Annotated in this window: 197 protein-coding genes, 4 tRNA genes, 1 other RNA gene, 2 pseudogenes and 1 riboswitch (1 of these 205 running past the window's edge); of the genes and pseudogenes, 105 read left to right on the forward strand and 99 right to left on the reverse strand. The window is 65.6% G+C overall.

Annotation, left to right across the window (positions count from 1 at the left end; all coding sequences use genetic code 11):
• Nucleotides 1–708, reverse strand: the 5' portion of a protein-coding gene (locus E2K76_RS07910; protein ID WP_136683762.1) for an AI-2E family transporter. Its footprint begins 372 nt before the window's first position; only the first 708 of its 1,080 coding nucleotides appear in the window; it begins with the start codon at nucleotides 706–708; the stop codon falls past the left edge of the window.
• 133 nt (nucleotides 709–841) lie between these two features.
• On the opposite strand from E2K76_RS07910, the gene proS reads away from it, so the two are divergent.
• From proS to E2K76_RS07925, 3 genes are read left to right on the forward strand one after another with little or no spacing between them, the layout of a single operon-like run.
• Nucleotides 842–2,179, forward strand: a complete 1,338-nt coding sequence (proS, locus tag E2K76_RS07915; RefSeq protein ID WP_136683763.1) for a proline--tRNA ligase — start codon at nucleotides 842–844, stop codon at nucleotides 2,177–2,179.
• Entirely contained in the window at nucleotides 2,179–3,447 is a 1,269-nt protein-coding gene (locus E2K76_RS07920) for a lipoprotein-releasing ABC transporter permease subunit (protein ID WP_136683764.1), read from the forward strand. Before proS ends, E2K76_RS07920 begins: the two co-directional genes overlap by 1 nt.
• Nucleotides 3,440–4,114: an ABC transporter ATP-binding protein gene (locus E2K76_RS07925; RefSeq protein ID WP_136683765.1), complete on the forward strand. Its 675-nt coding sequence runs from the start codon at nucleotides 3,440–3,442 to the stop codon at nucleotides 4,112–4,114. Before E2K76_RS07920 ends, E2K76_RS07925 begins: the two co-directional genes overlap by 8 nt.
• Here E2K76_RS07925 and E2K76_RS07930 read toward each other — a convergent pair.
• Genes E2K76_RS07930 through E2K76_RS07945 form a run of 4 tightly spaced genes read right to left on the reverse strand, consistent with a single transcriptional unit; the run spans nucleotide 4,067 to nucleotide 8,215 of the window.
• A complete protein-coding gene (locus E2K76_RS07930; RefSeq protein ID WP_136683766.1) occupies nucleotides 4,067–4,780 on the reverse strand; it encodes a DUF1194 domain-containing protein in 714 nt (237 codons plus the stop codon). The genes E2K76_RS07925 and E2K76_RS07930 overlap by 48 nt on opposite strands.
• Nucleotides 4,781–4,819: 39 nt before the next feature.
• A complete protein-coding gene (locus E2K76_RS07935; RefSeq protein WP_136683767.1) occupies nucleotides 4,820–5,521 on the reverse strand; it encodes a gamma-glutamylcyclotransferase in 702 nt (233 codons plus the stop codon).
• Between the two features lie 24 nt (nucleotides 5,522–5,545).
• Nucleotides 5,546–7,495 carry a DNA topoisomerase IV subunit B gene (gene parE, locus E2K76_RS07940; RefSeq protein ID WP_136683768.1) on the reverse strand — a complete coding sequence of 650 codons (1,950 nt, stop codon included), beginning with the start codon at nucleotides 7,493–7,495 and terminating at the stop codon, nucleotides 5,546–5,548.
• A gap of 60 nt (nucleotides 7,496–7,555) precedes the next feature.
• Nucleotides 7,556–8,215, reverse strand: a complete 660-nt coding sequence (locus tag E2K76_RS07945; RefSeq protein WP_136683769.1) for a glutathione S-transferase family protein — start codon at nucleotides 8,213–8,215, stop codon at nucleotides 7,556–7,558.
• A gap of 175 nt (nucleotides 8,216–8,390) precedes the next feature.
• Here E2K76_RS07945 and E2K76_RS07950 point away from each other — a divergent pair, with 175 nt between their 5' ends.
• The 7 genes from E2K76_RS07950 (at nucleotide 8,391) to E2K76_RS07980 (ending at nucleotide 17,603) form a co-directional block, all read left to right on the forward strand.
• Nucleotides 8,391–10,073, forward strand: coding sequence for a LuxR C-terminal-related transcriptional regulator (locus E2K76_RS07950; protein ID WP_136683770.1), 1,683 nt, complete (start codon nucleotides 8,391–8,393; stop codon nucleotides 10,071–10,073).
• 208 nt (nucleotides 10,074–10,281) lie between these two features.
• Nucleotides 10,282–11,628, forward strand: a complete 1,347-nt coding sequence (locus E2K76_RS07955; protein WP_181952893.1) for an MATE family efflux transporter — start codon at nucleotides 10,282–10,284, stop codon at nucleotides 11,626–11,628.
• Nucleotides 11,629–11,684: 56 nt separating this feature from the next.
• Nucleotides 11,685–12,473 (forward strand): ribose-5-phosphate isomerase RpiA, encoded by a 789-nt coding sequence (gene rpiA, locus E2K76_RS07960; protein WP_136683772.1) that lies wholly within the window; start codon nucleotides 11,685–11,687, stop codon nucleotides 12,471–12,473.
• Between the two features lie 2 nt (nucleotides 12,474–12,475).
• Nucleotides 12,476–13,834, forward strand: coding sequence for a glutathione-disulfide reductase (gor, locus tag E2K76_RS07965; RefSeq protein WP_136683773.1), 1,359 nt, complete (start codon nucleotides 12,476–12,478; stop codon nucleotides 13,832–13,834).
• Between the two features lie 53 nt (nucleotides 13,835–13,887).
• Complete coding sequence (gene hflK, locus E2K76_RS07970) at nucleotides 13,888–15,057, forward strand: FtsH protease activity modulator HflK (protein ID WP_136683774.1); 1,170 nt, start codon at nucleotides 13,888–13,890, stop codon at nucleotides 15,055–15,057.
• Nucleotides 15,057–15,971, forward strand: coding sequence for a protease modulator HflC (gene hflC, locus E2K76_RS07975; RefSeq protein WP_136683775.1), 915 nt, complete (start codon nucleotides 15,057–15,059; stop codon nucleotides 15,969–15,971). The genes hflK and hflC overlap by 1 nt, the downstream gene beginning before the upstream one ends.
• Before the next feature lie 255 nt (nucleotides 15,972–16,226).
• The gene (locus E2K76_RS07980) at nucleotides 16,227–17,603 is read left to right on the forward strand and encodes a DegQ family serine endoprotease (RefSeq protein WP_169053246.1); all 1,377 of its coding nucleotides are present in this window, start codon (nucleotides 16,227–16,229) and stop codon (nucleotides 17,601–17,603) included.
• 27 nt (nucleotides 17,604–17,630) lie between these two features.
• On the opposite strand, the gene E2K76_RS07985 is transcribed toward E2K76_RS07980, so the two are convergent.
• Nucleotides 17,631–17,981, reverse strand: a complete 351-nt coding sequence (locus E2K76_RS07985) for a peptidoglycan-binding domain-containing protein (RefSeq protein WP_136683777.1) — start codon at nucleotides 17,979–17,981, stop codon at nucleotides 17,631–17,633.
• A gap of 105 nt (nucleotides 17,982–18,086) precedes the next feature.
• Between E2K76_RS07985 and E2K76_RS07990 the strand changes: the two genes are divergently transcribed.
• Both E2K76_RS07990 and E2K76_RS07995 read left to right on the forward strand, forming a co-directional pair.
• Nucleotides 18,087–18,410 carry a 2Fe-2S iron-sulfur cluster-binding protein gene (locus E2K76_RS07990; protein ID WP_136683778.1) on the forward strand — a complete coding sequence of 108 codons (324 nt, stop codon included), beginning with the start codon at nucleotides 18,087–18,089 and terminating at the stop codon, nucleotides 18,408–18,410.
• Nucleotides 18,410–19,822 carry an MFS transporter gene (locus E2K76_RS07995; RefSeq protein WP_220432182.1) on the forward strand — a complete coding sequence of 471 codons (1,413 nt, stop codon included), beginning with the start codon at nucleotides 18,410–18,412 and terminating at the stop codon, nucleotides 19,820–19,822. Before E2K76_RS07990 ends, E2K76_RS07995 begins: the two co-directional genes overlap by 1 nt.
• Here E2K76_RS07995 and phaZ read toward each other — a convergent pair.
• Nucleotides 19,785–21,056, reverse strand: a complete 1,272-nt coding sequence (gene phaZ, locus E2K76_RS08000; protein ID WP_136683779.1) for a polyhydroxyalkanoate depolymerase — start codon at nucleotides 21,054–21,056, stop codon at nucleotides 19,785–19,787. The two genes, E2K76_RS07995 and phaZ, sit on opposite strands and share 38 nt — an antisense overlap.
• A gap of 74 nt (nucleotides 21,057–21,130) precedes the next feature.
• Between phaZ and phaC the strand changes: the two genes are divergently transcribed.
• From phaC to phaR, 3 genes are all read left to right on the forward strand, one after another.
• Nucleotides 21,131–22,912, forward strand: a complete 1,782-nt coding sequence (gene phaC, locus E2K76_RS08005) for a class I poly(R)-hydroxyalkanoic acid synthase (protein ID WP_136683780.1) — start codon at nucleotides 21,131–21,133, stop codon at nucleotides 22,910–22,912.
• 121 nt (nucleotides 22,913–23,033) lie between these two features.
• Nucleotides 23,034–23,489 (forward strand): phasin family protein, encoded by a 456-nt coding sequence (locus E2K76_RS08010; RefSeq protein ID WP_136683781.1) that lies wholly within the window; start codon nucleotides 23,034–23,036, stop codon nucleotides 23,487–23,489.
• Nucleotides 23,490–23,629: 140 nt separating this feature from the next.
• Complete coding sequence (phaR, locus tag E2K76_RS08015) at nucleotides 23,630–24,157, forward strand: polyhydroxyalkanoate synthesis repressor PhaR (protein ID WP_136683782.1); 528 nt, start codon at nucleotides 23,630–23,632, stop codon at nucleotides 24,155–24,157.
• On the opposite strand, the gene E2K76_RS20295 is transcribed toward phaR, so the two are convergent.
• Complete coding sequence (locus tag E2K76_RS20295) at nucleotides 24,158–24,298, reverse strand: hypothetical protein (protein WP_169053240.1); 141 nt, start codon at nucleotides 24,296–24,298, stop codon at nucleotides 24,158–24,160.
• A gap of 74 nt (nucleotides 24,299–24,372) precedes the next feature.
• On the opposite strand from E2K76_RS20295, the gene E2K76_RS08020 reads away from it, so the two are divergent.
• Nucleotides 24,373–25,461: a PA0069 family radical SAM protein gene (locus E2K76_RS08020; RefSeq protein WP_136683783.1), complete on the forward strand. Its 1,089-nt coding sequence runs from the start codon at nucleotides 24,373–24,375 to the stop codon at nucleotides 25,459–25,461.
• On the opposite strand, the gene E2K76_RS08025 is transcribed toward E2K76_RS08020, so the two are convergent.
• Complete coding sequence (locus E2K76_RS08025; protein WP_136683784.1) at nucleotides 25,443–25,772, reverse strand: DUF1476 domain-containing protein; 330 nt, start codon at nucleotides 25,770–25,772, stop codon at nucleotides 25,443–25,445. The two genes, E2K76_RS08020 and E2K76_RS08025, sit on opposite strands and share 19 nt — an antisense overlap.
• 158 nt (nucleotides 25,773–25,930) lie before the next feature.
• On the opposite strand from E2K76_RS08025, the gene E2K76_RS08030 reads away from it, so the two are divergent.
• From E2K76_RS08030 to E2K76_RS08040, 3 genes are all read left to right on the forward strand, one after another.
• Complete coding sequence (locus tag E2K76_RS08030; protein ID WP_136683785.1) at nucleotides 25,931–26,674, forward strand: phosphoribosylaminoimidazolesuccinocarboxamide synthase; 744 nt, start codon at nucleotides 25,931–25,933, stop codon at nucleotides 26,672–26,674.
• Nucleotides 26,675–26,684: 10 nt separating this feature from the next.
• Nucleotides 26,685–26,924: a phosphoribosylformylglycinamidine synthase subunit PurS gene (purS, locus tag E2K76_RS08035; RefSeq protein ID WP_136683786.1), complete on the forward strand. Its 240-nt coding sequence runs from the start codon at nucleotides 26,685–26,687 to the stop codon at nucleotides 26,922–26,924.
• Between the two features lie 102 nt (nucleotides 26,925–27,026).
• Nucleotides 27,027–27,347: a hypothetical protein gene (locus E2K76_RS08040; RefSeq protein ID WP_136683787.1), complete on the forward strand. Its 321-nt coding sequence runs from the start codon at nucleotides 27,027–27,029 to the stop codon at nucleotides 27,345–27,347.
• Here E2K76_RS08040 and E2K76_RS08045 read toward each other — a convergent pair.
• Complete coding sequence (locus E2K76_RS08045) at nucleotides 27,344–28,312, reverse strand: LacI family DNA-binding transcriptional regulator (RefSeq protein ID WP_136683788.1); 969 nt, start codon at nucleotides 28,310–28,312, stop codon at nucleotides 27,344–27,346. The two genes, E2K76_RS08040 and E2K76_RS08045, sit on opposite strands and share 4 nt — an antisense overlap.
• 130 nt (nucleotides 28,313–28,442) lie before the next feature.
• Between E2K76_RS08045 and E2K76_RS08050 the strand changes: the two genes are divergently transcribed.
• Genes E2K76_RS08050 through E2K76_RS08070 form a run of 5 tightly spaced genes read left to right on the forward strand, consistent with a single transcriptional unit; the run spans nucleotide 28,443 to nucleotide 34,003 of the window.
• Complete coding sequence (locus E2K76_RS08050; protein WP_136683789.1) at nucleotides 28,443–29,507, forward strand: sugar phosphate isomerase/epimerase family protein; 1,065 nt, start codon at nucleotides 28,443–28,445, stop codon at nucleotides 29,505–29,507.
• Entirely contained in the window at nucleotides 29,504–30,616 is a 1,113-nt protein-coding gene (locus tag E2K76_RS08055) for a Gfo/Idh/MocA family protein (protein ID WP_220432183.1), read from the forward strand. The genes E2K76_RS08050 and E2K76_RS08055 overlap by 4 nt, the downstream gene beginning before the upstream one ends.
• A complete protein-coding gene (locus E2K76_RS08060; RefSeq protein WP_394343933.1) occupies nucleotides 30,613–32,091 on the forward strand; it encodes a sugar ABC transporter ATP-binding protein in 1,479 nt (492 codons plus the stop codon). Before E2K76_RS08055 ends, E2K76_RS08060 begins: the two co-directional genes overlap by 4 nt.
• A complete protein-coding gene (locus E2K76_RS08065) occupies nucleotides 32,088–33,053 on the forward strand; it encodes an ABC transporter permease (RefSeq protein WP_136683791.1) in 966 nt (321 codons plus the stop codon). Before E2K76_RS08060 ends, E2K76_RS08065 begins: the two co-directional genes overlap by 4 nt.
• 20 nt (nucleotides 33,054–33,073) lie before the next feature.
• On the forward strand, nucleotides 33,074–34,003 hold the full coding sequence (locus E2K76_RS08070) for an ABC transporter substrate-binding protein (protein WP_136683792.1): 930 nt from the start codon (nucleotides 33,074–33,076) through the stop codon (nucleotides 34,001–34,003).
• Between the two features lie 28 nt (nucleotides 34,004–34,031).
• On the opposite strand, the gene E2K76_RS08075 is transcribed toward E2K76_RS08070, so the two are convergent.
• Entirely contained in the window at nucleotides 34,032–34,796 is a 765-nt protein-coding gene (locus E2K76_RS08075) for an alpha/beta fold hydrolase (protein WP_136683793.1), read from the reverse strand.
• 73 nt (nucleotides 34,797–34,869) lie between these two features.
• Nucleotides 34,870–36,165: a serine hydroxymethyltransferase gene (gene glyA, locus E2K76_RS08080; RefSeq protein ID WP_136683794.1), complete on the reverse strand. Its 1,296-nt coding sequence runs from the start codon at nucleotides 36,163–36,165 to the stop codon at nucleotides 34,870–34,872.
• A 142-nt stretch (nucleotides 36,166–36,307) separates the two neighbouring features.
• On the opposite strand from glyA, the gene E2K76_RS08085 reads away from it, so the two are divergent.
• Nucleotides 36,308–37,069 (forward strand): NAD kinase, encoded by a 762-nt coding sequence (locus tag E2K76_RS08085; RefSeq protein ID WP_136683795.1) that lies wholly within the window; start codon nucleotides 36,308–36,310, stop codon nucleotides 37,067–37,069.
• Here the strand turns inward: E2K76_RS08085 and E2K76_RS08090 are convergent.
• From E2K76_RS08090 to E2K76_RS08100, 3 genes are all read right to left on the reverse strand, one after another.
• The gene (locus tag E2K76_RS08090; protein WP_169053241.1) at nucleotides 37,066–38,445 is read right to left on the reverse strand and encodes a sigma-54-dependent transcriptional regulator; all 1,380 of its coding nucleotides are present in this window, start codon (nucleotides 38,443–38,445) and stop codon (nucleotides 37,066–37,068) included. The genes E2K76_RS08085 and E2K76_RS08090 overlap by 4 nt on opposite strands.
• Complete coding sequence (locus E2K76_RS08095) at nucleotides 38,442–38,795, reverse strand: hypothetical protein (protein ID WP_136683797.1); 354 nt, start codon at nucleotides 38,793–38,795, stop codon at nucleotides 38,442–38,444. Before E2K76_RS08095 ends, E2K76_RS08090 begins: the two co-directional genes overlap by 4 nt.
• A gap of 75 nt (nucleotides 38,796–38,870) precedes the next feature.
• Entirely contained in the window at nucleotides 38,871–41,138 is a 2,268-nt protein-coding gene (locus E2K76_RS08100) for an NADP-dependent malic enzyme (protein ID WP_136683798.1), read from the reverse strand.
• Between the two features lie 108 nt (nucleotides 41,139–41,246).
• Between E2K76_RS08100 and E2K76_RS08105 the strand changes: the two genes are divergently transcribed.
• The 5 genes from E2K76_RS08105 to upp are packed head-to-tail and all read left to right on the forward strand — an operon-like array spanning nucleotide 41,247 to nucleotide 45,513.
• On the forward strand, nucleotides 41,247–41,651 hold the full coding sequence (locus tag E2K76_RS08105) for a cytidine deaminase (protein WP_136683799.1): 405 nt from the start codon (nucleotides 41,247–41,249) through the stop codon (nucleotides 41,649–41,651).
• On the forward strand, nucleotides 41,652–42,941 hold the full coding sequence (locus E2K76_RS08110) for a thymidine phosphorylase (RefSeq protein ID WP_136683800.1): 1,290 nt from the start codon (nucleotides 41,652–41,654) through the stop codon (nucleotides 42,939–42,941).
• Entirely contained in the window at nucleotides 42,938–44,107 is a 1,170-nt protein-coding gene (locus E2K76_RS08115; protein ID WP_136683801.1) for a phosphopentomutase, read from the forward strand. Before E2K76_RS08110 ends, E2K76_RS08115 begins: the two co-directional genes overlap by 4 nt.
• Complete coding sequence (locus E2K76_RS08120) at nucleotides 44,097–44,888, forward strand: hypothetical protein (protein ID WP_136683802.1); 792 nt, start codon at nucleotides 44,097–44,099, stop codon at nucleotides 44,886–44,888. Before E2K76_RS08115 ends, E2K76_RS08120 begins: the two co-directional genes overlap by 11 nt.
• Nucleotides 44,881–45,513 carry a uracil phosphoribosyltransferase gene (gene upp, locus E2K76_RS08125; RefSeq protein ID WP_136683803.1) on the forward strand — a complete coding sequence of 211 codons (633 nt, stop codon included), beginning with the start codon at nucleotides 44,881–44,883 and terminating at the stop codon, nucleotides 45,511–45,513. Before E2K76_RS08120 ends, upp begins: the two co-directional genes overlap by 8 nt.
• Before the next feature lie 111 nt (nucleotides 45,514–45,624).
• On the opposite strand, the gene E2K76_RS08130 is transcribed toward upp, so the two are convergent.
• The 3 genes from E2K76_RS08130 to E2K76_RS08140 form a co-directional block, all read right to left on the reverse strand.
• Nucleotides 45,625–46,641 carry a hypothetical protein gene (locus E2K76_RS08130; protein ID WP_136683804.1) on the reverse strand — a complete coding sequence of 339 codons (1,017 nt, stop codon included), beginning with the start codon at nucleotides 46,639–46,641 and terminating at the stop codon, nucleotides 45,625–45,627.
• Between the two features lie 30 nt (nucleotides 46,642–46,671).
• Entirely contained in the window at nucleotides 46,672–47,268 is a 597-nt protein-coding gene (locus E2K76_RS08135; RefSeq protein ID WP_136683805.1) for a thymidine kinase, read from the reverse strand.
• Between the two features lie 117 nt (nucleotides 47,269–47,385).
• Nucleotides 47,386–48,702, reverse strand: coding sequence for a DEAD/DEAH box helicase (locus E2K76_RS08140; RefSeq protein ID WP_136683806.1), 1,317 nt, complete (start codon nucleotides 48,700–48,702; stop codon nucleotides 47,386–47,388).
• A gap of 244 nt (nucleotides 48,703–48,946) precedes the next feature.
• Between E2K76_RS08140 and purQ the strand changes: the two genes are divergently transcribed.
• From purQ to E2K76_RS08160, 4 genes are all read left to right on the forward strand, one after another.
• On the forward strand, nucleotides 48,947–49,612 hold the full coding sequence (gene purQ, locus E2K76_RS08145) for a phosphoribosylformylglycinamidine synthase subunit PurQ (protein WP_136683807.1): 666 nt from the start codon (nucleotides 48,947–48,949) through the stop codon (nucleotides 49,610–49,612).
• 46 nt (nucleotides 49,613–49,658) lie between these two features.
• A complete protein-coding gene (locus tag E2K76_RS08150) occupies nucleotides 49,659–51,419 on the forward strand; it encodes a sensor histidine kinase (protein WP_136683952.1) in 1,761 nt (586 codons plus the stop codon).
• A gap of 7 nt (nucleotides 51,420–51,426) precedes the next feature.
• Nucleotides 51,427–52,755: a sigma-54-dependent transcriptional regulator gene (locus tag E2K76_RS08155; protein ID WP_136683808.1), complete on the forward strand. Its 1,329-nt coding sequence runs from the start codon at nucleotides 51,427–51,429 to the stop codon at nucleotides 52,753–52,755.
• Nucleotides 52,756–53,241: 486 nt separating this feature from the next.
• Entirely contained in the window at nucleotides 53,242–55,656 is a 2,415-nt protein-coding gene (locus tag E2K76_RS08160; RefSeq protein WP_136683809.1) for an Rne/Rng family ribonuclease, read from the forward strand.
• 30 nt (nucleotides 55,657–55,686) lie between these two features.
• Here the strand turns inward: E2K76_RS08160 and E2K76_RS08165 are convergent, their stop codons facing one another.
• Nucleotides 55,687–55,905 carry a sulfurtransferase TusA family protein gene (locus tag E2K76_RS08165; RefSeq protein WP_136683810.1) on the reverse strand — a complete coding sequence of 73 codons (219 nt, stop codon included), beginning with the start codon at nucleotides 55,903–55,905 and terminating at the stop codon, nucleotides 55,687–55,689.
• A 99-nt stretch (nucleotides 55,906–56,004) separates the two neighbouring features.
• On the opposite strand from E2K76_RS08165, the gene E2K76_RS08170 reads away from it, so the two are divergent.
• Genes E2K76_RS08170 through E2K76_RS08180 form a run of 3 tightly spaced genes read left to right on the forward strand, consistent with a single transcriptional unit; the run spans nucleotide 56,005 to nucleotide 59,191 of the window.
• Nucleotides 56,005–56,751, forward strand: coding sequence for a cytochrome c biogenesis CcdA family protein (locus E2K76_RS08170; RefSeq protein WP_136683811.1), 747 nt, complete (start codon nucleotides 56,005–56,007; stop codon nucleotides 56,749–56,751).
• Nucleotides 56,751–57,872: a hypothetical protein gene (locus tag E2K76_RS08175; protein ID WP_136683812.1), complete on the forward strand. Its 1,122-nt coding sequence runs from the start codon at nucleotides 56,751–56,753 to the stop codon at nucleotides 57,870–57,872. The genes E2K76_RS08170 and E2K76_RS08175 overlap by 1 nt, the downstream gene beginning before the upstream one ends.
• Nucleotides 57,869–59,191 carry a cytochrome P450 gene (locus E2K76_RS08180; RefSeq protein ID WP_136683813.1) on the forward strand — a complete coding sequence of 441 codons (1,323 nt, stop codon included), beginning with the start codon at nucleotides 57,869–57,871 and terminating at the stop codon, nucleotides 59,189–59,191. Before E2K76_RS08175 ends, E2K76_RS08180 begins: the two co-directional genes overlap by 4 nt.
• Here the strand turns inward: E2K76_RS08180 and E2K76_RS08185 are convergent.
• From E2K76_RS08185 to ssrA, 9 genes are all read right to left on the reverse strand, one after another.
• On the reverse strand, nucleotides 59,179–59,385 hold the full coding sequence (locus E2K76_RS08185; protein WP_136683814.1) for a ribbon-helix-helix domain-containing protein: 207 nt from the start codon (nucleotides 59,383–59,385) through the stop codon (nucleotides 59,179–59,181). The genes E2K76_RS08180 and E2K76_RS08185 overlap by 13 nt on opposite strands.
• Complete coding sequence (locus E2K76_RS08190; protein ID WP_136683815.1) at nucleotides 59,372–59,542, reverse strand: DUF4169 family protein; 171 nt, start codon at nucleotides 59,540–59,542, stop codon at nucleotides 59,372–59,374. Before E2K76_RS08190 ends, E2K76_RS08185 begins: the two co-directional genes overlap by 14 nt.
• Nucleotides 59,539–60,930: a class II fumarate hydratase gene (gene fumC / locus E2K76_RS08195; protein ID WP_136683816.1), complete on the reverse strand. Its 1,392-nt coding sequence runs from the start codon at nucleotides 60,928–60,930 to the stop codon at nucleotides 59,539–59,541. Before fumC ends, E2K76_RS08190 begins: the two co-directional genes overlap by 4 nt.
• A gap of 54 nt (nucleotides 60,931–60,984) precedes the next feature.
• Complete coding sequence (locus E2K76_RS08200) at nucleotides 60,985–61,536, reverse strand: class I SAM-dependent methyltransferase (protein WP_136683817.1); 552 nt, start codon at nucleotides 61,534–61,536, stop codon at nucleotides 60,985–60,987.
• 58 nt (nucleotides 61,537–61,594) lie between these two features.
• Nucleotides 61,595–62,047 carry an SspB family protein gene (locus E2K76_RS08205; RefSeq protein ID WP_136683818.1) on the reverse strand — a complete coding sequence of 151 codons (453 nt, stop codon included), beginning with the start codon at nucleotides 62,045–62,047 and terminating at the stop codon, nucleotides 61,595–61,597.
• Between the two features lie 146 nt (nucleotides 62,048–62,193).
• On the reverse strand, nucleotides 62,194–62,472 hold the full coding sequence (gene minE, locus E2K76_RS08210; protein WP_181952891.1) for a cell division topological specificity factor MinE: 279 nt from the start codon (nucleotides 62,470–62,472) through the stop codon (nucleotides 62,194–62,196).
• The gene (minD, locus tag E2K76_RS08215) at nucleotides 62,469–63,317 is read right to left on the reverse strand and encodes a septum site-determining protein MinD (RefSeq protein WP_136683819.1); all 849 of its coding nucleotides are present in this window, start codon (nucleotides 63,315–63,317) and stop codon (nucleotides 62,469–62,471) included. The genes minE and minD overlap by 4 nt, the downstream gene beginning before the upstream one ends.
• The gene (minC, locus tag E2K76_RS08220) at nucleotides 63,314–64,051 is read right to left on the reverse strand and encodes a septum site-determining protein MinC (RefSeq protein WP_246032921.1); all 738 of its coding nucleotides are present in this window, start codon (nucleotides 64,049–64,051) and stop codon (nucleotides 63,314–63,316) included. Before minC ends, minD begins: the two co-directional genes overlap by 4 nt.
• A gap of 166 nt (nucleotides 64,052–64,217) precedes the next feature.
• Nucleotides 64,218–64,571: a transfer-messenger RNA gene (ssrA, locus tag E2K76_RS08225) on the reverse strand.
• A gap of 45 nt (nucleotides 64,572–64,616) precedes the next feature.
• Here ssrA and E2K76_RS08230 point away from each other — a divergent pair.
• Nucleotides 64,617–64,946, forward strand: a complete 330-nt coding sequence (locus E2K76_RS08230) for a DUF3140 domain-containing protein (protein WP_136683821.1) — start codon at nucleotides 64,617–64,619, stop codon at nucleotides 64,944–64,946.
• 12 nt (nucleotides 64,947–64,958) lie between these two features.
• Here the strand turns inward: E2K76_RS08230 and E2K76_RS08235 are convergent, their stop codons facing one another.
• Nucleotides 64,959–66,005, reverse strand: a complete 1,047-nt coding sequence (locus E2K76_RS08235; protein ID WP_136683822.1) for an extracellular solute-binding protein — start codon at nucleotides 66,003–66,005, stop codon at nucleotides 64,959–64,961.
• A gap of 167 nt (nucleotides 66,006–66,172) precedes the next feature.
• Here E2K76_RS08235 and E2K76_RS08240 point away from each other — a divergent pair, with 167 nt between their 5' ends.
• Genes E2K76_RS08240 through E2K76_RS08250 form a run of 3 tightly spaced genes read left to right on the forward strand, consistent with a single transcriptional unit; the run spans nucleotide 66,173 to nucleotide 69,633 of the window.
• Entirely contained in the window at nucleotides 66,173–67,522 is a 1,350-nt protein-coding gene (locus tag E2K76_RS08240) for a cryptochrome/photolyase family protein (protein ID WP_136683823.1), read from the forward strand.
• Between the two features lie 49 nt (nucleotides 67,523–67,571).
• Nucleotides 67,572–68,780: an SAM-dependent methyltransferase gene (locus tag E2K76_RS08245; protein WP_136683824.1), complete on the forward strand. Its 1,209-nt coding sequence runs from the start codon at nucleotides 67,572–67,574 to the stop codon at nucleotides 68,778–68,780.
• 49 nt (nucleotides 68,781–68,829) lie between these two features.
• Complete coding sequence (locus E2K76_RS08250) at nucleotides 68,830–69,633, forward strand: NUDIX domain-containing protein (RefSeq protein WP_281280713.1); 804 nt, start codon at nucleotides 68,830–68,832, stop codon at nucleotides 69,631–69,633.
• Here the strand turns inward: E2K76_RS08250 and E2K76_RS08255 are convergent.
• Both E2K76_RS08255 and thrS read right to left on the reverse strand, forming a co-directional pair.
• The gene (locus tag E2K76_RS08255) at nucleotides 69,617–70,111 is read right to left on the reverse strand and encodes a cytochrome b (protein WP_136683826.1); all 495 of its coding nucleotides are present in this window, start codon (nucleotides 70,109–70,111) and stop codon (nucleotides 69,617–69,619) included. The two genes, E2K76_RS08250 and E2K76_RS08255, sit on opposite strands and share 17 nt — an antisense overlap.
• Before the next feature lie 41 nt (nucleotides 70,112–70,152).
• Entirely contained in the window at nucleotides 70,153–72,093 is a 1,941-nt protein-coding gene (gene thrS, locus E2K76_RS08260; RefSeq protein ID WP_136683827.1) for a threonine--tRNA ligase, read from the reverse strand.
• Between the two features lie 146 nt (nucleotides 72,094–72,239).
• On the opposite strand from thrS, the gene E2K76_RS08265 reads away from it, so the two are divergent.
• From E2K76_RS08265 to E2K76_RS08275, 3 genes are all read left to right on the forward strand, one after another.
• Nucleotides 72,240–72,974 (forward strand): alpha/beta fold hydrolase, encoded by a 735-nt coding sequence (locus tag E2K76_RS08265; RefSeq protein ID WP_136683828.1) that lies wholly within the window; start codon nucleotides 72,240–72,242, stop codon nucleotides 72,972–72,974.
• Entirely contained in the window at nucleotides 72,967–73,935 is a 969-nt protein-coding gene (locus E2K76_RS08270) for an alpha/beta hydrolase (protein ID WP_136683829.1), read from the forward strand. Before E2K76_RS08265 ends, E2K76_RS08270 begins: the two co-directional genes overlap by 8 nt.
• Before the next feature lie 61 nt (nucleotides 73,936–73,996).
• Nucleotides 73,997–75,028: a sugar phosphate isomerase/epimerase family protein gene (locus tag E2K76_RS08275; protein WP_136683830.1), complete on the forward strand. Its 1,032-nt coding sequence runs from the start codon at nucleotides 73,997–73,999 to the stop codon at nucleotides 75,026–75,028.
• Nucleotides 75,029–75,064: 36 nt separating this feature from the next.
• Here E2K76_RS08275 and E2K76_RS08280 read toward each other — a convergent pair whose 3' ends face one another.
• The 3 genes from E2K76_RS08280 to fni form a co-directional block, all read right to left on the reverse strand.
• A complete protein-coding gene (locus E2K76_RS08280; RefSeq protein WP_136683831.1) occupies nucleotides 75,065–75,550 on the reverse strand; it encodes a GlcG/HbpS family heme-binding protein in 486 nt (161 codons plus the stop codon).
• 61 nt (nucleotides 75,551–75,611) lie between these two features.
• The gene (gene rimO, locus E2K76_RS08285; RefSeq protein WP_181952892.1) at nucleotides 75,612–77,003 is read right to left on the reverse strand and encodes a 30S ribosomal protein S12 methylthiotransferase RimO; all 1,392 of its coding nucleotides are present in this window, start codon (nucleotides 77,001–77,003) and stop codon (nucleotides 75,612–75,614) included.
• Between the two features lie 30 nt (nucleotides 77,004–77,033).
• Entirely contained in the window at nucleotides 77,034–78,041 is a 1,008-nt protein-coding gene (gene fni / locus E2K76_RS08290; RefSeq protein WP_136683832.1) for a type 2 isopentenyl-diphosphate Delta-isomerase, read from the reverse strand.
• 126 nt (nucleotides 78,042–78,167) lie between these two features.
• On the opposite strand from fni, the gene E2K76_RS08295 reads away from it, so the two are divergent.
• Nucleotides 78,168–79,058, forward strand: coding sequence for a polyprenyl synthetase family protein (locus E2K76_RS08295; protein ID WP_220432184.1), 891 nt, complete (start codon nucleotides 78,168–78,170; stop codon nucleotides 79,056–79,058).
• Nucleotides 79,055–79,552, forward strand: coding sequence for a sterol desaturase family protein (locus E2K76_RS08300; protein WP_136683834.1), 498 nt, complete (start codon nucleotides 79,055–79,057; stop codon nucleotides 79,550–79,552). The genes E2K76_RS08295 and E2K76_RS08300 overlap by 4 nt, the downstream gene beginning before the upstream one ends.
• On the opposite strand, the gene E2K76_RS08305 is transcribed toward E2K76_RS08300, so the two are convergent.
• The 4 genes from E2K76_RS08305 to E2K76_RS08320 are packed head-to-tail and all read right to left on the reverse strand — an operon-like array spanning nucleotide 79,537 to nucleotide 84,411.
• Nucleotides 79,537–80,421, reverse strand: a complete 885-nt coding sequence (locus E2K76_RS08305; RefSeq protein WP_136683835.1) for a phytoene/squalene synthase family protein — start codon at nucleotides 80,419–80,421, stop codon at nucleotides 79,537–79,539. The two genes, E2K76_RS08300 and E2K76_RS08305, sit on opposite strands and share 16 nt — an antisense overlap.
• A complete protein-coding gene (locus tag E2K76_RS08310) occupies nucleotides 80,414–81,874 on the reverse strand; it encodes a phytoene desaturase (protein ID WP_136683836.1) in 1,461 nt (486 codons plus the stop codon). The genes E2K76_RS08305 and E2K76_RS08310 overlap by 8 nt, the downstream gene beginning before the upstream one ends.
• Entirely contained in the window at nucleotides 81,867–82,958 is a 1,092-nt protein-coding gene (crtY, locus tag E2K76_RS08315) for a lycopene beta-cyclase CrtY (protein WP_136683837.1), read from the reverse strand. The genes E2K76_RS08310 and crtY overlap by 8 nt, the downstream gene beginning before the upstream one ends.
• Nucleotides 82,959–82,983: 25 nt before the next feature.
• Nucleotides 82,984–84,411: a helix-turn-helix domain-containing protein gene (locus E2K76_RS08320; RefSeq protein ID WP_136683838.1), complete on the reverse strand. Its 1,428-nt coding sequence runs from the start codon at nucleotides 84,409–84,411 to the stop codon at nucleotides 82,984–82,986.
• Between the two features lie 126 nt (nucleotides 84,412–84,537).
• Between E2K76_RS08320 and E2K76_RS08325 the strand changes: the two genes are divergently transcribed.
• Together E2K76_RS08325 and E2K76_RS08330 are read left to right on the forward strand one after the other, a co-directional pair.
• Nucleotides 84,538–86,010, forward strand: coding sequence for a malate synthase A (locus E2K76_RS08325; protein ID WP_136683839.1), 1,473 nt, complete (start codon nucleotides 84,538–84,540; stop codon nucleotides 86,008–86,010).
• A 9-nt stretch (nucleotides 86,011–86,019) separates the two neighbouring features.
• Entirely contained in the window at nucleotides 86,020–87,597 is a 1,578-nt protein-coding gene (locus E2K76_RS08330; protein ID WP_136683840.1) for an isocitrate lyase, read from the forward strand.
• 39 nt (nucleotides 87,598–87,636) lie between these two features.
• On the opposite strand, the gene E2K76_RS08335 is transcribed toward E2K76_RS08330, so the two are convergent.
• The 17 genes from E2K76_RS08335 to purD form a co-directional block, all read right to left on the reverse strand.
• Nucleotides 87,637–87,711: transfer RNA gene (locus tag E2K76_RS08335), tRNA-Glu, on the reverse strand.
• A 15-nt stretch (nucleotides 87,712–87,726) separates the two neighbouring features.
• Nucleotides 87,727–87,801, reverse strand: a tRNA-Glu gene (locus E2K76_RS08340).
• Between the two features lie 15 nt (nucleotides 87,802–87,816).
• Nucleotides 87,817–87,891, reverse strand: a tRNA-Glu gene (locus E2K76_RS08345).
• 55 nt (nucleotides 87,892–87,946) lie between these two features.
• The gene (recJ, locus tag E2K76_RS08350) at nucleotides 87,947–89,695 is read right to left on the reverse strand and encodes a single-stranded-DNA-specific exonuclease RecJ (protein WP_136683841.1); all 1,749 of its coding nucleotides are present in this window, start codon (nucleotides 89,693–89,695) and stop codon (nucleotides 87,947–87,949) included.
• A 30-nt stretch (nucleotides 89,696–89,725) separates the two neighbouring features.
• Nucleotides 89,726–90,691, reverse strand: coding sequence for a class II fructose-bisphosphatase (gene glpX / locus E2K76_RS08355; protein WP_136683842.1), 966 nt, complete (start codon nucleotides 90,689–90,691; stop codon nucleotides 89,726–89,728).
• A 79-nt stretch (nucleotides 90,692–90,770) separates the two neighbouring features.
• Nucleotides 90,771–92,057, reverse strand: a complete 1,287-nt coding sequence (locus E2K76_RS08360; RefSeq protein ID WP_136683843.1) for a homoserine dehydrogenase — start codon at nucleotides 92,055–92,057, stop codon at nucleotides 90,771–90,773.
• Nucleotides 92,058–92,118: 61 nt separating this feature from the next.
• Complete coding sequence (locus tag E2K76_RS08365) at nucleotides 92,119–92,328, reverse strand: hypothetical protein (protein WP_136683844.1); 210 nt, start codon at nucleotides 92,326–92,328, stop codon at nucleotides 92,119–92,121.
• Nucleotides 92,325–92,966: an SDR family NAD(P)-dependent oxidoreductase gene (locus E2K76_RS08370; protein WP_136683845.1), complete on the reverse strand. Its 642-nt coding sequence runs from the start codon at nucleotides 92,964–92,966 to the stop codon at nucleotides 92,325–92,327. Before E2K76_RS08370 ends, E2K76_RS08365 begins: the two co-directional genes overlap by 4 nt.
• Nucleotides 92,963–94,426: an amidophosphoribosyltransferase gene (gene purF / locus E2K76_RS08375; RefSeq protein WP_136683846.1), complete on the reverse strand. Its 1,464-nt coding sequence runs from the start codon at nucleotides 94,424–94,426 to the stop codon at nucleotides 92,963–92,965. Before purF ends, E2K76_RS08370 begins: the two co-directional genes overlap by 4 nt.
• Before the next feature lie 86 nt (nucleotides 94,427–94,512).
• A complete protein-coding gene (locus tag E2K76_RS08380; protein ID WP_136683847.1) occupies nucleotides 94,513–95,100 on the reverse strand; it encodes a CvpA family protein in 588 nt (195 codons plus the stop codon).
• 9 nt (nucleotides 95,101–95,109) lie between these two features.
• On the reverse strand, nucleotides 95,110–96,465 hold the full coding sequence (gene radA, locus E2K76_RS08385; protein WP_136683848.1) for a DNA repair protein RadA: 1,356 nt from the start codon (nucleotides 96,463–96,465) through the stop codon (nucleotides 95,110–95,112).
• Entirely contained in the window at nucleotides 96,465–97,211 is a 747-nt protein-coding gene (locus tag E2K76_RS08390; RefSeq protein WP_136683849.1) for an ABC transporter ATP-binding protein, read from the reverse strand. The genes radA and E2K76_RS08390 overlap by 1 nt, the downstream gene beginning before the upstream one ends.
• Nucleotides 97,208–97,990 (reverse strand): MlaE family ABC transporter permease, encoded by a 783-nt coding sequence (locus tag E2K76_RS08395; protein ID WP_136683850.1) that lies wholly within the window; start codon nucleotides 97,988–97,990, stop codon nucleotides 97,208–97,210. Before E2K76_RS08395 ends, E2K76_RS08390 begins: the two co-directional genes overlap by 4 nt.
• Complete coding sequence (gene alr / locus E2K76_RS08400; protein ID WP_136683851.1) at nucleotides 97,987–99,036, reverse strand: alanine racemase; 1,050 nt, start codon at nucleotides 99,034–99,036, stop codon at nucleotides 97,987–97,989. The genes E2K76_RS08395 and alr overlap by 4 nt, the downstream gene beginning before the upstream one ends.
• Nucleotides 99,037–99,082: 46 nt before the next feature.
• Complete coding sequence (gene ptsP, locus E2K76_RS08405; RefSeq protein WP_136683852.1) at nucleotides 99,083–101,323, reverse strand: phosphoenolpyruvate--protein phosphotransferase; 2,241 nt, start codon at nucleotides 101,321–101,323, stop codon at nucleotides 99,083–99,085.
• 136 nt (nucleotides 101,324–101,459) lie between these two features.
• Entirely contained in the window at nucleotides 101,460–102,719 is a 1,260-nt protein-coding gene (locus E2K76_RS08410; RefSeq protein WP_136683853.1) for an aspartate kinase, read from the reverse strand.
• Nucleotides 102,720–102,982: 263 nt separating this feature from the next.
• Complete coding sequence (gene purD / locus E2K76_RS08415) at nucleotides 102,983–104,245, reverse strand: phosphoribosylamine--glycine ligase (protein ID WP_136683854.1); 1,263 nt, start codon at nucleotides 104,243–104,245, stop codon at nucleotides 102,983–102,985.
• A 70-nt stretch (nucleotides 104,246–104,315) separates the two neighbouring features.
• Here purD and xseA point away from each other — a divergent pair, with 70 nt between their 5' ends.
• Entirely contained in the window at nucleotides 104,316–105,842 is a 1,527-nt protein-coding gene (gene xseA / locus E2K76_RS08420) for an exodeoxyribonuclease VII large subunit (protein ID WP_136683955.1), read from the forward strand.
• Here the strand turns inward: xseA and E2K76_RS08425 are convergent.
• On the reverse strand, nucleotides 105,839–106,228 hold the full coding sequence (locus E2K76_RS08425; RefSeq protein WP_136683855.1) for a hypothetical protein: 390 nt from the start codon (nucleotides 106,226–106,228) through the stop codon (nucleotides 105,839–105,841). The genes xseA and E2K76_RS08425 overlap by 4 nt on opposite strands.
• Before the next feature lie 99 nt (nucleotides 106,229–106,327).
• Here E2K76_RS08425 and ftsY point away from each other — a divergent pair, with 99 nt between their 5' ends.
• Genes ftsY through E2K76_RS08440 form a run of 3 tightly spaced genes read left to right on the forward strand, consistent with a single transcriptional unit; the run spans nucleotide 106,328 to nucleotide 108,777 of the window.
• Entirely contained in the window at nucleotides 106,328–107,299 is a 972-nt protein-coding gene (gene ftsY / locus E2K76_RS08430) for a signal recognition particle-docking protein FtsY (protein WP_136683856.1), read from the forward strand.
• The gene (locus E2K76_RS08435) at nucleotides 107,296–108,183 is read left to right on the forward strand and encodes a DMT family transporter (protein WP_136683857.1); all 888 of its coding nucleotides are present in this window, start codon (nucleotides 107,296–107,298) and stop codon (nucleotides 108,181–108,183) included. Before ftsY ends, E2K76_RS08435 begins: the two co-directional genes overlap by 4 nt.
• 3 nt (nucleotides 108,184–108,186) lie before the next feature.
• Nucleotides 108,187–108,777, forward strand: a complete 591-nt coding sequence (locus tag E2K76_RS08440) for an inner membrane-spanning protein YciB (protein WP_136683858.1) — start codon at nucleotides 108,187–108,189, stop codon at nucleotides 108,775–108,777.
• On the opposite strand, the gene E2K76_RS08445 is transcribed toward E2K76_RS08440, so the two are convergent.
• Nucleotides 108,774–109,469 (reverse strand): glutathione S-transferase N-terminal domain-containing protein, encoded by a 696-nt coding sequence (locus tag E2K76_RS08445; RefSeq protein WP_136683859.1) that lies wholly within the window; start codon nucleotides 109,467–109,469, stop codon nucleotides 108,774–108,776. The two genes, E2K76_RS08440 and E2K76_RS08445, sit on opposite strands and share 4 nt — an antisense overlap.
• Before the next feature lie 15 nt (nucleotides 109,470–109,484).
• Nucleotides 109,485–110,312 carry an alpha/beta hydrolase gene (locus tag E2K76_RS08450; RefSeq protein ID WP_136683860.1) on the reverse strand — a complete coding sequence of 276 codons (828 nt, stop codon included), beginning with the start codon at nucleotides 110,310–110,312 and terminating at the stop codon, nucleotides 109,485–109,487.
• 107 nt (nucleotides 110,313–110,419) lie between these two features.
• Nucleotides 110,420–110,497: riboswitch (SAM riboswitch) on the forward strand.
• A 46-nt stretch (nucleotides 110,498–110,543) separates the two neighbouring features.
• Here E2K76_RS08450 and metZ point away from each other — a divergent pair.
• The 3 genes from metZ (at nucleotide 110,544) to E2K76_RS08465 (ending at nucleotide 114,371) form a co-directional block, all read left to right on the forward strand.
• Nucleotides 110,544–111,725, forward strand: a complete 1,182-nt coding sequence (gene metZ, locus E2K76_RS08455; protein ID WP_136683861.1) for an O-succinylhomoserine sulfhydrylase — start codon at nucleotides 110,544–110,546, stop codon at nucleotides 111,723–111,725.
• A 66-nt stretch (nucleotides 111,726–111,791) separates the two neighbouring features.
• Nucleotides 111,792–112,832, forward strand: coding sequence for a GTP cyclohydrolase FolE2 (gene folE2, locus E2K76_RS08460; RefSeq protein ID WP_136683862.1), 1,041 nt, complete (start codon nucleotides 111,792–111,794; stop codon nucleotides 112,830–112,832).
• Between the two features lie 90 nt (nucleotides 112,833–112,922).
• Nucleotides 112,923–114,371 carry a TrkH family potassium uptake protein gene (locus E2K76_RS08465; RefSeq protein WP_136683863.1) on the forward strand — a complete coding sequence of 483 codons (1,449 nt, stop codon included), beginning with the start codon at nucleotides 112,923–112,925 and terminating at the stop codon, nucleotides 114,369–114,371.
• On the opposite strand, the gene E2K76_RS08470 is transcribed toward E2K76_RS08465, so the two are convergent.
• Entirely contained in the window at nucleotides 114,368–115,585 is a 1,218-nt protein-coding gene (locus tag E2K76_RS08470) for a serine protease (protein WP_136683864.1), read from the reverse strand. The two genes, E2K76_RS08465 and E2K76_RS08470, sit on opposite strands and share 4 nt — an antisense overlap.
• Before the next feature lie 114 nt (nucleotides 115,586–115,699).
• On the opposite strand from E2K76_RS08470, the gene E2K76_RS08475 reads away from it, so the two are divergent.
• From E2K76_RS08475 to E2K76_RS08520, 10 genes are all read left to right on the forward strand, one after another.
• Nucleotides 115,700–116,611, forward strand: a complete 912-nt coding sequence (locus tag E2K76_RS08475; RefSeq protein ID WP_136683865.1) for a glycine--tRNA ligase subunit alpha — start codon at nucleotides 115,700–115,702, stop codon at nucleotides 116,609–116,611.
• The gene (locus tag E2K76_RS08480) at nucleotides 116,611–117,054 is read left to right on the forward strand and encodes a DUF6446 family protein (protein ID WP_136683866.1); all 444 of its coding nucleotides are present in this window, start codon (nucleotides 116,611–116,613) and stop codon (nucleotides 117,052–117,054) included. Before E2K76_RS08475 ends, E2K76_RS08480 begins: the two co-directional genes overlap by 1 nt.
• A 57-nt stretch (nucleotides 117,055–117,111) precedes the next feature.
• Nucleotides 117,112–117,789 (forward strand): class I SAM-dependent methyltransferase, encoded by a 678-nt coding sequence (locus tag E2K76_RS08485; protein ID WP_136683867.1) that lies wholly within the window; start codon nucleotides 117,112–117,114, stop codon nucleotides 117,787–117,789.
• A gap of 36 nt (nucleotides 117,790–117,825) precedes the next feature.
• A complete protein-coding gene (glyS, locus tag E2K76_RS08490; RefSeq protein ID WP_136683868.1) occupies nucleotides 117,826–119,922 on the forward strand; it encodes a glycine--tRNA ligase subunit beta in 2,097 nt (698 codons plus the stop codon).
• Between the two features lie 33 nt (nucleotides 119,923–119,955).
• Entirely contained in the window at nucleotides 119,956–122,475 is a 2,520-nt protein-coding gene (locus E2K76_RS08495) for a putative PEP-binding protein (RefSeq protein ID WP_136683869.1), read from the forward strand.
• 186 nt (nucleotides 122,476–122,661) lie between these two features.
• A complete protein-coding gene (locus E2K76_RS08500) occupies nucleotides 122,662–123,318 on the forward strand; it encodes a cell wall hydrolase (protein ID WP_136683870.1) in 657 nt (218 codons plus the stop codon).
• 56 nt (nucleotides 123,319–123,374) lie between these two features.
• Nucleotides 123,375–124,133: a dihydroneopterin aldolase gene (locus tag E2K76_RS08505; protein ID WP_136683871.1), complete on the forward strand. Its 759-nt coding sequence runs from the start codon at nucleotides 123,375–123,377 to the stop codon at nucleotides 124,131–124,133.
• Between the two features lie 37 nt (nucleotides 124,134–124,170).
• Nucleotides 124,171–125,175 (forward strand): dihydropteroate synthase, encoded by a 1,005-nt coding sequence (gene folP / locus E2K76_RS08510; protein WP_136683872.1) that lies wholly within the window; start codon nucleotides 124,171–124,173, stop codon nucleotides 125,173–125,175.
• 1 nt (nucleotide 125,176) lies between these two features.
• Nucleotides 125,177–126,520 (forward strand): phosphoglucosamine mutase, encoded by a 1,344-nt coding sequence (gene glmM / locus E2K76_RS08515; RefSeq protein ID WP_136683873.1) that lies wholly within the window; start codon nucleotides 125,177–125,179, stop codon nucleotides 126,518–126,520.
• 202 nt (nucleotides 126,521–126,722) lie between these two features.
• Nucleotides 126,723–127,253 (forward strand): peroxidase, encoded by a 531-nt coding sequence (locus E2K76_RS08520; RefSeq protein ID WP_136683874.1) that lies wholly within the window; start codon nucleotides 126,723–126,725, stop codon nucleotides 127,251–127,253.
• Here the strand turns inward: E2K76_RS08520 and ilvC are convergent.
• On the reverse strand, nucleotides 127,250–128,272 hold the full coding sequence (ilvC, locus tag E2K76_RS08525; RefSeq protein WP_136683875.1) for a ketol-acid reductoisomerase: 1,023 nt from the start codon (nucleotides 128,270–128,272) through the stop codon (nucleotides 127,250–127,252). The genes E2K76_RS08520 and ilvC overlap by 4 nt on opposite strands.
• A 130-nt stretch (nucleotides 128,273–128,402) precedes the next feature.
• Here ilvC and E2K76_RS08530 point away from each other — a divergent pair, with 130 nt between their 5' ends.
• The gene (locus E2K76_RS08530) at nucleotides 128,403–128,858 is read left to right on the forward strand and encodes an Lrp/AsnC family transcriptional regulator (protein WP_136683876.1); all 456 of its coding nucleotides are present in this window, start codon (nucleotides 128,403–128,405) and stop codon (nucleotides 128,856–128,858) included.
• Entirely contained in the window at nucleotides 128,855–129,310 is a 456-nt protein-coding gene (locus E2K76_RS08535; RefSeq protein ID WP_136683877.1) for an Lrp/AsnC family transcriptional regulator, read from the forward strand. The genes E2K76_RS08530 and E2K76_RS08535 overlap by 4 nt, the downstream gene beginning before the upstream one ends.
• On the opposite strand, the gene E2K76_RS08540 is transcribed toward E2K76_RS08535, so the two are convergent.
• Together E2K76_RS08540 and E2K76_RS08545 are read right to left on the reverse strand one after the other, a co-directional pair.
• Entirely contained in the window at nucleotides 129,303–130,463 is a 1,161-nt protein-coding gene (locus tag E2K76_RS08540) for a UbiH/UbiF family hydroxylase (protein ID WP_136683878.1), read from the reverse strand. The two genes, E2K76_RS08535 and E2K76_RS08540, sit on opposite strands and share 8 nt — an antisense overlap.
• Nucleotides 130,460–131,107 carry a pyrimidine 5'-nucleotidase gene (locus E2K76_RS08545; protein ID WP_136683879.1) on the reverse strand — a complete coding sequence of 216 codons (648 nt, stop codon included), beginning with the start codon at nucleotides 131,105–131,107 and terminating at the stop codon, nucleotides 130,460–130,462. The genes E2K76_RS08540 and E2K76_RS08545 overlap by 4 nt, the downstream gene beginning before the upstream one ends.
• A 91-nt stretch (nucleotides 131,108–131,198) precedes the next feature.
• On the opposite strand from E2K76_RS08545, the gene E2K76_RS08550 reads away from it, so the two are divergent.
• The gene (locus E2K76_RS08550; RefSeq protein WP_136683880.1) at nucleotides 131,199–131,834 is read left to right on the forward strand and encodes a GntR family transcriptional regulator; all 636 of its coding nucleotides are present in this window, start codon (nucleotides 131,199–131,201) and stop codon (nucleotides 131,832–131,834) included.
• Here the strand turns inward: E2K76_RS08550 and E2K76_RS08555 are convergent.
• Nucleotides 131,831–133,534: a glycosyltransferase gene (locus tag E2K76_RS08555; RefSeq protein ID WP_136683881.1), complete on the reverse strand. Its 1,704-nt coding sequence runs from the start codon at nucleotides 133,532–133,534 to the stop codon at nucleotides 131,831–131,833. The two genes, E2K76_RS08550 and E2K76_RS08555, sit on opposite strands and share 4 nt — an antisense overlap.
• 215 nt (nucleotides 133,535–133,749) lie before the next feature.
• Nucleotides 133,750–134,901 (reverse strand): glutamine-hydrolyzing carbamoyl-phosphate synthase small subunit, encoded by a 1,152-nt coding sequence (carA, locus tag E2K76_RS08560; protein ID WP_136683882.1) that lies wholly within the window; start codon nucleotides 134,899–134,901, stop codon nucleotides 133,750–133,752.
• Between the two features lie 164 nt (nucleotides 134,902–135,065).
• Between carA and E2K76_RS08565 the strand changes: the two genes are divergently transcribed.
• Both E2K76_RS08565 and E2K76_RS08570 read left to right on the forward strand, forming a co-directional pair.
• Complete coding sequence (locus E2K76_RS08565) at nucleotides 135,066–135,521, forward strand: GatB/YqeY domain-containing protein (RefSeq protein ID WP_136683883.1); 456 nt, start codon at nucleotides 135,066–135,068, stop codon at nucleotides 135,519–135,521.
• Between the two features lie 66 nt (nucleotides 135,522–135,587).
• Entirely contained in the window at nucleotides 135,588–135,782 is a 195-nt protein-coding gene (locus E2K76_RS08570) for a DUF3008 family protein (protein ID WP_136683884.1), read from the forward strand.
• Nucleotides 135,783–135,815: 33 nt separating this feature from the next.
• Here E2K76_RS08570 and ctaD read toward each other — a convergent pair whose 3' ends face one another.
• Both ctaD and lipB read right to left on the reverse strand, forming a co-directional pair.
• The gene (ctaD, locus tag E2K76_RS08575; protein ID WP_136683885.1) at nucleotides 135,816–137,483 is read right to left on the reverse strand and encodes a cytochrome c oxidase subunit I; all 1,668 of its coding nucleotides are present in this window, start codon (nucleotides 137,481–137,483) and stop codon (nucleotides 135,816–135,818) included.
• A gap of 115 nt (nucleotides 137,484–137,598) precedes the next feature.
• Nucleotides 137,599–138,243 carry a lipoyl(octanoyl) transferase LipB gene (gene lipB, locus E2K76_RS08580; protein WP_136683886.1) on the reverse strand — a complete coding sequence of 215 codons (645 nt, stop codon included), beginning with the start codon at nucleotides 138,241–138,243 and terminating at the stop codon, nucleotides 137,599–137,601.
• 132 nt (nucleotides 138,244–138,375) lie between these two features.
• Here lipB and E2K76_RS08585 point away from each other — a divergent pair.
• The 9 genes from E2K76_RS08585 to E2K76_RS08630 all read left to right on the forward strand — a co-directional run bounded on the left by E2K76_RS08585 (nucleotide 138,376) and on the right by E2K76_RS08630 (nucleotide 145,853).
• Nucleotides 138,376–138,462: transfer RNA gene (locus E2K76_RS08585), tRNA-Leu, on the forward strand.
• A gap of 83 nt (nucleotides 138,463–138,545) precedes the next feature.
• The gene (locus E2K76_RS08590) at nucleotides 138,546–139,787 is read left to right on the forward strand and encodes a glycosyltransferase (protein ID WP_136683887.1); all 1,242 of its coding nucleotides are present in this window, start codon (nucleotides 138,546–138,548) and stop codon (nucleotides 139,785–139,787) included.
• Between the two features lie 174 nt (nucleotides 139,788–139,961).
• On the forward strand, nucleotides 139,962–140,291 hold the full coding sequence (locus E2K76_RS08595; protein WP_136683888.1) for a hypothetical protein: 330 nt from the start codon (nucleotides 139,962–139,964) through the stop codon (nucleotides 140,289–140,291).
• 78 nt (nucleotides 140,292–140,369) lie between these two features.
• The gene (locus E2K76_RS08600; RefSeq protein WP_136683889.1) at nucleotides 140,370–140,966 is read left to right on the forward strand and encodes an N-acetylmuramidase family protein; all 597 of its coding nucleotides are present in this window, start codon (nucleotides 140,370–140,372) and stop codon (nucleotides 140,964–140,966) included.
• Nucleotides 140,963–141,247 carry a hypothetical protein gene (locus tag E2K76_RS08605; protein WP_136683890.1) on the forward strand — a complete coding sequence of 95 codons (285 nt, stop codon included), beginning with the start codon at nucleotides 140,963–140,965 and terminating at the stop codon, nucleotides 141,245–141,247. Before E2K76_RS08600 ends, E2K76_RS08605 begins: the two co-directional genes overlap by 4 nt.
• A gap of 287 nt (nucleotides 141,248–141,534) precedes the next feature.
• Complete coding sequence (locus tag E2K76_RS08615; protein ID WP_136683892.1) at nucleotides 141,535–142,650, forward strand: ABC transporter ATP-binding protein; 1,116 nt, start codon at nucleotides 141,535–141,537, stop codon at nucleotides 142,648–142,650.
• A gap of 15 nt (nucleotides 142,651–142,665) precedes the next feature.
• Nucleotides 142,666–143,730 carry an ABC transporter substrate-binding protein gene (locus tag E2K76_RS08620; protein ID WP_136683893.1) on the forward strand — a complete coding sequence of 355 codons (1,065 nt, stop codon included), beginning with the start codon at nucleotides 142,666–142,668 and terminating at the stop codon, nucleotides 143,728–143,730.
• Nucleotides 143,730–144,938, forward strand: coding sequence for an ABC transporter permease (locus E2K76_RS08625; RefSeq protein WP_136683894.1), 1,209 nt, complete (start codon nucleotides 143,730–143,732; stop codon nucleotides 144,936–144,938). The genes E2K76_RS08620 and E2K76_RS08625 overlap by 1 nt, the downstream gene beginning before the upstream one ends.
• A 3-nt stretch (nucleotides 144,939–144,941) precedes the next feature.
• A complete protein-coding gene (locus tag E2K76_RS08630) occupies nucleotides 144,942–145,853 on the forward strand; it encodes an ABC transporter permease (protein ID WP_136683895.1) in 912 nt (303 codons plus the stop codon).
• On the opposite strand, the gene E2K76_RS08635 is transcribed toward E2K76_RS08630, so the two are convergent.
• From E2K76_RS08635 to E2K76_RS08690, 12 genes are all read right to left on the reverse strand, one after another.
• Entirely contained in the window at nucleotides 145,850–146,785 is a 936-nt protein-coding gene (locus tag E2K76_RS08635; RefSeq protein WP_136683896.1) for an AEC family transporter, read from the reverse strand. The two genes, E2K76_RS08630 and E2K76_RS08635, sit on opposite strands and share 4 nt — an antisense overlap.
• Nucleotides 146,782–147,570 carry an MBL fold metallo-hydrolase gene (locus E2K76_RS08640; RefSeq protein ID WP_136683897.1) on the reverse strand — a complete coding sequence of 263 codons (789 nt, stop codon included), beginning with the start codon at nucleotides 147,568–147,570 and terminating at the stop codon, nucleotides 146,782–146,784. The genes E2K76_RS08635 and E2K76_RS08640 overlap by 4 nt, the downstream gene beginning before the upstream one ends.
• Nucleotides 147,567–148,352 (reverse strand): TatD family hydrolase, encoded by a 786-nt coding sequence (locus E2K76_RS08645; protein ID WP_136683898.1) that lies wholly within the window; start codon nucleotides 148,350–148,352, stop codon nucleotides 147,567–147,569. The genes E2K76_RS08640 and E2K76_RS08645 overlap by 4 nt, the downstream gene beginning before the upstream one ends.
• 3 nt (nucleotides 148,353–148,355) lie before the next feature.
• The gene (locus E2K76_RS08650; protein ID WP_136683899.1) at nucleotides 148,356–149,444 is read right to left on the reverse strand and encodes a DNA polymerase III subunit delta'; all 1,089 of its coding nucleotides are present in this window, start codon (nucleotides 149,442–149,444) and stop codon (nucleotides 148,356–148,358) included.
• A 77-nt stretch (nucleotides 149,445–149,521) separates the two neighbouring features.
• Entirely contained in the window at nucleotides 149,522–151,501 is a 1,980-nt protein-coding gene (locus E2K76_RS08655; RefSeq protein WP_136683900.1) for a PhoX family protein, read from the reverse strand.
• 56 nt (nucleotides 151,502–151,557) lie between these two features.
• On the reverse strand, nucleotides 151,558–152,349 hold the full coding sequence (locus E2K76_RS08660) for a sugar phosphate isomerase/epimerase family protein (protein ID WP_169053242.1): 792 nt from the start codon (nucleotides 152,347–152,349) through the stop codon (nucleotides 151,558–151,560).
• A complete protein-coding gene (locus E2K76_RS08665) occupies nucleotides 152,346–153,560 on the reverse strand; it encodes a DUF6005 family protein (RefSeq protein ID WP_136683902.1) in 1,215 nt (404 codons plus the stop codon). The genes E2K76_RS08660 and E2K76_RS08665 overlap by 4 nt, the downstream gene beginning before the upstream one ends.
• Nucleotides 153,557–156,169: an IucA/IucC family protein gene (locus tag E2K76_RS08670; protein ID WP_169053243.1), complete on the reverse strand. Its 2,613-nt coding sequence runs from the start codon at nucleotides 156,167–156,169 to the stop codon at nucleotides 153,557–153,559. The genes E2K76_RS08665 and E2K76_RS08670 overlap by 4 nt, the downstream gene beginning before the upstream one ends.
• Nucleotides 156,159–157,844 (reverse strand): IucA/IucC family protein, encoded by a 1,686-nt coding sequence (locus E2K76_RS08675; RefSeq protein WP_136683904.1) that lies wholly within the window; start codon nucleotides 157,842–157,844, stop codon nucleotides 156,159–156,161. The genes E2K76_RS08670 and E2K76_RS08675 overlap by 11 nt, the downstream gene beginning before the upstream one ends.
• 163 nt (nucleotides 157,845–158,007) lie before the next feature.
• Nucleotides 158,008–158,517 (reverse strand): hypothetical protein, encoded by a 510-nt coding sequence (locus E2K76_RS08680; RefSeq protein ID WP_136683905.1) that lies wholly within the window; start codon nucleotides 158,515–158,517, stop codon nucleotides 158,008–158,010.
• Nucleotides 158,518–158,559: 42 nt separating this feature from the next.
• Nucleotides 158,560–159,420: a hypothetical protein gene (locus E2K76_RS08685; RefSeq protein WP_136683906.1), complete on the reverse strand. Its 861-nt coding sequence runs from the start codon at nucleotides 159,418–159,420 to the stop codon at nucleotides 158,560–158,562.
• 75 nt (nucleotides 159,421–159,495) lie between these two features.
• Entirely contained in the window at nucleotides 159,496–159,999 is a 504-nt protein-coding gene (locus tag E2K76_RS08690; RefSeq protein ID WP_136683907.1) for an arsenate reductase ArsC, read from the reverse strand.
• Between the two features lie 68 nt (nucleotides 160,000–160,067).
• Between E2K76_RS08690 and E2K76_RS08695 the strand changes: the two genes are divergently transcribed.
• Nucleotides 160,068–160,457, forward strand: coding sequence for a barstar family protein (locus tag E2K76_RS08695; protein ID WP_136683908.1), 390 nt, complete (start codon nucleotides 160,068–160,070; stop codon nucleotides 160,455–160,457).
• Here the strand turns inward: E2K76_RS08695 and E2K76_RS08700 are convergent.
• Entirely contained in the window at nucleotides 160,452–162,281 is a 1,830-nt protein-coding gene (locus E2K76_RS08700; protein ID WP_136683909.1) for a calcium-binding protein, read from the reverse strand. The two genes, E2K76_RS08695 and E2K76_RS08700, sit on opposite strands and share 6 nt — an antisense overlap.
• A gap of 168 nt (nucleotides 162,282–162,449) precedes the next feature.
• On the opposite strand from E2K76_RS08700, the gene E2K76_RS08705 reads away from it, so the two are divergent.
• Genes E2K76_RS08705 through E2K76_RS08715 form a run of 3 tightly spaced genes read left to right on the forward strand, consistent with a single transcriptional unit; the run spans nucleotide 162,450 to nucleotide 165,350 of the window.
• Nucleotides 162,450–163,568, forward strand: coding sequence for an ABC transporter substrate-binding protein (locus tag E2K76_RS08705; protein ID WP_136683910.1), 1,119 nt, complete (start codon nucleotides 162,450–162,452; stop codon nucleotides 163,566–163,568).
• Nucleotides 163,561–164,616, forward strand: a complete 1,056-nt coding sequence (locus E2K76_RS08710) for a FecCD family ABC transporter permease (RefSeq protein WP_136683911.1) — start codon at nucleotides 163,561–163,563, stop codon at nucleotides 164,614–164,616. Before E2K76_RS08705 ends, E2K76_RS08710 begins: the two co-directional genes overlap by 8 nt.
• A complete protein-coding gene (locus E2K76_RS08715) occupies nucleotides 164,610–165,350 on the forward strand; it encodes an ABC transporter ATP-binding protein (RefSeq protein WP_136683912.1) in 741 nt (246 codons plus the stop codon). Before E2K76_RS08710 ends, E2K76_RS08715 begins: the two co-directional genes overlap by 7 nt.
• 28 nt (nucleotides 165,351–165,378) lie before the next feature.
• On the opposite strand, the gene E2K76_RS08720 is transcribed toward E2K76_RS08715, so the two are convergent.
• Genes E2K76_RS08720 through E2K76_RS08760 form a run of 9 tightly spaced genes read right to left on the reverse strand, consistent with a single transcriptional unit; the run spans nucleotide 165,379 to nucleotide 175,627 of the window.
• Entirely contained in the window at nucleotides 165,379–166,470 is a 1,092-nt protein-coding gene (locus tag E2K76_RS08720) for a substrate-binding domain-containing protein (RefSeq protein ID WP_136683913.1), read from the reverse strand.
• A 30-nt stretch (nucleotides 166,471–166,500) separates the two neighbouring features.
• Entirely contained in the window at nucleotides 166,501–167,439 is a 939-nt protein-coding gene (locus E2K76_RS08725) for an ABC transporter permease (RefSeq protein WP_136683914.1), read from the reverse strand.
• A 1-nt stretch (nucleotide 167,440) separates the two neighbouring features.
• The gene (locus tag E2K76_RS08730; protein WP_136683915.1) at nucleotides 167,441–168,430 is read right to left on the reverse strand and encodes an ABC transporter permease; all 990 of its coding nucleotides are present in this window, start codon (nucleotides 168,428–168,430) and stop codon (nucleotides 167,441–167,443) included.
• Nucleotides 168,427–169,953 carry a sugar ABC transporter ATP-binding protein gene (locus tag E2K76_RS08735; protein WP_136683916.1) on the reverse strand — a complete coding sequence of 509 codons (1,527 nt, stop codon included), beginning with the start codon at nucleotides 169,951–169,953 and terminating at the stop codon, nucleotides 168,427–168,429. The genes E2K76_RS08730 and E2K76_RS08735 overlap by 4 nt, the downstream gene beginning before the upstream one ends.
• Before the next feature lie 40 nt (nucleotides 169,954–169,993).
• Nucleotides 169,994–171,091: a glycerol dehydrogenase gene (locus E2K76_RS08740; protein ID WP_136683917.1), complete on the reverse strand. Its 1,098-nt coding sequence runs from the start codon at nucleotides 171,089–171,091 to the stop codon at nucleotides 169,994–169,996.
• Nucleotides 171,092–171,100: 9 nt separating this feature from the next.
• Entirely contained in the window at nucleotides 171,101–171,880 is a 780-nt protein-coding gene (locus tag E2K76_RS08745; RefSeq protein WP_136683918.1) for an SDR family NAD(P)-dependent oxidoreductase, read from the reverse strand.
• A 12-nt stretch (nucleotides 171,881–171,892) separates the two neighbouring features.
• Nucleotides 171,893–173,425 carry a GMC family oxidoreductase gene (locus E2K76_RS08750; protein ID WP_136683919.1) on the reverse strand — a complete coding sequence of 511 codons (1,533 nt, stop codon included), beginning with the start codon at nucleotides 173,423–173,425 and terminating at the stop codon, nucleotides 171,893–171,895.
• Between the two features lie 37 nt (nucleotides 173,426–173,462).
• On the reverse strand, nucleotides 173,463–174,986 hold the full coding sequence (locus E2K76_RS08755; RefSeq protein WP_169053244.1) for a UxaA family hydrolase: 1,524 nt from the start codon (nucleotides 174,984–174,986) through the stop codon (nucleotides 173,463–173,465).
• The gene (locus E2K76_RS08760; protein ID WP_136683920.1) at nucleotides 174,986–175,627 is read right to left on the reverse strand and encodes a GntR family transcriptional regulator; all 642 of its coding nucleotides are present in this window, start codon (nucleotides 175,625–175,627) and stop codon (nucleotides 174,986–174,988) included. The genes E2K76_RS08755 and E2K76_RS08760 overlap by 1 nt, the downstream gene beginning before the upstream one ends.
• A gap of 178 nt (nucleotides 175,628–175,805) precedes the next feature.
• Here E2K76_RS08760 and E2K76_RS08765 point away from each other — a divergent pair, with 178 nt between their 5' ends.
• The 11 genes from E2K76_RS08765 to E2K76_RS08820 all read left to right on the forward strand — a co-directional run bounded on the left by E2K76_RS08765 (nucleotide 175,806) and on the right by E2K76_RS08820 (nucleotide 187,086).
• Nucleotides 175,806–176,915: an iron-containing alcohol dehydrogenase gene (locus E2K76_RS08765; protein ID WP_136683921.1), complete on the forward strand. Its 1,110-nt coding sequence runs from the start codon at nucleotides 175,806–175,808 to the stop codon at nucleotides 176,913–176,915.
• A gap of 19 nt (nucleotides 176,916–176,934) precedes the next feature.
• Entirely contained in the window at nucleotides 176,935–177,966 is a 1,032-nt protein-coding gene (locus E2K76_RS08770) for a sugar ABC transporter substrate-binding protein (RefSeq protein ID WP_136683922.1), read from the forward strand.
• A gap of 10 nt (nucleotides 177,967–177,976) precedes the next feature.
• Nucleotides 177,977–179,482 (forward strand): sugar ABC transporter ATP-binding protein, encoded by a 1,506-nt coding sequence (locus tag E2K76_RS08775; RefSeq protein ID WP_136683923.1) that lies wholly within the window; start codon nucleotides 177,977–177,979, stop codon nucleotides 179,480–179,482.
• Nucleotides 179,479–180,438 (forward strand): ABC transporter permease, encoded by a 960-nt coding sequence (locus tag E2K76_RS08780; RefSeq protein WP_136683924.1) that lies wholly within the window; start codon nucleotides 179,479–179,481, stop codon nucleotides 180,436–180,438. Before E2K76_RS08775 ends, E2K76_RS08780 begins: the two co-directional genes overlap by 4 nt.
• Entirely contained in the window at nucleotides 180,435–181,409 is a 975-nt protein-coding gene (locus tag E2K76_RS08785) for an ABC transporter permease (protein WP_136683925.1), read from the forward strand. The genes E2K76_RS08780 and E2K76_RS08785 overlap by 4 nt, the downstream gene beginning before the upstream one ends.
• Before the next feature lie 8 nt (nucleotides 181,410–181,417).
• On the forward strand, nucleotides 181,418–182,422 hold the full coding sequence (locus tag E2K76_RS08790) for an aldo/keto reductase (RefSeq protein WP_136683926.1): 1,005 nt from the start codon (nucleotides 181,418–181,420) through the stop codon (nucleotides 182,420–182,422).
• 2 nt (nucleotides 182,423–182,424) lie between these two features.
• Complete coding sequence (locus tag E2K76_RS08795; RefSeq protein WP_136683927.1) at nucleotides 182,425–182,841, forward strand: RbsD/FucU family protein; 417 nt, start codon at nucleotides 182,425–182,427, stop codon at nucleotides 182,839–182,841.
• Nucleotides 182,834–183,661 carry an amidohydrolase family protein gene (locus E2K76_RS08800; protein WP_136683928.1) on the forward strand — a complete coding sequence of 276 codons (828 nt, stop codon included), beginning with the start codon at nucleotides 182,834–182,836 and terminating at the stop codon, nucleotides 183,659–183,661. The genes E2K76_RS08795 and E2K76_RS08800 overlap by 8 nt, the downstream gene beginning before the upstream one ends.
• A 115-nt stretch (nucleotides 183,662–183,776) precedes the next feature.
• The gene (locus E2K76_RS08805) at nucleotides 183,777–185,297 is read left to right on the forward strand and encodes a lyase family protein (protein WP_136683929.1); all 1,521 of its coding nucleotides are present in this window, start codon (nucleotides 183,777–183,779) and stop codon (nucleotides 185,295–185,297) included.
• Between the two features lie 235 nt (nucleotides 185,298–185,532).
• Nucleotides 185,533–186,222 (forward strand): fumarylacetoacetate hydrolase family protein, encoded by a 690-nt coding sequence (locus E2K76_RS08815; protein WP_220432190.1) that lies wholly within the window; start codon nucleotides 185,533–185,535, stop codon nucleotides 186,220–186,222.
• 48 nt (nucleotides 186,223–186,270) lie between these two features.
• The gene (locus tag E2K76_RS08820; RefSeq protein WP_136683931.1) at nucleotides 186,271–187,086 is read left to right on the forward strand and encodes a sulfite exporter TauE/SafE family protein; all 816 of its coding nucleotides are present in this window, start codon (nucleotides 186,271–186,273) and stop codon (nucleotides 187,084–187,086) included.
• A 69-nt stretch (nucleotides 187,087–187,155) separates the two neighbouring features.
• Here the strand turns inward: E2K76_RS08820 and E2K76_RS08825 are convergent, their stop codons facing one another.
• The 7 genes from E2K76_RS08825 to E2K76_RS08855 all read right to left on the reverse strand — a co-directional run bounded on the left by E2K76_RS08825 (nucleotide 187,156) and on the right by E2K76_RS08855 (nucleotide 193,965).
• Nucleotides 187,156–187,884 (reverse strand): SDR family oxidoreductase, encoded by a 729-nt coding sequence (locus E2K76_RS08825; RefSeq protein WP_136683932.1) that lies wholly within the window; start codon nucleotides 187,882–187,884, stop codon nucleotides 187,156–187,158.
• Nucleotides 187,885–187,895: 11 nt separating this feature from the next.
• Nucleotides 187,896–189,140 (reverse strand): sugar ABC transporter permease, encoded by a 1,245-nt coding sequence (locus E2K76_RS08830; RefSeq protein ID WP_136683933.1) that lies wholly within the window; start codon nucleotides 189,138–189,140, stop codon nucleotides 187,896–187,898.
• Complete coding sequence (locus E2K76_RS08835; protein WP_136683934.1) at nucleotides 189,137–189,913, reverse strand: ATP-binding cassette domain-containing protein; 777 nt, start codon at nucleotides 189,911–189,913, stop codon at nucleotides 189,137–189,139. Before E2K76_RS08835 ends, E2K76_RS08830 begins: the two co-directional genes overlap by 4 nt.
• Before the next feature lie 53 nt (nucleotides 189,914–189,966).
• Complete coding sequence (locus tag E2K76_RS08840) at nucleotides 189,967–190,998, reverse strand: ABC transporter substrate-binding protein (protein ID WP_136683935.1); 1,032 nt, start codon at nucleotides 190,996–190,998, stop codon at nucleotides 189,967–189,969.
• Between the two features lie 64 nt (nucleotides 190,999–191,062).
• Nucleotides 191,063–191,965 carry an AraC family transcriptional regulator gene (locus E2K76_RS08845; RefSeq protein ID WP_136683936.1) on the reverse strand — a complete coding sequence of 301 codons (903 nt, stop codon included), beginning with the start codon at nucleotides 191,963–191,965 and terminating at the stop codon, nucleotides 191,063–191,065.
• Between the two features lie 480 nt (nucleotides 191,966–192,445).
• Nucleotides 192,446–193,393 carry an ABC transporter ATP-binding protein gene (locus tag E2K76_RS08850; protein ID WP_136683937.1) on the reverse strand — a complete coding sequence of 316 codons (948 nt, stop codon included), beginning with the start codon at nucleotides 193,391–193,393 and terminating at the stop codon, nucleotides 192,446–192,448.
• Complete coding sequence (locus E2K76_RS08855; RefSeq protein WP_281280719.1) at nucleotides 193,393–193,965, reverse strand: ABC transporter ATP-binding protein; 573 nt, start codon at nucleotides 193,963–193,965, stop codon at nucleotides 193,393–193,395. The genes E2K76_RS08850 and E2K76_RS08855 overlap by 1 nt, the downstream gene beginning before the upstream one ends.
• Before the next feature lie 47 nt (nucleotides 193,966–194,012).
• On the opposite strand from E2K76_RS08855, the gene E2K76_RS20985 reads away from it, so the two are divergent.
• Complete coding sequence (locus tag E2K76_RS20985) at nucleotides 194,013–194,135, forward strand: hypothetical protein (protein WP_281280720.1); 123 nt, start codon at nucleotides 194,013–194,015, stop codon at nucleotides 194,133–194,135.
• On the opposite strand, the gene E2K76_RS08865 is transcribed toward E2K76_RS20985, so the two are convergent.
• Nucleotides 194,126–194,728, reverse strand: a complete 603-nt coding sequence (locus tag E2K76_RS08865; RefSeq protein ID WP_136683938.1) for a TetR/AcrR family transcriptional regulator — start codon at nucleotides 194,726–194,728, stop codon at nucleotides 194,126–194,128. The two genes, E2K76_RS20985 and E2K76_RS08865, sit on opposite strands and share 10 nt — an antisense overlap.
• Before the next feature lie 164 nt (nucleotides 194,729–194,892).
• Here E2K76_RS08865 and E2K76_RS08870 point away from each other — a divergent pair, with 164 nt between their 5' ends.
• Nucleotides 194,893–195,294 (forward strand): RidA family protein, encoded by a 402-nt coding sequence (locus tag E2K76_RS08870; protein ID WP_136683939.1) that lies wholly within the window; start codon nucleotides 194,893–194,895, stop codon nucleotides 195,292–195,294.
• 43 nt (nucleotides 195,295–195,337) lie between these two features.
• Here the strand turns inward: E2K76_RS08870 and E2K76_RS21105 are convergent.
• Nucleotides 195,338–196,482: pseudogene (locus E2K76_RS21105) on the reverse strand (aldo/keto reductase).
• A 42-nt stretch (nucleotides 196,483–196,524) separates the two neighbouring features.
• Between E2K76_RS21105 and E2K76_RS08880 the strand changes: the two are divergent.
• The gene (locus E2K76_RS08880) at nucleotides 196,525–196,821 is read left to right on the forward strand and encodes a LysR family transcriptional regulator (protein WP_136683940.1); all 297 of its coding nucleotides are present in this window, start codon (nucleotides 196,525–196,527) and stop codon (nucleotides 196,819–196,821) included.
• Here E2K76_RS08880 and E2K76_RS20775 read toward each other — a convergent pair.
• Nucleotides 196,808–197,123 (reverse strand): annotated as a pseudogene (locus E2K76_RS20775) (integrase); the annotation flags it as partial. The gene E2K76_RS08880 and the pseudogene E2K76_RS20775 overlap by 14 nt on opposite strands.
• 149 nt (nucleotides 197,124–197,272) lie before the next feature.
• Nucleotides 197,273–197,980, reverse strand: coding sequence for a FadR/GntR family transcriptional regulator (locus E2K76_RS08890; protein WP_136683941.1), 708 nt, complete (start codon nucleotides 197,978–197,980; stop codon nucleotides 197,273–197,275).
• 310 nt (nucleotides 197,981–198,290) lie between these two features.
• On the opposite strand from E2K76_RS08890, the gene E2K76_RS08895 reads away from it, so the two are divergent.
• From E2K76_RS08895 to E2K76_RS08930, 8 genes are all read left to right on the forward strand, one after another.
• Entirely contained in the window at nucleotides 198,291–198,758 is a 468-nt protein-coding gene (locus E2K76_RS08895) for a RidA family protein (protein WP_136683942.1), read from the forward strand.
• Nucleotides 198,755–199,504, forward strand: a complete 750-nt coding sequence (locus tag E2K76_RS08900) for an amino acid ABC transporter ATP-binding protein (RefSeq protein ID WP_136683943.1) — start codon at nucleotides 198,755–198,757, stop codon at nucleotides 199,502–199,504. Before E2K76_RS08895 ends, E2K76_RS08900 begins: the two co-directional genes overlap by 4 nt.
• Before the next feature lie 11 nt (nucleotides 199,505–199,515).
• The gene (locus E2K76_RS08905) at nucleotides 199,516–200,181 is read left to right on the forward strand and encodes an amino acid ABC transporter permease (RefSeq protein ID WP_136683944.1); all 666 of its coding nucleotides are present in this window, start codon (nucleotides 199,516–199,518) and stop codon (nucleotides 200,179–200,181) included.
• A 7-nt stretch (nucleotides 200,182–200,188) separates the two neighbouring features.
• Nucleotides 200,189–200,839, forward strand: a complete 651-nt coding sequence (locus tag E2K76_RS08910) for an amino acid ABC transporter permease (protein WP_136683945.1) — start codon at nucleotides 200,189–200,191, stop codon at nucleotides 200,837–200,839.
• Between the two features lie 46 nt (nucleotides 200,840–200,885).
• Nucleotides 200,886–201,707 (forward strand): transporter substrate-binding domain-containing protein, encoded by an 822-nt coding sequence (locus E2K76_RS08915; protein ID WP_136683946.1) that lies wholly within the window; start codon nucleotides 200,886–200,888, stop codon nucleotides 201,705–201,707.
• A 115-nt stretch (nucleotides 201,708–201,822) separates the two neighbouring features.
• Nucleotides 201,823–203,907 (forward strand): hydantoinase/oxoprolinase family protein, encoded by a 2,085-nt coding sequence (locus E2K76_RS08920; RefSeq protein WP_136683947.1) that lies wholly within the window; start codon nucleotides 201,823–201,825, stop codon nucleotides 203,905–203,907.
• Between the two features lie 14 nt (nucleotides 203,908–203,921).
• Nucleotides 203,922–205,547 carry a hydantoinase B/oxoprolinase family protein gene (locus E2K76_RS08925; RefSeq protein WP_136683948.1) on the forward strand — a complete coding sequence of 542 codons (1,626 nt, stop codon included), beginning with the start codon at nucleotides 203,922–203,924 and terminating at the stop codon, nucleotides 205,545–205,547.
• 51 nt (nucleotides 205,548–205,598) lie between these two features.
• Nucleotides 205,599–206,828, forward strand: a complete 1,230-nt coding sequence (locus E2K76_RS08930; RefSeq protein ID WP_136683949.1) for a pyridoxal phosphate-dependent aminotransferase — start codon at nucleotides 205,599–205,601, stop codon at nucleotides 206,826–206,828.
• Nucleotides 206,829–206,901 lie beyond the last annotated feature (73 nt).

Consider the following 206,901-nt stretch of genomic DNA (forward strand, 5'->3'; position numbering starts at 1 on the left):
CGCGATCGCGCCGACGATGGCGCCGAAGTTCAGCCCCGCCGCCATCAGCGCAAAGGCGTAATAGGTGCCGAGGATGATGCAGACCGTCATCTGCCCGCGCACGAAACCGGCAAGAACGTGGTCGATCTCGCGGAACAGCTCCCGGATCGTCGGCGCGTGGTCCAGCGGCAGAAGCGTGTCGATCTTGGCCACCATCTTGTCCCAGTCCAGCAGCAGATAGAAGGCGACGACCGGGGCCACGATCATGAACACGACCGCGTTGATGACCGAGAAGAACGAGGTGATCAGCGTATTCGCCATCTGCCCGCCGCGTTGCTGGATCGTCTGGCCCAGCGAATCGAGCGTCTGTCGGATGGTCGAGGTTTCGTCGCTCAGCTGCGGGAACTTGTTCATCACGAAGGTCTGAAGCTGGCTGAAGATCGCGGGGGCCGAGTTGATCAGCTGAGTCAGCTGATTCACCAGCGTCGGGATGACGGCCAGCACCAGCAGCACGAAGATCAGCACGGTGGCGACCGCGATCACCGCCGTCGCCAGCGCCCGGCTCAGCCCCAGCCGTTCCAGCCGGTCCGCGATGGGGTCGAGGAAATAGGCGATCGCGCCGCCCACCAGAAACGGCAGGATCACGTTCCCCAGCAGCCAGAGCGTGACGAGGAAGACGAGCGCGGCGATGCCCCACCATTTCGCCTGGCTGAAGCGTGAAATTCCCATCGTCGGCCCCTTCATGGTCTTGGGCAACACATCGCCCATGCCGCCACCCCATGCAAGCGAAAGCGCGCGGCGCTTGCCTGTTAGGGGCGATCCGCCTAAACCCCGTGCTGACCCTGTTCTTATGAGGCACCTTATGCGCCTGAGCCGCTACTTCCTGCCCGTCCTGAAGGAAAACCCGTCCGAGGCGCAGATCGTCTCGCACCGTTACATGCTGCGTGCGGGCATGATCAAGCAGCAGTCGGCGGGGATTTATTCCTGGCTGCCGATGGGCTTCAAGGTTCTGAAGCGGATCGAACAGATCGTCCATGAGGAACAGATCCGCGTCGGCCACCTGCCGCTTCTGATGCCCACGCTGCAAACGGCGGACCTGTGGCGCGAATCCGGCCGTTACGACGATTACGGGCAGGAAATGCTGCGCATCAAGGACCGTCAGGGCCGCGAGATGCTGTATGGCCCGACCAACGAGGAGATGATCACCGACATCTTCCGCGCCCATGTGAACAGCTACAAGGACCTGCCGCTGACGCTGTATCAGATCCAGTGGAAGTTCCGCGACGAGGTGCGTCCGCGCTTCGGCGTCATGCGGGGACGCGAGTTCCTGATGAAGGACGGGTATTCCTTCGACATCGACCGGGATTCGGCGCTGCACGCCTATAACCGTCACATGGTCAGCTATCTGCGGTCCTATGAACGCATGGGACTGACGGCAATTCCGATGCGCGCGGCCTCCGGCCCCATCGGCGGCGACAACACGCATGAATTCCTGGTTCTGGCCTCGACGGGCGAGAGCGAGGTCTTCTATGACAGCGCCGTGACCGACCTGAAACTGGGCGCGCGCGAGGTCGATTTCGACGATCGCGCCGCCGTGGCCGGCATCTGCGAGGAGTTCACCTCGGTCTATGCCCGCACGGATGAAACCCATGACGAGGCGCTGTTCAACGCCGTTCCCGAAGAACGCCGCAAGGTGGGCCGCGGGATCGAGGTCGGTCAGATCTTCTATTTCGGCACCAAATATTCGGAATCCATGGGCGCGAATGTCGTGACCGCCGATGGCAGCCGCGTGCCGGTCGAAATGGGCTCGCACGGGATCGGCGTGTCCCGCCTTCTGGGCGCGATCATCGAAGCCAGCCATGACGACAAGGGCATCATCTGGCCCGAGGGCGTCACCCCGTTCCATGTCGGCATCGTCAATCTGAAACAGGGCGACGCCGCCACCGACAGCGCCTGCAACGCGCTGTATGCAGCATTGGTCGGCAAGGGGCTGGAGCCGCTTTATGACGACCGCGACGAACGGGCAGGGGCGAAATTCGCGACGATGGACCTGATCGGCCTGCCGTGGCGCGTGACCATCGGCCCGCGCGGGCTGGCGAACGGCAAGGTCGAACTGACCTCGCGCCGCACCGGGGAATCCGAGGAAGTCTCGCTTGAGGCCGCCGTGGACCGCCTGACGCAGATCTACGCAGGCGTCTGATGTTTGCCCCGTTCGAATGGATGATCGCCTGGCGCTATCTTCGCGCCAAGCGGGCCGAGGGCGGGGTTTCCGTCATGACATGGATCAGCCTGATCGGCATCACGCTTGCCGTCTTCGCGCTGATCGCGACGCTTTCGGTCCGCGCGGGGTTTCGCGCGGAACTGGTGGACACGATCCTTGGGGCCAACGCGCATGTGACCGTCTATTCCGCCGGGCAGGTGGATCAGAACGGCGTGCTGACGCGCGGCTTTCCCGATTATGACGAGGTGGCCGGGCGGCTGGCCGGGGTGCAGGGCGTCACGCGCGCGGCCCCGCTGGTCAAGGGGCAGGTCATGGTCACCAACCGCGAACAGTCCGGCCTTGGCGATGTGTTCGGCATCCGCGAGGCCGATCTGCGGTCGATCCCCCGCATCGGCGACGGAGCGGACGCGCAGGGCGATCTGTCCCGCTTCGGCGAAGGCATCGCCATCGGCAGCCAGCTTGCCCGCGATCTGGGCATCCAGCTTGGCGACCGCATCCGCCTGACATCGGCCAACGGCGTGCGGACGGCGTTTGGCGTGACCCCCCGCGCGAATGCGTATGAGGTCGTCTATATCTTCACCGCCGGTCGCTACGACATCGACAAGGTCCGCGTCTATATGCCCTTCGACGAGGCGCAGAGCTATTTCAACCGCGAGGGTTTCGCGGACGAGATCGAGGTGATGGTGGACCGCCCCGAAGCCGTGGACAGCTACATCCCTGCGCTGGCCGAAGCGGGCGGACCTGCGGCGATGTTCTGGACGTGGCGCGACAGTTCCGGCGGCTACCTGCGCGCCTTGGATGTCGAGGATAACGTGATGTTCGTCATCATGTCGGTTCTGGTGCTGATCGCGGCGATGAACATCGTGTCGGGCCTCATCATGCTGGTCAAGAACAAGGGCCGCGACATCGGCATCCTGCGCACGATGGGCCTGACCGAAGGGTCGATCCTGCGCGTGTTCTTCATCTGCGGCGCGGCGACGGGGATCATCGGCACAGTCTGCGGCGTGATCCTTGGCTGCCTGTTCGCGATCTATATCGACCCGATCTTCAGCCTCGTGAACTATGTCTCGGGCGGCGGGGTCTGGGACCCGGAGATCCGCGGCATCTATGCGTTGCCGGCAAAGTTGCAGGTGCAGGACGTGATCTCGGCCATCGCGCTGTCGCTGGGGCTGTCCTTCATCGTCACGATCTTTCCCGCGCGCCGCGCTGCCCGCATGAACCCGGTGGAGGCCCTGCGTTATGAGTGACATGCTGGTTCTGGACGGTGTCACCAAAGGCTACAACCGCGGCAAACCGGGCGAGGTGAACGTGCTGAACGGCGCGTCGCTGCGGGTCGCGGCGGGCGAGGTCGTGGCGCTGGTCGCCCCGTCAGGCGCAGGGAAATCGACGCTGCTGCATATCGCGGGCCTGCTGGATACGCCGGATGATGGCGTGGTCGAGATCGGCGGCACGCGGATGAACGGTCTGGGCGACAAGGCCCGGACCGAGACGCGGCGGCGTGAGGTCGGCTTCATCTATCAGTTCCACCACCTGCTGCCGGAGTTCACGGCTGCCGAGAATATCGTGCTGCCGCAGCTTGCGAACGGGACCTCGCGCCGGGATGCGGATGCGCGGGCGCTGGACCTGCTGGGCCATGTCGGCGTTGCGCAGCGGGCGGGGCATCGCCCGGCTGCCATGTCGGGCGGCGAACAACAACGGGTCGCCTTCTGCCGCGCGTTGGCGAACAAGCCGCGCCTGCTGCTGGCGGACGAGCCGACGGGGAACCTCGACCCCGCCACCTCGGACCGGGTGTTCGACGCGCTGATGACATTGGTGCGTGAAACCGGGCTGTCGGCGCTGATCGCGACGCACAATCTGGAACTGGCCTCACGGATGGACCGGGTGGTTCGGCTGGATGCTGGCCGTCTGGGTTGACGGGGTCAGCCCCGCAATCTCCAGCACCAGCTTGCGGCGGACGGCATCGGCGAAATTCTCGCCATCCTCCGCCGCGATGACGAAGGCGCCGGGGCCGCCGATGATCCGGTCGGTGTAAAGCTGCACCAGATCGCCGCCGGTGGACGAGAAGCACCGCTCGCACAGGATCGGCAGCCCGTTGATGGTGATACCTGCCGCCAGCACCCGCGCGCGCGAGGTCTCGACGGACGGGCCGGTGAAGCTGGAGGCGCTGTCGCCGGAAAAGTCGATCACCTGACGCATGGACTTGATGTCGTTCGTCTCGATCAACCGCAATCCTTCCAGCAGCGCCGCGCCGATGGCATTGCGCCCGAAGGCAAGGCGCGGCTGGTCGAGGATGCCGCCCGCGAACATCGCCGCCGATGCCTGCCCGTCGATGATCGTCCAGTCCACCACGGTCGCCTGATTGGCCGCCCATTCGACATAGGTGACGGCGATGCGCCCGGTCATCGTGGTCGATATCGCCTCCAGCACCTCCGGATGGACGATGGCGGCGGCATAGCTTTCGCGCTGGAAGTCGATTTCGGGCTGGCTGATGGACCCCGAGCTGTCGGCCAGCAGCACAAGCTCCAGATCCACCTCCTCGGCCCATATGGGCGAGGCGAGGCAGAGGAGGAGTGGCGCCATCCATATCCGCATACCCTTATGGTAGCACGGATTGCGCTGTTACAAGGCTGATACATTCGTATTGTTGGGCCAGCCCGAAATTTCAGCCGCGACCAGTTCCTGAAGCCGCCAGAGGTTGCGGTCGCGCAGCCCGTGTTCCTCCAGCTTCATCACCGTGTTGTGCAGGTATTCGGCGCCCGATCCGCCATGGCCGCAGGCATGGGCCAGCCGCCACGCGACCTGATCTTCGGGCAGGCTGACGACCATCGGCCCTTTCGGCCCCGCCCAGAAGGTCAGGGCGCGTTCGGTGCCACGTTCGGTGCGCAGATTGATCCAGCGCAGGTTCCCGGCCATTTCCTTGGCGACCAGCTCGCGTTTCAAAAGCGCATGCAGCGCCTCGTCCTCGTGGCCGGCCGCGATCTCCATCACCAGCCCGGTGGTCGATCCGCCGCGCTCCAGCGCCATCATCAGGCCGGGGATTTCTTCGGACCCGCGCCACTGGCGAATTTCAAGGCAGAAGCTGCGATGCCAGCCATGGGCGACGCCCTGCCGCACCGGCCCGACCGCAAAGCCGGGGTTCCAGATCAGCGAGCCATAGGCGAAGACGGGGATCGGGCCGTCCGCCTCGGCCCGGATCGCGGCGGCCATCGCGGCGTAATCACCGTCCGTCAGCGGCGTCCATGACGGATCGGGGCCGGGATCTGGGACATGGCGAAGCGAACGACGAACATGTTCGGCGGTAAGGGAAAGCGAGCGGGGCATGACCCTTACATGGCACTTCGGACGTCAGACGTCCAGTTCCTCCACGAATTTTGCGTTTTCCTGAATGTATTGGAAGCGCAATTCGGGCTTCTTGCCCATCAGCCGTTCGACCAGATCGCCGGTCTGGCCGGGTTCGTCCTCGTCGATGGACACGCGGATCAGCTTGCGGGTTTCGGGGTTCATCGTCGTGTCCTTCAGGTCCTTGGCGTCCATCTCGCCCAGACCCTTGAAGCGTTGCACGTCGATCTTGCCCTTGCCGCCCAGACCCTTCTTCAGCCACTTTTCCTTTTCCGCATCGTCCGCGACATAGCGGCGGCGCGCGCCTTGCGTCAGACGATACAGCGGCGGGCAGGCGAGGTAGAGGTGCCCCTTGTCGATCAGCGGGCGCATCTGGGTGAAGAAGAACGTCATCAGAAGCGATGCGATATGCGCGCCGTCCACGTCTGCGTCGGTCATGATGATGATCTTGTCATAGCGCAGATCATCCACGTTGAACCGCGTGCCCATGGAAACGCCAAGCGCCTCGCAGATGTCGCGGATTTCCGTGTTGTCGTTCAGCTTGCCGGATGCAGCGCCCAAGACGTTCAGGATCTTGCCCTTCAGCGGCAGAAGGGCCTGCGTCTCGCGGTTGCGCGCGCCTTTGGCCGAACCGCCGGCCGAATCGCCCTCGACGATGAACAGTTCGGTATTTTCGCGGTTCTTGGCGGTGCAATCGGTCAGCTTGCCCGGAAGACGCAGTTTCTTGGTGGCCGATTTGCGCTGCGTTTCCTTTTCGGCGCGGCGGCGCAGGCGTTCCTCGGCCCGCAGCACCAGAAAGTCGAGGATCGCGCCCGCCGATTTCGTGTCCGCCGCCAGCCAGTTGTCGAAATGGTCGCGGACCGAGGATTCGACGTATTTCGCCGCTTCTTCGGTGGACAGGCGGTCCTTGGTCTGGCCGACGAAGGACGGCTCGCGGATGAAGATGGAGATGAGGGCGCAGCCGCCGGTCAGCATGTCCTCGCGCGTGATCTCGGACGCCTTGCGGTTCTTGACCAGCTCCCCATACGCCTTGATGCCCTTCAGCATCGCGGACCAGAAGCCGGATTCATGCGTGCCGCCCTCGGGGGTGGGGACGGTGTTGCAGTATGAATGGATGAACCCGTCGCGGGTGGGCGTCCAGTTGATCGCCCATTCGACCGAACCGGGGACGTTGAACTTTTCGAAGCTGACCTTCCCGGCAAAGGGCTTGTCGGCATAGGTCGTCGTGCCCTCCATCACCTCGCCCAAGTAATCGGCAAGGCCGTTCGGATACTGGAACGTCGCCTCCAGCGGGGTTTCCCCATCGGCGACGGCGGTTTTCCAGCGGATTTCCACCCCCGAGAACAGATAGGCCTTGGACCGCACCATCTTGAACAGGCGCGCGGGCTTCAGTTGCAGATGGCCGAAGATTTCCGCATCCGGGTGGAAGGTGATCGTGGTGCCGCGCCGGTTCGGGGCGGGGCCGACCTTGGCGACCGGGCCTTGCGGCACGCCGCGGGCAAATTCCTGCACGAACAATTCGCGGTTGCGCGCCACCTCGACCCGCATGTGATCCGACAGCGCGTTCACCACCGAAGACCCTACGCCGTTCAGACCTCCCGAGGTCGAATAGGCCTTGTTGGAGAACTTGCCCCCCGCGTGCAGCGTGCAGAGGATCACCTCCAGCGCCGACTTGCCGGGGAACTTGGGGTGCGGATCGACCGGGATGCCGCGTCCGTTGTCGCGCACGGTCACGGAATGGTCGGCGTGAAGCTCCACCTCGATGCGGTTCGCATGGCCAGCCACCGCCTCGTCCATCGAGTTGTCGAGGATTTCGGCAACCAGATGGTGCAGGGCGCGTTCGTCCGTGCCGCCGATATACATGCCCGGGCGTTTGCGGACCGGCTCCAGCCCCTCCAGCACCTCGATGCTGGATGCGTCATAGGTTTCCAGGGGCTGGGAGAGGAGGTCGTTCATGGCCGCTCGATTCGTTTTGGAAGCCCCACATAAAACATTTCATGCGGGGCGGGGGCAAGGTCAGGCGGGCTCGGCCTCCCGCGCGGCCATCATCGACAGGAAGGCGGGGCGGGACTGGCAGCGGCCCAGCCATGCGCCCAGCGCCGGGAATTCCGCGATCAGGGCCGTCGCGCCCTGCGAATACCGGACGCATTCGGCCACGTTGATGTCGGCCACGGTGAAACGGTCGCCCACCAGCCAGTCGTTGCCCCCGAAGTGACGCTCCAGCCGGGCGAAGGGGCGGCGCAGCTTTTCGGACGCGATGGCGATGGCGGCCTGACCCTCGGGCTGCACGCCGCCGCCATTGGCAAGGATCCTCTGGATCTCCAGCGCGCAGGCCTCGATGCTGGTGGCGGCCAGCAGCGTCCATTGCGAGATCAGCGCCTCCTCGGCCGCGTCCTGCGGGCCAAGAGCGCCGCCGTGGACGCGGGCGATATGCTGCGTGATGGCCAGCGATTCCGTCAGGATCAGGCCCTCGTCCTCCATGCAGGGTACCTGTCCCAGCGGGTTCACGGCCAGATATTCCGGGGACGCGGTGTTGAACGGCGCATCTTCGGCCCGCGGGTTCGGCAGGCGATAGGCCTGGATCACCGGGACATGGTTGAAGGGCAGCGCGATTTCGGCCAGCAGCCACAGCGGGCGCGTCGCACGCGATCTGTAGACGCCGTAGATGGTCAGCATCGGTCTTCTCCTTTTGCCTGCGCGCGCATCAGACCACGCCGCGCCGCGCTGCGGAAGGGGTTCGGAACAAATCCGCGCCGGGTCGTTTATCTGGGGAATGAAATGCATTTACCGCTTGCCGGTGACGCCGCGCTGCGGCAGGGAAAGATTGGCCGAAACCGCGTAGACGGGGCATATGACACCACCCGAAGATCATGAACACCGGGCAGAAATCGTCGACCGCCTGTATGACGTGGCGCTCGACCCGATGCGGTTCGAGGATCTGATCGACGCCTGGGAAGGGCGCGGAAGTGCTGCGGACGACCCCGCGATCGACGCGCATATGTCCCGCGCCCGCGTTTTTCTTGATCGTTACGATGCGGCGCGCGACGGGGGCGGGGCGCGCGCGGCGCTGGACGCGGTGCATCGCTCTGCCGCGTTTCTGTCCGACGGGGTTTCCGGGGTCGTCGCCTGCAACCGCGCGATGGAACAGGCCTTCGATATCCGCGAAGGCGCGCCTCTGTCGGATCTGCCCTTCGATCCGCATGACGTGGAATCGCTGTCCGAGGCGATCCTGCGCGTGACGGGCGGCAAGGCCGAAAAGGTCGCGACCCTGCGGCTTCGGTCGTCGCAGACGGGCAGCCCGGTGATCGTGCGCATCACCCCCGTCATCGCCGAGGCTCCGCGCCCGGTCGCGCTGGTGCAATCGACCGAACTCGTCTGGCCCGAAGGGTTCGAGACGCCGGTGCAGGAGGCGTTCGGCCTGACCTTGGCTGAGGTGGAGATCGTGCGCGGCCTGAGCATGGGCCAGCCCGTCCGCGACATCGCCGAGGCGCGGGGCCGGTCGGTCGATACCGTCCGCACGCAGCTTCGCTCGATCCTTGCCAAGACGGAAACGCATTCACAGTTCGAACTGGTGCGTGTCGTCCTTGGGCTGATGGACCTGTCGCACCCGCCCCGGTCCGAACGGCAGGCCGAAGGGCTGGTCGGGTTGCCCTTTCAGACGCTGCGGATGCCCGACGGGCGACGGTTGGATTGGATCGAATTCGGCGATCCGGGCGGCCTGCCGCTTTTGTTCATGCATCTGGATTACGGCCTGATCCGCTGGCCCGCATCGGCGGAACGCCGTGCGGCGCAGCGCGGCATCCGGGTGATCGTGCCGGTGCGTGCGGGCTATGGCGCAAGCGATCTGCATTCCAAGGGAACGGACCATCTGGCCGGTGTCACGCTGGATTACGCCGCGGTTCTGGATCACCTGAACATTCGCCGCGTGGCGGTGATCGCGCTGGGCGCCGATCTGCGGTTCGCGATGAACCTGTCGATCCTGCGGCCCGGCATGGTGACCGGCATCCTTGGATGTGCGGCCCAACTGCCGCTGCGCAGCCGCGCGCAATACGAACGCATGGACAAATGGCAGCGGTTCATCCTCGCCAATGCCCGTTATGCGCCGCGCATCCTGCCATTCATGGTGCAGGCGGCGTTTGCGGTCGCGCACAAGATGGGCAAGGACGCTTTCTTTCGCCACATCAACGGCGGCTCGCCCGCCGATGTCGCGCTGATGGACCGCCCCGAGGTTCGCGATGCGCTGCTGCTGGGGTCCGAGGTCTGCCTCACCAAGGGCCGGTCGGCGCATGAGGCGTTCACCCGCGAATGTATCGGATCGGAAAAGGACTGGTCCGCCGTCGTGCGCGCCTGCCGCGTGCCGACGGTGCTGCTTCAGGCCGATCAGGACCCGCAAACCCCGGTGCTGACGGTGCGGGAACTTCTGGAGGATTTTACGGATGTTTCGGCCGAGTTTCTGCCGGGGACGGGACAGCTTCTGTTCTTTCAGGAATGGGAAACCGCCCTTCGCCGGGTGGAGCCGATGCTGCCACGATAGACAAATTTCAGGTTTGTGCGCGCGATACCCCAATTGAGGTATGCGCGTGCTGCGACTGCACACTAAGACGGCGGGCATTGTTCGATTGTATTAGTGATCTTATTCGTGAGTATCTCGAACGGGGCGAGGGGGAAGACCCCTCGCCCCGTTCTTTTTTTGCCCGCGCAAGCCTCGTGTTGCCCAAAACATCGGCAGGCTGTAACTCGGCATCATGAGACAGAGCTATCCCTCCCACGCCCGCGCGACGCTTGTGCTGGGCCTGCCGCTGATCGGCAGCCATCTGGCGCAGATGTCGCTGCACGTGGTCGATTCGCTGATGCTGGGCCGTTACGGCGTGCCGCATCTGGCGGCTGTGGTGCTGGGCACGTCGATGTTCTTCGTGACGTTCATCCTTGGCTCTGGATTCGCGCAGGCGGTGATGCCGATGGTCGCCTCGGCACTGGGCCGCGGGGACGAGGCGCAGGTGCGGCGCGATGCGCGCATGGGGCTATGGCTGTCGGTCGGGTTCGGGCTGATCACCTATCCGCTGTTCTGGTTCTCCGGCTCGGTGCTGCTGGCCGCCGGACAGAATGCCGAGGTGGCCGGGCTGGCGCAGGACTTCCTGCGGATCGCCGGGCTGGGGATGATCCCGGCGCTGCTGGTGATGGTGTTCAAAAGCTATCTCGCCGCGCTGGAGCGCACGCAGGTGGTGCTGTGGACGACCGTTTCGGCGGTGGGGCTGAACGTCGCCATCGGCTGGCCGCTGATCTTCGGACATTGGGGGCTGCCGGAACTGGGCGTGCGCGGGGCGGCCATCGCCTCGGTCACGGTGCAGACGGTGAACATGACCGTGCTGGCGATCTATGCCGGGCGGGTGAAGGAACTGCGGCGGTTCCATCTGTATCAACGGCTGTGGAAACCCGACTGGCAGGCGCTGGCGCAGGTGGCACGGCTGGGCTTTCCCATCGGCGTGACCGGGCTGGCCGAGGGGTCGCTGTTTCAGGTGACCGCGTTGATGATGGGCTGGATCGGCACGAACGAGCTTGCGGCCCACGGTATCGCGCTGGAGGTGGCGGCGCTGTCGTTCATGATCCATGTGGGATTGGCCAATGCCGCCACGGTGCGGGTCGCGCGGTTCGCGGGCATGGGCGATTATGCCGCCATGCGCGATGCGGCCAAGACCGCCATCGGCCTGTCGGTCATCGTCGCGATCTGCATCGTGACGCTGTTCCTGTCGATCCCCGAGCATATCATCGGGCTGTTCCTGTCCGACGGCAAACCCAACACCGCGGCGATCATCGCCTATGGCACCACGCTTCTGGCACTGGCGGCGCTGTTCCAGTTCGCGGATGCGATGCAGGCCATCGCGCTGGGCCTGTTGCGCGGGCTGAAGGACACGCGGGTTCCGATGGTGCTGGCCGCGATCAGCTATTGGCTCGTGGGCGTCCCCGTCGGCTATTCGCTGGCCTTCGTGTTCGGGCTTGGCGGCGTGGGCCTGTGGCTTGGGCTGGTCAGCGGCCTTGCCGTCGCCGCCAGCCTTCTGATGTTCCGCTTCTGGAGCCGTGCGCCCGGTTGATTGTGCCTCGGCGGGGCATTGCCTATAAGCGAGACAGCCCACCCAAGGAGATGCCAATGCCAGCCGAGCTTTCCGCCATCGACACGGCCAAATTCGTCGCCGCCAAACGCGCGGTCGCCTATATCGAGGACGGGATGAAGGTCGGCCTCGGGACCGGGTCCACCGCCGCGTGGATGGTCCGCTGCCTGGCCGAGCGTGTGCGCGAGGAAGGGCTGCGCGTCACCGGCGTTCCGACCTCGACCCGGACGCTGGAACTGGCGAAGCAGCTTGGCATTCCCGTGACCACGCTGGACGATGCGGGCTGGCTGGACCTGACCATCGATGGCGCGGACGAATTCGACCCGCAGCTTTCGCTGATCAAGGGCGGCGGGGCGGCGCTTTTGCAGGAGAAGATCGTGGCGACGGCGTCCGACCGGATGATCGTCATCAGCGATGCGGCCAAACGCGTCGCGGCCCTTGGCGCCTTCCCCCTGCCGGTAGAGGTGATCCCCTTCGGCTGGACCAGCACCAAACAGCATGTCGAGGAATTGCTGGCCGGGTCCGACGTGCTGGGCCGCGAGGTGACCTTGCGCATGTCGGGCGATCAGCCCCTGCGCACGGACGAGAACAACTTCATCCTCGATCTGCATCTGAAGCGGATCGGCGATGCGCGGCATCTGTCGCTGCTGCTGAACCAGATCGCGGGCGTGGTCGAGAACGGGCTGTTCAACGACATCTGCGACGTGGTGATCGTCGGCCATTCCGATGGCCGGGTCGAGGTGCAGGACCTTGCCGCCGGAACAACCACCGAAGGGCGCATCGACGTCGCTCCCTCTGCCAATATCTTTGCCGACCTTGGAGAATGACGATGGCCTTCGACTATGACCTGTTCGTGATCGGTGGCGGTTCGGGCGGTGTGCGCGCGGCCCGCGTCGCCTCGGGCGATCACGGTGCACGCGTCGCGCTGGCCGAGGAATACCGCATGGGCGGCACCTGCGTCATTCGCGGCTGCGTGCCCAAGAAGCTGATGGTCTTTGCATCCGAATACCGCCACATCAACAAGGACGCCCGCGCCTATGGCTGGGATCTGGAGGTGAAGGGCTTCGACTGGACCGTCTTCCACGCCCAGCTGGAAAACGAGCTGAACCGGCTGGAAGGCGCGTATCGCAACACGCTGAAGAATGCCGGGGTCGAGACGTTCGACCAGCGCGCCACGGTCAAGGACGCGCATACCGTGCGGCTGGCCGATGGGCGCGAGGTCACGGCCAAGCACATCCTGATCGCGACCGGCGGCACCCCCTTCGTGCCGGAGTTCGAGGGCAGCGATCTGGCCATCACCTCGAACGAGATCTTCCATATGAAGGCGCTGCCGAAGCGGGCGCTGATCGTGGGCGGCGGCTATATCGCGTCGGAATTCGCCTGTATCCTGAACGGGATGGGGGTCGAGACGTCGCAATATTATCGCGGCGCGCAGATCCTGCGCGGCTTCGACGAGGAAGCGCGCGGACATATCGCCACGCAGATGATCGCCAGCGGCGTGAACCTGCAATGCGGCACCGACGTGCTGCGGCTGGAGAAGACGGATACAGGCATCCGCGCCGTCGCCACCAACGGGACCGAGGACGAGTTTGACATCGTCATGTATGCCACGGGCCGCAAGCCGAACGTCGCGGGCCTCGGGCTTGAAGACGTGGGCGTGCGCCTTGGCAAGAAGGGCGAGATCGAGGTCGACGACTGGCAGCAGACTTCGGTTCCGTCGATCTTCGCCGTGGGCGATGTGACGGACCGGATCAACCTGACCCCCATCGCCATCCGCGAAGGCCACGCCTTTGCCGATACCGTCTTTGGCGGGCAGAAGCGCAAGGCCGACTGGGATCTGGTGCCAAGCGCCGTCTTCACCCAGCCCGAATTCGGCACCGTCGGCAAGACCGAGGAGGAAGCCGAGGCCGAGGGCCCGATCGAGGTCTATTCCGCCACCTTCCGCCCGATGCAGACGCTGTTCGCCGGACGGCAGGACCGCGTGCTGATGAAGCTGGTCGTCTGCGCCCAGACGCGCCGGGTGCTGGGCTGTCATATCGTCGCACCCCATGCGGGCGAAATGATCCAGCTTGCGGGCATCGCGGTGAAAATGGGCGCAACTAAAGAGGATTTCGACCGCACAGTGGCGGTTCACCCCTCGATGGCCGAAGAACTGGTGACGCTTCGCAAGCCGGTCAGGAAATCTTGATTTCCGCAGGTTAATAGCCAATTTGGCGGGAACTTAACGAAGGGACGGACTTTATGGCGAACGGAGGGCCTTGGGGCGGCGGCTCGGGCGGGAACGATCCCGGGCGGGGGAACGACGGCAACCGCGGCGGCAATGGCGGCGGGCGCCGACCCGAGGGCCGGGGCGAGATCGACGAGATGGTCCGCAAGGGGCAGGAGCAGCTTCGCGTGCTGATGGGCGGCAAGGGCCGCGTCGGCGGCGGCGGGCCGCGTCCGCCCAGCGGCGGCAACCCGATGGGGCCGATCTTCACCAAGCAGGGCCTTGGCCTTGGCGTTCTGGTGGCGGCGGGTCTCTGGGCCTTCGCTTCCTTCTATACCGTCCGTCCCGAACAGCGTTCGGTCGAACTGTTCCTTGGCGAGTTTTCGTCGGTCGGTCAGCCGGGTCTGAACTTCGCGCCCTGGCCGATCGTCACCCATGAACTGGTGCAGGTCACGGGCGAACGCACGACCGACATCGGCACCGGGCGTCTGGGCGAGAATGACACCGGCCTGATGCTGACGCGCGACCAGAACATCGTCGATATCGAATTCCAGATCGTCTGGAACGTGTCTGACCCCGCGCATTTCCTGTTCAACCTTGAAAACCCCGGCGACACGGTGCGCGCGGTGGCCGAAAGCGCCATGCGCGACATCATCGCCCGGTCGGACCTTGCGCCGATCCTCAACCGCGACCGGGGCGTGATCGCTGCCGATCTGCAAGGGGCGGTGCAAGGCACGCTCGACAGCTACAATGCCGGGATCAACGTGATCCGCGTCAACTTCGACCGCGCCGATCCGCCGTCTTCGGTCATCGACAGCTTCCGCGAGGTGCAGGCCGCGCAGCAGGAACGCTCGCGTCTGGAGAACGAGGCTGACGCCTATGCCAACCGCGTGACCGCGGGCGCACGGGGTGAGGCGGCGCAGCTTCTGGAGCAGGCCGAAGCCTATCGCGCGCAAGCCGTCAACGTGGCCGAGGGTGAGGCGAGCCGCTTCGTCTCGGTCTATGAGGAATATGTCAACGCGCCGGACGTGACCCGCCGCCGGATGTATCTGGAAACGATGGAGCAGGTGCTGGGCGGGATGAACAAGGTCATCCTGGACGGCGTCGCACAGGGTGAGGGCGGTCAGGGCGTGGTGCCCTTCCTGCCGCTGAACGAAATGATCGGCCGCGGTGCTGCCGGACAGGCAGCCGGGGGGGCGAACTGATGGCACGCTTGAATTTCATCCTGCCGGTCGTCGCGGTTGCCGTCATCGGTGCGCTGTCCTCGATCTATATCGTGGACGAACGCGAAAAGGCGCTGGTCTTGCAATTCGGTCAGGTCAAGGCCGTGCGCGAGGAGCCGGGCATAGGTTTCAAGGTGCCGCTGATCCAAGAGGTCGTCACCTATGACGGGCGCATCCTGTCGCTGATGACCCAGCCGCTGGAAGTCACGCCGCTGGACGACCGCCGCCTGATCGTGGACGCCTTTGCGCGCTGGCGGATCACGGACGTGGTTGAATTCCGCGAATCCGTCGGATCGGAAGGCGAGGCCGCCGCACAGGCCCGGCTGGAGCGGATTTTGTCCGCCGCCATCCGCGAAGTGCTTGGCTCGGTCCCGTCGAACCGTGTGCTGTCCGAAGACCGCATCCCGCTGATGGTCCAGATCCGCGAGATTGCGCGCCGTCAGGCCCAGTCGCTGGGCATCGACGTGATCGACGTGCGCCTGACCCGCACCGACCTGCCGGAGCAGAACCTGACCGCCACCTATGCGCGGATGCAGGCCGAACGCCAGCGCGAGGCCGCGGACGAGATCGCACGCGGGAACGAGGCTGCCCAGCGCATCCGCGCCAGCGCCGACCGGACCGTGGTGGAACTGACATCCGAAGCCCGTTCGCAGGCCGAGGTTGTGCGAGGCGAGGCCGATGCGCAGCGCAACCGCATCTATGCCGATGCCTTCGGGCGCGATCCGGAATTCTTCGCCTTCACCCGCTCGCTCACCTCCTATCAGCGGGCGCTGCAGGGCGACAACAGCTCCATCGTGATGGAGCCGACCAGCGAATTCTTCGAGTACCTGCGCAGCGACCGCGGAGGGGCGCCGGCCCCTGCGCCGTCCGCCGGGCCGGTCACCGAAGGTCAGTGAAAAAAAGGCCGCCCGCGTGGCGGCCTTTTACGTTACAATCCGTCACACCCATTTGACGCCGCGCGACGGGGGTTTGCATTGCGAAAACCGCCCCCTAATTGTCATTTGATGTGCATGAGACCCGGCACCGCGCCGGGCCGCGTTACGCAATTCGAAAAGGAGTTCGGGGTGCCGTCAAACGCCAAAACCAAGAACCGCAGCATCCTGCGTTCGGCAACTGCACTGGGCCTTGCCGCCGCAGTGGCACTGGGGCCGATGACCGCGCTGCCCGCACTGGCGCAGGGCGCGCCGGAAAGCTTCGCCGACCTGGCGCAGTCGATCAGCCCGTCGGTCGTGAACATCACCACGACCACCACCGTCGCAGCCTCTACCGAGGGCGGGCCGATGGTGCCGCCCGGATCGCCGTTCGAGGATTTCTTCCGCGACTTCATGGAACGGCAGAACCCCGGCCAGCAGGAGCCGCGCCGGTCCGAGGCGCTGGGCTCGGGCTTCGTGATTTCCGAGGATGGCTATATCGTCACCAACAACCACGTCATCGAAGGCGCGGACGACATCCAGATCGAGTTCTTCTCGGGCAAGACGCTTCAGGCCGAACTGGTCGGAACCGACCCCAAGACCGACATCGCGCTGCTTAAGGTTCAAAGCGACGAGCCGCTTCCGCACGTGCCTTTCGGCGACAGCGACCTGATGCGCGTGGGCGACTGGGTTCTGGCCATGGGCAACCCGCTGGGGCAGGGCTTCTCGGTGTCGTCGGGGATCGTGTCGGCGCGGAACCGTGCGCTGTCGGGCACCTATGACGACTACATCCAGACCGACGCGGCGATCAACCGCGGCAACTCGGGCGGGCCGCTGTTCAACATGGACGGGCAGGTGATCGGCGTGAACACCGCGATCCTGTCGCCGAACGGCGGGTCGATCGGGATCGGCTTCTCCATGGCGTCGAACGTGGTCACCAAGGTCGTCGATCAGCTGCGAGAGTTCGGGGAAACCCGTCGTGGCTGGCTGGGCGTTCGCATTCAAGACGTGACGCCGGACGTGGCCGAGGCGATGGGCCTTGAAGCTGCCGCGGGCGCGCTGATCACCGACGTGCCGGACGGTCCCGCCAAGGACGGCGGGATGCAGGCGGGCGACATCGTGCAAAGCTTTGCCGGGCAGGAGGTCAAGGACACGCGCGATCTGGTCCGCCGCGTGGCCGATGCCCCGATCGGCGAAGGCGTTCAGGTCGTCGTTCTGCGCGAGGGCCGCACCCAGACGCTGGAGATCACGCTTGGCCGCCGTGAGGAGGCCGAGGGCGAGACGACACCTGCCGCTGCCCAGCGCCAGCCCGAGCAGACCAACGGAGAGCTGCTGGGCATGACCCTGACCCCGGTGACGCCGCAGATCATCGGCGAGCTGGGCCTGCCCGACGGCGCCGCAGGGCTGGTCGTGACGCATGTTGATCAGGTGTCCGAAGCCTTTGCCAAGGGCCTGCGCGACGGCGATCTGATCACCGAGGCGGGGCAGCAGCCGGTTGCGCGTCTTGCCGATCTGCAATCGCGGATCACCGAAGCGAAGGAGGCGGGGCGTAAATCGCTTCTGCTGCTGATCCGCCGCGGTGGCGATCCGCGCTTCGTGGCTCTGGCAATCGAATAAGGGGAAAGGCGGCGAAAGCCGCCTTTTTCACATCGGCACCGGCAGGATGCCAAGACTGCGCGCGGCGCCGATGGACAGCGTCTCTGACTCCAGCCCGTATTGCGACTGGTATCCGAGGATCGCCTTTCGCGTCGCCGTCCCCGCGATCCCGTCTGCCGTGCCGTCCAGCAGGCCCCGCGCGGCCAATGCACGTTGCAGACTGCGCGTCTCGTCCCGGCTCAGATCGCAGGGCGTCTCGAACCATCCGGGGGCCTGTTCCTGCCAGCAGCCCTCGGCACCTTTTTCGGCGACAGGGGCAAGGTTCGGCACCACGGGCCCGGCGACCTCGGGCGGACGGGCGCAGGCGGCCAGCGCCAGAACAAGGATCATGCGTTTCATCGTGCCCTCCGTTTCGTCGCGACCATGGCGCAAAGGCGGGCGTCTGGCAAATGCCGCGTTTTCGGCCTATGTCGGGCGCAGGGAAGCACGCAAGCGGGAACGGCCATGGCGAAGATCACCTATATCGAACATAACGGCACCGAGCATGTCATCGACGTCAAGCCCGGCCTGACCGTGATGGAAGGCGCGCGCGACAATGGCGTGCCGGGGATCGAGGCCGATTGCGGCGGTGCCTGCGCCTGTTCGACCTGCCACGTCTATATCGCGCCCGAATGGGTGGAAAAGCTGCCCGCCAAGGACGCGATGGAGGAGGACATGCTGGACTTTGCCTATCAGCCCGATCCGGCGACCTCGCGCCTGACCTGCCAGATCAAGGTGACGGACGCGCTTGACGGGCTGGTGGTCCGGATGCCGGAACGCCAGATCTGATGTCCGCCCCCGATCCCCGCCGCTGGTGGGCGATGGCCTGCCTTCTGCTGGCCAACTTCATGAACCTGATCGACGTGACCATCGTGAACGTGGCGCTGCCGTCGATGGAACGGGGATTGGGCGCGACATCGTCCGAGATCGAATGGGTCTCGGCCATCTATGTGCTGTGTTTCGCGCTGGGCCTGCTGCCATTCGGGCGGCTGGGCGATATCGTGGGGCGCAAGCGGATGTTTCTGGCGGGCTGCGGGCTGTTCACGCTCGGGTCCGCATTGTGCGGGCTGGCGCCGGATATCGGCACGCTGATCGCGGCGCGGGCGTTTCAGGGCATGGGCGCGGCGGTGATGACGCCGCAGGTGCTGGCCATCGCGCAGGTGATCTTTCCGCCCGACGAACGGGGCAGCGCGTTTTCGCTGTTCGGCGTGACGGCCAGCCTTGCGTCGGTGTCCGGCCCGCTGATCGGCGGGGCATTGATCTTCGCCGATGTCTGGGGGCTGGGCTGGCGGCCGATCTTCCTTGTCAACGTGCCGATCGGGATTCTGGCGGTGATCGCGGGGATACGGCTGATCCCGCCGACGCCGCCGAACCCGGCGCTGCGGATGGATTTCGTCGGCGTTCTCGTCTTCGGGGCGGCAATCATCCTGATGGTCTTCCCGTTGATCGAAGGGCGGGTCTATGGCTGGCCGTGGTGGATCTTTGCGCTGATGGCGGGATCGGTGCTGGCCGGGGCGCTGTTCGTCTGGTGGCAGCATCGGCGCGCGGCGGGGGGGCACACGCAGCTTCTGCCGGTGACGCTGATCGGCAACCGGACCTATGCGCTGGGCGTCTTCGTCACGATGATGCTGTTTTCGGGGATACCGGGGCTGTTCCTGATCCTCGCGATCTTCTTCCAGTCGGGCTTCGGGCTGACGCCGCTGGAATCGGGGCTGGCGACGATGCCGTTCCCTTGCGGCGTGCTGCTTGCCTCCTTCGTCTCGGGCCGGCTCGGATCGCGGTATCTGCGGCCAAGGTTGGCGACGGGGGCAGGGCTGTTGGCGCTGGGCATGGCCTTCCTGCACTTCACCATTGCCCGCACGGTGGCGCCGCTTGACCATTGGGACTTCGTGCCGCCGCTGCTGGTCTGCGGCACGGGGATGGGGCTGACGGTGGCCAGCCTGTTCCAGACCATCCTTGCCGGGGTGCCGCCGCAAGATGCGGGGTCGGGGTCGGGCGCGCTTCAGGCGTTCCAGCAGGTCGGCGCGGCGCTTGGCATCGCGCTGGTGGGGCAGATCTTCTTTTCGACGCTGGACGGGCAGGGCAGCCACGTTCAGGCGGCGACCAACGCGACCTGGTATCAGATCGCGATGTTCAGCGTGATGGTCTGCCTCGTGCCGTTCCTTAGGAAACGTCAGCCGCAGGAACCAGCGCGACCTTAGGTTTCGGCGCGTTGGCGTCGATGAACTTCAGCACCAGCGGGCGGATGTTGGTCCGCCAGCTTTTGCCCGCGAAGATGCCGTAATGGCCCGCGCCGGGTTCCAGATGCTGCGCCTTCTTGGAATCCGGCAGCCCGGTCAGCAGACGGTGCGCCGCCACGCATTGACCGGGGGAGGAGATGTCGTCCTTCTCTCCCTCGACCGTGATGACGGCGACATCGGTGATCGCGCCAATATCGACGCGGCGGCCTTCGACGAAGAAATCGTTGTTCGCGATCTCGCCGTTCTTGAAGATGCGTTCGACGGTCGAAAGATAGAACTCCGCCGTCATGTCCATCACGGCAAGGTATTCGTCATAGAAGCGGTTATGCGCGTCGTGGTCCGACGCGGTGCCGTTCGCCACGGCAAGGATCTGGTCGGTGAAGGCCTTGGAATGGCGTTCGGCGTTCATCGACATGAAGCTGGAAAGCTGAAGCAGCCCCGGATAGACCGCCCGCCCCGCGCCCTTGTATTTGAAGCCGACCTGCTGGATCGCCATCTGCTCCAACTGGCCCATGTTGATCCGGTGGCCGAAATCGGTGACGTCGGACGGGGTTGCGTCCGGGTCGATCGGCCCGCCGATCAGCGTTAGCGTGCGCGGCTGGGCCTTGGGGTCCTCGGCCGCGAGATAGGCGGTGGCGGCAAGGGTCAGCGGTGCCGGCTGGCAGACCGCGACCACGTTGATGTCTGGGCCGAGCGCCTTCATGAACTCGACCAGATACAGCGTGTAATCTTCCACGTCGAACTTGCCTGCCGACACGGGAATGTCGCGGGCGTTGATCCAATCGGTCACATAAACTTCGCAATCGGGCAGCAAACTCGCCACGGTTGAGCGGCAGAGCGTGGCATAGTGCCCCGACATGGGCGCGACCAAAAGCACGCGGCGCGGCATCGGGTCACGCCGGCGCACCGAGAAATGGATCAGGTTGCCAAAGGGTTTTTCCACCACAGTGCGGATATCGACCAGATGATCCGTCCCGTCCGACCCGACGATGGACCGGATGCCCCAACCGGGCTTGGCCACCATTCGCGCAAAGCTTCGTTCGGTCACCTTGCCCCAGGCCTGGGCCAGCGTCAGGAACGGGTTCATCGACAGCGCGAACGCGGGATAGGACCCCATGGCGGATGCCGTGGCCCCAAGCCATTCGTTCGTGTTGCGGACGCTTTCCATGAGATCGTAGGGTGCCATATTGTTCATGACGTCTCCTTGCCCGCGCGGGGGCGTCGTGGCGGCAATGCTGCACGGCAGAAAGATAGAGGGGAACGGGTCGCATGACAACAACCGAAGACCGCGCCGCGCAAAGCCGTGAACGACTGGCCGCCAACATGGCCCGGATCGAGGAGTTGACGCAGCGTCTGACCGCAGCCGTTTCGCAGCGCAAACCCTCGGACAAGGGGCTGCACGGACCGGGCGAGGATGTGTTCGTCAAGGCCGCGATGGCATGGATGCAGGATGCCGTCCAGAACCCTGCCAAGATCATGGAACAGCAGATCGCCTTCTGGGGGCGCAGCCTGACGCATTATGTCGAGGCGCAGCAGGCACTGGCGCGCGGCGAATTGCGCGCCCCTGCCGATCCGGGACCCAAGGACAAGCGGTTCGCCAATCCGCTTTGGGACACGCATCCCTATTTCAACTTCATCAAGCAGCAATACCTGATGAACGCCGAAGCAATCCAGCGCGGGGTCGCGCAGTTGGAGCATCTGGCCCCGGCGGACAAGAAGCGGATCGAATATTTCTCGAAGCAGATCGTGGATATGATGGCGCCGACGAACTTCTTCGGCACCAATCCCGATGCGCTGGAACGGGCGTTGGCGACGGATGGCGAAAGCGTGGTGAAGGGGCTGGAGAACCTCGTCCGCGATGTCGAAGCGAATGGCGGCGAGCTTCTGGTGACGCTGGCCGACCCGACCGCCTTTGCGGTGGGCGAGAATATCGCGACCGCCGAGGGTCGGGTCGTCTTCCGCAACCGGATGATGGAGTTGATCCAATACGCGCCGACCACCGAAAAGGTGCGCAAGCTGCCGATCGTGCTGTTCCCGCCATGGATCAACAAGTTCTACATCCTGGATCTGAAGCCGCAAAACAGCCTGATCCGCTGGATCGTCGGTCAGGGATACACCCTGTTCGTGGTCAGCTGGGTGAACCCCGACGCCAGCTATGCCGATACTGGATTGGACGATTACATCCGCGACGGATACCTCGCCGCCATCGACGAGGCGCGGCGCATCTGCGGCACGAAGCAAGTCAACGCCATCGGCTATTGCATCGCGGGGACGACGCTGGCGTTGACGCTGGCGCATCTGCAGAAGCAAAAGCAGAACCCGGTGCGGTCGGCGACCTTCTTCACCACCCTCACGGATTTTTCCGACACGGGCGAATTTACCGTCTTTCTGAACGATGATTTCGTGGATGGGATCGAACGGCAGGTGGCACAGGCCGGGTATCTGGCCAAGACCTTCATGTCGCGGACCTTCAGTTTCCTGCGCTCGAACGATCTTGTCTATGCGCCCGCGATCCGCAGCTACATGATGGGCGAGGCGCCTCCGGCCTTCGATCTGCTGTATTGGAACGGGGACGGGACGAACCTTCCGGCGAAGATGGCGGTCGAATACCTGCGCGGGCTTTGCCAGAAGGACGGGTTCGTGCGCGGCGTGTTCCCCGTGCTGGGCGAGCCCGTATCCATCACCGATGTGAAGGTGCCGCTCTGCGCCATCGCCTGCGAGGGCGATCACATCGCGGACTGGAAATCGTCGTTCAACGGGGTGGCGCAGTTCGGATCGAAGGACAAGACCTTCATCCTGTCGCAGTCGGGGCATATCGCCGGGATCGTCAATCCACCGTCCAAGGGCAAATACGGCCATTACGTGAACGACGCCCCGATGACGACGCCCGAGGTGTTCCGCGAGGGGGCGGAGTTCCATCCGGGGTCGTGGTGGGCGCGGTGGGAGGCATGGCTACGTCCGCAGGCCGGCCCGCTGGTCGCCGCTCGCGCGCTGGATGATTCGATGGGCGATCCGGCCCCCGGGCGATATGTGCTTTCCGTAAGTGCATGATTGAAAAACGATCTGCATAATTTTGCCGCGTCGCAGAGAAAAACTTGATTTTCTGCGGTGCAGCATTTATCTTTCTGTCATGATCAATCGCGGGTCGATCTGCCCGGACAGGAGCAAGATTATGAACACGAACACCGACTACACCAAAGCTTTCCAGGACATGCTGGCGAACTTCCCCGTCGATACGCAGGCGTTCCAGAACGCATTCAAGACGCAGGCCGTCCTGACCGAGAAGATGTCGCGCGTCGCGCTGGAAGCGGCCGAGAAATCGACCGAGATTTCGGCCAAGTGGGCCAAGGACACCTTCGCTCGCATCGGTGAAGTGTCGCGCGCCAAGACCGAGCCGACCGAATACACCAAAGCCGCTTCGGACTTCGCGACCTCGGCTGCCGAGATCGCTGCCGAGAACATGGCCGCCTTTGCCGAAGTGGCGAAGAAGGTCCAGATGGAAACGGTCGAACTGATGCTGGCCGCCGGCAAGGACATCTCGGAAGACGTGACCTCGGCTGCGAAGAAGGCGACAAGCGACGTGACCTATGCCACGCGCAAGGCTGCGACGAACGCCTCGCCGGTCTAAGACGCCTCCACTACGGTTTCCCCGGACAGGGGGCGGGTCATCGGCCCGCCCCTTCGTCTTTTCTGCGTCTGCGAAAGCAGCCTTTCTTTTTGCATATCCGTAGCATAAACTTTTCACATGGGATTCATGGGAGGAGACCGATGGCCGACACGCAAAAGCCGCTGCTGATCAAGCGATATGCCAGCCGCCGTCTCTACAATACCGAAACCAGCGACTATGTGACGCTTGAGGACATCGCCCGCTTCATCCGCGAGGGGCGCGAGGTCCAGATCATCGACCTGAAATCGGGCGACGACCTGACCCGGCAATATCTGCTGCAGATCGTGGCCGAACATGAATCGCGGGGCGAAAACGTGCTGCCGCTGGCGGTGCTGACCGATCTTGTCCGCAGCTATACCAGCGGCGTGAATTCGGTGGTGCCGCAGTTTCTGGCAATGTCCTTCGACATGCTTCAGCAGAACCAGGCCAAGATGATGGAGAATTTCTCCACCCTGCCGATCGCGCAGGTTCCGGGCTTCGATGCGATGCGGAAGCAGCAGGAGGCCTTCATGAAGACGATGATGTCGGGCTGGGGGGCGGCGCCGCAACCCGAAGCCGCGCAGCCGGATGATCTGGCCGACATCAAGCGGCAGTTGGCCGAACTGCAGTCGAAACTGTCGAAGCTGTGATCAGCGCCGCCGCAGCATGACTGCGGCGGAGGCCATCAGCGCTGCAGGTGCAAGAAGGCCGAGCGCGCCGAAGCTTGCTGCGGCTGCGATGGTGATCCCGGCGGCAAGGATCACAGTGGCGACAAGAAGGGCGATCTGCATGGTTGCAAGATCGTGTTCGTGCAGCTGGAAAGCAAGGTCTGGCTTTCGTTCCTGATATGTTCTAATCCTGGGGGATGGGACCGAACGACGACACCATCCTTCCGGGGCAGCGGATCAAGGCGCGTGGCGCTTTGGCCAATGCGACCGGGCGGTATGAGGCGGCCAGCGTCACCGCGTTCGACGACGGTTGGGACATACCCGAGGAGGAGCGGCTGCTGCGGACCGAAGTGCGGATCGAACGGCCGCGTTCCGCGCTTAGCTTCAACAAATCCCCCGATCTGCCGTTTGACCGTTCGGTGAACCCCTATCGCGGTTGCGAGCATGGCTGCATCTATTGCTTTGCGCGGCCCACCCATGCCTATCTGAACCTGTCACCGGGTCTGGATTTCGAAACCAAGCTGATCGCTCGCCCCGGCATCGGCGCGGTGCTGGACCGGGAATTGCGGGCGAAATCCTATGTGCCGCAGCCCATCGCGTTGGGCACCAATACCGACCCCTATCAGCCGATCGAGCGTGAATACCGCGTCATGCGCGAGGTGCTGGAGGTTCTGGCTGCGCATGATCACCCCGTGGCCATCGTGACCAAAGGGGCGATGGTCGAACGCGATCTGGATATCCTTGCGCCGATGGCCGCGAAGGGGCTCGCGAAGGTTGGAATTTCGGTCACCACGCTGGACGCCGATCTGGCGCGGAGCATGGAGCCGCGCGTGCCGACGCCCGCCCGCCGCATCGCCGCGATACGCGCGCTGTCGAATGCCGGGGTGCCGGTGCGGCTGATGGTGTCTCCCGTGATCCCCGGCCTGACCGATCCCGAGATCGACGCGATCCTGGAGGCGGGGCGCGATGCCGGGGCGACGGCGGCAAGCTGGATCATGCTGCGCCTGCCGATGGAGGTTTCGCCCCTGGTCCGCCAATGGCTGGAGGCGCGGGTGCCGGGCCGGGCCGCCAAGGTCATGGCCCGCATCCGCGAGGTGCATGGCGGCAAGGATTACGATGCCGAGTGGGGCAAGCGAATGCGCGGCGAGGGGCAGTGGAGCGCGCTGATCGGCACCCGGTTCGAGCTTGCGGTCAAACGGCTGGGCCTGACAGTGCCGCAGCCGCCGCTGCGGACGGATCTGTTCCGTCCGCCACCGCGCAAGGGCGATCAGCTTTCGCTGTTCTGAACCTCGGTGAACAGTTGCGATTTGGCGACGGGCAGAAGTCCCGCCATCTTGGCGCGGATCTGGTCGGCATCGGCGCGCCCGTTCAGATCGCGCAGCACCTTGCGCACCACATCCTCGTGGCCCGCCTCTTCCAGATCGGACTGCACGACGCTGCGGGCGTAATCCTCGGCCTCGGCGCCTTCCAGCCCCTTCAACTCGGCCGCCCAGTATCCAAGCAGCTTGTTGCGCCGCATCTCGGCGCGGAACTGCATCTGGGCGTCATGGGCGAACTTGTTCTCGAACGCCTTTTCGCGATCTTCGAAAGCGGTCATCGATGGCCTCTTTGGTTGGTCACACGTCATCATATGCCCCGGCAGCCCGCGCGAACAAGGGGCTGGCCTTGCGGCCATTCGGCACTTGGACTATAGCGCGTGGGGAAGGACGGGTGGCCACTGCGCCGCCCCGTCCGCTATTGGGTCCCGGAGAGTTCATGGCTAGGCGCAAGAAGGTTTACGAGGGCAAGGCCAAGATCCTTTACGAAGGCCCCGAACCCGGAACCCTGATCCAGTATTTCAAGGACGACGCCGAACCTGCGCCGGAGGGCCGCGCGGAAGGGCGGGGCGTGCTGAACAACCGCCTGTCGGAATTCTTCATGTCCGGGCTCAATTCGGTCGGGGTTCCCACGCATTTCATCCGCCGCATCAACATGCGCGAACAGCTTGTGCGGATGGCCGAGATCGTTCCTCTGGAAGTGGTGGTGCGCAACTTCGCCGCAGGCGAGCTTTCTGCGCGGCTTGGCATTCCCGAAGGCACGGCGCTGCCGCGCCCGATCGTCGAATACTACTACAAGGACGACAAGCTGGGATCGCCGCTGGTCGCCGAGGAGCATATCATCGCCTTCAACTGGGCGAACCAGCAGGATCTGGACGACATCGTGGCGCTGGCGCTGCGGGTCAACGATTTCCTGTCGGGCGTGATGATGGGCGTCGGCATCCGTCTGGCCGATTTCCGCATCGAGGTGGGCCGCATCTGGGAAGGCGATTTCATGCGCCTGATCGTCGCGGACGAGATCAGCCCCGACAGCTGCCGCCTGTGGGACACCCGCGCGCTGGACGCCGAAGGCGGCGTGCGCGATCCCGGCCCGCTGGCCGATGTCTATACCGAACTGGCGCGGCGCCTTGGCGTGCTGCCGTCCAACGTCACCCACACCACCAAACCCACGCTCATCAACTGAGAGGCCGCCGATGAAAGCCCGTGTTCATGTCATGCTGAAGGACGGCGTTCTTGACCCGCAGGGCGAGGCGGTCCGCCACGCGCTGGGCACGCTGGGCTTTGCCGGCGTCGATGCCGTCCGTCAGGGCAAGGTGATCGAGCTGGACCTGACCGCGACCGACAAGGCCGCGGCCGAGGCCGAAGTGCGCCAGATGTGCGAGAAGCTGCTGGCCAATACCGTGATCGAGAAATACTCGGTCGAGATCGTCTGATCGCATCCGGGCAGGCGGCAAACCGCCTGTCCGGGCAAGACCCGGTCCCGCCGGTCCGGGCCTTTGTGGTAGCCATTGGGCAAGAACAAGGGAAAACAGGCCATGCAAGACCAGAACCAGCCCGGTTTCGAACCGGCCCCCGACCTTTCGCGCGAAGGGTTCGAGAAGGTTCAGGCGAACCCCCTGCCGCCCGAAGTGGCCAGCCAGATCGAAGGGCAGCTTCGGGGCATCGATTCCGTGAACGTCCGTGTGCTGGGTGACGATCCGTCTGCCGGGCACGACATTGCGGCGCATCTGGCGGCCAAGGGGTTTGCCGTGGACGTCACCTTGGCCGAACGGATGATCCCGCATCCGCTGTCGCGCCATGTGTTCCGGTTTCAGGGGCGGACCGCGATCCTGACCGTGGCGCCCGACCTGCCCTAACGCGGGATCGCGGTCGAGGCGCGCAGGATCAATTCCACCGGCAGGATCGTGTCGCTTTCGTCGTCGTTGCCGTTCAGGATGGCCAGCAGCCGTTCCGCCGACACGCAGCCCATCGCGCCGCGCGGCTGACGGATCGTCGTCAGGCCCGGCGTTAGGTGTTCGACCATTTCGATATCGTCGAAGCCGATGACCGACACGTCGCGCGGAACGCCGATCCCGTGGCGCTGCAATTCGCCGATGAAGCCGCAGGCCATCTCGTCCGAGGCGAGGAACATGCCCGTGGGGCGGTCCGTCATCTCCAGCCACGCCTGTGCCGCGCGACGACCGGAGGCGAGCGAGAAGTCCCCCTCGATCAAGACGGGGGCGGGCAGGCCGCGCGCGGAGGCGGCGCGCTCGGTCCCCGCAAGGCGCTGTTCCGTTAGCACGTTGCCGCGCGGTCCGGTGACATGGCCGATCTTGCGATGGCCCAGATCGGCGAAATGCGTCACCGCCATCGCCGCTGCCGCCTCGTTGTCGATCAGAACGCCGGGCGCGGACAGGCCGGGGATCTGTTCCGACACCACCACCGTCGGCCGTTCGATCAGCACCGACGGCGGAACCGAGCCGTCCAGAACGATCAGCCCATCCGCATGCGACGGATCGGCATAGCGCAGCGGGTTCGTCGTGCGCGTATCGGCCACCAGCAGGTTGTAGCCCGCGGGCGAAAGCACGGTCGCGATCCCTGAAAGGATCTGCGAGAAGTAGGGGTTGGCGAGGTTCGGCACCAGCGCCACGATGCTGCCCGTGCGCTGATGGCGCAGGTTCCGCGCCGCGTGGTTCAGCCGGTATCCGGTCTCGGCGATCGCGCGTTCGATCGTCGCGCGCGTCTCGGCGCTGACGCGTTCGGGGCGCGAAAGCGCGCGTGAAACCGTTGCGGTTGAAACCCCCGCAAGGCGTGCAACGTCGGTGATCCGTGGCCTGTTCATCCTGTGATCATTACTCCGCCAATCCCCTCCGGTCGAGCGTCCGAATCATATTGCAAACGATTACAGCCTCGAATTAAGGTTGATGCAACCGATTGCAGACCTAGCTCTGCCGTCGATAAGGGAGAAGACGATGAGGACGATGAAAGGGCCGGGGATCTTCCTCGCGCAATTCGCGGGCGACACCGCGCCGTTCAACACTTGGGACGGTATCACGAAATGGGCCGCGGATACAGGATATCTTGGCGTTCAGGTTCCGTCGGGGGCGTCGCAGCTCATCGACCTCGACAAGGCGGCGGCATCGAAGGATTACGCGCAGGAATGGGCCGGCAAGGCGCGCGAGAACGGCGTCGAGGTGACGGAGCTTTCGACCCATATCCAGGGCCAGCTGGTTGCCGTCCATCCCACTTATGACGAGGCGTTCGACGCCTTCGCGCCCCAACATCTTCGCGGCAAGCCGAAGGCGCGGCAGGAATGGGCCGTCGATCAGGTCAAGAAGACGCTGACCCTGTCGAAGCATCTTGGGATCGACGCGATGGCGACCTTTTCGGGCGCGCTGGCATGGCCGTTCGTCTATCCTTGGCCGCAGCGCCCCGCCGGGTTGATCGAGACCGCCTTCGACGAGCTTGCGGCCCGTTGGCTGCCGATCCTGAACCATGCCGAGGATTGCGGCGTGGACATCTGTTACGAGATTCACCCCGGCGAAGACCTGCATGACGGCGCCAGCTACGAGATGTTCCTGGACCGGGTGAAGGGCCATTCGCGGGCCTGCATGCTGTATGACCCGTCGCATTACGTGCTTCAGGCGCTGGATTATCTGGACAACATCGACATTTACGCCGACCGTATCCGCATGTTCCATGTCAAGGATGCCGAATTCAATCCGACCGGACGTCAGGGCGTCTATGGCGGATTCCAGACCTGGGTGGACCGCGCGGGCCGCTTCCGCAGCCTTGGCGACGGGCAGGTGGATTTCGGCGCGGTCTTTTCGAAACTCACGGCGAACGGTTTCAAGGGCTGGGCTGTGGTCGAATGGGAATGCTGCCTGAAGCATCCCGAGGATGGCGCGCGCGAAGGGGCGCAGTTCGTCCGCGATCACATCATCCGTGTGACCGACCGCGCTTTCGACGATTTTGCCGCCTCGGGCACCGACATGGCCGCGAATCGCCGTATGCTTGGACTGGAGGAGCAGACATGAGACCGATCCGGCTTGGAATGGTTGGCGGCGGGGCAGGGGCCTTCATCGGCGGCGTGCACCGTATTGCCGCGCGGATGGACGGGCAGTTCCAGCTTGTCGCCGGGGCGCTCAGCTCCAATCCCGAAACCGCGCGGACCTCGGCGGATGCGCTTGGCATTCGCGGCTATGACAGCTTTGCCGATATGGCAAAGGCCGAGGCGCGAAAGAAGGACGGGATCGAGGCTGTCGCCATCGTGACCCCGAACCACATGCATGTCGGCCCGGCCCGGGAATTTCTGAAACGCGGCATCCACGTGATCTGCGACAAGCCGCTGGCGGCGACCGGGGCGGATGCCAAGGCGCTGGCCCGCGCCGCCGAAAGCTCGGACGCGCTGTTCATCCTGACGCATAACTACACCGGATACCCGATGATCCGTCAGGCGCGGGCGATGGTCGCGGCGGGCGATCTGGGCAAGGTTCGTCTGGTGCAGGTCGAATATGTGCAGGACTGGCTGACCGAGGCGGTGGACACCAAGGGCGCGAACTGGCGCACCGACCCCAAACAGGCCGGCGCGGGGGCGATCGGCGATGTCGGCACCCATGCGTGGAACCTTGCCGCCTTCGTTTCGGGGCAGGAGCCGTCCGAGCTTGCCGCCGATCTGACCAGCTTCGTGCCGGGCCGTGCGGTGGACGACAACGCGCATATCATGACCCGTTACGAGGGTGGTGCGAAGGGGATGCTCTGGATCAGCCAGGTCGCCCCCGGCAACGAGAACAACATCCGCCTTCGCATCTATGGCGACAAGGGCGGCATCGAATGGTCGCAGGACGATTGCAACGTGCTGTGGTTCACGCCCTTTGGCGAGCCGAAGCGGATGCTGACCCGCAATGGTGCAGGCAACCACCCGGACGCGGCCCGTGTGTCCCGCGTTCCCGGCGGCCACCCGGAGGGGTATCTGGAGGCTTTCGCCAACATCTATGCCGAAGCCGCCCGCGCCATCCGCGCGCATCAGGCGGGCGAGCAGACCGAGGCGATCTATCCCACCCTGCGCGACGGGCTGGCTGGAATGGCGTTCATCGACGCCTGCCTGCGATCGTCGAAACGCAACGCGGCATGGGTGAAGCTATGATCCGTCTGGCCCTGAAAGGCGTGCGCCGCAGCTTCGGCCCGGTCGAGGTGCTGCACGGCGTCGATCTGGAACTGCACGAGGGCGAGGTTCACGCCCTGATCGGTGAAAACGGCGCGGGCAAGTCCACGACCATGAAGATCCTGTCGGGCTATCTGAACCCGACCGTGGGCGAGGTGCTGGTGGATGGCAAGCCCGTGACCTTCGGCGCATCCTCCGAGGCCGAGGATGCCGGGATCATCATGATCCATCAGGAATTCAACCTCGCATCGCAACTGACGGTCGAGCAGAACATCTTTCTGGGCCGCGAGAAGCGCAAGGGCATGTTCCTTGACCACAAGACGATGCGCGAGGAGACCTTGGCGCTGCTGAAACGCCTGCATTGCAAGGCGCGGCCCGATGCCAAGGTGCGCGACATTTCCGTGCCCGACCGCCAGATGGTCGAAATCGCCAAGGCCCTGTCGCGCAACGCCCGTGTGCTGATCATGGACGAGCCGACGGCCGTTCTGACCGACCGCGAGACGGAAGTGCTGTTCGAACAGGTCGAACGGTTGAAGGCCGAAGGGGTCGCAATCCTCTATACCTCGCACAAGCTGGGCGAAGTGCGGCGACTGGCCGACCGGATCACCGTGCTGCGCGACGGAACGCAGGTGCATTCGGCGACGCGCGGCATGACCGAAGATCAGATGGCGACCGCGATGGTCGGGCGCGACGTTTCCGATCTTTACCCACCGAAACTGCCCTGCGGCGATCAGGTGGTGCTGGAAGCCGACGTGACCGTTCCGGGCCATGTGAAGGCCGCGAAACTGACCCTGCGCAAGGGCGAGGTTCTGGGACTGGCCGGGCTGGTCGGCGCGGGCCGGACAGAGCTGATGGAGGGCATCGCGGGCCTGCGCGACCGCACCGGCACCGTCCGCGTGAACGGGACCGAGATTCGTGCGAACGATCCCAAGGCGGCGATGGCCGCGGGCCTCGCCTATCTGACCGAAGACCGCAAGGAATGCGGCCTTCTGCTGAATTTCCCACTGCGCGAGAACCTGACGCTTCTGGCGCTGGAGAAGTTTTCCAAGGGCCTCATCGACCGCAAGGCCGAGGATGCGGCGCTGACGCAGGCGATCAAGGAATTCGACATCCGGGTGCCGCACCGCAAGGTCCGCGCGGGCAACCTGTCGGGCGGCAACCAGCAGAAGCTGCTGCTGGCCAAGACGATGCTGGCGAACCCCAAGATCGTGGTGATCGACGAGCCGACGCGCGGCATCGACATCGGCACCAAGCAACAAATCTATCAATTCATCCAGAAACTCGCCGCCGAGGGGCTGAGCGTGGTCGTGATCTCGTCCGAACTGCCCGAGGTGATCGGGCTGTGCGACCGCGTGATCGTGATGCATGCGGGCCATGTCGCGGGCGAGGTTTCGGGAACTGACGTGAACGAACAGACCATCGTGCGCCTCGCCATGGGTCTGGAGGAGGCAGCATGAAGAACATCAACCTGCACGCCATCGGCCCCGTTGCCGCACTGGTCGTGCTGATCCTTGTCGGCGTCGGGCTGAACGAGAATTTCCTGAGCTATGCCAACATCACAAACGTGCTGGCGCGGTCGGCCTTCATCGGCATCATCGCGGTCGGCATGACCTTCGTGATCACGGCGGGCGGGCTGGACCTGTCGGTCGGGTCGATGGCGGCCTTCGTCGCCGGGGTCATGATCATCGCGATGAACTATCTGGTGCCGACGATGGGCGCGGGCTTCAGCACGGTTCTGGTCGGGATGCTGGTCGCGCTGGCGACGGGCCTGTTCGGCGGTGCGGTCAACGGCCTTCTGATCACCCGCGCGCGGATCGAGGCGTTCATCGTGACGCTGGGCACCATGGGCATCTATCGCAGCCTGATCACCTGGCTGGCGGATGGCGGCACGCTGTCGCTGGATTCGGGCGTGCGCGAAGCCTACCGCCCGGTCTATTACGACGGCATCCTTGGCATCACCTGGCCGATCATCGTCTTCGCCGTCGTGGCGATTCTGGGCGAGATCGCAATGCGCCACACGGCATTCGGCCGCCACTGCGCCGCCATCGGTTCGAACGAACAGGTCGCGCGCTATTCCGCGGTGGACGTGATCCGGGTGAAGACGCTGACCTATGTGCTTTTGGGCATCCTCGTGGGCGTCGCGACGATCATGTATGTGCCGCGTCTGGGTTCGGCATCGGCATCGACCGGCGTGCTGTGGGAGCTTGAAGCCATCGCCTCGGTCATCATCGGCGGCACCATGTTGAAGGGCGGTTTCGGCCGGGTCTGGGGCACGGTGGTCGGTGTGCTGATCCTTGGCCTGATCGGCAACCTTCTGAACCTGACCGACCTTGTCAGCCCGTATCTGAACGGCGCGATCCAAGGCATCATCATCATTCTTGCGGTCGTGCTGCAGCGCGAAGGCAAGGCGGAACGCTAATTTCTTCTGGGAGGATAATCATGAAGAAGCTTCTGACGGCGACGGCTCTCATCACGCTCTCCACCCCGCTCATGGCGGAAACCATCGGGGTTTCGATCCCGGCGGCGACCCATGGCTGGGCGGGCGGCCTGAACTATCACGCGCAGGCGACGGTCGACCGTCTGGCCGAGCAATACCCGGACCTCGACTTCGTTCTGACCACCGCGTCGGACCCGTCGAAACAGGTGTCGGACATCGAGGATATGGTCGCGACCCGCAACATCGACGCGCTGGTCGTGCTGCCCTTCGAATCCGAGCCGCTGACCCCGACGGTCAAGCGCGTGGCCGAAGATGGCAAATGGGTCACCGTCGTCGACCGCGGCCTGACCGAAGACGGCATCGAGGATCTGTATGTCGCGGGCGACAACCCCAGCTTCGGGCGCGTTGCGGGCGAATACTTCGTTTCGGCTCTGCCCGAGGGCGGCAAGATCGTCGTTCTGCGCGGCATCGCATCGACCGTCGACAACGAGCGGGTCGAGGCGTTCAACGCTGCCATCGAAGGGTCCAACATCGAAGTGCTGGGCATGGAGCATGGCAACTGGAACCGCGACACCTCGTTCACAGTGATGCAGGACTTCCTGTCGAAATTCCCGGAAATCGACGCCGTCTGGGCTGCCGATGACGATATGGCGACCGGCGCGCTGGAAGCCATCAGCCAAGCTGGCCGCGAAGACGGCATCTGGGTCGTTGGCGGCGCCGGCATGAAGGAAATGGTCGCACGCATCCGCGACGAAGACCCGATGGTTCCGGTGAACGTGACCTATCCGCCCGCAATGATCGCGACGGCGATCGAACTGACCGCGTTGCGCTTCACCTCGCCCGCGCCGGTGGCTGGCGAATTCATCATCGGTTCGGAACTGATCACCCCCGAGAATGCCGAAGACTTCTATTTCGAAGACAGCCCGTTCTGATGCGAGAGGGCCCCGAAAGGGGCCCTTTTCACGAATTGAAGAAGATGCGGACCGTCTCTTCGAACGCGCGCGGATTGTCGGCATGAAGCCAGTGTCCCGCGCCGGGAATCTTGGCAAAGCGCGCATCGGGGAAAAGATGGCGGATATTTTCGCGATGCTCTGGCAGTACATAGTCCGACTTCGACCCTGACAGGAACAGTGCGGGGCCATCCCACCGCCCTTCCGTTTCGGGCCAGCCGACCAGCTTCGGCATCTCCGCCTCCAGCACGTCAAGGTTCAGCTTCCATCGCCCCGCCTTCAGGTCCAGCGATTGCAGGAAGAAGGCGCGCAGGCCCGGATCGTCCAGCGTTGCCGCCAGCCTGCGATCCGCCTCGCCGCGCGAGGTCAGCCCGGTCAGGTCCAGCGCGCGCATGGTGCGGGCATGGTGGCTCTGGTCATGGCCATAGGCGACCGGGGCAATGTCGGCCACGATCAGGCGGCGGACCAGTCCGCCATCGGTCAGCGCCAGTTGCATCGCGGCCTTCCCGCCCATCGAATGGCCCAGCAGATCGACAAGGCCGCCATTGGCGCGGATCACCTCGGCCAGATCGGCGGCCATGTCGGGATAGCTTTGCGTGGGAAGATGCGGGCTTTCGCCGTGGTTGCGCTGATCCACGGTCAGCACGGTGCGGCTCTTGGCGAGCCCCCGCGCGATGCCGCCCCAGTTCCGGGCCGAGCCGTAGAGCCCGTGCACGATCAGGATCGGCGGAAGATCGGAAGGGGTTTCTGCGGGGAAGGTGACGGTGTTCAGCATGGGCCGAAAAGTGGCCGCTTCCAGCCCGCCGTGCAAGCCCCAATGAAAAGGGGGCCCGAAGGCCCCCGATCCCTTACAGCGACGGATAGAGCGGGAACTTCGCGCAGAGCGCCTGAACCTCGCCCCGGACCTTGGCCTCGACCTCGGCATTGTCGCCTTCGCCATTGGCGGCCAGCCCATCGACCACTTCGACGATCCAGCGCGCGATCTGGCGGAACTCATCTTCCTTGAAGCCGCGGGTCGTGCCTGCGGGGGCACCCAGACGGATGCCCGAGGTGACGAACGGCTTTTCCGGGTCGAACGGCACGCCGTTCTTGTTCGCGGTGATATGGGCACGGCCGAGGGCAGCTTCGGCCGCCTTGCCGGTCACTTTCTTCGGGCGCAGGTCGGCAAGGCACAGGTGATTGTCGGTGCCGCCCGATACGATGTCGATGCCGCCCTTCATCAACTCGTCCGCCATGGCTGCGGCGTTTGCCTTCACCTGCGCGGCGTATTGCTTGAACTCGGGGCGCAGGGCTTCTCCGAAGGCAACCGCCTTGGCCGCGATCACATGCATCAGTGGGCCGCCTTGCAGGCCGGGGAACACCGCCGAGTTGATCTTCTTCGCGATATCCTCGTCGTTCGTCAGCACCATGCCGCCACGCGGGCCGCGCAGGGATTTATGCGTCGTCGTCGTGACCACATGCGCGTGCGGGACGGGCGAGGGATGAACGCCGCCGGCAACCAGACCCGCGATATGCGCCATGTCCACCATCAGATAGGCGCCGACCTCGTCCGCGATATTGCGGAATTCGGCCCAGTCCCAGACGCGGCTGTAAGCCGTGCCTCCTGCGACGATCAGCTTCGGTTTGTGCTGAAGCGCCTTCTGGCGGATGTCTTCCATGTCCAGCAAGTGATCCTGCTGGCGCACGCCATAGCTGACCACGTTGAACCATTTGCCCGACATGTTCACCGGCGAGCCATGCGTCAGGTGCCCGCCCGAATTCAGGTCCAGCCCCATGAACGTATCGCCCGGCTGCAACAGCGCAAGGAACACGGCCTGGTTCATCTGGCTGCCGGAGTTCGGCTGCACGTTGGCGAATTTCGCGTCGAACAGCTTTTTCGCGCGTTCGATCGCCAGCGTTTCGCTGACATCCACGAACTGGCAGCCACCGTAATAGCGTTTGCCCGGATAGCCTTCGGCGTATTTGTTCGTCAGCACCGACCCCTGCGCCTGAAGAACGGCCAGAGAGACGATGTTCTCGGACGCGATCAGCTCGATCTCGTCGCGCTGGCGGCCAAGCTCGTCGCGGATGGAGCCGAACAGTTCGGGATCGCTGTCCGCGAGGGATTTGGTGAAATAGCCGGCTTCGATATGCGGGGCGGTCATCATGCTCTCCTGCGCTTGCGGATTGCGGTTGTTTATCGCAGCCCGCGCGGCGCAGAAAGGCTGGAAAACGACAGGAACGGGAATTTCCACGAACCGCCTTGAGTTCCCGGCCCGCCCCGGCCAAGGATGCGGGGTCAAGGAGATGCCGATGAAGATCAGGTTCACCGCAAGCGCAGCCCCGCCCGCCCTTGCCGCGATGGAGGCGCTTGTCGCGATCCACGGGCAAAGCGCGCCCGAGGAGGCGGAGGTGATCGTTGCGCTGGGCGGCGATGGGTTCATGCTACAGACCCTGCACGAGACGCGGGAGCGCAACGTCCCCGTCTATGGCATGAACCGTGGCACGGTCGGGTTCATGATGAACGCCTTCGCGTTGGAAAACCTGCCCGATCGATTGGCGCTGGCCGAGGAGGAGGTCATAAACCCCCTTGCCATGCGGGCCGAAACCGTCGGCGGGCACGTGCACGAGGCGCTGGCGATCAACGAGGTCAGCCTGTTGCGCGCGGGTCCGCAGGCGGCCTGGCTGCGGATTACCGTGGACGGGCGGATGCGGATGGAGGAGCTGGTCTGCGACGGCGCGCTGGTGGCAACGCCGGCGGGCAGCACGGCCTATAATTACTCCGCGCATGGGCCGATCCTGCCGATCGGGGCGGATGTGCTGGCGCTGACGGCCATCGCGCCGTTCCGCCCCCGGCGTTGGCGCGGGGCGCTGGTGCCTTCGACGGCGGTGGTGCGGTTCGACGTGCTGGACCCGTCCAAGCGCCCGGTCATGGCCGATGCCGATGGTCGGTCGGTCCGCGATGTCGCCGTCGTGGAAATCCGGTCCGAGCCGAACATCCGCCACCGCATCCTGTTCGATCCCGGCCATGGGCTGGAAGAACGGCTGATCCGCGAACAGTTCGTCTAGGGCTTCGTCCAGGTCTCGCGCTTGCGGTAGATGGTCGAGGGCGAGACGTCCAGCACGCGCGCCGCCTTGGGAATCGACCCGCCATGCTGGGCGATGGTGGCCTCGATCACGATCTGCTCGATCTCGGACAGGGTGCGCCCGATCAGCCCGTCCAGATGCGGATCGCCCGATGGGGGCGCGACCTCGATCGGGGCGTTGTATTGCGTGCCGCCGTCCGAGACCATTTCCGGCAGCATCCCAAGGCTGATGGTTCCGCTCTCGTGCAATACGACCACGTTGCGGATCACGTTCAGAAGCTGGCGCACGTTGCCCGGCCACGGATGCTGGCGGAACAGTGACTTCACCTCTGGGGCGAAGCCGTCGAAATGGCGCTGCTCCTCGGCGGCAAAGCGTTTCAGCGCGGCCTCGGCAATCTCGATCACGTCCTCGCCCCGGTCGCGCAGGGGGGGCATGTGGATCGGCACGACGTAAAGGCGGTAATACAGATCCTCGCGGAAGCGGCCGCGGCGCACCTCCTCCAGCGGGTCGCGGTTGGTGGCGCAGACGATACGGACGCTGACCTTGCGCGGGCGGACCGCGCCCACCGGCTGCACCATCGAGGTCTGCAGGAACCGCAGCAGCTTGGTTTGAAGCGCAGGCGCCATCTCGCAGATCTCGTCCAGGAACAGCGTGCCGCCATCCGCAGCCTGCGCGGCGCCCGGCTTGTCGGCGATGGCGCCGGTGAAGCTGCCCTTCACATGGCCGAACACCTCGGATTCCAGCAGATCCTGCGGGATCGCGCCGCAGTTCAGCGCGATGAACGGGCCGGATGCGCGGCCCGACAGATCATGCACGGCATTGGCGCAAAGCTCTTTCCCGGTGCCGCTTTCGCCGGTGATGAACACCGTTGCCATCGACCGCGCCGCCGAGGCGATCTTGGCATGGATGCGGCCCATCGCGGGCGAGGAGCCGAGGAACGGCCCATGTGCCGCCGGGTCCGTCCGCTGCGCCCGCGCCGCCGCATTCTCGACCGCGCCAAGGAATCGTTGTTCGTCGAAGGGTTTGACCAGAAATTCATGTGCGCCCGCCCGCATCGCCTCGACCGCGCGGGTGATCGACCCATTCGCTGTGATGACCACCACCCGCACATCGGGCGACAGGCGCAGCATTTCCTGCATCAGGTCCAGCCCGTCCCCGTCGGGCAGCACCAGATCCAGCAGCACGACCATCGGGTTGGTATCGAGGAACCGGGCCAACCCGTCTGCAAAGGTCGATGCGGTCACGACCTTGTATCCCGCCGCCGCAAGGACCGAGCGATAGACCATCTGAAGCGCGGGCGTATCTTCGATCAGAAGGATCGGGCCGGGGTCGATGACGGTATCTGCGGCTGGTGTCATGCGCATTTTTGCCTTCCCAGAAAACCGAGCAGATCGTCCAGACGGTCAAGGATGGCCGGGATGTCTCCGGTCCGCCCGGCATGGGACTCGCGGTTCAGCATTTCGGACATGGCCTGCAACCGCGTTTCGCCCAGCGTCCCGGCAAGCGCGGACAACACATGGCTGTGCTCGCGAATCGCCGCAAGTGGCACGTCGCCCACCCCAAGCCCGTTTCGGACCTTCGACAGATCGCTGATCGCATGATCCAGCAAAAGCTGCCGGTGTGCGCCGACGACAGCAAGAAGCTGGTGAAACCTGTCGAGATCGAACCCGGCAGGCGTCTGGCCGGAAGGAGGGCAGTCTTCACTCATTGTCACACATCGTTGAACACGCGCAAGGTTATGCCAGCGCGCGCCAATGTCCAGCCGGTTGCGCCGCTTTGTCCATCAACCGTAATGCGCGACCGCAGTTCCCGCGATGGCCGACATGTTCAGCAATCCGCGCGCGGTGATCGACGGGGTGACGATATGCGCGCGGTTGCCCATGCCCATCAGGATCGGCCCGACCTCCAGCGCATTCGCCTTCGTCTTCAGGATGTTGCGCACGCCGGATGCCGCATCCGAATGGGCAAAGACCAGCACGTTGGCCGCCCCGTCGAATCGCGCGCCGGGGAAGGCGCGGTCGCGCGTGGATTGGTCAAGCGCCGTATCGATATGCATCTCGCCCTCATAGGCGAAGTCGGGCTCGGACGAATCCAGCAGCGACAGCGCCTCGCGCATCCGCCGCCCCGACGAATTGTCGAGGTTGCCGAATTGCGAGGACGAACACAGCGCGACCTTCGGCGCGATGCCGAAACGTTTCACATGCCGCGCCGCGCCGCGCACGGTTTCCGCGATCTGTTCGGGGGTAGGTTCCGAATTGATATGCGTATCGGCGATGAACAGCGGCCCATCTTCCAGAATCATCAGGCTGAGCGCGCCGATCGGCCGCAGACCGTCCCGCGCCAGAACCTGCCGGATATAGTTCAGGTGCCACAGATACTGGCCATAGGTGCCGCAGATCAGGCTGTCGGCCTCGGCCCGGTGCACCATGACCGCGCCGATGGCGGTGGTGTTCGTCCGCATGACGGCGCGGGCCACCTCGGGGGTGACGCCCTGACGGCCCACCAGCCCCAGATAGGTTTCCCAGTAGTCGCGATAGCGCGCATCGCTTTCGGGGTTCACCAGTTCGAAATCCACATCCGGGCGGATCTTCAGCCCTGCGCGTTCGCAGCGGGCGGCGACGACCTCGGGGCGGCCGATCAGGATCGGCTTGTCGTCGGTTTCCTCCAGCATGGCGTTGGCGGCGCGCAGCACGCGCTCATCCTCGCCCTCGGCAAAGACGATCTTGCGGCTGGACTGTGCCGACGCCTCGAACACCGGGCGCATGATCAGCGACGAGCGGATCATCGAACTGTCGAGCTGGCGTTTATAGGCTGCGATATCGTCCAGCGGGCGGGTCGCGACGCCGCTTTCCATCGCGGCCTTGGCCACGGCGGTCGCGACCACGCCCATCAAGCGCGGATCGAAAGGTTTCGGGATCAGGTAATTCGCCCCGAAGGTCAGCTGTTCGCCCTGATAGGCGGCGGCAGCCTCGGCGCTGGTGGTGGCGCGGGCGAGGGCGGCGATGCCTTCGATACAGGCGATCTTCATCTCGTCGTTGATCGTGGTCGCGCCGACATCCAGCGCGCCGCGGAAGATGAAGGGGAAGCACAGCACGTTGTTGACCTGGTTCGGATAATCCGACCGGCCCGTCGCGATCAGCGCGGTCGGCGCGGCGGCGCGCGCGTCCTCGGGCGTGATCTCCGGGTTGGGGTTGGCCAGCGCGAAGATGATCGGACGGTCGGCCATGCGGGCGACCATCTCGGGCTTCAGAACGCCGGGGCCGGACAGGCCAAGGAACAGGTCCGCGCCTTCGATCACATCGGCCAGCGTGCGCAGATCGGTCGCCTGCGCGAATTCGGCCTTTTGCGGCGTCATCTCCTCGACCCGGCCCTCATAGACCAGGCCGGCGATGTCGCACAGCCAGACGTTCTCGCGACGCACGCCCAGTTTCAGCAGCATGTTGAGGCAGGCGATCCCTGCCGCCCCGCCGCCGGTGGAGACGACCTTGATATCCTCCCACCGTTTGCCGGCGACATGCAGCGCGTTGGTCGCAGCGGCGCCGACGACGATGGCGGTGCCGTGCTGGTCGTCGTGAAAGACCGGAATGTTCATCCGCTCGCGGCAGATCTTTTCGACGATGAAACAGTCGGGGGCCTTGATGTCTTCAAGGTTGATCGCGCCGAAGGTCGGCTCCAGCGCGCAGACGAGTTCGGCCAACTTGACCGGGTCCGCCTCGTTCAATTCGATATCGAAACAGTCGATATTGGCGAATTTCTTGAACAGGACGGCCTTGCCCTCCATCACCGGTTTGGACGCCAGCGCGCCGATGTTGCCAAGGCCCAGAACGGCGGTCCCGTTCGACACCACGCCCACAAGGTTGCCGCGCGCGGTATAGCGGCTGGCATCCTGCGGGTTGGCCTTGATCTCCATGCAGGCTTCGGCCACACCGGGGGAATAGGCGAGCGACAGATCGCGGCCATTGGCCAGCGGCTTGGTCGCGCGGATCTCCAGTTTGCCGGGCTTGGGGAATTCGTGATAATCCAGTGCCGGGTGCCGTTTGTTCTCGGTCATGCTGCCCTCCGCGAGTTGGTTTAATATTAAACCATCTTTGGATTCATACAAGCGGGGTTGCACGTCCGCCGCCCGATACCCACTGTTGCCAAAAACACCGGAGGCGTGATGCAACCCGATCCCATCCTTCTTGGCGCAGCCAGCGATGTGCGCCAGAACGCCTATGTCCCCTATTCCCGTTTCAAGGTCGGTGCGGCGATCCGCACGGTTTCCGGCAGCGTCTTCAAGGGATGCAACGTGGAAAACGTCGCCTATCCCGAGGGCACCTGCGCCGAGGCCGGGGCCATCGCGGCCATGGTCGCGGCGGGCGAGACGCAGATCGCTGAAATCCTCGTGATCGCCGACAGCCCCGAACCCGTGCCCCCCTGCGGCGGCTGCCGGCAGAAGATCGCCGAGTTTGCGGGGCAGGGCGTTCTGGTCACGCTGTGCACCACCGACGGCAAGGCGCGCGGCATGACGGTGGCGGACCTGCTGCCGGGGGCCTTTGCCGCCACGCATATGGACCGGGCGTAAGTGGACATCGCGCGGCTTCTGGCCGATCTGCGGGACGGGCTGCCGGTGGATGTCGCGGGCTTCGTGCGCGGTTTGGCCGATGGTTCCGTCAGCGATGCGCAGGCGGGGGCCTTTGCGATGGGCGTCTGCTGCCGGGGCGTGGATGCGGTCGCGCTGACGCAGGCGATGCGGGACAGCGGGGCGGTGCTGGATTGGGACCTGCCCGGCCCGGTGCTGGACAAGCACTCGACTGGGGGCGTGGGCGATCCGGTGTCCCTGCTTCTGGCCCCGGCGCTGGCGGCGTGCGGGGCTTATGTTCCCATGATCTCGGGGCGCGGCCTTGGCCATACCGGCGGCACGCTGGACAAGCTGGAGGCGATCCCCGGCTTTGCCGTCGAGATGGACGAGGCCCGCCTGCGCCGGCAGATCGAACAGGCACGCTGCGCGATCGTTGCGGCCAGTGCCGAAATCGCCCCGGCCGACCGCCGCCTTTACGCGATCCGCGACCTGACCGGAACGGTGGAGAACACCGCGCTGATCACCGCGTCGATCCTGTCCAAGAAGCTGGCAGCGGGGCTGGATGGGCTGGTGCTGGATGTGAAATGCGGCTCGGGCGCGTTCATGAAGACGCGGGTCGAGGCCGAGGTGCTGGCGCGGTCGCTGGTGGATACCGCCAATGGCGCAGGGTGCCGCACGACCGCGCTGATCACCGACATGGACCAGCCGCTGGCGATGGCCATGGGCAACGCGCTGGAGGTGGCCGAGGTGATGGAGACGCTGACCGCGACCTCCATCAATCCCGGATTGTGGACCGTGACCTGCGCCCTGGGCGGCGAGGCGTTGGCGCTGGGCGGTCTGGCCGAGGATGCCGAGACGGGCGAGGGCATGATCGCCGACGCGCTGGAATCGGGCCGCGCCGCCGAATATTTCGCGCGGATGGTTGCGCTGCAGGGCGGTCCCGCCGATTTCGTGGACCGCTGGCCGGACCGCCTGCCATCCGCCCCCATCGTGGCCGAGGTGCCGTCGCCCCGCGCCGGCCATGTCGCGCGGATCGACGGGCAGGCGCTGGGCATGGCCGTGCTGCGGCTTGGCGCGGGCAGGGTGCGGGCGGGGCAGCGGGTGAACCCCTCGGTCGGCCTGTCCGAGATTGCCGGGATCGGCGCGGATGTGGAGCTGGGCGATCCGCTGGGCTTCGTTCACGCCGCGACCGAGGATGACGCCGCCGCCGCCATCCACGCCATTCAGGCCGCCTACGGCTTCGAGGATCACGAGCCGGCGCAACCTGACCGCATCCTTGGGAGGATCGCATGAGCCGCGCCTTTCTGATCGTGATGGACAGCGTCGGCATCGGCGGTGCGCCGGATGCCGGGGCGTTCGGCGATGCGGGTGCGAACACGCTGCTGCACATCGCCGCCGAATGCGCGGCGGGGCGGGCGGATGTGGGGCGGCGCGGTCCGCTTGCGATGCCCGTGCTGGATGGGCTGGGGCTGGGGGCGGCGGTGACGCTGGCCTCGGGCGGTGTGGTGCCGGGGTTTGCGGCGCGGCCCTCGGGGCTGTGGGGGGCGGCGACGGAAATCTCGCGCGGGAAGGACACGCCTTCGGGGCATTGGGAACTGTCTGGAGTGCCGGTGCCGTGGGACTGGACCTATTTCCCCGACGCGCCTTTCCCGGATGATCTGGTGGCCGAGGTCTGCCGTCTGGCGGGCACGGACGGCATCCTTGGCAACTGCCATTCCGGCGGCATCGCGATCATGGACCGGCTGGGCGAGGAACATCTGCGGACGGGCTGGCCGATCTGCTATACCTCGGCGGACAGCGTGTTCCAGATCGCGGCGCATGAGGAGGCGTTCGGTCTGGACCGGCTGCTGGCGCTGTGCGAGGCGCTGGCCCCGACATTGCACGCGATGCGCGTCGGCCGGGTCATCGCGCGGCCCTTCGCCGGGCAGCCGGGGGCGTTCCAGCGCACGGCCAATCGCCGCGATTATGCCATCGCGCCGCCGGGGGCCACGCTTCTGGATCGGGCGCTGGCGGCGGGGCGGATGACGCATGCGGTGGGCAAGATCGGCGACATCTTCTCGCATCGCGGGATCGGCAAGCTGCACAAGGGCGCGAACGATGCTGCGCTGGCGGAGCATCTTTTGCGGCTGGCCTCCGAGGCGGAGGATGGATCGCTGACCTTCGCCAATTTTGTCGAATTCGACAGCCTTTATGGCCACCCCCGCGACGTTCCGGGATATGCGCGGCATCTGGAATGGTTCGACGCGGTGGCCGGGCGATTGGTCGCGGCGCTGCGGCCGGGCGACATCGCGGTCTTCACCGCCGATCACGGCAACGATCCGACGTGGCGCGGCAGCGACCATACGCGCGAACGCGTGCCGGTGCTGGTCGCGGGTGCCAGCGGAGAGTTGGGGCATTGCGCGTTCACCGATGTCGCCGCGCTGATCTCCCGCCATCTGGATCTGCCCGATGCGGGTTGAACTGGGGATCGACCTTCTGGGCGCGGCCCCGGCCAGCTTCACCCGCGATCTGGCACGGCGGCGCAGGATCGACCTGTCGGGGCTGTTCGACGGCGACCGCTATGCCCGCACCGACCCCGAGGCGCGCAAGGCGGCGGCGATCCTGACCCGTCCCGAGGAATATGCCGCGCTGGCGGTGATCGCCATGGACGCTCGCGATTTCGCCGAACTGCTGCTGACCCCGGATGCAGATGTGCCCGCCTTTCACGACCGCATCATCGCCATGCGCGAGGCGGTCCCGGCCAGCCTCGTCGCCACGCCCGAGGGCAAACGCCACGCCATCGCTGCGGCAGAGGCGGGGCTGGACGGCGTGCTGCTGGACCCGGCACAGGCGGATTTCGCGTGGTGCCTCGATTGCATGCGCGAGGCGGGGCTGCCGGTGATCCTGTCGGCGCGGGCAGGGCTGGACGCTGCGCTGGCGCTGCAACCCGCGCGTCTGCACCATGTCCCCGCCATCGACGATCCCGCGCTGATGGAACGGCTGGCTGAGGCGGGGGTCATCCTGCACCTGTCCCCCGCGACCGAAGACTGGAACGCGCCGGGGCCGCTTTTCCACCGCGAGGTGCGCATCACCATCGGCAACGAGGCCCCGGCATGGTTCCCCGCCGATACCGAAGACCGGCTGGCCGATGCCCATGACTGGGACGAAGGTGTTTTCGCCAAGCTGGAACGGAATGCCATTGACGCCGCGCTGTGCGATGATACCACCCGCGCCCGCCTGAAGGAGAAGTGCATTGCTTGATCACCTGACCGTCGTGACCCACCCGCTGGTCCAGCACAAGCTGACCATCATGCGGAAGAAGGAAACCTCGACCGGGGGGTTCCGCCGCCTTCTGCGAGAGATCAGCCTGCTGCTGGCATATGAGGTGACGCGCGGGCTGGACATGACCACGACCCGCATCGAAACTCCGATGGAGGAGATGGACGCGCCCATTCTCGACGGCAAGAAGCTGGCGCTGATCTCGATCCTGCGGGCGGGGAACGGGCTGCTGGACGGGGTGCTGGAACTGGTTCCGGCGGCGCGCGTCGGCTTCGTCGGCCTTTACCGCGACCCGGAAACGCTGCTGCCGGTGCAGTATTACTGCAAGGTGCCGGAACAGCTGGAGGACCGGTTGGTGATCGCGGTCGATCCGATGCTGGCGACGGGCAATTCCTCGGTCGCGGCGATCGACCTGCTGAAGCAGAAGGGCGCGAAGAACATCCGCTTCCTGTGCCTTCTGGCCTCGCCCGAGGGGATTGCCACGATGAAGGCGGCGCATCCTGATGTGCCGATCATCACAGCATCTGTGGATCGCGAGCTGGACAGCCATGGATATATTGTCCCGGGACTAGGGGATGCGGGTGATCGCATGTTCGGCACAAAATAACAGTGGACAGGATTCCGCCGCTCGCGCATGATCCCGCCAACTGAATAACAGCGGACCGTCGGGCAGGACAGGAACGTGACGCCCCGGCACCTTAGGGTGACCGGGGCGCTTTCAGCTTTGGCAGATGGTGGACAGGCCGATCCAATCCGCGTCGTCAAGGATCGGCGGGGCGGGCTGGCTGGCGAAGGGGTCGCGGTCGATCAGGCCGCGCGTCGTCTCTCCGCTCGGGTCCAATGCACGGGCATAGGGGGTGCTGGGCACCTCGGCCTCGGCAAAGCGGGGCAGCAGGTCGGTGTCGGACACATCGGCGGGCGTCTGCGTGACCAGCGCCTCGGCATAGCCGTCCAGCGCATCTTGCGGCAGGGTGCCGGTGGTCAGCAGCCTCAGCGTGGCGGCGACGCCCGCATGGCGCAGCAGCGGGCGCAGCGGGTCTTCGGCAGCTGCGCGGGCGCGTTCGGCAATCGCGTATCCGGCCAGCGGGGCGGGGTTGTCCTGTTGTTCGACCAGGTTGCGCGGCACGAGGATCTGGCGGTTCGGCAGGTGGATGGGACGCGTCAGACCCTGCGGGACGACGATGATCTGCACAGGATCGGCGCGGAAGATGCGGGTCGAAAGGTTCGCCGCCGCGCGCCGCCCGAAGGGATCGGCGCAGGGGGCGCCGGTCAGATGCACCATCTCGGTCAACGCCATTTCGCCCAGCCGCACGCGGGTCGCCTCCGGCGCCACGGCGATCGTGTGCGACACCAGCGCCCCCGGCATCCAGAAGAATCCGCTGAGGACCAGCGCCGTCGCCCCCGCCAGCACCCAATGGCGCAACCGGCCCGGACGCGGGCGCGCCGCCTCCAGCGCGCCGCGCACGGTGTCCAGCGCGGCCAGCATATATGCGTCCTCGATCTCCAGCGTTTCGGGATCGTTCAGGCCGGGAGAGAACGTGGCGGGCGTCTTGCCGGGATTGACCCGTTCGACCGCCGGGAGTGACCAATGCGACAGCGCGAATTCGGTCGAAGGGTCGGACAGGATCAGCGATGCCTCGCGGAAGGACACGATCACCTCGCGCCCCTCTGCCTCCGGCGTCTCGCGCCAGATGCCCGGACATTCCAGCCTCTGATACTTCTTCAGCGCTGTCATGACCTGCCGCGCGTTCCTGTGACCCAAGGCTTAGCGGCTGGCGAGGGCGGGCGCAATCGGATCGCCCACCGCCTCACGCCAATGTCGGCGGCAAAGCGAGACATAGGTCTCGTTTCCGCCGATCTGCACCTGTTCACCTTCGCGCATGGGTTGATCGTCCGGGCCAAGACGCACGACCATCGTCGCCTTTTTCCCGCAATGGCAGATGGTGCGGATTTCCCGCATCTCGTCCGCAAGGGCCAGAAGCGCCGCCGATCCGGGAAACAGCCCGCCGCGGAAATCCACCCGCAACCCATAACACATGACCGGCAGGCGCAGATCGTCCACCACGCGGGCCAGTTGCCAGACCTGCGTTTCGGTCAGGAACTGCGCCTCGTCAATGAAGATGCAGGCCGGGGGCGGGGCGGCTGCGATGCGGGCGAAAAGATCGTCGGCGCTGGTGAAGGTTTCGGCGCGTTCGGAAATGCCGATGCGGCTGGCGATGACGCCCATGCCCGATCGGTCGTCCAGCGCGGCGGTGATCAGCATGACCTCCATCCCGCGTTCGCGGTAATTGTGCGCCGCCTGCAGAAGCAGCGTCGATTTGCCCGCGTTCATGGTGGAGTAGTGGAAATAAAGCTTCGCCATGCCCCCGGATAGCCCAAGGCGCGCCGCAAAGAAAGTGGCCCGCCGCGGAGGCTGCGCGGCGGGCCATAACTCGTGATCCACGGTGTTGATCCTACACCGATTCTTCCTGACGGACGGTTAATTTGCCCGCTGGCGGCGGGGTGCGCCTGCACCGCCCTGCGGACGCGCGGCGGGCTTGCCCTGCGGCTTGCGGGCCTGCGGTTTGCCACCCTGCGGCTTTGCGCCCTGCGGCTTGGCACCGGGGCGCGGGCCGCGCTGCTGGCGGTTCTGGCCCGGCTTCGGCGCGGCGGCCACGACGTCGGCGGCCCAGGGCGCGCCGCCGATGATCTCGATCGGCTTCTTCAGCAGTTTCTCGATATCCTTGAACTCGCCCATTTCCGCCGGGGCGCAGAAGGCGATGGCGCGGCCTTCGGTGCCGGCCCGCGCCGTCCGCCCGATGCGGTGGACGTAGTTTTCGGCCACGTTCGGCATGTCGTAGTTATAGACATGCTTCACGCCCGGAATGTCGATCCCGCGCGCGGCGACGTCGGTTGCCACCAGCACTTCGACCGTGCCGTCGCGGAACTCCTGCAGCGTGCGCTCGCGCTGGTTCTGGGATTTGTTGCCGTGGATCGACCCGGCGGCAAAGCCCCAGCTGACCAGCAGCTTCATCAGCTTCTCCGACCCGTGCTTGGTGCGGCCGAAGACGATCGACCGCTCGCCCGGATGTTCCTTGAGGTAACCTTCCAGCAGCTTGGCCTTGTCGCCCTGCGGGGTGAAGTGGACGGCCTGCGTCACCTTGTCGGCGGGTTTGTTCGGCGGCGAGACCTGAACCTTGACCGGGTTGCGCAGATAGGTGCCTGCCAGTTCTTCGATGTCCTTGGGCATGGTGGCCGAGAACAGCAGCGTCTGGCGTTTCACCGGGATGAACTTGGCGATCTTGCGCAGGGAATGGATGAAGCCCATGTCCAGCATGTGGTCGGCCTCGTCCAGCACGAGGTAGCCGCACTGGTCCAGCTTCACATCGCCGCGTTCCAGCAGGTCGATCAGGCGGCCAGGGGTCGCGACCAGAACGTCGGTGCCGCGTGCCAGCTTTTCCGACTGCTTGTTGATCGACGCGCCGCCGACGACGGTGGTGACCTTTGTCGGCGTGCCCTTGGTGAAGGTCAGCAGGTTTTCGGAAATCTGCGACACCAGTTCCCGCGTCGGTGCAAGGATCAGCGCGCGGACGTTGCGCGGGCCGGCGGGGTGGTGGATTTCCAGCAGACGGTGCAGCAGGGGCAGGCCGAAGGCGGCGGTCTTGCCCGTGCCGGTCTGGGCCAGACCCATCAGGTCCGCGCCCTTCATGATATGGGGGATGGCCTGCGCCTGAATCGGCGTCGGCGTGGTCAGTTTGGTGTTGGCAAGGGCTTTCAGCAGTCGGTCGCTGAGGCCGAGTTCGGCAAATGTCGTCATGTGAACTTTCAAATCGGTTCGGGCCGCAGAGAGGCGGCTGGTTGCAGGCGGAGCGACCCGTATGGTCGCGGTGCCCCTGCGTGATCGTGGGAACCTGTTGACCGGCCCTATGGCTGCTCACGCGGCAGCGGGCGTATCGGTTGAGCGTCACATGCGCGTTCGGGGCCGCAAAGTCAAGCGTTGCCTCTGGCTTCGCGCCGGGGATTGGAGTAATCGGGGCGCAGATTCCCAGCCGGAGCCCGCCATGAAAGCCGCCGTCATCACCTTTCCCGGTTCCAACTGCGACCGCGACCTTGCCGTGGCGTTCGAAGCCGTCGGGGCCGAGGTGGTCCATGTCTGGCACAAGGATACCGATCTGCCCAAGGTGGATGTGGTCGGCATTCCGGGCGGCTTTTCGTTCGGCGATTACCTTCGCTGCGGCGCCATCGCGGCCCGTTCGCCCATCGCGCCCGCACTGGCCGCGCATGTGGAACGCGGCGGCTATGCACTGGGCATCTGCAACGGGTTCCAGATCCTGACGGAAACCGGGCTGCTTCCGGGCGCGCTGATGCGCAACACCGGGCTGAAATACATCTGCAAGCATGTCGAGCTGCGGGTCGAAACCACGGACAGCGTGTTCACCTCGGGCTATGGCAAGGGGTCGGTCGTGACGGTGCCGATCGCGCATCACGACGGCAACTATACCGCCGATGCCGAAACGCTGGCCGCGCTGCGCGGCGAAGACCGGATCGCGTTCACCTATGCCGAAAACCCCAACGGCGCGATGGAAGACATTGCCGGCATCCTGTCGGCCAACCGCCGCGTGCTGGGCATGATGCCCCACCCCGAACGCGCGCTGGACCCGGTCTTGGGCAGCGGCGACGGGCGGGCGATGTTCGAAAGCCTGCTTGGCAGGATGGCGCTTGCCTGATCCCGGCAAGGTTGAGGGCGCCCCGGCGCCCGATTATCCTGCCGCCATGACAGTGCGGGACGAAACGGATGACGAGGAGAAGAAGCCGGGAATTTCCTGGCGGCTCCGGCTCATCATCGGGGGTCTTCTGCTGGTCGCCATCGCCACCGTTCTGGTGACGAACCGCTGGATGTCGGAACGCTTCACCGACACGACGCGCAGCCGGGCCGAGGTGCGACTGGCGCTTTATTCCGGCAACATGCTGTCCGAGCTTCAGCGGAATTCGGTCGTGCCGCTGCTTCTGTCGCGGGATGCCTCGCTGATCGGGGCGCTGGCCTCTGACGATTTCTCGGCCACGTCGCAGCGGCTGATCTCGTTCCAGACGGAAATCGGCGCGGCGTCGCTGTCGCTGCTGGACATCGACGGCAAGGTCGTGGGCGCGACCAACCGCAACATCCTTGGCACCACCTATCGCAACGAGCGTTTCTTCGTCGAAGCGATGCGCGACAACGAAACCGTCTTCACCGCCACGCAGCGCGAGGGGGGCGGCTACGATTTCACCTATTCCCGCGCGGTGATGCAGGACAACCGGATCATCGGCGTCGTCGCGGTGGCGGTCGATCTGATGAAATACGAACGCGCCTGGGCCGGTTTGCAGGATGCGGTGCTGGTCACCGACAGCGACGGCATCGTGATCCTTGCGACCGAGCCGCGCTGGCGCGGACTGGAGCTGTCTCAGGCGCTGGCGGTGCAGGACCCGCCCTCGGCCATCCGGCGGGCGTTCCAGTTCACCGCCGACTGGGCGCAGGACCCCCCCGACGCCTATCTGGGCGGCGAGGGCGTTTTGCGGACCGATGCCCGCGTGCCGTTCCGCGGCTGGCGGCTCGTGACCTTCACCGCCTATGATTCGGTGCGAGAGCGGGTGAACACCGTCCTTGCGATGGAGATCATGGGTTTCGCGATCCTGCTGGCGGCGACCTTTTATCTGCTGTCGCGCCGGGCCTGGTCGCAAAGCATGTCGTTTCAGCGGGAATCCGCCGAGCTTCGGATGCTCAACCAAAGATTGCGACGCGAGATCGCCGAGCGGGAAAAGGTCCAGAAGGATCTGGCCGTGGCGGAAACCACGCTGGCCCAGTCGTCCAAGCTGGCCGCGCTGGGCGAGATGTCGGCCGCCGTCAGCCACGAGTTGAACCAGCCGCTGGCCGCGATGAAGACCTATCTGGCGGGGGCGCGGCTGCTTCTGCAGCGCAAACGCCCCGAGGAGGCGATGTCCTCGTTCCAGCGGATCGACGATCTGATCGAGCGGATGGGCGCCATCACCCGGCAGTTGAAATCCTATGCCCGAAAGGGCGGCGAGGCGTTCGAACCCGTTGATATGCGCCATTGCGTCTCTGCCGCCCTGTCGATGATGGAGCCGCAGTTGAAGGTCCGGGTGGTGCGGATCAACCGCAGCCTGCCCAAATCCCCGGTGATGGTTCTTGCCGACCGGTTGCGGCTGGAACAGGTCATCATCAACCTTCTGCGCAACGCGCTGGATGCAACCAAGGCGGTTGCCGACCCGCAGATCGACATCGGCGTTTCGGTCGGCAGCAATGCCAGCCTGACCGTGCGGGACAACGGCACGGGCATCGCCGATCTGGAAAACCTGTTCGAGCCGTTCTACACCACCAAGAAGCCCGGAGAGGGCGTGGGCCTTGGGCTCGCCATCTCGTCCGGGATCGTCAAGGATCTTGGCGGCAGGCTCACCGCACGAAATGCTGATGGCGGGGGGGCTGTTTTCGAGGTTCAGTTGCCCCTACTTGGCAACAAGATCGAAGCAGCAGAATGAGGAATGAATGGCGCGCGCGATGAAGGTGGCTATCGTAGATGACGAAGCCGACATGCGGCAATCCATCAGCCAATGGCTGGCGCTGTCCGGGTTCGACACCGAAAGCTATGCTTCCGCCGAAGAGGCGTTGAAAGCCATCGGCGCGGATTTCCCCGGCGTGGTGGTCAGCGACATCCGCATGCCCGGCATGGACGGGATGGCGATGCTGAAACGGTTGATGAGCGTGGACAGCGGCCTGCCGGTCATCCTGATCACCGGCCATGGCGACGTGCCCATGGCGGTCGAGGCGATGCGGATCGGCGCGTTCGACTTTCTGGAAAAGCCGTTCAACCCCGACCGGATGACCGAACTGGCCAAGAAGGCGACGCAGGCGCGGCGGCTGACGCTGGACAACCGCGCGCTTCGGCGCGAGCTGTCGGATGGCAGCGTCATCATGAAGAAGTTGATCGGATCGTCCCCCGCGATGGAACGGCTGCGCGAGGATATCCTCGATCTGGGGCAGGCGGACAGCCACGTGCTGATCGACGGCGAAACGGGCACGGGCAAGACGCTGGTGGCGCATGCGTTGCATGCTGTGGGTCCACGCGCAGGCAAGAAGTTCGTGACGATCTCCTGCGCGGCATGGACCGAGGACCAGCTTCAGGCCAAGCTGTTCGGCCCGGTGGAGGAGGGCGGTCTGCCGCTGGTGGACGAGGCGCGGGGCGGCACGCTCTGCCTTGAGGACATTGAATCGCTGTCGCACCCGCTGCAATCGCGGCTGCTGACGATGATTAACGATCAGGCGGTCCCGCCGGAAACGCGGATCATCGCCATTTGCAACCAGCACGCGCCCGACAAGACGCTGGAGGATGTGCTGCGGCCGGACCTTTTCTATCGTCTGGGCGCGATGACCATCGTTCTGCCGCCGCTGCGGACGCGGGGCGAGGATATCCTGACGCTGTTCACCAACATGTCCGAACAGTTCGCCGAGGAATATGGCTGCGACGCGCCGCAGGTGACGGCGCAAGAGGCGGCGCAGCTTTTGCAGGCCCCTTGGCCGGGCAACGTGCGCCAGCTTGTGAACATCGCCGAACGCGCGGTCCTGCAGAACCGTCGCGGTTCAGGGTCGATCGCATCGCTGCTGATGGCCGACAACGAAGCCTCCGGCCCGGCGCTGACCACCGAAGGCAAACCGCTGAAGGACTATGTCGAGGCGTTCGAGCGGATGCTGATCGACAATACGATGCGCCGTCATAAAGGCTCCATCGTCGCGGTGATGGAGGAGCTTTGCCTGCCGCGCCGGACGTTGAACGAAAAGATGGCGAAATACAGTTTGCAGCGCGCTGACTACGTCTGATGATGCGGCGGGGATTTCCCCGCCGTTTTCATTTTGGGATGCTGCTGGTCCATCCACCGGGGCCGGGCGCGATCGGCGAGGGGCATCCGATAAGCCTGTGGAAAACAGCCATTGTGTTTTCCCTGCACCTGCCCTTATTGTCGCAGGACGCGGGTCTGCAAGTCTCGCGCAGTCAGTTTCTCAGCCCCACGCGGGCCGAAGGGGAAGCCCGGAGGCCGCATCATGGGGCGCAGGATATCGGCCGCAAGGCCCCACCATTGCCCGTAAGTCGCAGTCGACACGGGCTTTTCAACGGGACGCCAAAAGGTGTCCGGGATAGAACCGCGATGGGCGCAGGATTGATGGAAAGACGCGAGAGGTGCCGCATCGGCGCGCCCGCGTTCCGCCACTCGCGCCCCACCGCCCGTACAAGCCGCCACACGCAGACCGAACTCACACGCGGGCACGCCCGCGCCAGGCCCGTCTGCCTGGGCGCATTGGAAGACAATGGCCAAGAAAATGCTTATCGATGCCACCCACCCGGAGGAAACCCGGGTCGTGGTGGTGGACGGAAACAAGGTCGAGGAATTCGACTTTGAAACCGTCAACAAACGTCAGATTGCCGGCAACATCTATCTTGCCAAGGTAACGCGGGTCGAGCCGTCGCTTCAGGCGGCCTTCGTGGATTATGGCGGAAACCGTCACGGCTTTCTCGCATTCGCGGAAATCCACCCCGATTATTATCAGATCCCGGTAGAGGACCGTAAGGCCCTCTTGGAAGAGGAGCGTGCCTTCGCCCGCGCCGAGGAAGAGGACGAAAAGCCCCGCAAGCGCCGCGCGCGTCCCGAAGCCGTGCAGGACGCGGTGAAGTCCGACGCGATGGACGTGGTCGATCTGGGCGAGGACGAGGCCGAGGACCAGCTTTTCGACGACAGCGCCGCCGCCGAGGATGACGAGATTGAATCCGTCGCCGAGGAGGACGTGTCCGAGGAAATCCGCGCGCCGCGCAAACCCCGCGCCCGTCGCTACAAGATCCAGGAAGTCGTCAAGGTCCGGCAGATCATGCTGGTGCAGGTGGTCAAGGAAGAGCGTGGCAACAAGGGCGCCGCGCTGACGACCTATCTGTCGCTGGCGGGCCGTTATTGCGTGCTGATGCCGAACACCGCGCGCGGCGGTGGGATTTCCCGCAAGATCACGCAGGTCGCCGACCGCAAGAAGCTGAAGGAAATCGCATCCGAGCTGGAGGTGCCGGAAGGTGCCGGCCTGATCATCCGCACGGCAGGCGCCAAGCGGACGAAACAGGAAATCCGCCGCGATTACGAATACCTGATGCGCCTGTGGGAACAGGTGCGCGAACTGACGCTGAAATCCATCGCGCCCGCCCCGATCTATGAAGAAGGCGATCTGATCAAGCGGTCGATCCGCGATCTGTTCAACCGCGAGATCGAGGAAGTGCTGGTCGAAGGCGAGGCGGGCTTCCGCACCGCCAAGGAATTCATGCGGATGATCATGCCGAACCACGCGCGGCAGGTTCAACGCTATAACGACACGATGCCGCTGTTCGCGCGGTATCAGGTCGAAAGCTACCTCGGCGGCATGTTCAACCCGGTCGTGCAGCTGAAATCGGGCGGTTACATCGTCATCGGCGTGACCGAGGCGCTGGTTGCCGTGGACGTGAACTCGGGCCGTGCGACCAAAGAGGGCTCCATCGAGGAGACGGCGCTGAAGACCAACCTGGAAGCGGCGGAAGAAGTCGCGCGCCAGCTGCGTCTGCGCGACCTTGCGGGCCTGATCGTCATCGACTTCATCGACATGGATGAACGTCGCAACAACGCTGCCGTCGAAAAGCGTCTGAAGGAAAAGCTGAAGACCGATCGCGCGCGCATTCAGGTCGGCCGCATCTCGGGCTTCGGCCTGCTGGAGATGTCGCGCCAGCGCCTGCGTCCGGGGATGCTGGAATCCACCACGCAGCCTTGCGCGCATTGCCACGGCACCGGCCTGATCCGTTCGGATGACAGCCTGGCCCTGCAAGTGCTGCGCCAGCTTGAAGAAGAAGGCACGCGCAAGCGTTCGAAGGAAGTGCTGCTCAAGGCTCCGGTCGCGGTGGTGAACTTCCTGATGAACAACAAGCGCGAGCATATCGCGCTGATCGAAGCGCGCTATGGCATGGCCGTGCGGATCGAGGCGGACCCGCATCTCGTCTCGCCCGACTATTCGATCGAGAAGTTCAAGACCGCGACCCGCGTGGTCCCGGATGCGCCGCTGGTCGTGTCGGGCGATGCCTCGTTGATGGGTGACTTCGTCGAGGAAGACGAAGACGTCGTGTTCGAGGAGGAGATCGAGGAAGCCGAAGTCGTCGAGACGGCAGAGGCACCCGAGGTCGAGGCGGAAGCCACCGAAGGCGATTCGCCGCGCAAGAAGCGCCGTCGTCGGCGTCGTCGGCGCGGCAACGGCAATGGCGAGGCCTCCGTGGTCGAGGGTGATGACGTGGCCGGCGACGAGGATGCCGCTGGCGACGAGAGCGTCGCCGAGGAAGCGGCCGAGGCGCCTGCGCCCGAGCCGGTTGCCGAACCTGTGGTCGTGGTCGAACCGGAGCCGGTTGCCGAAGAAGCGCCCGCACCGAAGAAGCGCGCGACGCGGACCCGCAAGAAGGCCGAGCCGGTCGAACCCGCGGCCCCGGTCGAGGAAACGCCCGCGCCCAAGCGCCGCACCCGCAAGAAGGCCGAGCCGGTGGTCGAGGCCGCCCCGGTGGTCGAGGAAGCGCCGAAGAAGCCGCGCCGCACCCGCGCCAAGCCGGTCCCGGCCGAGGCTGTCGAGGTCGCAGCCCCGGTGGCCGAGCCGGTTCTGCAGGAAGCCCCGTCGCCCGAGGTGGAGCCTGCCGAGGATGACAAGCCGCGCCGTCGCGGCTGGTGGGCCAGATAACGCAAAAGGGCGCCGGAGACGGCGCCCTTTTCATTTGCGGCGGATGGTGAATTCAGTGACCCGCCCATCGCCGCGCGTCTCAAGCAGGTGGTGCCCTGCCTCGGCACAGAAATGCGGCAGGTCGATCCGCGCCATAGGATCGGTCGTCCGCACCCGCAGCACCGCGCCCGATGCCAGCCCCATCAGCACCTTGCGCGCGCGCAGCACGGGCAGGGGGCAAAGCAGGTTTTCGCAATCCAAGGTTTCCATGCCCCTGCCTAGCCTATGGCGGAATCCACGGCAATGTGACGCCCCGCTTGCGTGACCTTTGCGATGGGTGTGATATGCCTGTCGCGCAAGGAGAAGCGAATGGCCGGTTTTGACCTTCTGGATGCGGGACTTATCTCGGCGATGATGATCGCATTGGCGGCGGGGGTGCTCAGCTTCCTCAGCCCCTGCGTGCTGCCGATCGTGCCGCCCTATCTGGCCTATATGGGTGGGATCAGCATGTCCGACATGCAGGGGCAGGCTCGCCGCCGCATCCTGCTTCCGGCGCTGTTCTTCGTGCTGGGCCTTTCGACGGTGTTCCTGTTCCTTGGCTTTGCCGCCTCGGCGATGGGGACGATGCTGCTACAGTATCAGGGTGTGATGACGAAGGTATCGGGCGCGGTGGTGCTGATCTTCGGCCTGCATTTCCTGGGGGTCTTCCGCATCGGCATCCTTGACCGCGAGGCGCGGGTGGATGCGGGCGACAAGGGCGGGTCGGCCTTGGGCGCCTATGTGCTGGGGCTGGCCTTCGCCTTCGGCTGGACGCCCTGCATCGGCCCGCAACTTGGCGCGATCCTGTCGCTTGCGGCGTCCGAGGCGAGCCTTGCGCGCGGGACCGCGCTGCTTGGCGTCTATGCCGTGGGGCTGGGGCTGCCGTTCTTGCTGGCGGCGCTGTTCATAAACCGGGCCATCGGGGTCATGAACCGGTTGAAGCCGTGGATGCGCACGATCGAGCGGGCGATGGGCGTGCTGCTGATCCTTGTGGGGCTGGCGCTGATCACCGGGGCGTTCAGCGCGTTTTCCTTCTTCCTGCTGGAGAATGTGCCCTTCCTTGGAACGCTTGGCTGATGGCGTTCCGTCGGAGGGTCTTCTACATCCCCGGCTTCGATCCTTTCCCGCCGCGCAAGTATCGCGAGATCTATCGTCGCGAGGGGGCCGCACAGGCGCGTCTTTCCGGCTACGACCTGTCGATGAAACCCTCGAAGGGGGGCTGGACGGTCAGAAGCGGCGATGTGGAAACGCAGGTGGAGGTGCTGGTCTGGACCGACATCGTGCAATCCTCGATGCAGACCGGGATCGCCGCGACCTATCTGCAACTGGCGCGGACGGCATGGACCTATATCGCGTCGGGGGCGCTGTTCCGGCTGGCGCGGCTGCGCAAGGGGCCGGTGATCGCGGCGCTGTATCCGGTGGTCGCGCTGCTGTTGCAGCTTGCCGTGGCGCTGCTGGCGGGGTGGCTCGTGGCGCAGGTGCCGTGGGGGTGGCTTCTGTCCTTGCCGGTGGTTTGGCTGGTTCTGCGCTGGTTCCGGCGGCACGACCGCATCCTTGCGTGGTATCTGATGCACGACTACGCCTTCTCGGCCCGCTATCGTGGCGCGAACCCCCCGGCGCTGGAGGCTCGGATGGAGGCGTTCCGCCAGCGCGTGTCCGAAGCGTTGGCCGATGAGGTGGACGAGGTTCTGGTCGTGGGCCATTCCTCGGGGGCGTATATCGGCATTTCGGTCGTGGCGGATGTGCTGCGGGGTGGGGCACAGGGGCCGCTGGCGCTGCTGACGCTGGGGCAGGTGGTGCCGATGGTGTCCTTCCTGCCCGCGGCAAAGCGGCTGCGGGGGGATCTGCATGATCTGGCAACGACGGACGTGCCTTGGGTGGACGTGACCGCGCCGGGCGACGGCTGCGCCTTTGCGCTGTGCGATCCGGTCTGCGTCAGCGGCGTTGCGCCCTTGGGCAAACGCTGGCCGCTTGTGGTATCCGCCGCCTTCAGCCAAACACTGTCGCCGGAACGCTGGAGGGCGCTGCGCTGGAAGTTCTGGGCGCTGCATTTCCAGTATCTGCACGCCTTCGACAGCGGCGATTACGATTACTTCGCGATCACCGCGGGGCCGATGACACTGGCCGAACGCTATGCCGGGCGTGCGCCATCCAAATCGCGGATCGAGACGCCGCTTTCGGGTTTCACCGACCGATGAGGCCGCCAAAGCCGCCCTCGCGCCCCGATCGCGTGTCGCTTCTGCATCATGCGCGGCTGTTCCGGCAGGATATCCTCTCGGCGCAGCCAGCGCGGCTCTATCGGGCATGGATGGCCGAATTCCGCACGCCGTTCTTTCGCAGTTTCCTGTGCAACGATCCGGCGCTGGTGCGGCGGGTGCTGGAGGAACGGCCTGACGATTTCCCGAAATCGGACCGCATTCGTGCAGGGCTGGCGCCGCTGCTGGGAAATTCGGTTTTCGTGACCAATGGCGAAGTCTGGAAGCGCCAGCGCCGCATCATCGACCCGGCCTTTGCGGGCGGACGTCTGCGCGAGATATTTCCGGCCATCTGGGCGGCGGGAGAGGCTGCGGTGGCGCGGCAGCCCACCGGCGTCGCAGAAATCGAGGCGGCGACCAGCCACGCCGCCGCCGACGTGATCTTCCGCACGCTGTTCTCGATCCCCATCGAGCATGAGGTGGCGAGTGCAGTCTTCCACCGTTTCCGCGATTACCAGCGGACGCAGCCGATCCTGAACGTGGCGGCATTCATCCCGTGGCTGCCCAGATTTCACGGCCGCAAGACGCGCGCGGCGGCGCGGGAGATCCGCGCGCTGATCGCCCGACTAACCGAGGAACGCGCGGCGCTGATCACGGCGGGACATGCGCCGGACGATCTGGCGACCAAGATCATGACCACGCCCGACCCCCTGACGGATGCGGTCTTCGACACCGCCGAGATGGTCGATCAGGTGGCGATCTTTTTTCTGGCGGGGCATGAAACCTCGGCATCCGCGCTGGCTTGGGCGCTCTATCTGTTGGCCGCGAACCCCGAGGCGCAGGAACGCGTGGCGGCAGAGGCGGCGGCATTGGAGCCGGATTTCGGCACCGTCCGCCGTCTGCCCTTCACCCGCGACGTGTTCCGCGAGACGCTGCGCCTGTATCCGCCCGTGCCGATGATGGTGCGCGAGACGACCGCTGCGGAAGACCTGCGCGGGCGCAAGGCGCCGAAAGGCGCGCAGATCGTGCTGTCGCCGTGGCACATCCAGCGGCACGAACGTATCTGGGACCGCCCCGACGATTTCGACCCCGACCGCTGGCAGACGGATGCCGCCAAGACCAGCGCGAGGGAGGCGTATATGCCGTTCTCCTCCGGTCCGCGTGTCTGCACGGGGGCGGGGTTCGCGATGATGGAGGGGGCCTTGCTGCTGGCGATGCTGGTGCGCGCGTTCCGGTTCGAGGTGGTGGAGACGCCCGTTCCCGTCGCGCATCTGACCGTGCGGGCCAAGGACGGCATCCGCCTGCGCGTTCAGCGAAGGTAGTGGTTCAGCACGAAGACGCGGATCGCCGAGGCGAGATTGGTGCTGCGCCCCTCGTCGATCTCGGCGGCAAGGGCGTTGATCGCGATGTCGCGCTCGGCGGCGATACCCTTGAAGGCGCGCCAGAACTCCGGCTCCAGCGTGACCGATGTGCGGTGGCCGTGCAGGGTCAGCGAGTGTTTCTCAAGTCCGCTCATGGCCGTCCAGATCGCGCTTGGCCTTTTCGGCATCAAGCTTCTGGCGCAGTCGTTCGGCCTTGGTCAGGCCGAACTTGGCTGCATTGGCGTCGCCCTGCGCGCGCTTCGCGTCGCGTTCCCGCGACTTGCGAACCTCGCGCAGGTTGACGACCTTCATTTCGGGCCGATCATGTCTTCGGGCCGGACGACACGGTCGAACGTCTCGCCATCCACGAAGCCGAGCGCGATGGCTTCCTCGCGCAAGGTGGTGCCGTTCTTGTGCGCGGTCTTGGCCACTTTGGTCGCGTTGTCGTAACCGATGGTCGGGGCCAGCGCCGTCACCAGCATCAGCGATTCCTTCATCAGCTTGTCGATGCGCGCGGTGTTGGCTTGCGTGCCGACGACCATGTTGTCGGTGAAGCTGCCTGCCGCATCGCCCAGAAGCTGCATGGATTGCAGCACGTTATAGGACATCATCGGGTTGTAGACGTTCAGCTCGAAATGCCCTTGCGAGCCTGCGAAACCGACCGCCGCGTCGTTGCCCATGACATGCGCGCAGACCATGGTCAGCGCCTCGGCCTGCGTCGGGTTGACCTTGCCCGGCATGATGGACGAACCCGGCTCGTTCTCGGGCAGGATCAGCTCGCCCAGACCCGAACGCGGGCCGGAGCCCAGCAGACGCAGGTCGTTCGCGATCTTGAACAGCGAGCCCGCGACCGTTTTCAGTGCGCCCGAGAACATGACCATCGCGTCATGCGCGGCCAGCGATTCGAACTTGTTCGGGGCGGTGACGAAGGGCAGGCCCGTGATCGTCGCGATCTCTGCCGCGACGCGGGTGTCCCAGCCGACCTTGGTGTTCAGACCGGTGCCGACGGCGGTGCCGCCTTGGGCCAGTTCATAGATGTCGGGCAGGCAGGCCTTCACCCGCTCGATCCCCTTGGCAACCTGATGGGCATAGCCGCCGAATTCCTGGCCCAGCGTCAGCGGGGTTGCGTCCTGCGTATGGGTGCGGCCGATCTTGATGATGTCCTTGAATTCCTCGGACTTCGCCACCAGCGCCTTGTGAAGCTTTTCCAGACCGGGGATCAGGGTGTCGCGGGCCATCATGCCGATGGCGACATGCATCGCGGTCGGGAAGGTGTCGTTCGACGACTGGCCCATGTTGCAGTGATCGTTCGGGTGGACGGGCTTTTTCGAACCCATCGTGCCGCCCAGCATCTCGATCGCGCGGTTCGAGATGACCTCGTTCGCGTTCATGTTCGACTGCGTGCCCGAACCCGTTTGCCAGACGACCAGCGGGAAGTTGTCGTCGAACTTGCCCTCGATCACCTCGGTCGCGGCGGCGGCGATGGTGTCGGCAAGCTGGGCGTCCATGTCGCCCTGCGCCTTGTTGACCAGCGCGCAGGCCTTCTTGATCACGCCAAGCGCGCGGATGATCGCGACCGGCTGACGCTCCCACCCGATGGGAAAGTTCTGGATCGACCGCTGGGTCTGCGCACCCCAGTATTTGTCGGCGGGAACTTCAAGCGGGCCGAAGCTGTCGGTTTCGGTGCGGGTCGCGGTCATGGGGCATCCTCCGTGAACTTGTCGCGGGTTTGATGGCCCATAACCCCGGCGAAATCAATCGCGGTGGTAATGCCACACACGGGCAGGGGGCAGGTTCGCCCAGACCTTCTCGCCCTTCGTCGCCTTCAGGCCGAGTTCCGCCGCCACGCCCTGCGCGACCGGAGTGCGGTTGGAATAGGTGAACTGCGTGAAGGCGGCGCCGGGGGCCAGCATGCGGAACGCGCCGCCCACGATGGCCATCTGCGTCAATGCCTGCATCGACAGAAGCGGCAGGCCCGAGATCACCGCGCCGACGCCCGCATCCACGGTGCCCGAGGCGGTTTCCGCCCCCGCGCAATGGACGGTCACGCCGGGAAAGCGCGCCCGCAGACAGTCGCAGAAATCGGGGTTCGTCTCGAACACGGTCAGATCGCGCGGGTCGATGCCGCGGGCAAGGATCGCGCGGGTCAGCTTGCCCGTGCCAGCGCCCAGTTCGACCACGCGGCCCGTATCGGGGGCCAGATGCGCCGCCATCGCCCGCGCCAGATCGTCCGAGGACGGGGCAAGCGCCACAACATGGTGCGGACGGCGGATCAGCTGCTTCATGAACAGGCCGAGGTCGGACATTTGGCGCTCCTGCAAAGGGTCGCCATGGTGCTATCCGCCGCTGGTAACGGCTTTGCGACTACTTGCGGAACTTGTCGAGGCTGACGATCTCGGCGTCGCGTTGCGGGCGGTCTTCCGCCTCCTCCTCGGCTGCTTCCTCCTCGTCCTCCTCCTCGACGTCATGCGTCTCGAACCGGAGGCCGAATTCGACCGACGGATCGACGAAAGTGCGGACGCTGTCAAAGGGGATGACAAGCGGCTCGGGCTGGTTGCCGAAGTTCAGCGTGATCGAGAAACCCTCGTCGGTGACGATCAGGTTTTCGAACCAGTGCTGGATGACGACGGTCATCTCCTCGGGGTAGCGGGCGCGGAGCCAGTCCGCGATCGCCACGTCTTCGTGCCGCGTGTCGAAGGTAATGAAGAAGTGGTGCGCCCCCGGAAGCCCGTTCTTCGACACATCGGTCAGCACGTTCTGGATGAGGCCGCGCATCGCGCGGTGCATCAGGTTGCCGTAATCGATGGTTTGGGACATTCGCATCTCCTTGATCCGGATGCAGCATAGGCGATTTGGGGGCGAAGGAAAGAGGCGTTGAACGCACCGGAGCACGGCCGGTCGCGCGCGCGGGCGCAGAAATGCGGGGTGCGACCGGGGCAGGATTTCCCGCCCCGGCCCTGGCTTCAGCCTGCTTTGGTCGCGGGCGTCTTCGGCAGTTCGATGTTGATCTCGAGGCTCGACATCTGGTCGCCGCGCTCCATGCGCACTTCGACATCCTTGTCACCGATGGCGACGTATTTGCGGATGGCGGCCACGATGTCGGCTTGCAGCATGGGCAGGTAATCGGCCTCGGGGCTGCCTTCGCGGCTGCGCTCGTGCGCCAGCAGGATCTGCAGCCGGTCTTTGGCCGTCTGCGCGGATTTGGGCTGGCGCGGTTTGCGGATGAAATCGAACAGGCTCATGCCGTGCGCCCGAACAGCCGCTGGAACAGGCCCGGCTTGCGTTCGCCGACGATACGCATCTCCAGCTCGGTCCCGGTCAGGCGGATCACCGCATCCTCATAGGCTTCGGACGCTGCCGAGGGGGCATCCAGCACGACCGGCGTGCCGACGTTCGACGCACGCAGGATCGCCTTGCTTTCGGGAATCACGCCCAGAAGCGGCACGGCAAGGATTTCCAGTACATCCTCGACGGTCATCATCTCGCCGATCTCGACCCGCGAGGGGTCATAGCGGGTGATGAGAACCTGCGCCTTGATCGGTTCGGCGCCATCGGTTTCGGCACGCTTCGTCTGGCTGCCCAGAAGGCCCAGAACCCGGTCGCTGTCGCGCACGGAGGACACTTCGGGGTTGGTCACGACCACGGCCTCGTCGGCGAAATACATCGCCAGTTGCGCGCCGCGTTCGATCCCGGCGGGGCTGTCGCAGATGATATAGTCGAACTCGGTCTTCAGCTCGTTCAGGATCTGCTCCACACCCTCTTTGGTCAGCGCATCCTTGTCGCGCGTCTGCGAGGTGGGCAGGATCGACAGCGTATCCAGCCGCTTGTCCTTGATCAGCGCCTGCTTCAGCTTGGCATCGCCCTGGATGACGTTGATGAAGTCGAACACCACCCGGCGCTCGCACCCCATGATCATGTCGAGGTTGCGCAGACCCACATCGAAATCGATCACGACGGTGCGGAAGCCCTTTTTGGCCAGCCCTGCCGAAATCGCCGCCGAGGAGGTCGTCTTGCCGACGCCGCCCTTGCCGGATGTGATCACGATGACCCGCCCAAGCGGCGGATTGTTCTTGGCTTCGGTCGTCATGCGATCACCTCCATGCGAAGTATCTCGTCCTCTAGGTAAATATGCGTCGAACGCTGGCGGATGGTGTCCTCCAGCATCTCGCTCGTGTGGTAGATTCCGGCGATGGCGACCAGTTCGGCATCAAGGCTCTGGCAGAAGATATGCGCATCCTCGTTCCCGTGGCAGCCCGCCATGGCGCGGCCCCGCAGGGGGCCATAGACGTGGATGTTGCCCGCCGCGACCAGTTCCGCCCCCGAGGCGACCGATCCGATGATCGTCAGATCGCCCTGATCCGCCACGACCATCTGGCCCGACCGGATGGTCGAGCGGATGACGGTGTTCTGCACGGGTGCGGGGGCTTCGGTTGTCGGCGTGGGGCTGGCCTCGCGCGGTGGAGGCGCGTCGCGTCCGGGGGGCAGGGCGATCAGGCCCAGCGTCTGCAAGAGCGCCCCTCCGATGCCGGCCGCGTTCTGCACGGCAAAGACGCGCATGTCGCGGCGGCGCAGCTTTTCCACCAGATCGCGCAGCTGGTCCGGCTGGCCGAGATCCGGCGCGTTGGCGAAATCCAGCACGACGGGCCCGCCCAGCAGAAGCTGCGGCGCCTTGCGAAGCTGATCGTCAAGCTGGGCGAAGAAGCGATGATCCGCGCCGCCGGATTCGATGCGAAGCGCCAATGCGGTCAGGAATCGCCCGCGCACCTGAAACGCGGATGCCGTGGCCGGGCCGGGTTCGGTCCGGGCGTATCGATCTGACACGGTGAAACTCTGCTCCTGCTTTGTGGCGGATCGCGGCACGGGCCACCCGCTTCTTATTGAAAGGCCCATCGCACGATCGGGCAACCGCGCGAAAGACGCCGCTCGCGTGTTCAGCAGGAACCCGCCAACTTGTAAAGCCCGCTTCGTGCGGAAAAGGGTGGGGAAAGGTGCAGGATTCTGTTGCCAGGCTCCTGCGGGCCCCGCCTTACGCGGCTAAGCGCAAGGACTTAGGTTTCGATGTCATTACTGCTTACGCAGCAACAGCCATCGGAGCACGGTTGTCGTTTGCAACTGTACATTTCGGACCGATAACGGTGGTACCTCACCGAGCGAAAGCTGGCCCCTTTAGACGTTCGTCGATCCTGTTTCGACCCCATCCGCCCCAAACGAGGGAGTATTGGTGGAGTCGCCGGGTACCGCCCCCGGGTCCGATCCGCTTATTACGGGTGCGTTTATCGCCATAGTCCCGGCAAGCCGGAACACCCCTGATATAAGGCGCGGCACCGAGGGCCGCAAGGGCGGAACCTTGGCGGGTCCTTCCGGTTGCATTCCAAGGGAGGACCTCATGAAAACGCATGATGAAATCTGGAACGAATGGAAGGATCTGGTCAACATGACCCCTTCCGCCCTGAAGAAATGGCTTGAAACCGAGGAAAGCCGCAAGGTCGGCGACACGCGGGGAAACGGCGAAAGCACCGGCCACAAATCCGGCCACCGCATCATCGGCATCAAGGAAAAGAAGAAGGCCGATCTGAGCGAGGGCGACTGGGCGCACATGGCCAAGGTCATCGGCTATATCAAGCGCCACAAGGCGCAGGGCGGGCCGGGGAAGGATATGGAGCACAGCGACTGGCGGTATTCGCTGATGAATTGGGGCCACGATCCGAAATCGTGACCCCGAATGGCGTCAGAAGCCGGCTTTGATCTGCTCGAACGTCTCGACCATGCGGTCGCGCATCTGCGTGTCGATGGGCGTCTGGGCCAGCAGCGTGCCGTCAACCGCGCTCAGATGCGCGTTCTCGACATCCTCGGGGGCGATCATCGCCATGCCGGCGTCGTTGGTGTGGGCATAGCCGATATTGTCCACCAGCACCTGCGCCGATTCCGGGGCAAGCCAGGCGTTGATGAAGTCATAGGCCTTGTCTTCCGACCCCGGACCGTTCTTGAAGTTGACATAGCCGCAGAAGAAGGACGACGCGCCCTCGGTCGCCTCGCGGTTGAAGGCGACCGGATAGCCGTCGTTCTGCATCAGCGCGACGCCGTCGTTCCACGACCATGCGACCTGCACCTGACCGCCCGCCATCAGCTGCGTCAGTTCCGACGGATCGGCCCAATAAGCGACGACGTTCGGATGAACCTCGCGCAGCCAGTTGGCGGCTGCCTCGAACTGTTCCTCGTTCGCGTTGGTCCAGTCGGTCACGCCTGTCGCCAGATAGGCCAGCGCCCAGATGTCGTCCGTGTTGTCCGGCAGCGAGATGCGGCCCGCGTATTTCGGGTTCGCAAAGACCTGCACGCTGGCCACATCGTCGGCCGGGACGGTGTCGGGGTTATAGGCGATGGCGGTATAGGCATAATCGGTCGGGATGAACCAGACGCCCTCATCGTCGTGGAAAATCTCCGATTCCTTGAAGCGGTCGGAAATCTGGGCATAGACCGGGATGCGGCTGACATCCCACGGCTCGATCAGCCCCGCGTCGCGGTATTTCGACACCATCTGCGAGCAGGGGTGGCCGATATCGGCGCGGAAGCCCGACGCGACCTTCTGAAACGCCTCGTCATCGTCGCCGAACAGCGACCAGGTGGGCGCGTCGCCATGGGCATCGACATAACCCTGCACCAGTTCGGGAATCTCGAACCCTGCCCAGTCCAGCACGATCAGATCGGGATCGGCGGCGAATGCAGGGACGGCAATGGTCAATGCGGCGACAGAGCCGAGAAGGGATTTCAGGCGCATGGGCGGTCCTTTGAAAAGGTGATCGGCGGTAGCTAACCAACCGGGCGGCACCCAAGCAAGATGCGATGACGCCGCAAGGCGCACAAATCGGGCGGATGCGTAAATCGCAGGCGGTGGACGCCGCCTGCCGGGCTGCTAGTTTCGCACTCGGACAGCCGGAGGATGAGATGGCCCCCCAGACCGAAGCGCCGTTGATCCTGTGGTTCCGCCGCGATCTGCGCATCGCCGACAACCCGATGCTGACATGGGCCGCGCAGACGGGCCGCCCGCTGATTCCCGTCTTCGTGCATGAGGGGGGCTTGGGCACCGCGCCGGAATGGCGGCTGGGGCTGGCGGTCGAGAGTTTCGCCCAGCGGCTGGAGGGGCTGGGCAGCCGCCTGATCCTGCGCCGGGGCGATCCTGCCAAGGTGCTGGCGCAGCTTGCGGCCGAAACCGGGGGCGAGGTGCATTACGCGCGCCTGCACGCCTTTCCCGATCCCGGCGTGAAGGGAGAGGCGCATCCCGGCCACCTTCTGCGCGGCCCGGACAGCGTCGCGACCAAGACGGGCGGTTTCTACAAGGTCTTCACCCCGTTCTGGAACACCCTGCGCGATATGGGCGCGCCCGAGCCGATGCCCTCGCATCGAAAGCTGTTGGCGCCGAAGGCATGGCCCGAAAGCGAGGCGCTTGCCGATTGGAACATGGGCGCGGGGATGCGGCGTGGGGCGGCGGTGGTCGCGCGGCACGCGGTGGTCGGAGAACTGGCGGCGGCGAAACGCTTGCGTGATTTTCTGGACGGCGGCTTGGTCGATTATGAGGCGGGGCGCGACCGGCTGGACATGCGCGCGACCTCGGGCCTGTCCGAGAACCTGACCTATGGCGAGATCGGCCCGCGCACCGTTTGGCATGCGGCGCTGCATCACGAACGCGGACTGCCATTCATCCGCGAGTTGGCATGGCGCGAATTTGCACACCACCTGATGCACCACACTCCGCATCTGGCGACCCGGCATTGGCGCGACGGATGGGAGCGGTTTCCCTGGCGCCGCGACAATGCCGATGCCGAGGCGTGGCGGCGCGGCATGACCGGAGAGCCGGTGGTCGATGCCGCGATGCGCGAATTGTTCGTGACCGGTACGATGCACAACCGCGCGCGGATGATCGTCGCCAGCTACCTCACCAAGCATCTTTTGACCGATTGGCGCGTCGGGCAGGCGTGGTTCGAACAGACGCTGATCGACTGGGACCCGGCCTCGAACGCGCTGAACTGGCAATGGGTGGCGGGATCGGGGCCGGATGCCTCGCCCTATTTCCGCATCTTCAATCCCGCCTCGCAGGCGGAAAAATTCGACCCCAAGCGCGCCTATCAGGATCGCTGGCTGGCCGAGGGGCAGCGCAAACCGGGCCCAGACGCGCTGGCCTTCTTTGACGCGGTGCCTGTTTCGTGGAACCTTGCGCCCGATCAGATGCCGCCCGCGCCGCTGATCGGCCTTGCCGAAGGGCGAATGCGCGCGCTGGACGCCTATCAACGCAAGTAACGCTTGCCAGCGACATCTTCCGCGCCAGACTTTAATGCGGAGGATTGCCATGGTTCTGACAACGACAGACGGGCAAGCGGGCTTGCCGCGTTACTTCACAGCCGTGTTCGATGTGGCGCGGTCCATCCGCAGCGGTCGGCTGGATTTTGTGCTGCCGGACGGGCGCAGGTTTCGGGCGGAAGGCGCAGCGGCGGGCCCGGTGGCCGAAATCGAGGTCCACGATCCCGACATCTTCGCCCGTCTGATCCGTGAGGGGGATCTTGGCTTTTCCGAAGCCTATCTGGAGGGTGGGTGGTCCACGCCCGACCTTCAGGCCTTCATGGACCTGATCAATGCCGGGAACGACGACATCTATGACGGGTTTCCCGGCCTTGGCATGCTGCGCGCGTGGGAACGGGCGCGCCACTGGCTGCGATCCAACAGCCGCGCGCAGGCAAGGCGCAACATCGCCCATCACTATGACCTCGGGAACGACTTCTATCGGCTGTGGCTGGACGAGACGATGACCTATTCCTCGGCGCTGTTCCTGACGGGTCAGGAATCGCTGGAACAGGCGCAGCGGCAGAAATACGCGGCGCTGGTGGACCGGATGGGCGTCTCCCCCGGCGATCATGTGCTGGAGATCGGCTGCGGTTGGGGCGGTTTCGCGGAATATGCCGCCGCCGAACGTGGGCTGCGCGTGACCGGGCTGACCATCAGCCGCGCCCAGCACGATTACGCCGCCGCCCGCATCGCCCGCGCGGGGCTGGCTGACCTGGTGGACCTGCGCCTTCAGGATTACCGCGACGAGAAGGGCCGCTATGACGGCATCGCCTCGATCGAGATGTTCGAGGCGGTGGGCGAGCGGTATTGGCCCGCCTATTTCGCCACGTTGCGGGGGGCGTTGAACCCCGGTCGCAGCGCCGCGCTTCAGATCATCACCATTCAGGACCGGCGGTTCGAGCTTTACCGGCAGGGTGTCGATTTCATCCAGAAATACATCTTTCCCGGCGGGATGCTTCCCTCGCCCAGCGTTCTGCGGTCTGAAATCGCGCGGGCGGGGCTGGTGCTGACCGAAAGCGTCGAATTCGGCGAAAGCTATTCCCAGACCTTGCGGAGGTGGCACGAGACATTCAACGCCCGCTGGGACCGCATCGCCGGGATGGGTTTCGACGAACGGTTTCGGCGGATGTGGACCTTCTATCTGACCGCCTGTGCCGGATCGTTCCGGGCGGGAAATACCGACGTGACCCAGATCACCGTGCAGCGCCCCGCTTGATCCTTCCGCCGCGATGCAGCAACCATCGCCAAAAGCGACGGAGGCGGACATGGACGACATCATCGGCAAGGACCCGGAACGGCGCGCCTTTTTCGAGGCGGCGGGCGGGGATGTGGAACTGGCCGCCGACATCATGGCGCTTTACGGCCAACGCAGCCCCGAGCAGATCCGCGCGCGGCTGGAGCAGATGCGCGTCGCCGCAAGCAGCCGCGCCCGCGCCGTGCCCGCCCCGACCGAACTGCGCCACCATGCCTTGCCCGCCGAGGTGGAGGTTCTGCGCCGTCGCCAGCCCTATGCCCATTTCTTTGCGGTCGAGGAATACGATCTGCATTTCCGCCGCTTCGACGGCACGCAAAGCGATGCGATCAACCGCGCGGTCTTCGTGTCGGGCGATGCGGTGACGGTGCTGCCCTATGATCCGGTGCGCGACCGGGTGCTGCTGGTCGAACAGTTCCGCGCGGGGCCGTTCGGGCGCGGCGATGCGCAACCGTGGCAGCTGGAGGCCATCGCGGGCCGCATCGACGCCGGCGAGACGCCCGAACAGGCGGCGCGGCGCGAGGCGGTCGAGGAGGCGGGCCTGACGCTTGGCGATCTGCTGCATGTGTCCAGCTATTACCCCTCGCCGGGGGCCAAGACCGAGTTCATCTATTCCTATGTCGCGATCACCGATCTGCCCGATGGCGCGGCGGGGGTGTTCGGCGTCGAAGGCGAGGCCGAGGACATCCGCGGCCATCTGGTGCCGTTCGACGGGATGATGGATCTGGTGGCGAGCGGAGAGATCCAGAACTCCCCCCTGATCGTGACGGCACTGTGGCTGGCGCGCGAAAGGGCGCGGATCAGAGCATCCGGCTGAACACCCCGTCCCGCCGCAGCGCATGGCGCAAGGCGGCGGCGATGTGCAGCAGCACCAGCCCGATCACGGCGTAATGCGCGGCCCAGTGGACCCCTTTGGCGCGGTTCGCCAGCGCCTCGTTCTTTTCCATGACGATGCCGATGGCATTCAGGCTTTCCAGTGGAAAGCCGCCCGCCAACACGCGCAGGATGCCCGACACCGCCATGACGATGACCACCGCGTAAAGCAGCCAATGCGTCAGATGCGCGACGCCCGCCAGCGGGATGTTCAGCGGCGGCGGCGGATAGGCAAAGCGCAAGGCCAGACGTGTCAGCATCAGGGCCAGCACCAGAACGCCCGCGTTCTTGTGGAATGTGAAAAGTGCGTCGCTGATCGCGCTTTCGTTCTGCATCGCCAGACCTGCGGGGATCATGGCAAGGATCAGGATCGCGGTGGCCCAGTGCAGGGCCTTCTGGGCGGGGTGGTATCGGTCGCGCATGGCTGCCTCCCGCACTTGAGCTAGCGCGGGAGGCAGAAAAGTCAGGCGGGGATCTTCGCGTCCGACGAAAGGCTGGCGACGATGTCGTCCAGCGTGGCGGCTTCGGTGCGGGTCTCGCCCAGACGGCGAACCGAGACGGTGCGCGCGCCGACCTCCTGCATGCCGACGGCGAGGATGACCGGAACCTTGCCGACCGAATGTTCGCGGACCTTGTAGTTGATCTTTTCGTTCCGCAGGTCGGTCTCGGCCCGCACGCCCACGGCCTTTAGCGCCGCCGCAACCTCGCGCGCGTAATCGTCGGCATCTGACACGATGGCGGCGACGACCACCTGACGCGGGGCCAGCCAGAAGGGCAGCTTGCCGGCATAGTTCTCCAGCAGAATGCCGATGAACCGCTCGAACGAGCCAAGGATCGCGCGGTGCAGCATGTAGGGGCGGTGCTTCGCGCCATCCTCGCCGATGAACTGCGCGTCGAGGCGTTCGGGCAGGTTCGGGTCCACCTGGAACGTGCCGCACTGCCATTCGCGGCCGATCGCGTCGGTCAGCTTGAAGTCCAGCTTCGGGCCATAGAAGGCACCGTCGCCCTCGTTGATCTCGTAGGGCAGGCCCAGCTTCTCGATGGCGCCTTTCAGCGCGCCTTCGACCTTGTCCCACTGTTCGTCCGTGCCGATGCGGACATCGGGGCGGGTCGACAGCTTGATGTCGAACTTCTCGAAGCCCAGATCGCGGTAGACCTCGGACAGAAGCGCGATGAAGCTGGCGCATTCCTCCTCGATCTGATCCTCGGTGCAGAAGATATGGGCGTCGTCCTGCACGAAGCCGCGCACGCGCATCAGCCCGTGCATCGAACCGGACGACTCATACCGGTGGCACGACCCGAATTCCGCCAGACGCAGCGGCAGGTCGCGATAGGATTTCAGTCCTTGGTTATAGACCTGAACGTGGCAGGGGCAGTTCATCGGCTTCAGCGCATTGATGCGCTTTTCCTTCGCGCCTTCCTCGTCCACCTCCACGATGAACATGTTCTCGCGATAGGCTTCCCAGTGGCCCGATTTCTCCCACAACACGCGGTCCACGACCTGAGGGGTGCGGATTTCGCGGTAGCCGCCCTTGCGCTGTTTGCCGCGCATGTAGTCTTCCAGCGTGCGATAGACCTGCCAGCCGTTCGGATGCCAGAACACCATGCCGGGGGCTTCTTCCTGAATGTGGAACAGCTCCATCTCGCGGCCCAGCTTGCGGTGGTCGCGTTTGGCGGCCTCTTCCAGCATGGTCATGTGGGCCTTCAGATCCTCGCGGTTCTTGAAGGCCACGCCATAGATGCGTTGCAGCATGGGGCGGGTGGAATCCCCCAGCCAGTAGGCACCGGCGACCGTGGTCAGCTTGAACGCATCGGCGGGAAGCTGACCGGTCGATTGCAGGTGCGGGCCACGGCAGAGGTCCATCCAGGGGCCGTGCCAATACATGCGGATCGGCTCGTCGCCCGGAATGCGGTCCAGCAGTTCCACCTTGAACGGCTCGCCCGCCGCCTCGTAATGCGCGCGGACGCGGGCGCGGTCCCAGACTTCGGTCTTCACCGGCTCGCGGGCGTTGATGATCTGCTTCATCTTCGCTTCGATCTGGCCGAGGTCTTCGGGCGTGAACGGCTCTGCCCGGTCGAAGTCATAGAACCAGCCCTGATCGCGGACGGGGCCGATCGTGACCTTCACGTTCGGCCAAAGCTCCTGCACGGCGCGGGCCATGACATGGGCGAAATCGTGACGGATCAGCTCCAGCGCGGCGGCGTCGTCTTGCATGGTGTTGATCGCGATGGTCGCATCGGCGTCGATCGGCCATTGCAGATCGTAGTGCTTGCCATCGACCGTGGCCGAGATAGCCTTCTTGCCAAGGCTGGTGGAGATGGATGACGCCACTTCGCCGGGGGTCGTGCCCGCCGGAAAATCGCGCTTGTTGCCATCGGGAAAGGTGAGGGAAATCTGGGCCATGCCTTGGCTCTCCTCGTCGATTTGGCGCCCACGGAACGCCCGGTTGCGGGTTATGTCGGGGCCGTTTTGCGCGCCATGCGTGCCAAAGTCAACCACTGGCGGGACGCGGCGCGCCTTGCTATGCAAATGCAGAAAAAGGAGCCGCCATGACCGATTTCCTGACCACGCCCGAAGGTCGCCGCATCGCCTATCGCCTGACCTTGGGCGCGGGCGTGCCCGTGGTGTTCTGCGGCGGGATGCGGTCCGACATGGAGGGGACGAAGGCGCTGGCGCTGCAGGACTGGGCGGAGCGTGAGGGGCGGACCTTTCTGCGCTTCGATTATTCCGGGCATGGGCAGTCGTCGGGAACCTTTGTCGAGGGCGCGATCGGGGACTGGTTCGAGGATGCCCGCGCCGTGTTGTCGCTGGTGCCGGGGCCGGTCGTGCTGGTCGGGTCGAGCATGGGCGGCTGGGTGTCGCTTCTGCTTGCGCGGGCGATGCCCGAGCGGATCGCGGGCTTGGTCGGGATCGCCGCCGCGCCGGATTTCACCGAAGACCTGATGTGGGCCGGGTTCACCGAATCCCAGCGGGCCGAGGTGATGGCGGGCGCGCTGGCGCTGCCGTCCGAATACGGCGATGCGATGGTGATCTCGCGCCGCCTGATCGAGGAGGGGCGTGATCGGCTGGTCCTGCGCGCGCCCTTGCCATTGCCGTTCCCGGTTCGCCTTTTGCAGGGCACGGCAGATGCCGACGTGCCGCAGGAAGTGGCGCTGCGTCTTCTGGCCCATGCGGATGCGGATGACATCCGCCTGACGCTGGTCAAGGGCGCGGATCACCGCTTCTCTGACCCCGACTGCCTGTCGCTGATGATTGCCGCCGTGGAGGATGTTCTGGATGCGTAGCCTTTTGTGGCTGTGCCTGTTGGCCGGCGTGCTGGCCTTTGCGTGGTTTCTTGCCCCGCGCGAGGTGGTGGATCGCACCATCAGCTTCGATCCCGCCTCGATCCCGAACGACATCGACGGCTGGCTGGCGGGCCGCGAAGGCGCGGTGTCCGATCTGCGCCCCGATGATGCCAAAGAGATCGTCTGGTCCGGCACGACGGGGCAAAGCACGAAATATTCCATCGTCTATCTGCACGGCTTCTCTGCCAGCAAATGGGAGATACGTCCCGTTCCCGACCGCGTGGCGCAGGGGCTGAAGGCGAACCTTTATTTCCCGCGCCTGTCGGGGCATGGGCGGTCGGGTGCGGCGATGGCCGAACCCGCCGCGGGCGACTGGGTCGAGGATCTGGCCGAAGCCATCGCCATCGGGCGGCGGCTGGGAGAGCGGGTGATCCTTGTCGGCACATCCACCGGCGCGACGCTGGCGGCGCTGGCTGCGACCGATCCGAAACTGTCCGAGGGGCTGGCGGGGGTGGTTCTGATCTCGCCCAACTTCGCGCTGAACAACCGCATGGCGTGGATGCTGGAGCTTCCCTATGCCCGGCGCTGGCTGCCGATGATCGCGGGGGGCGAACGGTCGTTCCAGCCGGTCAACGAAGACCATGCGAAACACTGGACCATGCGTTATCCCACGGTGTCGGTGATCCCGATGGTCACGCTGATGGATCACGTCCGCCGGATCGACCTGGGCACCGCGCATGTGCCCGCGCTGTTCGTCTGGTCGCCCGAGGATCGCGTGATCGACCCCCGCGCGGTCGAGGCGGCAGCCGCCGAGTGGGGCGGCCCGGTCACGCTCGATCAGGTGACGCTGGAGGAGGGCGATGATCCGATGCGCCATGTGATTGCGGGGCGCATCCTGTCGCCCGCGCGAACGGATGGGGTGGCGGATGCGATCCTGAACTGGGCGCAACGGCTTCCCTGAAATCGATTGCATTGCAGTCAAGCGCCGCTAATCTTCCGCCCAACCATAGGAGGATGGAACGATGGGCGGGTTTTCGATGAAGCGTCGTGGGTTCATGACGGCGGCTGCGGGCAGCGGCGCGTTTCTGGCGACGGGGTGGATGCCCGCGCTGGCACAGACGGGCAGCATCGCGCCAGCCAACGCTGCGGACGGCTTCGGCTTCACGCCGGGCGGCCTGATCCCGCCGGAACGGATCGGCGTGCAGCTTTTCACCGTGCGCGCGCTGATGGCAGAGGCGTCGCTGGGGCTGGAGGATACGCTTTCGGTTCTGGCCGATGCCGGGATCGCGCAGATCGAGATCGGCGGCGACTTCCTTGGCCGCACCCCCGCCGAATTCCGCAAGCTGGTCGAGGATCGGGGGATGCGCGTTGCGTCGAACCATTTCGGCCCGCGCACCATGGACGGCGAGAACCCGTGGTATTCCGAGGAAGGCCGCGCGCAGTGCTTTGCCACCGCGAAGGAACTGGGCCTCGATCACTGCGGCACGGCGCATTATTACAACGTGCCGCTGACGGTCGAAGGGTTCACCGAGTTTGCCGCCAACATGAACATCTGGGGCGAACATGCGCGCGCGAACGGGCTGAAATTCTTCTTCCACAACCACAATGGCGAATTCACCCGGTTCGACGGCAAGCCGATCTATGACATCCTGCTGGAGCAGACGGACCCCGAACTGGTCGCGTTCGAATTCGACATTGGCTGGGCGGCGGCAGCGGGCGAGGATGCGGCGGCGCTGGTCCGCACCCATCAGGCGCGGTTCCCCTATTTCCACGTCAAGGATCTGAACTGGGCCGAAGACGGCAACCGCACCGGGCGGATCGACACGCTGGCTGGGGAAAAGAAGTTCGACTTCGCCGATGTCGGCAAGGGCGAGATCGACTGGACGGCGGTGTTTGCCGGGCTGGACGATCCCTCGCAGCACCTGTTCTTCATCGAACATGACGATGCGGGCCGGACCGTGCCGGAAGAAGGGTTCCCGAAGGCCGCCAACCCGGCAGGTGCCGCGAATACCATCTGGACCGGGCGCAAGCATATCGCCGGGCTGTCCGCCTGATCGGGATGGGGCGCGGCTGATGCGCGCCCCAAGCCGTTACTGCAAACGGGCCGCGTGTTTTTCCAGCGCGGCCTGTGCGCAAGCTTCGTCAAGGTTGCCGCCCGGCGCGCCGCCGACGCCGATCGCGCCGATCGTGGCCTCGCCCACCTTCACCGGAACGCCGCCCGCCAGCACCAGAAAGCCGGGAATGTCCTCCAGCCCCGCCGCGCCGGGGTTTTCCTGCACCGTCTGTGCCATGCCGCTGGTCGGGTTGCGCGAAGAAGCCGAGGTGAAGGCCTTGGCCGTGGCGGCATTCGCGGCATGTGCGCCGGCGTTTTCGGCCCGCACCAGCGCCAGAAGCACGCCCGAACGGTCGGTCACGGCAGCGGCGACGTTGTAATTGTCGGCAGCACAGGCCGCGACGGCGTCTTGCGCCAGATCGACCGCCAGTGCGGTGCCCAGGCTTTGCTGCGTGACGAGATCATCGGCGAATGCCGGAATGGCGCAAAGCGTCCCCAGCATTGGAAGCAGGAAATGTTTCATATTCAGCCCCATGGAAGATCCAAGGGTCAGCCTATGCCTGTTGCCGCATGCCGTCCATGATTCAGACCAGACGGCCCCAAAGGTCGTATTCGCCGGATTCCTCGACCTCCACCGTCACCATGTCGCCGGGTTTCAGGTGTTCGAACCCTTCGTCGATGAACAGGTTGCCGTCGATTTCCGGCGCATCGGCCTTGGTGCGGCAGGTGGCGCCTTCGTCATCGACCTCGTCCACGATGACCTGCTGGATCGTGCCGACCTTGGCGGCCAGCTTGGCTTCGGAAATCGCCTGCGATTTTTCCATGAAGCGTTCCCAGCGGTCCTGCTTCACCTCATCCGGGACGTGGTTCGGCAGATCGTTCGACCGCGCACCCGCGACGTTTTCGTATTGGAAGCAGCCGACGCGGTCCAGTTGCGCCTCGTCCAGCCAATCGAGCAGGGTCTGGAACTCCTCCTCCGTCTCGCCCGGGTAGCCGACGATGAAGGTGGACCGCAGGGTGATGTCGGGGCAGGCGGCGCGCCATGCGGCGATCTCGTCCAGCGTTTTCGCGGCAGCGGCGGGGCGGGCCATGCGTTTCAGCACGTCCGGGTGCGCGTGCTGGAACGGGATGTCGAGGTAGGGCAGCACCAGCCCCTCGGCCATCAGCGGGATCAGGTTGCGGACATGGGGGTAGGGGTAGACGTAATGCAGCCGCACCCATGCGCCGAGTTTGCCCAATTCGCGCGACAGGTCGGTGATGTGGGCGCGAACCTCGTCACCCTTCCACGCGCCGAAATCGTGCTTGCGGTCGACGCCATAGGCCGAGGTGTCCTGCGAAATCACCAGCAATTCGCGCACACCGGCATCGACCAGCTTCTCGGCCTCGCGCAGAACGGCGTGGACGGGGCGGCTGACCAGTTTGCCGCGCATGTCGGGGATGATGCAGAACTTGCACTTGTGATTGCAGCCTTCGGAAATCTTCAGATAGCTGTAATGGCGCGGCGTCAGCGACACGCTTTGCGCCGGCAGCAGGTCCACGAACGGATCGGGCGAGGGCGGCACAGCCTTGTGAACCGCATCCAGCACCGCCTCGTATTGATGCGGGCCGGTGACGGCCATGACCTTGGGATGCGCGCCGGTGATGTATTCAGGCTCTGCGCCCAGACAGCCGGTGACCAGCACCTTGCCGTTCTCGCGCAGCGCCTCGCCGATGGCATCAAGCGATTCCGCCTTGGCCGAATCCAGAAAGCCGCAGGTGTTCACGATGACCGCATCCGCGCCTTTGTAGTCGGGGCTGATCGCATATCCTTCGGCCCGCAGGCGGGTCAGGATGCGTTCGCTGTCCACCAGCGCCTTGGGACAGCCAAGGCTGACCATGCCGATCGTCGGCTGCCCCTCGCGGCGGGGGGCATCGAGCACCATCTTGGGTGCCAGGTCGGGGCGGAGGTTCGGCGGGTTCTGGGTCATCGCGCGCATATAGAGGTGAATCGCCTTGCGCGGAAGGGGCTATGGCAACAGGGCAGCGTTGCGCAGCGCGGCAAGGTCGGCGCTGCCGGTGCAGAAACAGGCGGTGCGAAGCTGGCCTTCAAAGGTGGCGAACACCTCGATCACCGCCTCGGGGCTTTGGGTGGCGGCGGGCAGGATCGCGGCGGCATAGCCGACAAGGTCCGCGCCCAGCCGGATCGCACGGGCCGCGTCCAGCCCGTCCGCGATGCCGCCCGATCCGATGATGGGCGTGGCGGGACAGGCGGCGCGAGCCTCGGCGATGGCGAGGCTTGTGGGGATGCCCCAATCGCCGAACGCCTCGGCCACGGCGCGCTGGCGGGGGGTGGCGGCGCGTTCCGCCTCGACCAGCGCCCAGCTGGTGCCGCCCGCGCCCGCCACGTCGATGGCGGTGACGCCGCGATCCGCCAGTGCCCGCGCAACATCGCCGGAAATGCCTGCGCCGACTTCCTTGACCACCACCGGAACGGCTTCCGCCAGTGCACCGATCCGGTCCAGCAGCCCGCGCCAGTCGCGGTCGCCCTCGGGCTGAAGCGCCTCTTGCAGCGGGTTCAGGTGGACGATCACCGCATCCGCGCCGATCTGGTCCATCGCGCGGCGGGCATGGTCCGGGCCGTAACCCCGGTTCAGCTGCGCCGCGCCGAAATTGGCAAGGATCGGGACCGACGGGGCCAGCGCCCGCAGCCCTGCGTCCAGCCCGCCCGCCTCGCCGCCCTCCAGCGCCACGCGCTGCGATCCGACGGCCAGCGGGATCGTCAGCGCCTCGCAGGCCAGCGCGAGGTTGCGGTTGATCGTCGCGGCCTGACCCGTGCCGCCGGTCATCGAACTGACCATGAAGGGCAGGGCGATCCGGCGGCCAAGAAACCGCGTGGACAGGTCGATGGCACCGAAATCCAGCTCGGGCAGGGCGACATGGCGAAAACGCACCGCGTCCAGCCCCGTCCGCCCGTCACCCGAGCCACGCCCCTCCAGCACGATGTTCAGATGCTGGGCCTTGCGCGTGCTGATCATGAGGCTTTCCGGATTTGACTTGGGCGGCGTTCCCTCCAGATAGACGAAAAGACCCCCACGGCAAACGGAAGCGATCGCTACCCGATGAACATGACGCCGGAACTCTGCCCGCCGCAGGATCATGCGGTGCGTTTCAAGACCTTTCGCCGCGCGTTGGAGGATCGGATGCGTCTGCATCTGCATGTGCCGGATGCGCCCGCGCGCCTGATGGCGGCATCGCAGGACGCGATGACCTCGGGCAAGCGGATGCGGCCGTTCCTGCTGCATCTGGTGGCGGGCGATGCGCGAGATGCTGTGCTGGACGCGGGCTGCGCGGTGGAAATGGTGCATTCGGCGTCGCTGATACTGGATGATCTGCCCTGCATGGACGATGCCGCGCTGCGCCGGGGGCGACCTGCGACACATGTGGCCTTTGGGCAGGCGACGGCGATCCTCGGCTCGGTCGGGCTGCTCAATCAGGCGTTCGCGCTGGTGGGCGGGTTGCCCGCGACGGATGCGCAGCGGATCGAACTGGTGGGTGCCCTGTCGCGAGCCGTCGGGTGGGGCGGGCTGGTCGCGGGGCAGGAGTTGGACGTGAACGGGTTCGATCCTGCCGACCGCCCGGCGAACCGCTGCGACAGCGCGATCCGCCGCATCGATCAGGTCAACCGGATGAAGACGGGGGTGCTGCTGGTCGCCTCGGTCGAGATGGGGGCGATTCTGGCCGGGCTGTCCACCGCCCGCCGCGCGGCCCTGCGCCGCTTTGCCGAGGATCTGGGGCAGGCGTTCCAGATCGCGGATGATCTGCTGGACGTGACCAAGACGCCCGAGGAGGCCGGCAAGGACACCGGCAAGGATGAGGGCAAGACGAATTTCGTCGCCGAACTGGGCGCGGCGCGGGCGCAGAAACGCTGCCTCGACCTGCTGCTTCGGGCGGGCCATGCGCTGGACGCCTCGGGGATCGACCCTGCGCCGTTCCAGTGGATGATCGCGCAGGTGTTCGATCCGGCGGTGCTGGCGGCACGGGCGGCGCGATGATCGCGGTTCTGGTCGTCATCGCCACCGTCGCCTTCATGGAATGGGTCGCATGGGCGGCGCATAAATATATCATGCACGGCTGGGGCTGGGGCTGGCACAAGTCGCATCACGAGGAGCGCCACGGGGCGTTCGAGATGAACGACCTTTACGCCGTCGTCTTCGCCGTCATCGCGATCGGGATGTTTGCGGCGGGTGAATGGTGGTGGCGTCCGGCGACATGGGTTGCCATCGGGGTGACGCTTTACGGCGTTCTGTATTTCGTGGCGCATGACGGGCTGGTGCATAAACGCTGGCCGTTCACCTATATCCCGCGCAAGGGTTACGCCAAGCGGCTGTATCAGGCCCACCGCCTGCACCACGCGGTCGAGGGGAAGGAGGGCTGCGTGTCCTTCGGCTTCATCTATGCCAAACCCGTGAAGGATCTGGTGAAGGAGCTGGACCACAACCGCAAGATCGACCGCGCCGCGCTGGACGAGGTTCAGGACGGGCGCTGATACAGCCCCGTGCGCGGGATGTTCGGCTTGGGTCTTGCGACGTCCCATGCGGCCGCGGCGAACAGCAGCGCCTTTTCGGGTTTCGTGGTGGAGACGCGGGTGGCCCACTGATCCGGCCCCTTGCGCAGCTTGACCCCGATGGCGCGGTAAACCCGCCGTGCCGCCGCAATGGCCAGTGCCGACCGGGGCGGCAATGCGGCCATGCCGACCATCGCGCTGTCGTAATAGACCTCGGCCATATCCAGCAGTTCCAGCGCCATCCGGTGCAGTTCTGGCCACTGGTCGCGGTGGCCCGTGACCTGCATCATGGTGGGCAGATAGACGCGGCCCGCCTGCGCATCCTCGATCACATCGCGGGAGATGTTGGTCAGTTGCATCGCGATGCCAAGGTCCGAGGCGCGGTCCAGAATGCGCGGATCGCTGACGCCCATGATCTGCGCCATCATCACGCCGACGACCCCCGCGACGTGATAGCAGTAGTCCAGCAGGTCGTCGGTCGTGCGATACTGCCGCTCCTCCACATCCATCGCGAACCCGTCCAGAAGCTGGTGCGGATAGATGGCAGGGATGTTTCGGCGGGCGCAGACGCGGGCCAGCGCCTCGAATACCGGACCCTCGGGGTTGCCTGCCAGCGCCGCATCCGTTTGGCGGCGCAGTTCGGCCAGACGCTGGACCTGACCCGTCCGAAAGTCGGCGGCCTGTTCGCGTCCGCCCTCCTGCCCGTCGATCACATCGTCGCAATGGCGGCACCAGGCATAGAGCATCACGCAATCGTCGCGCGTCTCGCGGTCGAAGATGCGGGCGGCGGCGGCGAAGCTTTTGGAGCCCTTGGCGATGGACTCCTCGGAGTTTGCAACGACCTCATCCATGGATCATCAGCCCCGCCGTTGCCTCGGCGCTGCCCACGACGCCGGGGATGCCCGCGCCGGGATGGGTGCCTGCACCGACGATATACATATTGGACAGCCGGTCGTCGCGGTTATGCGGGCGGAACCACGCGCTTTGGGTCAGGATCGGTTCGATCGAAAAGGCCGATCCGTGATGGGCGTTCAACTGATCGCGAAAGTCGAAGGGCGTGAAGTGCCGCACAGTCGCCAGATCGCGGCGCAGGTTCGGGATATACCGCGCCTCCAGATAGTCCAGAATCCGGTCGCGATAGGCGGGGCCAGCCACGTCCCAGTCGATATCCGCCGTTCCCAGATGCGGCACGGGCGACAGGACGTAATAGGCGCTGTCGCCTTCGGGCGCGAGACTGTCATCCGTCACCGACGGCGCGTGCAGGTAAAGCGAGAAGTCGTCCGCAAGCCCGTCCGTCTTGAAGACGTCGCGGATCAGCTCGCGATAGCGCGGACCGAACAGGACCATGTGATGCTTCAGATCCGGGCGTTTGCCGCGCAGGCCGAAATAGACGACGAACAGCGACATGGAATGCCGCTTTGCCGCCAGCTTCCTGCCCTTCGGATCGCCCAGAAGCTTGTCATAGGTGTGAACCACGTCGGCATTGCTCGCGACCATGTCGAAGGCCGTCGTCACGCCGCCCACCGTCACGCCCGTCGCCTGCCCGCCCGAGGTTTCGATCCGGTCCACCTCGGCATTCATCACCACCCGTCCGCCCAGATCCTCCAGCAGCCGCACCATTCCTGCGACCAGCGCTCCGGTGCCGCCCTTGGCGAACCACACGCCGCCCTGCCGTTCCAGCGCGTGGATCAGGGCATAGATCGACGACGTCTCGAACGGGTTGCCCCCGACCAGCAGGGTGTGGAAGCTGAACGCCTGACGAAGCTGGTCGTCCTTGATGAACTTCGCCACCATCGAATAGACGCTGCGCCAGCTTTGCAGGCGGGCAAGCTGCGGCGCGGCCTTTATCATCGACCGGAAATGGAGGAAGGGGACGGTGCCCAGCTTCTCGTATCCTTCGGCATAGACATCGCGGGAATAGGCGAGGAAGCGGCGGTAGCCATCCACATCCGCGGGCGATTTCGCGGCGATCTGGCGGTCGATGGCCGCCTGATCGTCGGCGTAATCGAAGCGGAAGCCATCCTCCCAGCACAGCTGATAGAAGGGCGCGACGGGCAGGAGGGTCACGTAATCCTCCATCCGGCGGCCCGACAACGTCCACAGCTTGCGCAGGCAGTCCGGGTCCGTGATGACCGTCGGCCCTGCGTCGAAGATGAAACCGTCATCGTGATAGACATAGGCCCGCCCGCCCGGCTTGTCGCGCTTTTCGAAGACGGTGGTGGCGATGCCCGCGCTTTGCAGGCGGATGGCAAGGGCAAGACCGCCAAGGCCAGCGCCGATCACGGCGGCGGTGCGTTCAGGCATTCTGTCTCCGTTCGGGAAGGGCGCGGATGGCGCGAAGGATGGGCACGGGCGGCTTGCCGATCAGGATGCGGGCCATGTCGGCCTGCGTGGTGTTCCCGGCATAGAATCGTTCGATCAGCGTCTCGGGCAGGCGATAGAATCGCTCCAGCACGCGCCAACGCTCGGTGGGGTCGGCGGCGCGGAACAGCATCCGGGTCAGCAGGCGATAGAAGGGGCGGTCGCGGGCGATGGCATCCTCGCGCAGGGCCGCGCCGAGATTGCCCTGCCAATGCTGCGCAATGATGTTCGCGCTGCGCACCGCGTCGGGCAGGGAATAGCCGGTGACGGGATGGAACCGCGCCGCACGCATCCCGATGCGCGGGACTTCTGCCCCCCGCCAGAAGGCCGCCGCGTCGAAGGACAGCGCGATGGGCAGCGCGCCCGTCTCCTCGCGCAGGGTTTCGCGGATCTGCCAGCCCTGGGCGGCGGCATAGGCGGCGACGCCCTCGCGCAGCCCCTCCAACCCCGGTGTGTCCGCGTATCGCGTGTCCTCGATCAGCAACCGGGTCGGAGAGAAGGGCAGCAGATAGACGAAACGGTAACCCCCTTCCTGCGCCACGGTCGCGTCCATGATGACGGGCAGGGTCAGGCCGTGCGGGGCGGTAAGCTCTACCTCTAGCCCAAGGAACTTCTGGAACCCGATCTCCAGCGCCGGGTGGGGGGCGAAGCCGCGCGCGTCGATCACGCATTGCGCGTCGATCCGCTGGCCCGCGATGACGTGGTCGGGCGCGATATGCGTGGCCTTGGCGCGAAGGACGTTCGGCGCGGGCAGGCTTTCGGGCGTGATCGTCGCGTATCCCGCGCGCAGCGTGCGGCGGTGGCCGGGAAAGCGGACCTCTTGCCCCGGCCATTCATGCGCGATGGCGGGCGAGAGCCAGCGGCGATCCTGCCCGGTGATGTCATGTTCGTGGAACGACCACGTATGGTTCGCGGGCGGCGAGGGATCGACCATCAGCACGCGCGGCGGTTTCGGCACGGCAGCAAGCCGCAGCGCCGCGATACGTGCCGCCAGTCCAGCCCCTACGAAAACGATATCCGCCTGCATGGGGCAGGACTTAGGTGGCGCCGCATCAAAGGCGAGAGCCTTCGCCCTCGAATCGGAAGATTGCGAGGCTGCGTTCCTCCTCGTCCACGATCAGGCGGCGGTTGATCGGCGCCTGCGCGCGCGATGCGCAGTTGGGCCGTTCGCACAGATAGCAGTTCAGGCCGATTTCCGTCGGCTGGGCGCGGTCCATGTTCAACTGGTCGGCATAGACCAGACGCGGGGCATAGGCGATGTCGCAGCCAAGCCCGATGGCCAGCTTCTGACCCGGGCTGCCATAGGTGCCGCCCATCCGCTGGATCGCCCGCGCGACGGAGATATAGCTGGCCCCGTCCGGCATGCGGATCACCTGCGTGCGGATCTGGTCGGGCGTCTCGAACGCCGCATGGATGTTCCACAGCGGGCATGTGCCGCCGAATTTGGAAAACGGAAACCGCCCCGCGCTGAAGCGTTTCGACACGTTCCCCGCCCGATCCACGCGCACGAAGAAGAATGGCACCCCTCGCGCATCGGGGCGTTGCAGCGTGGTCATCCGGTGGGCGATCTGTTCGAGGCTGCATCCGAAGCGGTGGCTCAGAAGTTCGATGTCGTAACGCGCGCTCTCGCAGGCGGCGAGGAAGCGGCGATAGGGCATCAGCAGGGCGGCGGCGAAGTAATTGGCAAGGCTGGTGCGGACCAGCGCCGCCGCTGCGCCCTCCAGCCCCGATCCGCCCATGACGGCGGCGATGGTCTCGTGCTGTTCCAGCCGCGCCAGAAGCACCGCGATCTGGAACCGGCGGCTGCTTTGCCCCAGCAGCTCCGACAGCAGCAATTCCCGACGATGCGGGACATAGCGGCGAAGCTGGCCGGCCAGAACCTCGGCCGGAAGGATGCGGGCGCGGATGCCGTGGCGGGCCAGCCGTTCGGTCAGCGCGACATGCGGCTCGCCCCGATGCAGCAACATGTCCTCGGCCATCGCCTCGGCGGCGCGGTCCAGCGCGTCGATGTAGTTGCTGCGGTCGTAATACCAGCTTCGCACCGCCTCGACCGGGCGCTGGCCCTGTTCCAGAACCTCCACCTTCTCGCGGTCCTGCACCCCGCTGTCGGCGCGCAGGGCCAGATCGCGATAACGGTCGTGCAGGCGGACCAGTGCGGCGGCGATATTCGGTGCGGCGTGCAGGGCCTGTTCGATCTCTGACCGCCCTACGCTCGCCTCCAGCGCCGGGTCCTTCAGCGCGGCGGCAAGGTCGGTCGCAAGCTGGGCATCGCTGCCGGGGGCGAGTTCGGAGACGTTCAGGTCATAGACCGCCGCCAGCCGCATCAGAAGCCGGGCGCTGGCGGGTCGCTGGTTCGCCTCGATCAGTGTGATGTAGCTGGCAGAGACGTCCAGCTCCGCCGCCATCTGCGCCTGGGTCAGCCCCAGCGACTGGCGCAACGACCGCAGGCGCGGGCCGATGATCAGCTTCTCCTCTCGCATGACAAACCTTACCGAAATCCCCCAAACGCATGACAAGCGTGACAGCATGACCCTTTCTGTCAAGGAAATTATCGCGCCCGCAGCATGACCTTACTAACCTTACATCATGAGGAAGGAGGACTTGCGATGTCCCTAGATTTCATTCCGATCGCCACCGCCCAGCGCCTTGTGGTGCTCCGCCAGGTGCCGGGGCAGGACCGGGTTCTGACCCCTGCCGCGCTGGGGTTCCTGACCGAGCTTCAGACCCGGTTCGGGCACAAGCTGCATGCGCTGATGGTCGCCCGCGACCGGCGGCAGGAACGTTTCGACCGGGGCGAGATGCCCGATTATCTTGCCGACACGACGGATACCCGCAAGGGTATCTGGACCGCCGCGCCGATGCCGCCCGTCCTGCTGGACCGCCGCGCTGAAATCGTCGGTCCGCTGGCTCGCGATGCGATGGAGGCGGCGCTGGGGTCCGGCGCGCGGGTCTTCGTCGCGGATCAGGAGGATCGCACCTCGCACAGCTTCACCGCCGTGATCGCGGGCCACGCGAACCTGCTGGACCATCGCGACGGGCCGCTGGATCAGGTGGGGCCGGAGCCAGCGCTGCTGATCCTGCGCCCCCGCGCCCTGCACGGGACCGAAGCGAACGTGATGATCGGCGGCCACGGCATGTCGGCGGCGCTGTTCGACTTCGGGCTCGACATCTTTCACAACGGGCGGGCGCTGGCGGCGACGGGGCGTGGGCCTTTCTATGAACTCGCCAAGCTGGAGAGCCACCGCGAGGCGCGGTTCTGGAACGAGGTGTTCCTGTTCGCCGAGGATCGCGTCGGGCTTGCCCACGGCACCATCAAGGCGACCGTCTGCATCGAGAGCCTGAACGCCGCGTACGAGATGGACGAGATCGTTTGGGAATTGCGCGACCACATCGCCGCCATGTCGCTGAACCGCGCGAACTACACCGCCAGCTATATCCGCGCGATGCGGCGCCATGCGGACCGCACCCTGCCGGGCAACACGCCGCATGACCGCGCCTTCCTTGCGACCTGCGCCGCGCGTCTGGTCAAGGTCTGCCACCGCCGCGGCATCCTTGCTATCGGCGAGGGCGAGCCGGAGCACGAGGTCCGCATCGGCTTCGACGGCAGCCGGGGCGATCCGGTCATGACGATGGCGGTCTTCGCCGAGGAGATGACCGGCCCCAACCAGATGCGCGTGCCGCGTCAGGGCTGGCGGATCGAGCCGGAGATGCTGATCCAACCCCATAAGGGCGATGCGACGCAGGCCATGCTGGAGGCCGAGATCGCCATTGCCATCGCCGAGGTCGCCGCATGGCTGTCGGGCCGCCCCGCGCGGATGGATCTGGCCGACCTTGCCCGGATGCGCATCTGGCAATGGCGGCAGCACGGGGCCGAGGTGGACGGGATGCGCCTGACCACAGACCGGCTGGCCGAGGCGATCCAGGCCGAGGTGGTGGAGTTGCTGGCCACGCACGGCGCGCATGGCTTCCACCGTGGTCACTTCGCCCCCGCCGCCCGCCTGCTGCACGAAGCCGTCATGGGCACCGCCCCCGAACCTGCCGCCATTCCCGCCTATCCCGTTCTGAACGCAGTCGATTGAGAGGACAGTATGAGCTATTCGCAAATCCGCGCCGAAGTGACCGCCCGTTACCCGAACGGCGCACCGGGGGGCGTTTCGGTGGACGACATCGTCCAGGTGAAGATGCAGAACACCTTCAGCACGCATCTGGACATCGCCCGCGCCATGGCAAAGGTGATGCGCGCCGACATGGCCGCCTATGACGCCGACCCGTCGCAGTTCACGCAATCCCTTGGCTGCTGGTCGGGGTTCCATGCCCAGCAGATGATCAAGTCGGTGAAGCGTCTGCGTGGCACGACCAAGGGGGCCTATGTCTATCTGTCCGGCTGGATGGTGGCGGGCCTTCGCAACCGCTGGGGCCATCTGCCCGACCAGTCGATGCACGAGAAGACGGCGGTGGTCGAATTGGTGCAGGAGATCTACACCTCGCTTCGGCAGGCGGACGAGGTGGCACTGAACGATCTGTTCCGCGCGCTGGCTGCGGCGCAGGACGATGTGGCGCGCGGGAAGGCGATCGCCGCCATCGACGGGTTCGAATCCCACGTCGTGCCGATCATCGCCGATATCGACGCGGGTTTTGGCAATGAACACGCGACCTATCTGCTGGCGAAGGAACTCATCAAGGCGGGGGCCTGCTGTCTTCAGATCGAGAATCAGGTCTCGGACGCCAAGCAATGCGGGCATCAGGACGGCAAGGTGACGGTCCCGCGCGAGGACTTCATCGAAAAGCTTCGCGCCTGCCGTCTGGCCTTCGAGGAGTTGGGCGTGGATGATGGTGTGATCGTCGCGCGGACCGACAGCCTTGGCGCGGGGCTGACGCAGAAATTGCCGGTCAGCGCGGCGGCGGGGGACCATGCCGCCGAGTACCTGAAATGGGTGGAGGTCGAGGATGGCAGCTTTGCCGAAGGCGAGGTCGCGATCATGCGTGACGGGCGGCTGCAAAAACCGATCCGGCTGGCGAACGGGTTGTTCCGCTTCAAGGACGGCTCGGGCCGGGCGCGTGTGATCGAGGATTGCATCGCATCCCTGCGCGACGGCGGCGCGGATATGGTCTGGATCGAGACCGACACCCCCAACGTGGCCGAGATCGCGTCGATGGTGAACGAGATTCGCGCGGTCGTGCCGAAGGCGAAGCTGACCTATAACAACTCGCCGTCGTTCAACTGGACGCTGAACCTGCGCAATCAGGTGCGGGCGGAATGGCTGTCCTCGGGGCGGATTTCGGAGGCGGACTATCCCGGATCGCTGATGTCCGCCGAATATGACACGACCGAGCTGGGGCAGGAGGCGGATGCGCGGCTGGCGCGGTTCCAGACCGACATCTCGGCCAAGGCGGGGGTGTTCCACAACCTGATCACGCTGCCGACCTTCCACCTGACCGCCAAATCGGTGGACGAGTTGTCGCGCGGGTATTTCGGCGACGACAAGATGCTGGCCTATGTCGCCACCGTCCAGCGCGAGGAGATCCGGCGCGGGATTTCCGCGGTGAAGCACCAGCACGAGGTGGGATCGGACCTTGGCGATACGTTCAAGGAGATGGTCGGGGGCGAGCGGGCGCTGAAGGCCGGGGGCCATGCGAACACGATGAACCAGTTCGCCGCCGAATAAGACAAAAGCCGCCCCGAGGGGCGGCTCTCTGGTCTGGTCTGGCAGCCCGTAGGGGAGTCGAACCCCTCTTTTCAGGTTGAAAACCTGACGTCCTAACCGATAGACGAACGGGCCATTCCAGACCCAAAGTGGCAGCCCGTAGGGGAGTCGAACCCCTCTTTTCAGGTTGAAAACCTGACGTCCTAACCGATAGACGAACGGGCCATTCCAGACCCAAAGTGGCAGCCCGTAGGGGAGTCGAACCCCTCTTTTCAGGTTGAAAACCTGACGTCCTAACCGATAGACGAACGGGCCACGTTTGGGTAGGGCGGCTTCTAATCGGGCCGCCCGCCACGCGCAAGAGGGAAAATCAGGTTTCCTCGGCAATATCTTCAAGGCGCATCTGAACCTTGGTCCGTCCGCCCCAGGAGTTCAGCTCCAGCTTGCCCGCAAGGTGGAAACGCCGCACGCCGGGATTGTCCAGAAGCGGGCCGATGGGACCGTCATAGGCACCGAAGGCGATCGCCTCCAGCTTCGGCCCGTCGAAGCCGCCGAAGTTCAGCCGCAGATGCGATTCGCCAATGCGCCGCGCCTGCACGGCCTGCGCCTGAAAGGCGAAACGGGGGGCGGGGGAGGACGCGCCGAATGGGCCCGCATTCTCGATCTGCTCCAGCAGGGCAGGGGTCGCGGCAGAGGGCATCAGCAGCCCTTCGATCCGCAGGTCGGACGGGCCGCCCATGCCCGCGCCCTGTTTGGCCAGAAGTTCGGCCAGACGGTCCATCGCGGCGGGAATCTTCGCTTCCTCGACCGTCAGGCCGGCGGCCATTTTGTGCCCGCCGCCTTTCAGCAGCAGCCCTTCGGCGGCGACGCGGTGGATCGCGGCGCCAAGGTCCACGCCGGGGATCGACCGGCCCGAGCCTTTGCCGATGCCGTTCTCGATCCCGATGACGATGCTGGGGCGGTTCGTCGCCTCTTTCATCCGGGCGGCGCAGATGCCGACCACGCCGGGGTGCCAGCCGTTCCCGGCGGCCCAGACCAGCGGACCGTCCAGCCCCCGCGCCTCTGCCTGTGCCATCGCCTCGGTCCGCACGCGGGCTTCGATGTCGCGGCGTTCGGTGTTCAACTCGTCCAGCCGGGCGGCCAGCGCCGCAGCCTCGCGCGGGTCGTCCGTTGCCAGAAGGCGCGCGCCAAGGTCGGCTTGTCCGATCCGCCCGCCCGCATTCACGCGCGGCCCCAGAAGGAAGCCCAGCGCATAGGCGGTCGGCGCCTCGGTCATCCGCGCGACGTCGCCCAGCGCCACCAGACCGGGCCGCTGCCGTCGTGCCATGACCTTCAGCCCCTGCCGCACCAGCGCGCGGTTCACCCCGATCAGCGGGGCCACATCGGCCACCGTCGCCAGCGCCACCAGATCCAGCATCGCGATCAGGTCCGGCCCCTGCACGCCATCCGCGCGCAGACGGCGGTTCAACTCGACCAGCACCAGAAACACGACCGAGGCCGCGCAGAGATGCGCAAGGCTGCCATCCTCGTCCTGACGGTTGGGGTTCACCACGGCCAGCGCGGGGGGCAGGGTTTCCGCGCCAAGGTGGTGGTCCAGCACGACCACATCCGCGCCCACGGCGGCGGCGATCGGTTCGTGGCTGAGGGTGCCGCAATCGACGCAGATGATCAGATCATGGCTTGCCGCCAGTTCCTGCATCGCGGGGACGTTCGGGCCGTAACCCTCGTCGATGCGGTCGGGGATATACAGCGTCGCCTGCCGCCCCATCTGGCGCAGCCAGACGATCAGCAGCGCCGCCGACGATCCGCCATCCACGTCGTAATCGGCGAAGATAGCGATGCGTTCCTTGCGGTTCACCGCCGTCAGGATGCGTTCCGCCGCGACGCCCATATCGCGCAGCACCATCGGGTCGGGCAGCAGATCGCGCATGGCGGGGGCGAGGTATGCTTCGGCCTCGGCCGGGGAAATCCCGCGCCGGACCAGCGTGCGGCACAAGGCCAGCGGCAGGCGGGTCTGCTGTGTCATCGCCTCGGCCAGCCGGTCCTCGTCATCCGAGGGGCCGACCCAGCGGCGTCCGGTGGCAGAGCGTTCGACGTTCAGAAATGCGCGAGGGGTCATGGCGTTTCCTAACCCCTCGTGCGGGGTTTGTTAAGCCTTGACGGGGTTGCGATAGGTCATGCGGCGGACCGATCCGGTCTTGGACCGCATCAGGATCGTCTCCATCGTGACCCAGCCCACTTCGCGCTGGATGCCGGACACGAGGTTGCCGTCCGTGACGCCGGTGGCGGCAAAGATCACGTCGGCGGTGACCAGTTCGTCGCGGCTGTAGATGCGGTCCAGATCCTCGATCCCGGCCTTGCGGGCGCGGCCGATCTCATCCTCGTTGCGGAACAGCAGCTTGCCATAGAATTCGCCGCCCATGCATTTCAGCGCGGAGGCCGCCAGAACGCCCTCGGGTGCGCCGCCCGAACCCATGTAAAGGTCGATGCCGGTGCCGGGGGTGGCGCAGTGAATGACGCCCGCAACGTCGCCGTCGGTGATCAGACGGATCGCGGCGCCGGTGGAACGCACCTCGGCGATCAGATCCGCGTGGCGGTCGCGTTCAAGGATGCAGACGGTGACGTCCGACGCGTCGCCGCCCTTGGCGCGGGCAACGGCGTTCACACGTTCGGTGGGGGTCATGTCCAGCGTCACGAGGCCTGGGGCATAGCCCGGACCGATGGCCAGCTTTTCCATATACACGTCGGGCGCGTGCAGCAGCGTGCCGCGCGGGGCCATCGCGATGACGGTCAGCGCGTTCGGCATGTCCTTGGCGGTCAGCGTGGTGCCTTCCAGCGGGTCCAGCGCGATGTCCACGGCGGGGCCTTTGCCGGTGCCGACTTCCTCGCCGATATACAGCATCGGGGCTTCGTCACGCTCGCCTTCGCCGATGACGACGACGCCGGCGATGTCCAGCAGGTTCAGCTGGTCGCGCATGGCGTTGACGGCGGCCTGATCGGCAGCCTTCTCGTCGCCGCGACCGATCAGCTTGGCCGATGCCAGTGCTGCGGCTTCGGACACGCGGGCAAGGCCCAGCGACAGCATGCGGTCCTGGAATTGTTCGGCGTTGGCCATGAAAAGCCCCTCTTGCATTGAATTTCCCAAGTCGTAGCGCGGGATAGGCAAGAGGGGCAAGGATGGTCGCGCTAACGGATCAGACTTCCTCGATCCGGATCGCCACTGGGTTGCCGACAAGCACGCCCGTTGCCGCGAAAGAGGCGATGGCGTGCATCATGTCGTCCCGCGTGGCCTTGTGCGTCACGATCAGCACCGGCGCGTCGCCGCCGGGGTGGCCGTATTGGCGCATGCGGTTGATCGACACGCCCGCCTCGCCCAAGGCCGTGGCGATCTTGGCCAGCGCGCCGGGCTTGTCCTGAAGCGTCATGCGCAGATACCACGCGGCAGGGGCGGCGGACCGGGCGGCGACCGGATCGGCCAGCGTGGTCGCGGGCTGGCCGAAGGTCGGCAGGCGCAGGCCCCGCGCGATGTCGATCACGTCACCCATGACGGCGCTGGCGGTCGGGCCTTCGCCCGCGCCGGGACCGCGCAGCACGATCTGGCCGACCGCGTCGCCTTCCAGCACGACCATGTTGGTGCCGCCCTGAAGCTGGCCGAGCGGGCTGTCCGATGGCACGAGGCAGGGGGTCATGCGCTGTTCGAGGCCACGGCCCGTCATCTGCGCGACGCCCAGCAGCTTGATGCGGTATCCCATGTCGCCCGCGCGGCGGATGTCGTCGATGGACACATCGCCGATGCCTTCCAGTTCGACCGCGTCGAAGCTGACCTTGGTGCCGAAGGCGATCGAGGCCAGCAGCGACAGCTTGTGCCCCGCGTCGATCCCGCCCACGTCAAGCTGCGGATCGGCTTCGAGGTAGCCCAGCTGGCGCGCCTCCTCGAACACGTGGTCATAGGGCAGGCCCGAGCTTTCCATCCGGGTCAGGATATAGTTGCAGGTGCCGTTCATCACGCCCATCACCCGGCGCATGCCGTTCCCGGCCAGACCTTCGGTCAGGGCCTTGATGACGGGGATGCCCCCCGCGACCGCCGCTTCGAACCGGATGACGCGGCCAAGGGATTCGGCGGTTTCGGCCAGGTCCTGACCGGAATGCGCCAGCAGCGCCTTGTTGGCGGTCACGACATCCTTGCCCGCGGTCAGCGCGGCCTCGGTCGCGGCCTTGGCGGCGCCTTCGTGGCCGCCCATCACCTCGACGAAGACATCCACGTCGTCGCGCATCGCCAGCGCGACGGGATCGCTTTCCCATGCGTAACCAGACAGGTCCACGCCCCGGTCCTTGGACGGATCGCGGGCCGAGACGGCTGTAATCATGATCGGACGCCCCGCACGCATTTCGATCATCGCGGCGTGTTGTTGGATGATCTTGATGACGCCGACGCCGACCGTTCCGAGGCCGGCAAGTCCAAGACGCAGGGGGGCGGGCATGAAACCTCCGATTATGCTACGCAAGGCCTGTTAGCCTGTTGCGCGAGGGCTGACCAGCCCTTCAGCGCAGCGCAGCCGCCCTTGCGCGCAACGCGGCGGCGCGCGCATCCAGATCGGAAGCAGTTTGCGGGCCGGAGAGATCGCCGCCCGCGCGCGCGTTAAGCTGGTCCAGCGGCAGCAGAACCGGATCGGGGCCGGAAGAATCAACCGCGCCGATATCGGGCGGGGCATCGCATCCGGCCAGAAGCAGGATCAGCGCAAGACGTTTCATGCCGCTTCGGCCAGAATGCGGACAGCCTCGCCGCGCGGGTCGGCCAGCGGGCTGCGATCCTCGCCCGGGTGGAAACGGGCGCGGGTGGCGGTGGGCATCGGCTGCGGCTGCGCGATCAACACGCGCGGGCCTGTGCGCTGCGTTTCCGCCTGCCAACTGCGGGCCAGCGCGATCTGCGCCGCCTTGGTCGCGCCATAGGCGGCGTGATACTGCGCCCCACCCTTGGGGTCGTCCAGAAACAGCGCGGTGCCGTTTCCGGCGCGGAGCAGCGGCTCCACCAGCGGGATCAGCATGCCGGTGGTGCGCACGTTCACCGCGACCGACTTGTCCCAGTCCTTCATGTCCAGATGGGCGGCGGGGGCAAGCGGGGCGGCGTGGATCGCCGCATGCGCCCAGAAGCCAAGCCCGCCCCAGCGGTCATGGATCGACCGGCACAAATGCTTCATCGCGCCTTCGTCGGTCACGTCCATCGGGGCCAGCGTGGCACTGCCGCCGGCCGACTTGATGCGGTCGTCCAGTTCTTCCAGCCCACCCACGGTGCGGGCGACGGCCATGACGTGCCAGCCCTGCGCCGCCAGTTCCTCGGCCAGCGCGGCGCCAAGACCGCGCGAGGCGCCCGTGACCAGCGCGACCTTCACTCGGCGGCCTGCTGCATCTCGAACCCTTCGGCCAGCTTGTCGGCAGGCGCGATGGGATATTGGCCCGAGAAGCAGGCGTCGCAATATTGCGGCGATTTCGGGTTGCGGCCCGCAGCCTCGCCCGCCGCGCGATACAGCCCGTCAAGGCTGATGAAGCGCAGTGAATCGACGCCGATCCAGTCGCGCATCTCGTCCTCGGACATGTTCGCGGCCAGCAGCTTGGAACGCTCCGGCGTATCGACGCCATAGAAGCAGGGCCAGGCGGTCGGCGGGGATGCGATGCGGAAGTGAACTTCCGCTGCGCCCGCATCGAGGATCATGTCCTTGATCTTGCGGCTGGTCGTGCCGCGCACCACCGAATCGTCCACGAGGATGATCCGTTTGCCCTTCACCAGCGCGCGGTTCACGTTCAGCTTCAGCCGCACACCCATGTTGCGGATCTGCTCGGTCGGCTCGATGAAGGTCCGGCCCATGTATTGGTTGCGGATGATCCCCATTGCATAGGGGATGCCCGATTCCTGCGAAAAGCCGATCGCCGCCGGGGTGCCGCTGTCGGGCACGGGGCAGACGAGGTCGGCCTCGACCGGAGCCTCGCGCGCAAGCTCCACCCCGATCTGGCGGCGCGTCTCATAGACCGAACGCCCGCCGAGGATCGAATCCGGGCGCGAGAAATAAACATGTTCGAAAATGCAGAACCGCGAGGTTGCGGGCGCGAAGGGGCGCGACGAGGTGATCTTGCCGTCCTCGATCACGATCATCTCGCCCGGTTCGATCTCTCGGATGAACTCGGCACCGATGATGTCCAGACCGCAGGTTTCCGACGACAGTGCGAAGCCTTCGCCGATCTTGCCAAGCACCAGCGGGCGCACGCCCAACGGGTCGCGCACGCCGACCAGCTTGGTACGCGTCATGGCGATGACCGAGAACGCGCCTTCGACGCGGCGCAGCGCATCCTTCATCCGTTCGGGCACGGTGCGCTGGATCGAACGGGCCATCAGATGGATGATGCATTCCGAATCCGACGAGGACTGGAAGATCGACCCACGCTCGATCAACTCTTTGCGCAGTTGGGCCGCGTTCGTCAGGTTGCCGTTATGCGCGATGGCCGCGCCGCCCATCGAGAATTCGCCGAAGAAGGGCTGCACGTCGCGGATCGCGGTCGCGCCTTTGTGCCCTGCGGTCGAATAGCGGACATGGCCGATGGCAAGGGGCCCCGGCAGCGTGTCCATCACCGACTGGTTGGTGAAGTTGTCGCGCACGTAGCCGAAACGGCGGGCCGAGTTGAACCCGTGCTCGGGGTGGTGGGAAACGATTCCGCCTGCCTCCTGGCCACGATGCTGCAAGGCGTGAAGGCCGAGCGCCACGAAATTCGCCGCATCGGCCACGCCGATGACGCCGAAGACGCCGCACTCCTCCTTCAGCTTGTCATCGTCGAAGGGGTGGGAAAGGAATGGCCGCATAGACGCGCTCCGAATCCGGGTGGGGAGATTGCCCTCCACATAGTCGCTTGGGCGCGCGCTGTCACCCCGCCTTCATGAAATCGGGATCAGTTCTGCGGCACCGGGGTCACGGGCGTCGCAGGTGCGGCGCAAACGCTGACAAGTTGTTCATAGCGCCCGACGATCCAGCCCGGCGCATCTTCCGGCACCTGTTCGTCGATATTGCCCTGAAAGCTGGCGAAAACCTTGGCCGTGCGCGAATTGTCCACCATCGCCACCGTCTGCGCCCCGACCGCCCGGTCATAGACCAGCAGCGCCACGGCCACGAGGATGATCCCCCGCGCCGCGCCGAAGATGAAGCCCAGCGCCTGATCGACGCCCGAAAGCGCCGTCTTCTGGATGACCGAGGAAAACAGCGGCGTGAACAGCGACATCAGCACGAGGCCGATGGCGAAGATCGCGGCAAAGGCGGCGATGATCGAAAGCTCGCAGCTGTCGCCGATGAAATCGCCCACGACCGGGATTTCCCGGATCAGCGGCTGCGCGCTGGCGGCGAACATGAAGGCCAGAACGGCGGCGCCGACCCAGCCGATGATCGCCATGATCTCGCGGATCAGGCCGCGCGAATAGGCGAGGATCGCGGACAGCACGATGACGCCGGCGACGACCGCGTCGATGATGGTAAAGCCGTCCATGTCTATTCCTCAGCCAGCACCGAAAATTTCGCCCACGAACGCCGTCAGGTCTGGCATTTGTCGGACGCGCATCCCTTCGGCCGACCCAAGTTTGGACCGGCTGGGCGCAATCGCCTGTGTGAAACCAAGTTTCGCGGCTTCTTTCAACCTGTTTTCGGTTTGCGACACCGGGCGCAGGGCGCCGGACAGGCTGATTTCACCGAAAAGCACCATTTCCGGCGGGATCGCGACATCCTCGCGCGCCGACAGAAGCGCGGCGGCGACGGCAAGATCGGCAGCCGGTTCGTTCACGCGCATCCCGCCTGCAACGTTCAGGAATACGTCCAGCCCGGCAAAGGGGATCGCGCAGCGCGCCTCCAGCACCGCAAGGATTGTCGAAAGCCGCCCCGAATCCAGCCCCACCACCGTGCGGCGGGGTGTGCCCAAGGGCGACGGGGCGACCAGCGCCTGAATCTCGGTCAGCACCGGGCGCGTTCCCTCGATCCCGGCGAACACCGCCGATCCGGGTGCGGGCTTGTCGCGGTCCGACAGGAACAGCGCCGAGGGGTTCGCGACCTGCTGCAACCCGTCGCCCGTCATCTCGAACACGCCGATCTCGTCCGCGGGGCCGAAGCGGTTCTTCACCGCGCGCAGGATGCGGAACTGGTGGCCGCGCTCGCCCTCGAAATAGAGCACCGTATCGACCATGTGTTCGACGACGCGAGGCCCGGCGATGTTGCCCTCTTTGGTGACATGGCCGACGATGATGATCGCGACGCCGCGTTTCTTGGCGAAGTTCACAAGCTCGTGCGCCGCGGCGCGGACCTGGGAAACGGACCCCGGCGCGCTTTCGACATTGTCCAGCCACATGGTCTGGATCGAATCGATGATCGCCAGCGCCGGCCGTTCCTTGTCCAGCGTGGTCAGGATGTCGCGCAGGTTCGTCTCGGCCCCCAAGGCCACGGGCGCATCGGTCAGGCCAAGCCGCTGCGCGCGCATCCGCACCTGCGCGGCCGCTTCCTCGCCCGAGATATAGAGGCATTTCAGCCCCGTCCGCGCGAAGCTGGCGGCGGCTTGCAGCAGCAGCGTCGATTTCCCGATTCCCGGATCGCCGCCCACCAGAATCGCCGATGCCGGAACCAGACCGCCGCCCAGCACCCGGTCCAGTTCGTCCATGCCCGAAGGCGCGCGGGGCGGGGGGGCTTCCTGCGTCGCAAGGTCGGTCAGCTCGATCCCCTTGCCGCGCGCGCCCAAGGCTTTGGGTCCGGCGGTCAGGGGCGATTCCTCGACGATGGAGTTCCATGCGCCACAGGCATCGCACTTTCCGGCCCATTTGCGATGAACCGCGCCGCAGGCCGTGCAGGTGAAGGACGGCCCCTTGGCCATCAGCGCACGCTTTCGATCGGACCCGTCGCGCGACCGTGGATGAACTGCTGGACATAGGGATCGTCCGTCGCGTCCAACTCCGACACCGGGCCGGTCCAGCGGATCTTGCCGCCGTGAAGCATCGCCACGTTGTCGGCGATGGCCCGGACCGAGGTCATGTCATGCGTGATCGTCATCGCGGTTGCGCCCATCTCGGTCACGATCTCGCGGATCAGGTCGTTGATGACGCCAGACATGATCGGATCGAGGCCGGTGGTCGGCTCGTCGAAGAAGATGATCTCGGGTTCGGCCGCAATCGCGCGGGCCAGGCCGACGCGCTTTTGCATCCCACCCGACAATTCCGCCGGAAATTGATCGGCGGTTTCGGGTTTCAGACCGACGCGACGCAGCTTTTCGATGGCGATCTCGCGCGCCTGCGGTTTGGGCAGTTTCCGCTCGCCGCGCAGCAGACGGAAGGCAACGTTTTCCCACACCTTCAGCGAATCGAACAGTGCGCCACCCTGGAACAGCATCCCGAAGCGCGCGAGGAAGGCATCGCGGTCGCCCGTCGTCACGTCCTGCCCGTCCAGCGTGATCGTGCCGCTGTCGGGGCGCACCAGACCCAGCACCGATTTGAGCAGCACCGATTTGCCGGTGCCGGACCCGCCGATGATGACCATCGACGTCGCTTTGGGAATCACCAGATCGACGCCCTGAAGGACGCGGTTCGATCCGAATTTCTTGTGAACGTTGGAAAGCTCGATCATGAGGTGAAGAACACCCGTGTCAGCAGGAAGTTGGCCGCAAGGATCAGCACCGAGGCCGCGACCACCGCCGATTTCGTCGCAGCGCCGACGCCCTGCGCGCCGCGCCCCGAGTTCATGCCGTGGAACACGCCCATCAGCGCGATGATGAAACCGAAGGCCGCACCCTTCACCAGACCCGAGGCCACGTCCCAGAACTCAAGGAAGTTGACCGTGTTCTGCAGATAGGCGGCAGAGTTGAAGCCAAGCTGGTTCACCCCCACCAGCCAGCCGCCCGCGATGCCGATGGAATCGCCCACCGCCACAAGGATCGGCATGACCAGCACCGCCGCCACGACGCGCGGCACGGCCAGATATTTCAGCGGGTTGGTCGAAAGCGTGACCAGCGCGTCGATCTGTTCGGTCACCTTCATCGTGCCGATTTCGGCGGCGATCGACGATGTGACCCGCGCCGCGACCATCAGCCCGCCCAGCACCGGGCCCAGTTCGCGCACCATGCCGATGGCGGTGATCGACGGCACCGCAGCCTCGGCCCCATAACGCGCGCCGCCGGCATAGATCTGCAGCGCCAGCGCGCCGCCGGTGAACAGCGCGGTCATGCCGACGACCGGAAGGCTGAACCAGCCGATCTGCATCAAGGCCGACAGAAACTCGCGCGGATAGAAGGGCGGGCGGAAGATATGCCCGACCACCTGCACCGCAAAGATCGCGATCCGCCCCAGCGAGGCCAGAAGCGACAGCGTCGCGCGCCCGATGGAGGCGACGGGGGACAGAACGCTCATGAGCCCGTTCCCGCGTAAAGCCGCTGGTAGCGGTTGCCGAGCGAGGTGAGGATCTCGTATCCGATGGTGCCTGCGGCATCGGCCAGATCATCCGCACTTTGATGCGGGCCGATCAGGTCCAGCCGATCCGGCATGTGATCCAGATGCGAGATGTCCACGGTGATCAGGTCCATCGACACGCGCCCGATGATCGGGCAGGGCGTGTTCCCGGCCCACAGCGCGCAGTTGTTCGACAGCGCGCGATGGATGCCGTCGGCATAGCCCGCGGCGACGGTCGCAACGAAGCACGGCCCCTCGGCCCGCCATGTCGCCGAATAGCCCACGACCTCGTCCGCCGCGACTTCGCGCACCTGGATCACCGGCAGCGACAGGACCAGAGGCGGCGTGCCAGCGTCATAGGGGCGGGCGGCGTAAAGGCCGATCCCCGGGCGGGTCAGATCGAAATGGAACCGCTCGCCCAGCAGAATGCCGCCAGTGGCCGACAGCGATCGCGGAACGCCGCAGCCGTCGGTCATGGCATGGAATTCGGCAAGCTGTGCCTCGTTCATCGGGTGGTCCGGCTCGTCCGCGCAGGCAAGGTGGGACATGATGATTTCCGGCCCCGCATCCAGCAGCAAGGACGCGACGGCCTGCCATTCCGGCATCTCCATCCCCAGACGGTTCATGCCGGTGTCCAGCTGAATGCCGAAGGAATGGCCCGGAAGCACCTCCAGATGCCGCGTGACCTGGTCGATGGAATTGAGCATCGGCGTCAGGTCCAACTCGCGGATCATGTCGGCATCGCCCGCCATGTGGCCGGAGAAGACGTTGATCTGCGGGCCGGGGCCAAGCGCGCCGCGCACGGCGGCGGCCTCCTCGGCCACTGCGACGAAGAAGCGCCGCGCCCCCGCTTGCGCCAGCGCCCGCGAGATGCGCCCCGCGCCGGTGCCATAGGCATCCGCCTTCACGACGGCGCCCGTCTGGGTGCCGGGGGCGGACATGCGGTCCAAGGCGCGCCAGTTGGCGGCGATGGCGTCAAGGTCGATGGTAAGGGTCGCGGTTGCCATGGGCCCGTGTTTCAAAGGTCAGCGAAGCAAGGTCAAGCGGAAAGGCTCAATCCGGGTGATCGGCAAGCCATGACATGACCGCCGGGCGCACCGTGTCCGAGGTGCGCATCGCCTCGTCGATGACGGCGCGAACCTCGGTCAGATCGACGCGGCGCAGCAGCGCCTTGACCGGCCCGATGGAGGCGGGGCGCATCGACAGCGTGCGGATTCCCATTGCGGCAAAGCACAGCGCCTCGACCGGGCGGCCGGCATCTTCGCCGCAGAAGGACAGGGCGGTGTCGGTCGCTTCGCACCGCGCGACGATCTTGCCGATGAAGGTCAGGAAGCTGACCGATAGCGTGTCGTAGCGGCGGCGGACGCGCTCGTTCTCCCGGTCGGCGGCGAAGAAGAACTGCTTCAGGTCGTTCCCGCCGATCGAGATGAAATCGACCCCGCGGAAGAACCGATCCGGCGCAAAGGCCAGCGCCGGGGTTTCCAGCATCGCGCCGATCTTCACGCCGGTAGGGATGGGATGGCCAAGACCGGATTCGCGTTCCAGCTCCCGCTCCAGCGATTCGCGGGCGATGGCGAATTCGCTGCCCTCGGCGATGAAGGGGAACATGACGGCCATGTCGCGCCCCGCATGGGCGCGGATCAGCGCCTGAAGCTGCATCCGCAGCACGCCCGGCTTGTCGAGGCCCACGCGGATCGCGCGCCAGCCCATCGCCGGATTCGGTTCATCCTGCGGCTTCATATAGGGCAGGACCTTGTCCGACCCGATGTCCAGCGTGCGGAAGGTGACCGCCTTGCCCTTGGCAGCATCCAGAACGCGGGCATAGAGCCGCGCCAATTCGCCGCGCTTGGGCATCTGGTTGCGGATCAGGAACTGCAACTCGGTGCGGAACAGGCCCACGCCCTCGGCCCCGGAATGGGCGAGCGAGGGCAGGTCGGCCATCAGCCCCGCATTCATGTGCAGCGCCGTCACCTGCCCGCATTTCGATTGCGCCGGAAGGTTGCGCAGCGAGGCATAGCGTTCCTGCGCCTGTGCCTGCATCGCAATCTTGTCGCGGAAGGCGCGGGCGACGTTTTCCTCGGGGCGCAGGTGGACGATGCCCTGATCGCCGTCCACAAGGATCGGATCGCCGTTCAGCGCCTCGGCGGTTATGCGTTCGGCATGGATGACCAGCGGGATCGCCAGCGCGCGGGCGACGATGGCCGCATGGCTGCCGACCGAGCCTTCCTCCAGCACGATGCCCTTCAGCTTGCGGCCATAGTCCAGAAGCTCCGCCGGGCCGATGTTGCGCGCGACCAGCACCGGATCGGTGGGCATCTCGGCCCCCGTATCCTTGCCTTGTCCGGTCAGGATGCGCAGCAGGCGGTTCGCCAGATCGTCCAGATCGTGCAGCCGGTCGCGCAGATAGGCGTCCGGCACCTGTTCCATCCGCGCCCGCGCCGCCGACTGTTCCTTCTGCACCGCAGCCTCGGCCGACAGGCCAAGCGAGATGTCTTCCTCCATCCGCTTCAGCCAGCCGCGCGAATGCGCGAACATGCGATAGGCTTCCAGAACCTGCTTCTGTTCCTTGTCGAGCGAGGCCGCAGACAGAAGATCGTCCACCGACACGCGCAGACGGCCCACCGCCTCGCGGATGCGTTCGATCTCGGTCAGCGGATCGTCGGCGACGGGGTTGGTCACGACGACGCGCGGCTCGTGCAGCCAGACATGCCCTTCGGCTGCGCCTTCCTGCCCTGTGCCGCCGCGGAACATGACCGGGTGACGATGCGTGTTGGCCAAGGTGTCGCCCTCGCCATTGAACGCGCCCAGTTCGGCCATTTCGGCCAGAACCATCGCGACGACTTCCAGCGCGTCGATCTCGTCTTCGGAATAGATGCGGGCGTTCTTGGACTGCACGACCAGCACGCCCAGCTTTTCACCGACCCGCTGGATAGGCACGCCAAGAAAGGACGAATAGGCTTCCTCGCCCGTCTCGGGCATATAGCGGAAACCGGGCTGGGATGGCGCGTCGCTGGTGTTCAGCGGCTTGCCCGCGCGGGCGACGCGGCCCACCAGACCCTCGCCCAGTTTCAGGCGGGTCTTGTGCACGGATTCGGGCTTCAGCCCTTCGGACGCATAAAGCTCCAGCGTTTCGGCGTCACGGAACAGATAGATCGAGCAGACCTCGGACCCCATGGAATCCGCGATCAGATGCGTGATGCGGTTCAGCCTGTCCTGACCCTGACCGGGAAGCGCAAGGCTGTCGCGCAGCCGCCGAAGCAGCTTGCGACTGTCGCTGTCCGTCCGTTCCGCCATCAGGCCCCCCAGATGCTTGATCGTGACGCGTCATGTCGTCGCATTGTCCCGCCTGCCTGCGATGCGCGCAAGGGGGCATGACCGCGGCGGACCTTGGCCGATCCGGTGGGCCGGATCAACCTAGGATTGCTGAAACTCAGGCTTTTTCCAGCTCGAACGCGTCGTGCAGGGCCTGAACCGCCAGTTCCATGTAACGGCGGTCGATCAGGACCGAGATCTTGATTTCGGAGGTGGCGATGACCTTGATGTTGATCCCGTCCACGGACAGGGCCTTGAACATCTTGGCCGCAACACCTGCGTGCGAGCGCATGCCGATGCCGACGACCGAAACCTTGGCCACGTCCTCGTCGATGATCAACTCGTCGTATTTGACCAGCCCGGCGGCCTGCGCCTCCTCCAGCGCTTTCTTCGCGCGGGGAACCTGGTTGATCGGGCAGGAGAAGGTCATGTCCGTGACGGCACCCGGATGCGCTTCGTCATAGTCCTTTTCCGAGATGTTCTGGACGATCATGTCCACGTTGATCCCGGCATCGGCCAGCGGCCCGAAGATGCCCGAGGCGACGCCGGGGCGGTCCTCGATGGTGAACAGGGTGATCTTGGCCTCGTCGCGGGAGAAGGCGACGCCGGAGACGACTTTCGATTCCATGATATCATCCTCTGCGCAGACAAGCGTGCCGGAGTTTTCGTCGGTGTCTTCAAAGCTGGACAGAACCCGCAGCCGCACGTTGTAGCGCATGGCGAGTTCGACCGAGCGGGTCTGGAGAACCTTGGCGCCAAGGGATGCCAGTTCAAGCATCTCCTCGAACGCGATCTTCTCCAGCTTCCGCGCCTTGGAGCTGATGCGCGGATCGGTGGTATAGATCCCGTCCACATCGGTATAGATGTCGCAGCGTTCCGCATCGAAGGCGGCAGCGAAGGCGACGGCGGTGGTGTCCGATCCGCCCCGGCCCAGCGTGGTCACGCGGCCTTCGGCGGACACGCCCTGAAAGCCCGCGACGACCGCGACCTTGAAGCCTTCGGCGAATTTCGCGTCGATATTGGCGCGGGGGATGTCCATGAATCGCGCCGAGGAATGGGCCGAGGTCGTGTTGATCGGCACCTGCCAACCCTGCCACGACCGGGCGGGCACGTCCATTTCCTGAAGCGTCAGCGCCATCAGGCCTGCGGTCACGTTTTCGCCCGAGGCGACGACGGCGTCGTATTCGCGCGCGTCGAACAGCGGCGATGTCTGCTCGACCCAGCCGACCAGCTCGTTCGTCTTGCCCGACATGGCCGACACGATCACGATCACGTCGTAACCGCGCTCAACCTCTTTCTTCACCTTTTCGGCGGCGTTCTTGATGCGCGCCAGATCGGCGACGGACGTGCCGCCGAATTTCATGACGAGAAGTGGCATGGTCCCCCCTCAGCCCCGGATATCGGGGGGGTGATTACAAGCCGGATGTAACACGCGCAAGCCCCGCGCGCGGGAAATTTCGCGGATCGCGCGGCCAAGGAAATAATCTTGCGGTTGAGGCCGTTCCGAGACCTTTCGGCCAGGATGTGGGGCCGAGCTGATTTCCACGTTCCGGCAGCTTGCACCCAGCGGCAGGGAGGCCGAAGACCGGGGGGCGATCCGTGAAGGGCGACGGGATGTCTCAGCCCGTCAGCCCCTAACGGTCACAAGGCGCGCCAGCCGATGTCGCGGCGGCAGAAGCCTTCGGGCCAGTCGATGGCGTCCACCATCGCATAGGCACGGTCCCGCGCTTCGGCCAGTGTTTCGCCGCGTGCGGTGACGTTCAGGACTCGGCCCCCATTCGCGACGATGGCCCCGTCCTTGGCGGCGGTCCCGGCATGGAACACCATTTGGCTGCTTGTTTCGGGCAGGGCGTCCAGCCCGCCGATGACGCTGCCCTTGGCATAGCTGCCGGGATAGCCGTTCGCCGCCATCACCACGGTCAGCGCATGGTCGTCGGCCCAGGTCGCCTGCGCGCGGTCCAGCCGTTCCTCGGCACAGGCCAGCATCAGATCCAGCGCCTGCGCACCAAGGCGCATCATCAGCACCTGACATTCCGGATCGCCGAAGCGGGCGTTGTATTCCACCAGCCGCGCGTGCCCGTCCTTGATCATCAGCCCCGCATAGATCACGCCCTGATAGGGGGTGCCGCGCCGTGCAAGCTCGGCCACGCAGGGGCGCACGATCTGCTCCAGCGCCTGCTGCGCGAGGGCATCGGTCAGGACCGGGGCGGGGGAATAGGCCCCCATGCCGCCGGTGTTGGGCCCCTTGTCGCCGTCGAAGACGCGCTTGTGGTCCTGTGCGGTGCCGATGGGCAGAACGTGGGTGCCGTCGGTCAGCAGGAAGAAGCTGGCCTCCTCGCCGTCCATGAACTCCTCGATCACCACCTCGGCCCCGGCTGCGCCGAATTCGCCGCCGAACATGTCGTCGATGGCGGCCAGCGCCTCGTCCTCGCTCATCGCCACGATCACGCCCTTGCCGGCGGCCAGACCGTCGGCCTTGACCACGATCGGCGCGCCTTGGGCCCGGATATAGGCGCGGGCGGGCTCGGCCTCGGTAAAGCGGGCATAGGCGGCGGTGGGCGCACCGCAGGCGTCGCACAGCTCTTTGGTAAAGGCCTTGGACGCCTCGATCTGCGCGGCTTTTGCAGAGGGGCCGAACGTCAGAATGCCCGCCGCCCGCAGCGCATCGGCAACCCCGGCAGCCAGCGGCGCCTCGGGGCCGACGATCACGAAGTCGATGGCGTTCTCCTCGCAGAACTCCACCACGCGGGCGCCGTCAAGGATGTCGAAGCTGGCGCATTCGGCGATCATGGCGATCCCGGCATTGCCCGGCGCAACGATCAGCCGGTCGCATTTCGGGTTCTGTTTCACCGCCCATGCCAGCGCATGTTCGCGCCCGCCGCTGCCCAGGATAAGAATGTTCATCGCCGCCCCCGCTTGGCCTTTCCGCCCCGGCGTTCTAGGGTCGGGCCCGAAAAACCGCAAGAAGGCCAAGATGGACCTGTTCGAAACACCCGACGACAACGCGCATGATTTCACCGTGTCCGAGCTTTCGGGCGCGGTCAAACGCGTGATCGAGGGGGAGTTCGGCCAGGTCCGCGTGCGCGGAGAGATCGGGCGCGTCTCACGTCCCGCGTCCGGGCATCTGTATTACGACCTGAAGGATGACCGCAGCGTCATCGCGGCGATCACGTGGAAGGGGCAGGCGTCCCGGCTGACCGTCCGCCCCGAGGAGGGGATGGAGGTCATCGCCACGGGCCGGATGACAACCTTTCCCGGACAGTCGAAATACCAGTTGATCATCGACGACATCCGTCCCGCAGGCGCAGGCGCGTTGATGGCCATGCTGGAAAAACGCCGCAAGGCGCTGGCCGCCGAGGGGCTGTTCGACGAGGACCGCAAGCGCCCGCTGCCATGGCTGCCCGAGGTGATCGGCGTCGTCACCTCGCCCTCGGGTGCGGTGATCCGCGACATTCTGCACCGGCTGCGCGATCGGTTTCCGCGCCACGTCCTGATCTGGCCCGTCGCCGTTCAGGGCGAGAAATGCGCCCCCGAGGTCGCCGCCGCCATTCGCGGTTTCAACGCCATGCCGGACGGGATGCCGAAGCCGGACCTGCTGATCGTCGCACGCGGCGGCGGATCGCTGGAGGATCTGTGGGGCTTCAACGAGGAGATCGTGGTGCGGGCGGCGGCCGAATCGCGCATCCCGTTGATTTCCGCCGTGGGGCACGAGACGGATACGACGCTGATCGACTATGCCTCGGACCGCCGCGCGCCGACGCCGACGGCGGCTGCGGAGATGGCGGTGCCGGTTCGTCATGAACTTCTGGCGGCGGTCGATCAGCGCGGGGCGGCCCTGTCGCGCTGCGTCAGCACCGGCTTCGTGAACCGGGCGCAGCGGCTCCGCGATCTGGCCCGTGCGCTGCCACGCCCCGAAAGCCTGACGCAGACGGCGGCGCAGCGGCATGACCTTTGGGCCGGGCGGCTGGACGGGGCGCTGGGACTTGGCATCACGCGGCGGCGGGGGCGGCTCGATCCGCTGGCGGCGCATCTGCGGCCCCGGCTTCTGGCCGATCTGGTGGCGCGGGGGCGGGACCGGCTGGCGATGCTGCGCCCCGAGGACAGCCTGACCCGCCGCACCGAACGCAGCGCCGACCGGCTCGCCTCGGCAGGCAAGCGGCTGGACCCGGCCTTCGCCCGTGCGGTGGCCGAAGCGGCGCGCGATGCCGCCCGCGCCCGCGCCACGCTGGATGCGCTGGCCGCGCGGCTGGAGCCTGCGCTGCGGCTGCGCGCGCTGGCGGATCGCCTTGAATCGACCGACCGTCTGCGCCAGACGCTGGGATACCAAGAGACGCTGGCGCGCGGTTACGTCGTGATCCGCGGCGATGGCGAAGTCGTCACCTCGAAAGCCGAAGCCGGGAAGGCCGCGGTGCTGGAGGCCGAATTCCACGACGGTCGGCTGATGCTGGGCGCGAAGAAGAAGGCGAAGGCCGCCCCGCCCGTCCAAGGATCGCTGTTCTAGACCCCGACGTCGGGGCCGGGGCAGTTCAGGGGTTTGGGCGACTGGCCGACCTCGGAATATTCCATCCCCTCGGGGTCGCCGGCGAAACGGGCGCGCAAGCCCTTGTCGCCCTGCCAGAAGGTCCAGCATTGCGGCGGGCCGCCGTGGTCATAGGTGAAGCAGATCTGCTGCCCCTCGGGATACCATTTGCCCTTCTGGCATTCGTCCCCTTCGAACGCCCACATCACGCGACGGCCCGGCAGGTATTGCTCGGTCCCGAAGATCGTGCCGCCCTGCGCATAGGACAGCGTCTTGCCGGTGGCATAGGCCTCGAACTCGCCCGCCGTCATCGGGTCCTGGGCAAGGGCGGGGGTGGCGAACAGGGCAATCAGCAGCAACTTTTTCATGCCGGCAACCTTGCCAGAACCCCCGCCGCATGGCCAGTCACGGTTGCGGGGGCGCGGCAAAGGCCCTAGTTGATGGCAAACCCCTAATGCGAGGCCCGGATGGCGTCCTTCTTCAGCAAGCTGCGCGACCGGATGTGGCGCTCGTCCGACAAGATCGGCGAGGGGATCGAGCAGGTCGTGGCCGAGGAGGCGCCCAAGCCCGGCATCCTGAACCGCATCACCGGCACCGAGCCGAAGCGCGAATTCGACGACGCGATGCTGGAAGGGCTGGAGGAGGTGCTGATCGCCGCCGACATGGGGGTGGACACCTCGTTGCGTGTCGCGGCCAACATCGCCGAAGGCCGGTTCGGGCGCCGCGTGACGACGACGGAAATCCGCGAGGCGCTGGCCGCCGAGGTGGCGCGAATCATGGAACCCGTGGCGCGGCCCATGCCGCTGACGCGCCAGCGCCCGCAGGTGGTGCTGGTCGTGGGCGTGAACGGGTCGGGCAAGACGACGACCATCGGCAAGCTGGCCAGCCAGTTCCGCGCGGCGGGCAAATCGGTGGTGATCGCGGCGGGGGATACGTTCCGCGCGGCGGCGGTCGAACAGTTGCAGGTCTGGGGCCAGCGCGCCGGCGTTCCGGTGATGACCGCGCCCGAAGGGTCGGACCCCGCCAGCCTTGCCTTCGATGCGATGACCAAGGCGGAGGCGGAGGGCGCCGACCTTCTGATGATCGACACCGCAGGGCGGCTGCAGAACCGGGCCGACCTGATGGAGGAGCTGTCCAAGATCGTCCGCGTCATCCGCAAGAAGGATCCGACCGCGCCGCACAACACGCTTCTGGTGCTGGACGCGACCACCGGCCAGAACGCGGTGGGGCAGGTCGAGACGTTCCAGAAGCTGGCCGATGTGTCGGGCCTCGTGATGACCAAGCTGGACGGCACCGCGCGGGGCGGGGTGCTGGTGGCGCTGGCGGACAGGTTCGGCCTGCCGATCCATGCCATCGGCGTGGGCGAGCAGATCGACGATCTGGCCCCGTTCGATCCCGATGAATTCGCCCGCGCGCTGGTGGGTCTGGAAACGAGGTGACCGAATTGATCACCGCGCTGGAGGGCACGCCCGAGGGTGCGCGGCTGGCGATCCTGCTTGCGCTTGCGTCCGCTTTTTCCCATGCCTGCTTCGGCGCATTGCAAAAGGGCCGGCACGACCCTTGGGTCAGCCGCGCCGCGATCGATTCATGGATGATCGTCTTTGCCGCGCCGCTTGCGCTGTTTCTGGTGCCTTGGCCGCAGGGGATCGAATGGGCCGTGCTGGCGGGTGCGATGTGCATCCACTTCGTCTACAAGCTGACCATGGCGCTGGCATACGAACGCGGGGCCTATACCGTCGTCTATCCGGTGGTGCGGGGGACGGGGCCGATGGTGACGCTGGCCTTCGCCGCCGCCTTTCTGGGCGAGCATTACGGCGGCATCCAGTGGCTGGGGGTCAGCGTGCTTTCGGCCTCGATCCTGTGTCTTGCGGCGTTGAACCTGCGGGCCGCTCCGGTGGGGCGCGCGCTTTTGATCGCCGCCATCGGCTGGGCGTTGGTCGCGGGGGTCACGGTCGCGGTCTATACCACCTATGACGCTTGGGCGATCCGGCTGTGGGAGAATCCGTTCGGCTTTCTGGCATGGTTCTTCTTTCTGACCGCGTTCGATTTCCCGATCCTCGTCGCCGCACGGCGCGGGGTGGCGTGGTTCCGCCCGCTGATGTGGCGCGGGGCCATCGGGGCACTGGCGGCCTTTGTCAGCTTCGGCGGCGTGATGCTGGGCACGCGGCTGGGCAAGGTTGCCGAAGTCTCGTCACTTCGTGAAACCTCGACGCTTTTTGCCGCCTTGATCGGATGGGTGTTCCTGGGTGAAAAGTCTACGCCCGCGCGGATCGCGCTGATGGGCGGCATCGCGCTTGGCGCGGTCTTGGTGCAGGCAGGATAGAATATGCGTAAAGTGAACCCGATCGTGAAGATGGTGCTGGAGCTTGGCCCGGTGATTGCCTTCTTCGTCGCCTATGTGAAGCTGAAGGATCAGGTCTTCACCTTCGGCAGCACGGAATACAGCGGCTTCATCGTGGTGACGGCGGCGTTCATCCCGGTGTTGATCGCGACGACCGCGATCCTCTGGGCGCTGACGGGCAAGCTGTCGCGGATGCAGGTGGTGACGGTGGTCATGGTGGTGGTGTTCGGCGGGATGTCGGTCTGGCTGAACGACGATCGGTTCATCAAGATCAAGCCGACCATCGTGAACGGGCTGTTCGGCGCGATCCTTGGCTTCGGGCTGCTGCGCGGCCAAAGCTATCTGCGGTTCGTGATGGAGGAGGCGATGCCGCTTCAACCCGAAGGCTGGATGATCCTGACCAAACGGCTGTGCGCGATGTTCTTCGGGCTTGCGATTTCGAACGAGATCGTCTGGCGCTTCTTCAGCGAGGCGACATGGGTCACGTTCGAGACCTTCGCCATGCCGGCCGCCCTTTTCGCCTTCTTCATGACGCAGGGCGGCCTTCTGAAACGTTATGGGATCGAAAACGCCTAGCGTTTTCCGAACAGGATCTTCTGCGCCTCGCGGTCGGTGGTCAGATCGCTGCGCAGCTCGGCCCCGACGGCGCGGCCCTTGGCAAAGGCGGGGCGGTTCTCAAGCGCCTTGAGCCAGCGGGCGAAGTGGGGCTTGTCGTCCAGGGTCTGCTGCTGCTTTTCCCAGCCCATCGCCCAAGGCCAGATCGCGCAATCGGCGATGGACAGGAAATCGCCCGCGACGAATTCGTGGTCTGCCAACCGCTTGTCCAGCACGCCATACAGCCGCTCCACCTCGTTGCGGTAACGGTCCTGCGCATAGGGCAGCACCTGCGGCGGCTCCATCGTCGGGGCATAGTTCAGGAAATGATGCGCCTGACCCGCCATCGGGCCGACGCCGCCCATCTGCCACATCAACCATTCCTCGACCGCGATGCGTTCGCGTTCGATGCTGCCCGACAGCTTGCCCGTCTTGCGCCCCAGATACTGCAGGATGGCACCGGATTCGAAGATCGACACCGGCATGCCGTCCGGGCCGTCATGGTCGATGATCGCAGGCATCCGGTTGTTCGGCGCGATCTTCAGGAAGTCCGGCGCGAATTGATCGCCCTTGCCGATGTTCACCGGGTGGATGGTATAGGGAAGCCCAAGCTCCTCCAGCGCGATGGTGATCTTGTGGCCGTTCGGGGTGGGCCAGTAATACAGGTCGATCATGCTGCTGCCTTTCCGTTAGACACCAGAGCTTAGGGCGATGCCGCGCGCATCGCCACCCCTGCCGCCGGACATCAGACGGGCCCAGCGCGGGTCGGGCGCATCGACAAGCGCGGCGCGCAGGCTGGGCAAGGGAAGGGCGTCGTTCAGGAACCGGCGATACAGCGGGAACAGCCCGGGGCGGGAATAACAGGACCAGTGGCAGACGCGCTTTTCGGGGCCCGCGATGGGAAAGCCCAGCCGCGCCAGCCCCGCGCGATGCGCCTCGGAATCGATCTGGACGGTCACGAGGCCCGGACGGCTCGGCATGGCTGCGATGGTGCGGCGGCCCGACAGCGGGGCGGTCAGCGTCTCGTAAAGAAAATCGTAGCCGTCGTTTTCGCGGCTGGTGATGTTCAGCACCTCGGGCCCGCTGCCGTTCAGGGCGGCTTCGGCAGTGTCCGTGAACTCGGCCCCCGCCAGCAGGACCATGCGGGGCACGCTGCCGGGGCGCAGATGGGGAAGGGCCGACAGGGCGACCCGCGCGCCAAGGCTGTGCGCGATGATCGACACGGGGCCGACCCGCTCGATCAGGGTGGCCAGCGCGCGGCCTGCTTCGGCCGCCTTGGCCCTTGCGCGCCAGATCGACCCGCAGGCATCCCAGCCGAAACCGATGCAGGAGGTGCCAAGCTGGCGCGGCCATGCGCCGGGGGCGAACAGGATGCGGTGGGGATCGGCAGCCGGAAGCAGCGGCGAATACCTGTATCCGTGGATCATGATCGTGACAGGGGCGCCGGGCGCCCGATCAAGGCTGCCCGCGATCTGTTCGACCGGAATGCGTCCCACGGCATTTACGGCGACCGGCATGGATCACTCCTTTCCGATTGCCACGACCATGCACGCCAAAGGCGAAACCGCCGTGACAGCCGGGTGACATGCGGATGAAGGTTGACGCGGCCCGCGCCGGGGCGTAACCCCGCGGATGTGGCGCTTTGATACCGGATTGCGGGCCACGTTAAACAAACCGCTAAAGAGGTGAGGCTTTGGCCCCCGCGCATCCGGCGTTCGGGGGCTTTTTGTTGTCGAAAAGGACGGAAGATGGCCAAGGATTGGAAAACCCGCACGCAGCTCGTGCATACCGGCAGCCGCCGCAGCCAGTATGGCGAGATGGCCGAGGCGATCTTCCTGACCCAAGGGTTCGTCTATGACAGCGCCGAATCCGCCGAAGCCCGGTTCGTCAAGACCGAGGGCGATCAGTTCATCTATGCCCGTTACGGCAACCCGACGACGCGGATGTTCGAAGAACGCATCGCGGCGATCGAAGGGACCGAGGATGCCTTCGCCACCGCGTCGGGCATGGCGGCGGTCAACGGCGCGCTGGTCTCGCTTTGCCGCGCGGGGGACCGCGTGGTCGCTGCGCGGGCGCTGTTCGGGTCGTGTCTTTACATCCTCGAGGAGATCCTTGGCCGCTTCGGGGTGGAGATCGTGCTGGTGGACGGCACGGATATCGAGCAATGGCGCGCGGCCCTGACGCCGGGCACCAAGGCGGTGTTCTTCGAATCCGTCTCGAACCCGACGCTGGAGGTGATCGACATCAAGGCTGTCGCAGAACTTGCCCATGCCGTCGGCGCGCTGGTGGTGGTGGACAACGTGTTCGCCACTCCGATCTTTTCCAAGGCGGTCGAACTGGGCGCGGATGTGGTGATCTATTCCACCACCAAGCATATCGACGGGCAGGGGCGTGCGCTGGGCGGCGTCGTCTGCGGCACCACCGAATACATCCGCGGCACGCTGGAGCCGTATATGAAGCATACCGGCGGCTCCATGAGCCCATTCAACGCGTGGATCATGCTGAACGGCATGGCGACGCTGGACCTGCGCTGCCGCGCGATGGCCGAATCCGCGCTGAAGATCGCGACCGCGCTGGACTGCGATGCGCGCCTGTCGCGCGTGATCCATCCGTCGCTGGACAGCCACCCGCACAAGGCGCTGGCAACCGCGCAGATGGGCAGCGGCGGCACCATGATCGCGCTGGAGATCGCGGCGGGCAAGGACGCGGCCTTCCGCTTCCTGAACGCGCTGGAGATCATCAAGATTTCCAATAATCTGGGCGATGCGAAATCCATCGCGACCCATCCCGCCACGACCACCCACCAGCGCCTTCCCGAAGACCAGAAGGCGACGCTGGGCATCACCCCCGGCCTCGTGCGTCTTTCAGTTGGCCTTGAGGATGCGGACGACCTGATCGCCGATCTGCGTCGCGCTTTGGACGCGATCTGACGCAGTCGGACCTTGGGAACCTGTGCGGCGCAGCCTATATTGGCCGCGCCGCCCGAGGGAGTTGCGATGAACATGCTTGATGACGCCCCCAGCCGGGAAGAGGCCGAAGCCGCGCTTGCGGTGCTGCGCGCCTATGCCGCCGCCCATCCCGATCCGGTGCTTCGCGCCTATCCCGAACTGTCGCGCAGCTATCCCGAGGGGTTTTTGGCGGACGAGGCTTATCGCGCCACGCTGCCGGACCTTCAGAATGGCCCCAGCAGCCTGATCGTCGGCGCGCAGGCGGTGATCCAGCATGTCGGGATTTCCAACTTCCGCCTGCCGATCCGATACCGGCTGCGCGACGGCGGCGAGACGATGTTGGAAACCTCCGTCACCGGCACCGTCAGTCTGGAGGCCGAGAAGAAGGGCATCAACATGAGCCGCATCATGCGGTCCTTCTATGCCCATGCCGAACGCGATTTTTCCATCGAGGTGATCGAGCACGCGCTGGAGGATTACAAACGCGACCTCGGCAGTTTCGACGCACGCATCCAGATGCGGTTTTCGTTCCCGGTTCGGGTGCGTTCGCTGCGCTCGGGTCTGTCTGGGTGGCAGTATTACGACATCGCGCTGGAGTTGGTGGATGCGGGCGCGGTGCGGCGCAAGATCATTCACCTCGACTACGTCTATTCCTCGACCTGCCCCTGTTCGCTGGAACTGTCCGAACACGCACGCCAGACGCGCGGGCAGCTTGCAACGCCGCATTCCCAGCGATCGGTCGCCCGGATTTCGGTGGAAATGCGCGGCCCGAACCGGCTGTGGTTCGAGGATCTGATCGATCTGGCGCGCGCCGCCGTCCCCACGGAAACGCAGGTGATGGTGAAACGCGAGGACGAGCAGGCATTTGCTGAGCTGAACGCCGCCAACCCGATCTTCGTCGAGGATGCCGCCCGCAGCTTCTGTGCCGGGCTTCAGGCCGACCCGCGGATCGGCGATTTCCGCGTCGTGGCCAGCCATCAGGAGTCGCTGCATTCCCACGACGCGGTCTCCGTTCTGACCGAGGGCGAGACCTTCGCCGCCGCCAGCCTCGACCCGCGTCTTTTCTCCACCCTGTTCCATGTAGGGTAGGCGGCAGCCCGGACCGAGCGGGGCTCGATGCCCCCGAGGTCCGGTTCCCCCGCTTGACAGGAATGCGCCACCCGTCCAAGCGTTTGGGCGATGATCGACTTGCGCCCCGTCGGATATGTGATCGGCCTGCTCGTCGCTGCCCTTGGGGTGGCGATGGTGTTTCCGATGCTGATCGACTGGGCCTCGGGTGACGACAACTGGCTGGCCTTCCTTGAATCCGCGATCATCACAGCGACGCTTGGGCTGGCGGTCGCCATCGCCTGCGCCAACGGCACGGCGCGCAGCATGAACCTTCAGCAGATATTCCTGCTGACCGTCGGCGTCTGGGTCGCGCTTCCGGTCTTCGGCGCCTTGCCTCTGATGCTGGGCCAGCCGAATGCCAGTTTCATCGACGCGCTGTTCGAAAGCGTGTCGGGCATGACCACCACCGGGACGACGGTGTTCGAGCGGCTGGACGATCTGCCGCTCGGCGCGAACCTCTGGCGCGGCATCCTGCATTGGCTGGGCGGGCTTGGCATCGTCATCGTCGCCATGCTGTTCCTGCCCGTGATGAAGGTCGGGGGGATGCAGTTCTTCAAATCCGAAGGCTTCGACACCCTTGGCAAGATCCTGCCCCGCGCGATGGACATCTCGTCTGCGCTCATTCAGGTCTATGTCGGGATGACCGTCGCCTGTGTTCTCGTCTTCAACATGCTGGGGATGAACGGGTTCGACGCGCTGATGCACGCGCTGGGCACCGTATCCACCGGCGGGTTTTCATCGAACGACGCCTCCTTCGCGCCCTATGCCGGGGCGGCGGAATACGCGGCGGTGGTCTTCATGATCGCGGCGACGCTGCCCTTCATCCGCTATGTCCAGATGCTGCACGGATCATACGTTCCGTTCTGGCGCGACCCGCAGATCCGCGCCTATCTGCGCTGGCACGCCTACGCCATCGTCGCCATCCTCGGATACGAGATCGTGACCCGCGACGCGCCGTTCTGGGCGACGCTGCGCGAGACGACGTTCAACGTCTCCTCCTCCTTCTCCGGCACAGGGTTCACCAGTGTGGACCTGACGCAATGGGGCACGTTCCCGATACTGGTGCTGATCATCGTCGGGCTGATCGGGGGCTGCACATCATCGACGGGCTGTTCGGTGAAGGTCTTCCGCTATCTCATCCTGTTTCAGGCGATCAAGGTGCAGATCCGCCGCCTGCATTCGCCCAGTGCCGTGATCGCCGTGCGCTATGACGGAAAGGTGGTGACGCAGGACGTGATCGATTCGGTGATCCTGTTCTTCACCATGTTCATCCTGACCTTCGGCGTGCTGGCGGTGATGCTGTCGCTGACCGGGCTGGACGTGCGCGCCTCGATCACCGCCGCGTGGACGTCGATCGCCAATGTTGGCCCGGTCTTTGGGTCAGGCGTCGGGCCGACGGGGGCGGTGATCGGTTTCCCGGAATCCGCCAAATGGGTGATGATCGTCGGGATGCTGGTCGGGCGGCTGGAGCTTCTGACCGTCTATGTCCTGCTGATGCCCCGCTTCTGGCAGCGTTAGCGCCAGCAGGACACCTGCACCGTCATCGCGCTGCCCGCGCGGGTCAGCGCATTCGGCGTCAGCGGCGCGCCCGTATCGCCCGTTTCCGTTCCAAGCCAGCGGGTCAGCCCCGCAGCGGGCATGGCGAACTCCACCCCTTCGGGCAGTTGGCGCATGTCATCGGCCTTTGGCAGCAGCATCCCGATGACCGCACCGCTTTGATCCATCACCGGCCCACCCGCATCGCCCGGCAGGGCGGCAAGCTCCAGTTGCGAGATGTCACCGACCGAGGTCAGGTGCCCGAAGGTGATCGCCGGGGCGGGCAGCCCTTCGAAGGAATAGCCTGCAACGGCGATCTGCGCCCCCGCCTGCGGCGCGGCAAATCGCGCGACGCCGGGCGGGGCCAACGGCGTGCCCGGCGTCAGCAGGGCCAGCCCCTCGCCAGTCCGGGCGACGGTGGCGGGAATGCCGCGTTCCAGGGTGATGCGTCCGCAATCGGCCACCGCTTCGGCGCTGGTCAGCACCGATCCGCGCGCATCGACGAAGAACCCCGACCGCGCGCGGATCGGCTGCGGCGCTTCCAGCCCCGCCACCAGCGCGCGGCGTTGATCTTCGGTCAGCGAGGTCGGCGCGGGACCGGCCTGCGCTGCTGCGATCTCGGCCATCGCGCGCTGATGGCCCGAGATCAGCACGCCCTGCTGGTCCGGGGTCAGAACGCCCGTCTCCTCCGCCCCTTGCGCCGCCTGCCATGCCGCCATCGACGCGCGGGTGCCGGGGCCGAACGCGCCATCCAGCGCCGAGTCGTAGAAGCCGAACCATTTCAGCGCCGCCTGCACCTCGATCCGGTATTCGGGCGTCAGCGCGGCTTCGGCCTCCTCGGCCGTCAGGACGGTGGGCGCGACCGGCGCCACCTCGACCGACATCGCGGCCGGCCAGAACCGGTCGCGATAGGTCAGCCCATCGGTCAGGTAACTGTCGGCCGGGATGCGCCCCTCGTCCTTCAACTGCCCCAGCAGGTCGCGCGCTTCGTCGCGCGGATAGGGGCCGAGCGCGACGACGAACCAGCGCGAGGTCATCTCGAACCCCGAAACGTCGGGCAATGTGGCGGCATAGGTTTCGGCCCGCTCGCGCCCTTCGTCCAGCGTCGGTCGCGCCTCGATCTGCACCCATGCGTCCTGCGCCAGCGCGCTGGAGCCCATCAGAAGGGCCGCCATGCCCGCGATTGCCAGTTTCATGCCCGTGCCCTTCCACTTTGGGTTGCATCAAGACATGCTTTTGCCCAGCTGCGCAACATTGACCCTTGCCCGCCTGTTGCCTATGCAGAGGGCGCTTTGCAAGAGGGCCAGACGATGAGCGCACCCCGCAGTTTCCAGGAAATCATCCTGCGGCTTCAGACCTACTGGGGATCGAAGGGCTGCGCGGTCTTGCAGCCCTACGACATGGAAGTGGGGGCGGGCACGTTCCACCCGGCGACCACGCTGCGCTCGCTTGGCTCGCGCCCTTGGGCTGCGGCCTATGTCCAGCCCTCGCGCCGTCCGACCGACGGGCGTTATGGCGAGAATCCGAACCGGCTTCAGCATTATTACCAGTATCAGGTGCTGATCAAACCCTCGCCGCCGGACCTGCAAAAGCTGTATCTGGGATCGCTGGAGGCGATCGGCATCGACATGGACCTGCACGACATCCGCTTTGTCGAGGATGACTGGGAATCCCCCACCCTCGGCGCGTGGGGTCTGGGCTGGGAGGTCTGGTGCGACGGCATGGAAGTGTCGCAGTTCACCTATTTCCAGCAGGTCGGCGGGCATGACTGCAAGCCGGTCTCGGGCGAGCTGACCTATGGGCTTGAGCGTCTGGCGATGTATGTGCTGGGCGTCGATCACGTGATGGACATGCCCTATAACGATCCGGACAGCCCGATCGCGCTGACCTATGGCGACGTGTTCCGCCAGACGGAACAGGAATACAGTCGCTGGAATTTCGATCAGGCCGACACGGACATGCTGCTGCAGCATTTCAAGGATGCCGAGGCGGAATGCGACCGCATCCTGACCGCATCGCCGCAGGACAAGGCGGGCCGCACCATCGTCATGGCCCATCCCGCCTATGACCAGTGCATCAAGGCCAGCCATCTGTTCAACCTGATGGACGCGCGGGGCGTGATCTCGGTCACGGAACGTCAGGCCTATATCGGGCGGGTGCGGGCGCTGGCGAAACGCTGCGCCGATGCGTTCGTCACCACCGAGGCGGGCGCATCCGCCTGATGGGCCGCATCGCCGTCATCGCGATCCTTGTCGCCGCCCTGCTGATGGGCGCGGGGCTTTGGTATTCGCAGACGCGCGGCTATTACCATCCGGTCGAGTTGACGGCGCTGGAGATCACCGGGCCCGACGGCGCGGTCCAATCCCTTCCCGTCGAGGGGATCGAGGGGATCGACGCCGAATCCTCGCCCATCCGTTTCCGGGCCTGCGCGCGCGTCGTAGGCCCCGTGCCGACCGGCGTGCCGTTTGCAAATCCCACGCCCCTGACCGCGCCGGGCTGGTTCGACTGTTTCGACGCAAATGCCATCGGCGAGGCTTTGGAGAGGGGCGAGGCCACCGCCTTCCTGTCCCGCGCCAATGTTCATTCCGGCGCGGACAGGGTGCTGGCGGTCTTTCCCGACGGGCGCGTCTTTGCGTGGAATCAACTGCGGCCCGCTGCCGAATAAGTTGCGCAGATCGCCTTCTGCTTGCACACTCGGGATTGCATCATCGGGGGGCGAGCAATGGAAGGCATCTTCAAACGTGCAGCGCGCGAGGCGGCGGAACTGGCCGCCGGCACGACCGAGCAGGGCGACGGCTACGCCCTTTATCATTACCCGGATTACGAAACCTACAAGGCGGTGCAGACGGCGGGCAACAAGGCCAAGCTGAAGCGGCAATTCGTCAAGGAAAGCCATATCCGGTTGCTGTCGGACCATCTGAACGCCCGCGGCCCGGTGTCTTTCGGCCTGTGCCACGGCACCCGGCGCGGGGCCGAACAGGCATGGTTCCGCCAGCACCTGACCGGCAGCCCCGAGGTGATCGGGACCGAGATTTCCGACACCGCCACCGATTTCCCCGACACCGTGCAATGGGATTTCCACGACGCGAATCCCGAATGGGAGGGGCGCGCGGATTTCATCTATTCCAATTCATGGGACCACGCCTTCGATCCGGCCAAAGCGTTCGGGGCGTGGATCGATGCACTCCGCCCCGGCGGGTTGCTGCTGCTGGACCACACGCGCGATCAGACGCCGGAAACCAGCAACGCGCTGGACCCGTTCGGCGCCAGCCTCGATCATCTGAGCGGGCTGCTTTCGGGGTTGCTGCAGGGGCGGGGTCGGCTGCTGGCGCCGCTGGATTTCCGCAAGACCAACAAGGAATACCGCGCCGTCGTTGTGATTGCCGAAAAGAACCTTTAATCCGGGCGGCGAACAGACCGAACCAGCGGACCCGACATGCCCGATTTTCTGCTTGAACTCTTCTCCGAGGAAATCCCGGCCCGTATGCAAGGCCGCGCGCGCGAGGATCTGAAGAAGCTGGTGACCGACGGGCTGGTCGAAGCCGGGCTGACCTATGCCTCGGCGGGCGTGTTCTCGACGCCTCGGCGTCTGGTGCTGACCATCGAAGGGCTGATGGCGGAATCGCCCACCACGCGCGAAGAACGCAAAGGGCCGAAGGCCGACGCGCCGGAACAGGCGCTGGCCGGGTTCCTGCGCGGCATCGGGATCACCGATGCGGGCCCGGTCATGGCGCTGGCGGGGCAGCCGTCCGGTTCGCACATCCACGCGGGCGGCGTCGTGGTCGAGGTGCGCGACGACAAGAAGGGGCAGGTGCTGTTCGCCAAGGTCACGAAGCCGGGCCGTCCGGCGGCGGAGATCGTGGCCGAGGTGGTCGAACGCACCATCCGCACCTTCTCCTGGCCGAAGTCGATGCGGTGGGGCTCGGGCCAGCTTCGCTGGGTGCGTCCGCTCCATTCCATCCTGTGTCTGCTGACGACCGAAGCCGGGGCGGATGTCGTGCCTGTGACGGTCGATCACCTGACCTCGGGCAACACGACCGAGGGGCACCGTTTCCTTGCCCCCGCGCGGTTCGCCGTATCGGGCTTTGACGATTACGCCGCCAAGCTGAAACGCGCCTTCGTGGTGCTGGACAGTGCCGAGCGGGAGGCCGCGATCTGGCATGATGCGACGACCGGCGCCTTCGCCTCGGGGTTGGAGGTCGTGCCGGACGCGGGGCTGCTGACCGAGGTGGCAGGGCTGGTCGAATGGCCCGTCGTGCTGATGGGCGCGATCGGCGAGGAGTTCCTTGGCCTGCCGCCCGAGGTTCTGCAAACCTCGATGAAGGAGCATCAGAAGTTCTTTTCGGTCCGCAACCCCAAGACGGGCCGGATCGAACGGTTCATCACCGTCGCCAACCGCACCACCGCCGATGATGGCGCGACGATCCTGAAGGGGAACCTGAAGGTGCTGTCCGCCCGTCTGTCGGATGCCCGCTTCTTCTGGGAGAATGACCTGCGCACCGTTGCAAACGGGGGTCTTGAAGGCATGGCGGCGGGGCTGGCGAACGTCACCTTCCACAACAAGCTGGGATCGCAGGCCGAACGGATCGCCCGTATCGCTGCCCTCGCGCGCGAGCTTGCGCCGCTGGTCGGTGCCGATGCCGATCAGGCGGAACTGGCGGCAAAGGTGGCGAAGGCCGATCTGCAATCCGCGATGGTCGGTGAATTCCCCGAGTTGCAGGGCCTGATGGGCAGCTACTATGCCCGCGCCCAAGGGCTGCCGGATGCGGCGGCGGAGGCCTGCCAGCAGCATTATTCGCCGCTCGGCCCGTCGGACGATGTGCCGTCGCAGCCGGTGTCGGTCGCCGTGGCGCTGGCCGACAAGCTGGACACGCTGACGGGGTTCTGGGCCATCGACGAAAAGCCGACGGGCTCGAAAGACCCCTATGCCCTGCGCCGCGCCGCCCTGGGGGTGATCCGGCTGGTGCTGGCGAACGGGCTGCGGTTGCCGCTGGCGCGGTTCGGAGATGATCTGCTGGCCTTCTTCCACGACCGGCTGAAGGTGTTCCTGCGCGATCAGGGTGTGCGGCATGACGTGATCGACGCTTGCCTCGCCATGCCGGGGAATGACGATCTGACGCTTCTGGTGAAACGGGCGCGGGCGCTTCAGGACTTCCTTGGGACCGAGGATGGGGCAAACCTGCTGCAAGGCTTCCGCCGGGCGAACAACATCCTGACGCAGGCGGAAAAGGCCGATGGGGTCGAATACAGCTTCGGCGCCGACGTTAAATATGCCGAGACGGACGAGGAACGCGCGTTGTTCACGGCGCTGGACGGGGCCGAGGCGGCGATCGCCCCGGCGATGAAGGCCGAGGATTTCGGCGCGGCCATGGCAGCGCTGGCGGGTCTGCGCGCACCGATCGACGCTTTCTTCACCGCCGTGCAGGTCAACAGCGACAAGCAGGTGATCCGGCGCAACCGGCTGAACCTGCTGCACCGGATTCGCGCCGCCTGTGCGCCGGTTGCGGATCTGTCGCGGCTCGGCTCGGAGTAGGATACCCTTCCGCGGGAAGGGCAGGGGGACGGCATGACGGATTTCGCCCGCATCACCGCAACGACCACGATGGCGCCCGGCACGCATGGCTGGCGGGCGAAATGCCTGCAAAGGCTGATCCGGCTGGATCTTCCGGTTCCGGTCACCGTCTCGCTGCCCGTGGTGACGGTGCGGGCGGTGGCACTGGGCCAGCCGCTGGATTGCGCCGCGATCCTTGCCAATTTCGGCCCTGCGCCGCTGATCTCGGTCCGGCCCAGCCCCGAGAATCCGGAATGGGGTGGCCCCGCGACCGTGCTGAACATCGGCATGAACCGTGCCCGTCATGCCGCACTGGTCGACACCCACGGGCAGGAGGCTGCGGATCGGCTCTATCTTCGGTTCGTGCAATCCTATGCCATCCACACCGCCCGTCTGGACCCGGATATGTTCGACGAGTGCAATCTGGACGAGGCCCTGCGCGCATATAGCGACGAGATGGAGGAGCCGTTTCCCCAAGATCCGGCGGTGCAGTTGGCCGAGGTTCTGCGGTCCATGGCCCGCGCGTGGGAAGGCACCAGTGCGCGGCTTCTGCGTCAGGCCAAGGGCGCGCCGGAACAGGCGGGACTGGGGCTGGTCGTGCAGGCGATGGCGCAGGGGATCGGGCGGGGGCTGTCCGGGTCGGGGGTGATCCAGTTCGTCGATGGCGCGACCGGGCTGCCGCAGGTCACGGGCCGATACCTGAGCCAGAGCCAGGGACGCGATGCGCTGCGCGGGGGGGATGCGATCTTTTTGACGCGCGATCCGCGCGGTCCCTCGCTGGAGGAACTGGCGCCGGGTGTTTTCGACGATCTGATCCGGCAGGGGGCGGTGTGCCGTCTGAAACTGCGCGAGGAAATGCAGATCGAGTTCACCATCGAGGATGGCCGCCTTGCCGTCATCGATGCGGTGCGGGTGCAGCGGTCCTCGCGCGCGGCGGTTCGGATCGCGGTGGCGCTGGCCGAGGATGAGGTGATCAGCCGTGGCGATGCGCTCATGCGGATCGAGCCGCGCGCGCTGTCGGAACTCCTGCACCCGCAGATCGACCCGACCGTTCCCCGTGACCGTTTCGTCAAGGGGATCGCCGCATCCCCCGGCGCGGCGACGGGGCGCGTCGCGTTCTCCTCGCCCGCCGCGCAGGCGTTTTCGGCGCGGGGCGAGCCCTGCATTCTGGTGCGGCGCGAGACGACACCCGAAGACATCCGCGGCATGCATTCGGCCTCGGGGGTGCTGACGGAACGGGGGGGGATGACCAGCCACGCGGCGGTGATCGCGCGCGGGCTTGGCGTGCCTTGCGTCGTCGGTGCGTCGGAGATGCGGCTGGACCTGCGCGAACGCAAGCTGACCGCGCCGGACGGGCGGATCTTTCGCGAAGGCGACATCATCACCGTCGATGGCACTTTGGGCGAGGCGCTGACCGGACAGGCGGCGATGCTGGCCCCGGCGCTGGACGAGACGTTCCGCACCTTGCTGTCCTGGGCCGATGCGGTGCGCGATATCGGCGTGCGCGCGAATGCCGACACCCCGGCAGATGCCGAAGTCGCCCGCCGGTTCGAGGCGCAGGGGATCGGCCTGTGCCGGACCGAGCACATGTTCTTCGACGAAGACCGCCTGGTTGCCATGCGCGAGATGATCTTTGCCGACACGCCCACCGACCGTGCGGCGGCGCTGGCGCGTCTTCTGCCGATGCAGCGCGCCGATTTTGTGCGTCTGTTCGAGATCATGGAGGGGCTTCCGGTCTGCATCCGCCTGCTGGACCCGCCGCTGCACGAATTCCTGCCGCATTCGCGCGAAGGTCTGCGCGCCGTGGCCGAGGCGCTGGACCGCCCCCTGTCCGAAGTGACGCGCCGGGCCGAGGCGCTGGCCGAGTTCAACCCGATGCTTGGGATGCGCGGCGTTCGCCTTGGGATCGCACTGCCCGAGATATACGACATGCAGGCCCGCGCGATCTTCGAGGCGACCATCGCCTGCGCCGAAAAGGGTCTGCATGTGGTGCCCGAGATCATGATCCCGCTGGTCTCGGCCCGGCGCGAGGTGGAGCTGGTTCGCAGCAGGCTGGAAGCCGTCGCCTCGGCGGTGCGTGCGCGGGGGGCGGCGTTCGACTATCGGCTGGGGGTCATGCTGGAAACGCCGCGCGCCGCACTTCGCGCCGGAGAGATCGCGCAGAATGCGACGTTCTTGTCCTTCGGGACCAATGACTTGACGCAGATGACCTATGGCATGTCGCGCGACGATGCCGGCAGGTTCATGAACGCCTATGTCCAGCACGAAGTCTTCCCCGAGGATCCTTTCCACGTTCTTGACACGGACGGGGTGGGGGAGCTGCTTTTGATCGCTGCCGAACGGGGCCGCAAGGCGCGGGGCGACCTGATTCTCTCGATCTGCGGAGAGCACGGAGGCGATCCCGAATCAATCGATTTCTGTCGCCGTGCAGGATTCGATTACGTTTCCTGCTCGCCTTATAGGGTTCCTCTCGCGCGATTGGCCGCGGCACGTCTTGTGCTCGCCGAAAACGGTAAAGACGATCTTAAACAATAGGTTATGCGACACAACCTATGCGCGAAGCGGCGGTTCTTCGCCTAAAAACGTCATCCATTATGTCGTATTCATGACGGAAGGTGGACTTGGCCCGCGGTTTCGGGTTACTCGGTCCGCCGTCGCGGTGATCCTGGGCCAAGGCTGATCCCGGTCGCGCGGCGATGGAAACGACCGGGAACAATAGTCATGCGCTTGCTTATGTGCTGGGCAAGCAGCGCTTTCGCGTTGCTTGTTGGCGGAGCGGCGCTCGCCGATGTCACGGTGAGCCAGTCCAACGCCCCGACCGAAGAGGTCGGACCACAGATTTCGGCCCTGTTGGGCCAAGAGCGGGATGCCCGCGCCGCGCTGCCCGATGTGGCGGCACCCGAACAGGCCAAGGATGCGCCCCCGGCGCGGCCCGTTCTGATCAAATACGATGCCAAATGGGTTTCGGCGCAATCGCCGGACGTGGCCCGCAACGAGGAATGGCGCTGCCTTGCCGAAGCACTTTACTTCGAAGCGCGGGGCGAGACGGTGCGCGGCCAGTTCGCGGTGGCCGAGGTCATTCTGAACCGGGTGGACAGCCCCTCCTATCCGCGCACGATCTGCGGCGTGGTGAAACAGGGGGCCAGCGGGCCGGGGTGCCAGTTCTCCTATGCCTGCGACGGCAAGCCCGAGACGATCACCGAGACGCGCGCCTTCACCCGTGCGGGCAAGATCGCCGCGATCATGTTGTCGGGCGCGCCGCGTGGTCTGACCTCGGGTGCGACGCATTTCCACACGAATGCGGTCAATCCGCACTGGGCCAGCCGTCTGCCGCGCACCGCGACCATCGGCGCGCATCTGTTCTATCGCCAAGGCTGACTTGCGCGGGGCGGCAGGGTTTGGCATTCCGGTGCCAGAGCCTTGCCGGAGCCGCCATGTCCCCGATCCCCGACCGCATCTTTCTGCACGATCACGTCGTCGAGGTGGAGATCGGGGCGTTCCAGCTTGAACGCGGGCTTTTGCAGCGCATCCGGTTCAATGTGGACGTCGATATCGCGCCGCCCGCCGGGCCGCTGGACGACGATGTGGACCGCATCCTGTCCTATGACCGCATCCACGAAGCGATCGGGGCCGAACTTGCGGCCGGGCGCCTGAACCTGCTGGAAACGCTGGCCGAGAATATTGCGCGCCGCATCCTTGCCGCGCCGCAGGCGCTGGCGGTCACGGTGCGGATCGAAAAGCTGGATCGCGGCCCCTTCGTGCTGGGGGTGGAGATCCGCCGCAGCCGCGAACAGGTGGCCCCGCTGGACAGCGACCCCATCCGCCCGCGCATCGTCATGGCCGGGGCAGAGCCGCAGCCAGGGACCATCATCTGCCCCGTCGCGACCGCCACCCTGCACAGCGAGGTGCCGGAGAACCAGCGCCGCATCGATCTGCTGGCGCTGGATCAGGCCGCCTGGGCGCTGGCCGGCGCGGAAATCACCGTCGCCGCGACCCGGACCGAGATCGACTGGGCCATGCGGCGCGGCGGGATCGTGGCTTGGGCGCCCTCGCGCATGGTGCTGGACGCCGTGCAGGGACCGGCGACGACCGACCCCGAGGCGCTGGCGCAATGGCTGGCGGCCGAGCTTGGGGCGGATCACGGCGGTATTTCATCGCAGGCGGGAAGCCGCGTGCTGCCGCCGACCGCATGACTTGCCATCGCCCTCGGGGCAGGGCAAATCAGGCGGCATGATCTATTACCGCCCTATCGCCATGACGGACCCCGCCCGCCCCGACACTTCGCGCAGGCTGGCCGGCGGCTGGTGCTGGTTCGACCGGGCCGAGGCGATCGGGCGCGACGGCAGCAGCCGCATCGTCCATGTCGATGAAATCCCCCCGCGCGTTCTGGACCGCCTGACTGCACCGCGTGCCGATGTCGCGAGGCTGGCGATGGACATGCCGCGCCTGATGGCCGTCGTGAACGTGACGCCGGACAGCTTTTCCGACGGCGGGCGTTTCCGGGGGCTGGAGGATGCGGTGGCCGGATGCGAGGCTGCAGTGTCCGATGGTGCCGACATGCTGGACATCGGCGGTGAAAGCACCCGCCCCGGAGCCGAGACGGTGGACGAGACCGAAGAGGTCGCCCGCGTCGCGCCCTTGATCCACGCGCTGCGCGCCGGGTCGCGGGTTCCGATCTCTGTCGATACGCGCAAGGCGCGGGTGGCGGATGCGGCGGTGCAGGCGGGGGCCGATCTGGTCAATGACGTGTCGGCGATGCTGTATGATCCGGCCATGGCGGCGGTTGCCGCAGGTTCGGGGCGGGCGATCTGCCTGATGCATTCGCAGGGCGGGCCGCGCGACATGCAGATCAATCCCAGCTATGAGAACGTGCTTCTGGACGTCTATGACCATCTGGAGGACCGCATCGCGGCGGCCGAGGCGGCGGGCATCGACCGCGCCCGCATCGTCGTCGATCCGGGCATCGGCTTTGGCAAGACGCTGGCGCATAACCTTGCCTTGATCCGCGGGCTGTCGCTGTTCCATGGTCTTGGCTGTGCGGTCCTGCTGGGCGTGTCGCGCAAGCGGTTCATCGGCACGGTCGGCCGGGCCGAGGATGCGGCGGCGCGGATGCCCGGGTCGATCGCCGTGGCACTGGCGGGCGTGGCGCAGGGCGTGCAGATCCTGCGCGTGCATGACGTGGCCGAGACGCGGCAGGCGCTGAGCCTGTGGCAAGCCTCGACCCTTGGAGTATGAGATGACACGGAAGCTTTTCGGCACCGACGGGGTGCGCGGCACCGCCAATACCGCCCCCATGACGGCCGAGGTCGCGCTGCGCCTTGGGCTGGCGGCGGGCAAGTTCTTTTCGCGCCACACCGGCGCGCGGCGGGTGGTCATCGGCAAGGACACGCGGCTGTCGGGCTATATGCTGGAAAACGCGCTGACGGCGGGGCTGACATCCATGGGGATGAACGTACTGCTGCTTGGCCCGGTGCCGACGCCGGCGGTCGGGTTCCTGACGCGGTCGATGCGGGCGGATCTGGGGGTCATGATCTCGGCCAGCCACAACCCGCATCACGACAACGGCATCAAGTTCTTCGGCCCCGACGGCTTCAAACTGTCCGACGCCGCCGAGGCAGAGATCGAGGCGCTGCTGGGTGCCGAGATCGCGCTGGCCGCCCCGGCCGAGATCGGGCGCGCCAAGCGGATCGAGGATGGGCGCGGTCGGTATCAGGAATATGCCAAGACGACCTTCCCCCAAGGGCTGCGACTGGACGGTCTGAAGGTGGTGATCGACTGCGCCAACGGGGCCGCCTATCGCGCCGCCCCCGAGGTGCTGTGGGAACTTGGGGCCGAGGTGATCCCGGTCGGCACCGCGCCGAACGGCAAGAACATCAACCTTGGCTGCGGGTCCACCCATCCCGAAGCGGCGGCCGAGGCGGTGGTTGCGCATGGCGCCGATGTGGGCATCACGCTGGACGGCGATGCGGACCGGGTGATGATCCTGGATCAGAACGGGCGCGTTGCGGACGGCGATCAGATCATGGCGCTTCTGGCGGCCCGCTGGGCGGATGAGGGCAAGCTGAAGGGCGGGGCGCTGGTTGCGACCGTCATGTCGAACCTTGGGCTGGAGCGGTTCCTGCAGGGGCGCGGTTTGCGGCTGGAGCGGACGCCGGTGGGCGATCGCTATGTGGTCGAGCGGATGCGCGAGGGGGGCTTCAACCTTGGCGGCGAGCAGTCGGGCCATATCGTGATGACCGATTACACCACCACCGGCGATGGGCTGGTGGCCGGCCTGCAATTCCTGGCCGAGATGGCGCGCTCGGGGCGGGCGGCGTCCGAACTGGTGCAAAGCTTTGAAACGGTGCCGCAGATGCTGAAGAACGTGCGCTATGCCGCCGGGCAGGAGCCGCTGGCCGATCCGCGCGTGCAGAAAGCCGTCGCGGGGGCCGAGGCACAGCTTGCGGGCAGCGGTCGCCTGCTGATCCGCAAGTCGGGGACCGAGCCGTTGATCCGCGTCATGGCGGAAGCGGAAGATCCTGCGATCCTTGAAGCGGCCGTGGGTTCGGTGGTCGCGGCCATTCAGGACGCGACCGCCTGAGGGAACATCGCAGCGGGGCTTGGCGTTGGGATGGCGTTGCAGGAGGAAGACAGATGATCCAGCTCTTTGCCATTCTGATAGTTGCGGCCATCGGCATCGCCGCGATAAGCGAAAAACGGCCCATTCCCGTCCGGGCCGTCGCGCGAAAGTAGAGCGGCAAAGGCGGCCAGCGTGATACCATCTCCTGATGGGAGGTGATCGCATGCTGTTCATCGTGCCTGCACCGACGGACAAGAACCCCGAAGATCCGAACTGGATGGAAGCGTTCAGCCACCGGCCCGAGTTGATGGATGCGTGGGTCGTGCTGCTTGGTTGCATCAAGATCAGGATGCAACCGCTGCGTTACGAGCTTGTGACGGTTGCGGCGGCGATGGCGATGAAATCCAGCTACTCTGCGCTTGCCCATGGGAGCGTCCTGCGCGACCATTTCCCCGATTCTGATATCCTGACGATCCTGAAGGATGGTCCGACGAACAAGGTGGACCGCGAGATCATGACGTTCGTCCGCAAGCTTGTGCTGGATGCGTCTTCGATAACCGCGCAGGATATGGACCGCCTGCGCGATGTCGGGCTGGACGATGCCGAAATCAGCGACATCGCCGCTGCTGCGGCGGCGCGTTGTTTCTTTGGCAAGTATATCGACGCGCTGGGCGTGCAGCCCGACGCGCGATATGCCAGCCTGCCGGAAGCGCTGCGCATTGCGCTGACCCCCGGCAGGCCGATCGCGGTTTAGTTGCGGGCCTTGTCGACCATCTTGCCTTTGGAAATCCACGGCATCATCGCGCGCAGTTTCGCACCGACTTCTTCGATCTGGTGTTCGTCGTTCAGGCGGCGCGTCGCCTTGAAGGACGGCTGGCCAACGGCGTTTTCAAGCATGAAGTCGCGCACGAACTTGCCCGACTGAATGTCGGCCAGAACCGCCTTCATCCGCGCCTTCGTCTCGTCATAGGGAAGGATGCGTGGGCCCGAGACATATTCGCCATATTCGGCGGTGTTCGAGATCGAGTAGTTCATGTTCGCGATGCCGCCTTCATAGATCAGGTCGACGATCAGCTTCACTTCGTGCAGGCACTCGAAATAGGCCATCTCCGGCTCGTAGCCGGCTTCGACGAGCGTTTCGAAGCCCATGCGGATCAGCTCGACCAGACCGCCACACAGGACGGCTTGTTCGCCGAACAGGTCGGTTTCGCATTCCTGACGGAAGTTCGTCTCGATGATGCCCGAACGGCCACCGCCGATGGCGGAGCAGTAGGACAGGCCGGTTTCCATGGCGCGGCCCGTGGCGTCGTGATGCACGGCCACGAGACAGGGCACGCCGCCGCCTTTGGTATATTCGCCGCGCACGGTGTGGCCCGGACCCTTGGGTGCCATCATGATGACGTCGACGCCGGCTTTCGGCTCGATCAGGCCGAAGTGGACGTTCAGACCGTGGGCGAAGGCGATGGCGGAGCCTTCCTTCAGATTGTCATGAACGTATTTGCGGTAGGTTTCGGCCTGAAGTTCGTCGGGCATGGTGAACATGATCAGGTCGCACCATGCGGCGGCTTCGGCGATGCCCATGACCTTCAGGCCCTCGGCTTCGGCTTTCTTGGCCGAAGGCGAGCCTTCGCGCAGGGCGACGACGAGGTTCTTCGCACCGGAATCGCGCAGGTTCAGCGCGTGGGCGTGGCCTTGGCTGCCATAGCCGAGGATCGCGACCTTCTTGTCCTTGATCAGGTTGATGTCGCAGTCGCGGTCATAATACACGCGCATGGCGTTTTCCTTTCGGTGTCTTTGTAACAAGCAAAATAAGGACTGCCGCGCGAGGATGGATGCAACATTCAGGATTTGCACGATCCAAGAAAAGAATATATGCGCCAAGGCAGCCATTGTCGGATAAATCATGCTTGACGATACGGACCGCCGCTTGCTGCGCCAGCTTCTGGCCGATCCCGCCGCCGCCACCGGAGAGATTGCGGAACGCGCGGGCGTGACCCCCGCAACCGCGTGGCGCCGATTGGAACGTCTGGCCGAACAGGGGATCATCCGCGCGCAGGAGGCGGTGATCGACTGGCGCGCCTTGGGCTACGAGGTGGAGGTTTCGCTCCGCTTCAGCCTCGACAAGACCGAACCGCGTGCCTTCGACGATTTCATCGCCGCCGCGAGGGGGGTGCCGGAAGTCATCGCGATCGAGACCTTCCTTGGCCGGGTGGACCTGCGACTGAACGTCATCGCGCGCGATATGCGGCACTATCAGGAAATATATCGCTCGCGCATCCTGACCCTGCCGCATATCGCCGATATCGAGGCGTTGATGCTGATCTCCACCATCAAGGATGCCGAGGCGCTTCCGATTTGATCGATCTGGACGATACCGACCGCGCGATCCTTCGGGCGATGGCGCAGGACGCGACGCAGTCGGCGGGTGCCTTGGGCCGACGGATCGGCCTGTCGCAGCCCGCAACATGGCGACGCATCAAACGGCTGGAGGATGCCGGCGTCATCGCCGGCCGGCGCGTGGTGATGGACCGCGAGGCGCTGGGCTTCGGCGTGACGGTGTTTCTGGGGATCAAGCTGGCCACCAAGGGCCGCGTGAGCCTTGAGGATTTCGAGCGGGCGGCGACCGCGATCCCGGAGGTGCAGATCGTCCAGCACGTCCTTGGCCTGTTCGATTACCGTCTGCGGGTCGTCGCCCGCGACATCGCGGATTTCGAACGGGTGCTGCGGCGGCGGATCATGACGCTGCCGGGCGTGGGGCAGGTGGAGGCGAACGTGCTGCTGACCGAGGAACGCCGCCCGGGACCTATTTGACGCCCAAGCCCGCGCGCATCAGACCCCGGCGGACGGGGGCGGCGGAATACATCACGTCCAGCGCCTTGGCCCGCAGATCGCGCATCAGCGGTGCCGACAGCATCGACGCGCGGTTCAGCGCCTCGATCCCGCGGGCGCGCAGGGCGATGTCGGCATGGCGGCGGCGGTGATAGGTCTCCAGCATCTTCGAATCGCCGGTGGGGCCGAGTTCCAGCAGCAGGGCGATGTCGGCAAGGCTCATGTTCAACCCCTGCGCGCCGATGGGGGGCAGGACATGCGCGGCCTCGGCGATCAGGGCGGTGCGCTGGCCGGACATGCGGGTCGCGGTCTGCAGGATGATCGGCCAGACCGCGATGGGCGAGGCCAGCGTCAGATCGCCCAAGATCCCGCAGGACCGCTCGTTCATGGCGGCCTCGAAATCGGGGGCAGGCAGGGCGCGCAGACGTTCGACCTCCGGCCCCGTCTCCATCCAGACGATGGCGGAGGCGTTCTGGCTGGGCAGCGGCACCAGCGTGAACGGGCCGCCGGTGCGATGCACCTCGGTCGAGACGTTGTTGTGCGGGATCGGATGCGTGACGCTGAAGGCCAGCGCCTTCTGCCCGAAGCGCGTTACCCGCGTGCCGATGCCCGCCTGTTCGCGCACGGGGCTGCTGCGGCCATCCGCGCCCACGACCAGCCTTGCGGTGATCGTCTGCCCGTCGGTCAGGGTCACGCGGGCCTCGGCCTCGCGCGTCAGCAGGCGGGCGGTGCCGGTGCCGGGCAGGAAGCGGACATTGGGCAGTTCTGCCAGCCGCGCAACCATTTCGCGCCGCAGGAGCCAGTTGGGAAGGTTCCAGCCAAAGGGCTGGTCCGAGATTTCGGCGGCGTCGAATTCCTTGACCAGACGCGGCTCGGGCCGCGCGCCACCGGCATCGACGATCCGCATGACCTGCAAGGGCGCGGCCTGCGGGAACAGCCGGTCCCACAGCCCCGCCGCCTGAAGCACGGGGATCGAGGGTTGCAAAAAGGCGGTCGAACGTTGGTCCGCACCCGGCCCCTGTTCGGTGACGGGCGGGGCGGGATCGACGCAGACGACCTCGTATCCCGCGCTGCCGAAGGCCGCCGCCGCCGTCAGCCCCGCGACCCCGCCGCCCGAGATGAGAATATCCGTCACGGCAGCACCTTCGTCAGAAAGCCCGCCAGATCGGCGGTGTGGTGATGGATGTGCCCCGCGGGTTCGGGATCGTCCGCAACATGCACCGTCTGCATGCCCATCGCGTGGGGAACGGCAAGGTTGCGGGTGTCATCCTCGAACATCGCGCCGATGCTGGGGTCGATCCCGGCAAGGGCGAAGACCGTCTCGAACGCCTCGCGCGCGGGTTTGGAACGGTAATTGGCGTTCTCAACCCCGTAAATTCCGTCGAACAGCCCCGACAGTCCCCGCGCCGCCAGCACCCGCTCCGCATAGGGAGCCGATCCGTTGGTATAGACGAAGCGCCGCCCCGGCAGCGCGCGGATCGCCCCGGCCAGTGCCGCGTCCGGTTGCAGATGCGCTAGCGAGATGTCGTGGACGTGATCCAGATAGGGCACCGGGTCGATCCCATGTTCCGCGATCAGCCCCGCCAGCGTGGTGCCATGCAGGTTCCAGTAGCGCAGCCGCATCTGGTCCGCCTCGTCGCGCCCCAGCGACAGGGCCTCCATCACCCAGTCGGTCATCCGCGTGGACACCTGATCGAACAGCCGCGCCGAGGGGTGGTAGAGCGTATTGTCCAGATCGAAGACCCAGGCGCGAACGTGATGGAAACCGACCGATTGCATGGTGGGACAATATCGCCACTGGCGGATGCGGGCAATCCTGTTGCAGTGACGCGCAAACCGCGCAAAGTATGACGCCGGAGAAGGGGACGCGATGCAGAAGGACGCCTATACGCTCATCATCGAGGCGATCGAATCCGGCACCTACAAGCCGGGCGACCGGCTGGTGGAATCGGAACTGGCCGAACGGCTGGGCGTGTCGCGAACCCCGGTGCGCGAGGCGTTGCAGCGGCTGGAGACGCAGTCGATGCTGGCACGCGACGGGCGCAGCCTGATCGTCGCATCGCTGGATCACAACCAGCTGGCGGAATTCTATGCCGTCCGGTCAGAGCTTGAAGGGCTGGCGGCACGGCTGGCGGCGCGCCACGCGCGGGACGAGGAGATCCGGGTGCTGCGCGGTATGGTCGAGGATGACCGCGCCTTGCTGGGCGGCGATCCGCGTCTGCTGAGCCGGGCGAACCGGCGGTTCCACAAGCAGATCCACCTCGCCTCGCATAACCGTTTTCTGGTGCAGCAGCTGGAATTGCTGCACCGGTCGATGGCGCTGATGGCCGGGACCTCGCTGGCGGCCGAGGGGCGGGACGAGGCGGCGATGGCCGAACATGACCACATCGTCGCCGCCATCGAGGCGCGGGACGGCGATGCCGCCGACGAAGCGCTGCACCGCCACATCTCCAAGGCGTTCGAAACGCGACTGCGGGTCGAAGCCGGAGAGCTTCGCGTCCGCTAGGTGTCGAATTTGCCGTGCGCGGTCTTGTCCCAGAAAAACGGGGCGGTGATCATCTCGCGCAGCGCCTTGTAGGCTGAAATCGTTGCCAGCGGAAAATACAGGATCAGCGTCGGCACCCAAAGTGGGCTGAGCCGGTGCTGCGTCCTGCGCAGGGCAAGGATACCGATGATGATGTTGATCGCCTCGGTCAGAAGAAACAGGCCGATCAGCACGAATTTCGTCTGCGGCGGCAGGATGTCGGCCAGCGGGTGCCAGACGCTCAGCGACAAAAGCCAGAACGACCACAGCACCGGGGCCAGCAGCACCTGCGACAAGGCCAGCAGGAACATGGTCTGAAAGCCAAAGAAGGCGCGGCTGCCAAGGTCCCGCCACAGGCGCAGCGGATCGCGCATATGGATGCACCATGTCATCATATAGCCCTTCTGCCAGCGCGAACGTTGGCGAATCCAGGCCAGGGGGCGGCAGTTCGCCTCCTCGTGCGTGACGGTGTCTACCATTTCGGTGCGATAGCCAGCGCGGGCCAGACGGATGCCCAGATCGGCATCCTCGGTCACGTTATGGGCATCCCATGCGCCAAGCTGCTCCAGCACCGTGCGGCGGATGAACAGCGTGGTGCCACCCAGCGGGATCGCCAGCCCAAGACGGCGGAAGCCCGGCAGCAGCACCCGGAACAGCGCCGCGTATTCCACCGTGAAGCAACGCGCGATCCAGTTGGTGCGCGGGTTGTAGAAATCGAGCACGCCCTGAAGACAGCCGACATCCGGCCCGTGGCGGTGAAATTCCGTCGCGACCTTGCGGATCTGATCGGGGGCGGGCGCATCCTCGGCATCGTAGACGCCGATGATCGAGCCGCGACACTGCGTCAACGCGAAGTTGAGCGCGCGGGGTTTGGTCTTCAGGTGGCCATGCGGGACCACGACGATCCGCATCCAGTCGGGCAGGATGGTTCGGGCCAGCGCGTCGCGGGTCAGGCTGTCGCGCTCCTCGACCGCCAGAACGATGTCCAGAAGCTCGCGCGGGTAATCCAGCGCCGCGAGCCGATGCACGAGGCGGGGGGCGATGTCGGCCTCGCGATACAGTGCGACGATGACGGAAACCGTGGGCAGGCGCGCGATGATCGGCGGGGGCGGTGGGGCAGGGACGGCGCGATGGGCCGCGATGGCGGCGGCAAGTTTCAGCCCCATCCCGCAGATCAGCGCCAGCACGGCCCATCCGGCAACGATGCCAAGCGTCGCGATGGGCCACAGCAGCAGGCAACTGGCAAGCGCGACCAGCGCAAGCTGCACCCAATAGGTAGCCGACGAGATGTTCCAGCTTCGGCAGCTGAGGCGGTCGGGCACGGTCGTCTCCGCCTCGCGCACAAGTTCGGTGCCGCGCATCGCGATCAGGGCGGCGGCGATCTGGTTTTCCGGGCAAAGCGCACAGGCGACCGGGCCGAGCCGGGATTCCAGCAGCGGGCGCAGACGGTCGAACGTTTCCGGGCGGGCAACGGCGACGATGCTGGTGCCACCCGCGTTGCGCCAGGGCAGGACCGCCTCGCGCAGGCAAAGCGCCGACCCGACGAGGTCGATCAGTCGCGGGTCGGGGGGATCGATTGCGGCATCGACGCGGCGCAGGTCCCGGGGACGCGGCAGGGCTGCGGTCGATGGGCTGCGCGGCGCTTCGACGTGCTGGATGGTGCCGCGTTGGCCGGGGCGCATGACGATGCCTCTTTCTTTGACGGCAGCATCGTCTGGAATGGTTAATGGGGCGTTAACCGGGTGTGGGAAGTTTTGTTCTGGTTAAAACGCTAGCGCCAAGCCATCGCCGGAATCGCTCTGCTTCGGCGCGGATGGTGGCCCTCGCTCGACCACGGCCGCCGCAACAGCCTCGGCTCAGAGAAATCGCGCCCGCCGTCACCAGCGGGCGCGGGATCTTATGCGCGGCGGGCGCGCATGGCTTCGGCGAAACGCTCGAAAAGGTGATAGCTGTCCTGCGGTCCGGGGCTCGCCTCGGGGTGATACTGGACCGAGAAGACCGGCTTGCCATCGACGCGGATGCCGCAGTTGGACCCGTCGAACAGCGAGACATGGGTTTCCAGCACGCCCGCGGGCAGGGTCTGGCTGTCCACGGTGAAGCCGTGGTTCATCGACGTGATCTCGACCTTGCCGGTGTCCATGTCCTTGACCGGATGGTTCGCGCCGTGGTGGCCGTGGTTCATCTTGACCGTGGTCGCGCCCAGCGCCAGCGCCAGCATCTGGTGACCAAGGCAGATTCCGAAGACCGGCAGGTCCTTTTCCAGCACGCCCTTGATCGTCGGCACGGCATAGGCACCGGTTGCCGCCGGATCGCCCGGGCCGTTTGACAGGAATACGCCATCGGGGTTCAGCGCCAGCACGTCTTCGGCGGTCGCCGTCGCGGGCAGAACCGTCACGTCGCAGCCTGCCGAGGCGAGGCAGCGCAGGATGTTGCGTTTCGCGCCGTAGTCGATGGCGACGACCTTCAACCCCTCGCCGGTGCGGGATTTGTAGCCTTCGGGCCATGCCCAGCGCATCTCGTCCCAGCGGTAGGATTGGGCGCAGGTCACGTCCTTGGCCAGATCGAGGCCGACCAGACCCTCCCATGCGCGGGCCTTGGCGACCAGCGCGGCGACGTCGAAATTGCCGTCCGGGTCATGGGCCAGCGCGACATGCGGCGCGCCCTGCTGGCGGATCGCGCGGGTCAGGCGGCGGGTGTCCAGCCCGCCGATGCCGATGCGGCCCTTCTGCCGCAGCCATTCCGTCAGATCCGACGTGGCGCGCCAGTTCGACGGCTCGGTCGGGTCCCATTTCACGACCATGCCCGCGGCGACGGGATCGGCGGTTTCGTCATCTTCGGCCGTGGTGCCGACATTGCCGACATGGGGGAAGGTGAAGGTCACGATCTGGCCCGCATAGGACGGGTCGGTCATGATCTCCTGATAGCCCGTCATGGCAGTGTTGAAGACCAGTTCGGCCACCGTTTCGCCGACAGCGCCGAAGCCGCGACCGTAGAATACCGTCCCGTCGGCCAGCGCGAGGCAGGCGGTGGGTTTGGTTTGCGGCTCCATGACGCGACTCCCCTGTGATGAAACGGCTGGAACCTAGGCTTTGCGCCCTGCCGGGTCAAGGGTGCGGCCGAAATGAAAGTTGCAGCGGGATCAATGGCTTGGCTTTGGTTGTGCCTTATTCGCTTCGCATGTATTCTTCGCGCAATCGAAAAAGGAGAAAAGCGATGTCCGTGCGCGACAGATTGCAGTCGGCCCTGAAGGACGCGATGAGGGCGAAGGAGGCGGACCGCCTTTCGACGCTGCGGCTGATCAATGCCGCGATCAAGGACCGCGACATCGCCGCGCGGGGCGAGGGCGGCGAGACCGCGTCGGATGACGATATCCTTGTGATCCTTGGCCGGATGGTCAAACAGCGTCAGGAAAGCGCCCGCGTCTATGAAGAAGGCGGGCGGCTGGAGCTGGCCGAGAAGGAACTGGCCGAGATCAAGGTGGTCGAGGAATTCCTGCCGCGCCAGCTGACCGCGGACGAGGTGGATGCCGCGATCGCTGACGCCATTGCCGAGACGGGGGCTGCAAGCCTGCGCGACATGGGCAAGATCATGGGCGTGCTGAAGGGCAAATACACCGGCCAGATGGATTTCGGTGCGGTGGGCGCTCAGATCAAATCCCGACTGGGATAATCCTCGGAACCATTTGCGGTTGCATCCGTTGGCCTCATTCATCCGACGCGTCAGATGGAGGATCAGATGCAAACGCAGTTCGGAACGATGACGGATGCCGCGCGATATGCGCTTGCCGCAAGACGGGGGATCGTGCGCCCCGAAGCTCTGCACGGCACCTCGCGAGACATGTTCGACACCCTGACGCTGGCCGAGATCGAGGAGATGACGCCAGCGGTGCCCGACGATCGCGAAGATCGGTTCAACGACGTCCCGGTATGAAAAAGGCCCCGGAAATCCGGGGCTTTTCTGATTTCAGTGGGCGTGGGAACGATCCCAGTCCTCGCGCTTCGGAAGCTGTTCGAACGTATGCTCCGGCGGCGGGGTGGTCAGCGTCCATTCCAGCGTGTCGGCATGTTCGTTCCAGTAGTTGTTCCGCGATTCGCGCTTGCCCCAGACGAGGCTGTAGAACACGACCCCGATGAAGAAGACGAAGGACGCGAAGCTGAGGAAGGCGCCGATGGACGAGACGTAGTTCCACAGCGCGAACGCCTCGGGGTAGTCGATGTAGCGGCGGGGCATCCCGTTGCGGCCAAGGAAATGCTGCGGGAAGAAGGTCAGGTTCGCGCCGATGAACATGGCCCAGAAGTGCAGCTTGCCCGCCCATTCTGGGTATTGCCGCCCCGTCATCTTGCCGAACCAGTAATAGATCCCGGCAAAGATCCCGAACACCGCACCCAGCGACATCACGTAATGGAAGTGCGCGACGACGTAATAGGTGTCGTGATAGGCGCGGTCCACGCCGGCTTGGCTCAGCACGATGCCCGTGACGCCGCCGACGGTGAACAGGAACAGGAAGCCGAAGGCCCAGAGCATCGGCGTCTTGAACTCGATCGAGCCGCCCCACATCGTCGCGATCCAGCTGAACACCTTGATGCCCGTGGGGACCGCGATGACCATCGTGGCCATCATGAAGTAGCTTTGCTGGGTCAGCGACATGCCGACCGTATACATGTGGTGCGCCCAGACGACGAAGCCCAGCACGCCGATCGCGACCATCGCATAGACCATCGGCAGGTAGCCGAAGATCGGCTTTTTCGCAAAGGTGGCGATGACCTGGCTGATGATCCCGAAGGCGGGCAGCACGATGATATAGACCTCGGGGTGGCCGAAGAACCACAGGATGTGCTGATACAGGATCGGATCGCCCCCGCCAGCGGGGTCGAAGAAGGTCGTGCCGAAGTTGCGGTCGGTGATCAGCATGGTGATCGCGCCCGCCAGAACTGGCAGCGCCAGCAGGATCAGCCACGCGGTCACGAAGACCGACCACGCGAACAGCGGCACCTTGTGCATCGTCATGCCCGGCGCGCGCATGTTCAGGAAGGTCGTGATGATGTTGATCGCGCCAAGGATCGAGGACGCACCCGAAAGGTGGACGGCGAACAGCGCCAGATCGGTGGAATAGCCGCCCTCACGCACCGAAAGCGGCGGATAGAGCACCCAGCCGATCCCGGACCCCGGCTGGCTGTCACCCCCCGGCGCAAAGACCGAGGCGACCGCCATCGTGGTCCCCGCCACATACAGCCAGTAGCTGAGGTTGTTCAGACGCGGAAATGCCATGTCCGGCGCGCCGATCTGCAGCGGCATGAAATAGTTGCCGAAGCCGCCGAACAGCGCGGGAATCACGACGAAGAACATCATCAGGATGCCATGCGCCGTCACGGTGACGTTCCACAGATGCCCGTTGGGCGAACAGGGCTGCGTCGCATCCGACACCAGCCGCATCCCTTCGAGGCACATGAACTGCACCCCCGGATGCATCAGCTCCATCCGCATATAGACGGTGAAGATCACCGAGATCAGACCTACGACCCCCCCGGTCAGCAGGTAGAGAATCCCGATATCCTTGTGGTTGGTCGACATGAACCAGCGGGTGAAGAATCCCCGCTCCTCATGATGGCCGTGAATGGCTGCGTCGGCCATGTATGCCTCCCGTTGCATGGCTTGGCAGGACATTGCCTGCCGGTCACTGACAGCGGTTTTAATGGGCGTCGCGCCGCGCGGCAATCACCCAGTTCAAGAAAACGCGAGGCTGTGGTTACGGAAAATGCTTGGGAAACGTCGCGATCAGTGCCGCGTCCACATCCGCCATCGTGACGGGCAGGCCCAGATCGACAAGGCTGGTCACGCCATGTTCGCGGATGCCGCAGGGAACGATGCCGTCGAAATGCGACAGGTCGGGTTCGACATTGATGGATATGCCGTGAAAGCTGACCCAGCGGCGCAGTTTCACGCCGATTGCGGCGATCTTGTCCTCGCGCACGGAACCGTCGATGTTCGGCGCCTTGTCGGGCCGCGTGACCCAGACGCCGACCCGGCCCGTGCGCCGTTCGCCCCGGACACCGAATTCCGCCAGCGTGTCGATCACCCAATTCTCCAGCGCGCAGACGAATTGCCGCACGTCGCGCCCCCGCGCGCCCACGTCCAGCATGACATAGGCGACCCGCTGGCCCGGCCCGTGATAGGTATACTGCCCGCCGCGCCCGGCGACATGGACGGGGAATCGGTCCGGCGCGACCAGATCCTCGGTCCGCGCCGAGGTCCCGGCGGTATAGAGCGGCGGGTGCTCCAGCAGCCAGACCGCCTCGGGGGCGGTGCGGGCGGCGATTGCGGCGACCCGATCCTCCATCGCGGCAAGCGTTTCGGCGTAGGGGGCAAGGCCCGGAAGATGGGTCCATTCCATGGGATAACCTGTCAGTTCCTGCCCCGAACAGATGGCCCCGAATGCTGCCGGATACAATCGCGGATTTTCGACGAAAAGCCTCTTGGCAATGGCTTTGCCATTCGCTAGAAGCCCGCTACCAAGCCTAGATGTGCGGTCGTGGCGGAATTGGTAGACGCGCAGCGTTGAGGTCGCTGTGGGGTAACTCCCGTGGAGGTTCGAGTCCTCTCGACCGCACCATTCGAAAGCGATGCTTTCGACCTTCGGAACGTTAGGGATCGCGCCCGCGTTCATTTTTCAAATGATATTTCTGGAACTGCGAGATGGCAATCAAGTCCATTCTTTTCGACGCGTCATTCATCATTCCGAACGTTGGCAAAAGCGTAAGGTATGGCATCTTTCGGGTCGAAAAGGCTTGGCTGGATTATCTCGTCTCGCGCAAGGACCTGTCGATCTACTTCAGTTTCCGGCGGGAGGGTAAGGTTTCCATCCTCGGCCCCGAGCATACTGAACATGTCTCGGCCATTCTGGATGATCCAAGCTCGCTCCGGTTGGGTGCTCTGGAACGGCTCGTCTGGAAGCTTGGTCGTCCGCGCCGTGCCGTGAAACTGGAAGTGCGTCGCCGGGCGCGCGCGACCGTGGCCGAGTCCTCCGAAGACCTCTCGCGGATCGTGCGCTCGCTCATGCCGGGTGGCGGATGGTTCCTGTCGTTCAGCATGGATCCGGGCGCGGATGCGTTCTTGCGCAACATCCAGCTTGGGGGTTTGAAAACGGCGATCATGCTTCACGACACGATCCCGCTTGACCATCCCGAGGTATGTGCCGGTGATCTGGACAAGATGCTTGAACGCATCATCCGCCATCAGGCCCAGTCCGGCGATCTGTTGCTGTGCAATTCCGCGGATACGGCCGAGAGTTTCAATCTTCATGCCCGTCGGCTCAAGGGCGGCGATCCGCTGGCCCGTCCGGTCATCGCCCATCTTGGCCTGCACAAGGCACCGTCCCACCTTCAGGGCAGCCTGCCGCAACCGCTGAAGGCGAACGAGCCGTTCTTCCTGATTTTGGGGACGATCGAGCCGCGGAAGAACCACCTGTTCCTTTTGAACGTCTGGCAACGGATGATGGCGCAGAACCGTGCTGCCGTCCCCCGCCTTGTGATTGCGGGTCGCTGGGGTTGGAAGGTGGACGATATCCGTCGGCAGCTGGAGGCTTTTGCACAGGCGCACCCTGAGGCCATGACGATACTTGAAAGCCCGGAGGACGCGACCGTCGCGGCACTGCTTGCCGAAACGAGGGGGATGCTGATGCCCAGCATCGCCGAGGGTTTCGGGCTGCCCGTGCTGGAAGCACTGCGCGAGGGGATTCCCGTAATCGCCAACGACCTTGCCGTCTATCGCGAGATTGCGGGCGACGCGCCCGATCTGTGCAGCACGGACGATCCCGAGGGATGGGCCCGCCTTATCGAAAGCTATGCCAGACAGAAGGTGCGCGTGCAGCCGCCGCACATTCCGACGTGGGACGAACATTTCGAAATCGTGATGGCTGCGATGTCGCGCGCCGCCTGATCGACCTTCTTTGATATTTCCCCTGATCGGCCCGCTGGCATATGCCGTCTGCGGGCCGATTTCGCATGTCCGCCCCCGACGGCCTTCGGGGCGTTGCGTGGGCTGCGTGCGGCCTATCACCGCCACCTTAACGAGTTTGCCTCAATTTCGCCTCAAACGCGAATGGAGGCGCCGATGGGCGAGATTGTGGTTTTCGGTCTTGGTGCCGCGCTGGCCTGGGCGGGCGGCGAGGGTGGGCGTGTCCTTGTTGCCAGCGGCATGGGCGGTCTGACGCGGTGGATCGCGTCGGATCGCCGGGCGCTGCGCGATGGAGTGCTTGCGGTGATCGGCGGGGCGGTGGCGGGGCAGTATCTGTGGCCCATCGTGCTTTGGTCGCTCCGGATGGAGGAGACGCCGGACAGCATCGCCATGGCCGCCTTCGTCGCCGGGACCATGGGCATTTCCGGCATCCGCATCGCAGCCGCCGTGTTCGAGGCGCGCGCCGCCAAGGCCCGCGATGCCTGATCCCTTCAAACGCATGTGTTTCGAGGAGGCCCGCACATGGGCCGCCGTCACCATCCTTCTGCTGATCTGGGGACTGTCATGACCATCACCTTCAAGGGCCGCGCCGAACGTCTGACCGACATCGACCTTCCTGACATCGCGGCCATCATCGGCGTGGGCGATGCCGAACTGCGCGCGGTGATCGAGGTCGAAACCTCGGGCGGTGGGTTCGATGCGCAGGGCCGCCCCCGGATGCTGTTCGAGCCGCATGTGTTCTGGCGCGAACTTCCCGCGTCGAAGCGCAAGGGGGCGGAGCGTGCGGGGCTGGCCTATCAGAAATGGGGCACGCGGCCCTATCCCAAGGACAGCTACCCCCGTCTGACGCTGGCGATGTTGCTGGACCCGGTGGCGGCGATGCGGTCGGCAAGCTGGGGCATCGGGCAGGTCATGGGCTTCAACCACAAGGCCGCCGGTTACGACAGCGTTCAGGCCATGGTCGCCGATTTCGTCGATACCGAGGCGGCGCAGCTTGAAGGGATGGTGCGGTTCATCCTGTCCGAAGGGCTGGATGACGAGCTGCGCCGCCACGACTGGTCGGCCTTCGCGCGCGGATACAACGGCGCGGGCTATGCCCAGCACGGGTATCACCTGAAGCTCGCAGCGGCCTATGCCCGCCATTCGCGGATTGCGGCATGAGGTATGCGATCCTTGCGGCCATGCTGATCGCGACCGGGGTGCAGGCCTATCGCATGGGCGTTTCGGCCGAGGCGACCCGTGCGGCGCTGAAACTGGCCGAGGCGCAGCGCGTTGCGATCCACGCCGCCGATCTCGCCAGCCGTGCCGAGGCCGCGCGTCTGGCGATGCAGGCCGAACGCGATCTTCTTGCCCAATCCTTGGAGGATGCCGCCCATGCGGACCCTGATGCTTCTGTGCTTGCCCTTGGTGCTGACAGCGTGCGCCGCCTCAACCGTCGCTGAGCCGCGCCTGCCGCCCAGCCTGACCGCGCCCTGTGCCGCGCCGCAAACCCTGCCCGAACGCGCCCTGACCCGCGCCGAGGTCGAGGTGCTGTGGGGCCGCGATCGGGGCGCGTTGCGGTCCTGCGGCGAAAGGATGGCGGTCTTGCGGTGATTCCCTGTGCAGGGTTGCCGCCGTCTGCCTGAAAATTAGCCGTGGCCAACAGGTTGCACCCGGACTCAACGGCAGCGTTGCAAAGGGCAAACCGCTCTGCCTACAGTCACCTTAACAAGCGCGGAAAATCCGCCGGATGACAGGGAGACTGAATGTGGTTGCCGATATCGGCGACGGTTTCGTCGTGTTCGACCATGTGCAGAAAAGCTATGACGGCGAGACGCTGGTGGTCAAAGACCTGAACCTTTCCATCGCGAAAGGAGAGTTCCTGACCATGCTTGGGCCGTCCGGTTCGGGCAAGACGACCTGCCTGATGATGCTGGCGGGGTTCGAGACGGCGACGGCGGGCGACATCCGGTTGGACGGACGCCCGATCAACGCCGTGCCGCCCCACAAGCGCGGCATCGGCATGGTGTTCCAGAACTATGCCCTGTTTCCCCACATGACCGTGGCCGAAAACCTCGCCTTCCCGCTGGAAGTGCGGGGCATCGGCAAGTCGGAACGCGAGGCGAAGATCACCCGCGCGCTGGACATGGTGCAGATGGGGGCCTTCGGCGCCCGCCGCCCGGCGCAGCTTTCGGGCGGCCAGCAGCAGCGGATCGCCTTGGCCCGTGCACTGGTCTTCGATCCCAAACTGGTGCTGATGGACGAGCCGCTCGGCGCGCTGGACAAGCAGCTGCGCGAGCATATGCAGTTCGAGATCAAGCGCCTGCACGATGATCTGGGCATCACCGTCGTCTATGTCACCCATGATCAGGGCGAGGCGCTGACGATGTCCGACCGGATCGCGGTGTTCAACGACGGGCGCATCCAGCAGCTTGCGCCCCCCGCCGCGCTGTATGAAACCCCCGAAAACCTGTTCGTCGCCAGCTTCATCGGCGAGAACAACCGGCTGGAAGGCACCATCGAGGAGGTGGGGCCACGCTCGCTCGTCCGGCTGCAAACCGGCGAATTGATCGACGCGACCCCCGTCAATGTCCACCGCAAGGGCCAGCGCACCATCGTGTCGATCCGCCCCGAACGGGTGGAGTTCAAGCCCGACATGATGCCCGCGAACGCGCATACGCTGGACGCCCGCGTGCTGGAGGTCGTCTATATGGGCGACATCCTTCGCACCCGGCTGGCCGTGGCAGGCAGCGACGATTTCATCATGAAATGCCGCAACACGATCGGCCAGACCCGGCTGGAACCGGGCCAAACGGTGCGGATCGGCTGGCATCCGGCAGACGCGCGGGCGCTCGACCCGCTATAAACAGGGAGAACTGCGGTGAAGAAACTTCTGGTTCTGACGGCGGCGCTGATGGCCCCTGCGGCCCATGCCGACGTCACCTTTCTTGGCTGGGGCGGCGCCTATGGCCGCGCCCAGACCGAGGCGCATCTGAAACCGTTCACCGAGGCGACCGGCATCCGCACGGTGATGACCGACACCGACAACCCGGCCGCCCCGGTGAAGGCGATGGTGGAGGCGAACAACGTCACCGCCAATATCGTGTCGCTGGAACAGGCCGATGTGATCCGCCTGTGCGACGAAGGGCTGCTGGAGGAGATCGACCCCGCCGCCCTTGCCCCCGCGCCCGACGGCACCCCGGCGGCGGATGATTTCCTGCCCGGCGCGCTGACCGATTGCGGGGTCGCGACCGACGTCTGGGCCACCGTCTTCGCCTATGACGACAGCCGTTTCCCCGATGCCAAGCCCACCACCATCGCCGATTTCTTCGATCTGGAGAAATTCCCCGGCAAACGCGGCATCCGCAAGGGGGCCAAGACCACGCTGGAAATGGCGCTGATGGCCGATGGCGTTCCTGCCTCCGACGTCTACGAGATGCTGGAGACGCCCGAGGGCATCGACCGCGCCTTTGCCAAGCTGGACACCATCAAATCCGAAGTCGTCTGGTGGGAGGCTGGCGCACAGCCGCCGCAGCTTCTGGCCGATGGCGAGGTGGTGATGTCCACCGTCTATAACGGCCGGATCTTTGCCGCCGCCATGAACGAGAACAAGCCCTTCGTCACCGTCTGGGACGGGATGCAGTATGAGTTCGAGGTCTATGCCATCCCCAAGGGCGCGCCCGATCTGGACGACGCAATGGAGTTCATGAGCTGGTCCACCGAGACGCAGAACCTCGCCAACCTCACGAAATACATCAGCTATGGCCCGACCCGCAAATCCACCGCCGCGGTCAAGAAGACGTGGGAGGATGGCACCACCGACATGGAGGCGCACCTGCCCACCTCGCCGCAGAACATGACCAATTCGCTGGAAACCTCGTTCGAGTTCTGGGTCGATTACGACAGCGAATTGAACGAGCGGTTCAACGCCTGGCTCGCAAGCTGATGGAAGGGCGCCCGCTGAAACAGGCCTTGGCCCGCGCGCAGTCGCGGGCGAAACGGCGGGCGCTGCTTCTGGTCGTGCCGCTTTTGCTGTTCATCGTCGTGACCTTCGTCGCACCGATCGGGCAGATGCTGCTGCGTTCGGTGCATAACGACGCCTTTGCGCGCAACATGCCCAATGTCGGCGCGTGGTTCGCCGAAAACGACGGTGCCCCGGACGAAGCGGCCTATTCCGCCCTTGTCGCCGATCTGCGCCTTGCGCGCGAGAACCGCACGGCGGGCGAGGTCGGCACCCGCATCAATTACGAGCTTGGTGGCACGCGGTCGCTGTTCACCTCGGGGGCGCGGGGGGCGGATGATCTGGAACCGCCCTTCGCCACTTCGCTGGTAGAGGATGACGCGAAATGGGCCGATCCGCAGCTTTGGCAGGTGATGCGGACGGCCAGCCATGCCTATACCGCCAGCTTCTATCTGGCCGCGCTGGACCTGACCCGCGACGGGGATGGCAACATCGTGCGCGTGCCCGAGGGGAGGGCGGTCTATCTTTCGCTGTTCGCCAAGACCTTCGCCCTGTCGGCGCTGATCACTGCGATCTGTCTTTTGCTGGGCTATCCGGTGGCGCATCTGCTGGCGACGCTGCCGCTGGCGAAATCGAACCTTCTGATGATCCTGGTGCTGCTGCCGTTCTGGACCTCGCTTCTGGTCAGGACCACAAGCTGGATGGTGCTTTTGCAGGAACAAGGGGTCATCAACAACACGCTGGTCGCGACCGGCATCACCGATACAAGGCTGCCGATGATCTATAACCAGACCGGCACGGTGATCGCGATGGTGCATATCCTGCTGCCGTTCATGATCCTGCCGCTCTATTCCGTGATGCGCCCGATCCGCCCGCATTATGTCCGCGCCGCCCGCAGCCTTGGCGCGACAAGCTGGACCGCCTTCCGCCGGGTCTATCTGCCGCAGACCGTGCCGGGGATCGGGGCGGGGGCGCTGCTCGTATTCATCCTTGCCGTCGGCTATTACATCACGCCCGCGCTGGTCGGGGGCGCCTCGGGGCAGCTGATTTCCAACCTGATCGCCTATCACATGCAGGACAGCCTGAACTGGTCGATGGCGGCGGCGCTGGCGGCGATCCTGCTGGCGGCGGTTCTGCTGCTGTACTGGCTGTATGATCGGCTGATCGGCATCGACAACATGAAGCTGGGGTGAAGAATGGCGCTTCCGATCTACGCATCCCCGCTGGAACGCATCTGGTATTATGCCTATCGCGTGATCTGCGCGCTGATCTTCCTGTTTCTGATCGCGCCGATCCTGATCGTGATCCCGCTGTCCTTCAACGCAGAGCCGTATTTCACCTTCACGCAGAAGATGCTGTCGCTGGACCCCACCGGATACAGTCTTCGCTGGTATGACACGCTGCTGACCTTCGGGATGCAGGCTCCCGATGCGCCAAGGGACAGCAGTTGGTGGCGCGATGCCTGGACCAATGCGCGCTGGGTCGGGGTCGCCAAGAACTCGGTCATCGTGGGGGTGTTTTCGACCATCATCGCGACGGTGCTGGGAACGCTGGCCGCGCTGGGGCTGTCGCGGCCAGAGATGCCGTTCCGGCGGACGATCATGGCGGTTCTGATCTCGCCCATGATCGTGCCGATCATCATCACGGCGACGGGGCTGTTCTTCTTCTACTCCAGCATCCAGATCCGCGAATGGGGGGTGCCGTATCTGGGGGTTGTGCTGGCCCACGCGACGCTGGGGATTCCCTTCGTCATCATCACCGTCACGGCGACGCTGGTGGGGTTCGACCATTCGCTGACGCGGGCGGCGGCGTCCTTGGGGGCGAACCCTCGCACGGTGTTTCGCAAGGTCATCCTGCCGCTTATCCTGCCGGGCATGATCTCGGGCGCACTGTTCGCGTTCGTGACATCCTTCGACGAGGTGGTGGTGGTCATGTTCATCGCCGGCCCCGAGGAACAGACCATCCCGCGCCAGATGTGGAACGGCATCCGCGAAAGCATCAGCCCGGCGATATTGGCGGTGGCGACGATCCTCGTCGTCATCTCGGTCCTGCTGCTGGCGGCGGTGGAATTGCTGCGCCGCCGGTCCGAACGGCTGCGCGGGCTTTAGGGCAGGACGTGCAGCCAGCCCCAGACCGTCACGACCGACAGGGCCGTGGCGATCAGCACCGCCGAGGCGTTGACCCGTTTCGCCACCCCGTAGAGGTTCGCGAACAGATAGGCGTTCATTCCCGGCGCCATGGCCGAGGTCATCACCACCGACCGCATCTGGTCCACGTTCAGGCCCAGCGCGAAACGCCCCAGCGACCATGCGATCAACGGATGCACGATCAGCGACAGCGCGCACACCATGGCAATGGCCTTTGCATCCCCCTCGGGGCGATAGCGGAACAGCACGCCGCCCATACCGAACAACGCCGCCGGAAGGGCCGCCTGCGACATCATCTGAAGCCCGCCCGAGACGACTCCCGGCAGCGCCAGATTCGTCAGGTTCCACGCCAGACCCAGCGTGATGCCGATCACCAGCGGCTGACGCGCGATGGAGCGCAGGATCTGCCAGCCCAGCCGTCCGGGCGAAAGCTGGCTGTGGCGGGCGCGCACGATCTCCATGCAGGCGATGCCGGTGGTATAGAGGATGGGCGAGTGCAGCGCGATGATGGTGAAGTTCCCGGCCAGCGACTCGGGGCCGTAGGCGCGTTCCATCAGCGGCACGCCGATTAGCAACGAGTTCGAGAACAGGCAGGCGAAGCCGATGGCGACGCAATCCTCGGGCGCGCGGCCCATCGCCTTGGCGCCGAACGCACCCAGAAGGAAACAGGCGAAGGCCCCGGTATAGAAGGCGATGAACAACCCGGCATCGAACTGCCCCGCAATGTCGAGCGAGGCCATGTTGCGGAACAGAAGGCACGGCAGCGCAAAATTCTGCGCGAACCGCATGATCCCGTCCACCCCGCCGTCAAGGATCAGCCCCATCCACCTTGCCCACCATCCGAAACCGATGACCAGAAAGACGGGGAGGATCACCTCGAGCAGGGCGTTCATTCTATGTCCAATACCATACCGTCGAAAGCAGGGGTGACGCCTTCGGGCAGCTCCGCCCGCAGCGTTTCGTAGTCCAGATCGTTATGCATGTTGGTCAGCACCGCGCATTCGGGCGCAGCGCGGGCGATCCATTCCAAGGTGAGCGCCAGATGGGCATGGGTCGGGTGCGGCTTGCGGCGCAGCGCGTCCACGATCCATAGCTTCAGGCCCGACAGATGCTGCCAGCTTTCTTCGGGAATCGCCACCGCATCGGGCAGATAGGCGGCATCGCCCATGCGGAAACCCAAGGCGTTGATTGCGCCGTGATCCGCCTCGAACGGCTGGAACGGGATCGGGCCACCCGCGCCATCCACGGTGAACGGCCCGTCGATGGCGTTCAGATCGCAGATCGGCGGATAGGCGGAGCCGCGCGGCTGCACGAAAGCATAGCCGAAGCGCGCGATCAGCGAATCCTGCGTCGGCCCGTCCGCCCAGACGGGCAGGCGGCGGCCGGTGTTGAACACGATCTGGCGCAGGTCGTCGATGCCGTGGACATGGTCGGCATGGGCATGGGTATAGACGACGGCATCCAGATCGCCCACGCCCGCATCAAGAAGCTGCGCATGCATGTCGGGCGAGGTGTCGATCAACGCACGCGTCGTTCCCTGATCCCCGATCCGTTCCACCAGAAGCGAACAGCGGCGGCGGCGGTTCTTGGGGTTCGCCGGGTCGCAATCGCCCCAATGCCCGCCAAGGCGTGGCACGCCTCCCGACGATCCGCAGCCAAGGATGGTCAGCCGCATCATGCCGCGCGTCCGAACAGGCGGTCGAAATTGGCAGTGGTGGCGGCGGCGAAATCCTCGACGCTCAGCCCGAAGGTTTCCGCGCCGACCTTGGCCGTCAGCGCGGTGAAGGCAGGCTCGTTCCGTTTGCCGCGATGGGGCGGGGGGGCGAGATAGGGGCTGTCGGTTTCCAGCAGGATGCGGTCCAGCGGGGCGCTGGCGAAGATGTCGCGCAGGTCCTGCGACCGCGGGAAGGCCGCGATCCCGGACATGGACAGATAGAAGCCCAGATCCAGCGCCGCCTTGGCCAGTTCCGCGCCCGAGGAGAAGCAGTGCATCACGCAGGAATAGGCGCCCTTGGCATGTTCCTCGGTCAGCATGCGGGCCATGTCTTCATCCGCGGCGCGCGAATGGATGATCAGCGGCAGGCCCGTGCGGCGCGCGGCCTCGATATGGATGCGCAGGCTGTCCTGCTGCGCCTCGGCAGTTTCCGAGGTGTAGTGGTAGTCGAGGCCGGTTTCGCCAATGCCGACGAATTTGGGATGATCCGCCAATGCCATCAGATCCTCCACGGTGACGGGTGGTTCTTCGGCCACGCTCATCGGATGGATGCCGGCGGCGAAGAACACGCCGTCATGCGCGTCCGCGATGGCCTGCACGCGGGGCAGGTTGCGCAGCCGGGTGCAGATGGTGACCATCCGCGTGACGCCAGCCGCGCGGGCGCGGTCGATGATCGCGGGAAGCTCACCCTCGAAATCGGGGAAGTCCAAATGACAGTGGCTGTCAACGATGGTCGGAATGGTCATGGCTCACCTCGGGGCGAGCTGTGCCGCCGTCTCGTCGATCCTGAGGATCATATCCAACAGAAGCGCGGCAGGGTCAAGGTTGACCGCCTTGCCTTGCCGGGCGCGAAGCCCAAGATTTTGCGCAAGTTCCGCCCATTTCAGCGCGGCATGGCGATCGGGCGACAGGCGGGCGATCAGGTCTGCCTCGCCCTTCGCGGCCTCGGGCGGGATCAGGGACAGGGTGCCGGCGCGGGCAAGGCGGGCAAGGAAGCGGTCGATCAGCCCGACGATCAGATCGAAGCGTGGCTCCGCCCCCCGGCCTGCGCCCTGTTCGGCCAGGGCCAGCGCGCGGCTGCGGTCAAGGCGGGGAATGGTGGATAGCGTCGCGATCAGGTCGCGATACAGCGCCAGCCCGTCAAGGTTCAGCAGACGCACCGCTTCGCCCACCGACCCGCCGCCCAGTTCCGCCAGCGGCACGGGATCGTCCACCATCGCGCCCGCCTGTGTCAGCGCATCGCGCATCGGCCCCGCCTCCAGCGTGCCCAGCCGCAATTCGCGGCAGCGCGACCGGATCGTGGGCAGCAGCTTGGACGGCTGATGGCTGATCAGGATCAGGATGACATTGGCGGGCGGCTCCTCCAGCAGCTTCAGGATCGCGTTGGCGGCGGCGGTGGCCATCTCGTCCGCCGAATCGACGATCACGACGCGGCGGCCCCCGTCGGCAGCGGACAGCGAGAGGTAGGATTTCAGCTTCCGAACCTCGTCCACGCGGATGTCGGCGGACAGCGCGCTGCCTGTGGCATTAGCCCCGCGCCGCAGCAGGAACAGGCGCGGTTCGGACAGGGCGGCGATGCGGTGGGAAACGGGGTGACCCTCGGAAACGTCCATGGTCGGCGTGCCCGCCAACAGGTATCGCGCCATCCGCCATGCCAGCGTCGCTTTGCCGACGCCGCGCGGGCCGGTGATCAGCCAGCCGTGGTGAAGCCGCCCGGACCGGGCGGCGTCGAGGAAACTCGCCTCGGCCCCCTCGTGCCCGAACAGGGCCATCGTCTCGCGCGGGTGGGGGGCACCTTCGACGCGGTCGGGTTCGGGAAGGGGGGCGGGATCGGCCATCGGGGCGTTCCTTTGCTGCTGGTCGCCGTTGTCGGGCAAAGCGCGGCGGAAGGAAACCCCCGATGGCCGGGGCAGCGTCAGCCGATACGGCCGCCGCCCTGTTTGGTGATCGCGACGACGGCGGGGCGCACCGGCATCGCATCGTCGAAGTCCGGCCAACGGGTCGACAGGTCCTCGTAATAGGACGGGCGGCCATGGCCTTCCCAATCGTCGCCGCCATCGCCCGGATGCTGGACCGCGACGAACATGGTGGTCATGTCCTCGGTCGGGCAGGGGCCGCACATCTCGCCGCCGACCGGCACGCGGTAGAACAGGCGCGAGGTGCCGCGCGCGTCGCCCTCGGTGTCCACGGCCCAGAGGCCATCCGTGCGGCCCGTGGCCTCCATGCTGTTGCCGTCGGTCGAAACCCACAGCCGGCCATCGGCGTCGATCGCGGCGTTGTCGGGCATCCCGAACCAGCCGTTCTTCGTCGTCTCAGTCGAGAAGGTCGCGCCGACCTCGGCCACCGAAGGATCACCGCATTGCAGCAGGATTTCCCACTGGCCGGTGGTCGCCGTGAAATCGCCGTCCGCTTCAAGGATTTCCACGATATGGCCGAAGGCGTTCTTGACGCGCGGGTTGGCGGCGTTCGCCTCCTCGCGGCGGGTGTTGTTGGTCAGCATGACATAGGCGCGGCCCGTCGCCGGGTTCGGCTGGATGTCCTCGGGACGGTCCATCGGCGTCGCTTCCAGCAGGTCGGCGGCGCGGCGCGTTTCGATCATCACGTCCGCCTGGCTTGCAAAGCCGTTCGCCTCGGTCAGCGGGCCGGTCCCATGCACCAGCGGCAGCCAGACCATCGAGCCGTCCTCGTCGAAGCGGGCGACATAGAGCGTGCCTTCGTCCAAGAGGTCCATGTTCGCGGCGCGGTCGCCCTCGTTGAACTTGCCCGCCGTCACGAACTTGTAGACGTAGTCGAAGCGTTCGTCATCGCCCAGATAGAAGACGATGCGGCCATCGGCTGCGACGACGCTTTCCGCGCCCTCGTGCTTGAAGCGGCCCATCGCGGTGCGCTTCTTCGGGATCGAGGTCGGGTCGTTCACGTCCACCTCGACGATCCAGCCGAAGCGGTTCGCCTCGTTCGGCTCCTTGCCCAGATCGAAGCGGTCGTGGAAGCGGCCCCACTGGTATTCGCCGCTGGGCAGGCCAAGACGTTCGTAGTTGGCGGCCTCGCGGTGACCTTCGGGAAGCGCGCCCATGAAATAGCCGTGGATGTTCTCCTCGGCCATGATGTAGGTGCCCCACGGGGTCACGCCGCCGGCGCAGTTGTTGAACGTGCCGAAGACCTTGCGCCCCTCGGGGTCGGCGTTGGTCTTGACGCGGTCATGCCCGGCGACGGGGCCGGACAGCGCCATTTCGGTCTTCACGGTGATGCGGCGGTTCAGCGGTGCGTCCAGCACGGGCTGCCATTTTCCATCCACGCGGCGGATCTCGATCACGGTGCCGCCATGGGCCGCCATTTCGATGTTCACGCGGTCTTCGGTGGCGTCGGCGACGGCAATCTCGCCCTCGGCGATGGTCACGATGCCGGGGAACATCAGGTGTTCGTTGGTGTATTCATGGTTCACGACCAGCAGCCCGCGATCCGCGCTGCCCTCCAGCGGGATGAAGCCGACGAAGTCGTTGTTATAGCCGAACTGGCGTTCCTGCGCGGCCTCGGTCTGGGCGGTCGGATCGAAGTCGGGCGCATCGGCGAAGACCTTGTCGCCCCAACGCAGCAGCACGTCGGCGTCATAGCCTTCCGCGACATGGTGGTCGGCATCGACGCCGGCCTCGACCTCGGGGAAGTTGAAGACCGAACCCATGGCGGCGCGCGCCTCGTCGGCGGCCAGCAGCGCGATGGGCGAAACGGTCGCCGCGATCGCAGCCGTCGCCATCGACCCCTTCAGGAACCCGCGGCGGGAAAAGCGGGCGGCGATGATGTCGCCCATGGTGCGGTTTGCGGTCGGGTTCAGGCCCGGGCCATCGGCTTGCTCCAGCTTGGAAGTGCGGAAGATCTGGCTTTGGCTGCGTTCGTTCATGGTCGTCCCCTGGCAGGAATGCTTGGTGGCGACCGGGTATCCCGTTTATGTGACGATCAGGCGACAGCGGGGCGCGCCCGCAACCGATGGATGCGCGACAGGTCGATCCGCATCGCCGCGCCCGGATCGGCCCCGAACCATTCGAGCGAGGCATCCCCCCCCGGTATCGCATCAAGGATCGCGGCGTAATCCAGCGCCCCTTCGAACAGCGGGCAGATGCCGTCGCGCGCGCCTTCGGGGTTGTGGATGTTGCCCGCGTCGAACACGCCCAGACGGTCCCGCGCGGTCACGGTCTTCAGGTGGTAATGCAGGATATGCGGGCGCAGGGCCGCCTCTGCGGCGATCGGATCGGCACCGGATTCCCAGACATGCAGCACGTCGAAATTCAGGCCGAGCGTCGGATGGTCCGCATCTTCAAGCAGGCGCAACGCGGTGGCGGGGCTGTCGGCCATCGTATGGGGATGGATTTCCACCGCGATGTTCAGGCCGTGATCCTGTGCGATATCCGCTGCCATGCGCAGATCGCGCAGGATTGCGGGGCGGTGTTCGGGCTGCTCGGGTCCGACATTGCCCGCGAACAGGCGCAGCCGCCTCGCCCCCCATGCGCGGGTCAGGGCGCAGACTTCGCGCGCCTCGGCCTTGTCGAACCCCTCGCCCAGCGGCAGATAGGCCGCCAGCATCGGCACGCGCGGGCGGCGTGGCAGGGCGGCCCAGGCGGCGGACATCTGGCGGGCATGGGGCAGCCAGATCTCCAGCCCGTCGAACCCGTGGGTCAGGGTGTATTCCGCCAGTCCGGCGGCGGTGACGTCCATGTGGCGGAAAGCTACGGAACAGGCGTTGATCCTCATTGGGTGCTCCATCGGTCGAACCACTGTTTCAGCGTCTGCTTGATGCCGCGCTCCAGCCCGCGCAGGCGGTCGAGTTCGGTGCGGGCGGCGGCCAGTTCCGCCGCATCGCCCTTGCGCGAAAAGGCAGCGGCGTGGCGCTGGACGGTGCCGAAGCCGCCATGCAGGGCGGCGATCCGGTCGCAGCATTCCTCGAACGCGTCCCAATCCTCGCCTTCGATATCGCCGAAGATCGCCAGCGCGTGTTCATAGGCGTATTTGCGGATCGCGATGACCGGAAGTTCGCGCAGCGCGGTTTCCAGATGTTCCGGCGCCGTTTCATGCGCGGTCAGGATCGTCTCGACAGCCTCGATCAAGGGCAGATCGTCGCCAAGGGTCGCGTGATAGATCGCGGTGATCGCCTCGCGCGTCGGGGCGTGAAGGGCCGCGCCGTCGAACACGAACCCGCCCGCCACGCTGTCGCGCAGGAAGGCACTGCGGATGTCGGCGGCGGGCAGGGTGCCTTCCCAGCGGAAGTCGGGGTCGCGCATCAGCCATTGGGCGGGATCGTCCGTCGGCTGGACCAGCGCATAATGGGGGAAGGGGTCCTGCGCGAACTTGTTTTCGCGCTGCGGCAGCAGGAACAGATCGACCATCGGCATGATGTAGCGCCCCGGCTGCCAATCCGCGATCAGGCGGTCCAGCGTGGCAAGGTTCGTCTGCTTGTCTGCCGCATCGTCATACCAGCGCGCGACCTTCAGCCCGAACAGCCGATCCGCCCATTGGACATAGAAGCCGTGGTCGATCCCCGCCGAGTGATAGGACAGGCGATGGCGGTCATCGACGACCACCTGACCGTCCCACAAGCCGATATACAGCGCGCGGTGGTCGATGCCCTTGTCCTTCACCGCTTGGCAGAAGGACGACACGACGCAATGGACCTTGATGTCGATGGGTTCTTCCGCAACCGGGGCGATCCCGGCCAGCAGGTTCGCCATTGCCGCCACGGTCATGTTCGGCGCCTGATCGAAGGCGGATTCCGGCATCGGCAGGCCCGCATCCTCAAGATTCAGCATCAGCGTCATCAGCGACACGGAATCGAGGCCGAGGTCGATGCCGAGCCGCGCATCGGGGCCGAACGCCTCCATCCGCGGGCAGGCCATCGGCCCGGCAAGGATCGCGCGGATCGTGTCCGTCGCGTGTTCCGGGCTGGGCAGGGGGCGCGGGCTGTTCATGCGGTGGCCCCTTCGGTCAGCAGGCGGCGCGAGACCTTGCCCCCCGGCCCGCGCGGCAGGGCTGGCATCGCGATCAGCCGCACCGGGCGCTGGCGCGGCGAAAGGTTCGCGGCAAGGAAGGCGTCCAGATCCTCGGGGGTTGCAGTGCCGGTGAAGGCCAGCGCGGGGCGTTGGTTCGACACCGGATCGGGCAGGGCGAAGGCGACCGCGTCGGTGATGCCGGGGGCGGTCATGGCGACCCGCTCGATTTCCGCCGGGTAGACGTTGATGCCGGCGACGTCGATCACCTCGGCCGCGCGCCCGGCGAAGATCAGATGGCCGCGCGCGTCGATCGTGCCCAGATCGCCCGTCGGGACGCCGTCGATGGTGACGGGGCCGGGGGCGTCGGTTCCGGCAAGAAGCCGCACATGCGGCAGGGGGGCGCCCATATCCTCGGGGGCGTTTGGCGTATCGGTCAGCGCGACGCAGCCTTTTTCGGAACAGCCATATTGCTGGAACACCCCGCGCGCCGCGTTCCGGATCGTGTCGAACCACGGCTGCGGCAGCACGGTGCCAGAGGTCATCACCGCCGCCGGCAGCCCGCCCGGACCCGCCAGCCGCGCCAGCACATGCAACAGCGTCGGCGCGGCATAGAGCAGCGGGTTCTCGATCCCGGCAAGCTGGCGCAGGATGGTCTTGGGGTTGGCGCTGTCCAGCACGACAGGCACGCGGCCCCGGCCAAGCCCGACCATCACCCCGGCGATCAGCCCATAGGAATGCGTGACGGGCGCGGCGATGACGGGCGTGAAGTCGTTGGGGAAGTGGCGGATATACGCCTCCACCTCGGTCTCGATCTCGGCCCATGTGCGGGCGATGACCTTGGGCGCGCCGGTGGTGCCGGAACTCATCTGGATCAGCACGCCCGGGCCGTCCGCATCGGGGCCGATGGGTTCGGCGTTGAAAAGCGTGCATTCGGCGCGGCGGGCAAGATCCAGCGCCTGTTCGCGCGGGGTTTCGGGATGGATGGGATAGCAGGACGCGCCCGCCGCCCGCAGCCGAAGAACCTGCGCCAGATATTCGGCCTTGTCGGTCATGTGCAGCGCGACCCGCGTGCGGGCCGGATCGCGCCCCGCCAGCAGGTCGGGAAGGGTCAGAGTGGAGGGGTCGATCAGGCGGTCGTCGATCTTGAATTGGGGCACGGGTTCTGCCTTTGCGATGGGGTTGGGTGCCGGATGGCAAGGGATGCCGGGGGCGCGCAGAACGCGCGCGGCCAGCCTTTCGGCGGGCACCACGGCTTCGGTCGGGGGATCGGTCATGGCGGCGCGGACGGCTTGCCAGAAGCGGCTTTCCGGCAGGATGCCGCGCCGATGCAGCAGGTCCGCCAGTTCCGACAGGACGTGGATGAACAGGCAGTCCAGCACCAGTTCGCGGATGTCGGACACCTGCGCCATGCGGTGGTATTCGCCATCTGGCGCGGCGGCGTAACGCGGGTCGATGGCGGCAAGGTCCGGCGCGGGGCGCGACAGGGCCGAGGGGACGTATTCGAGGCTTTCGTGGAAATCCCGCGCGATCAGGCGGGTGGGCCAGCCGTCCTCGTGCTGGATCAGCAGGTTCTGGCCATGCGCCTCGATCCCGATGCCGTGGCGGGTCAGCAGCCGCCAGACCGGAGCCACGACCACGCGCAGATATTGCGCCAGCCAGCGTTCGGCGCCGTGCCGCGCCAGCCACGGGGCGATCAGGGGCGTGCCATCGGGTTCCGTCATCGACAGGGCGTTCAGGGGGATCGCGCCCTCGGGCGGGGCTTCGCGCAGGATCGCGGCAAGGCGGCCCCCGAGCGCAGGGGCGATGACCGCGCCATGTTCGCGCAGCACCGTCATGGCGATGCCGGGGTCCGATGCCACCACCCCCGCCAGCCAGTCCGAAATGGCGGGCGCGACCAGAACCGACCAATCCGCGATGTCGCGCACCGAACTGGTGACGCCGACGCCCAGCGACAGTTTCACATGGTCGCCCTGCGCCGGGGCCACGGTGCGCAAGGATTGCGTCGCGCGATAGTCGCCCGCCATCGTCGCGGTGATGCGCCCCGAGGCAATCCACCCCGCCACGACCGGGTCCAGCGACAGGTGCCGCCATTGCCACGGATGAACGGGCAGGCCGAACGCGGTCCCGGTGCTGCGGATCAGGGCGGGATCGGCCTTCAGCCAGACCAGCGGGAAGGCCGCGCCGCCTTCGGGACCAAAGGCAGCATTGTCGGCATCCGAGAACCCGATGCGGGATTTGAAGCAGGGGTGATAGGGATGCCCCTCGATCAGCGCGGATTCGAGGTCCGGCCCGCGCAGCGACAGCCGGTTCGGACGCACCGGACCCGCCATCCGCAGGAAATGCGCGGTGCGGGCAAGGCTGTTCGACAGGGCGGCGGTGTCATGCCCCTCGGCCGCAAGCGCGGCCAGAAGGTCCGGCAGCGTCACATCCGGATCGCCCAGCAGCCGCACGCGCCCGAAACCGCCGATCCGGTGCGGGGCGCGTATGTGCAGGCCGCCCACTCGCCAGCCGCCGGGGGCGGGGGCCAGCAGGCGCTCGAAGGCCAGCGCCTCGACCAGTTGGCGCAGAACGCGGGTTTCAGGCGACATGGCGCAGCCCAGCGGCATAGGACGGGATCGGGTTCGGCACCTGGATGTAAGGGGCGCGTTCGCCGGGGATGTGCAACTCGTCCACGCCGGTCAACTGGGTCAGCATGTTGCCCTTGGCCGGAAGGTGCGCCGCCCGCAGCCATTCCGCCGCCAGCCGCCCGCCATGCCCCGGCAGCGCGGTCAACCTGCCCAGCCGGGCGGCCAGCATCGACAGCGCCTCGGGTTCGGGCAGCAGGGCGTCGGCATCCATGCGGTGGATCACGCCGAAGATCTGGTTGACCAGCAGGGTATAGCCCAGTGCCGCCTCTGCCTCGGCGCGCGGATAGACCAGATGCGGGATCGCGCGCATTTCCGGCGTGGCGCGGGCGGCGTCGATGTAAAAGCCCTGATTGTCGCGCAGATCGGCGCGCGTTGGCAGGCCATGGGTCAAATCAAGCAGGACGTTTTGCTGATGCGCCTCGAACGCGATGCCGGTGGCGTCATACATCGCCAGCATCGGGTCCAGCGCCACGTCCAGATAGGCGGCGAACCAGCGGGCCGGATCGTGCCCCGCCATCACCTGTGCCAGAAGGCTGGCGCGGCCCGGAAGACCCGGCTGCACTAGACCCGCCACCTGCATCACGCGCCCGCCGCGCCACGGGTTTTCGCGGAAGATCAGCTCGAATCCGCTTTCCTCTTGCCGGGGCAGACGCAGCGTCAGCCATGCCGGATCGGTGACGAAACGGATCGGCCCGAAGGATGGCAGCGCGTTCAGGTGCCGCGCCATCGCCTCGCCCGCCAGCAATTCGTGCCGCTTGTTCACCCGTTCGGAATTGGTCACGCGCACCGGGATCGACGCCTTGACCATCCAGTCGCAATCGGGCGACCAGAGCGTGCGGACCGAGGATGTCGCGTACCATTCCGGCCCCATCGGCCCCAGATCGCGGATCGCCCCCGCCGCGAACAGCGCCGCGACTTCCGGGCGCTGGCGCAGACGGTCCAGCGTCAGCGGATGGGCCGGGACCAGCCGCCGCCCCATGCCGGGATCGCCGTCGAACCCGGGCAGCGTGACCTCCGGCCCGCCCGCCTCGACCAGCCCGGAGGCGACGGACAGGCCGTGCAAGCGCATCTTGCCGCGCCAGTCGGGGGTCATGCTGCGTTCCTCGGCATCCGTCATGCCCCCCAGTGCCTTGGGCGAGGGATGCATCCAGTGGCCGAAGATCACGGCCTGTTCGGCGGCAAGGAAATCGGGGGTGTCGGGCGGCTCGGCCAGACGAGCGGCGGCGATCGCCTCGATCCGTGCATGGCTGTGAAGGGCGCGGTCCGCCAGCGCGGGGCCGGTCGCGGGCCAGTTCCGGCGCAGATGCGCGATCAACAGCTCCAGCGCCTCGGCATCGGTCAGGGGGCGGCTGCTTGAATCGGTCGCATGTGCCAGAGATCCGATGGGTGCAAGCCCGGTCAGGGACGGGCGCTCGGGGCGCATCTCCAGCCAGCCGTCCTGCACCGGGATGCGCCAAAGGCCGGCATCGCCGGGAATCCGGTCGATCTCGCGCGCCCGGCAGATCAGCAGGGCGGACAGTGCAGCACGGTCGGCGGCGGACCGGGCAACGGAACGGGATGGGGCGCGCAGCATCGAAAGCTCTGCCATGTTCTGGCGGAAGGCGATGCCCGCCGCGGGTTGGAACGGGGCTGGCAAATGCTGGCGCGCCAATGGGTAAGAGGCGCCCCGATGCCCTGTCAACCAAGAGCGCGGGGATTTGGCGACTATCCGCGAGGTTGCATGAAATCCCCCTTCACCCGCGCACAGAAGCTTGGCTTTGGCGGGTGAAAGGAGCGTTCATGCACTTGCATGACGGGAATCAGGCGGGCGCCGAAACCATGTCGAATGCCGCTGACGAGCCGTCCCAGTCCAAGGTCCAGCTTCCGGTCGGGCCCTTCTTGTTCTTGATGCGGGACCAGCGGTGCAGCGTCGATTCCCCCGCAAGTGGATCGCAATGCCAGCGCGTTTCTACGGCCGGACTGCCCGCGCCGTCTTCGATCAGCAGCAGCCCGGTGGTGGTCCCGGATTCGGCGGCCAGTTGCAGGCGGCGGCCCGCGGTCAGGGTCAGCGGCTTTTCCGGCGTTGCGATCACCAGCGCGCCGGGCAGACGGCGCAGCGCCTCCTCGGCCGCCCATAGGATGTCCAGCCCCTTGGCGCGCACGAAGGTGGCCGAAGCGGCCAGCGGCAGTTGCGGGTCCTGTTCGGCCAGAACCCAGATCACGGCGGGATAGCGCCATGCCTGCCACAGCGCGAAGGCAAGGCGGCCTTGGCCCTGCGCCTCGTGGGCGCGGGCGGGGCGAAGGGAAAAGGGGGTCTCATCGCGGGCCATGGATGTGAACAATATGCGAACATCCATGTTCCCCGCAAGGGTTCAGGAGGCCAGCCTGCGAACGTAGCGCTGGCCCGTCTGGCTTTTCAGCATTTCCTGCGCGGTCTTGCGAAGCCCGACTTCGTCAAGGATGCGGCGGTCGCGATAATGGATGCAGAAAATGTCCATATCGTCGGGCAGGGGCTGTTTGCGCAGCATCCCGCCAAGGATGTAATGGTGTTCCTCGGGCAAGGGGCTGACGGTGTATCCGGCGCGGCGGACGGCCAGCGGCAGCGACATCTGATCCAGATAGGGGCGGCGTTTTTCCAGCGTCTCGATCCGGTCGATGGTGCGGGCGGTGTCATACCAGACGTCGGCGAAGCGGCCATGGCCGTTGTCGCCCTCGGGAAAGATCACGAAGCCGGAACTGTAATAGGGCACGAAGACCGGACGGCGCTGGCGCATCAGGGCGATGCGTTCGGGTGGCACCTCCATCCCGAAGGCGCCATAGATCTCGTTCCAGATCGACTGGTCCGCCCAGCGCATCGAGGCGGCGACCGAACAGGCGACCTGCCCGGGCCGCGCAAGGTTGTCGATGCTGTTTTCGCGCAGGAACAGAACGTCGCTGTCCACGAAGGCGGAAAACGTGGTGTCGCGCGGCTCTAGACAGGCGATGATCTTGTTGCCGTGCGGATAGGGAGTGTCCCACATCCCCTCGGTCTTCATCGGGCGGATTTCGGCATCCATGATCTCGTGCGCGCGCAGGACGGCGGGGTGGAGTTCGTGCATCCGGTGTTCGGGGCAATAGCCGATGGCGCGGACCGAAGGCGGGAAATGCGCCCGGATCGAGGCCAGCAAGGAGCAGGCCATCATCTCGTATTCCGGCGGCTCCACGATATAGAAGAACGTGAAGGAGGGTTCCATCGGCTTTCCCCGTCTTTCGCTGATGTCCCGATTGTTTGCACGCTGTGCGGGTGGTCTACAATCGCCATTCCCGCATCAAGCGCCGCCGATCTGGCCAATCTCCTCCAGCCGGGCATGCAGGCTGGCCGCGTCCAGCGAGGCGACGGGCAATTCGCGGAACAGATCGATATGAGCCTTGGCATAGCGCAGGGCCTCGATGAAGACCATCTCGCGCTCCAGCTCGGTGCCCTCGGCCAGAATGGGATCGGCGATGCCCCAATGGGCCGAGACGGGCTGGCCCGGCCAGACGGGGCACACCTCGCCCGCCGCGTCGTCGCAGACGGTGAAGATGAAATCCATCACAGGTGCGTCCGGCCCCGCAAATTCGTCCCAGCTTTTGGACCGCAGCCCCTCGGTCGGATAGTGATAGGCGCGCAGCATGTCCAAGGTCATCGGATGGACCTGTCCGGCGGGGTGGCTTCCGGCGGAAAAGGCGCGGAAACGGCCCTTGCCCTCTTTGGTCAGCACGCTTTCGGCGATGATGGACCGGGCGGCATTGTGGTTGCACAGGAACAGGACGTTATAGACCTTGTCGGACATGAGAACCCCCATCGAACGGCGCAAGCGCCTGTAAGACATGATATAGTGCGGAACAAAGTAACGGGAAGATGGCAATGGAACTCGTGCTGGAAGGCGCGTCCTTCGACGACATCGCCGGTTTTTGGCGCGAGGTGAACCGCGTCTTCATGGCGGGCGAGGATTGGCGGCTGGGCGACAGCCTTGATGCGCTGGAGGACATGCTGCATGGCGGATACGGCACGGCGCAGGGCGACGGGCCGGTCGTGCTGCATTGGCGGCACATGGAGGCCAGCCGCCGCGCGCTGGGCATCGCTGCGACGCGCGGCTGGCTGGAGGCGAAGCTGTCCGGCGGGTTCGATGCCAAGGCCGCCCGCACCCGGATCGACGCGTTGGAGCGGGGCGAGGGCCAGACCTATTTCGACATCGTGATGGAGATATTCGCCGCCCATCCCCGCTTCACGATCCTTCCCGCGTCATAGCAGGAAGTCGTCCGCATCCAGCGACCGGACCCCATCCAGCGCCACGGCGAAATCGGCGCGCCCATTGCCGTTCACATCGGCGAAAACCGTGCTGCCCGTCAACCAGACGGCGTTCCGCGCCGCGCCATCGTCGCTGAAGCGCAGATCGCCAAGGCCGCGCAGGTCCAGCTTGTCGGTGTCCGGCCGGAAATCCACGATGCGGTCGCGGCTGCCGATAGGGCTGTCGGACGCGCTGGCGAAGACAAAGGTGTCCGCGCCGTCGCCGCCCACCAGAAGGTCCGGCCCCGACCCGCCGTTCAGCGTGTCGTCCCCGCTGCCGCCATACAGCTTGTCGGCCCCCGCGCCGCCGAACAGCAGATCGCGCCCCGGTCCGCCATGCAGCACGTCCTTGCCGTCGCCGCCCTCCAGCCGGTCGCGGCTGGCGCCCCCGTGCAACGCGTCATTGCCCGAGCCGCCGAACAGCCGATCGTTGCCGCGCCCGCCGATCAGCACGTCATGCCCGCCGCCGCCGTAAAGCTGGTCGTTGACGGATGTGCCGATCAGGCGGTCCTTGCCGCCCGTGCCGTCCACGCGGGGCAGGCTCAGGTTCCGCACGGCGACCAGCACGTCGTCGTCATATTGATAGCTGAGTTCGGACTGGAAGGTGGACACGATCTGGCCATGGGCGTTGATGATCGTGTTGCCGCCGCCCATGTATTCGTAATAATCGGAATCCGAAATGCGGAAGGCGTCGGTGATCGCCGATCCGCGCGGGCCGATCACCCGACCGTAAAGGATGCCGCCGTCATAGATGTCGTCGATGGCATCGGGGACCTGATGGAACCAGGTGACAAGGCTGCGCCCTTCGCCAAGGTCCACCACGTCCTGAAGCACCTGATCGCCCGGCCCGAGGCTGCCGCTGACGTTGATCGCGCGGGTCTGGCCGCTGCCATCGGCCCGCAGCAGGCGGAAATGCACATCGGTCTCGGCGCCGACCTCGCCGCCCTCGCCCATCCATGCAAGGGCATAGCCGCCGACATTGCGACCCGCGATCTCGCTGTTGCTCTGGTCGGCGCCGGTGGTGGTGTCGGGGTGGGGCAACAGCGGGGCGGTGACGCGCGCGGGACCGACCGGCGTTCCGTCCGCGCGGAACACCGCCGTCCAGACGGCATAGCCGCGCAGGTTGCCGTCCTCGGTCTGCTGATGCCAGCTTATGGCGTAATTCCCGTCGGGCGAGGCGGCCAGCGAGGGCGAGATATATCCCGCACCGGTGATGGAGTTGACATAGACCTCGGCATCGTCGACCAGCCTCACGGCATCGCCAAGCTGCTGCCCGGTATTGTCGTGGCGGTAAGCCAGAAGATCGTAATCCCCTGCGCTTTCATATCGCGCGACCAGCGTGATGGATTGCCCGTTGGCCAGCGTCACCATGTCGTCGGGGTAATGGTCGTCCTTGATGTTGGGCGTGATCTGCTTGGCCGGAGCGCGCACGGTGCCGTCGGCGTTATAGAATTTGATATAGCCGTCATACCACGCATCGTCGGTGCCATCGATGGCCGACGGCCCCTTGCTGCGCCATGCCACTGCAAACGACCCGTCGGCGAAGGTGGTCGCGACCGGGTCGCTCTGGATATCCTCGGTCAGATCGGGGATGCGGGTGTCGGTGGTCGCGGCCCCCGTCAGATCCCCTGCAAGCGTGCGGCCATAGACGCCGAAGGTTCCGCCCACGCCCGGATCGGGTTCCAGATCCGTCCATAGGCCCAGCAGCGATCCATCCCGCATCTGCAGGATGAATGGCTCCTCCTGAACGCTGTCTCGGTTGGCCGAAAGGAAATAGGTTGGCATGTCCACTCCTGTGCGATCCGGGGCGGGCCAACTATGCCCGCATCCGTATCACCCGCCAAAGTCGGTTTTGTCGCAAGGGGGAAAAACCGCCCATGGGTGCGACAAACTTGACAGAACTTGTCGGGATCGCTACTCGCCGCGGTCGAACCCTCCAACCATGGATAGACGATGTTCGCCCGTTCCACTGCCCTTGCCGGAATGATCCTTGCCGCGTGGCTTCCCGCCGCCTCGGCCGACCCTGTCACGCTGACCGACATCGCTGGGCGCGAGGTCACGCTGGACGGCCCCGCACAGCGCATCATCCTTGGCGAAGGGCGGCAGATCTATCTGCTGGGCGTGCTGGAGCGCGAGGCGCCCTTCGGCCATGTCGTCGGCTGGCGCGAGGATCTGCTTCAGGCCGATCCCGAAACCTATGCCGCCTATGCCGAGAAGTTCCCCGAGCTGCGCGACCTGCCGACCTTCGGCGGATTCAAGGACGGCACGTTCGATGTCGAACAGGCGGCGGCGCTGCGGCCCGACCTGATCCTGATGAACCTTGAAGCCAAGGCCGCGACCGAGGATGCCGGCTATGACGACAAGCTGGCGGGCCTGGGCATACCGATCGTCTATGTCGATTTCCGCGAGGACCCGACGGCACACAGCATCCAGTCCATGCGGATCATGGGGCAGGTGACGGGGCAGGAGGACCGGGCCGAGGAATACATCGCCTTCGTCGAGGCGCAGATGGCCCGCGTCACTGACAAGATCGGCGAGGGGATCGACCGTCCCACCGTCTTCGTGGATCGCGCGGGCGGCTATTCCGACGATTGCTGCATGAGCTTCGGCGCAGGCAATTTCGGCCAGTATGTGGAGATCGCGGGCGGTGCCAACATCGCGGCGGACATCATCCCCGGCACCTTCGGCACGCTGAACCCCGAACAGATCATCGCCGCCAATCCCGATCAGGTGATCGTCACCGGCGGGCAGTGGGAGGCTTATGTTCCGGGCGGGGCATGGGTCGGCGTCGGGCCGGGGTCGGACCTCGAGGCCGCGCGGGTCAAGCTGGAGGCACTGACGCACCGCACCGCGATGACCGGGATCGAGGCGGTGAAGACCGGCCAGTTCCACGCCATCTGGCACCAGTTCTATGACAACCCCTATTACTTCGTGGCCGTGCAACAGCTTGCGAAATGGCTGCATCCCGACCTGTTCGCGGATCTGGACCCCGAAGCGACGCTGAGGGAACTGCACGAGCGGTTCCTGCCCGTGGATTACCGTCCCGGATACTGGGTTTCGCTGAATGACTGACATCGGCGCGGCAGAGGGGCGGGACTTCTATCGCCTGCTGGTCCTGCGGCGGCAGGCGATCCTTGCCGCGCTGACGGTGCTGCTGGTGCTGAGTTTCTGCGCCGATCTGGCGCTTGGCCCGGCGCGCTATGGGCTGGGGCAGGTGGTCGGGGCGCTGCTGTCGCCCGGTTCGGTGGACGACCAGTTGCGGGTGATCCTTTGGGACATCCGCATGCCCGTCGCGCTGACGGCCGTGATCGTGGGCGCGAGCCTTTCGATCGCGGGGCTTCAGATGCAGACGATCCTGAACAACCCGCTGGCCAGCCCCTTCACGCTGGGCATATCGGCCGGGGCGGGGTTCGGCGCGGCGCTGGCGCTGGCTTTCGGGGTGGCGCTGTTTCCCTTTGCCGTCGATTACGTCATCCCGATCAACGCCTTTCTGATGGCGATGCTGACCTCGCTGGCGATCTATGGCCTCAGCCTGCGGCGGGGGGTCAGCAGCGAGACGATCGTGCTTCTGGGCATCGCGCTGGTCTTCATCTTCAACGCGCTCATGTCGCTGATCCAGTTCTTTGCCAGCCAGCAGGCGGTTGCGGCGGTGGTGTTCTGGACGATGGGCAGTCTGACGAAGGCGACGTGGCCCAAGGTCTGGATATCGGTTGCGATCCTTGCGGCAGCGGCGCCGCTTCTGGCGCGGCGGGGGTGGTCGCTGACCTCGATGCGGCTGGGCGATGCCAAGGCGGAAAGCATGGGCGTCAACCTGCGCACGCTGCGGCTGGAGGTGCTGGTGATCGTCAGCCTGCTGGCCTCGGTTTCGGTGTCCTTCGTCGGCACCATCGGTTTCATCGGGCTGGTCGGCCCGCATGTCGCGCGGATGCTGCTGGGCGAGGATCAGCGGTTCCTGCTGCCCGGTGCGGCGCTGTCGGGGGCGCTGATCCTGTCGCTTGGGTCTATCCTGTCCAAGATCATCATCCCCGGCACGGTCATTCCCATCGGGATCGTCACCTCGATCGTGGGGATTCCGTTCTTTCTGTATCTGATCCTCAGCCGGCGGTCGCAATCATGGTGACGCTTCGTCTGGAGGGGGTCGGCGCAAGCTATGGCGGGCGCGAGGTGCTGTCCGGCATCTCGACCCCCGTGCTGGAGGGCGGGCAGGTGGTCGCGCTTCTGGGGCCGAACGCGGCGGGGAAATCGACGCTGTTCCGCCGCATCTTCGGCCTGTTGCGCGGGCCGGGCGAGGTTCGGATCGAAGGCGCGACGGTGCCCCGGCCCGTCGCCTATATGCCGCAGGACAACGGCGCCCGCCCGGTGCTGACGGTTTACGAGGCGGTGCTTCTGGCGCGGATGCAGGGGCGGCGGCTGAAGGTGGACCCCGAGGATCATGCCGAGGTCGAACGGGTCATGGGGCTTCTGTCGATCGGCCACCTGCGCGCCCGCAACGTCGGCGATCTGTCCGGTGGGCAGCGCCAGATGGTCGGCGCGGCGCAGGCGCTGGTGCAGAACCCGCAGATCCTGCTGATGGACGAGCCGACCTCGGCGCTGGATCTGTCGCGGCAGATCGGGCTGCTGACCTTGCTGCGCCGTCTTGCGCGGGAACAGGGGCTGCTGATCGTGGTCGCGATCCACGATCTGGGCCATGCGTTGCGTTTTGCCGATGCGTGTCTGGTGATCGAAGGCGGGCGTCTGGCCGCAAGCGGGCCAACGTCCGAGGTCATTACCCCCGAGATGTTGCGCCGTGTCTTCGACGTCGATGCGCGGGTCGAGGAATGTTCGCGCGGGCGGTTGCAGCTGATCGTGGATTAGGGCGCGGATCTCTCCGCGCCCACAAGGGTCAGAAATCGAAGTCGTTGATGTTGGCGCTGGTGAACACGGTCGGTGCGCCCAGCAGGATCTGCGATCCATGCGCGATCTGCAACGTGCCCAGATCGCCCGCATCGAAGCTGGTATCGCCCGGCTTCAGCGTGCCGTCCGCCGCCGCGCGCAAGGCCATGACCGCGGCTGCCCCCATCGCGCCCGTGTCCCACAGCACCGCGCTTTTCACGCAGTCGGACGCGACATAGGGTTTCATCGCGTTCGGGGTCGCAAGGCCGATGACGGTGGTTTCGCCGCACAGGCCCGCTTGGGTCACCGCTTCGGCAGCGGCGGGGGTTGCGACCGAGGTCATGCCGACGATGCCGTTCAGATCCTCGCCGTATTTGTTGATGAGGGTGGTGGCCTGATTGAAGGACAGGATGTTGTCCTCCTGCGCCTCGACCGTCTCCAGCCATGTCATGTCGGGATAGCAGGCCTGCTGATAGGCCTCCATTTCCGAGATCCAGCGCGCCTGGTTCGGGGTGGTGAAGGTCGATGTCACGATGGCGAAGCTGCCATCGGGGCCGATGCCTTCGGCAAGCTGGTCGATCAGCGATTTGGCGACGCCGTTGAACTCGGCCGGGTTCACGAACCATTGGCGGGCGTCGGGTTCGGCGTCACTGTCGTAACCCACGACGTTGATCCCCGCCGCCAGCGCCTTGCGCAGCACGGGGGCGATGGCGACCGGATCGTTGGCCGCGAACAGGATGCCGTCCACCCCCGAGGTGATGTAGTTGTCGATCAGCGTGATCTGGTCGTCGATATTGGCCTGCGTCGGCCCGTCGGTGGTGACGGTGACGGTGCCCAGCGCCTCGGCCCCCTTGGCGACGCCGCGGGCGCTGCTGTCGAAATAACCGATGCCGATCAGTTTCGGGATATCCACCACCCGCAGCGGCTTGCCTGCCTTGGACCCCTCGTTCGCCACCGTGCCGCCGTCATAGGCGACGGGTTCGGGCGTGACCGTGCTGCCGTCGCAGGGCAGGGGCGATGTGGGCGCGCCGTCGCCTCCCGTCCATTGGGCATGGGCGGGCGCCGCGAGCGCAAGGGCGCAGACTGTCAAAAGATACTTCATGTTTCCTCCCTCTTTTTCTCCACGCCCGCCCTAGCGGCGGACGCGGTTTTCCATGAACGCACCGGCAACCAGCGTCAGCACCAGCACGACCCCGATCAGCACCAGCGTGCCGTCCCCCCGCACGCCCGCCAGCGACAGCCCGTTCTTCAGCACCTGCACCAGCACGAGGCCAAGCGCCGTTCCGATGATCGTGCCGCGCCCGCCGAAGATGCTGGTCCCGCCAAGCACGACGGCGGTGATGACGTCCAGCTCCAACCCCGTGCCCATGTCGGACCGGGTGGTGGACACGCGCGAGACGAACAGGATCGCCGCCAGCGATGCGGCAAGCCCCGACACCGCATAGACGGCGTATTTGGTCGCATTCACCGGCAGGCCCGCGAAATGGGCGGCAGGCTCGCTGTAGCCGATGGCCTGCACGGTGCGGCCCCAGCGGGTCAGGCCAAGGATGACCCCCGCCAGAACCAAGGCGACGCCCAATATCCAGATCTGCGTCGGCAGGCCAAGGATGCTGCCCTGACCGATGCCGGCGAACCATTCGGGGTATCCGCGCACGGACCGCGCCTGGCTGATCCCCTCGGCCAGACCGCGATAGAGCGCCAGCGTGCCAAGCGTCGCGATAAGCGGCGGCATCCCGACGCGGATGATGAGGAAGCCGTTGAACAGCCCGCAGATCAGGCCGATGATCGGGATGATCGCCAGCACGACGCCCAAGGGCAGGCCCATGTTCTGCCAGAGCACCCCCGTCAGGATCGCGCAAAGCCCCATGGTCGAGCCCACCGACAGATCGATCCCGCCCGAGACGATGACGAAGGTCATCGCCAGCGCGACCAGCGCCACCTCGGCCATCAGGCGGCCTTGGTTCAGCATGTTGCCGGTGGTCAGGAACTGCGCCGACTGGAACGACATCACCAGCAGCGCGATGACGACCAGCCCGGCCAGCACGGTTTCATGTCCGTGACGTTTCAGCATCTTACGCTCCCTTCATCGTGCGCTTGCGGCGCAGCATGTCCGCCATCACCGTCAGCAGGATCAGCGTGCCGATGAACGCCCGCAGCCAATAGGCCGACACGTTCACGAAGATCAGCGCCGAGCCGATGGTCGCGAACAGCACCGCCGCAAGGCTCGATCCGAAGACCGTGCCGGTGCCGCCAAGGATCGACACGCCGCCGATCACCGCCGAGGTGATAACGATGAGTTCCAGGTTCGGCGGGGTGGTGGACTGGATCACCTGAAGCTGCGTGGCGAACAGAAGCGTTGCAAGGCCCGCAAAGGCGCCGTGGATCATGAACACGGCGACGATGCGGCGCGGCACCTCGATCCCGACGGCGCGGGCGGCTTCGGCATTGCCGCCGATCAGGTAAAGCGAGCGTCCGAAGGGCGACAGGCGCATCCACAGCCCCGCCGCGATGGTCAGCGCGATCGCCCAGACCAGCGGCATCGGCAGGCCGAGGACAGTCATCTTGGCCAGCAGGTATTCCGGTGGCAGGTTGCTGATCCACGTCCCGCCCGTCGCGGTGATCAGGCCACCCTGCAGGATCGCCATCATCCCCAGCGTCACCACGATGGACGGGATGCGGGCATAGGCGACGAGGATGCCGCTGATGGCATTGATCGCCGCGCCCGCGATGATCGGCACCGTCCACGCAACCCAGATCGGTGCGCCCGACACCGCCAAGGTGCCCGAGATGGTCGCCAGCACGCCGATCAGCGCGCCGACGGACAGGTCGATCTCGCGGATGACGATCACCATGGTCATGCCGATGGCGGCAACGGCGATGTATGCGTTGCCGGAGAAGATCGTCGTCAGGTTCCGCGCGCTGACGAAACGCGGGTTGTAGAGCCCGACGCCGACCAGCAGCGCAAGGATCGCCAGCGCGACGAGGATCTCGTGCCCGTATTCACGCAGAAAGCGGCGGACGGCCCCGGTGCCGGACGGGGGCAGGGTGGTGCTGCCGATCATGATGCGCTCCTTCTGGCGGTCATTGCGTGGCCGACGGCCTCGGGGGTGGCCTCGTCGCGCGAAAGGGTGGCGCGGATGCGGCCTTCGGCGATGACCATGACGCGGTCGGACATGGCCAGAACCTCCGGCAACTCGCTGGAGATCATCAGGATCGCCAGACCCTGCCCCGCCAGTTCGCAGATCAGACGGTGGATTTCGGCCTTGGCCCCAACGTCGATACCGCGTGTGGGCTCGTCAAGGATCAGCACCGAAGGGTTGGTCTGCAACCACTTGGCGATGACCACCTTTTGCTGGTTGCCGCCCGAGAGCTGGCCCGCGATCTGTTCCGGCCCCGAGGCGCGCACGCCCAGCATGTCGAATCCGCGCTTTGCCAGCGCCGCCTCTTTCGCGCGGTTTATCATCCCGCCGGGAGAGATCCGGTCCAGCACCGCCATCGAGATATTCTCGCGGATCGGCAGCGGTTTCACGAGGCCCTGCGCGCCGCGATCTTCGGGGACATAGGCGATGCCGGCATCCCGCGCGGCGCGGGGGCTGGCGATGCGGATTTCCCGCCCGTTCAGATGGATCGTGCCCGACGCGGCCGGGGTGACGCCGAACAGCACATGCGCCAGTTCCGTGCGCCCCGATCCGACAAGGCCCGCAATCCCGAGAATCTCGCCCTTGTGCAGGGTGAAGCTGGCATCCTTCACCATCGGGCCGCAGGACAGGCCGCGAACCTCCAGCACGGGGCCGCCGATGGGAACCTCGGTCTTGGGGAACATCTGATCGACCGGGCGGCCGACCATCAGCGAGATCAGCTCGGCCTCGGTCGTCTCGCGCGCATTGCGGGTGGCGATATAGGTGCCGTCGCGGAGCACGCTCATCCGGTCCGAGATGCGGAAGATTTCGTTCATGCGGTGGCTGACGTAAAGGATGGCGACACCCCGCGCGCGCAGCCGCAGCACGATCTCCAGCAGGCGGTCGGCATCGCGTTCGCCAAGCGCGGCGGTCGGCTCGTCCAGGATCAGCACGCGGGCGTTGTGGTTCAGGGCGCGGGCGATCTCCACCCGCTGGCGCATGGCGACCGAAAGGCTGCCCAGCTTGCGGTCCACGTCCAGATCGTGACAATCGAGGTCGGCCAGAAGCTCTTGCGCGCGGCGGCGCATGAAGGCCCAGTCCACCATGCCGCCCTTGCGCGGGTAATGCCCCGCAAAGACGTTTTCGGCCACGGTCAACTCGCCGAACAGCAGCAGTTCCTGATGGACGACGGCGATCCCGGCTTCCGCCGCGCGGCGGGGCGAGGGGAGTGCCGTCTGCACCCCGTCCACAAGGATCGCGCCGCCGCTGGGCGCGTGCATTCCGGCAAGGATCTTCACCAGCGTCGATTTCCCGGCGCCGTTCTCTCCCATCAGCGCGTGGACCTCGCCCGCACGCAGGTCGAGATTGGCCGTCTTCAGCGCCTTCACGGGGCCGAAGCTTTTGGAGATATCGCGCACCGACAGGGCCGGCCCCCCGGCAGGGGGCGGCGTTTGGGCAATGGTCATCTTTCCTCCCTTCGCGCGGCCTCCCTGCCGCGCGGACGGGTCAGCCTTGGCCGACCAGTCCTGTCACAATGATATCCGCGGTTCGGATCGCGTCGGCAATCGTTTTCGCAGTCAATCTGCGATGAACCGAATGGATGACGTTGGTGGGCTTCATCGCTTCCTCTCCGACGCGTAAAAGATCGGCATTCGAGACGTCGCCAAGGCCCAGATCGGCCAGCCGCACCGGAAGACCTATGGCGTGACAGAAGCGGACGGCCTCCTCGATCTCCGGCAGGGCGCGGTTTTCCAGGACCAGCAGGCCGATGATGCCGAAGGCGACCTTTTCGCCGTGGAAGAAGTGATGCGTCGGTTCCAGAATGGTCAGCGCGTCGTGGATGCCATGTGCGCCCGACACGCCGCAATTCTCGAACCCGAGGCCGGACAGAAGGGTGTTCGCCTCGATGATGTTTTCGACGGCGTCGGTCAGGCAGCCTGCCTTGGCGGCGTGATATGCCGCAAGACCGTCGCGCATCAGCGTCTCGTGGCAGGCGCGGGCGATGGCGGCACCGGCCACCGTGACGGCATAGCCGTCGGCGATATAGTTGTTCGACCGGCTTTCGAAATTCGAGCGTGCCTCATACCACGTGGACAGCGCATCGCCGATGCCCGCCGCCAGAAACCGCACCGGCGCGCGCAGGATCACCTCGCTGTCCACCAGCACCACGTCGGGGTTGCGATAGCAGCGCTCGACCCGGTCATAGACCCCGTCCGCGCTGTAGATCACGCCGATGGAGCTTGTGGGGCTGTCGGTCGAAGCGATGGTCGGCACGGTGATGATCCGTGCGCCCGCATCGCGCGCGGCGATCTTGCCGGTGTCCAGCGTCTTGCCGCCGCCGACCCCGATCACCACCGCCGCACCTTTGGCCAATGTGGCAACCCGCGCGACCTCGGCATCCGTGGATTCGCCGCCGAAGACGGTTTCCGTGACCTCGACCCCCGCCAGCGAGGCCCGCAGCGCCTCGCCATAGGTCTGCGCCACGAAGCTGTCCATCAGCAGCAGCGCCGTGTCGCCCAGACCCTTGGCATAGACACCCAGATCCTTCAGCACCCCCGGCCCTTGGACGTATCGAAGCGGGCCGCCGTAACCGCGTTGTTCCATGATGTTCCCTCAGCGCAGCGTCAGGCCGCCGTCGATGGTGATGACCTCTCCGGTCGTGAAGCTGGCGGCGTCCGAGGCGAGGTAGACGACCGCGCCCACCAGCTCTTTCGTGCCGCCGATCCGGTCCTGCACCGCGCCCTTGGCCCAGTGGTTCGCCACCACGTCGGGATGTTCGCGCAGCACCTCGTCCGTCAGTTCGGTGCGGATATATCCGGGGGCGATGGCGTTGACGCGGATGCCGTGTTCGGCCCATTCCGTCGCCAGCGCCTTGGTCAGCATATGCACGCCCGCCTTGGACACGTTATAGGCGGCGTGACGGAACGGCCAGTTCACGATCCGGCCCGACATCGACCCGACCGAGATGATGCTGCCCGATTTCTGCACGATCATCTGCCGCCCCGCCGCACGCGAGACGAGGAACACGCCGTCGAGGTTCACCGCCATCGTGCGCCGCCAATCGTCCAGCGGCGTATCCTCGGCGTTCGAGGGCAGCACGATGCCGGCATTGTTGATCAGGATGTCCACGCGCCCGAAGGCGGCGACGGTTTCGGTGATCAGGCGGTCGGCATCCTGTTCGTCGGAAACATCGCCCTTGATGGCGATGGCGCGACCGCCCTTGGCCTCGATCGCGGCGACGACCCTGGCCGCGCGATCGGCGGCGGATTGGTAGTTCACGACGACCGACGCGCCACGGTCGGCAAGACCATAGGCCAGCTCCTCGCCGATCCCGCGCGATGCGCCGGTGACGATGGCGACGCGGCCCGTCAGATCGAAGATATCGTTGCTCATGTGGTTCTCCGGTCAGGCGGCGGCGGAAAGGCGGCTGCCAAGGATGTGTTCGGCCACGCGGATCGCCTGCGCCACGATGGTCAGCGACGGGTTGAAGCCGGTGGAGGAGGGCAGGAAGGACGCGTCGACGACGTAAAGGTTGTCGACGTCCCAGACCTTGCAGAACGGGTCCAGCACCGATGTCGCAGGGTCTCGCCCGAAGACGGCGGTGCCGCATTGGTGCATCGACACGGTGATATCCATGCGCTGCGTGATGATCAGCGGATAGCCGATGGAGCGCATGATCCGACCCCAATGGCGCACCAGTTCGTTATGCGCCTTTTCGTTGTTGGGGGTGTAGTTGATGCGGATCTGGCCGTTCGGATCGACCATGACGCGGTTGTTCCGGTCGGGCAGATCCTCGGACATGATCCACCAGTCGACGGATCGCTTGGCGAACAGATCCATCGCCCATTCGGGGATGAACTTGACGTTCGCGGTCAGCATCCCGCCCTGAAGCTTGCCCAGACCCTGCACGTTGCCAAGGGGATAGGGGCGGTGGTCGTTCGCCAGATAGAAGTCGTTGATCGCCATGGACTTCTGGAACGTCACGCCATTCTTGCGGAACGGATGGACCGCCATCATCGCCGTGTTGTTATGCGCCATGTAGTTGCGGCCCAGAAGGTCGGACGAGTTGTTGCCGATGCCGCCCGGATGCTTGTCATTGGCCGAACGCAGCAGCAGCACCGCCGAGTTGATCGCCCCCGCGGACGAGATGAACAGATCGCCCGCGATCACACGTTTCGCACCGCCATGTTCGACCTCGATCCCCGTGACGCGCTTGCCCGAAGGGTCGGTCAGCAGGCGCAGCACCTTGGTGTCCAGCACCAGATCGACGCGGTTCGTGGCGATGGCGGGGCGCACCAGCCGCACCTCGGCGTCGTTCTTGGCGCCCAGCTTGCAGGCGAAGCCGTCGCAGGTGGCGCAGCGGATGCATTTGCCGCCCTCGTGCCGGTCGATGGCGATGGGCAGCGGGAACGGGTGCAGCCCCTTGCCGCGCAGCTTTTCGGCGACGGCTTCGATTTCCGGCTCATGCCCGATGGTGGGGTGGGGGAAGGGGCCGGAACGCGGCGGCTCGATCGGATCGGCGCCGGCGGTGCCGTGCGTGCCCATCAGGCGTTCCGCCTCGTCGTAATAGGGCGCGAACTGGTCATAGCTCCACGGCCATGCGGGGGCGATGCCGTCCTCATGTTCCAGCACCTCGAAATCCTGCTGGCGGAAGCGCACTGTCGCCGCCCCGAAGAATTTCGAATTGCCGCCGACGTAATAGAAGGTCGAGGGGTGGAAGGGCTTGCCGTCCTTGTCCAGCCACGTTTCCTTCGCCGTGTATTTGCGTTCGTGAAAGACCGCCTTGACCGACCAGTTGTCCGCCTCGCGCGGCAGATAGTTGCCGCGTTCGATCATCAGGACCCGCGCGCCACCCTTTGCCAGCCGGTTGGCCATCGCGCCGCCACCGACGCCCGCCCCGACGATCACCACGTCATAGTGGTCCTCGACCGTATCCATAATTTCCTCCCTCCAGCTCGGCCGATGGCCTGGCATGTCACATGATCGCGCCGACCTGCCACGGCACGAATTCGTTGTCCCCGTAGCCGTATTCCTCGCTGCGGGTGGGCTGGCCCGATGCGGTGTCCAGCATCAGCCGGAACAACCGCTCGCCCAGTGCCTCGATCGTCTCCTCGCCGGTCACGACGGTGCCGCAGTCCATGTCCATGTCTTCGGACATGTGGCGATACATCTCGGAATTGCTGGCCAGTTTCAGCGAGGGGGCGGGCTTGAACCCCGACACCGACCCGCGCCCCGTGGTGAAGGCGATCAGGTTCGCGCCCCCCGCCACCTGACCCGTGACCGCCACGGGGTCGTAGCCGGGGGTGTCCATGAAGACGAGCCCGTGTTCCGTCACCCGTTCGGCATATTCGTAAACCGCGTTCAGCCGCGACATGCCGCCCTTGGCCACCGCGCCCAGCGATTTTTCAAGGATGGTCGTCAACCCGCCCGCCTTGTTCCCGTGCGAGGGGTTGTTGTCCATTTCCGCATTGTTGCGGGTGGTGTAGTCGCGCCACCACTCGATCCGCTCCAGCAGCTTTTCGGCCACGGCGGGGGATGCGACGCGGCGCGTCAGCAGATGTTCGGCGCCATAGATTTCGGGCGTTTCGGCAAGGATCACCGTGCCGCCATGCCGCACCAGCAGGTCGGCCGCATAGCCGAGGCCGGGATTGGCCGAGATGCCGGAATATCCGTCCGATCCGCCGCATTCCAAGGCCAGCGTCAGTCCGGATGCGGGCAGGGCCGTGCGTTTCGCGGCGCCGACCAGCGGCATCATCTCCTCGACCGCGCGGATGCCCGCCTCGACCGTGCGGCGGGTGCCGCCGACGGTCTGGATGGTCATGGTGCGCAGCCGGTTCGATTCCGCCAGCCCCTCGCGCTCCAGCAGCATCGGGATCTGGTTCGTCTCGCAGCCCAGACCGATCATCAGCACGCCGCCGACATTCGGATGCGTGGCATAGCCCGAGATGGTCCGCGCGAGGTAGTCATACCCCTCGGCCTTGGTGTTGAAGGCGCAGCCGCCGCCATGGGTCAGGGCGATCACGCCATCGACGCCGGGAAAGTCGCGGGCGGCAAAGTGCTGCGCCACCGCCTTCGACACCGTGGCCGAACAGTTCACCGAAGATATGATGGCGATGTAGTTGCGCGTGCCGATGCGCCCGTCGGGGCGGGCATAGCCCATGAACGTGGCGCGGTCTGCTTCGGCGATCATGTCCGGTTCGGTCGCGTCCACGCCGATGGCATAATCGCGAGTGAACTCGCCCACTGTCAGGTTCTGGGTGTGGACATGCGCGCCCGCTGCGATGCCGGTCGTGGCGAAACCGATGGTCTGGCCGTATTTCGTCACCGCCTCGCCCGCCGCGATGGGGCGCAGGGCCATCTTGTGGCCCCGCGGGATCGCGGTCAGCGGGCGGATGCCCTCGACATCGGTGCCCGCCTCGATGGCGATGCGGGCCACCGCGACATTGTCCGCCGGGTTCAGCCTGATCAGGGGCGAGACGTAGTTGGTCATGTCTGGCATCAGGAACTCTCGTGATGAAGTTTCGCCATCACCTCGAACGAGGATTCGAGGTGGATGCGCATCGCAAGTTCGGCCTGATCGGGCTTGCCTGCGGCGATGGCGGCGGCAATGGCCGCGTGCTGTTCGGTGACCATGGCAAGGTGGCCGGGAACCGGCGCGGACATCTGGCGCATACGGTCCAGATGCACCTTGGCAAGGGTGATGAATTTCCAGATCCGGGGCATCCCGCTGGCCCGCGCGATGGCGGCATGGAACGCGTCGTCGGCATCGAGATAAAGACCCAGCCGGTCCGAGGCGACCAGATCGCGCATCAACGCGATATGTGGGGCAAGATCGTCCGTCCCGTTCAACGCGGCGCGGCGCACGCTTTCGATTTCCAGCGCGCGGCGAATCACGAAACCTTCCTCGGCCACCTGGAACGAGATCGGGCTGACATAGGTGCCCGAATGCGGAAGCACGTTCACCAGCCCTTCGTCGGCAAGGCGCTGGACCGCCTCGCGCACGGGGGTGCGCGATATGGAAAGCCGGTCGCAGATGGCCTTCTCGACGATGGCCTCGCCCGGTGCCAGCTCCAGCATGATGATGGAGTGGCGCAACAACTCATATACTTGCTCGGCCTTTTGCGGTGCGCGATTCTGCATCTGTCAGCTTCTCCCTTGTGGCAAATATCCAGTTATAGCGGGATTTTGCAATCGTCTTTTTCGATGCTTGACAGACTCATGTATTGCTGCGCTATCTGACTCATATATCGGTTGGGTCTGAGGAGCGCCCGCCGGAGGAGGAAAAAATGCCCGGATTGACCCGTCAGGGGGCGCTGTCGTGAGCGCGATCAATTACCTGACCCGCATCGAATTCGCAGAGGGCGAGATCGCCCGCCTGCCCGAATTTCTGGCCGCCCTTGGTGTCTCGCGCCCGCTGATCGCAACCGATCGCGGGCTGGTTGCGACGGGGCTGGTGGACCGCGTGGCCGGAATGCTGGCCGATGCCTCGGTTTTTGCCGACACGCCCGCCAACCCGACCGAGCAGGCGGTTCTGGCCGCCCATGCCCAATACAAGGCCGATGGCTGCGACGGGATCGTCGGCCTTGGCGGCGGATCGTCGCTGGATCTGGCCAAGGCCGTCCGGCTGCTGACCGGTCATGACGGGCCGCTGGAGCAATATACCGCCGTTGCGGGCGGGGTCGGGCGCATCCACGGCAATATCTGCCCGATGATCGCGGTTCCCACCACATCCGGGACCGGGTCCGAAGTGGGGCGCGCGGCGGTCATCATCACAGCAGACGGGCGCAAGCTGGGGATCATCTCGGGGTTCATGCTGCCCAGCATCGCGCTGTGCGATCCCGAGTTGACCTATGGCCTGCCGAAAAGGCTCACGGCGGCGACGGGGATGGATGCGATCTCGCACTGTCTGGAAACCTATATGGCCCCGGCCTTCAACCCGCCGGCCGAGGCGATTGCGCTGCACGGTCTGGACTGCGGTCTGCGCGCGATCGAACCCGCCATGGCGAACGGGCAGGGTCGGGACGCGCGCCGTGACATGATGACCTGCGCGCTGGAAGGCGCGATGGCGTTCCAGAAGGGTCTGGGCGCCGTTCATGCGCTGACCCATCCGCTTGGCGCGATCCGCGAGTTGAACCTGCATCACGGCACGCTGAACGCGGTGCTGATGCCGGCGGTGCTGCGGTTCAACCGCCCCGTCATCGGCGCGAAATGGGATGTTCTGGCCGCGCGGATGGGGGGCGCGCCGGATGAGGTGATCGCCGCGCTGAACACGCGCATCGGGATGCCGACCGGCCTGCGCGCGATGGGCGTGACGGACGCGATGATGGAGGCCGTCTCGCACGCCGCGCTGAAGGATCATTGCCACGCGACCAACCCGCGCATCGCCACGCAAGCCGAATACCTGGGCATTCTTCGCGAAGCTGCCTGAAACAAACTGGGAGGGAAAAATGGACAACGAGAAACTGGTGCACAGCCATGACGGCATCCGCCTGACGCGGCGCGGTCTTCTGTCGGCGGGGGCGGCGGCAACGGTCGCGGCCACGCTGATCCGGCCGGGCTTTTCATGGGCGCAGAATGCGGAACTGACCTTCTGCGCGTCCCTGGGCTGGACGGTCTGGGAATCGGGCCGCCATATCGTCAACGGCTACAAGGACGCGGTGGAACGTCTGGGCGGCACGCTGACGATTGCCGACGCCAACTATGACGTGAAGAAGCAGGCCGACCAGATCCTCGCCTTCGTGGAATCGAAACCGGCGGCGATCTTCATCACGCCAGCGGATGCGGCCGCCATTTCGCCCGCCGTGCAGCAGGCGGTGGCCTCGGGCATCCCGATCTTCATCGGCGACAGCTATGTGCCGAACACCACCGTCACCTCGACCGCGATGTCGAACAATTTCGGTCTGGGCGCCTATCCTGCGGAATACATCGCCAACACGCTGGAGGGGAAAGGCAAGGTCGCGCTGGTCTCGCTGCCGTCCAACGAAAGCTGGGACCAGCGGACGCTGGGTGCGAAATCGGTCTTCACCCGCTTCCCGGACATCGAGATCGTGTCCGAGATCGCCTTCGCGCTTGGCGGATCGACCACGCCGCGTCAGGTGGTGGACCAGATCCTGACAGCGAATCCGGAACTGGATGCGATCTGGTGCGCGTGGGACGGGGCGGCGTCCGAAGGCACGCTGGCGATCCGCGCGGCAGGGCGCGACACGATCATCACCGGCATCGACGGCGGGGCGCAATCCTTCGAATACATCAAGGCGGATTCGCCCTTCAAGATCACCATGGCGCAAAGCTTCTACGAGATGGCGTATATGAACGCCTTCTATGCGCACGAGGTCGCGGCCGGTCGCCTTGCCCCGCGTTTCATCATCACGCCGACCTATGCCGTGACGAAGGACTCGCTCGATCCGCTGGACACCATTCCCGACACCTATGACGTGCCGGGCGAGGCTGCGAAGCTGGGCTGGAACCGCGTTCTGTAAGGAGGCAACCATGACATCGGGCACCCGAACGGTCCTTGACATGCGCGGTATCGAAAAGCGCTTCGGGGACGTCAAGGCACTTGGGCATGTGGATTTCGATCTGGACGCAGGCGAGATCCATGCGCTTCTGGGCGTCAACGGCGCGGGGAAATCCACGCTGATCAAGATCCTGTCGGGGGTCTATGTCAAAAGCGGCGGCACCATCGCCGTCGGCGGTGTCCAGCACGAGCTGGGCACCCCCCGCGCCGCGATCGAGGCGGGGATCGCCACCGTGCAGCAGCACCCCGAACTGGTGGGCGATCTGACGGGGGCGGAAAACATCTTTCTGGGGCACGAGGGCGCGCGCCCCGGCCTGTTCGGGCGCATCGACCGCGCGGATATCGCGCGGCGGGCCGAGGCACTGCTTCAGCGGTTCCCCATCCAGATCGACCTTTCGCGCCGCGTGGCCGACATGCCCGCCGTGGACCGCGAGATCGTGGCGATCCTGCACGCGCTGCGGCTGGAGAATACGCGCATCCTGATCCTGGACGAGCCGACCTCGACCTTGACCGAACGCGAGAAGGCATCGCTGTTTTCGATGATGCGGATGCTGCGCAAGGCGGGCATCGCGATCATCTACATCACCCACCGGCTGGAGGAAGTCTATGAGATCGCCGACCGCTTCACCGTCTTCCGCGGCGGGCAGAAGGTCGCCTGCCATACCGTGGCCGAGGCGCGGGGAAAGGCGATCTCGATCCCCGTTCTGATGCTGGGCGCGGGCGGGGGGCTGACATTTCCGCCCCGCACGGGCCGCAGCGACGGCGCGGTGGTGCTGGAGGCCGAAGGTCTGTCGGCAGACGGGTTCGCGAATGTCAGCCTGACCGCGCGCAAGGGCGAGATCCTGGGCATCTTCGGCCTTGTCGGATCGGGCGTGGACGAATTGTCGAAGGCGCTGTTCGGGGCGATCCCGTCGTCCGGCGCGCTGCGGCTGGAGGGCCGCGATGTGCGGTTCCGATCGCCGGCCGAGGCGTTGCGCGCGGGCATCTTCCTTGTGCCCGGCGACCGGCGTGCCGAAGGGCTGACACTGGACGAGAACGTCATCTTCAATACGGTCGCGGCGAACATGTCCCGCGCCTCGTTGGGCGGGCTGATGCGCTTTGGCGCGAACCGCCGCGCGGCGCGCGAACTGGCGCAGATGGTGGATCTGCAACCCATGCGCCTTGACCGCGACCTGCGCGGCTTTTCAGGCGGCAACCAGCAGAAGGTCGTCATCGCGCGCGGGCTTTATCGTCAGGCGAAATGCTACATCTTCGTGGAACCGACGGTGGGCGTCGATATCGGCGCACGGTCCCGCATCTATGCGCTCATGCGCGAGATTTCCAAGGACGCGGCGGTGATCGTCATGTCCTCCGACTGCGACGAGGTTCACGGCGTCGCCGACCGCACGCTGGCGCTTTACAAGGGCCGCCCCATCGAGGGCGCGGCAGACCGCGACCAGCTTCTTCACGCAGGCATCATGGGAGGGGTCGCGGCATGATCTCGAACCGGCTTTTCATACGGCTTCTGGCCTTTGCCGCCTTGGTCGCGGTGATCGCGGCGATCTTCTGGTCGCAGAACCCGGCGTTTCTGTCGGGCGGCAACATCCGCGCGCTGATGCGGCACATGTCGGTGCAGGGTCTTGCGGCGCTGGGCCTGACCTTCGTGATCGTGGTGCGCCATTTCGACCTCAGCTTTCCGGGCGTTGCGTCCATGGGGGCGATGACGCTGGGCTGGCTGATCGCGTCCGGCGCGCCGTTTCCGGCAGCCATCGCGGGTGCGCTGGCGGTGGGGCTGGTCTTCGGGCTGGTGAACGGAATCGCGGTTGCGCGGTTCGGCCTGCCGGACATCGTGACGACCATCGCGACGGGCGGGCTGGCGGTGGGCTTTTCGTATTTCTATTCGAACGGGACGTCGATTTCGCAGAACTTCTTCATGTCGGGCATTCTGGATCTGAACGACAAGCGGATCATTGGGCTGGACATGCCGTTCGCGATCCTGATGGCGGCGGCGGGGGTGGCGGCTGTGGTGCTGCACGCCTCGCGCGTGGGGGCGGGGATGTACGCGACGGGGCAGAACCGCGTCTCGGCCCGCTTTGCCGGGATCGCGACGCGGCGGCTGATCGTGCTGGCCTTTGCGCTCTGCGGCACGATGGCGTGCCTCGCGATCACGCTTCTGGTCGCATCGTCGGGGGCGGCGAACGTCACGGCGGGGGGGCAGCTTCTGATGCCCGCATTCGCCGCGGTCTATCTGGGGGCGGCGCTGTTCGGGCGGCCTTCGGTGGGGGCGACGCTGGCGGGAACGCTGATGATGTCGACCATGCTGAACGGCTTCACGCTGCTGGCGATCCCCTACTACTACTCCGACGCCATCGTCAGCACGGTTCTGATCGCGGCCATCGCCATCTTCGATCCGCGCCTGTCCGGTCTTCTGAACTTCCGAAAGGCAGCAGCATGAGCGCCCTGACCGCAGACATCCCGCAGCGCCGCCGTGGAGCGGACTTCCTGATGCGTTACGCCTTCTTCATCCTTGTCGCCGTGGTCTTCGTGGCCTTCGCCATCCTGCGCCCGACCTTCGTGACACCGGGCAACATCCACGGGATGCTGATGTCGGCCTCGATTGCCGGGCTGATGTTCCTTGGGCTGACATGGCTCATCGCGGCGGGCGAGATCGACGTCAGCTTCATGTCCGTCGCCGCGCTGGCGAATATGGTCACGGCGGCGCTGGTGCAGGACGGGCAGGGCTGGGCTCTTGCCTCGCTGGGCGGTCTTGGGGCAGGGGTCGCGTTCGGGCTGGTGAATGCCAGCCTCGTGGCGGGGCTGCGGCTTCCGGCGCTGGTGATCACCATTGCGACGGGGGCGCTGGCGGCGTCGATCGCGGCGGCCATCGGGCTGGGCACGTCGATCGCGCTGAACAACACCGGCTTCGTCGGGCAGGTGCTGGGCCTGCGGGTCGGGGTGCTGCCGCTGATCGCGGTGATCGTGGCGGGGCTTTATGCCGTCAGCTGGTTCGTCCAGGAACGGCTGACCTTCGGCCATTACATCTATGCGATGGAGCAGAACCGCGCCGCGGTGGTCGAGGCGGGCGTGCCGGTGAACCGGATGCTGTTCATGCTGTTCGTGCTTTCGGGCGTGGTGTCGTCGCTGGCGGGCGTGCTGCTGGCCGCGAACCTTTCGTCGGGGCAGCCCTATCTGGGCACGTCCTATTTCCTTGACGGGCTGACAGCGGTGCTTCTGGGCGGCATGGCGCTGAAACTGGGCAAGCCGAACGTGCTTGGCACGCTGGCTGCGACGATCTTTCTGATCGGGCTTCTGAACGGGGCGGCGCTTCTGGGCTGGACGGACAGCCAGCGCCAGATCGTCCGGGGCAGCCTTTTGCTGGTGGGCGTCGGCCTTGTCGTCTTCGCCCGCAGCCGCCGTAAAACATGAGGGACATGATGAAAGCGACCACCCGCCGCCCTGTCGGCACCACGGGGCTGGAGGTGACGGCCCTTGGCATCGGTTCGGCCCCCTTGGGCGGGCTGTATGCCGATGTGCCCGCGCCACAGGCGCTGGAGATGCTGGAGACGGCTTGGGATCTGGGCATCCGGTATTTCGACACCGCGCCGATGTATGGGCTGACCCGGTCGGAACATCTGGTCGGCCAGACCCTGCGCGAGCGCGACGGCTATGCCCTGTCCACCAAGGTCGGGCGTCTGATGACCACCGAACGCGCGGGCCGCAAGCTGCCGCCCGAGCCGCCGAAGAACCCGCTCGACCCCGGCTGGCACAACGGCCTGCCGTTCCGCGAGGTGTTCGATTACAGCTATGACGGCGTGATGCGCAGCTTCGACGACAGCCAGCAGCGGCTGGGCATCCGCGATATCGACCTGCTGTATGTCCATGACATCGGGCGCGTGACCCATGCCGATCTGCACGACCACCACTGGGGTTCCTTGACCAAGGGCGGCGGTTTCCGCGCGCTGCAGGAGCTGAAGGCGGCGGGCGATATCAAAGGGTTCGGTCTGGGCGTGAACGAGTGGGAAGCCATCCGCGACGCGCTGGAGGAAACGGATCTGGATTGCTGCATGCTGGCGGGGCGCTATTCGCTGCTGGACCGGGATGCGCAGGATTTCCTGTCGCGGGCAGGTGTGCCTTTGGTGATCGCGGGGGTCTACAACTCGGGCATCCTTGCGGCGCCGAAGGGCGGGCGGCGGAAGTTCAACTATGCCGATGCCGACCCCGCCGTGGTGGCCAAGGTCGAACGCCTGCGCGAGGTCTGCGACGGGTATGACGTGCCGCTGGCCGCCGCGGCGATCCGTTTTCCCATGCGCCACCCCGCCGTCACCTGCGTCGTCATCGGCGCCAAGACCGCCGCGCAACTGCGCCAGAACGTCGAATGGTTCGACACCGACCTGCCCGACGCGATCTGGGCAGACCTCGACCAAGCTATCGGAGAGTAAGAATGCTGAAGAACGTGAACCCGCTGCTGACGGGCGATTTGCTGGCGATCCTGTCGGATATGGGCCATGGCGACGAGGTGGTCATCACCGACGCCAACTTCCCCGCCGATGCGGTGGCGCAACGGCTGGTGCGCCTGCCGGTCAGCGCGACCGATGTGCTGGACGCGGTGTTGTCGGTGATCCCGCTGGACGATTTCGTGGATGCGCCCTCGGCCGCGATGGATGCGCCGGAGCGGCCCGCGATCTATACCGATTTCCAGTCCGCGATGGACGCGTCCGAAGGGCGCAGCGTCGGGCTGGAACTGATCGACCGTTTCGAATTCTATGACCGCGCCAAGGCCGCCTATGCTGTCATCGCGACGGGCGAGCGTCGGCTTTACGCCAACATCATTCTGAAGAAAGGCGTGCTGCGTGCTTGACGCCCATCAGCATTTCTGGCGCATCGACCGGGGCGACTATGGCTGGATGAGCCCGGATCTGAAGCCGCTTTATCGCGATTTCGGCCCCGAGGATCTGGCCCCCCTGATGGCAGAGGCGGGCATCACCCGGACCGTGCTGGTGCAGGCCGCCGAGACGGAGGCCGAGACCGACTTCCTTCTGGACATCGCCGCGCGCACGGATTTCGTCGCCGGGGTCGTCGGCTGGCTGGACATGCTGTCGGGCGATTTCGCCGCGCGGCTGGACCATTACGCCGCGCGCCCGAAATGGATCGGGCTGCGGCCCATGCTTCAGGAACATGATCCGGCGATGATCGACGATCCGCGTTTCCGCGCGGGTCTGGCCGAGGTCGCCCGGCGGGGCATTCCCTTCGACATCCTGACCTTTCCGCGCCATCTGCCCGCGATGGTCGATGCCGTGCGCGGGGCACGGGGGCTGCACGCGATCCTCGACCACATCTCCAAGCCCGACATGACGGGGCCGGTCGATCCCGCATGGGCGGCGGGCATCCGGGCGCTGGCGGCGGTGCCGGGGCTGCATTGCAAGATCTCTGGTCTGGTGACCGAGGCGGGGGCGGGTTGGACGCCCGACCGCATCCGCCCCTTCGTCGATCTGGTGGCCGATGCCTTCGGGCCGGAGCGGCTGGTCTTCGGGTCGGACTGGCCCGTCTGCACCCTTGCCGCCAGCCATGCGCAGGTGGTGGACCTTGCCCGCGACCTGCTGGGGCGGCGTTACGATGCCGAACAGATGCGCGGGATCATGGAGACCAACGGGCTGCGGTTCTATCGCATCGGCGGCTGATCGCCGGCAGTCCGCTTGTCTTGCGGACACAAAGCCCGGACAGTGCCCAAGGCGGCTGCGCTGGTCAGGGATACACGGAGGCCACCGCAGCGCGCCCATTCATGCGGAGGACACCATGATACACCCTGCTGACCATCGGCCCAAGAGCGGCCGCGGCGCCATCCTTGGCCTTGCGATGGCTTGCCTTCCCGGCGCGGCGCTCGCCCAGCCGGCCGAGCCGCGCGACAGCTTCTTCTGGATCGGCGAGATCAACAAGGCCAGCGCCGTCATCAACAGCGAGGAAGGCCTGCTCGATCCCGCGCTGGCCCCCGGTATCGCCGCGGCCTTGGTCAAGGTGCTGGAAGACGGGGACGAACCGGGCGCGAAACGTCCGCAAAGCGTCATCACCTTCGAGCCGCTGCTGATCGAGGCGGGCGGGCAGAACGTCACCTTGCTTCATGCCGGGCGGTCCAGTCAGGACATGCTTTCGACCGCGCGTGCCGCGCTTTTGCGCGAACGGCTGCTCGATCTGGCCGATCAGTTGAACATGACCACGCGCACGATGGTCGAACTTGCCGCGCGGCATGCGGGCACCATCGTTCCGAATTACACCAACGGCGTCGCCGCCCAGCCCAACAGCTATGGTCACTATCTTCTTGGCCATGCCGCCGGGCTGGACCGCGATGCCGAACGCCTGCGCGAGGCCTATGTGCGGCTGGACCGATCCGCCATGGGAACGACGGTTCTGAACGGGACGAGCTGGCCGCTGAACCGCGAGCGGATGGCCGATTACCTCGGCTTTGCCGCCGTGGTCGACAACGCCTATGACGCGGCCCAGATCGCCCCCGTCGATCAGGCGGTGGAGCTTTCGTCCATCGTCACCTCGATCGCCCTGCATTCGGGCAGCTTCATCGAGGATGTCATGGGCCAATACGGTCAGACCCGTCCATGGATTCTGCTGGAGGAGGGGGGCGACAACACCTATGTCTCCAGCGCGATGCCGCAAAAGCGCAATCCGGGCATCCTGAATTCCACCCGCAGCGACGCATCCGAGGCGCTGACGCTGGCGATGGGCCCGGCCCTGCAAGCCCACAACCTGCCGCCGGGGATGAGCGATGCCAAAAGCCCCGGCCGCAACGGCGAGATGATGGAGGCCGCCACCGAAGTGCTGGCGGGGCTTAACGACATCCTCGGCGCGCTGAACATCAACCCCGACCGCGCGATGGAGGAGTTGAACGGCGACTGGACCGCGTCGCAGGAACTGGCGGACCTTCTGATGCGCGAACACGCGATGCCGTTCCGGGTCGGGCACCATTTCTCGTCCGAGATCGTGACCCATGCGCGGCAGGAAGGGCTGGGTCCGTTGGACTTCCCCTATGCCGAAGCGCAGCGGATCTATGCCGAGGCGGTCGAAGGGACGGAATACCCGCAGAATCTGCCCATCACCGAGGACGCATTCCGCGCCACGCTCGATCCCGCCGCCATCATCCGCGCCCGTGCCACGGCAGGTGGTCCCCAGCCGGCAGAGATGGAGCGGATGATCGGAGCGGCGCGCGACCGACTGACGGCGCAGGACGCATGGATCGCCGAAAGACGCACGCATATCGAAGACTCCCTGGCGCGGCTCGACCGGGACTTCGCGCGGTTTCTGGAGTAATTATCCCAGCCGTCGCGAGCGGGGGAGCCTTCGAGCAGGGCTCTTCCGCTCTCCAAGGGCGCCGATGGCCGTTGGGCTTCGATGATTTGCGGGCCATCAGCGGCGATGCCGAACCGTTCGCGCTTTGGAAATCGTCCTCTTTGCCGCCGCAATCCTGCTTTGGGGGGTCGTGGAGCGCGCCGAAAAGCGCATAGAGTATTGCGCAGGAGCAAGATGATGGAATGATATGACCAAGCTGGCCGACTATGTCTTCACCCCGGAACCGACGCCGACCATCCCGGTCGCGGGCAGCGACAAGCTGTTTCCCGTGCGCCGCATCTATTGCGTCGGGCGCAACTTTGCCGAACATGCGATCGAGATGGGGCATGACCCGGACAAGGAGCCGCCGTTCTTCTTCCAGAAGAACTCCGATGCCATCGTCCCGCCCGGCGGCGATTTCCCCTATCCGACGGAATCCAGCGACGTGCATCACGAGATCGAACTGGTTGTCGCGCTGGACAAGGGTGGCACCAACATCCCGGTCGAACACGCGCTTGACCATGTGTTCGGCTATGGCGTCGGTCTGGACATGACGCGGCGCGACCTGCAGGCGGTGTCGAAGAAGATGGGCCGCCCGTGGGAAACCGCAAAATCCTTCGAGGCGTCGGCCCCATGCTCGGCGCTGATCCCCGCCTCCGAACTGGGCCATCCGACGACAGGCGCGATAGAGGTCGAGGTGAATGGCCAGACGCGGCAGACGGGCGATCTGAACCAGATGATCTGGAAGGTGCCGGAGATGATCGCCTATCTTTCGCGCCTGTTCGAACTGCGCCCCGGCGACGTGATCTTCGCGGGCACCCCTGCGGGTGTCAGCGCGGTCGAGCGCGGCGATCTGATCACCGGCCGCGTTGCGGGCGTGGCCGAGATCGCGGTGAAGGTCGTCTGATCCCAAAGCGGCCCCTTGCGGGGCCGCTCCATCCCCCCGGAGGCGCGAATGCCCATCTCTCTAACCTTGCTGACCACGTTTACCATCGTTCTCGGGCTCGTCGGCTGCGTCTCGGGGTTTCTTGCGGGCCTTCTGGGCGTCGGCGGCGGGATCATCGTGGTGCCCGTGCTGTTCCATGTGCTGGCGGCCTTCGACGTCGATCCGGCACTGCGGGCGCATATCGCCGTCGGCACCTCGCTTGCGACCATCATCCCCACCTCGTTCCAGTCCATCCGCGCACACCGCGCGCGCGGGGCGGTCGATATGGACCTGCTTCGCTGGTGGGGGCCGTTCGTCGGTTTGGGCGTCTTGATCGGTGTGTTCGTCGCCGGCGCGGTTCCCGGCGGCGTTCTGACGATGGTCTTCGGCATCGTGGCCGCCGTGGTCGCTGTTTATATGCTGGGGACGCGTGAAGGTTGGCATCCGTTTGCGGCGCTGCCGGGACGTCCCGCGCAGGGCGGGCTGGCAACCGCGATTGGCACCATCTCCACACTCATGGGCATCGGGGGAGGGACCCTGACCGTGCCGGTGCTGAGCGTCTTCAGCTATCCCGTGCGCCGCGCGGTGGGCACGGCTTCGGTCGTGGGGTTGATCATCGCGTTGCCCGGCACGCTTGGCTACATCCTGAACGGCTGGGGCCGGGAGGGGCTGCCGCCGTTTTCGCTGGGATATGTCAATCTGGCGGGCCTTGTCGCCATCGCCGCGACCAGCATGTGGTTCGCCCCGATCGGCGCGCGCGCGGCGCATACGATGAAGCCGTCGCTGCTGCGCAAGGCGTTCGGGATTTTCCTGATGCTGACCGCGATCAAGATGCTTACCGCCTGAACCAACTGCGCTTTCTTGGCGGCGTTCCTCTGCCCCGCTTTGCATGGCGCTGACCGGTCCCCCGCCGCGCTATATGTCGAGGCTTTGCGGAAGGATGACCAGATCGCGGATCATGACGCCCTTAGGGCGGGTCAGCATGAACAGGATCGCCTCTGCAACCTCCCCGGGCTGCATCAGGCTTCCGGCAGCCAGCGCTTCGTCCATCTTGGCTTTCGGCCAGTCGTCCAGCAGGGCGGTGACCACCGGGCCGGGCTGGATCGCCGCGACGCGCACCCCGTCTTTCGCCACCTGCCGCCGGACCGTGTGCACGAACGCCTGAACCGCGTGCTTGGAGGCGGTATAGACGGGCTCCCACAGCACCGGGATCATGCCTGCGACCGAACTTGTGACGATGATGTCGCCGCTTTTGTGCGCGATCATGTGCGGCAGGACGGCGTGGATTGCCCGGAAGGTTGCGTTGACGTTCAGGTTCAGCATTCGGTCCCATGCGTCGGGATCGCCGGTCGCGACCTCGCCGCCGACATAGGCGCCGGCGTTGGCATGAAAGATGTCGAGCCGTTCCGTTCGCGACAGGATCGCGGGCAGCATCCCCCGCACGCTTTCGGGATCGGTCAGATCGACGGGGACGGGGATCGCCGCCGGACCAAGGTCATGGCAGATCGCCTTCAGCTTTTCCGCGGCCCGGTCGACGAGGGCCACGGTCGCCCCCGCCGCCAGCAAGTGGCGGGCCGTCTCCAGCCCGATGCCGGAGCAGGCGCCGGTGACGGCGGCGGTCTTGCCTTGCAGGTTCCAGTTCATATCCGCTCCTTTCAAGCCCGTCCGTGTTGTGTGCGGCTGCGTCGGGCAAGGGCATCCACGATCACGGCGATGGCCAGCACTGCGCCGGTGATCATGTATCGCCAAGACGACGACAGGTTCAAAAGCGTCAACCCGTTGGAGATCGACTGGATCACGATGATCCCGAGGATGGCCGACCACGCGCTGCCGCGCCCGCCGAACAGGCTGGTGCCGCCGATCACCGCAGCGGCGATTGCGTTCAGGTTGACGTCCCCGGTGCCCGCTTGCTGGCTGGAAGTCGCGAGGCGCGAGGCCGACAGGATACCGCCCAGCGCCGCAAGGGTGGAGCACAGCATGAAGCAGCTGAAATACACGCGCTTGACGTTTATGCCCGCCCGCCGCGCCGCCTCGGCATTGCCGCCCACCGCCAGAACCGAGCGGCCCCAGCGGGTGCGCGTGATCGCATAATTCATGATCATCACCAGCAGGGCGAAGAAGCCGAACATCCACGGCACCCCACGCCCGAGGTTGAGGTAGAAGACGGCAAGCTCCAGCCCGACGGTCACGGCCAGCGCCTTCACCAGCAGCCCCCGGCCCGACCCCGGATGCAGCCGCGAACGTGCCCGGTTCGCGCGCCTGCGCATCCCAAGCACGAGGATCGCCACCCCCGGAGCCAGCGCGAGCAGGTGCGAGAGCCAATCCGGCATCACCATCAACTGGCCGAAATTCACCATCCACGACCCGTAGGGCAGGTTGATGGAGCCTGAATTGCCCAACAGGTATAGTTGAAAGCCCAGCAGCGCCAGAAGCCCCGACAGCGTGGCGACGAACGAGGGCATTCCGAACGACACGCGCAGCAGCGCATAGATTGCCCCCACCGCAGCCCCCGCCACCAGCGCCATCGCCAGCACGACCGGCAAAGGCAGTCCGGCATTGACCCAGAACACCCCTAGCAGGGCCGAGGCGACCCCGCTCATCGATCCCACCGACAGATCGATCTCGCCCAGCAGCAGCACGCAGACGATCCCGAGCGAGATCATCCCGACGGCAGAACAATCGTAAAGCAGGTTCACGAGGTTGTTCGGCGCGATGAAGATCGGGTTGAGGCTGGTGAACACCGTGCAGATGATGACAAGCCCCACGACCACCGGCAACGACCCCAGATCGCCCGCCCTGACACGACCCGCGAAGGCGCGAAGCGTGTCGGCGATGCCCGTTTCATGCCGCACGCGGGTATCGCTGCGGTCCAGAAGTCCTTTTTCGGAATCGGTTGTCATGTCGGCGCCTCCACCCGGCGGGCGGCGCGTCTGCTGACCGCGTTGTCGCTGGCGCCCGTGATCGCGCCGATCAGGTCTTCGTTGGAATCGGTCGACAGGAAGACCCCGTTGTTGCGCCCCAGCCGAAGCACGACGATGCGGTCGGCCACGGCGCGTACATCCTCCATGTTGTGGCTGATCATGATGACGCCGATCCCGCGCGCCTTTACGCGTTCGATCATGTTCAGCACCTCGGCCGTCTGCGCGACGCCAAGTGCTGCGGTCGGCTCGTCCAGCATGATGATCTTGGGGTCGAGCAAGAGGGACCGCGCGATGGCGACGGTCTGCCGTTGCCCGCCCGACAGCGACGCCACGACATCGCGGACCGAAGGAATGCGCGCAGCAAGTTCGTTCAGCAGCGTCCAGGCGCGGACCTCCATCGCGGTTTCGTCCAGCGCGATGGGGTTCAGTTCCTGACCCAGAAAGATGTTCGCCACGACATCCAGATTCTCGCACAGGGCAAGATCCTGAAAGACCGTGGCAATGCCCAGACGCAAGGCGGCGCTTGGTCCGTTCAGTGTGACGGGCTGACCTTCGAACGCGATGTCGCCCGATGAAGGCTGGTGCACCCCGGCCATGATCTTGACCAGCGTTGATTTGCCCGCGCCATTGTCGCCGACCAAGGCGACCACCTCGCCCGGGTGAACTTCCAGATCGATTTCAGTCAGCGCCGACACAGCGCCGAAGTTCTTGGAAATGCCGCTCAGCTTCAGCGCCGGAATGGGCTGTTCCATCAGACTTCCTCCCCTTGAAGGGTCGTCCGGGGCTGGCCCCGGACGATGCCTCGTCACTCGATGCCCAGTTCGGCACAGCCCTCGGCGTAACGTCCGGTGCAAAGGTCGGCCGCGCTGGCGATGCCCTTGTCCACGATCTCGGCCTTCAGGGTGTCGCGGGTGACGATGGCGGGAACGAACAGTTCCGACGGGGTGTCGTAAAGCGTCGTCTTCGCCTCGGGCGTCTCTCCGTTCAGGAATTGCGCGGCGACACGGGCGGCGGCTGCCCCCACGATCTCGGACGGTTTGGAGATGGTATTGTATTGATCCCCGGCGATGATCAGTTGCAGCGCGGCGGTGGTCGCATCGTTGCCGGTGACGGGGGGCAGGGGGTCGACGCCGGCAGCCTTGAACGCGGCGACCGCGCCGCCCGCCGTGCCGTCATTTGCGGCGACGACGCCGACGATGCGGTCGCCGAAACGGGTGATCTGCCCGGCGGCCCATTGCTGCGCCTGCGGGGGCTCCCAATTCGGGGTGTCGTATTCGGCCAGCATCTCGTAGGGCCCGGTCTCGATCCCGGCCCGCGCCCCGTCGCGGATCAGGCGCGCGGCGGCATCGGTGGGCGAGCCGTTGATGAGCAGGACGCCACCGTTTTCGGCCGTCACCCCTTCTGCCTGAAGATGCTGCACCAGGCTTTCGGCGATCGCCTTCCCGATCGCCTCGTTGTCGAACGAGATGTAGAAGTCGGCCGGACGTCCGGGGATCGGGCGGTCATAGGCGATCACCTTCACGTCCTGCGACTGGGCAAGCTGCACCAGCGATGCCGCCGCACCGGAATCGACCGGGTCCAGCACGATTACCTTCGCACCTTGCGCGATGGCCGAATTCACCTGCTGCTGTTGCAACGCAACGTCGCCATTGGCGTTCTGATAGATTGGGGTGCAATCGGGGCAGACGGTCTTCAACTCTGCCTGAAACCCCGGATAGTCGTGTTCGTCATATCGGGTGGACCCCTGATCCGGCATCAGGAACGCCACCGTCTGCGCGCTTGCCGTGCCCGCGCAGATCGCGAGCGCGGCTGCGATGGCCGTCGTGGAAATCTTCATGCTCTTCTCTCCCTGCTGTTGACCGCATCTCGGGCTCCTCTCCCTCCATGCGGATCTGATTTTTTCAGGCTGTTCGACGTCTTCCCAGATGCCGCCAGGGGGAGACGGTCTCCTCCATCAGCGCGCGGAAGCGCGTGGGCGAGACGCCCCTTTCGGCAAGGAATCTGCGGTTGAAGTTCGACAGGTTGCGGAAGCCGGAGGCGAAACAGACGTCGGTCACTGCCATCTGTTCGTCCGAAACCAGAAGCTGGCAAGCCAGATTGATCCGCAGCCGGTTGACGTAACGCACCAGCGGAATGCCGGTATGCCGCCGAAAGCTGCGCGAGAAGGCGGCGGGGTTCATCCCGGCGATCCGGGCAAGGTCCGGCTCGGAAAACGCCTCGGTCAGGTTGTCGCCGATATAGCGCAGGACTTCGTTCATCCTTGCCGCCATGAACAGCGAAGGGTCAGGCTCGTAGCGTCCGCTGGTCAGGGGCCGCGCATCCGCATCCGCCGCCAGCACGGCAAGCAGGCCGAAGAAATGCTCCAACCTGCGAATGCCCGTCGCCTGCACCAATTCCCTGAAGATCGGCTCCGCGGCCTGCTCGGTAGGGGCCGAAAACAGGATGCCGTTGCGACTGCGATCCAGCATCTCGCGGCAAAGCTGAAGCTCGGGCAGGGTTTGGGACGCTGCGGTCACGAAGTCCTGCGAGAATTGGCAGACCCGGTTGCGCAGGGGGATTTCCACCCCCGCATCCAGATCGCTGACCCAGTTGTGCGGCAGGTTCGGCCCGGTCATCACGAGGTTGCCCGGCGCGAACGTGCCGATGAAATCGCCGACGAAGAACCGCCCCGAGGTGGCCACGACCTGATGGATCTCGTATTCCGGATGGAAATGCCACCGCACCGTCGCAAAGGGATAGCCATGCTCCCAGGCGCGGAAGGACTGCGCGCGACCGATGCTCACCACTTCGAAGTCGGGTTTCATCCGATCCTCCCCCTGTCACTCCGCCTCCACACGGCAGTGATTCTATGAATCTACCCGCTTTGTCGTTTCATGCTACGCGCGTGTGACATGGTGACCGATACGATTTTTGCATTTTTGCACCGGTGCGCGATCGCCCATGCTGATCGGCCCTGCGCATCTTACGCGCTGCCTACGCCTCGACGGGGCGGAGCCTTGCTGTGCGTTGTGCGGGAATGACCCCGAACGCCGCCCCCATCAGGTTCGATCCCGCCAGCGCCACCCGTGTCACCGAGGTCGGAAGATCACCGGCATGCCGAAGCCATAGGCGGCGATGACGCCGGTGATCCCGGCACTTGGCACGATCTAGGCCGTCAAGTGGGCCAAGTTCCCCTTGCCATAGTTCTGCCATGCGCGCAGTTGCAGGGGGACAAAGCCCGGGACCTGAATCGCGCCGACCAGAAGACCCGTGCACCGTCCTGGTTGAAATCGACGACCGTTGTCTTACACACGAATGCAACCGTGAAGGTGCCCTTCGCCGATGGCCTTCAGTTCCGGTATCCTTGCCGCGCATTCCGGTGCGGCCATGGGACAGCGGGTGCGGAACACGCAGCCAGATGGCGGGTTCGCGGGGCTGGGGATGTCACCTTTCAGGATCTGGCGTTGCTTGCGCGCCGCAGGATCGGGGGAAGGGATCGCCGACAGCAACGCACGGGTATAGGGGTGTTGCGGGCGCGCGTAGAGGTCGGCCGCCGGTGCGATCTCCATCACGCGTCCCAGATACAGCACGACCACCGTGTCGCAAATGTATTCCACCACGGCCAGATCATGCGAGATGAACAGCATCGTCAGCCCCAGCCGAAGCTGGAGATCGCGCATCAGGTTGATGACCTGCGCCTGGATCGACACGTCCAGCGCCGAAACCGGCTCGTCCGCCACGATGAACTCGGGTTCGAGCGCAAGCGCGCGGGCAAGGCCGATCCTCTGGCGCTGCCCGCCGCTGAACTCATGGGGGTAACGGTCCAGCGCATCCTCGGGCATCTCGACCAGCGCCAGGGTCTCGGTGGCCTTGCGGCGGCGGTCGGCCTTGCTGCCCAGCTTCTGGATATCCATGCCTTCGGTCAGAATCTGGCCGATGGTCAGCCGGGGTGACAGACTGGCATAGGGGTCCTGGAACACATATTGCATCCGCCGCCGTGCCTTGCGCAGTTCGGCCGAAGACAGGCGGCGGATGTCGGTGCCGTCGATCCGCACCTCGCCCGAGGTCGGCTCGATCAGTCGCAGGACCGACCGGCCGATGGTGGTCTTGCCCGAGCCGCTTTCGCCGACGAGGCCCACGACCTTGCCGCGCGGGATAGAGAATGACACGTCATCGACTGCGCGGACGGTGGGGCCGCGGGAGAAGCCCGTGGGTGCGAAGTGCTTCGACAGGCCGCGAACATCGACGAACATCAGACGTCCTCCCAGCGGATGCAGCGGGCGCGCCTGTCGGGGCCGACCTGTTCCAGTTCAGGCACCGCGGTGCGGCAGGCGGGGATCTCCATCGGGCAGCGCGGCGCGAAGGCGCAGCCGGACGGCAGCCGCACGAGCGAGGGGACGGAGCCTGCGATCGCCGGTAGCGGCTCGCCGCGTTCCTTCAGCTTCACCGCCTCCCCCAATCGCGGGATCGAGGCGAGGAGTCCGCGCGTGTAGGGGTGGCGCGAATGGGCGAAGACCTCGGCCACCGGTCCGGATTCCACGATGCGGCCCGCATACATCACGGCGATGCGGTCCGCGATCTCGGCCACGACGCCGAGGTTGTGGGTCACGAACAGGATCGCCATGCCCCGGTCGCGCTGAAGCTTCTGCAGAAGGTCCAGCACCTGCGCCTGAATGGTCACGTCGAGCGCGGTGGTCGGCTCGTCCGCGATCAACAGTTCCGGATCGCAGGCCAGCGCCATGGCGATCGTCACGCGCTGGCGCATCCCGCCCGAAAGCTCGTGCGGAAACTGGCGGGCGCGGCGCTCCGGGTCGGGGATGCCCACATCGGCCAGAAGGCGGACCCGGCCAGCCCTCGGACAAGGTGGAGGGCATGGTATTCCGCATCACGGCGGCCGAGCTTGCGGCGGCGGATGCCTATGAAGTGGCGGATTACAAACGGGTAGAAGTCGCCTTGACGTCCGGTCGCAAGGCGTGGGTTTACGTTCAAGCTTGAAACTGCGGCTGCGCGAGCAGGCCTTCGGCCATCAGGCGGAACGCCTCTTGCGCTTTCGGCAGCGTTGCCAAAGGATCGTCGCTGGCGGCAACCCACAGCGCTGCATTCAGCGCCGCGCCGTTCAGGAGATGCGATACCGCTTCGATATCGACCTCGCGCAGAAGGCCCTTGGCGCGCAGAGCGGTGACCGCCGCCCGCGTTGCGTCCAGACAGCGGTTCTGGCTGGGCCAGCGCGACGGATCTCCCAAGACAGCCGGACCGTCCAGCAGCACGATGCGCTGCACCTCGGGATCGAGTGCCATCTCGATATAGGCCGCACCCTCGGCCAGAAGACCGTCCCAGAGCGAACCGGCCCCCGCACCGATATCGCGCGCACGGTCCGCCATTTCCGCGTCGATCTGGTCGACCACCGCGGCAAGCAGCCCCTTCTTGTCGCCGAAATTGTGATAAAGCGCGCCGCGCGTCAGCCCCGCCGCCGCCGTCAGGTCGTCCATCGAAGTTGCGGCATAACCATGGCTGGCAAAAGCCGCGCGCGCCGAGGCGAGGAGCTTTCCCCGCGTTTCCTGCATCATTTCCGCCCGCGTCTTCGCCATAGTAGCCCCTTTGGTAACATACGCTGCGTATATGTATTGACATACGGCGTGTATGTTAATAAATCCAGATACGCAGCGTATATCAATCGGCTGCACGACAAAGCCTTAAGGGTGCAGGGCCCGCATCCGAGCCGATCCCGTCCGATATCAGAAAGGACCCAACCATGACCAAACGTGAACCCGTCTATCCCGCAAGCTCCGAACGCCATGCGCTTTATGAAAAGCACGGCTATTCCGCCGCGATCCGCTCCGGCGATCTGCTTTTCGTCTCGGGGCAGGTCGGCAGCCAACTGGATGGCGAGCCTGAGCCGACCTATGCCGCGCAAGTCGCACGGGCGTTCGACAACCTGCGGGCCGTGCTGGCTGCGGCAGGGTGCACATTCGACGACATCATCGACGTAACCAGCTTCCACACCGCCCCCGAAGTGCAATTCGCCGAGTTCCTGGAGGCCAAGAACCGTGCCTTTCCGACGCAGCCGTTCCCGAACTGGACGGCGGTCGGAGTGAACTGGCTGGCGGGGTTCGATTTCGAGATCAAGGTGATCGCGCGCATCCCCGCCGCATGATCCGATGCCGTGCCCCGCGACGATTGTTTGCGGGGCCCGGCGCTTACCACGGCCTGACGTCCTGCCCGCCGAACAGTCGCGCGCGGGGCAGATCGAAGATGAAATACGGGTTCAGCAGCGGGAGGGCGCTGACCGTATCCAGCCGCGTCTTCTGATCGGCGCTCAGCTCGATCTCGAGCGCCGCCACATTCTCGCGCAACTGCTCCGGTCGGCTCGCCCCGGTCAGGATCGACCCCATCGCTGGCTGTGCCGCGAGCCAGGCCAGCGCCACCTGCGCCATCGGGCGGCCTATCTCTGCCGCAACCTCGTGCAGCGTGTCGACAATCGCGAAGTTGCGTTCGGTGAACAGCATCCCGCCATAGGGGTTGTCGCCGCTCAGTCGCCCATCGCCGCTGCGCGCCGCCGAGGCTGCCTTGTCGGGAAGCGAGACCGCGCGATCCGCATGCGTCAACATCTCGCGACCGTATTTGCCGGTCAGCATTCCTGCGGCAAGCGGCGACCACGGCACCACGCCAAGGCCCAGTGCCTGCGCCATCGGCACCAGATCCAGCTCTACCCCGCGTTCGATCAGCGACCAGCTGTATTGCAGACCGATGGGGCGTGGCAGGCCGTGCGCCTCGGCCAGCGTCGCCACGCGCGAAACATACCATGCGGGCGTGTTGGAAAAGCCGTAATGCAGGATGCGCCCGCCTGCACCTCGCGCGTCAGGCTCTGCAGCACCTCCTCTGGCGGGGTGGTGCGGTCCCAGACATGCATCCAGTAAAGGTCGATGTGGTCGGTCCCGAGGCGGCGGAGCGAGCCGTCGATTCCGAGCCGGATGTTCTTAGCGCCGTTTCCGCCATGCATCGGATGCCCCTGCGAGCGTGGAAAGCCCGACTTCGTGGCGATCACCAGCCGGTCGCGGGTGGAGGTTTCCTTCAGGAACCGGCCCAGCATCGCCTCGCTTTCGCCCGCCGAATAGACGTCGGCGGTGTCGATGTGGTTGCCGCCCGTTCCCAAATAGGCGTCGAAGATCGCGCGCGAGGCAGCTTCTTCGGCCCCCCAGCCTGCGGCACCGAAGGTCATCGTGCCAAGCGCCAGCGGGCTGACGATCAGCCCGGAGCGGCCAAGGGTGCGGTAGTCGGTCATCTTCATTGTTCGGCTCCTTTGTCCCTGAAACCAAGATGGGGGGTAGGATCGGGGCGGCATTAGCGGCTATGTCTGCGATGAGCCTGTGAGGGAAATTCAGCAATGCCGCGCCAGCCGCTCAACGATCTTGCCGCCTTTGCCGCCGTGGCCCGAACCCGCAGCTTCACCGCTGCTGCGGCGGAGCTTGGCGTCTCGCCCTCCGCCCTCAGCCATGCGATGCGGGGGCTGGAGACGCGGTTCGGCGTGCGTCTTCTGGCGCGCTCGACAAGGTCCGTGGCCCCGACTGCGGCTGGTGCTGCACTGCTGGAGCGGCTGGGACCGGCATTGGCCGAGATCGACGCAGGGCTCGACGGGCTTGCCGCATGGCGTGACGACCCGGAGGGGCGATCCACTGTTTGAGGCAGATGCGGGTCGTCTCGGTGATCTCGAACCTGACGGGCCGTCCGGTCTTCTTCTGAATAACCGAAGCCCGTTCCACAACCTGTCCCGCGGCGAAGACATCGCGCACCTGCAGACGGACCAGAGCTGTCGATGGCCATGTTGAACAGCGCGAGAGCCCGGAGATCACCGGCCATCTCGAGCCGAATTCGAATGGACCACACGTGCTTCGGCTGCGGCGGTCGTTTCTGGCCGACGATTCGGCCCTTGTTCCAGGCGATGCGTGGTGGTGGAAGAAGGGTGGTGATGAGTTCGGTGGACATGGCAGTGCCTTCCGATCCACCGCTCCCGCCCGCCTTTCGGAATGATGCCGAGTCATGATAGCACGACAAGACATCTTCGTCGCGTCGAGCCCCAAACCCGCCATTCCTGCCTGAAAGTTATGGTGCAGTCGCAGCACCATCTCAGGCCCTCAACTACGATATATTATACCTCGATATCGATCATGCGCGCGGGTCAGGTGGGAGTGCATGGCGGCGCGGGCACCTTCGCTGTCGCCACGGCTGATTTGCTCGGCAATTGCCCGATGCTCCTTGTCGGTCTGCTCGATGTAGGTGTCGGTGATCAGATCCGCGTGGATGTCGCGGGAAAATGTCGACGGCGGGAGCAGTCGAGGTCCCATGAGCGTGAAGAATTCAATGAATGCGGTATTGTTGGTTGCTTGATTGACTGCACGATGAAACGAATAGTCGATCTCGTCCAGGATTGCGTCATTCGCCATCGCCTCTCGGAAGTCACGAACCGCCTTCCAGATCGCCTCCTCTTGAGCCAACGATCGCCTGATGGCCGCCAAGCCTGCAGCGTGGACCTCGAAGGCCATCCGCAATTCCAACATGTCCATGAAGGACCCGCTGAACTGGCTCATGGTCTTCAGCAACGCAGAGTCCTTGCGCCGGGAGGTTTCGCTGGTGCCCTCGATGACGAAGACGCCCACACCGTGCCGCGTGGAAAGCAAGCCTTCGGATGAAAGTGCGGCCACAGCTTCGCGGATGACGGTTCTGCTGACGCCAAACTCTTCGCTTAGCGACGCGAGGGTGCCGAGCTTGTCGCCCGTGCTCAACTGGCCGGCCACGATCCGCGACTGAATTTCCCTGATCGTGCGGGACGTGAGCGATTCCAAAGCAACCTCCTGAACAGCTTCTTCGTATGAAGTCCTACACACATTGTCTCGGAGGGGGAAGAGGTAATACGTCTTGGGAGGTGTTCTAGCGATTCGACAGATCCAGAAGATCCCTGACCTTTTCTAGCGTCATCTCATTAGCAGAACGCACCGAAAATATGCACTTCGCGTCTATATATGGCATAGCATGTCTTTCTTTGAGAGGTAATCTCTCTTGACAGAAGGTAATACTACGAGTCACCGTGTGAAAAAAGTAGGACATCTGGGCGACAGGCGTCGCAGTCGGATGCAAACCAACCGGGAGTGTAACATGGGAACAGTCACCCAACGACTTGAACGGCTAGGGATCGTCCTGCCCAAGCTGGCCGTGCCGAGTGGAAATTATGCTCCGTGCCGCATCAGCGGAACGACGCTCTATGTATCTGGGCAAGTGCCGCGCGTGGACGGTGTCGACGCATTTCAGGGCATCGTTGGACAGGATGTTTCCGCCAAGCAGGCACGTGAAGCGGCGCGAGTCGCTGCGATCAACATGCTGGCACAGGTTTCTCGTGCGCTGGGCGGCGATCTTGACCGTGTGACAGGGTGTCTACAACTGCGCGGCTTCGTCAATGCCGCCCCCGGTTTCACCGACCATCCCGCTGTGATCGACGGGGCATCGGACCTTATCGTCGAGGTGCTGGGCGATTGCGGTCGTCATGCCCGCACGGCACTCGGGGCCGGAACCCTTCCGCGCGCCTTCGCCGTCGAGATCGACGCCGTGTTCGAGGTTCGCGCATGACCACGCAAAACAACACCACGATCCGCATGAGCGCCGTCAACAAATGGTTCGGCAAGATGCACGTCCTGCGCGACATCGATCTGACCGTGAACAAGGGCGAACATCTGGTCCTGTGCGGTCCTTCGGGGTCCGGCAAATCCACGCTGATCCGCTGCATCAACGCGCTGGAGGAAATCCAAGGCGGCACGATCGAGGTGAACGGAAACCAGCTTGGCAAGAAGGGCGCGAATGCCGATCACATCCGTCGCGATGTCGGCATGGTGTTCCAGCAGTTCAACCTGTTTCCCCATCTGACGGTCCTGCAGAACTGCATGCTTGCGCCCCGGCGCATCCACCGCATCTCCGAGGCCGAGGCGCGCGACAAGGCGATGCATTTCCTTGAACAGGTGCATATTGCCGAACACGGCCATAAATACCCGGCGCAGCTTTCGGGTGGCCAGCAGCAACGGGTCGCCATTGCGCGGGCGTTGTGCATGGGGCCGCAGGTCATGCTGTTCGACGAACCCACCAGCGCGCTCGATCCCGAGATGGTCAAGGAAGTGCTGGACACGATGATCGGGCTGGCGGACCAAGGCATCACGATGATCTGCGTGACGCACGAGATGGGCTTCGCCCGGGCCGTCGCGCACCGCGTCATCTTCATGGATCGGGGCGAGATCATCGAGACGGCACCGCCGACCGAATTCTTCGGAACCCCCCGCCACGACCGCACTCGCGCCTTCCTTAGTCAAATCCTGAACCACTGAGGGGGCAAGCGATGTATGATTTCGACTTCGCCCCCGTTTTCCAGGCATGGCGCCTGCTGGCGGCGGGGGCTTGGGCGACCGTCTATATCTCGGCCATCTCGATGGCCTTGGGACTGGTTTTCGGCATCGTGCTGACTGCGATGCGGATGGCCCCCGTGGCAGCGCTGCGCAGTATCGCCATCGGCTATATCGAGCTGATCCGCAACACACCGTTTCTGGTGCAGGTCTTCTTCATCTATTTCGGAATGCCGGAGCTTGGCCTTCGCCTGAATGCGATGGAGGCGGCGATCCTGACGATGACGCTGAACTGTTCGGCCTATATCGCCGAGATCGTCCGCAGCGGCGTCGAATCCATCCGCAAAGGCCAAATCGAGGCTGGGCGCGCGCTGGGCATGTCCACCCCCGATGTGTATCGCTTCATCGTCTTTCGGCCTGCGATCCGGGCGGTCTATCCCTCGCTGTGCAGCCAATTCATCCTGATGATGCTCAACACCAGCCTTGTTGCATCGATCTCCGCGCAGGAACTCACCTATGCGGCGCAGATGATCGACAACCAGACCTTCCGCAGCTTCGAGGTCTATTTCGTCCTGGGTGCGATCTATCTGATCCTTTCGCAGCTTTTCTCGCTGGGGCTGGGGCTGATCGGGCGCACCTATTTCTCTTATCCGACGAAGTGAGGGCAGCATGATCCGCACCTTTGGCTTTCCTGAAATCCTGTTCGTGCTGGAAGGGGCGAAATGGACTATCCTGATGTCGCTTGCGGCTTTCGTCGTCGGCGGGCTTCTGGGCCTTCTCGTAGCGCTCGCGCGGACATCGGGCATCCGTCCGCTCCGCATCTTTGCGGCAGGCTACATCCAGATATTTCAGGGCACTCCGCTGCTGATCCAGCTGTTTCTGGTCTATTTCGGACTGCCCCTCCTGGGCGTCAAAGTCGAATTGTGGCTGGCCGTCATCGCCGGGCTTTCCCTCCATGCAAGCGGCTTTCTGGGCGAGATCTGGCGCGGATCGATCCAGGCTGTGCCGGATGGTCAGTCCGAAGCGGGCCGCGCGCTTGGTCTGGGATATGCCAGCCGCATGCGCGACATCGTGCTGCCCCAGGCCTTCCGCATCAGCTTGCCCGCGACGGTCGGCTTCATGGTCAACCTGACGAAAGGCACCGCGCTCGCCGCGCTGTTGGGTCTGACCGAACTGACCCGCTCCGGGCAGCTCATGTCCAACATCACGTTCGAACCGCTCAAGGTCTATGCGACCGTCGGGCTGGTCTACTTCGCAATCTGCCTGCCGCTGACCTTGTGCAGCGCACAGCTGGAACGACGCCTCAATGCCCAAGGATAAGGGCAGATCAAAAGCCGGATGGCACATCAACACGGGAGTTTTCGCAATGTGCATCGTGAACTTTAGAAAATTCGCAGCAGCCTTCGCCGTCGCTGCGCTTGGCACCACGGCGGCCATGGCCGTCACGCCCGACGAGCTGCGCCAGAAGGGCAGCGTAACGATCGGCGTCCAGATGGACCAGTTCCCCTGGGGCTTCATCGACGAGGCCGGGCAGAACGATGGCTATGACATCGAAGTGGCCAAGCTGATCGCCGCTGATCTGGGCGTCACGCCAGCGTTCTTCCGCATCACCGGTCAGAACCGCATCCCGTCCCTGACGACCGAGCAGGTCGATTTCCTTGTCCCGTCGATGACCGTGACCGAAGAGCGCGCCAAGGTGATCCAATACGCGCTTCCGTATTCGTCAAACGACATCACGGTCTGGGCCCGGAAGGATGCCGAGATCACCGGCAACGAGCAACTGGGCGACTTCGTCATCGGCGTCAATCGCGGCAGCGCATTCGAGCCGATCCTGACGGCGGCGGCCCCCGCCGGGACGGAGATCCGCGGCTATGACGACGACGCGACCACGGTGCAGGCCCTGCTTTCGGGGCAGGTGGATGCCATCGTAGGGTCCAAGACCTATGGTACGGTCATTCAAAGCACCGGGCGCGGCGATGGGTTCGAGGCCAAATACAAGGTCGCCGACAACATCCAGGCGATGGCCGTGCGCAAGGGCGACCAGGAAATGCTGGAATACCTGAACGACTTCGTCACGCGCCACGATGCCGAACTCGACGCGCTTTACAAGAAGTGGATCGGTTCCGACCGCGCCGACCTTCCGGTCGAACTGCCCGGCGTCGATTTCACCGGCAAAGCGGCGAACTGACCTTCCGGCCAACCGGCCACCTTCACGCGACATGCAAAAGACAACCTCCTTCGGCCGCTTTCGGGCCGAAGGGCATGGGACCTGCATCCCAATCGCAACCGGAGTTTGAAAGACGATGACGACAGATGGCAAGCAAGTCAGGGTGGGCGTCGATATCGGCGGCACGTTCACTGACATCGCGATGGAGATCGGCTCCGATCTTCACTCGACCAAGCTGCTGACCGATTACTCGTATCCCGAAAATGCAATCGTCAAGGGCATCGAGACAGTGTGCGAGGCGGCGGGCGTGCCGCTTTCGGCCATCGACCTTGTCATCCACGGAACGACGCTTGCAACCAATGCGCTGATCGAACGTCGGGGCGCGCGAACTGCCCTGATCACCACCAAGGGCTTCCGCGACGTGATCGAGATGCGGACCGAAAGCCGTTTCGAGCAATACGATCTGAACATCGTTCTGCCCGCACCGCTGGTGTCGCGCGACGACCGTTTCGTGCTGGACGAACGCATCGGTCCCGATGGCGCGGTGCTGAAGCCGCTTGACGATGCCGAGGTCGATGCGCTGTGCGACCGGATCATCGCCAAGGGCTTCGAAAGCGTCGCCATCGGCCTGATCCACTCCTATCTGAACGACAGCCACGAACGCCGCGTCCGCGATCGTCTCTTGGCCAAGGCTCCCGGCATGGCCGTCTCGATCTCGGCCGAGGTGTCGCCGCAGATGCGCGAATTCCAGCGTTTCAACACCGTCTGCGCCAATGCCTTCGTAAAGCCGCTGATCGCGTCCTATCTGAACCGTCTGGTCAGTAGGCTGAAGGATGCCGGGACCGATTGCCCGGTCTTCATGATCCATTCCGGCGGCGGGATCATCAGCGTCGAAAGCGCGATCGAGTTTCCTGTGCGGTTGCTGGAATCCGGTCCGGCAGGCGGGGCGATTTTCGCCGCGGACGTTGCCACATCCTACGGCATCGATCAGGTGGTCAGCTATGACATGGGCGGGACGACCGCCAAGATCTGTCTGATCGAAGGCCAGGTGCCGAAAACATCCAAGACCTTCGAGGTCGCGCGGACATGGCGCTTCAAGAAGGGCAGCGGCATGCCGATCTCCATTCCGGTGATCGAAATGGTGGAGATCGGTGCCGGTGGCGGGTCCATCGCATCCGTCGACAACATGCGCCAGATCCGCGTGGGGCCGCACAGCGCCGGATCGGAACCGGGGCCCGCCTGTTATGGCCGCGGCGGCGATCAGCCCACCGTCACTGATGCCGACCTGCTGCTCGGGCGCCTCGACCCCGATGCGTTCGCCGGTGGCAAGATGAAGCTGGACCGCGCCGCGTCCGAGGCGGCGCTGACGCGCGAGCTGTCGGACCGTCTGGGCATTGACAGCACCACCGCCGCCTTTGGCATCGGCGAGATGGTCGACGAGAACATGTCGAACGCCGCCCGCATGCACGCGGTCGAAAATGGCAAGGAACTGGGCGATTTCACGATGATCGCCTTTGGCGGGGCAGCCCCCCTGCATGCCTCGCGGCTGTGCGAAAAGCTGGCCATCGACACGCTGCTGATCCCGCAGGGCGCGGGCGTCGGGTCCGCCATCGGCTTCCTGCGCGCGCCCTTCGGCTTTGAAAGCGTGCGGTCCGCCTATAGCCGCCTGTCCGCCTTCGACGCCGATGCGATCAATGCGACCATCCGCGATCTGGCGGCCGAAGCGACGGGCTTTGCGCGGCGGGGCACGCCGGACGGGGCGCTCGATCTCGAATGCACCGCCTATATGCGCTATGTCGGCCAAGGGTGGGAGGTTCCGGTCCCGATCGAGGTCCGCGATTACGCCCAGGCCGACGGCAAGGGATTCCGCGCCCTGTTCGACGATTGCTATGAACGCTTCTTCGGTCGTGTGATCGAGGGGCTGGACGTGGAGATCGTCAGCTGGTCGCTGCGCGCCAGCTCTCGCGTGCCGACGCCGATCAAGGTCTCGCGCACGGAACGGCAGCGGGCCGCCCCGGTGGCGGGGACCCGCAAGCTGTTCGACGCGGCGCAGAACCGTTTCAACGATGCGCACGTGGTCGAACGTCACGTCATGCAGCCCGGCGATTGGGTTGCGGGCCCGGCCGTCATCACCGAACGCGAAACCTCAACCATCGTCACCGCCAGCCGCGATGCGATCCTGCAAGCCGACGGTTGCCTGCTGATCGCCGCCAAAGCGTGAGATTGGAGCCGATCATGTCCAGCACCACCCTTTCCGACGTTCACAAGCAGATCATGTGGAACCGCCTTATCTCCGTGGTGGAGGAACAGGCGGTCACTTTGATCCGCACCGCATTCTCGACCAGCGTGCGGGAGTCGGGCGATCTTTCCGCCGGGGTCTTCAATCGCGCGGGCCTGATGATCGCACAGGCGGTCACCGGCACCCCTGGCCATGTCAACGCCATGGCCGAGGCGGTTGGCCATTTTATCAACGACATCGGGCGCGACAATATCTTCGAAGGCGACGTCTACATCACCAATGACCCGTGGAAGGGCACGGGCCACCTGCACGACTTCACCGTTGTCTCTCCCAGCTTCAGGGACGGCGCATTGGTTGGCTTCTTCGCCTGCACCGCTCATGTCGTCGATGTGGGCGGGCGCGGTTTCGGCCCCGATGCGAACGAGGTCTACGAGGAAGGGATCTTCGTCCCCATCATGAAGTTCGCGACGCGCGGCACGGTGAACCAGGATTTGGTGAACATCCTGCGCAACAACGTCCGCGAGGCGCATCAGGTCGTCGGCGACGTCTATTCGCTGGCCGCCTGCAACGAGATCGGCCACCGCCGCCTGATGGACATGATGGACGAATTCGTGCTGTGCGATCTGGAGGGTCTGGCCGATTTCATCTTCAAGCGCAGCTACGACGCCACGATCGAGGCGATCGCCGCCTTGCCGCGCGGACAGTATGACAACGTGATGCGCGTGGACGGTTATGCCGAACCCATCGACATCGCCGTTCATCTGGACGTGCACGCCGATCACATCATCTGCGACTTCGCAGGAACCTCTCCACCCAGTCCCAAAGGCATTAACTGTCCGCTGATCTATTCGGCGGCCTATGCCTGCTATGCACTGAAATGCTCGGTCGCGCCCGAGATTCCGAACAACCACTACTCGCTGCTGCCGTTCAAGGTGAAGGCCCCCGAGGACTGCATCCTGAACGTCAAGCGGCCCGCGCCCGTGTCGGTGCGCCACGTTCTTGGCCATCTGGTGCCAGATGCGGTGCTTGGCGCGGTGCACAAGATGCTGCCGGGACAGGTGCCAGCCGAAGGGGCAGGGGCGCTGTGGAACCTCCACGTCTCGTGCCGCCCCCTGCGCGGCGTCAAGGATGGCCAGCGGGCCGAGGTGCTTTTGTTCAACAGCGGCGGCGCGGGTGCGCGTCCCACCCTTGACGGGCTGAGCGCCACCGCCTTTCCAAGCGGCGTCCATTCCATGTCCATCGAGGCGACCGAGCATGTCGGGCCGGTCATCTTCTGGCGCAAGGAACTGCGTGATGGATCGGGCGGTGCGGGCGAATTCCGCGGCGGCCTCGGGCAGGTGGTGGAGATCGCGCCGACCGCCGGGCATGAGATCTATTTCAACGCCATGTTCGACCGCGTCGCCTATCCACCGCGCGGCCGAGAGGGCGGCGAGGACGGGGCCCCCGGCGTGGTGCGGTTGGATGACGGCACCGTTCTGGCCGCCAAGGGCCGCCAGCATGTGCCCGAGGGGCGCCGTCTGGTGCTGGAACTGCCCGGCGGCGGCGGCTATGGTCCCGCCTCGGCACGCGGTGCCGAAGCGGATGCGCGCGACCGCGCCTTCGAATACGTCCTCAACGACTGAACTTGCGGGGCGGGGCGTCCGCCCCCTTTCATTCCTTATCCGGACATTCCCATGAGCTTCGAAAACGCACGCTCGCGTTCCATGCAACCATCCCCGTCGATGAAGATCGCAATGGCTGCCCGCGCGATGATGGCGCAAGGCCGCGACGTGATCGATCTTTCCCTTGGCGAACCCGATTTCGAACCGCCGCCGCATGTCTCCGCCGCCGCCATAGAGGCCATCCGAGCGGGCGGCATCCGCTACGGTGCATCGGCGGGCAGCGATGCGCTGCGGGCCGCCATCGCCGAGAAATTCCGACGCGACAACGGGCTGCACTATGCTCCGGACCAGATCATCGTCGCCAACGGTGCCAAGCAGCTGCTGTTCGATGCGTTCATGGTCAGCCTGGAGGCGGGCGACGAGGTGCTGATCCCCAGCCCGTGCTGGGTGTCCTATGGCGATATAGTATCGCTTCACGGCGGCAGGCCGATCTTTCTGCCATGCTCGGGCGAACAGGGGTTCAAGCTGTCCGCCGACCGGCTCGAAGCCGCGATCACGTCCGATACGCGGTGGATCATGCTCAATTCGCCGTCGAACCCAACGGGTGCGATCTACTCTCGGGACGAGCTTCGGGCACTGGGTGATGTTCTGGTCCGCCATCCCCGCATCCTGATCCTGTCGGACGAAATCTACGAGCATGTGCTGTTGGGGAACGCGCCCTTTGTGTCGTTCGGCACCGCCTGTCCAGACCTTCTGGACAGAACGCTGATCGTCAACGGGGTATCGAAAGCCTATGCGATGACCGGCTGGCGTCTGGGTTATGCAGCGGGGCCGGCGCCGCTTATCAACGCGATCAACAAGTGCCAGTCGCAAAGCGTCACCTCGGTCTGTCCGGTCGTTCAGGCTGCCGCTATGGCTGCTTTGACCGGCGATCAGGATTTCGTGGCCGCAGGTTCGGCACGTTTTGCCGAACGGGCGAAGCTGGTCGCCGAGCGGTTGGCCCAAATCCCGCTGATCGGATACACCCCGCCGCAAGGCGCGTTCTATGCTTTCATCGACGTGCGCGGTTTGATTGGCACGCGCGGGCCAGGCGGCGTGCTTTTGCAAGACGATGTGGCGGTGGCCGCGCATCTTCTTGAAGAGTTCGGCCTCTCCAGCGTGCCCGGCAGCGCCTTCGCCGCCCCCGGACATATCCGGTTGTCCATCGCTGCATCAGATGCGGATATTTCGGCAGCCTGCGACCGGCTGGCGGCCATGGTGCAGCATTGTGCAGACCAGCAGTTCGACGCGGCAGCGACCTAGTTTCCCATCCACTGACTCATCGACATGAAAGGTAAGGAAAAACATGCAACCTCAGGACATCAAGCAGAGGCTC

The sequence above is a fragment of the Falsirhodobacter xinxiangensis genome, from assembly GCF_004959935.1.
Classification (GTDB): Bacteria; Pseudomonadota; Alphaproteobacteria; order Rhodobacterales; family Rhodobacteraceae; genus Falsirhodobacter; species Falsirhodobacter xinxiangensis.

Bases quoted from the DNA above. Each gene is read 5' to 3' on its own strand.
- proS (WP_136683763.1), top strand. From the start codon at position 842: ATGCGCCTGAGCCGCTACTTCCTGCCCGTCCTGAAGGAAAACCCGTCC.
- E2K76_RS07920 (WP_136683764.1), top strand. From the start codon at position 2,179: ATGTTTGCCCCGTTCGAATGGATGATCGCCTGGCGCTATCTTCGCGCC.
- E2K76_RS07925 (WP_136683765.1), top strand. From the start codon at position 3,440: ATGAGTGACATGCTGGTTCTGGACGGTGTCACCAAAGGCTACAACCGC.
- E2K76_RS07930 (WP_136683766.1), bottom strand. From the start codon at position 4,780: ATGGCGCCACTCCTCCTCTGCCTCGCCTCGCCCATATGGGCCGAGGAG.
- E2K76_RS07935 (WP_136683767.1), bottom strand. From the start codon at position 5,521: ATGCCCCGCTCGCTTTCCCTTACCGCCGAACATGTTCGTCGTTCGCTT.
- parE (WP_136683768.1), bottom strand. From the start codon at position 7,495: ATGAACGACCTCCTCTCCCAGCCCCTGGAAACCTATGACGCATCCAGC.
- E2K76_RS07945 (WP_136683769.1), bottom strand. From the start codon at position 8,215: ATGCTGACCATCTACGGCGTCTACAGATCGCGTGCGACGCGCCCGCTG.
- E2K76_RS07950 (WP_136683770.1), top strand. From the start codon at position 8,391: ATGACACCACCCGAAGATCATGAACACCGGGCAGAAATCGTCGACCGC.
- rpiA (WP_136683772.1), top strand. From the start codon at position 11,685: ATGCCAGCCGAGCTTTCCGCCATCGACACGGCCAAATTCGTCGCCGCC.
- gor (WP_136683773.1), top strand. From the start codon at position 12,476: ATGGCCTTCGACTATGACCTGTTCGTGATCGGTGGCGGTTCGGGCGGT.
- hflK (WP_136683774.1), top strand. From the start codon at position 13,888: ATGGCGAACGGAGGGCCTTGGGGCGGCGGCTCGGGCGGGAACGATCCC.
- hflC (WP_136683775.1), top strand. From the start codon at position 15,057: ATGGCACGCTTGAATTTCATCCTGCCGGTCGTCGCGGTTGCCGTCATC.
- E2K76_RS07980 (WP_169053246.1), top strand. From the start codon at position 16,227: ATGACCGCGCTGCCCGCACTGGCGCAGGGCGCGCCGGAAAGCTTCGCC.
- E2K76_RS07985 (WP_136683777.1), bottom strand. From the start codon at position 17,981: ATGAAACGCATGATCCTTGTTCTGGCGCTGGCCGCCTGCGCCCGTCCG.
- E2K76_RS07990 (WP_136683778.1), top strand. From the start codon at position 18,087: ATGGCGAAGATCACCTATATCGAACATAACGGCACCGAGCATGTCATC.
- E2K76_RS07995 (WP_220432182.1), top strand. From the start codon at position 18,410: ATGTCCGCCCCCGATCCCCGCCGCTGGTGGGCGATGGCCTGCCTTCTG.
- phaZ (WP_136683779.1), bottom strand. From the start codon at position 21,056: ATGAACAATATGGCACCCTACGATCTCATGGAAAGCGTCCGCAACACG.
- phaC (WP_136683780.1), top strand. From the start codon at position 21,131: ATGACAACAACCGAAGACCGCGCCGCGCAAAGCCGTGAACGACTGGCC.
- E2K76_RS08010 (WP_136683781.1), top strand. From the start codon at position 23,034: ATGAACACGAACACCGACTACACCAAAGCTTTCCAGGACATGCTGGCG.
- phaR (WP_136683782.1), top strand. From the start codon at position 23,630: ATGGCCGACACGCAAAAGCCGCTGCTGATCAAGCGATATGCCAGCCGC.
- E2K76_RS20295 (WP_169053240.1), bottom strand. From the start codon at position 24,298: ATGCAGATCGCCCTTCTTGTCGCCACTGTGATCCTTGCCGCCGGGATC.
- E2K76_RS08020 (WP_136683783.1), top strand. From the start codon at position 24,373: ATGGGACCGAACGACGACACCATCCTTCCGGGGCAGCGGATCAAGGCG.
- E2K76_RS08025 (WP_136683784.1), bottom strand. From the start codon at position 25,772: ATGACCGCTTTCGAAGATCGCGAAAAGGCGTTCGAGAACAAGTTCGCC.
- E2K76_RS08030 (WP_136683785.1), top strand. From the start codon at position 25,931: ATGGCTAGGCGCAAGAAGGTTTACGAGGGCAAGGCCAAGATCCTTTAC.
- purS (WP_136683786.1), top strand. From the start codon at position 26,685: ATGAAAGCCCGTGTTCATGTCATGCTGAAGGACGGCGTTCTTGACCCG.
- E2K76_RS08040 (WP_136683787.1), top strand. From the start codon at position 27,027: ATGCAAGACCAGAACCAGCCCGGTTTCGAACCGGCCCCCGACCTTTCG.
- E2K76_RS08045 (WP_136683788.1), bottom strand. From the start codon at position 28,312: ATGAACAGGCCACGGATCACCGACGTTGCACGCCTTGCGGGGGTTTCA.
- E2K76_RS08050 (WP_136683789.1), top strand. From the start codon at position 28,443: ATGAGGACGATGAAAGGGCCGGGGATCTTCCTCGCGCAATTCGCGGGC.
- E2K76_RS08055 (WP_220432183.1), top strand. From the start codon at position 29,504: ATGAGACCGATCCGGCTTGGAATGGTTGGCGGCGGGGCAGGGGCCTTC.
- E2K76_RS08060 (WP_394343933.1), top strand. From the start codon at position 30,613: ATGATCCGTCTGGCCCTGAAAGGCGTGCGCCGCAGCTTCGGCCCGGTC.
- E2K76_RS08065 (WP_136683791.1), top strand. From the start codon at position 32,088: ATGAAGAACATCAACCTGCACGCCATCGGCCCCGTTGCCGCACTGGTC.
- E2K76_RS08070 (WP_136683792.1), top strand. From the start codon at position 33,074: ATGAAGAAGCTTCTGACGGCGACGGCTCTCATCACGCTCTCCACCCCG.
- E2K76_RS08075 (WP_136683793.1), bottom strand. From the start codon at position 34,796: ATGCTGAACACCGTCACCTTCCCCGCAGAAACCCCTTCCGATCTTCCG.
- glyA (WP_136683794.1), bottom strand. From the start codon at position 36,165: ATGACCGCCCCGCATATCGAAGCCGGCTATTTCACCAAATCCCTCGCG.
- E2K76_RS08085 (WP_136683795.1), top strand. From the start codon at position 36,308: ATGCCGATGAAGATCAGGTTCACCGCAAGCGCAGCCCCGCCCGCCCTT.
- E2K76_RS08090 (WP_169053241.1), bottom strand. From the start codon at position 38,445: ATGACACCAGCCGCAGATACCGTCATCGACCCCGGCCCGATCCTTCTG.
- E2K76_RS08095 (WP_136683797.1), bottom strand. From the start codon at position 38,795: ATGAGTGAAGACTGCCCTCCTTCCGGCCAGACGCCTGCCGGGTTCGAT.
- E2K76_RS08100 (WP_136683798.1), bottom strand. From the start codon at position 41,138: ATGACCGAGAACAAACGGCACCCGGCACTGGATTATCACGAATTCCCC.
- E2K76_RS08105 (WP_136683799.1), top strand. From the start codon at position 41,247: ATGCAACCCGATCCCATCCTTCTTGGCGCAGCCAGCGATGTGCGCCAG.
- E2K76_RS08115 (WP_136683801.1), top strand. From the start codon at position 42,938: ATGAGCCGCGCCTTTCTGATCGTGATGGACAGCGTCGGCATCGGCGGT.
- E2K76_RS08120 (WP_136683802.1), top strand. From the start codon at position 44,097: ATGCGGGTTGAACTGGGGATCGACCTTCTGGGCGCGGCCCCGGCCAGC.
- E2K76_RS08130 (WP_136683804.1), bottom strand. From the start codon at position 46,641: ATGACAGCGCTGAAGAAGTATCAGAGGCTGGAATGTCCGGGCATCTGG.
- E2K76_RS08135 (WP_136683805.1), bottom strand. From the start codon at position 47,268: ATGGCGAAGCTTTATTTCCACTACTCCACCATGAACGCGGGCAAATCG.
- E2K76_RS08140 (WP_136683806.1), bottom strand. From the start codon at position 48,702: ATGACGACATTTGCCGAACTCGGCCTCAGCGACCGACTGCTGAAAGCC.
- purQ (WP_136683807.1), top strand. From the start codon at position 48,947: ATGAAAGCCGCCGTCATCACCTTTCCCGGTTCCAACTGCGACCGCGAC.
- E2K76_RS08150 (WP_136683952.1), top strand. From the start codon at position 49,659: ATGACAGTGCGGGACGAAACGGATGACGAGGAGAAGAAGCCGGGAATT.
- E2K76_RS08155 (WP_136683808.1), top strand. From the start codon at position 51,427: ATGGCGCGCGCGATGAAGGTGGCTATCGTAGATGACGAAGCCGACATG.
- E2K76_RS08160 (WP_136683809.1), top strand. From the start codon at position 53,242: ATGGCCAAGAAAATGCTTATCGATGCCACCCACCCGGAGGAAACCCGG.
- E2K76_RS08165 (WP_136683810.1), bottom strand. From the start codon at position 55,905: ATGGAAACCTTGGATTGCGAAAACCTGCTTTGCCCCCTGCCCGTGCTG.
- E2K76_RS08170 (WP_136683811.1), top strand. From the start codon at position 56,005: ATGGCCGGTTTTGACCTTCTGGATGCGGGACTTATCTCGGCGATGATG.
- E2K76_RS08175 (WP_136683812.1), top strand. From the start codon at position 56,751: ATGGCGTTCCGTCGGAGGGTCTTCTACATCCCCGGCTTCGATCCTTTC.
- E2K76_RS08180 (WP_136683813.1), top strand. From the start codon at position 57,869: ATGAGGCCGCCAAAGCCGCCCTCGCGCCCCGATCGCGTGTCGCTTCTG.
- E2K76_RS08185 (WP_136683814.1), bottom strand. From the start codon at position 59,385: ATGAGCGGACTTGAGAAACACTCGCTGACCCTGCACGGCCACCGCACA.
- E2K76_RS08190 (WP_136683815.1), bottom strand. From the start codon at position 59,542: ATGAAGGTCGTCAACCTGCGCGAGGTTCGCAAGTCGCGGGAACGCGAC.
- fumC (WP_136683816.1), bottom strand. From the start codon at position 60,930: ATGACCGCGACCCGCACCGAAACCGACAGCTTCGGCCCGCTTGAAGTT.
- E2K76_RS08200 (WP_136683817.1), bottom strand. From the start codon at position 61,536: ATGTCCGACCTCGGCCTGTTCATGAAGCAGCTGATCCGCCGTCCGCAC.
- E2K76_RS08205 (WP_136683818.1), bottom strand. From the start codon at position 62,047: ATGTCCCAAACCATCGATTACGGCAACCTGATGCACCGCGCGATGCGC.
- minE (WP_181952891.1), bottom strand. From the start codon at position 62,472: ATGAGCCTGTTCGATTTCATCCGCAAACCGCGCCAGCCCAAATCCGCG.
- minD (WP_136683819.1), bottom strand. From the start codon at position 63,317: ATGACGACCGAAGCCAAGAACAATCCGCCGCTTGGGCGGGTCATCGTG.
- E2K76_RS08230 (WP_136683821.1), top strand. From the start codon at position 64,617: ATGAAAACGCATGATGAAATCTGGAACGAATGGAAGGATCTGGTCAAC.
- E2K76_RS08235 (WP_136683822.1), bottom strand. From the start codon at position 66,005: ATGCGCCTGAAATCCCTTCTCGGCTCTGTCGCCGCATTGACCATTGCC.
- E2K76_RS08240 (WP_136683823.1), top strand. From the start codon at position 66,173: ATGGCCCCCCAGACCGAAGCGCCGTTGATCCTGTGGTTCCGCCGCGAT.
- E2K76_RS08245 (WP_136683824.1), top strand. From the start codon at position 67,572: ATGGTTCTGACAACGACAGACGGGCAAGCGGGCTTGCCGCGTTACTTC.
- E2K76_RS08250 (WP_281280713.1), top strand. From the start codon at position 68,830: ATGGACGACATCATCGGCAAGGACCCGGAACGGCGCGCCTTTTTCGAG.
- E2K76_RS08255 (WP_136683826.1), bottom strand. From the start codon at position 70,111: ATGCGCGACCGATACCACCCCGCCCAGAAGGCCCTGCACTGGGCCACC.
- thrS (WP_136683827.1), bottom strand. From the start codon at position 72,093: ATGGCCCAGATTTCCCTCACCTTTCCCGATGGCAACAAGCGCGATTTT.
- E2K76_RS08265 (WP_136683828.1), top strand. From the start codon at position 72,240: ATGACCGATTTCCTGACCACGCCCGAAGGTCGCCGCATCGCCTATCGC.
- E2K76_RS08270 (WP_136683829.1), top strand. From the start codon at position 72,967: ATGCGTAGCCTTTTGTGGCTGTGCCTGTTGGCCGGCGTGCTGGCCTTT.
- E2K76_RS08275 (WP_136683830.1), top strand. From the start codon at position 73,997: ATGGGCGGGTTTTCGATGAAGCGTCGTGGGTTCATGACGGCGGCTGCG.
- E2K76_RS08280 (WP_136683831.1), bottom strand. From the start codon at position 75,550: ATGAAACATTTCCTGCTTCCAATGCTGGGGACGCTTTGCGCCATTCCG.
- rimO (WP_181952892.1), bottom strand. From the start codon at position 77,003: ATGCGCGCGATGACCCAGAACCCGCCGAACCTCCGCCCCGACCTGGCA.
- fni (WP_136683832.1), bottom strand. From the start codon at position 78,041: ATGATCAGCACGCGCAAGGCCCAGCATCTGAACATCGTGCTGGAGGGG.
- E2K76_RS08300 (WP_136683834.1), top strand. From the start codon at position 79,055: ATGATCGCGGTTCTGGTCGTCATCGCCACCGTCGCCTTCATGGAATGG.
- E2K76_RS08305 (WP_136683835.1), bottom strand. From the start codon at position 80,421: ATGGATGAGGTCGTTGCAAACTCCGAGGAGTCCATCGCCAAGGGCTCC.
- E2K76_RS08310 (WP_136683836.1), bottom strand. From the start codon at position 81,874: ATGCCTGAACGCACCGCCGCCGTGATCGGCGCTGGCCTTGGCGGTCTT.
- crtY (WP_136683837.1), bottom strand. From the start codon at position 82,958: ATGCAGGCGGATATCGTTTTCGTAGGGGCTGGACTGGCGGCACGTATC.
- E2K76_RS08320 (WP_136683838.1), bottom strand. From the start codon at position 84,411: ATGCGAGAGGAGAAGCTGATCATCGGCCCGCGCCTGCGGTCGTTGCGC.
- E2K76_RS08325 (WP_136683839.1), top strand. From the start codon at position 84,538: ATGTCCCTAGATTTCATTCCGATCGCCACCGCCCAGCGCCTTGTGGTG.
- E2K76_RS08330 (WP_136683840.1), top strand. From the start codon at position 86,020: ATGAGCTATTCGCAAATCCGCGCCGAAGTGACCGCCCGTTACCCGAAC.
- recJ (WP_136683841.1), bottom strand. From the start codon at position 89,695: ATGACCCCTCGCGCATTTCTGAACGTCGAACGCTCTGCCACCGGACGC.
- glpX (WP_136683842.1), bottom strand. From the start codon at position 90,691: ATGGCCAACGCCGAACAATTCCAGGACCGCATGCTGTCGCTGGGCCTT.
- E2K76_RS08360 (WP_136683843.1), bottom strand. From the start codon at position 92,057: ATGCCCGCCCCCCTGCGTCTTGGACTTGCCGGCCTCGGAACGGTCGGC.
- E2K76_RS08365 (WP_136683844.1), bottom strand. From the start codon at position 92,328: ATGAAACGTCTTGCGCTGATCCTGCTTCTGGCCGGATGCGATGCCCCG.
- purF (WP_136683846.1), bottom strand. From the start codon at position 94,426: ATGCGGCCATTCCTTTCCCACCCCTTCGACGATGACAAGCTGAAGGAG.
- E2K76_RS08380 (WP_136683847.1), bottom strand. From the start codon at position 95,100: ATGGACGGCTTTACCATCATCGACGCGGTCGTCGCCGGCGTCATCGTG.
- radA (WP_136683848.1), bottom strand. From the start codon at position 96,465: ATGGCCAAGGGGCCGTCCTTCACCTGCACGGCCTGCGGCGCGGTTCAT.
- E2K76_RS08390 (WP_136683849.1), bottom strand. From the start codon at position 97,211: ATGATCGAGCTTTCCAACGTTCACAAGAAATTCGGATCGAACCGCGTC.
- E2K76_RS08395 (WP_136683850.1), bottom strand. From the start codon at position 97,990: ATGAGCGTTCTGTCCCCCGTCGCCTCCATCGGGCGCGCGACGCTGTCG.
- alr (WP_136683851.1), bottom strand. From the start codon at position 99,036: ATGGCAACCGCGACCCTTACCATCGACCTTGACGCCATCGCCGCCAAC.
- ptsP (WP_136683852.1), bottom strand. From the start codon at position 101,323: ATGGCGGAACGGACGGACAGCGACAGTCGCAAGCTGCTTCGGCGGCTG.
- E2K76_RS08410 (WP_136683853.1), bottom strand. From the start codon at position 102,719: ATGCCACTTCTCGTCATGAAATTCGGCGGCACGTCCGTCGCCGATCTG.
- purD (WP_136683854.1), bottom strand. From the start codon at position 104,245: ATGAACATTCTTATCCTGGGCAGCGGCGGGCGCGAACATGCGCTGGCA.
- xseA (WP_136683955.1), top strand. From the start codon at position 104,316: ATGGACCTGTTCGAAACACCCGACGACAACGCGCATGATTTCACCGTG.
- E2K76_RS08425 (WP_136683855.1), bottom strand. From the start codon at position 106,228: ATGAAAAAGTTGCTGCTGATTGCCCTGTTCGCCACCCCCGCCCTTGCC.
- ftsY (WP_136683856.1), top strand. From the start codon at position 106,328: ATGGCGTCCTTCTTCAGCAAGCTGCGCGACCGGATGTGGCGCTCGTCC.
- E2K76_RS08440 (WP_136683858.1), top strand. From the start codon at position 108,187: ATGCGTAAAGTGAACCCGATCGTGAAGATGGTGCTGGAGCTTGGCCCG.
- E2K76_RS08445 (WP_136683859.1), bottom strand. From the start codon at position 109,469: ATGATCGACCTGTATTACTGGCCCACCCCGAACGGCCACAAGATCACC.
- E2K76_RS08450 (WP_136683860.1), bottom strand. From the start codon at position 110,312: ATGCCGGTCGCCGTAAATGCCGTGGGACGCATTCCGGTCGAACAGATC.
- metZ (WP_136683861.1), top strand. From the start codon at position 110,544: ATGGCCAAGGATTGGAAAACCCGCACGCAGCTCGTGCATACCGGCAGC.
- folE2 (WP_136683862.1), top strand. From the start codon at position 111,792: ATGAACATGCTTGATGACGCCCCCAGCCGGGAAGAGGCCGAAGCCGCG.
- E2K76_RS08465 (WP_136683863.1), top strand. From the start codon at position 112,923: ATGATCGACTTGCGCCCCGTCGGATATGTGATCGGCCTGCTCGTCGCT.
- E2K76_RS08470 (WP_136683864.1), bottom strand. From the start codon at position 115,585: ATGAAACTGGCAATCGCGGGCATGGCGGCCCTTCTGATGGGCTCCAGC.
- E2K76_RS08475 (WP_136683865.1), top strand. From the start codon at position 115,700: ATGAGCGCACCCCGCAGTTTCCAGGAAATCATCCTGCGGCTTCAGACC.
- E2K76_RS08480 (WP_136683866.1), top strand. From the start codon at position 116,611: ATGGGCCGCATCGCCGTCATCGCGATCCTTGTCGCCGCCCTGCTGATG.
- E2K76_RS08485 (WP_136683867.1), top strand. From the start codon at position 117,112: ATGGAAGGCATCTTCAAACGTGCAGCGCGCGAGGCGGCGGAACTGGCC.
- glyS (WP_136683868.1), top strand. From the start codon at position 117,826: ATGCCCGATTTTCTGCTTGAACTCTTCTCCGAGGAAATCCCGGCCCGT.
- E2K76_RS08495 (WP_136683869.1), top strand. From the start codon at position 119,956: ATGACGGATTTCGCCCGCATCACCGCAACGACCACGATGGCGCCCGGC.
- E2K76_RS08500 (WP_136683870.1), top strand. From the start codon at position 122,662: ATGCGCTTGCTTATGTGCTGGGCAAGCAGCGCTTTCGCGTTGCTTGTT.
- E2K76_RS08505 (WP_136683871.1), top strand. From the start codon at position 123,375: ATGTCCCCGATCCCCGACCGCATCTTTCTGCACGATCACGTCGTCGAG.
- folP (WP_136683872.1), top strand. From the start codon at position 124,171: ATGATCTATTACCGCCCTATCGCCATGACGGACCCCGCCCGCCCCGAC.
- glmM (WP_136683873.1), top strand. From the start codon at position 125,177: ATGACACGGAAGCTTTTCGGCACCGACGGGGTGCGCGGCACCGCCAAT.
- E2K76_RS08520 (WP_136683874.1), top strand. From the start codon at position 126,723: ATGCTGTTCATCGTGCCTGCACCGACGGACAAGAACCCCGAAGATCCG.
- ilvC (WP_136683875.1), bottom strand. From the start codon at position 128,272: ATGCGCGTGTATTATGACCGCGACTGCGACATCAACCTGATCAAGGAC.
- E2K76_RS08530 (WP_136683876.1), top strand. From the start codon at position 128,403: ATGCTTGACGATACGGACCGCCGCTTGCTGCGCCAGCTTCTGGCCGAT.
- E2K76_RS08545 (WP_136683879.1), bottom strand. From the start codon at position 131,107: ATGCAATCGGTCGGTTTCCATCACGTTCGCGCCTGGGTCTTCGATCTG.
- E2K76_RS08550 (WP_136683880.1), top strand. From the start codon at position 131,199: ATGCAGAAGGACGCCTATACGCTCATCATCGAGGCGATCGAATCCGGC.
- E2K76_RS08555 (WP_136683881.1), bottom strand. From the start codon at position 133,534: ATGCGCCCCGGCCAACGCGGCACCATCCAGCACGTCGAAGCGCCGCGC.
- carA (WP_136683882.1), bottom strand. From the start codon at position 134,901: ATGGAGCCGCAAACCAAACCCACCGCCTGCCTCGCGCTGGCCGACGGG.
- E2K76_RS08565 (WP_136683883.1), top strand. From the start codon at position 135,066: ATGTCCGTGCGCGACAGATTGCAGTCGGCCCTGAAGGACGCGATGAGG.
- E2K76_RS08570 (WP_136683884.1), top strand. From the start codon at position 135,588: ATGCAAACGCAGTTCGGAACGATGACGGATGCCGCGCGATATGCGCTT.
- ctaD (WP_136683885.1), bottom strand. From the start codon at position 137,483: ATGGCCGACGCAGCCATTCACGGCCATCATGAGGAGCGGGGATTCTTC.
- lipB (WP_136683886.1), bottom strand. From the start codon at position 138,243: ATGGAATGGACCCATCTTCCGGGCCTTGCCCCCTACGCCGAAACGCTT.
- E2K76_RS08590 (WP_136683887.1), top strand. From the start codon at position 138,546: ATGGCAATCAAGTCCATTCTTTTCGACGCGTCATTCATCATTCCGAAC.
- E2K76_RS08595 (WP_136683888.1), top strand. From the start codon at position 139,962: ATGGGCGAGATTGTGGTTTTCGGTCTTGGTGCCGCGCTGGCCTGGGCG.
- E2K76_RS08600 (WP_136683889.1), top strand. From the start codon at position 140,370: ATGACCATCACCTTCAAGGGCCGCGCCGAACGTCTGACCGACATCGAC.
- E2K76_RS08605 (WP_136683890.1), top strand. From the start codon at position 140,963: ATGAGGTATGCGATCCTTGCGGCCATGCTGATCGCGACCGGGGTGCAG.
- E2K76_RS08615 (WP_136683892.1), top strand. From the start codon at position 141,535: ATGACAGGGAGACTGAATGTGGTTGCCGATATCGGCGACGGTTTCGTC.
- E2K76_RS08625 (WP_136683894.1), top strand. From the start codon at position 143,730: ATGGAAGGGCGCCCGCTGAAACAGGCCTTGGCCCGCGCGCAGTCGCGG.
- E2K76_RS08630 (WP_136683895.1), top strand. From the start codon at position 144,942: ATGGCGCTTCCGATCTACGCATCCCCGCTGGAACGCATCTGGTATTAT.
- E2K76_RS08635 (WP_136683896.1), bottom strand. From the start codon at position 146,785: ATGAACGCCCTGCTCGAGGTGATCCTCCCCGTCTTTCTGGTCATCGGT.
- E2K76_RS08640 (WP_136683897.1), bottom strand. From the start codon at position 147,570: ATGATGCGGCTGACCATCCTTGGCTGCGGATCGTCGGGAGGCGTGCCA.
- E2K76_RS08645 (WP_136683898.1), bottom strand. From the start codon at position 148,352: ATGACCATTCCGACCATCGTTGACAGCCACTGTCATTTGGACTTCCCC.
- E2K76_RS08650 (WP_136683899.1), bottom strand. From the start codon at position 149,444: ATGGCCGATCCCGCCCCCCTTCCCGAACCCGACCGCGTCGAAGGTGCC.
- E2K76_RS08655 (WP_136683900.1), bottom strand. From the start codon at position 151,501: ATGAACGAACGCAGCCAAAGCCAGATCTTCCGCACTTCCAAGCTGGAG.
- E2K76_RS08660 (WP_169053242.1), bottom strand. From the start codon at position 152,349: ATGAGGATCAACGCCTGTTCCGTAGCTTTCCGCCACATGGACGTCACC.
- E2K76_RS08665 (WP_136683902.1), bottom strand. From the start codon at position 153,560: ATGAACAGCCCGCGCCCCCTGCCCAGCCCGGAACACGCGACGGACACG.
- E2K76_RS08670 (WP_169053243.1), bottom strand. From the start codon at position 156,169: ATGTCGCCTGAAACCCGCGTTCTGCGCCAACTGGTCGAGGCGCTGGCC.
- E2K76_RS08680 (WP_136683905.1), bottom strand. From the start codon at position 158,517: ATGGCCCGCGATGAGACCCCCTTTTCCCTTCGCCCCGCCCGCGCCCAC.
- E2K76_RS08685 (WP_136683906.1), bottom strand. From the start codon at position 159,420: ATGGAACCCTCCTTCACGTTCTTCTATATCGTGGAGCCGCCGGAATAC.
- E2K76_RS08690 (WP_136683907.1), bottom strand. From the start codon at position 159,999: ATGTCCGACAAGGTCTATAACGTCCTGTTCCTGTGCAACCACAATGCC.
- E2K76_RS08695 (WP_136683908.1), top strand. From the start codon at position 160,068: ATGGCAATGGAACTCGTGCTGGAAGGCGCGTCCTTCGACGACATCGCC.
- E2K76_RS08700 (WP_136683909.1), bottom strand. From the start codon at position 162,281: ATGCCAACCTATTTCCTTTCGGCCAACCGAGACAGCGTTCAGGAGGAG.
- E2K76_RS08705 (WP_136683910.1), top strand. From the start codon at position 162,450: ATGTTCGCCCGTTCCACTGCCCTTGCCGGAATGATCCTTGCCGCGTGG.
- E2K76_RS08710 (WP_136683911.1), top strand. From the start codon at position 163,561: ATGACTGACATCGGCGCGGCAGAGGGGCGGGACTTCTATCGCCTGCTG.
- E2K76_RS08715 (WP_136683912.1), top strand. From the start codon at position 164,610: ATGGTGACGCTTCGTCTGGAGGGGGTCGGCGCAAGCTATGGCGGGCGC.
- E2K76_RS08720 (WP_136683913.1), bottom strand. From the start codon at position 166,470: ATGAAGTATCTTTTGACAGTCTGCGCCCTTGCGCTCGCGGCGCCCGCC.
- E2K76_RS08725 (WP_136683914.1), bottom strand. From the start codon at position 167,439: ATGCTGAAACGTCACGGACATGAAACCGTGCTGGCCGGGCTGGTCGTC.
- E2K76_RS08730 (WP_136683915.1), bottom strand. From the start codon at position 168,430: ATGATCGGCAGCACCACCCTGCCCCCGTCCGGCACCGGGGCCGTCCGC.
- E2K76_RS08735 (WP_136683916.1), bottom strand. From the start codon at position 169,953: ATGACCATTGCCCAAACGCCGCCCCCTGCCGGGGGGCCGGCCCTGTCG.
- E2K76_RS08740 (WP_136683917.1), bottom strand. From the start codon at position 171,091: ATGGAACAACGCGGTTACGGCGGCCCGCTTCGATACGTCCAAGGGCCG.
- E2K76_RS08745 (WP_136683918.1), bottom strand. From the start codon at position 171,880: ATGAGCAACGATATCTTCGATCTGACGGGCCGCGTCGCCATCGTCACC.
- E2K76_RS08750 (WP_136683919.1), bottom strand. From the start codon at position 173,425: ATGGATACGGTCGAGGACCACTATGACGTGGTGATCGTCGGGGCGGGC.
- E2K76_RS08755 (WP_169053244.1), bottom strand. From the start codon at position 174,986: ATGCCAGACATGACCAACTACGTCTCGCCCCTGATCAGGCTGAACCCG.
- E2K76_RS08760 (WP_136683920.1), bottom strand. From the start codon at position 175,627: ATGCAGAATCGCGCACCGCAAAAGGCCGAGCAAGTATATGAGTTGTTG.
- E2K76_RS08770 (WP_136683922.1), top strand. From the start codon at position 176,935: ATGGACAACGAGAAACTGGTGCACAGCCATGACGGCATCCGCCTGACG.
- E2K76_RS08775 (WP_136683923.1), top strand. From the start codon at position 177,977: ATGACATCGGGCACCCGAACGGTCCTTGACATGCGCGGTATCGAAAAG.
- E2K76_RS08780 (WP_136683924.1), top strand. From the start codon at position 179,479: ATGATCTCGAACCGGCTTTTCATACGGCTTCTGGCCTTTGCCGCCTTG.
- E2K76_RS08785 (WP_136683925.1), top strand. From the start codon at position 180,435: ATGAGCGCCCTGACCGCAGACATCCCGCAGCGCCGCCGTGGAGCGGAC.
- E2K76_RS08790 (WP_136683926.1), top strand. From the start codon at position 181,418: ATGAAAGCGACCACCCGCCGCCCTGTCGGCACCACGGGGCTGGAGGTG.
- E2K76_RS08795 (WP_136683927.1), top strand. From the start codon at position 182,425: ATGCTGAAGAACGTGAACCCGCTGCTGACGGGCGATTTGCTGGCGATC.
- E2K76_RS08805 (WP_136683929.1), top strand. From the start codon at position 183,777: ATGATACACCCTGCTGACCATCGGCCCAAGAGCGGCCGCGGCGCCATC.
- E2K76_RS08820 (WP_136683931.1), top strand. From the start codon at position 186,271: ATGCCCATCTCTCTAACCTTGCTGACCACGTTTACCATCGTTCTCGGG.
- E2K76_RS08825 (WP_136683932.1), bottom strand. From the start codon at position 187,884: ATGAACTGGAACCTGCAAGGCAAGACCGCCGCCGTCACCGGCGCCTGC.
- E2K76_RS08830 (WP_136683933.1), bottom strand. From the start codon at position 189,140: ATGACAACCGATTCCGAAAAAGGACTTCTGGACCGCAGCGATACCCGC.
- E2K76_RS08835 (WP_136683934.1), bottom strand. From the start codon at position 189,913: ATGGAACAGCCCATTCCGGCGCTGAAGCTGAGCGGCATTTCCAAGAAC.
- E2K76_RS08840 (WP_136683935.1), bottom strand. From the start codon at position 190,998: ATGAAGATTTCCACGACGGCCATCGCAGCCGCGCTCGCGATCTGCGCG.
- E2K76_RS08845 (WP_136683936.1), bottom strand. From the start codon at position 191,965: ATGAAACCCGACTTCGAAGTGGTGAGCATCGGTCGCGCGCAGTCCTTC.
- E2K76_RS08850 (WP_136683937.1), bottom strand. From the start codon at position 193,393: ATGTTCGTCGATGTTCGCGGCCTGTCGAAGCACTTCGCACCCACGGGC.
- E2K76_RS20985 (WP_281280720.1), top strand. From the start codon at position 194,013: ATGGTATTCCGCATCACGGCGGCCGAGCTTGCGGCGGCGGATGCCTAT.
- E2K76_RS08865 (WP_136683938.1), bottom strand. From the start codon at position 194,728: ATGGCGAAGACGCGGGCGGAAATGATGCAGGAAACGCGGGGAAAGCTC.
- E2K76_RS08870 (WP_136683939.1), top strand. From the start codon at position 194,893: ATGACCAAACGTGAACCCGTCTATCCCGCAAGCTCCGAACGCCATGCG.
- E2K76_RS08880 (WP_136683940.1), top strand. From the start codon at position 196,525: ATGCCGCGCCAGCCGCTCAACGATCTTGCCGCCTTTGCCGCCGTGGCC.
- E2K76_RS08895 (WP_136683942.1), top strand. From the start codon at position 198,291: ATGGGAACAGTCACCCAACGACTTGAACGGCTAGGGATCGTCCTGCCC.
- E2K76_RS08900 (WP_136683943.1), top strand. From the start codon at position 198,755: ATGACCACGCAAAACAACACCACGATCCGCATGAGCGCCGTCAACAAA.
- E2K76_RS08905 (WP_136683944.1), top strand. From the start codon at position 199,516: ATGTATGATTTCGACTTCGCCCCCGTTTTCCAGGCATGGCGCCTGCTG.
- E2K76_RS08910 (WP_136683945.1), top strand. From the start codon at position 200,189: ATGATCCGCACCTTTGGCTTTCCTGAAATCCTGTTCGTGCTGGAAGGG.
- E2K76_RS08915 (WP_136683946.1), top strand. From the start codon at position 200,886: ATGTGCATCGTGAACTTTAGAAAATTCGCAGCAGCCTTCGCCGTCGCT.
- E2K76_RS08920 (WP_136683947.1), top strand. From the start codon at position 201,823: ATGACGACAGATGGCAAGCAAGTCAGGGTGGGCGTCGATATCGGCGGC.
- E2K76_RS08925 (WP_136683948.1), top strand. From the start codon at position 203,922: ATGTCCAGCACCACCCTTTCCGACGTTCACAAGCAGATCATGTGGAAC.
- E2K76_RS08930 (WP_136683949.1), top strand. From the start codon at position 205,599: ATGAGCTTCGAAAACGCACGCTCGCGTTCCATGCAACCATCCCCGTCG.